196 protein-coding genes, 7 tRNA genes, 2 pseudogenes, 2 riboswitches and 1 other annotated feature are annotated in these 229,633 nt (G+C 27.4%); of the genes and pseudogenes, 47 read left to right on the top strand and 158 right to left on the bottom strand.

Annotated features, from left to right (window positions below; translation table 11 throughout):
• Positions 1 to 785: 785 nt before the first annotated feature.
• From murD to AC07E4_RS03540, 41 genes are all read right to left on the bottom strand, one after another.
• Positions 786 to 2,162, bottom strand: coding sequence for a UDP-N-acetylmuramoyl-L-alanine--D-glutamate ligase (gene murD / locus AC07E4_RS03740; RefSeq protein WP_040330839.1), 1,377 nt, complete (start codon positions 2,160 to 2,162; stop codon positions 786 to 788).
• Between the two features lie 455 nt (positions 2,163 to 2,617).
• Positions 2,618 to 4,006 (bottom strand): glycine--tRNA ligase, encoded by a 1,389-nt coding sequence (locus AC07E4_RS03735; RefSeq protein WP_478215764.1) that lies wholly within the window; start codon positions 4,004 to 4,006, stop codon positions 2,618 to 2,620.
• A gap of 49 nt (positions 4,007 to 4,055) precedes the next feature.
• Positions 4,056 to 4,220, bottom strand: a binding site (T-box leader).
• A gap of 99 nt (positions 4,221 to 4,319) precedes the next feature.
• Positions 4,320 to 4,394: transfer RNA gene (locus tag AC07E4_RS03730), tRNA-Asn, on the bottom strand.
• Between the two features lie 116 nt (positions 4,395 to 4,510).
• Complete coding sequence (lysS, locus tag AC07E4_RS03725) at positions 4,511 to 6,019, bottom strand: lysine--tRNA ligase (RefSeq protein ID WP_478215767.1); 1,509 nt, start codon at positions 6,017 to 6,019, stop codon at positions 4,511 to 4,513.
• A 37-nt stretch (positions 6,020 to 6,056) separates the two neighbouring features.
• The gene (gene greA / locus AC07E4_RS03720) at positions 6,057 to 6,539 is read right to left on the bottom strand and encodes a transcription elongation factor GreA (protein WP_478215763.1); all 483 of its coding nucleotides are present in this window, start codon (positions 6,537 to 6,539) and stop codon (positions 6,057 to 6,059) included.
• A gap of 161 nt (positions 6,540 to 6,700) precedes the next feature.
• Positions 6,701 to 7,675 carry a tRNA dihydrouridine synthase DusB gene (gene dusB / locus AC07E4_RS03715; RefSeq protein WP_478215762.1) on the bottom strand — a complete coding sequence of 325 codons (975 nt, stop codon included), beginning with the start codon at positions 7,673 to 7,675 and terminating at the stop codon, positions 6,701 to 6,703.
• 8 nt (positions 7,676 to 7,683) lie between these two features.
• Complete coding sequence (locus tag AC07E4_RS03710; protein WP_040330844.1) at positions 7,684 to 8,463, bottom strand: type III pantothenate kinase; 780 nt, start codon at positions 8,461 to 8,463, stop codon at positions 7,684 to 7,686.
• Between the two features lie 528 nt (positions 8,464 to 8,991).
• The gene (locus AC07E4_RS03705; protein WP_040330846.1) at positions 8,992 to 9,189 is read right to left on the bottom strand and encodes a hypothetical protein; all 198 of its coding nucleotides are present in this window, start codon (positions 9,187 to 9,189) and stop codon (positions 8,992 to 8,994) included.
• A 1-nt stretch (position 9,190) separates the two neighbouring features.
• Positions 9,191 to 9,373, bottom strand: coding sequence for a hypothetical protein (locus AC07E4_RS03700; protein WP_478215761.1), 183 nt, complete (start codon positions 9,371 to 9,373; stop codon positions 9,191 to 9,193).
• A gap of 95 nt (positions 9,374 to 9,468) precedes the next feature.
• Complete coding sequence (locus AC07E4_RS03695; RefSeq protein WP_040330848.1) at positions 9,469 to 10,605, bottom strand: sodium ion-translocating decarboxylase subunit beta; 1,137 nt, start codon at positions 10,603 to 10,605, stop codon at positions 9,469 to 9,471.
• A gap of 19 nt (positions 10,606 to 10,624) precedes the next feature.
• A complete protein-coding gene (locus tag AC07E4_RS03690) occupies positions 10,625 to 10,990 on the bottom strand; it encodes a biotin/lipoyl-containing protein (protein ID WP_478215760.1) in 366 nt (121 codons plus the stop codon).
• Positions 10,991 to 11,024: 34 nt separating this feature from the next.
• Positions 11,025 to 11,372 carry an OadG family protein gene (locus AC07E4_RS03685; RefSeq protein ID WP_430830128.1) on the bottom strand — a complete coding sequence of 116 codons (348 nt, stop codon included), beginning with the start codon at positions 11,370 to 11,372 and terminating at the stop codon, positions 11,025 to 11,027.
• Between the two features lie 13 nt (positions 11,373 to 11,385).
• Positions 11,386 to 12,786 carry a carboxyl transferase domain-containing protein gene (locus tag AC07E4_RS03680; RefSeq protein WP_478215759.1) on the bottom strand — a complete coding sequence of 467 codons (1,401 nt, stop codon included), beginning with the start codon at positions 12,784 to 12,786 and terminating at the stop codon, positions 11,386 to 11,388.
• Positions 12,787 to 13,143: 357 nt separating this feature from the next.
• Complete coding sequence (locus AC07E4_RS03675; RefSeq protein ID WP_478215758.1) at positions 13,144 to 14,808, bottom strand: formate--tetrahydrofolate ligase; 1,665 nt, start codon at positions 14,806 to 14,808, stop codon at positions 13,144 to 13,146.
• A 380-nt stretch (positions 14,809 to 15,188) separates the two neighbouring features.
• The gene (gene ftsH, locus AC07E4_RS03670; RefSeq protein WP_478215757.1) at positions 15,189 to 17,174 is read right to left on the bottom strand and encodes an ATP-dependent zinc metalloprotease FtsH; all 1,986 of its coding nucleotides are present in this window, start codon (positions 17,172 to 17,174) and stop codon (positions 15,189 to 15,191) included.
• A gap of 105 nt (positions 17,175 to 17,279) precedes the next feature.
• Complete coding sequence (hpt, locus tag AC07E4_RS03665; protein ID WP_040330856.1) at positions 17,280 to 17,819, bottom strand: hypoxanthine phosphoribosyltransferase; 540 nt, start codon at positions 17,817 to 17,819, stop codon at positions 17,280 to 17,282.
• Positions 17,820 to 17,826: 7 nt separating this feature from the next.
• The gene (gene tilS, locus AC07E4_RS03660; RefSeq protein ID WP_187372154.1) at positions 17,827 to 19,203 is read right to left on the bottom strand and encodes a tRNA lysidine(34) synthetase TilS; all 1,377 of its coding nucleotides are present in this window, start codon (positions 19,201 to 19,203) and stop codon (positions 17,827 to 17,829) included.
• A gap of 533 nt (positions 19,204 to 19,736) precedes the next feature.
• Positions 19,737 to 22,136 carry a stage II sporulation protein E gene (spoIIE, locus tag AC07E4_RS03655; RefSeq protein WP_478215756.1) on the bottom strand — a complete coding sequence of 800 codons (2,400 nt, stop codon included), beginning with the start codon at positions 22,134 to 22,136 and terminating at the stop codon, positions 19,737 to 19,739.
• A gap of 370 nt (positions 22,137 to 22,506) precedes the next feature.
• Positions 22,507 to 22,583 (bottom strand) — tRNA-Met (locus tag AC07E4_RS03650).
• 4 nt (positions 22,584 to 22,587) lie between these two features.
• A tRNA-Met gene (locus AC07E4_RS03645) sits at positions 22,588 to 22,663 on the bottom strand.
• Between the two features lie 4 nt (positions 22,664 to 22,667).
• A tRNA-Leu gene (locus AC07E4_RS03640) sits at positions 22,668 to 22,756 on the bottom strand.
• Positions 22,757 to 23,189: 433 nt separating this feature from the next.
• Positions 23,190 to 23,603 (bottom strand): S1 domain-containing RNA-binding protein, encoded by a 414-nt coding sequence (locus AC07E4_RS03635; RefSeq protein WP_040330858.1) that lies wholly within the window; start codon positions 23,601 to 23,603, stop codon positions 23,190 to 23,192.
• A gap of 61 nt (positions 23,604 to 23,664) precedes the next feature.
• Complete coding sequence (locus tag AC07E4_RS03630; protein WP_187372155.1) at positions 23,665 to 23,940, bottom strand: septum formation initiator family protein; 276 nt, start codon at positions 23,938 to 23,940, stop codon at positions 23,665 to 23,667.
• 126 nt (positions 23,941 to 24,066) lie between these two features.
• Positions 24,067 to 24,453, bottom strand: coding sequence for a spore cortex biosynthesis protein YabQ (yabQ, locus tag AC07E4_RS03625; protein WP_478215755.1), 387 nt, complete (start codon positions 24,451 to 24,453; stop codon positions 24,067 to 24,069).
• A gap of 19 nt (positions 24,454 to 24,472) precedes the next feature.
• The gene (yabP, locus tag AC07E4_RS03620) at positions 24,473 to 24,766 is read right to left on the bottom strand and encodes a sporulation protein YabP (RefSeq protein WP_040330860.1); all 294 of its coding nucleotides are present in this window, start codon (positions 24,764 to 24,766) and stop codon (positions 24,473 to 24,475) included.
• A 755-nt stretch (positions 24,767 to 25,521) separates the two neighbouring features.
• The gene (locus AC07E4_RS03615; RefSeq protein ID WP_040330861.1) at positions 25,522 to 25,782 is read right to left on the bottom strand and encodes an RNA-binding S4 domain-containing protein; all 261 of its coding nucleotides are present in this window, start codon (positions 25,780 to 25,782) and stop codon (positions 25,522 to 25,524) included.
• A gap of 173 nt (positions 25,783 to 25,955) precedes the next feature.
• On the bottom strand, positions 25,956 to 26,231 hold the full coding sequence (locus tag AC07E4_RS03610) for an HU family DNA-binding protein (protein ID WP_040330862.1): 276 nt from the start codon (positions 26,229 to 26,231) through the stop codon (positions 25,956 to 25,958).
• Positions 26,232 to 26,357: 126 nt separating this feature from the next.
• On the bottom strand, positions 26,358 to 27,803 hold the full coding sequence (yabN, locus tag AC07E4_RS03605) for a bifunctional methyltransferase/pyrophosphohydrolase YabN (protein ID WP_478215754.1): 1,446 nt from the start codon (positions 27,801 to 27,803) through the stop codon (positions 26,358 to 26,360).
• 255 nt (positions 27,804 to 28,058) lie between these two features.
• Positions 28,059 to 29,606 (bottom strand): putative polysaccharide biosynthesis protein, encoded by a 1,548-nt coding sequence (locus tag AC07E4_RS03600; RefSeq protein WP_478215753.1) that lies wholly within the window; start codon positions 29,604 to 29,606, stop codon positions 28,059 to 28,061.
• 516 nt (positions 29,607 to 30,122) lie between these two features.
• Positions 30,123 to 30,674 (bottom strand): stage V sporulation protein T, encoded by a 552-nt coding sequence (spoVT, locus tag AC07E4_RS03595; protein ID WP_040330866.1) that lies wholly within the window; start codon positions 30,672 to 30,674, stop codon positions 30,123 to 30,125.
• A gap of 507 nt (positions 30,675 to 31,181) precedes the next feature.
• Positions 31,182 to 32,276 (bottom strand): SurA N-terminal domain-containing protein, encoded by a 1,095-nt coding sequence (locus AC07E4_RS03590; protein ID WP_478215752.1) that lies wholly within the window; start codon positions 32,274 to 32,276, stop codon positions 31,182 to 31,184.
• A gap of 253 nt (positions 32,277 to 32,529) precedes the next feature.
• Positions 32,530 to 36,075, bottom strand: coding sequence for a transcription-repair coupling factor (gene mfd, locus AC07E4_RS03585; protein WP_478215751.1), 3,546 nt, complete (start codon positions 36,073 to 36,075; stop codon positions 32,530 to 32,532).
• A 164-nt stretch (positions 36,076 to 36,239) separates the two neighbouring features.
• Positions 36,240 to 36,812, bottom strand: a complete 573-nt coding sequence (gene pth, locus AC07E4_RS03580) for an aminoacyl-tRNA hydrolase (RefSeq protein ID WP_040330870.1) — start codon at positions 36,810 to 36,812, stop codon at positions 36,240 to 36,242.
• An 889-nt stretch (positions 36,813 to 37,701) separates the two neighbouring features.
• Positions 37,702 to 38,868 carry a S1C family serine protease gene (locus AC07E4_RS03575; RefSeq protein WP_040330871.1) on the bottom strand — a complete coding sequence of 389 codons (1,167 nt, stop codon included), beginning with the start codon at positions 38,866 to 38,868 and terminating at the stop codon, positions 37,702 to 37,704.
• Positions 38,869 to 39,012: 144 nt separating this feature from the next.
• Entirely contained in the window at positions 39,013 to 40,434 is a 1,422-nt protein-coding gene (locus AC07E4_RS03570) for a sensor histidine kinase (RefSeq protein WP_040330872.1), read from the bottom strand.
• Positions 40,434 to 41,120: a response regulator transcription factor gene (locus AC07E4_RS03565; RefSeq protein WP_040330874.1), complete on the bottom strand. Its 687-nt coding sequence runs from the start codon at positions 41,118 to 41,120 to the stop codon at positions 40,434 to 40,436. Before AC07E4_RS03565 ends, AC07E4_RS03570 begins: the two co-directional genes overlap by 1 nt.
• Before the next feature lie 372 nt (positions 41,121 to 41,492).
• Entirely contained in the window at positions 41,493 to 42,449 is a 957-nt protein-coding gene (locus tag AC07E4_RS03560; RefSeq protein WP_478215750.1) for a ribose-phosphate diphosphokinase, read from the bottom strand.
• A 20-nt stretch (positions 42,450 to 42,469) separates the two neighbouring features.
• Positions 42,470 to 43,831, bottom strand: coding sequence for a bifunctional UDP-N-acetylglucosamine diphosphorylase/glucosamine-1-phosphate N-acetyltransferase GlmU (glmU, locus tag AC07E4_RS03555; RefSeq protein WP_478215749.1), 1,362 nt, complete (start codon positions 43,829 to 43,831; stop codon positions 42,470 to 42,472).
• A 377-nt stretch (positions 43,832 to 44,208) separates the two neighbouring features.
• The gene (gene spoVG, locus AC07E4_RS03550) at positions 44,209 to 44,496 is read right to left on the bottom strand and encodes a septation regulator SpoVG (RefSeq protein WP_040330878.1); all 288 of its coding nucleotides are present in this window, start codon (positions 44,494 to 44,496) and stop codon (positions 44,209 to 44,211) included.
• A 189-nt stretch (positions 44,497 to 44,685) separates the two neighbouring features.
• Positions 44,686 to 45,525, bottom strand: a complete 840-nt coding sequence (gene purR / locus AC07E4_RS03545) for a pur operon repressor (RefSeq protein ID WP_040330879.1) — start codon at positions 45,523 to 45,525, stop codon at positions 44,686 to 44,688.
• A gap of 75 nt (positions 45,526 to 45,600) precedes the next feature.
• Positions 45,601 to 45,882 (bottom strand): ArsR/SmtB family transcription factor, encoded by a 282-nt coding sequence (locus tag AC07E4_RS03540; protein ID WP_040330881.1) that lies wholly within the window; start codon positions 45,880 to 45,882, stop codon positions 45,601 to 45,603.
• Positions 45,883 to 46,842: 960 nt separating this feature from the next.
• Between AC07E4_RS03540 and AC07E4_RS03535 the strand changes: the two genes are divergently transcribed.
• Complete coding sequence (locus tag AC07E4_RS03535) at positions 46,843 to 47,007, top strand: hypothetical protein (RefSeq protein WP_158644521.1); 165 nt, start codon at positions 46,843 to 46,845, stop codon at positions 47,005 to 47,007.
• A gap of 524 nt (positions 47,008 to 47,531) precedes the next feature.
• Here AC07E4_RS03535 and AC07E4_RS03530 read toward each other — a convergent pair.
• The gene (locus tag AC07E4_RS03530; protein WP_478215748.1) at positions 47,532 to 48,710 is read right to left on the bottom strand and encodes a class I SAM-dependent rRNA methyltransferase; all 1,179 of its coding nucleotides are present in this window, start codon (positions 48,708 to 48,710) and stop codon (positions 47,532 to 47,534) included.
• 601 nt (positions 48,711 to 49,311) lie between these two features.
• Between AC07E4_RS03530 and AC07E4_RS03525 the strand changes: the two genes are divergently transcribed.
• Together AC07E4_RS03525 and AC07E4_RS03520 are read left to right on the top strand one after the other, a co-directional pair.
• Positions 49,312 to 50,868, top strand: coding sequence for an ABC-F family ATP-binding cassette domain-containing protein (locus AC07E4_RS03525; RefSeq protein WP_478215747.1), 1,557 nt, complete (start codon positions 49,312 to 49,314; stop codon positions 50,866 to 50,868).
• 460 nt (positions 50,869 to 51,328) lie between these two features.
• Positions 51,329 to 52,861, top strand: a complete 1,533-nt coding sequence (locus tag AC07E4_RS03520; RefSeq protein ID WP_478215746.1) for an RNA-dependent RNA polymerase family protein — start codon at positions 51,329 to 51,331, stop codon at positions 52,859 to 52,861.
• Positions 52,862 to 53,057: 196 nt separating this feature from the next.
• Here the strand turns inward: AC07E4_RS03520 and AC07E4_RS03515 are convergent, their stop codons facing one another.
• The 3 genes from AC07E4_RS03515 to AC07E4_RS03505 all read right to left on the bottom strand — a co-directional run bounded on the left by AC07E4_RS03515 (position 53,058) and on the right by AC07E4_RS03505 (position 54,714).
• On the bottom strand, positions 53,058 to 54,026 hold the full coding sequence (locus tag AC07E4_RS03515) for a hypothetical protein (protein ID WP_478215745.1): 969 nt from the start codon (positions 54,024 to 54,026) through the stop codon (positions 53,058 to 53,060).
• 77 nt (positions 54,027 to 54,103) lie between these two features.
• Positions 54,104 to 54,280, bottom strand: coding sequence for an ATP-binding protein (locus tag AC07E4_RS03510; protein ID WP_430830262.1), 177 nt, complete (start codon positions 54,278 to 54,280; stop codon positions 54,104 to 54,106).
• 23 nt (positions 54,281 to 54,303) lie between these two features.
• Entirely contained in the window at positions 54,304 to 54,714 is a 411-nt protein-coding gene (locus AC07E4_RS03505; protein WP_430830150.1) for a hypothetical protein, read from the bottom strand.
• A 419-nt stretch (positions 54,715 to 55,133) separates the two neighbouring features.
• Between AC07E4_RS03505 and AC07E4_RS03500 the strand changes: the two genes are divergently transcribed.
• The 3 genes from AC07E4_RS03500 (at position 55,134) to AC07E4_RS03490 (ending at position 57,736) form a co-directional block, all read left to right on the top strand.
• The gene (locus AC07E4_RS03500; RefSeq protein ID WP_478215744.1) at positions 55,134 to 55,919 is read left to right on the top strand and encodes a GNAT family N-acetyltransferase; all 786 of its coding nucleotides are present in this window, start codon (positions 55,134 to 55,136) and stop codon (positions 55,917 to 55,919) included.
• Positions 55,920 to 56,111: 192 nt separating this feature from the next.
• Positions 56,112 to 57,257, top strand: coding sequence for a GGDEF domain-containing protein (locus tag AC07E4_RS03495; protein ID WP_478215743.1), 1,146 nt, complete (start codon positions 56,112 to 56,114; stop codon positions 57,255 to 57,257).
• Between the two features lie 77 nt (positions 57,258 to 57,334).
• Positions 57,335 to 57,736, top strand: a complete 402-nt coding sequence (locus tag AC07E4_RS03490) for a hypothetical protein (protein WP_478215742.1) — start codon at positions 57,335 to 57,337, stop codon at positions 57,734 to 57,736.
• A 54-nt stretch (positions 57,737 to 57,790) separates the two neighbouring features.
• Here AC07E4_RS03490 and AC07E4_RS03485 read toward each other — a convergent pair whose 3' ends face one another.
• The 4 genes from AC07E4_RS03485 to AC07E4_RS03470 all read right to left on the bottom strand — a co-directional run bounded on the left by AC07E4_RS03485 (position 57,791) and on the right by AC07E4_RS03470 (position 61,265).
• Positions 57,791 to 58,705 carry a hypothetical protein gene (locus AC07E4_RS03485; protein WP_478215741.1) on the bottom strand — a complete coding sequence of 305 codons (915 nt, stop codon included), beginning with the start codon at positions 58,703 to 58,705 and terminating at the stop codon, positions 57,791 to 57,793.
• Between the two features lie 4 nt (positions 58,706 to 58,709).
• Positions 58,710 to 59,213: an RNA polymerase sigma factor SigX gene (locus AC07E4_RS03480; RefSeq protein ID WP_478215740.1), complete on the bottom strand. Its 504-nt coding sequence runs from the start codon at positions 59,211 to 59,213 to the stop codon at positions 58,710 to 58,712.
• 346 nt (positions 59,214 to 59,559) lie between these two features.
• Entirely contained in the window at positions 59,560 to 60,555 is a 996-nt protein-coding gene (locus AC07E4_RS03475; RefSeq protein WP_478215739.1) for a M28 family metallopeptidase, read from the bottom strand.
• Between the two features lie 494 nt (positions 60,556 to 61,049).
• Entirely contained in the window at positions 61,050 to 61,265 is a 216-nt protein-coding gene (locus tag AC07E4_RS03470; protein ID WP_478215738.1) for a DUF3955 domain-containing protein, read from the bottom strand.
• 221 nt (positions 61,266 to 61,486) lie between these two features.
• Between AC07E4_RS03470 and AC07E4_RS03465 the strand changes: the two genes are divergently transcribed.
• Together AC07E4_RS03465 and AC07E4_RS03460 are read left to right on the top strand one after the other, a co-directional pair.
• Entirely contained in the window at positions 61,487 to 62,044 is a 558-nt protein-coding gene (locus AC07E4_RS03465; RefSeq protein ID WP_478215737.1) for a hypothetical protein, read from the top strand.
• Positions 62,045 to 62,260: 216 nt separating this feature from the next.
• Entirely contained in the window at positions 62,261 to 62,692 is a 432-nt protein-coding gene (locus tag AC07E4_RS03460) for a YrvL family regulatory protein (RefSeq protein WP_478215736.1), read from the top strand.
• 470 nt (positions 62,693 to 63,162) lie between these two features.
• Here the strand turns inward: AC07E4_RS03460 and AC07E4_RS03455 are convergent, their stop codons facing one another.
• From AC07E4_RS03455 to AC07E4_RS03430, 6 genes are all read right to left on the bottom strand, one after another.
• Positions 63,163 to 63,672, bottom strand: a complete 510-nt coding sequence (locus tag AC07E4_RS03455; RefSeq protein ID WP_478215735.1) for a GNAT family N-acetyltransferase — start codon at positions 63,670 to 63,672, stop codon at positions 63,163 to 63,165.
• Between the two features lie 251 nt (positions 63,673 to 63,923).
• Entirely contained in the window at positions 63,924 to 65,270 is a 1,347-nt protein-coding gene (locus AC07E4_RS03450; protein WP_040328116.1) for an ABC transporter substrate-binding protein, read from the bottom strand.
• 51 nt (positions 65,271 to 65,321) lie between these two features.
• A complete protein-coding gene (locus tag AC07E4_RS03445) occupies positions 65,322 to 66,146 on the bottom strand; it encodes a carbohydrate ABC transporter permease (protein ID WP_478215734.1) in 825 nt (274 codons plus the stop codon).
• An 11-nt stretch (positions 66,147 to 66,157) separates the two neighbouring features.
• The gene (locus AC07E4_RS03440) at positions 66,158 to 67,054 is read right to left on the bottom strand and encodes a carbohydrate ABC transporter permease (RefSeq protein ID WP_040328118.1); all 897 of its coding nucleotides are present in this window, start codon (positions 67,052 to 67,054) and stop codon (positions 66,158 to 66,160) included.
• Positions 67,047 to 68,126 (bottom strand): ABC transporter ATP-binding protein, encoded by a 1,080-nt coding sequence (locus tag AC07E4_RS03435; protein ID WP_040328120.1) that lies wholly within the window; start codon positions 68,124 to 68,126, stop codon positions 67,047 to 67,049. The genes AC07E4_RS03440 and AC07E4_RS03435 overlap by 8 nt, the downstream gene beginning before the upstream one ends.
• Before the next feature lie 12 nt (positions 68,127 to 68,138).
• Positions 68,139 to 68,708 carry a CD3072 family TudS-related putative desulfidase gene (locus AC07E4_RS03430; RefSeq protein WP_040328122.1) on the bottom strand — a complete coding sequence of 190 codons (570 nt, stop codon included), beginning with the start codon at positions 68,706 to 68,708 and terminating at the stop codon, positions 68,139 to 68,141.
• 987 nt (positions 68,709 to 69,695) lie between these two features.
• Between AC07E4_RS03430 and AC07E4_RS03425 the strand changes: the two genes are divergently transcribed.
• Positions 69,696 to 70,451, top strand: coding sequence for a Tim44 domain-containing protein (locus AC07E4_RS03425; RefSeq protein ID WP_478215733.1), 756 nt, complete (start codon positions 69,696 to 69,698; stop codon positions 70,449 to 70,451).
• Between the two features lie 161 nt (positions 70,452 to 70,612).
• On the opposite strand, the gene AC07E4_RS03420 is transcribed toward AC07E4_RS03425, so the two are convergent.
• Positions 70,613 to 71,056: a hypothetical protein gene (locus tag AC07E4_RS03420; RefSeq protein WP_478215732.1), complete on the bottom strand. Its 444-nt coding sequence runs from the start codon at positions 71,054 to 71,056 to the stop codon at positions 70,613 to 70,615.
• Positions 71,057 to 71,372: 316 nt separating this feature from the next.
• Positions 71,373 to 71,541: riboswitch (cobalamin riboswitch) on the top strand.
• A gap of 117 nt (positions 71,542 to 71,658) precedes the next feature.
• On the opposite strand from AC07E4_RS03420, the gene AC07E4_RS03415 reads away from it, so the two are divergent.
• From AC07E4_RS03415 to AC07E4_RS03375, 9 genes are all read left to right on the top strand, one after another.
• The gene (locus tag AC07E4_RS03415) at positions 71,659 to 73,233 is read left to right on the top strand and encodes an ABC transporter substrate-binding protein (RefSeq protein ID WP_478215731.1); all 1,575 of its coding nucleotides are present in this window, start codon (positions 71,659 to 71,661) and stop codon (positions 73,231 to 73,233) included.
• Positions 73,234 to 73,298: 65 nt separating this feature from the next.
• Complete coding sequence (locus AC07E4_RS03410; protein WP_478215730.1) at positions 73,299 to 74,249, top strand: ABC transporter permease; 951 nt, start codon at positions 73,299 to 73,301, stop codon at positions 74,247 to 74,249.
• Positions 74,249 to 75,082, top strand: coding sequence for an ABC transporter permease (locus AC07E4_RS03405; protein ID WP_040328130.1), 834 nt, complete (start codon positions 74,249 to 74,251; stop codon positions 75,080 to 75,082). Before AC07E4_RS03410 ends, AC07E4_RS03405 begins: the two co-directional genes overlap by 1 nt.
• Position 75,083: 1 nt before the next feature.
• Positions 75,084 to 76,031, top strand: coding sequence for an ABC transporter ATP-binding protein (locus AC07E4_RS03400; protein WP_478215729.1), 948 nt, complete (start codon positions 75,084 to 75,086; stop codon positions 76,029 to 76,031).
• A complete protein-coding gene (locus tag AC07E4_RS03395; protein WP_430830164.1) occupies positions 76,024 to 76,794 on the top strand; it encodes an ABC transporter ATP-binding protein in 771 nt (256 codons plus the stop codon). The genes AC07E4_RS03400 and AC07E4_RS03395 overlap by 8 nt, the downstream gene beginning before the upstream one ends.
• 20 nt (positions 76,795 to 76,814) lie before the next feature.
• Positions 76,815 to 77,684, top strand: a complete 870-nt coding sequence (locus AC07E4_RS03390) for a class I SAM-dependent methyltransferase (protein WP_478215728.1) — start codon at positions 76,815 to 76,817, stop codon at positions 77,682 to 77,684.
• A gap of 121 nt (positions 77,685 to 77,805) precedes the next feature.
• On the top strand, positions 77,806 to 78,624 hold the full coding sequence (locus tag AC07E4_RS03385) for an alpha/beta fold hydrolase (protein ID WP_478215727.1): 819 nt from the start codon (positions 77,806 to 77,808) through the stop codon (positions 78,622 to 78,624).
• A 190-nt stretch (positions 78,625 to 78,814) separates the two neighbouring features.
• Positions 78,815 to 79,117, top strand: coding sequence for a hypothetical protein (locus AC07E4_RS03380; protein WP_478215726.1), 303 nt, complete (start codon positions 78,815 to 78,817; stop codon positions 79,115 to 79,117).
• A gap of 28 nt (positions 79,118 to 79,145) precedes the next feature.
• On the top strand, positions 79,146 to 79,841 hold the full coding sequence (locus AC07E4_RS03375) for a flavodoxin family protein (RefSeq protein WP_478215725.1): 696 nt from the start codon (positions 79,146 to 79,148) through the stop codon (positions 79,839 to 79,841).
• Between the two features lie 64 nt (positions 79,842 to 79,905).
• Here the strand turns inward: AC07E4_RS03375 and AC07E4_RS03370 are convergent, their stop codons facing one another.
• The 6 genes from AC07E4_RS03370 to AC07E4_RS03345 all read right to left on the bottom strand — a co-directional run bounded on the left by AC07E4_RS03370 (position 79,906) and on the right by AC07E4_RS03345 (position 85,915).
• Positions 79,906 to 80,280, bottom strand: coding sequence for a hypothetical protein (locus tag AC07E4_RS03370; protein WP_430830167.1), 375 nt, complete (start codon positions 80,278 to 80,280; stop codon positions 79,906 to 79,908).
• 62 nt (positions 80,281 to 80,342) lie between these two features.
• Complete coding sequence (locus tag AC07E4_RS03365) at positions 80,343 to 81,245, bottom strand: acetamidase/formamidase family protein (protein ID WP_478215724.1); 903 nt, start codon at positions 81,243 to 81,245, stop codon at positions 80,343 to 80,345.
• Between the two features lie 176 nt (positions 81,246 to 81,421).
• The gene (locus tag AC07E4_RS03360) at positions 81,422 to 81,877 is read right to left on the bottom strand and encodes an SH3 domain-containing protein (RefSeq protein ID WP_040328144.1); all 456 of its coding nucleotides are present in this window, start codon (positions 81,875 to 81,877) and stop codon (positions 81,422 to 81,424) included.
• Positions 81,878 to 82,216: 339 nt separating this feature from the next.
• The gene (locus AC07E4_RS03355) at positions 82,217 to 82,873 is read right to left on the bottom strand and encodes an HAD family hydrolase (protein ID WP_478215723.1); all 657 of its coding nucleotides are present in this window, start codon (positions 82,871 to 82,873) and stop codon (positions 82,217 to 82,219) included.
• A 180-nt stretch (positions 82,874 to 83,053) separates the two neighbouring features.
• Positions 83,054 to 84,394 carry a [Fe-Fe] hydrogenase large subunit C-terminal domain-containing protein gene (locus AC07E4_RS03350; RefSeq protein ID WP_430830170.1) on the bottom strand — a complete coding sequence of 447 codons (1,341 nt, stop codon included), beginning with the start codon at positions 84,392 to 84,394 and terminating at the stop codon, positions 83,054 to 83,056.
• A gap of 228 nt (positions 84,395 to 84,622) precedes the next feature.
• Positions 84,623 to 85,915: an MFS transporter gene (locus tag AC07E4_RS03345; protein WP_478215722.1), complete on the bottom strand. Its 1,293-nt coding sequence runs from the start codon at positions 85,913 to 85,915 to the stop codon at positions 84,623 to 84,625.
• 292 nt (positions 85,916 to 86,207) lie between these two features.
• Between AC07E4_RS03345 and AC07E4_RS03340 the strand changes: the two genes are divergently transcribed.
• Positions 86,208 to 87,512 carry a helix-turn-helix domain-containing protein gene (locus tag AC07E4_RS03340; RefSeq protein WP_430830172.1) on the top strand — a complete coding sequence of 435 codons (1,305 nt, stop codon included), beginning with the start codon at positions 86,208 to 86,210 and terminating at the stop codon, positions 87,510 to 87,512.
• Between the two features lie 480 nt (positions 87,513 to 87,992).
• Here the strand turns inward: AC07E4_RS03340 and AC07E4_RS03335 are convergent, their stop codons facing one another.
• Entirely contained in the window at positions 87,993 to 88,211 is a 219-nt protein-coding gene (locus AC07E4_RS03335) for a DUF2922 domain-containing protein (RefSeq protein ID WP_040328147.1), read from the bottom strand.
• 210 nt (positions 88,212 to 88,421) lie between these two features.
• A complete protein-coding gene (locus AC07E4_RS03330) occupies positions 88,422 to 88,643 on the bottom strand; it encodes a DUF1659 domain-containing protein (RefSeq protein WP_430830173.1) in 222 nt (73 codons plus the stop codon).
• 314 nt (positions 88,644 to 88,957) lie between these two features.
• On the opposite strand from AC07E4_RS03330, the gene AC07E4_RS03325 reads away from it, so the two are divergent.
• Positions 88,958 to 90,073, top strand: a complete 1,116-nt coding sequence (locus AC07E4_RS03325; RefSeq protein ID WP_478215721.1) for a DnaD domain protein — start codon at positions 88,958 to 88,960, stop codon at positions 90,071 to 90,073.
• 9 nt (positions 90,074 to 90,082) lie between these two features.
• Here AC07E4_RS03325 and AC07E4_RS03320 read toward each other — a convergent pair whose 3' ends face one another.
• Both AC07E4_RS03320 and AC07E4_RS03315 read right to left on the bottom strand, forming a co-directional pair.
• Positions 90,083 to 90,700 (bottom strand): class I SAM-dependent methyltransferase, encoded by a 618-nt coding sequence (locus AC07E4_RS03320; protein ID WP_478215720.1) that lies wholly within the window; start codon positions 90,698 to 90,700, stop codon positions 90,083 to 90,085.
• A gap of 177 nt (positions 90,701 to 90,877) precedes the next feature.
• A complete protein-coding gene (locus tag AC07E4_RS03315) occupies positions 90,878 to 92,020 on the bottom strand; it encodes a papain-like cysteine protease family protein (protein WP_478215719.1) in 1,143 nt (380 codons plus the stop codon).
• A 1,020-nt stretch (positions 92,021 to 93,040) separates the two neighbouring features.
• Here AC07E4_RS03315 and AC07E4_RS03310 point away from each other — a divergent pair.
• On the top strand, positions 93,041 to 93,577 hold the full coding sequence (locus AC07E4_RS03310; protein WP_478215718.1) for a protease inhibitor I42 family protein: 537 nt from the start codon (positions 93,041 to 93,043) through the stop codon (positions 93,575 to 93,577).
• Between the two features lie 144 nt (positions 93,578 to 93,721).
• Here AC07E4_RS03310 and AC07E4_RS03305 read toward each other — a convergent pair whose 3' ends face one another.
• A complete protein-coding gene (locus tag AC07E4_RS03305) occupies positions 93,722 to 94,870 on the bottom strand; it encodes a papain-like cysteine protease family protein (RefSeq protein WP_478215717.1) in 1,149 nt (382 codons plus the stop codon).
• A 508-nt stretch (positions 94,871 to 95,378) separates the two neighbouring features.
• On the opposite strand from AC07E4_RS03305, the gene AC07E4_RS03300 reads away from it, so the two are divergent.
• Entirely contained in the window at positions 95,379 to 96,689 is a 1,311-nt protein-coding gene (locus AC07E4_RS03300) for a hypothetical protein (RefSeq protein WP_478215716.1), read from the top strand.
• A gap of 48 nt (positions 96,690 to 96,737) precedes the next feature.
• The gene (locus AC07E4_RS03295) at positions 96,738 to 96,917 is read left to right on the top strand and encodes a hypothetical protein (RefSeq protein WP_478215715.1); all 180 of its coding nucleotides are present in this window, start codon (positions 96,738 to 96,740) and stop codon (positions 96,915 to 96,917) included.
• A gap of 173 nt (positions 96,918 to 97,090) precedes the next feature.
• Here the strand turns inward: AC07E4_RS03295 and AC07E4_RS03290 are convergent.
• From AC07E4_RS03290 to AC07E4_RS03265, 6 genes are all read right to left on the bottom strand, one after another.
• Positions 97,091 to 97,166: transfer RNA gene (locus AC07E4_RS03290), tRNA-Pro, on the bottom strand.
• 364 nt (positions 97,167 to 97,530) lie between these two features.
• Positions 97,531 to 98,673 (bottom strand): ABC transporter permease, encoded by a 1,143-nt coding sequence (locus tag AC07E4_RS03285; protein ID WP_478215714.1) that lies wholly within the window; start codon positions 98,671 to 98,673, stop codon positions 97,531 to 97,533.
• A 3-nt stretch (positions 98,674 to 98,676) separates the two neighbouring features.
• The gene (locus AC07E4_RS03280) at positions 98,677 to 99,789 is read right to left on the bottom strand and encodes an ABC transporter permease (protein ID WP_478215713.1); all 1,113 of its coding nucleotides are present in this window, start codon (positions 99,787 to 99,789) and stop codon (positions 98,677 to 98,679) included.
• Between the two features lie 7 nt (positions 99,790 to 99,796).
• Complete coding sequence (locus tag AC07E4_RS03275; RefSeq protein WP_040328169.1) at positions 99,797 to 100,732, bottom strand: ABC transporter ATP-binding protein; 936 nt, start codon at positions 100,730 to 100,732, stop codon at positions 99,797 to 99,799.
• 251 nt (positions 100,733 to 100,983) lie between these two features.
• Complete coding sequence (locus AC07E4_RS03270) at positions 100,984 to 101,610, bottom strand: response regulator transcription factor (protein WP_040328170.1); 627 nt, start codon at positions 101,608 to 101,610, stop codon at positions 100,984 to 100,986.
• A 16-nt stretch (positions 101,611 to 101,626) separates the two neighbouring features.
• Positions 101,627 to 102,751, bottom strand: a complete 1,125-nt coding sequence (locus AC07E4_RS03265) for a sensor histidine kinase (RefSeq protein ID WP_478215712.1) — start codon at positions 102,749 to 102,751, stop codon at positions 101,627 to 101,629.
• Positions 102,752 to 103,069: 318 nt separating this feature from the next.
• On the opposite strand from AC07E4_RS03265, the gene AC07E4_RS03260 reads away from it, so the two are divergent.
• The 3 genes from AC07E4_RS03260 (at position 103,070) to AC07E4_RS03250 (ending at position 106,742) form a co-directional block, all read left to right on the top strand.
• A complete protein-coding gene (locus AC07E4_RS03260; protein WP_040328172.1) occupies positions 103,070 to 104,443 on the top strand; it encodes an aldehyde dehydrogenase in 1,374 nt (457 codons plus the stop codon).
• Between the two features lie 11 nt (positions 104,444 to 104,454).
• A complete protein-coding gene (locus AC07E4_RS03255; protein WP_040328173.1) occupies positions 104,455 to 104,793 on the top strand; it encodes a hypothetical protein in 339 nt (112 codons plus the stop codon).
• 521 nt (positions 104,794 to 105,314) lie between these two features.
• The gene (locus tag AC07E4_RS03250; protein ID WP_430830186.1) at positions 105,315 to 106,742 is read left to right on the top strand and encodes an APC family permease; all 1,428 of its coding nucleotides are present in this window, start codon (positions 105,315 to 105,317) and stop codon (positions 106,740 to 106,742) included.
• 79 nt (positions 106,743 to 106,821) lie between these two features.
• Here the strand turns inward: AC07E4_RS03250 and murC are convergent, their stop codons facing one another.
• Positions 106,822 to 108,198, bottom strand: a complete 1,377-nt coding sequence (gene murC, locus AC07E4_RS03245) for a UDP-N-acetylmuramate--L-alanine ligase (protein WP_478215711.1) — start codon at positions 108,196 to 108,198, stop codon at positions 106,822 to 106,824.
• A gap of 656 nt (positions 108,199 to 108,854) precedes the next feature.
• Between murC and AC07E4_RS03240 the strand changes: the two genes are divergently transcribed.
• Positions 108,855 to 110,075 (top strand): NupC/NupG family nucleoside CNT transporter, encoded by a 1,221-nt coding sequence (locus tag AC07E4_RS03240; protein ID WP_040328176.1) that lies wholly within the window; start codon positions 108,855 to 108,857, stop codon positions 110,073 to 110,075.
• 68 nt (positions 110,076 to 110,143) lie between these two features.
• Here AC07E4_RS03240 and AC07E4_RS03235 read toward each other — a convergent pair whose 3' ends face one another.
• The gene (locus tag AC07E4_RS03235) at positions 110,144 to 111,091 is read right to left on the bottom strand and encodes a calcium/sodium antiporter (RefSeq protein WP_040328177.1); all 948 of its coding nucleotides are present in this window, start codon (positions 111,089 to 111,091) and stop codon (positions 110,144 to 110,146) included.
• A 769-nt stretch (positions 111,092 to 111,860) separates the two neighbouring features.
• On the opposite strand from AC07E4_RS03235, the gene AC07E4_RS03230 reads away from it, so the two are divergent.
• Positions 111,861 to 112,127, top strand: a complete 267-nt coding sequence (locus tag AC07E4_RS03230) for a hypothetical protein (protein WP_040328178.1) — start codon at positions 111,861 to 111,863, stop codon at positions 112,125 to 112,127.
• A gap of 3 nt (positions 112,128 to 112,130) precedes the next feature.
• Here the strand turns inward: AC07E4_RS03230 and pdxR are convergent, their stop codons facing one another.
• From pdxR to splB, 9 genes are all read right to left on the bottom strand, one after another.
• Positions 112,131 to 113,579, bottom strand: coding sequence for a MocR-like pyridoxine biosynthesis transcription factor PdxR (gene pdxR, locus AC07E4_RS03225; RefSeq protein WP_430830189.1), 1,449 nt, complete (start codon positions 113,577 to 113,579; stop codon positions 112,131 to 112,133).
• Positions 113,580 to 113,796: 217 nt separating this feature from the next.
• Positions 113,797 to 114,723: a DUF2232 domain-containing protein gene (locus AC07E4_RS03220; RefSeq protein WP_430830190.1), complete on the bottom strand. Its 927-nt coding sequence runs from the start codon at positions 114,721 to 114,723 to the stop codon at positions 113,797 to 113,799.
• 185 nt (positions 114,724 to 114,908) lie between these two features.
• Positions 114,909 to 115,616, bottom strand: coding sequence for a 2-phosphosulfolactate phosphatase family protein (locus tag AC07E4_RS03215; protein WP_040328181.1), 708 nt, complete (start codon positions 115,614 to 115,616; stop codon positions 114,909 to 114,911).
• A 28-nt stretch (positions 115,617 to 115,644) separates the two neighbouring features.
• Positions 115,645 to 116,601 (bottom strand): TRM11 family SAM-dependent methyltransferase, encoded by a 957-nt coding sequence (locus AC07E4_RS03210; protein ID WP_478215710.1) that lies wholly within the window; start codon positions 116,599 to 116,601, stop codon positions 115,645 to 115,647.
• A 159-nt stretch (positions 116,602 to 116,760) separates the two neighbouring features.
• On the bottom strand, positions 116,761 to 117,696 hold the full coding sequence (gene mnmL / locus AC07E4_RS03205) for a tRNA modification radical SAM protein MnmL/YtqA (RefSeq protein WP_430830192.1): 936 nt from the start codon (positions 117,694 to 117,696) through the stop codon (positions 116,761 to 116,763).
• Between the two features lie 872 nt (positions 117,697 to 118,568).
• Positions 118,569 to 119,963, bottom strand: a complete 1,395-nt coding sequence (locus tag AC07E4_RS03200; RefSeq protein WP_478215709.1) for a DUF4179 domain-containing protein — start codon at positions 119,961 to 119,963, stop codon at positions 118,569 to 118,571.
• On the bottom strand, positions 119,956 to 120,510 hold the full coding sequence (locus tag AC07E4_RS03195; RefSeq protein WP_478215708.1) for a sigma-70 family RNA polymerase sigma factor: 555 nt from the start codon (positions 120,508 to 120,510) through the stop codon (positions 119,956 to 119,958). Before AC07E4_RS03195 ends, AC07E4_RS03200 begins: the two co-directional genes overlap by 8 nt.
• 195 nt (positions 120,511 to 120,705) lie before the next feature.
• Entirely contained in the window at positions 120,706 to 122,763 is a 2,058-nt protein-coding gene (locus AC07E4_RS03190; RefSeq protein WP_478215707.1) for a methyl-accepting chemotaxis protein, read from the bottom strand.
• Between the two features lie 149 nt (positions 122,764 to 122,912).
• Entirely contained in the window at positions 122,913 to 123,920 is a 1,008-nt protein-coding gene (gene splB / locus AC07E4_RS03185; RefSeq protein ID WP_478215706.1) for a spore photoproduct lyase, read from the bottom strand.
• A 193-nt stretch (positions 123,921 to 124,113) separates the two neighbouring features.
• On the opposite strand from splB, the gene AC07E4_RS03180 reads away from it, so the two are divergent.
• Positions 124,114 to 125,178: a YkvI family membrane protein gene (locus AC07E4_RS03180; RefSeq protein WP_478215705.1), complete on the top strand. Its 1,065-nt coding sequence runs from the start codon at positions 124,114 to 124,116 to the stop codon at positions 125,176 to 125,178.
• A 353-nt stretch (positions 125,179 to 125,531) separates the two neighbouring features.
• Here the strand turns inward: AC07E4_RS03180 and AC07E4_RS03175 are convergent, their stop codons facing one another.
• Positions 125,532 to 125,849, bottom strand: a complete 318-nt coding sequence (locus AC07E4_RS03175; RefSeq protein WP_148361092.1) for a hypothetical protein — start codon at positions 125,847 to 125,849, stop codon at positions 125,532 to 125,534.
• Positions 125,850 to 126,035: 186 nt separating this feature from the next.
• Here AC07E4_RS03175 and AC07E4_RS03170 point away from each other — a divergent pair, with 186 nt between their 5' ends.
• Positions 126,036 to 126,941, top strand: coding sequence for a radical SAM protein (locus AC07E4_RS03170; protein ID WP_040328189.1), 906 nt, complete (start codon positions 126,036 to 126,038; stop codon positions 126,939 to 126,941).
• Between the two features lie 40 nt (positions 126,942 to 126,981).
• Here AC07E4_RS03170 and AC07E4_RS03165 read toward each other — a convergent pair whose 3' ends face one another.
• The 16 genes from AC07E4_RS03165 to AC07E4_RS03090 form a co-directional block, all read right to left on the bottom strand.
• Positions 126,982 to 128,781: a heme NO-binding domain-containing protein gene (locus AC07E4_RS03165; protein WP_040328190.1), complete on the bottom strand. Its 1,800-nt coding sequence runs from the start codon at positions 128,779 to 128,781 to the stop codon at positions 126,982 to 126,984.
• Positions 128,782 to 128,935: 154 nt separating this feature from the next.
• Positions 128,936 to 130,444 carry a sensor histidine kinase gene (locus tag AC07E4_RS03160; RefSeq protein ID WP_040328191.1) on the bottom strand — a complete coding sequence of 503 codons (1,509 nt, stop codon included), beginning with the start codon at positions 130,442 to 130,444 and terminating at the stop codon, positions 128,936 to 128,938.
• Complete coding sequence (locus AC07E4_RS03155; protein ID WP_040328192.1) at positions 130,428 to 131,117, bottom strand: response regulator transcription factor; 690 nt, start codon at positions 131,115 to 131,117, stop codon at positions 130,428 to 130,430. Before AC07E4_RS03155 ends, AC07E4_RS03160 begins: the two co-directional genes overlap by 17 nt.
• 253 nt (positions 131,118 to 131,370) lie before the next feature.
• Positions 131,371 to 132,744, bottom strand: a complete 1,374-nt coding sequence (locus AC07E4_RS03150; RefSeq protein WP_478215704.1) for a peptidoglycan-binding domain-containing protein — start codon at positions 132,742 to 132,744, stop codon at positions 131,371 to 131,373.
• Between the two features lie 330 nt (positions 132,745 to 133,074).
• The gene (locus tag AC07E4_RS03145; protein WP_478215703.1) at positions 133,075 to 133,329 is read right to left on the bottom strand and encodes a putative Se/S carrier protein; all 255 of its coding nucleotides are present in this window, start codon (positions 133,327 to 133,329) and stop codon (positions 133,075 to 133,077) included.
• Positions 133,330 to 133,365: 36 nt separating this feature from the next.
• Positions 133,366 to 134,625 carry a double-cubane-cluster-containing anaerobic reductase gene (locus AC07E4_RS03140; RefSeq protein WP_478215702.1) on the bottom strand — a complete coding sequence of 420 codons (1,260 nt, stop codon included), beginning with the start codon at positions 134,623 to 134,625 and terminating at the stop codon, positions 133,366 to 133,368.
• A gap of 173 nt (positions 134,626 to 134,798) precedes the next feature.
• Positions 134,799 to 136,619, bottom strand: coding sequence for a S8 family peptidase (locus tag AC07E4_RS03135; protein ID WP_478215701.1), 1,821 nt, complete (start codon positions 136,617 to 136,619; stop codon positions 134,799 to 134,801).
• Positions 136,609 to 140,190 carry a S8 family serine peptidase gene (locus tag AC07E4_RS03130; RefSeq protein ID WP_478215700.1) on the bottom strand — a complete coding sequence of 1,194 codons (3,582 nt, stop codon included), beginning with the start codon at positions 140,188 to 140,190 and terminating at the stop codon, positions 136,609 to 136,611. Before AC07E4_RS03130 ends, AC07E4_RS03135 begins: the two co-directional genes overlap by 11 nt.
• Before the next feature lie 105 nt (positions 140,191 to 140,295).
• A complete protein-coding gene (locus tag AC07E4_RS03125) occupies positions 140,296 to 140,967 on the bottom strand; it encodes a helix-turn-helix domain-containing protein (RefSeq protein WP_040328196.1) in 672 nt (223 codons plus the stop codon).
• 69 nt (positions 140,968 to 141,036) lie between these two features.
• On the bottom strand, positions 141,037 to 141,411 hold the full coding sequence (locus AC07E4_RS03120) for a DUF3783 domain-containing protein (protein ID WP_040328198.1): 375 nt from the start codon (positions 141,409 to 141,411) through the stop codon (positions 141,037 to 141,039).
• 22 nt (positions 141,412 to 141,433) lie between these two features.
• On the bottom strand, positions 141,434 to 141,952 hold the full coding sequence (locus tag AC07E4_RS03115) for a peptidylprolyl isomerase (RefSeq protein ID WP_040328200.1): 519 nt from the start codon (positions 141,950 to 141,952) through the stop codon (positions 141,434 to 141,436).
• Positions 141,953 to 142,130: 178 nt separating this feature from the next.
• The gene (locus AC07E4_RS03110; protein ID WP_478215699.1) at positions 142,131 to 143,168 is read right to left on the bottom strand and encodes a cache domain-containing protein; all 1,038 of its coding nucleotides are present in this window, start codon (positions 143,166 to 143,168) and stop codon (positions 142,131 to 142,133) included.
• 2 nt (positions 143,169 to 143,170) lie between these two features.
• A complete protein-coding gene (locus AC07E4_RS03105; RefSeq protein ID WP_478215698.1) occupies positions 143,171 to 143,581 on the bottom strand; it encodes a hypothetical protein in 411 nt (136 codons plus the stop codon).
• Positions 143,582 to 143,843: 262 nt separating this feature from the next.
• Entirely contained in the window at positions 143,844 to 144,965 is a 1,122-nt protein-coding gene (locus AC07E4_RS03100) for a hypothetical protein (protein ID WP_478215697.1), read from the bottom strand.
• A 368-nt stretch (positions 144,966 to 145,333) separates the two neighbouring features.
• Positions 145,334 to 146,110: a glutamate racemase gene (gene murI, locus AC07E4_RS03095; protein WP_040328207.1), complete on the bottom strand. Its 777-nt coding sequence runs from the start codon at positions 146,108 to 146,110 to the stop codon at positions 145,334 to 145,336.
• Positions 146,111 to 146,280: 170 nt separating this feature from the next.
• Positions 146,281 to 146,805: a TDE2712 family protein gene (locus AC07E4_RS03090; RefSeq protein WP_040328209.1), complete on the bottom strand. Its 525-nt coding sequence runs from the start codon at positions 146,803 to 146,805 to the stop codon at positions 146,281 to 146,283.
• A 412-nt stretch (positions 146,806 to 147,217) separates the two neighbouring features.
• Between AC07E4_RS03090 and AC07E4_RS03085 the strand changes: the two are divergent.
• Positions 147,218 to 147,439: pseudogene (locus AC07E4_RS03085) on the top strand (PD-(D/E)XK nuclease family transposase); the annotation flags it as partial.
• Positions 147,415 to 147,783, top strand: coding sequence for a hypothetical protein (locus AC07E4_RS03080; protein WP_478215696.1), 369 nt, complete (start codon positions 147,415 to 147,417; stop codon positions 147,781 to 147,783). The pseudogene AC07E4_RS03085 and the gene AC07E4_RS03080, both read left to right, overlap by 25 nt.
• A 55-nt stretch (positions 147,784 to 147,838) precedes the next feature.
• Here the strand turns inward: AC07E4_RS03080 and lexA are convergent, their stop codons facing one another.
• The 7 genes from lexA to AC07E4_RS03045 all read right to left on the bottom strand — a co-directional run bounded on the left by lexA (position 147,839) and on the right by AC07E4_RS03045 (position 154,598).
• Positions 147,839 to 149,308 (bottom strand): transcriptional repressor LexA, encoded by a 1,470-nt coding sequence (lexA, locus tag AC07E4_RS03075; RefSeq protein WP_478215695.1) that lies wholly within the window; start codon positions 149,306 to 149,308, stop codon positions 147,839 to 147,841.
• A gap of 139 nt (positions 149,309 to 149,447) precedes the next feature.
• A complete protein-coding gene (locus AC07E4_RS03070) occupies positions 149,448 to 150,458 on the bottom strand; it encodes an ion channel (RefSeq protein ID WP_478215694.1) in 1,011 nt (336 codons plus the stop codon).
• A gap of 118 nt (positions 150,459 to 150,576) precedes the next feature.
• Positions 150,577 to 150,768, bottom strand: coding sequence for a ferredoxin (locus AC07E4_RS03065; RefSeq protein ID WP_040328212.1), 192 nt, complete (start codon positions 150,766 to 150,768; stop codon positions 150,577 to 150,579).
• Positions 150,769 to 150,811: 43 nt separating this feature from the next.
• Positions 150,812 to 150,997: a ferredoxin gene (locus tag AC07E4_RS03060; protein WP_040328213.1), complete on the bottom strand. Its 186-nt coding sequence runs from the start codon at positions 150,995 to 150,997 to the stop codon at positions 150,812 to 150,814.
• Between the two features lie 246 nt (positions 150,998 to 151,243).
• Positions 151,244 to 151,387: a hypothetical protein gene (locus AC07E4_RS03055; RefSeq protein WP_158644473.1), complete on the bottom strand. Its 144-nt coding sequence runs from the start codon at positions 151,385 to 151,387 to the stop codon at positions 151,244 to 151,246.
• A gap of 610 nt (positions 151,388 to 151,997) precedes the next feature.
• Positions 151,998 to 153,362 (bottom strand): rhodanese-like domain-containing protein, encoded by a 1,365-nt coding sequence (locus AC07E4_RS03050; protein ID WP_478215766.1) that lies wholly within the window; start codon positions 153,360 to 153,362, stop codon positions 151,998 to 152,000.
• Positions 153,363 to 153,605: 243 nt separating this feature from the next.
• On the bottom strand, positions 153,606 to 154,598 hold the full coding sequence (locus tag AC07E4_RS03045) for a rhodanese-like domain-containing protein (RefSeq protein ID WP_478215693.1): 993 nt from the start codon (positions 154,596 to 154,598) through the stop codon (positions 153,606 to 153,608).
• A 222-nt stretch (positions 154,599 to 154,820) separates the two neighbouring features.
• On the opposite strand from AC07E4_RS03045, the gene AC07E4_RS03040 reads away from it, so the two are divergent.
• From AC07E4_RS03040 to mgtA, 8 genes are all read left to right on the top strand, one after another.
• Complete coding sequence (locus tag AC07E4_RS03040; protein ID WP_040328217.1) at positions 154,821 to 155,495, top strand: TIGR04283 family arsenosugar biosynthesis glycosyltransferase; 675 nt, start codon at positions 154,821 to 154,823, stop codon at positions 155,493 to 155,495.
• A 14-nt stretch (positions 155,496 to 155,509) separates the two neighbouring features.
• Complete coding sequence (locus tag AC07E4_RS03035; protein WP_478215692.1) at positions 155,510 to 155,968, top strand: phosphotransferase; 459 nt, start codon at positions 155,510 to 155,512, stop codon at positions 155,966 to 155,968.
• Between the two features lie 411 nt (positions 155,969 to 156,379).
• Entirely contained in the window at positions 156,380 to 156,511 is a 132-nt protein-coding gene (locus AC07E4_RS03030) for a hypothetical protein (RefSeq protein WP_478215691.1), read from the top strand.
• Between the two features lie 16 nt (positions 156,512 to 156,527).
• On the top strand, positions 156,528 to 157,205 hold the full coding sequence (locus AC07E4_RS03025; RefSeq protein ID WP_478215690.1) for a TIGR04282 family arsenosugar biosynthesis glycosyltransferase: 678 nt from the start codon (positions 156,528 to 156,530) through the stop codon (positions 157,203 to 157,205).
• Positions 157,198 to 158,337 (top strand): heterodisulfide reductase-related iron-sulfur binding cluster, encoded by a 1,140-nt coding sequence (locus AC07E4_RS03020; RefSeq protein ID WP_478215689.1) that lies wholly within the window; start codon positions 157,198 to 157,200, stop codon positions 158,335 to 158,337. The genes AC07E4_RS03025 and AC07E4_RS03020 overlap by 8 nt, the downstream gene beginning before the upstream one ends.
• 7 nt (positions 158,338 to 158,344) lie before the next feature.
• Complete coding sequence (locus AC07E4_RS03015) at positions 158,345 to 159,004, top strand: TVP38/TMEM64 family protein (RefSeq protein ID WP_040328222.1); 660 nt, start codon at positions 158,345 to 158,347, stop codon at positions 159,002 to 159,004.
• 22 nt (positions 159,005 to 159,026) lie between these two features.
• A complete protein-coding gene (locus tag AC07E4_RS03010; protein WP_478215688.1) occupies positions 159,027 to 159,881 on the top strand; it encodes a nucleoside hydrolase in 855 nt (284 codons plus the stop codon).
• A gap of 257 nt (positions 159,882 to 160,138) precedes the next feature.
• Positions 160,139 to 160,299, top strand: a riboswitch (M-box (ykoK) riboswitch).
• A gap of 395 nt (positions 160,300 to 160,694) precedes the next feature.
• Positions 160,695 to 163,340: a magnesium-translocating P-type ATPase gene (gene mgtA, locus AC07E4_RS03005; RefSeq protein ID WP_040328225.1), complete on the top strand. Its 2,646-nt coding sequence runs from the start codon at positions 160,695 to 160,697 to the stop codon at positions 163,338 to 163,340.
• A 115-nt stretch (positions 163,341 to 163,455) separates the two neighbouring features.
• On the opposite strand, the gene AC07E4_RS03000 is transcribed toward mgtA, so the two are convergent.
• From AC07E4_RS03000 to AC07E4_RS02955, 10 genes and pseudogenes are all read right to left on the bottom strand, one after another.
• Positions 163,456 to 164,718: a cell wall-binding repeat-containing protein gene (locus AC07E4_RS03000; protein WP_478215687.1), complete on the bottom strand. Its 1,263-nt coding sequence runs from the start codon at positions 164,716 to 164,718 to the stop codon at positions 163,456 to 163,458.
• A gap of 171 nt (positions 164,719 to 164,889) precedes the next feature.
• Positions 164,890 to 167,028 (bottom strand): heavy metal translocating P-type ATPase, encoded by a 2,139-nt coding sequence (locus AC07E4_RS02995; RefSeq protein ID WP_074432697.1) that lies wholly within the window; start codon positions 167,026 to 167,028, stop codon positions 164,890 to 164,892.
• A 354-nt stretch (positions 167,029 to 167,382) separates the two neighbouring features.
• Positions 167,383 to 167,565, bottom strand: a pseudogene (locus AC07E4_RS02990) (heavy-metal-associated domain-containing protein); the annotation flags it as partial.
• A 216-nt stretch (positions 167,566 to 167,781) separates the two neighbouring features.
• Positions 167,782 to 168,723 (bottom strand): carbohydrate kinase family protein, encoded by a 942-nt coding sequence (locus tag AC07E4_RS02985; protein WP_040328229.1) that lies wholly within the window; start codon positions 168,721 to 168,723, stop codon positions 167,782 to 167,784.
• Positions 168,724 to 169,267: 544 nt separating this feature from the next.
• Entirely contained in the window at positions 169,268 to 169,615 is a 348-nt protein-coding gene (locus AC07E4_RS02980; protein ID WP_040328231.1) for a DUF1667 domain-containing protein, read from the bottom strand.
• 4 nt (positions 169,616 to 169,619) lie between these two features.
• The gene (locus tag AC07E4_RS02975; RefSeq protein WP_478215686.1) at positions 169,620 to 170,879 is read right to left on the bottom strand and encodes an NAD(P)/FAD-dependent oxidoreductase; all 1,260 of its coding nucleotides are present in this window, start codon (positions 170,877 to 170,879) and stop codon (positions 169,620 to 169,622) included.
• 101 nt (positions 170,880 to 170,980) lie between these two features.
• Positions 170,981 to 172,420, bottom strand: a complete 1,440-nt coding sequence (locus AC07E4_RS02970; protein WP_478215685.1) for an FAD-dependent oxidoreductase — start codon at positions 172,418 to 172,420, stop codon at positions 170,981 to 170,983.
• Between the two features lie 17 nt (positions 172,421 to 172,437).
• Positions 172,438 to 173,940, bottom strand: a complete 1,503-nt coding sequence (gene glpK, locus AC07E4_RS02965) for a glycerol kinase GlpK (RefSeq protein ID WP_040328234.1) — start codon at positions 173,938 to 173,940, stop codon at positions 172,438 to 172,440.
• Between the two features lie 167 nt (positions 173,941 to 174,107).
• Entirely contained in the window at positions 174,108 to 174,674 is a 567-nt protein-coding gene (locus AC07E4_RS02960) for a glycerol-3-phosphate responsive antiterminator (RefSeq protein WP_040328235.1), read from the bottom strand.
• Positions 174,675 to 174,779: 105 nt separating this feature from the next.
• The gene (locus AC07E4_RS02955) at positions 174,780 to 175,040 is read right to left on the bottom strand and encodes an ATP cone domain-containing protein (protein ID WP_478215684.1); all 261 of its coding nucleotides are present in this window, start codon (positions 175,038 to 175,040) and stop codon (positions 174,780 to 174,782) included.
• A gap of 584 nt (positions 175,041 to 175,624) precedes the next feature.
• On the opposite strand from AC07E4_RS02955, the gene AC07E4_RS02950 reads away from it, so the two are divergent.
• Together AC07E4_RS02950 and AC07E4_RS02945 are read left to right on the top strand one after the other, a co-directional pair.
• Positions 175,625 to 177,484: a glycerophosphoryl diester phosphodiesterase membrane domain-containing protein gene (locus AC07E4_RS02950; RefSeq protein ID WP_478215683.1), complete on the top strand. Its 1,860-nt coding sequence runs from the start codon at positions 175,625 to 175,627 to the stop codon at positions 177,482 to 177,484.
• 304 nt (positions 177,485 to 177,788) lie between these two features.
• Positions 177,789 to 179,147, top strand: coding sequence for a YjiH family protein (locus AC07E4_RS02945; protein WP_040328240.1), 1,359 nt, complete (start codon positions 177,789 to 177,791; stop codon positions 179,145 to 179,147).
• A gap of 48 nt (positions 179,148 to 179,195) precedes the next feature.
• On the opposite strand, the gene AC07E4_RS02940 is transcribed toward AC07E4_RS02945, so the two are convergent.
• From AC07E4_RS02940 to AC07E4_RS02900, 9 genes are all read right to left on the bottom strand, one after another.
• Positions 179,196 to 180,074, bottom strand: coding sequence for a tRNA 2-thiocytidine biosynthesis TtcA family protein (locus AC07E4_RS02940; RefSeq protein ID WP_040328242.1), 879 nt, complete (start codon positions 180,072 to 180,074; stop codon positions 179,196 to 179,198).
• A gap of 124 nt (positions 180,075 to 180,198) precedes the next feature.
• Positions 180,199 to 181,338 carry a DHHW family protein gene (locus tag AC07E4_RS02935; protein ID WP_040328243.1) on the bottom strand — a complete coding sequence of 380 codons (1,140 nt, stop codon included), beginning with the start codon at positions 181,336 to 181,338 and terminating at the stop codon, positions 180,199 to 180,201.
• 13 nt (positions 181,339 to 181,351) lie between these two features.
• Positions 181,352 to 182,758 (bottom strand): MBOAT family O-acyltransferase, encoded by a 1,407-nt coding sequence (locus AC07E4_RS02930; RefSeq protein WP_040328245.1) that lies wholly within the window; start codon positions 182,756 to 182,758, stop codon positions 181,352 to 181,354.
• Between the two features lie 55 nt (positions 182,759 to 182,813).
• Positions 182,814 to 183,296 (bottom strand): DUF4358 domain-containing protein, encoded by a 483-nt coding sequence (locus AC07E4_RS02925; protein WP_040328246.1) that lies wholly within the window; start codon positions 183,294 to 183,296, stop codon positions 182,814 to 182,816.
• Positions 183,297 to 183,339: 43 nt separating this feature from the next.
• Complete coding sequence (locus AC07E4_RS02920; protein WP_478215682.1) at positions 183,340 to 184,143, bottom strand: GDSL-type esterase/lipase family protein; 804 nt, start codon at positions 184,141 to 184,143, stop codon at positions 183,340 to 183,342.
• A 293-nt stretch (positions 184,144 to 184,436) separates the two neighbouring features.
• Entirely contained in the window at positions 184,437 to 184,934 is a 498-nt protein-coding gene (locus tag AC07E4_RS02915) for an SEC-C metal-binding domain-containing protein (protein WP_478215681.1), read from the bottom strand.
• A gap of 135 nt (positions 184,935 to 185,069) precedes the next feature.
• Positions 185,070 to 185,651 carry a GerMN domain-containing protein gene (locus AC07E4_RS02910; protein WP_034439617.1) on the bottom strand — a complete coding sequence of 194 codons (582 nt, stop codon included), beginning with the start codon at positions 185,649 to 185,651 and terminating at the stop codon, positions 185,070 to 185,072.
• Between the two features lie 39 nt (positions 185,652 to 185,690).
• On the bottom strand, positions 185,691 to 186,476 hold the full coding sequence (locus tag AC07E4_RS02905) for an MBL fold metallo-hydrolase (protein WP_034439620.1): 786 nt from the start codon (positions 186,474 to 186,476) through the stop codon (positions 185,691 to 185,693).
• A 140-nt stretch (positions 186,477 to 186,616) separates the two neighbouring features.
• Positions 186,617 to 187,873: a UDP-N-acetylglucosamine 1-carboxyvinyltransferase gene (locus AC07E4_RS02900; protein ID WP_034439623.1), complete on the bottom strand. Its 1,257-nt coding sequence runs from the start codon at positions 187,871 to 187,873 to the stop codon at positions 186,617 to 186,619.
• Between the two features lie 446 nt (positions 187,874 to 188,319).
• Here AC07E4_RS02900 and AC07E4_RS02895 point away from each other — a divergent pair, with 446 nt between their 5' ends.
• The gene (locus tag AC07E4_RS02895) at positions 188,320 to 188,862 is read left to right on the top strand and encodes a hypothetical protein (protein ID WP_034439626.1); all 543 of its coding nucleotides are present in this window, start codon (positions 188,320 to 188,322) and stop codon (positions 188,860 to 188,862) included.
• 108 nt (positions 188,863 to 188,970) lie between these two features.
• Positions 188,971 to 189,402: a DMT family transporter gene (locus AC07E4_RS02890; protein WP_034439629.1), complete on the top strand. Its 432-nt coding sequence runs from the start codon at positions 188,971 to 188,973 to the stop codon at positions 189,400 to 189,402.
• A gap of 408 nt (positions 189,403 to 189,810) precedes the next feature.
• Here the strand turns inward: AC07E4_RS02890 and AC07E4_RS02885 are convergent, their stop codons facing one another.
• Complete coding sequence (locus AC07E4_RS02885; RefSeq protein ID WP_034439632.1) at positions 189,811 to 190,701, bottom strand: selenium metabolism-associated LysR family transcriptional regulator; 891 nt, start codon at positions 190,699 to 190,701, stop codon at positions 189,811 to 189,813.
• A gap of 354 nt (positions 190,702 to 191,055) precedes the next feature.
• Here AC07E4_RS02885 and AC07E4_RS02880 point away from each other — a divergent pair, with 354 nt between their 5' ends.
• Positions 191,056 to 192,285, top strand: coding sequence for a S8 family serine peptidase (locus AC07E4_RS02880; RefSeq protein WP_034439635.1), 1,230 nt, complete (start codon positions 191,056 to 191,058; stop codon positions 192,283 to 192,285).
• A gap of 50 nt (positions 192,286 to 192,335) precedes the next feature.
• Here the strand turns inward: AC07E4_RS02880 and AC07E4_RS02875 are convergent, their stop codons facing one another.
• From AC07E4_RS02875 to AC07E4_RS02755, 25 genes are all read right to left on the bottom strand, one after another.
• Entirely contained in the window at positions 192,336 to 193,577 is a 1,242-nt protein-coding gene (locus AC07E4_RS02875; protein WP_034439638.1) for a competence/damage-inducible protein A, read from the bottom strand.
• Positions 193,578 to 193,700: 123 nt separating this feature from the next.
• On the bottom strand, positions 193,701 to 194,642 hold the full coding sequence (locus tag AC07E4_RS02870) for an NAD(P)-dependent oxidoreductase (protein ID WP_430830244.1): 942 nt from the start codon (positions 194,640 to 194,642) through the stop codon (positions 193,701 to 193,703).
• A 71-nt stretch (positions 194,643 to 194,713) separates the two neighbouring features.
• Positions 194,714 to 197,638 carry an insulinase family protein gene (locus tag AC07E4_RS02865; protein WP_478215680.1) on the bottom strand — a complete coding sequence of 975 codons (2,925 nt, stop codon included), beginning with the start codon at positions 197,636 to 197,638 and terminating at the stop codon, positions 194,714 to 194,716.
• Between the two features lie 41 nt (positions 197,639 to 197,679).
• Positions 197,680 to 203,070 (bottom strand): diguanylate cyclase, encoded by a 5,391-nt coding sequence (locus AC07E4_RS02860; protein WP_478215679.1) that lies wholly within the window; start codon positions 203,068 to 203,070, stop codon positions 197,680 to 197,682.
• 259 nt (positions 203,071 to 203,329) lie between these two features.
• Positions 203,330 to 204,196 (bottom strand): type I methionyl aminopeptidase, encoded by an 867-nt coding sequence (gene map / locus AC07E4_RS02855; protein WP_034439645.1) that lies wholly within the window; start codon positions 204,194 to 204,196, stop codon positions 203,330 to 203,332.
• Between the two features lie 481 nt (positions 204,197 to 204,677).
• Positions 204,678 to 205,613, bottom strand: coding sequence for a carbamate kinase (arcC, locus tag AC07E4_RS02850; RefSeq protein WP_478215678.1), 936 nt, complete (start codon positions 205,611 to 205,613; stop codon positions 204,678 to 204,680).
• A 275-nt stretch (positions 205,614 to 205,888) separates the two neighbouring features.
• A complete protein-coding gene (gene argF, locus AC07E4_RS02845) occupies positions 205,889 to 206,884 on the bottom strand; it encodes an ornithine carbamoyltransferase (protein ID WP_034439649.1) in 996 nt (331 codons plus the stop codon).
• 47 nt (positions 206,885 to 206,931) lie between these two features.
• On the bottom strand, positions 206,932 to 208,143 hold the full coding sequence (arcA, locus tag AC07E4_RS02840) for an arginine deiminase (RefSeq protein ID WP_034439650.1): 1,212 nt from the start codon (positions 208,141 to 208,143) through the stop codon (positions 206,932 to 206,934).
• Between the two features lie 53 nt (positions 208,144 to 208,196).
• Complete coding sequence (locus AC07E4_RS02835; protein WP_034439652.1) at positions 208,197 to 209,387, bottom strand: MerR family transcriptional regulator; 1,191 nt, start codon at positions 209,385 to 209,387, stop codon at positions 208,197 to 208,199.
• Positions 209,388 to 209,797: 410 nt separating this feature from the next.
• Complete coding sequence (locus AC07E4_RS02830) at positions 209,798 to 210,868, bottom strand: NAD(P)H-dependent flavin oxidoreductase (protein ID WP_478215677.1); 1,071 nt, start codon at positions 210,866 to 210,868, stop codon at positions 209,798 to 209,800.
• Positions 210,869 to 211,472: 604 nt separating this feature from the next.
• The gene (locus AC07E4_RS02825) at positions 211,473 to 212,114 is read right to left on the bottom strand and encodes an amidase domain-containing protein (protein ID WP_478215676.1); all 642 of its coding nucleotides are present in this window, start codon (positions 212,112 to 212,114) and stop codon (positions 211,473 to 211,475) included.
• 100 nt (positions 212,115 to 212,214) lie between these two features.
• Positions 212,215 to 213,033, bottom strand: coding sequence for an acetyl-CoA carboxylase carboxyltransferase subunit alpha (locus AC07E4_RS02820; RefSeq protein WP_478215765.1), 819 nt, complete (start codon positions 213,031 to 213,033; stop codon positions 212,215 to 212,217).
• A 43-nt stretch (positions 213,034 to 213,076) separates the two neighbouring features.
• Positions 213,077 to 213,940 (bottom strand): acetyl-CoA carboxylase, carboxyltransferase subunit beta, encoded by an 864-nt coding sequence (accD, locus tag AC07E4_RS02815; RefSeq protein WP_034439683.1) that lies wholly within the window; start codon positions 213,938 to 213,940, stop codon positions 213,077 to 213,079.
• A 15-nt stretch (positions 213,941 to 213,955) separates the two neighbouring features.
• A complete protein-coding gene (locus AC07E4_RS02810; RefSeq protein ID WP_478215675.1) occupies positions 213,956 to 215,305 on the bottom strand; it encodes an acetyl-CoA carboxylase biotin carboxylase subunit in 1,350 nt (449 codons plus the stop codon).
• A gap of 16 nt (positions 215,306 to 215,321) precedes the next feature.
• Positions 215,322 to 215,759 (bottom strand): 3-hydroxyacyl-ACP dehydratase FabZ, encoded by a 438-nt coding sequence (fabZ, locus tag AC07E4_RS02805; RefSeq protein WP_430830253.1) that lies wholly within the window; start codon positions 215,757 to 215,759, stop codon positions 215,322 to 215,324.
• A gap of 11 nt (positions 215,760 to 215,770) precedes the next feature.
• The gene (accB, locus tag AC07E4_RS02800; protein ID WP_430830254.1) at positions 215,771 to 216,235 is read right to left on the bottom strand and encodes an acetyl-CoA carboxylase biotin carboxyl carrier protein; all 465 of its coding nucleotides are present in this window, start codon (positions 216,233 to 216,235) and stop codon (positions 215,771 to 215,773) included.
• Between the two features lie 2 nt (positions 216,236 to 216,237).
• On the bottom strand, positions 216,238 to 217,476 hold the full coding sequence (gene fabF, locus AC07E4_RS02795; protein WP_478215674.1) for a beta-ketoacyl-ACP synthase II: 1,239 nt from the start codon (positions 217,474 to 217,476) through the stop codon (positions 216,238 to 216,240).
• 44 nt (positions 217,477 to 217,520) lie between these two features.
• Entirely contained in the window at positions 217,521 to 218,261 is a 741-nt protein-coding gene (gene fabG, locus AC07E4_RS02790) for a 3-oxoacyl-[acyl-carrier-protein] reductase (protein WP_478215673.1), read from the bottom strand.
• Positions 218,255 to 219,190 carry an ACP S-malonyltransferase gene (fabD, locus tag AC07E4_RS02785; RefSeq protein WP_034439695.1) on the bottom strand — a complete coding sequence of 312 codons (936 nt, stop codon included), beginning with the start codon at positions 219,188 to 219,190 and terminating at the stop codon, positions 218,255 to 218,257. The genes fabG and fabD overlap by 7 nt, the downstream gene beginning before the upstream one ends.
• Positions 219,178 to 220,125, bottom strand: coding sequence for an enoyl-[acyl-carrier-protein] reductase FabK (fabK, locus tag AC07E4_RS02780; protein WP_430830257.1), 948 nt, complete (start codon positions 220,123 to 220,125; stop codon positions 219,178 to 219,180). The genes fabD and fabK overlap by 13 nt, the downstream gene beginning before the upstream one ends.
• A gap of 15 nt (positions 220,126 to 220,140) precedes the next feature.
• On the bottom strand, positions 220,141 to 220,371 hold the full coding sequence (gene acpP / locus AC07E4_RS02775) for an acyl carrier protein (protein ID WP_034439699.1): 231 nt from the start codon (positions 220,369 to 220,371) through the stop codon (positions 220,141 to 220,143).
• A gap of 23 nt (positions 220,372 to 220,394) precedes the next feature.
• Complete coding sequence (locus AC07E4_RS02770) at positions 220,395 to 221,369, bottom strand: beta-ketoacyl-ACP synthase III (protein WP_430830258.1); 975 nt, start codon at positions 221,367 to 221,369, stop codon at positions 220,395 to 220,397.
• 27 nt (positions 221,370 to 221,396) lie between these two features.
• Complete coding sequence (locus tag AC07E4_RS02765) at positions 221,397 to 221,843, bottom strand: MarR family winged helix-turn-helix transcriptional regulator (protein ID WP_034439703.1); 447 nt, start codon at positions 221,841 to 221,843, stop codon at positions 221,397 to 221,399.
• 138 nt (positions 221,844 to 221,981) lie between these two features.
• Complete coding sequence (locus AC07E4_RS02760; RefSeq protein ID WP_034439706.1) at positions 221,982 to 222,440, bottom strand: MarR family winged helix-turn-helix transcriptional regulator; 459 nt, start codon at positions 222,438 to 222,440, stop codon at positions 221,982 to 221,984.
• Between the two features lie 117 nt (positions 222,441 to 222,557).
• The gene (locus tag AC07E4_RS02755) at positions 222,558 to 223,565 is read right to left on the bottom strand and encodes a M23 family metallopeptidase (RefSeq protein ID WP_051539994.1); all 1,008 of its coding nucleotides are present in this window, start codon (positions 223,563 to 223,565) and stop codon (positions 222,558 to 222,560) included.
• Between the two features lie 600 nt (positions 223,566 to 224,165).
• Between AC07E4_RS02755 and AC07E4_RS02750 the strand changes: the two genes are divergently transcribed.
• The gene (locus AC07E4_RS02750; RefSeq protein ID WP_034439708.1) at positions 224,166 to 225,149 is read left to right on the top strand and encodes a DnaD domain protein; all 984 of its coding nucleotides are present in this window, start codon (positions 224,166 to 224,168) and stop codon (positions 225,147 to 225,149) included.
• Positions 225,142 to 226,131 (top strand): ATP-binding protein, encoded by a 990-nt coding sequence (locus AC07E4_RS02745; protein WP_101541670.1) that lies wholly within the window; start codon positions 225,142 to 225,144, stop codon positions 226,129 to 226,131. Before AC07E4_RS02750 ends, AC07E4_RS02745 begins: the two co-directional genes overlap by 8 nt.
• 155 nt (positions 226,132 to 226,286) lie before the next feature.
• Here the strand turns inward: AC07E4_RS02745 and AC07E4_RS02740 are convergent, their stop codons facing one another.
• The 5 genes from AC07E4_RS02740 to AC07E4_RS02720 all read right to left on the bottom strand — a co-directional run bounded on the left by AC07E4_RS02740 (position 226,287) and on the right by AC07E4_RS02720 (position 229,619).
• On the bottom strand, positions 226,287 to 227,576 hold the full coding sequence (locus AC07E4_RS02740) for an ABC transporter permease (protein WP_430830259.1): 1,290 nt from the start codon (positions 227,574 to 227,576) through the stop codon (positions 226,287 to 226,289).
• 3 nt (positions 227,577 to 227,579) lie between these two features.
• The gene (locus AC07E4_RS02735) at positions 227,580 to 228,503 is read right to left on the bottom strand and encodes a COG1361 family protein (RefSeq protein ID WP_478215672.1); all 924 of its coding nucleotides are present in this window, start codon (positions 228,501 to 228,503) and stop codon (positions 227,580 to 227,582) included.
• A gap of 19 nt (positions 228,504 to 228,522) precedes the next feature.
• Positions 228,523 to 229,191, bottom strand: a complete 669-nt coding sequence (locus AC07E4_RS02730) for an ABC transporter ATP-binding protein (protein ID WP_478215671.1) — start codon at positions 229,189 to 229,191, stop codon at positions 228,523 to 228,525.
• Between the two features lie 270 nt (positions 229,192 to 229,461).
• Positions 229,462 to 229,536 (bottom strand) — tRNA-Thr (locus tag AC07E4_RS02725).
• A 6-nt stretch (positions 229,537 to 229,542) separates the two neighbouring features.
• Positions 229,543 to 229,619: transfer RNA gene (locus AC07E4_RS02720), tRNA-Asp, on the bottom strand.
• Positions 229,620 to 229,633 lie beyond the last annotated feature (14 nt).

The following is a 229,633-nucleotide window of genomic DNA, read 5'->3' as shown; positions in this document are numbered from 1 at the left end:
ATCTCAAGTTTGCTGACTATAATAGTCAATTTTACATCTTTCGATGTGATCTTCTAATTTGATTAGAATCTCAATGAATTAACTGGTTTTACCTATATATTATCTGTTTAATTTTCAAAGACCAATTTGTTACTTTTTTGTCAGTCATTATCGACTGCTTATTTATAATAACATTTTGTTTTTTTATTGTCAATAACTTTTTTCAAGTTATTTTTAAAACAATTCACTGCTTTTCCCTCAACAACTTGCTGATGTCTCGCAGCGACAAGATTTATTATATTAGTATTTATTCTATTATATAATTATTCTCCCACCGATTTAATAAAATTATTCACTTATATCTCTTTTTTTCTCTTTTTTTTTCTTAAATTCATTTATTGATACACTAGGGGTAGTTTTTGCTTTATTTTTATATTATGCCTATTTAACTATACTTTTAAGCTATATTTCTTAAAATTTATTGCTCCATCTTTATTGAAAATGTTAATATAGGGTTTAAATTTAAAATAATACATTTATCAAATGATACTATTAAGCTTACAGTTTATTCTATTATAATGTTGAGCACCAAGTAAAAAGTAAGAGTGAATAGTGAATAGTGATGGTGAATATCACTCACTTCGTTCTTAATATTTATGGCTAGAACTCCATAAAAACTATGTTTTTATATAATCTTTAATCAATTTATTCTCTCTCAATTAGAATAATTCCATTTTTCAACTTGTTTCCTTATAATAAAAATAAGTTTTAATTTATAACAATTAAAACTTATTTCTATATTTATATTATTTTATTTCCTTAATTAATTTTTTAAACTTATTTCCTCTTTCCATAAAGTTAGGGAACATATCAAAACTTGCACACGCTGGTGATAGTGTTACAATATCTCCCTCTTTAGCTATTTCTCTTGCAACTTCTACAGCTTCTTCAAGTGTTGATACTGTGTTAATTGGAACTACTATTCCCTTTTCTTTTTCTAGTCTAGAAAATTGTTCTTTTATCTTATCTTTTGTTGCACCTAATACTATTAGGTGTTTTATAAAGCTATATCCTTCAAATGCTAAGGGTTCAAACGGTAAGTTCTTATCATATCCACCAGCAATAAGAATTACAGGTTTTTCAAAAGCTTTAATACTTGCCAATGTTCTAGTTGGACTTGATGCTATAGAATCATTGTAGTATTCAACACCATCTATTTTTCTTATAAATTCGCTTCTATGCTCTACTCCCCCAAATGTAATAGCTACATTTTTCATTGACTCTACACTTACTTCATCACAAGTTGCAGCAAATGCAGCCAATAAGTTTTCAACATTGTGTAGTCCTTTCAGTTTTATATCTTCCCTTTTACAAACTAACTTACCTTTAACATATAATCCGCCATCTTTATATATAGCATCACTATCTTCTGATTTTCTAGTGAATGTATATACTCTACCTTTTGCTTCACTAATCATTTTATTAGTTATATCATTATCAAGGTTAAGAACTAATAAATTTTCACTTTCTTGATACTTAAATACATTTTTCTTACTATCTACATATTCATTCATATCTTTATGCATATCTAAGTGATTAGGAGATAAATTTGTTACTACAGCCACATCTGTTGATGTATCCATAGTCATAAGTTGAAAACTTGAAAGTTCTAATACAACTCTATCATTCTTTGTCATCTTCTCTATATTTGCAAATAATGGTGCTCCTATATTTCCACCTACCCAAGTGGTATATCCAGCTTCCTTTAAAATTTTATATATAAGAGTTGTTGTCGTTGTCTTTCCATCACTACCTGTTATTCCGTATACTTTAGCAGGACAATATCTTACAAACTCCTCCATTTCAGAAGTTACATATGCACCCTCTTCTTTAACCTTAACTAATGCTTCACTATCAATTCTCATAGATGGAGTTTTGAAAACCACTTCAAATCCTGTTAGATTTGCTAAATAATCTTTTCCTAATTGAAACTTAACACCAAGTTTTGAATATTTATCTACAACTTCTTTAAGTTCATTTTCCTCTTTTTTATCAAATGCAGTAACCTTTCCCCCTAATGATACTAAAAACTCTATTAGTGGTATATTACTAACCCCTATGCCAACTACAGCAATATTCTTGTTTTTTATATATTTCTTGAATTCATTAAAATCTTTTTTCATTTCTATTTTCTCCTCCGAGATTAGTCGTAATTTTAATTATGCCTTACACATTCTATTTAATATCATTATATCATTTTTTCCTTTGCTTTTAAAATTTACATGCTTTAATTGTGATAATTTTCTTTCATTTTATATCATTTCATATTTTAGGCCTTTTTTTAAGTTCATGTCTTTGTTTGTTCATGTCGAAATTTTGAGAATTTATTTAATATATAAACTTATCATTTTTATATTGCACGTTTACCCATTATAGTGCTATACTTTGGTTGTGCCGTAAGGAATATGTTAAAATGATTCCCCAAAGTTTTAACATAACACATAACATATCCCCATGATTAAACCCTATTTTTTACCGGATTTTTATCCGGTTATTTTTTTTATTCTTAAATATAATTAAAAACTCAACAAATAATTTGTTGAGTTTTTTTTATTTATTCATACAATATATAGTTATCTTAGAATTCTACTCTTTCTTCTATATACTTAGCTAGTTCATCTATAGATATTCTAACTTGTTCCATAGTATCTCTATCTCTAACTGTTACTGTATTATCTTCCATAGTGTCAAAATCAACAGTAATGCAGAAAGGTGTTCCTATTTCATCTTCTCTTCTATATCTCTTACCTATACTTCCAGCTTCATCATATTCAACATTGAATTTTTTAGCAAGCATGCTGTGTACTTCTAATGCTTTTTCACTTAATTTCTTACTTAGCGGTAATACAGCTGCTTTAAATGGTGCAAGAGCTGGGTGTAAGTGTAATACATTTCTAGAATCTCCACCTTCTAATTCTTGCTCTTCATATGCATTTATTAAGAATGCTAGTGTTACCCTATCAGCACCTAAAGATGGTTCTATTACATATGGTATATATCTTTCATTTGTTGTTGGATCTAGATAGTTCATATCTTCTCCTGAATGTTCCATATGTCTCTTTAAGTCATAGTCAGTTCTATCTGCTATACCCCAAAGTTCTCCCCATCCAAATGGGAATAAATATTCTATATCACATGTTGCATTACTATAGAATGATAACTCCTCTTGACTGTGGTCTCTAAATCTTAATGAATCTTCTTTCATTCCTAGGTCAAATAAGAATTTTTTACAGTATTCTTTCCAATAATCAAACCATTCTAAATCAGTTCCTGGTTTACAGAAGAATTCAAGCTCCATTTGTTCAAACTCTCTTGTTCTGAAAGTAAAGTTACCTGGAGTTATTTCATTTCTAAAAGATTTACCTATTTGAGCTATACCAAAAGGTACTTTCTTTCTTGATGCTCTTTGAGTACTTTTAAAGTTTACAAATATACCTTGAGCAGTCTCTGGTCTTAAATATATTTCTGATTTATTATCTTCAGTTATTCCTTGGAAAGTTTTAAACATAAGATTAAACTTTCTTATGTCTGTGAAGTTTTTCTTTCCACATTTAGGACAAACTATTTCATGTTCTTCTATATATTTTTTATATTCTTCATTACTCCATCCATCAGCAACAGCAACTTCTGCTCCTTGTGATGTCATATAATCTTCTACTAATTTGTCAGCTCTAAATCTAGCTTTACAATCTTTACAATCCATTAAAGGATCTGAGAATCCGCCAACATGACCTGTAGCAACCCAAACTTGTGGATTCATTAATATAGAACAATCTAATCCTACATTGTAAGGACTTTCTTGAACAAATTTTTTCCACCAAGCTTTTTTTACATTGTTTTTAAATTCTACACCTAAAGGACCGTAATCCCATGAGTTAGCTAAACCTCCATATATTTCAGATCCAGCAAATATAAATCCTCTATTTTTACATAAACTAATAATTTTATCCATAGTTACTTCAGCCATGAAAATTCCTCCTCTATTTATTTATTAAAATAAAAAAACTATTACTTATTTAAGGGACGAAATTTAATTCCGCGGTTCCACCCTTATTAGCAATAGCTCAACTTTCATATTCAGTACTCAAAAGCGCCCTTCACAATAACTCTTTAATGATTTTCACCAACCATCATCTCTCTATAAAAGTTTTATTGTTACTCCTCTTTATCATCATACATATTAAATTATATAAATAATTTTATCAAAAACATTAATATTGTCAAGATAATTATTGTTATACTAAAAAAGCAATACATAAGTACTGCTTTAAATATCAATTTGGCTCCGCGAAAAGGATTCGAACCTTCAACCTATCGGTTAACAGCCGAGTGCTCCACCGTTGAGCTATCGCGGAATATTTATCTTATACTGTAATTATATACAAATCAATAATATTTTGCAATACTTTTTTCAGTTTTTTATAATTTTTTATAAAAGGGTAGGAATTATTATTCCCACCCATAGTATACATTATTTATTTAATGGTTTCATTGTAGGGAATAAGATTACATCTTTAATAGATGTAGCATTTGTTAAGAACATTATCATTCTATCTATTCCTATTCCTAATCCACCTGTTGGAGGCATACCTATTTCTAAAGCATTCATAAACTCTTCATCTATCATGTATGCTTCATCATCTCCAAGTTCTCTTTCTTGTTCTTGTTGTTCAAATCTAGATCTTTGAACTATAGGATCATTTAATTCTGAGTAAGCATTACATACTTCTCTACCATAAACAAATCCTTCAAATCTCTCTGTAAACTCTTCATTTCCACGTTTCTTTTTAGTTAGTGGTGATATTTCAACTGGGTAATCACAAAGGAATGTTGGTTGTATTAAATTCTTTTCACCATATTCTTCAAATAGTGCATTTAATACATCTGCCTTTGTACAGTCTTTTAATTCTTTTTTGAATTCTAAGTGTTTCTCTTTTGCTATAGCTTGAGCTTCTTCATCTGTTTTTATTTCATTGAAATCAACACCAGCATATTCTTTAACAGCATCAACCATAGTTAATCTTCTCCATGGTGGTGTGAAATCTATTTCTGTATCTTCATACATTACTTTTGTTGAGCCATTAACCTTTTCACAAACATAGGCAATAAGTTGTTCCATTATTTCCATCATGTCATTATAATCTGCATAAGCTTCATATAATTCTATACATGTGAATTCTGGGTTATGTCTTATACTCATTCCTTCATTTCTGAAGTTTTTACCCATATCATAAACTTTTTCAAATCCACCAACTATACATCTCTTTAAGTATAACTCTGTAGCTATTCTTAAATACATGTCTATATCTAATGTATTATGATGTGTTATAAATGGTCTAGCTGCAGCTCCTCCAGCTATTGGTGATAGTATAGGTGTTTCAACTTCTATGTATCCTCTGTTGTCAAGGAACTCTCTTACACCTTTTATAATTTGAGATCTCTTAATAAATGTTTCTCTAACTTCTTTATTCATTACAAGATCTACTTCTCTTTGTCTGTATTTTAAATCTGGATTTTTAAGTCCATGCCATTTTTCTGGTAATGGTTTTAAAGATTTACTTATTAATTGAACTTCTTCTGCACGAATTGAAGTCTCACCTGTTTTAGTTACAAATGCAGTTCCTTTAATTCTAACAAAATCTCCAATATCAAATGTCTTAGCATCTTTGAATGACTCTTCTCCAACTGCATCTAGTCTTATATACACTTGGATTTTTCCATATCTATCGTGTACATCACAGAATCCAGCTTTTCCTTGAAGTCTTTTTGACATTAATCTTCCTGCTATAGTTACTCTTTCTTCACCTAAGCTTTCAAAATTGTCTTTAACTTCTTGTGATGTGTGAGTTCTATTAACTTTATAGACATCAAAAGGATCTTTTCCTGCTGCTTGAAGCTCCGCAAGTTTTTCTCTTCTAATTCTTACTTGTTCATTAAATTCTTCTTCTTTAGCTTTTATATCTATTAATTCTTCATCAATAGTATTTGAATTGTTTTCTGCCATTGGTTATTCCCCCCTATGCTCTTTTAATCTCAAGTATTTTATATTTGCTTACTCCATCTGGAATAGCTACTTCTACCATTTCCCCTACTCTTTTTCCTAAAAGAGCACTTCCTACTGGTGATTCATTAGAAATTTTATTTTCCATTGGATCTGCTTCAGCTGATCCTACTATTAAAAAGTCAACTTCTTCATCAAAGTCATAATCCATAACTTTTACAGTAGATCCTACACCAACTATATCTTTGTCTAACTCTGATTCATCTACTACATTTGCATTTCTTAGCATATTTTCAAGTTGTATTATTCTACCTTCAACAAAAGCTTGTTCATTTTTAGCTTCATCATACTCAGAGTTCTCACTTAAATCTCCGTATCCTAGTGCAACTTTTATCTTCTCAGTTATTTCTTTCCTCTTTACTGTTTTTAAATATTCTAATTCCTCTTCTAGCTTTTTAACACCTTCATAGGTCATTACATACTTCTTTGAATCACTCATGTCTTTCTCCCCTTTAATTATTTATAATTAAATTTATTCTAATTTCTTACTTTAAATTCGCGACTTGTGTATTTACCAATACTTTAAGTTATTATAAATCAGCTATTTAGTTGTGTCAATAAAAGTATATGTGCATGCTTTCCTATTATAACAACATATTCTTATATATTATCCACAAATACACTTTTATATTCAATTAGTATACTCATCAGCTCATCATAAGTTACTGCTGAGTTTACTTTGTCCTTAATATCTGTACAATACTTTAATCCTTTTATATACCATGCTATATGCTTTCTCATTTCTCTTATAGCCTTTTTCTCTTCAAAATATTTAACGGCCAAATTTAAATGATTTATGCACATTTCAACTTTTTCTACTCCTGTTGGTCCTACAACTTCTTTTCCATCTAAAGCTGCTTGTATTTCCCTAAACAACCATGGGTTACCCATAGCTCCTCTTGCAATCATTATTGCATCACAATTAGTATGCTTTTTTATGTTTAGAGCATCTTCATAAGAAAATACATCTCCATTTCCTATAACAGGTATTTTCACAGCTTCCTTAACTTTTCTAATTATATCCCAATCTGCACTTCCATTGTACATTTGCTCACGTGTTCTTCCATGTACAGCTATAGCATCAGCTCCTGCTTCTTCTAAAGCTTTTGCAAATTCAACAGCATTTATGTTGTCTTCATCAAAACCTTTTCTAAATTTAACTGTGATAGGCTTTTTACTTACCTTTTTCATTTCACTTACTATTTCAGATGCTAACTTAGGATTTTTCATTAGTGCAGAGCCTTCTCCATTTTTCACAATTTTAGGCACTGGACACCCCATATTTATATCTATTATACGTATATCATCATTTTCACTAAATACACTAGCAGCATAAGCCATAATTTTAGGATCATTACCGAATACTTGAATAGCTACTGGTTTTTCCTCATCTGCAACTCTCATTAAAACTTCAGTATTTTTACTTCCATAGAATAATCCCTTAGCACTTACCATTTCTGTATACACGAGTCCACATCCCATTTGTTTACAAATGCCTCTATAGGCTATATCTGTAACTCCTGCCATAGGTGCTAAAAACACCTCATTTTCAAAATGAAGATTTGCTATATCCATAAAATCACCTATTCCTTGTTCTTTTCATATATAATTCTAAGTCCATCTAATGTTAAAATTGGTTCTATTTTATCTACATACTTCGATTCTTCTGATATTAATGTAGCCAGACCCCCTGTTGCAATAACTATAGGATCCTCTTCACCTTTATCAATCATTTCTTGTTTCATTTTTTCTACTATATAATCAACTTGACCAACGTATCCATATATTATGCCTGCTTGCATACTTGAAACAGTATTTTTACATATTACAGTTTCTGGCTTAACAAGTTCTACTCTTGGAAGTTTTGCAGCTCTTTCAAACAATGCATCTGATGCTATTTTTATTCCTGGACAAATTGTACCACCTAAATAATCTCCATTTTTGTTTATAGCACAAAATGTAGTGGCAGTTCCAAAGTCTATTATTATCATAGCTTTTTTATATTTTTCAAAGGCCGCTACTGCATTTACTATTCTATCTGCTCCAACTTCTTTTGGATTATCATATTTAATATTTATTCCTGTTTTCACTCCAGGTCCTACAACTATAGGATTTTTGCCAAAATACTTTCTAATCATATGTTCTAATGAATACATAATATTAGGTACAACTGATGAAATTATTATTCCTTTTATATCATCTTTATTTATATTATTTTGTTCAAATAATTGTCTAACTTGTATACCATACTCATCTGCACTTCTCTTATGATCAGTAGATAATCTCCAATCGGCTATTAATTTTTTATCTCTATATATCCCTAAAACTATATTGGTATTTCCAACATCTAAAACAAAAATCATTTAAATCCACCTCTATACAATTAAAAGCAGCCCTTAGAGCTGCTTTATAGATTATGTTAATAAGTAAATGTGTAAATTAATAATTTAATTTTAACAACTTAATATATTTTGTCAAGTATTTAACTAGCTTTAACAGCTTAAATTTAAGGCTTTAACATAGTTTATTTTCTCTTACCCTTATTTATTTTAATACATTATTCACAAATTGTACATTATAATAATACAATTATACAATTAGTAAACTAACCATCTGTAAGTGCATTTGTTAAATTTTCTATAATTATATACATTACATATTAATTTTTTATAACATCTAGGGTTACAAGTTCAAATTTTAATAAATAACTTAAAGTTTCAACTTGTATTCCTGTAGCTACTTTTTATTAACTTTAATAAGATTAATCAAGAGTATTATTTAAATTCTTGATTAATCTCATTAAATTAATTATATTTATTGTTACTTTGCTAACAATACTAAATCCTGGTTATCATCTAACTGTTAGCTTTATTAAATATTTAAGTGTTCTTTTATGACATTTCAAATTTCGGTAAGGTATTAATTATTTCTTCTTCATCTTTTAATATTTCATATATTTCTTGTTTAAAGCTACCTTCTCTTGAATTCATTACTAGTCTTTTATATGCGTCTTTCAAACTTTCTTCTTTGTTTTTTACATATCCTGCTACAACATTTATTGCATCTTTATTCTTATTGTTAAGCTGCACGTTAATTACCCCCTAACATATTTTGTAATGCTTCAATATGATTGCTGTGCTTATTAATTAAACCCTCTAAAGAGTTTATAGCCACTTCATCACTTGAGTGTTCCAAGTATTTTTTATACTTTCCAATAAGCACTTCCTCTTTTTCAATAACTCCTCTTATATCATTTTTGTTTTGAAATATCATAAGTGAATCACTCCTTTTTCTTTTATTATGGTCAATATAAAAAAGGTATATACCCCTTTTGGATATATACCTTAATAATTCATATTTTATTCACTTTAACCAAACATTGAAAGAAGTACACCTGCTGCAACAGCACTACCTATAACACCAGCAACGTTTGGTCCCATAGCATTCATAAGTAAGAAGTTTGTAGGATCATATTTTTGTCCCACAACTTGAGATACCCTTGCTGCCATTGGAACTGCTGAAACTCCAGCTGATCCTATAAGTGGATTTATCTTTCCTTTAGTTACTTTATACATTATTTTTCCTATTATAACACCTGATGCTGTTGCAATAGAAAATGCTAATACTCCGATTACTATTATACCTATAGTTTTTGGAGTTAAGAAAACTTCTGCTTTTGCAGTTGCTCCAACTGATAAACCTAAGAATATAGTAATTATATTTATTAATGCATTTTGAGCTGTGTCTGCAAGTCTTCCAACAACTCCTGATTCTTTAAATAAGTTACCAAGCATTAACATACCAACTAATGGTTTTAATGATGGTAAGAATAATATTACAAGCATCGCAACTACTATTGGGAAAATAACTTTCTCAGCTTTTGATACTTGTCTTAATCCTCCCATTTTTACTGTTCTTTCTTTTTCTGTTGTTAATGCTTTCATTATCGGTGGTTGTATCATCGGTACTAGTGCCATATATGAATATGCCGCTACAGCTATAGGTCCAAGTAAGTCTGGAGCTAATTTATTAGTTAAAAATATTGCTGTAGGACCATCTGCTCCACCTATTATTCCTATTGAAGCTGCTTCTTGTGGTGTAAATCCAAATAACATAGCAACTGTAAATGCAAAGAATACTCCAAATTGAGCTCCTGCACCCATTAGTACGCTAGATGGGTTTGCAAGTAACGGACCAAAGTCTGTCATGGCTCCTACACCCAAGAATATTAATGGCGGGAATATCTCCCACTTAACACCTCTAGACAAGTAATACAACAGTCCTCCTGCCTCACCATGTGCTGGAGCTGCCATAATGTCTGCTACTGGCAAGTTAGTTAAAAGCATTCCAAAGGCAATTGGCAATAGTAATAATGGTTCAAATTGTTTTACTATAGCTAAGTATATTAAAACACCTATTATTACAAACATTATTAATTCTTTATATGTTAATGCTGCGAATCCAGAGGAAGCTATAAGGTCTTTTAGAACTTCTAAAATATTCATTTATTTTGCCTCCCTTTTATTATCCGATTACAGCTAATACGTCTCCTGTGTTTACAGCTGCTCCTTTTGCTACGTTTACGTCAGCTACTACACCATCTACTGGTGACATAATTTCATTTTCCATTTTCATAGCTTCTAAAACAAATAGAACATCACCTTTTTTAACTGTTGCACCATTTGTTGCATTTATTTTAACTATTGTTCCTGGCATTGGGCTTGTAACCTTTTCGCCACTTGCATTTGATTTTTTTGGTGCTGCAGCTTTTGGCGCTTGAGGTGCTGCTTTTGGTGCAACTGGTTGTGGTGCTGATGTAAATTCACCTTTTACTTCCTCAACTTCTACTTGATATATATTTCCGTTAACTGTTACGTTATATCTTTTCATAATTCTTAATTCCTCCCTAATTTAACAAACTCAATTATCTTAAATTGTTCCATTTAGAATTTGAAACTCTCTTTATACTTCTTATATTTAATCCTTCTAATGATGTTCCAAGTTCTAATGCTAAAGCTCCCATTATAGCAGCAACTATTTCAGAATCATCTTGAATATCTATTTCTTCAAATTCTTCAACAGACTCAGCTACTACAACTTGTGTAGATTCATCAGATTTTTCATTTTTAGCTTTTTTAGTTGTTTTAGCAAATATAAAACTTTGAAATTTTATTATATACATTAAAATAACTAATACTGCAAAAACGATTAACATTGCTACTACTGAAACGCCTAATGAATAGGTTAATTTTTCAATAAAAGTTCCTTCCATATCTGATACCCTCCTACACTAATGTGCTTCCATGTTTTTTAGGGTACTCTAATTCTCTTTTAGTTTGTAACATGTCAAACATAGCAAATAACACTTGCTTTGTTTCACTTGGTTTTATAATGTCATCTATTAAACCAACTTCAGCCGCTAAATAAGGATCTGCTACCTCTTTTGTTTCATTTGATTTTAAAGAAATCTTAGCTGTTGGCCAAGCTATAGCTTTATCAAATGCAACTTCTTTGCTTGCAAACGCCAAATATCCAGCACCATAAGCTTCACCTGTAACTAAAGCAACTTTTGGTACTGTAGCATCTGCAAATGCATAAACCATTTTTGCAACATTTGAAGCTAATCCATTTTTCTCTTCTTCTAAACTAACCACAAATGCTTTTGTATCAACTATTGTTAATACTGGTATATTGAAACTATCACATAATCTAACAAATTTACTTACTTTATTAGAAATGTTTACATTTAATTCACTTTGCTCATTTCCTGTTGCAACAACTCCAACAGTTAATCCATTTAATTTAATAAAATAAGTGCTTATTGCAGTTTTTTCACATTTATTTATTTCTAAAACTGAATTTAAATCTGAAATAGCATTAACTATTGAATCTTTTGTAAATGTTTCATTTTCCATTTCATTATTTAATTCTTCTTTTGCTATGTTTAAATCAGAACATTCTTCTCCTAAACAAGCACCTTCTAAATTGTTTGATGGTATGAAATCAAATATTTTCTTTATAGTTTCTATAGCTTCCATTTCACTTTCTACTGCAAAATGTGCATTTCCACTTTTAACAGCTCCATCACCACTATAACAATTGTTATTTATGTATAATGCTTCCTTAATTCTTAAGCTATCATTTGTACTAACACTTAATTCTGATATATTTTTAACTACTACAGTAAAATCACTTAAAGTAGCATTCATCGCCATAGTTCCATTACATGGTCCTGCAACCATTGATATTTGTGGAACAACTCCACTTAATTTTGATGATTTTCTTAAAATATTTCCATAAGATGCTAAAAGTTCTAATCCTTCTGAAACTTTTCCACCTATTGAATCAAATATTTTAATTATAGGTGCACCCATTTTTGCAGCTTCATCCATAATGTTGCAAATCTTTTTGCTTACAACACCATTAAAAGATGCTCCTTCAACTGTGTAATCTTCACTATATACATAAACTAATCTTCCACCTATAGTTCCATGTCCAGTAATTACACCTGCACCATTTTTTTTCATTAAACCGCCAACTTCTATAAAAGAACCCTCATCCAATAAATTTAAAATTCTTTCTCTAGCAGTCATTTTCTCTAAATTATGTTGCATTGCAACTTTTTCTTCTCCACCGCCTTGGTGAGCTTTATGTCTAACTTCATCAAAGACATTCAGTTTATCCATATCATTGCCTCCTGACTTTTGAATACTCATGTTACCCACAAACAATAATATCATAATTGTTTCAGGTTGTATACAATATTTGCAAGTTTTATTTCATTTTTCTGTGTATTGAAAAAAAACTTCTGTTTATCTATAAGAAAGAATTAAATTATTCGTTTTTCAAATATTGATACTAAAAAAATAATATTTATATCAACTTTTAAAACTTCATAACAATAGAAAAAGACTAACTATAAAACTACATTTTTATAATTAGTCTTTTTTATTTTAATTATTCATTATATAGGTCTCCAAATTTTAGAATTAAATTTGATTTTCTATATTTTTAAAACTAAATTCTATACTTTAATTTTTAAATTAGAATAATCCGTATATAACACCATTTTCATCTATATCTATTTTTTCAGCTGCTGGAACTTTTGGAAGTCCTGGCATTGTCATAATATTACCTGTTAATACAACTATAAATCCTGCACCATTAGATAATCTTACTTCTTTTATAGAAATTTTAAAATTTGTTGGTCTTCCTAATAACTTTGGATCATCTGATAGTGAGTTTTGTGTTTTAGCTACACATATAGGTAATTTGTCTGCTCCTATTTTTTCAATCTCTTTTATTTGCTTTTTAGCTGCAGGTAAAATCTCAACACCATCAGCTCCATATATTTCTTTTGCAATTCTATTTATCTTTTCAATTATAGATAGATTCTCATCATATAATACTTTGAAATCATCTTTTCCTTCCTCTATAACCTTAACAACTTTTTCAGCAAGGTCCATTCCACCTTCTTCACCTTTTCCCCATACTTCTGTTAAAGAAACTTCTACACCTAATTTTGCACAGAATTCTTTTATGAAGTTAATTTCTTCGTCACTATCACTTACAAATTTATTTATAGCTACTATAACGGGAACACCAAATTTTTTAACATTTTCTATTTGTTTTTCTAGATTTCCTATTCCTCTAGATAAAGCTTCTACATTTGAATTGTTTAATTCATCTTTAGCTACACCACCGTGATGTTTTAATGCTCTTATTGTTGCAACTAAAACTACAGCACTTGGTTTTAAGTTTCCATATCTACATTTTATATCGAAGAATTTTTCTGCACCTAAGTCTGCTCCAAATCCTGCTTCTGTTATTGCATAATCACCTAACTTTAATGCCATCTTAGTAGCTAATATACTGTTACATCCATGTGCTATATTAGCAAAAGGTCCTCCGTGAATTATTGCTGGTGTATTATCTAATGTTTGTACTAAATTAGGTTTCACTGCATCTTTCATAAGCATTGCCATTGCACCATGAACACCTAGCTCCTTACAATAAACTGGCTCTCCATCTAGATTATATGCAACTAATATATCTCCAAATCTTTCTTTTAAATCCATTAAACTATTAGATAAACATAATATGGCCATAACTTCTGATGCAACAGTTATAGTAAATCCATCTTCTCTTGTAAATCCATTGGCTTTTCCACCAAGTCCAACTAGTACTTGTCTTAATGCTCTATCGTTCATATCTAAAACTCTTTTGAATAAAATTCTTCTTGAATCAATTCTAAGTACATTTCCTTGGTGAATATGATTATCTATTGCTGCACTTAATAAGTTATTTGCACTAGTTATTGCATGCATATCTCCTGTAAAATGAAGATTTATGTCTTCCATTGGAACCACTTGTGCATATCCACCACCAGCAGCACCACCTTTAACACCAAAAACAGGTCCTAATGAAGGTTCTCTTAAAGCTATAACTGCATTTTTACCCATTTTATTCATTGCTTGTCCAAGTCCTATTGTAACTGTTGATTTTCCTTCACCTGCAGGAGTTGGATTTATTGCTGTAACTAATATTAGTTTCCCATTTTCTTTTTCTCTATTAAGAACATCCAATGATATTTTTGCTTTATATTTACCATAAAGCTCAACATCATCTTCCTTTAATCCCATACTTTTAGCTACCTCTACTATAGGTAACATTTTAGCACTTTGTGCTATTTCAATATCTGTTTTCATAACTTACGCCCTCCTAAAATTAATCTAATTTTTCTTTCTTATTATATAGAGTTACAAATTACAATTTTAACTTACACCTTTATTCATTCATAAATTTGAATTATCTTTTAACAATAGCCTTCACTGAGTTATTCTAAAATTATGTATAAATTATAATTCTACTTTGTTTCCCTACTATTAATAAGCCCCCTTTTATATATACTATTTTAACTTCAATTAAACCTACAATAAAATGTTAAAGATTTATTAATATTTTCAATATCACGTACATTTTATTTGTTTCATATAATATTATACGACATATTGCGTACTTTTTCACCTGTTTTATGAATTTTGTTAATAAAAATAAATAGGTATGAATTCATACCTATTTATCAAAATTATATTTCTTTATTATCTGATTCTTCATTTGAAGCTTCTTCTTTTGAAGTTTCCACTTCTTTTGCTTCATTAATCAGTTCATCTTTAACTATAGCTTCTTCTTTATCACTATTTTGTGAAGTTTCATTAGAATTTTCTTCTAATTGTTTTTCTTCATTTTTAACAAGTTCATCTAAACTTTTTCCATCCATAATAGTGTTAAATTCTTCAGCTGTTAATTTTTCTCTTTCCATAAGAGCTTGTGCTACAGCATGTAATTTATCAACATTTTCAGTTAGAATTGTTTGAGCTCTTTCATAAGCTTCTCCAACTAACTCTCTTATTTCTTTGTCGATTAATGATGCTACTTCTTCTGAGAAATCTCTTGAATGACCAAGATCTCTTCCTAAGAATACTTCACCTTGCTCTTTTCCAAATGATATTGGTCCAAGCTTTTCACTCATGCCATATTCCATAACCATCTTCTTAGCTATAGAACTTGTTCTGTCTATATCATTTTTAGCACCAGTACTTATTTCTTTAAGTATTAAAGCTTCTGCTACTCTACCGCCTAGAAGACCTACCATCTCATCTTTTAATTTAGAACGAGAAGTGTAACTTGTATCTTCATCTGGTAAGTGAAGAGTATATCCACCTGCCATACCTCTTGGAATTATACTTATTTCATGTACTGCATAAGAGTTTGGAAGATATTTAGACACAACTGCGTGACCTGCTTCATGGTAAGCAGTTAATCTCTTATCTTTATCACTTATAACTCTTGATTTCTTTTCTGGACCTGCAATAACTCTTGTTATAGCTTCCTCAAGTATATCCATAGTTATAACTTTCTTTTTACCTCTTACTGTTAATAATGCAGCTTCATTCATTAAGTTTTCTAAGTCAGCACCAGTAAATCCTGGAGTTCTCTTAGCTAGTACTTTTAAATCAACATCTTCACCTAAAGGTTTATTTCTTGAGTGAACTTTTAATACTTCTTCTCTACCTTTAACATCTGGTGGACCAACAACTATTTGTCTATCAAATCTACCTGGTCTTAATAATGCAGGGTCTAGTATGTCAGGTCTGTTAGTTGCAGCAATCATTATAATTCCTTCATTAACCCCAAAACCATCCATTTCAACTAGTAATTGATTTAATGTTTGTTCTCTTTCATCGTGACCTCCACCAAGGCCAGCTCCTCTTTGTCTTCCTACAGCATCAATCTCATCTATAAATATTATACAAGGTGAGTTTTTCTTTGCTTGCTCAAATAAATCTCTTACTCTTGAAGCACCTACACCTACAAACATTTCAACGAAATCTGAACCAGAAATACTAAAGAATGGTACTCCTGCTTCTCCTGCTACTGCTTTTGCAAGTAATGTCTTACCTGTTCCTGGAGGACCAACTAAAAGTACACCTTTTGGAATTCTTGCTCCAACTTCTATATATCTACTTGGATTTTTTAAGAAGTCTACAATTTCTTCCAATTCATCTTTTTCTTCATCTTCTCCTGCTACATCATTAAAAGTAACTTTCTTTTTATCAGGTGTAGCCATTTTTGCTTTGCTTTTTCCGAAGTTCATAACTCCACGGTTTCCACCGCCGCCGCCACCAGATTGTTGCATAAACATGCCCCAAAATGCTACTAACATTATTATTATTAAGAATGTTGGTAACATTGTAAACCAGAATGGGACTTCTTGAGGTGCTGAATACTTAACAGATTCTATTGTTTTATTTTCAACATCACTTCTTAATTCAGCAAATTCTTGACGTGGCATTTGTGTTATATATTCTGTTCCATCATCAAGTTTTCCCATAATAGTTATGCCATTTTCGTCCATAGTGGCCGTTTTAATTTTACCATCTTTCCAATTCTGTTCGAATTGTATGACATCTAATTGTTTTATACTACTTTTTCCATCATATAAAGAAAAAGCAGATACTATTACCAATATTAAAACTATTAACCAGACCGTTGCGCTAGAAAATTTCTTCACTAAAGGCCCCCCTCTCTTTCTAATAGTATTTTATAGTTAAACTATTAAATATTATATCATAAACAAAAAAATATGAAATAATAATAATATAGTAATTTATTCATATTATTTGTAAATTGACTCTTTTAAAATACCTATGTATGGTAAATTTCTATATTTTTCAGCAAAATCCAATCCGTATCCTACTAAAAAACCATCTTCTACATCATCAAATCCAATATATTTTGCATGTACTTCTTCTTTTCTTCTTTCAGGTTTATTTAATAAACATGCTATTTCTAAGCTTTCTGGATTTCTAGCACTTAGATACTTCATTAAATATTTAAGTGTAACACCTGAATCTATAATATCTTCTACTATTAATACATGCTTTCCTTTAACTTCAAAGTCTAAATCTTTTATTATTTTTACTATACCTGAGCTTTCACTAGAACTTCCATAGCTTGATACTGCCATAAAATCCATAAAACATGGTATTTTTATTTCTTTTACAAGATCAGCCATAAATATAACAGAGCCTTTAAGTATTCCTAATACCAAAAGATCCTTACCTTCATAATCTCTAGTAATTTCTTTCCCCATCTCAATTACTCTATTCTTTAGTTCCTCTTCTGATAATAGAACCTTTTCTACATCTTGTTTCATGATTTTCCTACCTTTCTATAGCTACCATTAAAATATTTTTAGTATCTTTATCTATTTTAAATTTTTCACTAACCTTATATCCAACAATCCACCCAACTTCATTTCCAAAACATACTAAGGGTGTTATGTCTCTAGTCTCTCTAGGTACTTTCATATTAATAAATATGTCCTTTAACTTTTTAGTTCCTGTCATACCTAGTGGCGAAAATTTATCTCCATCTTTTCTATATCTTAATTTGATTTCTCCATTTATTTTATCCAAATCAAAATATTTTACATTATCACTTTTTTTAAGTTTTGAATTATTTATCTTTTCTAAAACCTTTGTTTCTACATATGCATCTATTGAATCACAATATTTTCTTTCATTAATATTTATATTAAATTCTAACTCATTTTTATTATTACTTTTTTGCATATATATATGTAGATTTTTATATACATTTTCAACTTTTACGTTTCCAGGTACAAGGACAAATTTACCAGTATTGTGATTATACAATTTTATTATGTCATTAATGTGACTACTTTCTATATTGTATAAGTCACCTTTAACACTTAAAATTGCTTTTCTAATAACTCTGGATACAACAGCCTTATGCTCATTAAATAGTTCACTATATATTATAACCCTATCTTCTTTTTTATCACACCATTTATGAAATTTTTCATTAGAAACTTCCTCAATAAATTCATTATCTTCATTTAATAATGTACTCATTCTGTTTAATGTTTTAACTATATCTTTATTAAAGTTTTTTTCAATATATGGTATCAACTCTAATCTGACTTTATTACGAGCATATATGCTTTCATAATTGGTTTTATCTATTGCTGGAGTTAACTTTTTATCGCTACAATAATTTTCTATTTCCACTCTAGAACATTCAATTAAAGGTCTTATAAAAACCTCATCTCTTACAGGCTTTATTCCTATTAATCCTTCACTTCCGCTACCTCTCATTATCCTCATCAAAACCGTTTCTGCTTGATCATTTAAATTATGAGCTATAGCTACCTTATTATAATTATTTTCCTCTGAAACTTTTTTGAAAAAATCATATCTAGCTTCTCTACCTGCCATTTCATGTGACATTCCAGTAGTTTTAGCCATTTCATTTATATCTATTCTCAATAAATGAAATGTTATATTTTTTTCTTCACAGTATTTTCTACAAATATCTTCATCTCTTTCTGCATCATTTGCTCTTAAAAGATGGTTTACATGTGCTGCACCTAACTCTATGTCTAATTCATCTTTTAAATCATTTAATATGTTTAAAAGCGTCATTGAATCTGGGCCACCAGATAATGCAACTAATACCTTATCCTTTTTTTCTATCATTCTATTTTTTTTAATTGTTTGTAGAACTTTATCTTTCACAAAATCACTTCCCAATTCATGTTCATCTAACCATATTAACATATATTATCTTTTAATAAAATACTATCATTCGTTTTTTTCATTTATAAAATTATAAATTATATTTTTAAACTACCATTATATAAGTTATTTTTTGACTTCATATTATACTACATAATTACTTATGTTTTCGTTTCAAAATAACACAATTTTACATATAGGTATTTTAAATTTTACACTTTATTCGATGTTTGACAATCCTAACTAATATTATTCACTTTTTAGTTTTGATTCCATTTATAGAGTTTTAAGTTCAAATTTAAATAATATACTTATTAAATGATACTACTAAGTCACCACTTATTCATATTCATAGCTAATTTAATATAGATTATTGATAAAAAAAGAAAAAAAGTGAAGAAATGTAAAAGCACACTTCTTCACATAAATATAACAGTAAATTAAGGGAGCTTTTCTAGAGGATTTATAAACTAGCTACAACTTTATAAACCCCATAGGAGAGAATCTATTTTTATTTTACTTGTTCTCAACTTTTAATTATATACATTAGACACTTTTGACACTATTACTGTCATATCATCATTCACCTTATTCTTACTAATCTTCTTCGCTTCCTCAATAATTCCATTTGCAAGTTCTTCTACATTATCTTCATGCCTTATCATATAATCTAATATCCAATCAATCCTTCCACCTTCCTCAACATCTGAAATTCCATCACTTATCATAACAATTAAATCTCCATGTTTTATTTCTCTTTTATATGTTTCAATATCCGCTTCATCTAAAACACCTATAGGTAAGCTTTTTGATTTTATAATATCTACCGTATCATCTGATTTTATAAAACTTGCTACCGCTCCAACTTTCATAAAATCTATCTCTCCTGTATATAAATCAATACTTGCTAAGTCTATAGTAGAAAACTTCTCCTCTTCACAGAATTTTAAAGTCATTATAGAGTTTACAGTGTTTATCGCTGTTATTTTACTAAATCCCGCACCAGTAAATTTCTCAATTAGTTCAACAGCCGCCTCACTCTCCCTTCCAGCTTGTGGCCCTGATCCCATACCATCACTTAATACTGTCATGTAATTTCCTATTCCCATATTTCCAAACACGAAACTATCTCCATGTACATTAAATCCTTCTTTACTTGCCTTTGCTACATAAGTATTAATTTTAAAGTTAGGTGCTTCTTCAAAAACTATAGTGCACTTATTAGTTTTTGGATTTATATTGCACTTATCTTCATTTATTATCATAGATTTTCCTGTAGCTTCATTTATTAATGGCAATATTTTATTAGAATATATTGTTAAAGACTCATATTTTTCAGAAGTTATCCTCACAACATCCCTTCCTTTATCGTCTACAATACAAAATACATCATCATAATATAAAGCATTTTTCTCTAACAACTTCAATATATCTCTTTCAAGATCTCCATCAGTTTCAATATCCTCATTAAATTCATCAACAAGCTCCTCAACAGATTTTGCCATGTTATTTATTTGATTTGATAAAAGTTCTCTCCCTTCACTTAATCTATTTCTCCACATTTCATTTATTATATATTTATTTACAACATCTTCTGAATTTCTAGTTAATGCTCCTTTCTTTAAACATTTTCTTTCTAATTCTATTGGAAAACCTCCTATATTTTTTTGTTTATTTTCTATAAGTTCTGCAAATGCACTATACGTTGCATGATGCTCCCTACTCCAACATATACAATTAGCATTGCACTCCGAACAAACTCTCGTAGCTAAATTATCTATAAGTTCAGCACTTTTCGTTTGCATCATAAGTTTATCATTATCTACTAAATCAGCTAAAATCGTAGACATATTCTCTAACACATCAGAAAAACTATCTAATTTTCCTAAATATATATTTCTTATATTGTTTAAATAATTTCTATCTAAATTAATCTTTTTCTTTTCACTATTTATTTCTGCTTCTATATTATTATAAAATTTCGAAGGTATTAGAAAGAATAATCCTACTGCAATAATTCCGTCTATAAGTGCAAAATTTTTATCTGGTAAATTTACACTTGACGTGATTATATATACTCTTGCAATAAGAAATGTAACCAAAAATGATATTGCAACAAAACTCTTCCCAGCTTCTTTAAAAGCTCCAGCTATTAATCCAACCATTCCAAGTACTGCAATATACAAAAGTATTGATTGATTACTCATTCCAATTATAGCTCCCATTGATATACCAACAGTTGCACCTATTGCACTACCACTAGTAAAACTAAAAAGAAGTACAATAGTAAAAGCTAATATGTTAGTTAATGAAACTCCAAATAATTCAATTCCCCAAGTTCCTGCAACTAATATTGAAACTACTAGTGACATACAAATAATTTCTTCATCTCTAAATAAATGTTTTGTTTTTATTTCTTTAAAGAATGTATTACTTGTTTGTAACATAAAATATATTGGGAATATACAGCAAAGACTAGTTACAGTAACAACTAATGACATTGTAAAATTAAACTCATTACTAAATAAGTTATATATCAAAATTGTAGAAGAAAGAACTGCTGCCATAGCTATTTTTCTTTTCTTTTCATCTAACTTTGTTTTTGATAATGTTAGTGCCATAATTGTAACTATAGGAACTAATGCATAATACATACTTGCATTTTTTATATACTTTTCCATTGTTATATATCCAAGCAATGTTCCAAAAGCTGAAATTAATGACATCTTGCTATTTTTGTTACTTAATACAACTATTAAAAACGCAATACCAAAAGGAGCTGTGCTATTTATCATCATTGTTCTACTTATAAAAATACTCATAATAAATAAAATTCCGGCTTTTAAATATATGTTTTTACTACTCTCCTCACATTTAGTTGTATTTATCTTTCTAATTCTTTCATATGAATTTATTTCTGCACCATATTGCACTTAAATCACCCACCTATTAATTTATAAATTTATTATAACAAGGCTTACTGGAAATTAATGTCATTCGATGGGGTTGTCCATTAAGTTTTTTCTGACATGAATTTTTTATTTTTTACTTTTAAATTACTTGCTAAAAAGTCATCTAAATGGCTAGCTTTTACATTATATGGTAATTATTGGGTTTGTTTTTCCATTTAAAATTTGAATTAAATATATGTTTAATGTTGTCATATCAAAGTGGTTTTTATTATAAAATAGGATTTTTTTAATTAATTTTTGTGTAATAAATTTGGTAACAGATTTTTATGTGGTTAGATGTCAAAATTTATTAAGAGAAATAAAAAAAGACTTGCCATTGCAAATCTTAATGTGGTAGCGGAAATAGGACTTGAACCTACGACACTTCGGGTATGAACCGAATGCTCTAGCCAGCTGAGCTATTCCGCCATGTTGGTTGCGGGGGCAGGACTTGAACCTACGACCTTCGGGTTATGAGCCCGACGAGCTACCAGCTGCTCCACCCCGCGATATTGGTGCTTGAGACCGGAATCGAACCGGTACGGTGTTTAACCACCGCAGGATTTTAAGTCCTGTGCGTCTGCCTGTTCCGCCACTCAAGCGTATTCAATTTACATTGCTTTGTGTTTTGTTTCGTCGCTTTCAGTTCCCAGCGACAATATTTATTATAGTGGAATCACACCTTCTTGTCAACACTTTTTCTACATTTTTTTTGTGTTTTTTAAAACAGTCCTCAAACGCAGTGTTTTAAAGGCTTTCAGATATATTAGTATACTCCATATTCATTAAAAGTATGTATTTTTTATAAAAAAAAGTATAAAAAATAGCTTACAAATTTCATTTTATCCCTCTTAAAAATTATAAATTATATATAATAGCAAGGTTGAAACCTCGCCTACCGATCTGTTGGCACTCACCTACAGAGATTGGCACTAATTGATACTCTGCAATGGACATTTGATAATTGTGGATAGTTGACAGTTTCTATATAAAAAAAAGGAACGTTATTTAAACGTTCCTTTTGAAAGATTTATATTAATAACTTGAGCTTTTTCTTGAATAGCCACGACCTTTATTGTCTTGACTTTTTTTCAAATCTTGAAATCTTTCTTCACTGTCTTTTGAGAATTTAGATAACATATCTTCAAAAGATGATGAAGTAGCTTTAGCTTTTTCTTTATCCCAATCTATTTCAGCAGGTTTCATAGATTTTTTAGGTACACCTGCTTGTTTTATTGATAGACTCATTTTTCCATTGTCATCAACTGAGATAATTTTAACTTTTACAACATCATTTTCTTTTAAATGTTCTCTAACATCCTTTACAAAAACATCAGATACTTCTGAAATGTGTACAAGTCCTGTTTTACCTTCCACTTCTACAAAAGCTCCAAAATTAGTAATATTCACAACTTTACCTTCTACAATACTTCCAGCCTTTAAGGTCATATTAAAAAGACTCCTCCTTAAATAATGTTTAAATTTATATTATGTTAAAAAACATAAATGCTTATTTTTTGTTTACACTTTCATCTATTACAGGCGTCTCACCATCTTTAATAAGACCAAGTTTTTCACGAGCTAGCTTTTCAATGTATTTGTCTGTTTTAGATAATTCTATCTCATCCTGTAATTTTATATTTTCTTCTTTTAGTTTTTTAGATTCAACAGTGTAACCATCTAGATTATTTTTTTGTCTCTTCATTATTATTTGTTGATTTATCAAAGTGCCCGTTAAATAAATACCTAGAACCCCTAGTATACAGTACTTCGTTTTTTTCTTCAATATTCCATTCACCACCTAAAACGAATAATACCCTTAATTATATCCTCAACAAAATAAAATATACTTATTAACTAACTCATAAGTATATTTTAATTTGTATTTTCAATTAGTTCAAGTTATTTTGTGTTAATTTTTAATTTTTCCGTTTATTTTATATATGCAAAATCTTACAGGATAAGACACAAGGTAAAAGATTACTCTTATTATTTTTGTAAAGCTATGTAATAGCTTGTTTAAAATGTCTATAAACGTAGAACTTATAACCTTTATGTATATTAATAATCCTGTCAGTATATAAACAAAAACATTAAAATTCATATATGCGTAATTAGTATACATCATGAATAGAAATACTATGCAGCCAGTAGCTATCCAAAACAATACATCTTCTACTACCGTTACTATCTTGCCTATATTTTCAAAACCTCTAATTATTCTATATAAATCAAATAGAACTCCTATAAGAACTCCACTTACCAAACTAAAAATGAACAACAATAGTTGCCTCTCCATTGTTAACAACATAATTTAGTTACCTAAAAAGCTTTGAAAAAGCACCTTTCCCTTTTCTTGGTTTCTTTTCCTCACTAGTGTAAACTATATAATCTATCTTTCCACTAATCATTACATCACCATTTTGCACATCTAATTTGTTCATTTTTAAGTTACTACCTCTTATCTCCATTGAACCTAACACAGTTGTCAAAAGAATTTTCTCATCATCAAAACTTATTATTTCTTGAACTCCATTAAGTGTCATCTTTTTTCTTGAATCTAATGTCAAATAACTTTTTTTATCTTCTATTTTATTATTTTTATTTTCCATATGGTCCTCCTTGCATATTCTCTCCATAAATATAGTATTTCTATAGTATATATATATGCTTGAAAATGGAAAATATTTTAAATTCATATGTACTTCTTAACTTATTTAATAAATTAGTTCTAAATATTATATCTTAATTTTTTTATATTCATATCAAAAACGCCAAGATTGAAATCTCAGCTACTAAGGTGAAAAGATTAATATGCAATATATATTTTATGTAGGGTGGAATTCATTCCAGCCATTTAAATATACAAATAAGGGTATTATGAATGAAATGAATAATATTATAAATAACTGTCAAATGTCCATTGTCAACTGTCAATTGGTAAAGTAGGCGAGGTTTTAACTTTGCAATTGCATGATGTTATATTAAAAATTATATCCATATTGAAAACCGCCAAGATTGAAGTCTCAGCTACTAAGGAGAAAGAAGTTAAGATAATCTCTACCATAACTTTTCACCTTTCACTCTTAACTCTTACTTGGTTCCAAATATAAAAATAGCAATAACCTATAAGAGTTATTCATGTTTCAGTTGAGAGTTTTAACTCTAAGTTTTAATCTGTATTTTTAAAATTGTCAATTTTCAATTGTCAACTGGTCCCATATATAAATATAGCAATGAACTGTAAGATTAGTACTATCATTTGAGAAATACATTACTTTAAATTTGAACTTGGAACCCTATATTATATCTTAATTAAAAAAAATTTTGCGTAAAGTATCTATCTCCTTTACACAAAATTTCTTTATTATTCTTTATCTTCTTCACCAGATATTATTTCATACAATCCTTTAGCATCTTCTTTTGTAACATGTGATGCTATGTTTATAATTCTTGCTTTTAAAACTTGAGTTGCAAATTGTATTTCTATAATATCCTCTTCTTTTACATTTGTTCCCGCTTTAGCAACTTTTCCGTTGATAAGAACTCTTCCACTTTCACAAACTTCTTTCGCAACAGTTCTTCTTTTTATTATTCTTGAAACTTTTAAATACTTATCTAATCTCATTTTTTACTCCTACTCTAATTGATATAATATTCTGTACCTTTGAGAAGTTTTAAATTTTAACAAATAAACCTTCAAAGTTATTATCTCTTTAAATATCATAACATATATATGCTATATATTTAAAAAAAACCCAGAAAATTTCTAGGTTTTTAACAATATATTTTTATATATAATTATTTGTTAACTATATCTTTGAATTCTTTTCCAGCTTTGAAAACAGGTGCTTTTGATGCTGGGATATCTATTTCTTCTTTAGTTCTTGGGTTTCTTCCTTTTCTAGCTGCTCTTTCTCTAGTTTCGAAAGTTCCAAATCCTACTAATTGAACCTTTTCTCCTCTTGCTAAAGCCTCTTCAACACTTTCTATGAATGACTTTAAAACAACTTCAACATCTTTTTTAGTTAAACCTGATTTTTCTGCCATGCTTGTAACTAATTCTAATTTATTCACAATAGTACCTCCTTAATATTAAAACGCTTCTTCATTCATAACTTCATATACATTGAATATAAGATAGCATATTATCGACATATTTTTCAAGCTAAATTTTATTTATTTTTACTAAAAGTTTGAAATTTATCTATGCTTTGCTTCTTCCCATAACTCATCCATTTCTTCAAGTGTCATGTCCAAAAGGTTTAAGTTTCTGTCTCTTGCACAATCTTCTATAAATTTAAAGCGCTTTATAAACTTATCTATAGTATAATTTAAAGCAATTTCAGGGTCTATGTCAAGAAGTCTTGCAATATTTACTGTTGCAAATATTAAATCTCCCACTTCTTCTAGTATTCTTGACTGGTTTTCGCCATTATATACATCTTTTATCTCATTTAATTCTTCAATAACTTTATCCATAGCAGGATTTACATCATCCCAATCAAATCCTACCTTTGCAGCCTTTTTCTGAACTTTGTCTGCTTTTAATAAAGCTGGTAGCATTTTAGGTACATTTAGCATATCTTCTGTATAACTATCGTACTTCTTTTCTTCTTTCTTTATAGTTTCCCAATTTTTTAATACTTCATCACTATCTTTTACAACAGTATCTGAGAAAATATGTGGATGTCTATTTATCATTTTATCACATATGCCTCTTATTACATCATTTATATTAAAAAATCCTTCTTCTTTACTTATTTGAGCATGGAAAACTACTTGAAGTAGTAAATCCCCTAGTTCTTCTTCTAAGTTTATGTCATCTTCGTTATCTATAGCTTCTATAACTTCATAGCACTCTTCTATTAAACATCTTTTTAATGATTCATGAGTTTGCTCTAAATCCCAAGGGCAACCATCTTCACTTCTTAAAGTATTCATTATTTTTAATAAATCATGAAAATCTTTAACTTCATCCAACTTTTTAGGAATATATATAGATGTTAAATAATCTATATCTTCTTGTCTATCTAGTTCATATAATTTTATTTTTCTTATACTCTCTAAACCTTGCACTCCTGCTGCTCTAACAAAGTATATTTCTGTCTCGTCATTGTAATATTCTAATAATGCAAGCTTTGTTTCTGATGCTATAAACTTATTATAAACCTGTGTTATTATTAATCCTACTCTTTTATCTAAAATTTGATTATTTATATCAAATGCATCTATTATTTTTATTCCGCTTATAGGATCTATTTTTAAACTTTCCATAACAGCATCTACAAAACTAACTGCTGGCTCTATTTTGTATGGAATATTAAGTTCTTCACATTTTTTTATTAATAACGTAACTGAATTCTCTGCAACTAATGGATGCCCTGGCACTGCATACACAATTTCATCATTAGTTTCATATTTTTTTATAATGTCATCAGCTATAGACATATATACTTCATCAAAACTCTTGCTTTTTTCATACATACAATCATAGCTTTCAAATTTTACTCCTAAGGACTTTAAGTACTCTACATTTGGATGCTTTTCAGTTCTAAATAAAACAGTTTCACTGTTTCTTAAAAGTTCTAAAGTTCCAACTGTAAGCGCTTCTTTAGCCCCAGGTCCTAATCCTACTATTTTAATCATTGGCTTCACGCTCCCTATATTTTATGCTTTTTCATAGGATTTCAAAATATATTTTTAAATTATACTTTTATCAATTTGAAAATTCAAGTTTATAATTTATTCATAATTATAATTTTAAATTCTATACCTATATTAAAATAAATAAACATTATATTTTAAGCTCTAAATGTTTGTTGAAATTTCCAATTATAATTACAATAGGCCTTTAAATAATTGATGTATAAATAAAAATTTTAGTTTTGTTTTCCCATAAAATTAAACATTAATCTTTGCAGTTTTTTTATCTCTTTTTATATCATTTATATCAAATACTTTTAATACTAGTATTAATACGCCATATACAATTTCACCCGCTATAATAGCTACTAAACAAGCTATTGTATTGCTTATTGTATAATTATAGACAGTATTATATATGAATACAACCACAACAGTCATAAATAAAGTTGATATTGCTGGTTTTATTAAACTTTCCATAATATTTAATTTTACATCAAACACTTTTTTAATTTGTCTCATATTCAAAAATACTGTTACCATATATCCACACATTGTTCCTATAACAGCACCATATATGTTTATTACTGTTATAGGTATTAATACATAACTTATAATTACTTTAACTATGCAACCTATAGCTAAATTATAAACTGGTTTTAAATAATTGCCAACACTTTGAAGAAGTGCTGTAGTTGTTTGAGTTATTACTATAAACGGTACTGTAAGCGAAACGAATTTAAGTATATTATATCCCCCAACATCTTTCATAAAAATTAAATGCATTATAGGTGCTGCTAAAGTATATAATCCCATTGTGCATGGCAATGCTATTATAAAAGATAATTTAAAAGACATATCAACTCTTCTATTTAGTTCAAATTTATGCCCTGCAGCATAAGCTTCTGCAATTATAGGAACCAATGTTGAACAAAGTGCAATAGATAATGCAAGTGGTACATTTGCAAGAGTCATTGCCTTACCTGTTAATTGTCCATAAAGAACTGTACTTTCTGATATGTCAAAACCTGCTTTTAAAAGTCTTTCTGGAACTATCATTGAATCAATTAGTGACATAACTGTTCCAACAGCTGCTCCTAACGATATAGGAAGTGCAGCTTTAGCTATTTCTCCTAACATGCTCTTAGATTTCTTTGTAACATAATGTCTTTGAGTATTCTTATATCTCAAGTATGCAGATATTAAATATATAGTACCCATGACTCCACCAATAACAGTACCTATTGCAGCTCCTCCTGCACCATAAGCTATTCCTCTAGATACTAACACATAAGTAAAAAACACTCCGCCTATTACTCTACCGAATTGTTCTATTACTTGAGACACACCTGTATAAGTCATGTTTTGCATACCTTGGAAAAAGCCTCTTAAGGTACACATTATACACACAAATATTGGTGCTACTGCTATTACCATAAAGGCTATATATGAATTTTCATGCCACTTCATACCTCTTATTATAGGTTTTGCAAAGAACATCATTAAAAGTGATACAATTATTCCAAGCGGAAGCATAAATCTAAATGTATCCCTTAATACTTTTGTTGCTCCATCATAATCTTTTTTTGCATTTAATTCTGCAATTATCTTTGACATGGCTATCGGAACACCTGATGCTAATGCTACAAATGTCATATATAAAGGATACGACATCTGATAATATCCCATTCCTTCATCACCTATCAAAGCTTGTATAGGTATTCTAAAAAATAAACCTAAAAACCTTGCAAAAATAGCTGTAAAACCTAGTATCATTGTGCCCTTTACAAGCGATTGCTTCTTCATATTAGTTTCCCCCCAAATATTTTTTTAATATCAATATTATCTATTTAAAATTTATTGATTTCTTTTTTTATTTTCATATGAAGTTTGTCCATCTTTTTTTAATCCAATAACAACTATTAGATCAGTTGAATTTATATTTTAATATTACTTTTTAGATTTTTATTTTTATTATTTTTCTTTGAATTCTATATATTTAAATAAATCATTTTATATGTATACTTTATTTTCAAATTTTCAATTTTATTACTTTTGAAACTAATATATTGAATAAATAATTCTTATAAATACATGGTTTTTCAATTTTAAAATTTCCATTTTTACTTAAACAAGTTTATCTCTAAACTAAATTCTTGATTTTAATATAAAAAATGAATTTGAACATTTATTCTCATATTTATCCATGACTTTGTAAATATTTTATTAATATTTTATTATGCAGTTTATTTGTCTTTTTTATGTCAATATTAATAAATGGTGGTTGCAGGGCAATAAAAAAATAATGGCATATAAATGCCATTATTGTTCCATTTGTTTTGCTAAGAAGGCGGATGCTGTTTCAGCTAGTTTTAACTCTAAATCTCCGAATTTTGCATTTTCCTCTTTAGAAACTATTATTACAGCTCCTATAGCATCTCCTTCTGCAACTATCGGACTTATAACTTGAGCTTTATAAACATTCTCATCTTCACTATCATATAGTGGAACTACTTTTTCTGAACCACTTCCTAATATAACAGCTCTTCTTCCCTCCATTATGCTTTCTATATCACTTCCAACTTTTTTATCCATATATTCTTTTTTAGAGCATCCACTAACTGATATAATACTGTCTTTGTCTGCTACTATTACTATATTTCCTATTGTTTGTTGAAGTGCTTCTGCATATTCTTTAGAAAACTCACTTAGCTCTTCAATTGGAGAGTATTTTTTTAATATAACTCCACCTTCTCTGTCTGTGAATATTTCAAGTGGATCTCCTTCTCTAATTCTAAGAGTTCTTCTTATTTCTTTTGGTATAACAACACGACCTAAATCATCTATACGTCTTACTATTCCTGTAGCTTTCATTATTTGATTCCTCCTAATAAGTTCAGTTAATTGTTTTATGTTGTGCTATTATTATCCTTCTATTTTTGAAATTTTATACACTATTATATAAATATTAGATTTATTTTAGTGAAATTTTTCATAATAAACCTATAAAATTATATATTACTAAATTTTTTGTCCTCTTTGTACCTGAGATTTTACCCTAAGTTTATTATGATATGAGTATAAAATACGTTATGCAAGAATGAATTCTCGCCTACAATGGTTGGAACTTTAATTTTATTTAATTCGTTTCGTAGCTGAGGTTTTAACCTTGGCGGATTATAATGTGGGAATAAAAGCTTAAAATAATATATTTAAAATACGTCTCGCAAGAATGAATTCTCCCCTACAATGGTTGGGACTTTGTTTTGAAATTTAATTGCTCATAAAAAAAGAATTATAGTTGGGGCTTTGATTTGAGATTTAATTTATTATAATAAAAAAAGAATAGCAAATTTCTTTACTATTCTTTCCATAAACATTTTACTGTAGATTTTTTTCATATACTTTCATTTCTTTTTTAGCTTCTTCTTGCCATTTTTGTGCTGCTTCTTGCCAAGCAGTATTTTGTTTATTAGTTAGTAATTCAGATTTTATTTGTTCTTTTAAACCGTCTAAAGGTTTTACTGGATACTCTTTTTTGTCATAACATTTTATGATATGATATCCAAATTGAGTGTGAACAGGTGCTGTAGTGTATCCACCTTTAGTTAAAGGCATTGCAAACTGCATAAATGTTGGATCCATTCCTGAGTTTACATAGTTAACCCATCCTAAATCTTCAAATCTATTCTCTTTTGCTGCTTCACCTTGTTTATCTGCTGATTCATCTTTTTTCTCTTCGTCTTTTTTGTCTTCAGATTTATTAGCATTCTTTTCTTCTTGAGCTTTCTTAACTTCATTTCCAAGCTCATCAAAGTCTTTTCCTTCTCCTAATTTTTTAATTATATCATTAGCTTCGTCTTCAGTTTGAACTAAAATATGTTTTAACTGAGTTTGATTTGGTTTTTCTGTATATTCCATTTGATTAGAGTCATATTGTTTTTTAACCTCTTCATCAGTAACTTCAATATCCTTAATTACATGCTCATGTAACTTTTCAGATACTAATTGGAATTTTATATTTTGTTTTAAGCTTTCTTCTGTTTCACCAGTTTGTTTTAAAGCCTCTTTGAATTTATCTTCACTATCAAAAGAATCAACTATTTTCTTGTATTCTTCGTCTACATATTTTTTAGTTTCTTCTTCAGTTGGCATAGCTTTTAATTCTTCTGCCTTTTTCTCTATAATTTTTTGAGTAACCATATTATCTAATACTTTTTGTCTGTATTGTTTTAATACGTTTTTACCCTCTTCTGTATTTTCATAGTTTTCTCCATTTTGAGCTTTCATTTGATTTTTAACTGGAGCTAATTTTTCATCAATTTCTCCTCTTGTAATTTTCTCACCATAAATTTTAGCTGCTGTAGCTTTTGCTAATCCTTCAGGTGTTCTTTCAATTAAATTACATCCTGCTAATAGTGATGCAGTCATTATAGTCATCATAGCCACTGCTATTATCTTTTTAACACGTTTCACTGTTATCTCGTTGCCAATAATTTTTAAATCCTATGTAATTTCTGCAAAATTCATTAGAAACCATTTAGATTTATCTATTTTTATTGCAACAATTCACCCCTTCCATTTGGTATTTTATAAATTTTAAAAAAATTAAGATTAAAACTAAACCAAGGTTAATTTTAAAATATCAATATTGCATATGTGTGACATTTACATTATTTTATCACATCTTTTTCATTTTTAACATATTTAACCATTAATTTAAGTTTTTCTACTTACTTTTCTCCACAGAACCCGTTTCACCATTTTTAAGTTCTATCATGTATTTTACCATGTCAATTAAGTCTTTTAAAAGATCATTTTTCTTGCTATCTACAATTTTGTATGCTAAAGCTGGAGTATCTCCTAGTTTGAAAGTAATAGTTTTTATATACTTATCAAGAATTCCAGTTATTATACTTTGTGTCAAATACTTTTTATTTTCAAAAGTTATTAGAACTTCACTTTTATTCTCTTTTATTTCAATTATGCCAAGTTCCCTTGCCAAACATCTTAAATATGCTATATCCATAAGATTGTACACTGATTTTGGAATATCTGAAAATCTATCTTCTATTTCCTCTTGTAATTCCATCATGTATTCATAGCTATCTATTGCAGCTATTTTCTTATACACTTCTATTTTTTGAGTTTCATCAATTATATAATTTGCTGGTATATAAGCATCTGTTTTTAATTCTACAGTTGTTTCTAGAGGTTCATTTTCAATTTCACCTTTTATAATTTTTATAGTGTCTTCAAGCATTCTACAATATAAATCATACCCAACTACAGCCATATGTCCATGCTGTGATGATCCCATTATATTTCCTGCTCCCCTTATTTCTAAATCTCTCATTGCAATTTTAAATCCTGAACCAAGCTCTGTAAAATCTTTTATGGCTTTTAATCTTTTCTCTGCAACTTCCGTTAAAATCTTATCTTTTGTGTATGTGAAATATGCATACGCTATTCTATTACCTCTTCCAACCCTACCTCTTAACTGATAAAGTTGAGAAAGTCCCATTTTATCTGAATCATAGATAATCATAGTGTTTGCATTTTGTATATCTATTCCTGTTTCAATTATAGTTGTACATACTAAAATATCATATTTATAATCAGTAAAATCTAATATTATTTGCTCTAGTTCTTTTTCTGACATTTGTCCATGTGCTATTGCAACATTTGCTTCTGGAATAAGCTTTTGTATGTATGCAGCCATGTCTTTTATTGTTTCAACTCTATTATATACAAATAATATTTGACCTTCTCTATTGATTTCCCTCATTATAGCATCTCTTACTAATTGCTCATTAAACTCAACTACATACGTTTGAATAGGGTATCTATTTTCTGGTGGAGTTTCTATAACACTTATATCCCTTACACCCGTTAGTGACATATGAAGTGTTCTTGGTATAGGTGTTGCTGATAATGTTAGAACCTCAACATTCTTTTTCATGTTCTTTATTTTTTCTTTATGAGTAACTCCAAATCTTTGCTCTTCATCTACAATTAAAAGTCCTAAATCCTTAAACACAACATCTTTTTGAAGTAATCTATGTGTTCCTACAAGTATATCTACATTTCCTTCTTTTAGTTCTTTTAATGTATTTTTTATCTGAGCAGAAGTTCTAAATCTACTAACCATATCAACACTTAATGGGAAGTCTGAAAATCTTTTCATCATATTTTTATAATGTTGTTGTGCTAATATTGTTGTTGGAACTAAAAATGCTACTTGTTTACCTTCCATTACACATTTAAATGCAGCTCTAAGTGCAACTTCAGTTTTACCATAACCAACATCACCACATAAAAGTCTATCCATTGGCTTATCACTTTCCATATCCTTCTTGATATCATCAATGGATGTTAATTGATCTGGTGTTTCATCAAATGGAAATTCCTCTTCAAACTGTTTTTGCCAAACAGTATCTTTTGTGTATTTATGTCCCTTTATTTGAGCTCTTGTTGCATATAATTTAACTAAATCTTCTGCTATATCTTCTATAGATTTTTTAACCTTATTTTTAGCTTTTACCCATTCTGCACTACCAAGCTTATTTATCTTAGGCGGATTACCGTCTCCCCCTATATACTTTTGAACTAAATCTAATTGTTCTGCTGGAACATATAAAGTATCTCCATTATTGTAGCTTAACTCTAAGAAGTCTTTTTTATTTCCTTGAACTTCTAATTGTTTTATTCCTTTGTATACACCTACTCCATGGTTTACGTGAACAACATAATCTCCAAGTTTTAATTCTGTAAAACTCTTGATTTTGCTAGCACCCTTTACCTTTTTCTTTCTTGAACTCTTTCTTTTAGATTGTCCAAATACTTCCTTATCAGATATTACACATATTTTAAGACTTGGATATTCAAATCCTTTTAATAAATTACCAAAAGTTACAACAACTTCTCCAAATTGAATATTATCAATTGTATCCTTATAAACAGCTTCTATATCTCTATCCTTAAGTGTGTCTATAAGCCTTTCTCCTCTTGTTCTTGTACCTGATAATATCACAGTCTTATATCCTTTTTTCTTCTTTTCCTTTATATCCTCTATGAGCATATCTAATTGACCATGATAATCATAAATTGTTACTTGAGAAAAACTTGAAATACTACGTGGTTTTAAAATCTTAGTTGATTTTGCCATTGCATCAACAGTTATAGTGTTTTTATTTTCTAAAAATTCTATAACTGATTTCGGTGGAATTAATAATTCACCTTGTCTTGGAAGAATATTTCCTCTATTTAAAAATGTTTCAAAATTTTGTTCAAATTCATAATATACACTTTCTAATTTCCCATTACATCTTTGAACTTCATCCACTATTACATAACAGTCTTTGAAATAATCAAATAATGTTGCTGTGCTTTCATAAAAATATGGCATGTAGCTATCTATTGTTTCAAAACTCCATGTTTCTTTAAGACTTTCTAGATTTCTAGTTATAATTGCATTTAATCTTTCTTTAGAATCTGAATCTTTCTTTTTGGTAAAGTTTTTAATCATGTCTTTAAAGTCAGATTCTATGCCCTTACATGCTTCTTCTATACTATCACTATTTATTATGATTTCTTTTGCAGGAAACACACTTACAGTTTTAACCTTGTCTATGCTTCTTTGGCTATCTGGATTAAAAGTTCTTATAGAATCTATTTCCTCATCAAACCATTCAATTCTATATGGGTATGCACCTATAGGAGGATATAAATCTAATATTCCTCCCCTTAAAGAAAACTGTCCTTTTGACTCTACAATGTCGCATCTTTCATATCCACATTCTATAAGTTTTTCTGCAAACTCTTTAATATCTACTGTATCTCCAACTTTAAATGAAAACATATATTTTTTAAACAATTCTACTGGAGTATAAGTAGATAAAAGTACATCTATAGATGCAACAACTATCTGAGATTTTTTCTTTAACATGCTACTTAGTATTTTAAGCCTTTCCCATCTTAAATCTCCTGATATTGCGTCTACATTATAAAACACTATTTCCCTAGATGGAAAATAGCTTATATCATTTACATATAAACTTAAGTCTTCATATATATTTTTAGCTTCAACATCACTATGAGTTACTATTAATATTTTTTCATTTATATGCTCATATATAGAATTTATTAAATAACTTTTCGCTGATTCCGACACTCCATACACAGCAATTGGAAACTCATTTTTATCTATACTTTGAGATATAACTTTAAATTCACTACTATTCCTAAGTGGAGCCATAAGTCCATTCAATCTCAAAATTATCACCTCTACTAAAATATCTATTTTAAAAATTGCTACAAATTAGTTCATATAATATATATTTTATAAATAAGGATAAAGCCTGTTTTTATAGAATAAAACAATATATTCAAAACTTGTTTTATCCATCAGGCTTTAATTATATATAAAATATTAATCGTCTAATCTTCAGATGCCTTAAATCCATTAAACTTATTCATTGCATCTTGTATACCGCTTGATACTATAGTTTCTATAGCACCAATGCTTGGTTCAAAAGTTTTTTCTAGTAATACTCTATCATCATTTGAAAATTTACCTAATACATGCTCTATAAGATCATACTTAGGTGCTCCTACTCCAACTTTTATTCTTGGAAATACTTCTGTGGTTAAATTAGCAATTATGCTTTTTATTCCATTATGTCCACCAGCACTTCCTTTAGCCCTAATTCTTAAAGTTCCAACATCTAAGCTTATATCATCATATATTACTATAACATTTTCATTTGGTATTTTATAAAAGTTGCAAAATTCTCTTACACTATCACCACTTAAATTCATGTAAGTTTGTGGTTTTAATAGTATAACCTTTTCTCCTTTTATTGATGTTTCACCATACATACCTTTAAATTTTGTCCTATTAATAGAAATATTATACTTATCTGCAAATAAATCTATAACATCAAATCCGACATTATGTCTTGTTTTATCATATTTTTCTCCTGGGTTACCTAATCCTACTACTAAATACATTTCATCCTCCATCGTATATTAAATATTCTAAATATAAATTCTATTCAAAAACAAATATAATTATTTATAATTTATATCCATTTTTCAATAATTTATTATGAATTCTCGTTTACAATTTTAAACTCAAATCTGTAATGTATATTAAATAACGTTATGCAAGGTTGAAACCTCGCCTACAATGGTTGGGACTTTAATTTTATTTGCTTTGTAGCTGAGGTTTTGACCTTGGCGGATTATATCCTTGCTAAGTTTTATTACTTCTATTCTTAAGATATACCAATCAACAAGAGGTACAGAGACATATTTAGGGCTATTTATTTTCTCATAATTTATTTCCCTTTTAAAAAAGATATTTATCTAAACTAGTAAAGTCAGTCCCTAAAAAATTTAAAATTAAGCTCAAATATTAAAATTTTAAAATGTGTCTTGCAAGAATGAATTCTCGTTTACAACTTTAAATTCAAATTTGTAATATATATCAAATTACGTTATGCAAGGTTGAAACCTCGCCTACAATGGTTGGAAATCAATTTAATTATCCTCGTAGCTGAGGTTTTAACCTTGGCGGTCTTTGATTTGGATATAACGACTAAAAAACAATACCTCATAATACCGTTTAGCAAGAATGAATTCTCTCCTACAATTTTAAATTCATTTTTAATCTTTCATTTCTATAAGTTTTAAAGATATATTTGAAATTGTGTATTTTTCTGCAAGTTTAAGGAACGGTTTGTTGCCGTTCCTTAATTAATTATAAATATATTAATATCAATCTTATATTAAATATAACAAAATTACAATTATTTTTTAACATACACTTTAAATTTTCATATGAATCTTTGTCTCAATTAAAACCATTTCATTTAAAGTTTAATGTTATTTTATAAAATTAATTAGTCATTCTATAATAACCTAACCTTACATTTACAAATTCATATTTTCCTTTTTTAAGGATTTTGCATTCTACTAATTCTCCATCTTTTAAGCCTTTTAAACATCTATTTAAATCTTCAATTTCTTTCACTTGTATATTGTTCACTTCAACTATAATATCTGTTGGTCTTAATCCAGCTTCATATGCATTACTTTCCTTTAATACATCTTTAATATATATTCCTGTTATTCCTTCACTTGAACTCTTTGGTATAGCCTTTTCGCCAACTATTCCTAGTCCTAATTTCAATGAACTTCCTTTTTGCATCAATGCATCAATCACAGCTTTTGACTCTTTTAAAGATATTGCTAAACTTTCGTCTTTTAAGTGTTGTGAATAATTTAGTGCATTATTATTTATTCCTATAAATTCTCCCCTTAAATTACAAAGTGGTGTTCCTGTATCTCCAGGCAAAATTTTAACTGTATTTTTTATTGTTGTATATCCTATGGGCTGTCCACTTTGTCTATCTACTATTGAAACCCTTTGTTCCTTATTCTCTATTTTCCCATGTGAATAGTTCTCTTTAAATGAGTTAGCAATAGGATTTCCTATTGCTAACACTTCATCTCCATTATTAACCTCATAACTATCATTTATCGCCATTGCTTTCAAATTCGTTGCTTCTATCTTTATAACCGCTAAATCAAGCATTGCATCTACACCTATAACTTCAGCATAATACACTTTATTATCATTTAATTTAACCTTTATTTGGTCAGCATTATTTATAACATGTCGATTGGTTACTATATAACCATCACCACTTATAATTGTTCCTGCACCGCTGTTAAATTCTTCATGACTTTGAGTATTAATCTTACTTATAGATACAACTGATTCTTCTAAAATATTAGCAAGTTCCTTAATAGCCAATTCCTTTTCTTCTGATGTAACATTTTTTTGCTCTAATTTAATATTTTTCTCATTAATATTCTCAAATTTATAATCAACTATAAACTTAGCTGCTATTGCTCCTGAAAGGGAAGCTATAATAACATAAATAATACAGCGTTTTACTTTATCATAAAACTCTTTCTTTTTATCCTTCGCCTTTTGAAATCTAATATCATCACCAATATTAGTAGACGACTTGTCTTCCCAGCTCTTGTCATTATTCATATAGCTCCTCCTTCCCTCTCATCATCACTAAATTGTAAAGTCTCTCCCTAAAACCAACAATCTAACTTTTTCTATAACGTATCTATTAATTTACTTCACTAAAATTTTCACTATAAAATTCAAATACTGATATTTCATTATTGTTTAAGCTAATGTTAACGTAAATACAAACATTACACCATCTTCAGTGTTTTCAACCCAAACTTCTTCGTCTAACATAGTTATGATTTTCTTTACTATTGATAATCCTAGCCCAGAACTAACTCTGTTTGTTCTAGATTTATCTCCTCTATAAAATCGTTCCCATATGTTTTTAAGTTCATCATCTGATATATGCTTACCTTTATTTTCTATAGATATATAAGCTTTTCCCGCTTTTGTTTTGCAAGATATAATAATTAATGCCCCTTCATCAGAATGCTTTATAGCATTATCTAATAAGTTTATTATCACTTGGAATATTCTATCCTGATCTCCATAAACTAATAGTTCATCAGATTCAAAAAATACATCAACTTTTATTTTTTTCTCTTTTATTTTACCTTCATTCTTTAAAATGCTAAGCCTAATTATGTCATTAATGTCTATCTTCCTTAATGCTAACGTTATACGTCCTTCTTCAATTGCTGACATGTCTAAAAGATCATTAACAAGTCTTGTAAGTCTTTGCGTCTCTTCATAAGCTATTGTTAAATAATGTTCTTCCTTTTCTTTTGGTACAACACCATCTAATATCCCTCTAATAAATCCATTTATAGATGTTATTGGAGACCTTATATCATGAGATACATTGCAAATAAATTCACGTCTATTTTTCTCTACCTTTTCTAATGAATTAGCCATGGAATTAAATGCTTCTGCAAAGTTTCCTATTTCATCATTGCTTTTTATTTCAACTCTCTTTTCAACATCTCCATTTGCTATTTTCCTTGCTACTGTACTCATATTTTGCAATGGTTTTATAACTATTTTATCTACAAAAATGTAGATTATTCCAATAGATAAAATCATTACAATAGCCGTAGATAACCATATAATTCTATATATATTTATAAGTGATTCCTTTAATTGATTTGTCTTAACACCAACTATAATAGTTGCTACAACCACATTTTCATCACTTACAATGTCTTGCACTAAAGAATAATCTCCTGTAGGTATTAATTCATTTTTTTTAGTTACCTTTTCAAGAACGTTTTTCTTATTTTGGCCCAAGACATTCTCGTCATTTTTATCAAACACTTGCTTTCCTGTAATATTTTTTTCTTTGTCCTCTATGGATACAAATACATAGCCATTAGCATCCACTAAAAATATACTTTCTTCAAAGTGTTTACCAATAAATTTAATTCTACTTTCTAATTCGCCTGACTCTAAGTTTCCTTGCATATAACTTAAAGTTAATTCTTTTATTGCGCTTGCATGATTTAAAACCTGATCTTGTTTTTCTTCTATATAATGATTATTAAACCAAAGTGACAAAACTGTTGCTATTAGTGACAAACTAAAAAATATAATTACTGTGTATATAAGCACCATTTTTGAGAATAGGTTTTGTCTTGCCATTACTTCACCTCAAACTTATATCCTACACCCCAAACTGTTTCAATTTGCCAATTTGATCCGCCTTCAATCTTTTCTCTAAGTCTTTTAATATGAACATCTACAGTTCTTGAATCTCCTGGATAATCATATCCCCAAACTTCACATAATAACTGTTCTCTTGTAAATACTCTATTTTTATTACTAGCTAAATAATATAATAATTCAAATTCTTTAGGTGGCATTTTAACTTCTTGATTTTTATAAACTACACTATAAGAATTTGCATCTACTATTAAACTATCATATGTTATTGTTTCTTTATTTTCTGATTCCATTGTATATCTTCTTAAAACAGCTTTTACCCTTGCAATTAATTCCTTAGGCTCGAACGGTTTAACGATATAATCATCAGCTCCTAATTCTAGCCCTAAAACTTTATCAAAAGTTTCACCTTTTGCAGTAACCATTATAACTGGTATTTCGCTGTCTTTTCTTATCCATTTTAATACATCCATTCCATCAAGGTATGGTAACATTACGTCTAATATAACTAAATCCGGCTTAAAACTTAAAAAACACTCCTGTGCTTCTTTTCCATCGTGAGCAGTTTTTATGTTATACCCTGCACTTTCTAAGTACATTTTTATAACTTCGCAAATATTTTTGTCATCATCAACTACTAATACCTTAGCTATTGAACCTTCCATAACATAAGCCCTCCTAATTATTTTTATATATTTATATATTTACAATGTTTTTAATACATCATATAATACTTGTCCTTATAATTATCATACTATTATTAATATTAATTATAAATTACAATTCATTATATTAATAGACTTGTCTACATAATCTCTTCCAGGAAAATATTACCTCATGTTTAACATTGTTATATTTATATATTTAATCATACTTCCATTATAATAGGTATGAGGTATAATTATAAGTTTTGTTACAAAACATTCACATTTTTTTGTAAATCTATGATATTACTATTACATTTTCATGAAAATTCATAAAAATAAGCATATAAATAAAGTGGTACTAAAAAAATAGTACCACTTTATTGTTTTATATTAATCAAATAATTTACTTACAGAAATATCTTGGTAAATTCTCTTTACAGCTTCAGCAAATATTGGTGCAACTGATAAAGTTTTTATTTTTTCTATTTGTTTTTCTTCTGCTAAATGAATTGTATCTAATACAACTAATTTTTTAATTGCAGCTTTTTCTATTCTCTCTATTGCAGGTCCTGATAAAACGCCATGTGAACAGCATGCATAAACTTCTTTAGCACCTCTTTCAACTAAAGCATTTGCTCCATTACAAATAGTTCCTGCTGTATCTATCATATCATCGATAAGTATAACTCTTTTATCTTTTACATCACCTATTATGTTCATGATTTCACACACATTTGCTTTTGGTCTTCTTTTATCAATTATAGCTATTGGTGCATTTAATCTATCTGCAAAGTTTCTTGCACGAGTTACACTTCCAAGGTCTGGTGAAACTACTACAACATCATCTGCATCTTTAAAACCATTTTCTATAAAGTGTTTAGCAAGGATTGGAGCTCCTGTTAGATTATCAACTGGAATGTCGAAGTAACCTTGTATTTGAGCTGCATGTAAATCCATTGTTAATACTCTATCAGCTCCTGCTGCAGTTATTAAATCTGCAACTAATTTAGCTGTTATTGGATCTCTTGCCTTAGCTTTTCTGTCTTGTCTTGCATAACCATAGTAAGGAATAACCGCTGTTATTCTTCCTGCTGATGCTCTTTTTAATGCATCAATCATTATTAAAAGTTCCATTAAGTTATCATTTACTGGTGAGTTAGTTGGTTGAACAACAAACACATCAAGTCCTCTAACTGTCTCAGCTATATTAACTGATATTTCTCCATCACTAAAGTGTCCTACCTTAGAGTCTCCAACTTTTAATCCTAAGATATTTGCTATATCTTCTGCTAATTTTGGATAAGAATTTCCTGTAAAAATCTTAATGTTTTTACCATGTGATATCATACGTAGTCCTCCCATTTTTATTACTTATTTTTTTTTACCCAATTTTCTTTATTTACTTGTCTAGCTCTTGCAATAGCTAGAGAATTTTTTGGCACTTTCTCTGTGATTGTTGAACCTGCAGCTATATATGTATCATCTTCAACTTCTACTGGAGAAACTAAATTAGTGTTACATCCTATAAATGCATTATTTCCAATAATAGTTTTGTTTTTATGAACTCCATCATAGTTAACCACTACAGTTCCACAACCAAAATTACATTTTTCTCCTACTTCTGCATCCCCTATGTATGTTAAGTGAGATATCTTTGTTCCATCTCCAATTGTAGATTTTTTGATTTCAACAAAATCTCCAATTTTTACTTTGTTTCCTATAACACTTTGTGGACGTATGTAAGCAAATGGTCCTACTGTTGTATTTTTTCCTATACTACTTTCTATTATAACTGAACTTTGAATTGTTACATCTTCTTCTATTTTACTATCGTTTATTCTACAACCTGGATATATTATACAGTTATCTTTTATAACTGTTTTTCCTTCTATAAAATTGTTTGGATATATTATTGTATCTTTTCCTATTTGAACATCACAATTTATATATACGTTATCTGGATCTATTAGGATTACTCCATTCTCCATATGTTTTTCATTAATTCTTTTTCTCATTATTCTTTCAGCTATGGCAAGCTCACCCTTAGAGTTTACTGCTGTAATTTCTTCTACTGGCACATCAACTGCACCAATTTTCTTTTCTTTACCCTTTAGAATTTCTATAACATCTGTTAAATAATATTCGCCTTGGTTATTGTTATTATTTAAATTTGATAATGCAGATAATAATTCTTCAATATCAAAACAGTACATTCCTGAATTAATTTCTTTTACTTTTGCTTCTGTTTCATTACAATCTTTAAATTCAACTATTTTTTCTACTTCATTATTTGAATTTCTTATTATTCTTCCATATTTAGCTGGATTATCCATAATAGAAGTTAATATAGTTGCACTGAAACTTCCTTCATTATGATAATTTAAAAGTTTATTAACTGTTTCTTCAGTAATTAAAGGTCCATCTCCAACAAAAATTGCAACTGTTCCTTTTTTTCCTTTTAGGAATTCTTCTGCACACATAACAGCATGACCTGTACCTAATTGTTTATCTTGAACTGAATAAACAACATTTCTATCTTTTGTTCCTTCTTTTACTTTTTCTGCGCCTTTTCCTATAACTACATCTATATCTTCAACTTCACATTTTTTTAAAGTATCTATAACATGATTTATCATTTCTTTTCCGCATACTTTATGTAGAGTTTTAGGCGTTTCGGATTTCATTCTTTTTCCTTCTCCTGCCGCCAATACGATAGCACATTTATACACTTAATACACCTCTTTAAACTATATCTTAATTTTATACAAATTAATCCTTTAATTTGCATTATATATTCTAATACAATCAACATTTTTTATAATAATATTTAATTTTTACTAAATATTATTATTCATACCTTTATTAATTATATTTTATATAATTTATTTTTGCAAATAAAAGTGAATATTTTTTTAGTTTTTTTTCAAAAAGTACACCTTTTAATAATTTTATTCGCACTTTTATATGGTTTTTTTTAAATAATAAAACGCATAAAATACACTTTTTAACATTATTTATGTGTTCTATTGTTATAAATATGTTGTACAATTATTTTTTTGCAAAAAAATAAAAAGGAACAACGTCCTTTTTATTTTTACAAATAAATTTATTTTTCTTCTGAATCAACAACAGTTTCTTCATTTCTAACTTTTTCATACTCACCTAATATAGCTGATTGTATTTTTTCTCTTGTTTCTGTGTTGATTGGATGTGCTATGTCTTTAAATTCTCCATCTGGAGTTTTTCTACTAGGCATAGCTATAAAATATCCATTTTGGCCTTCTATAACTTTAATATCATGTATAACAAATTCATTATCTAATGTTATAGACACTATGGCCTTCATTTTTCCTTCTGTAGCAATTTTTCTAACTCTAACATCTGTAATTTGCATATGAACTCCACCTCCAAGCTGTGCTATAGTGTATTATTCTCCATATTTTTTAAATATCCTCTTTATTTTTTTGCAATTTTTTATTTTCTAACTATTTTAACAATTTATTAAAATTTTTCTTATAAATTTTCCTATAAATAAGAAAAGAAGCATTATAAAATGCCTCTTTCTATTATAAATTCCTATTGCCTATATTTTATCTATGTACTTTTCTGATGGCTTCACAATAGCTGTTCCGTCTTCACTTATTCCATTATACTCTATAAGTGATACATAATTTTTTATTATTTTCTCTTTTGCATCAAAGTTGTTGTCAACAAGAACACCACAACCTACAAGTTCACTATCAAACTCTTGTAGAAGCTCATCTATTCCCTTTGCAGTTCCGCCACCTCTCATAAAGTCATCAATAAATAGGCATTTACTATTTTTCTTCATTGCTTTTCTTGATAAAGACATAGTTTGGATTCTCTTATTAGTTCCTGATAAATAATTAACATTAACACTTGCACCTTCTGTTACTCTAGTTCTATTTCTAACAGTAACTAACTGGACTCCTAAATTTTTAGCTACTTCGTATGCTAGTGGTATTCCCTTAGTTTCTATTGTAACTATATAATCAACTTCTATATCTCTAAACATAGCAGCTAGTATTTTTCCTGCTTTTGATATAATGTCTGGATTAAACATTAAGTCTGTAACATATAAAAAATCTCCAAGCATTATTCTATCTTTTTCTCTAAAAACATCACAAAGTTCTTGTATAAATAAATTTTTTTCATATTTAGACATATCTATAGTAAACTTTATTCCACCAGCTGCTCCTGAAACTGTTTCAACTTTTCCCATATAAAGTTTTTCTAAAGTTTCTCTAACAATAACTACATCTTCACTTACTGTAGATTTTGCTGCATTAAATATTTCTGTAAATGTATTTAAATTAACTACTCTGTTTGGTGACTCTGTTAAAATTTTTGTTATTCCAACAACCCTTTGATTTCTACTAAACTTCTCAGATGATTTTTCCATACTCTAATTTACCTTTCTCAACTTATAATCTTTTAGATCTCTTTTATATCATAATTTATATATCAACTTTTTTATCTATTCCTTAAACAAAACTTCTATTATTTCTTTTACTTTATCATTACATATATAATAGTTTACTTCAAGTCCATCTCTATTTCCTTTTATTATACCTGCTGCCCTTAACTTTTGCAGATGTTGAGACACTGTTGACTGTGGAAGCTCTAAGCAATTTTGCATACAAGTTACATTTCGTTCACCCTTTTCAAGTAAACTTCTTACTATACATAACCTTGCTGGATGTGCTATAGCTTTTAAAATTTCTGCATACTCTATATATAATTCATTATTATTCCCCATAAAACAAACAACCTTTCTAAATTTCTCTATAGGATTTAAATCTTAAACTTAATAAATATTATCTTCCTTAATTAATAATATTAATTTTGAATTTATATCATTCATAGGATTCCAAGCTGGAATTTTAAACAATAGATTTATCAAATGATGTTACTTATATTACAGTTTATTTCTATTTTAAAATTCATTGTCCAGTGTCAATTTTAAAAATGTAGGTGAATTAACACATTTTATTTTCCTTTACGGACTTAAAAACTATAACCCCTTTGTAGCTGAGGTTTTAACCTTGGCGGATTATATCCTTGCTAAGTTTTATTGTTTCTATTCTTAAGATATACCAATCAACAAGAGGGACAGACATATTTAGTGCTAGTTACCTTCGCATAATTTATTTCCTTTTTAAAGAAGCTATTTATCTAAACAAGTAAAGTCAGTCCCTAAAAAATTTAAAATTAAATAGTTAATATTACTCATTTCATTCCTAATACTTAAAATAGAAATACCTAAAAACTACGTTTTTATATTGTTTTCAACATAATTTGCTCTGCAAATTATTATAAAATTTGATTTAAAAAAACTGAGACGTCAGTTTTATCCTTCATTGTTAATTGTTAATTGTTAATTTTTTATAGCACTTTCTCAACTGAAACATGAATAACTTAAAGTTTCAACTTGGACTCCTATATTATTATATACATTATTCATATATTATGATTTATAAATATATTATAAATAATAATATGCAAATTTAAAACACATTTTATACAATAACTATTATTTCACTTTTTTCCCAATGCTAAACCTAATTATGCTAAAACTTCAAACTTGTATCTAATTATTAATTTTTGTATAATCCTCCAATTAAAACATGAATAACTATATGTTTTTGAGAAATACTATTATAAGATTTTAAGTTACTTATATTTTTTTACTACAACTTGATTATAAAGAGGTGTTATAATGAAAAAACTTTTTACAGAAGAAGATTTAAAACATGCTTTTGATTTAGGAAAGCAACAAGCTATCCTAGATTCAAAATCAAACCAAAATAATGCAAGACAAAATGAATTTTCATCTGAGATTTCCTCCAAGAATGAAAATAAAGATTCCCAAGATTTATTTTAAATACACCTTAGCACATATTAGAAAAAGTGGATTTTAAAATCCACTTTTCTCTTTTACATTTATTTTCCTTTTGTAGCTAAATATAGGGTTCCAAGTTGAAACTTTAAATAATAGCTTTATCAAATGATACTACTATTCTTACAGTTTATTCCATTATGGTATTGGGAACCAATTAACAATTAGCAATTAACAATGATGGTTAATATTATTCACTTCGTTCCTAATATTTTTGAATAGAAGTCCATAAAAACTAAGTTTTTATATAGTCCTTAAATAATTTGTTCTACAAAGTATTTTAAAAATCCATTTTTTAAAAACTGAGCTTTCAGTTTTATCCTTCATTGTTAATTGTTCATCATTAATTGTTAATTTTATATAACACTTTAAATTGCTCTTTCTCAACTGAAACATGAATAACTTAAAGTTTAGACTTGCTTCCCTATACTAATGGTGATGCTTATAATCTTATAGCTATTTAATTTTGCCACAATTTCATCATAATTATAAATTTAGATTTTTCTTTCCTATATAATTTGGAATATAAGGAACTTTAAGTAGTATGACTCTTCATCATCAGTCCACAAAATTGGGTGGTCTGGTGCTTGAGTTTTAAATTCAACCTGTCTTAAAAGTCTTCCTGCATCTTTAGCTGCTTCATATATAGCTTCTTTAAAAGATTTTTCATCCATAAAGTGTGAACATGATGCGGTTACTAAATATCCACCTTGTTTAACAAGTTTTATTCCTCTAAAGTTTATTTTCTTGTATCCTTTTTTAGCATTTTTTATAGTTTCTCTAGCTTTTGTAAATGCTGGTGGATCTAATATTACAACATCAAACTCTCTATTTTCATAATTAAATTCTTTTAAAATTTCAAATGCATCATGACATTCAAATTTTACTATATCCTCTAGATTATTAAGCTCTGCATTTTTTCTACAGAAATCAACTGCGTGCTGTGAAATATCTATTCCTAAAACACTTTTCGCTCCTGAAATTCCTGCATTTAATGCAAATGAACCTGTATGTGTGAATACATCTAAAACTTCTGCATCCTTACATATTTTATGTATTGCTTTTCTATTCTCTTTTTGGTCTAAGAAGAATCCTGTTTTTTGACCATTTTCTACGTCTACATTATATTTAACACCATTTTCTTCTATTGTTATCATAGTATCAAATGGTTCAGTTAAAAATCCCTTTGTAAGCTCCATGCCTTCTTTTAATCTTACATTTGCGTCACTTCTTTCATAAACGCCTCTAGCACCATACTCTTCTTTAAGTATATCTACAATGATTCCTTTGTACTTATCAATTCCTAGTGCTAATGATTGAATAACATATATATCTTCAAATTTATCTATTACCATGCCTGGTAGAAAGTCTGCCTCTCCAAATACAAATCTACAAGAAGATGTATCTATAACTTTCTTTCTATATTCCCAAGCTGCTTTTAATTTTCTTCTAAAAAACTCTTTATCTATCTCTTCATTTATATCTCTAGTCATAATTCTTATAGTAATTAAAGATACATCATTTATATATCCTTTTCCTATAAATTTTTCATCTGATGTATAAACTTCAACTATATCACCATTAGTGTATTCTCCATCATATCCAGCTATTTCATTTGAATAAACCCATGGGTGTCCACTAAGTGTTCTCTTACCTCTACCCTTATCTAAATAAAATTTACAAGCCATTCTAAACCCTCCTAAATGTTAAACTTCTTAATATTTATATTAAACTCTTCTAACTCAGTTTTACTTTAATTTAATACGCTTTTGTAGTATATCACACAATGATATTTTTAGAAATGCATACAACCCTTAAACTGTATTATTTATAACTTTGCCACAAAATTCTTTTGACATACACACTCACTATAATTTAAACTATAAGCTGAATATTTTTTTAAAACAAATACATATAGGGTTCCAAACCAATATTTTAATTTATATACTTAATTAGCAAGAATGAAAATGAATTATCAGCTTTTTAATATTTAAAGTAATAGTACTATTTCCTGTTTAAAATATGGTTAGTAGAAATATTATAATGGGGAATTTATTATCCAAAATGAACTTTCATGGATAAATATCAAATTAATTTTATTTGAATTGCAAATAAAACATTGCAGCAGGGATTTCAATCCTCAGAGATATTCACCATCATTATTAATCGCTAATTAGTTTAAAATATGAAAGCAATACTAATTTACAATTATGAAATTATTATTTTATAATTAGGTAATTTAAAATTTAATTTGAACCCTATAGAATTATATATATACGGAGGAATTTTATGAGTATACTTACGGTTAAAAACATGAATCACGGATTTGGTGATAGAGCTATATTTGAGGATGTTTCGTTCAGACTTTTAAAAGGTGAACACGTTGGTCTTATAGGCGCTAACGGTGAAGGAAAATCTACTTTCATGAATATAATTACAGGTAAGTTAATGCCTGATGAGGGAAAAATTGAATGGTCTAGTAGAGTAAGAGTTGGTTATATGGACCAGCATGCCCAACTTCAAAAAGGACAAAGTATAAGAGATGTATTAAGAGGTGCATTTAAATACTTATTTGATTTAGAAGCTGAAATGCTTCAAATAACTGATAAAATGGCTGATGCAACTCCAGAAGAACTTGAAAAACTTCTTGAGGATATGGGTACAATTCAAGATTTGCTAGACAATAACGGATTTTATGTTATAGATGCAAAAGTTGAAGAAGTTGCAAAAGGACTTGGTCTTTTAGATGTTGGATTAGACAAGGATGTTGCTGATTTAAGTGGTGGACAAAGAACTAAAGTTCTACTTGCTAAACTACTTCTTGAAAATCCAGACATACTACTTCTTGACGAGCCTACTAACTATTTAGATGAAGTACATATAGAATGGTTAAAGCGTTATCTTCAAAATTATGAAAACGCATTTATATTAATATCTCACGATATTCCATTCCTAAACTCAGTTATCAACCTTATATATCATGTTGATAATAGAAAGTTAAATAGATATGTTGGAAGTTATGATGATTTCCAAAGAATATATGAAGCTAGAAAAAAACAACTTGAGCAAGCTTATGAAAGACAACAAGCTGAAATTGCAAAACTTGAAGATTTCGTTGCTAGAAACAAAGCCAACGTTGCTACAACTGGTATGGCTAAAGCTAGACAAAAGAAATTAGATAAAATAGAAAGAATAGAACTTGCAGAAGAAAAACCAAAACCAACATTGAACTTTAAAGAAGCTAGAGCTGCTGGAAAAATGATATTTGAAACTAAAGATTTAGTAATTGGATATGATTCTCCACTTTCTAAGCCATTAAACTTATATCTTGAAAGAGGTAAAAAAGTTGCTCTTGTAGGGGCTAACGGTCTTGGAAAAACAACTCTATTAAAAAGCTTAATGGGTGAAATAAGAGCTTTAAGTGGTAACGTAGAACTTGGTGACTACCAACACATAGGTTACTTCGAGCAAGAAATAAAAGATGCAAACCACAACACTTGTATAGAAGAATTTTGGAAAGACTTCCCTAGCCACACTCAATATGAAGTGCGTGCTGCTCTTGCAAAATGTGGTCTTACAACAAAACACATTGAAAGTAAAGTAATGGTTCTATCTGGAGGAGAAGCTGCTAAAGTTAGACTTTGTAAAATACTAAACAGAGAAACTAACATCCTAATCCTTGACGAGCCTACAAACCACCTAGATGTAGACGCAAAAGACGAACTAAAAAGAGCACTAAAAGCATATAAAGGAACAATCCTAATGGTATGCCACGAACCTGAATTCTATGAAGACATAGTAACAGACATCTGGAACTGTGAAGAATGGACAACTAAAATAGTTTAATATAAAAAAAGCACTAATCTTTTTTAGATTAGTGCTTTTTTACATTAGTTTTACAAATAATTAGAATACTCCATAATGAAGAAATTCAAAACGTTAATCTGTGAAAAAATTTATATGTTTTCTTTATACTTTTATAATAATTTTAACGTTAGAGTATAATTTTAGTGGGCAAAAAAACAAGAGATATTAAAAAATCCCTCTCTTATATCAAAACTATGTCTTATAGTATAATTGTTCAAAAAATATTAGAGGTGAGTATTTTGGATAATTTAAATTTATAAAAATAATACGGAATTACTGCGCCCTAAAATTGCCAATACCAAGAACTTGTAAAGATTAAAAATATAGTCATGTTAATTTAAAATATAAATTGCAAACTTTTACTTGACTCAAACTTAATCTTTCTCATTGTTTGTTTATTAATTCCAATAATGTATAATAAAACAAGGAGGGGTGTAAAATGAATATTAATAATTTATATAATTTTAAAAATCCAATCAAACACTTTGTTAACATCAGCAACATGAAATTACCAAACGATTTAAATACCTTAGCTCTAGATAATTTTAGTTGGGTTAATCCTATAAATTTTCGAGTAAGAAAACACGATGATAAATTTAGGACATTAAAAATTCCCAATATTTTGAATTTTTGCAGAGCATATGAAGAATTTAAAGATTATGATTCCTTTGATTATATCCAATCAATGGATCCGCAAAGGAAAAGATTATCAGCCAATATCGAAACTGGGGATTTTGAAGAAGGTGAATATGATAGGCAATTAGAATACGATTTTGAGAGGTTATGTATATACGATAATCTAATACGAATTGACATAAAAGAGTACTATGGTAGAATATACACTCATGATTTAAACCTTGGAAAACCTGCTGAAAATTTTATTAGTAATATGAATTCTGGTGCGACAAATGAATTAATCATGGGTAATTATTTGTCATTGTTTCTTGCTGAAAGATATCTATCTGAAATAAGTAATGATTTATACCAAGAATTTAAAGCTAGTAATATTGATTGTGAATTTACATATTTCTCAGATGATTTCTATTTCTTCTGCAATCGTGACAATAATGATAATATTATTAAAATTTTTGATAAAGTCTTAGAAAAATATGATTTAGAGCGTAATGAAGATAAAAAAGAAATATTCACATATGAGAGATATAACAACTATAACCTAGTAGCTAGATATTGGAAAAAGTTAATTGCACATTGCAATATAAGATTTGATAATCATAGGGATAATAATAAAATGTATTTTATCAATCAACTTGTATATAGGATATCAAAATTAGAAGATGATAAACTAAAAAAAGTCTTTATTAATAATTTTTTTAAAACTAAATATTTTAGAGATTTGGATTTAGAGAAATACCAAATCAAACCTTATGATTATCATCAATTATGTTTCATTTTAAAATTTTCACCGGAAGCTATGTTATATTCTGTAGATAAATTTGCCGATATGTCAGAGTTTTGTAAAGAAAATGTAAAAAAATTCTTTACGATTAGATATAAAGAATCATTAAAAGAATCTTTTAATGATGAACAGTTATATTATTATTATGCTATAAAGATATTTGGATTCGATGATATTTTAAAGTCATTTAGTAAGTTAGTTACTAATACCAAAAATCAAATATTAATTTCATATTATCTAAAAGATAATATTTTTGATGAAAGTGAAATAGAGCAATTAGAAACATTGTTGGATGAAAAATATTGGTTTCAAAATTATCATTTAATTCTTTATACTGATAAATTATATACTAATTTAGAAGATAGCATTGAAAAATACTTAATTCCTGAGATGGCAACAAAATTAAAGTCAAAAGAAAATTACAAAAAATTTTACTTAGACAATTTAACTTCTAGAAAACCAATTATTCGAAATATAACTGACGTAAATGAAGAAATAAAGAAGTATCTACAACTAAAAATAGAGGAAAGTGAATCTAACTTTGAAGATGACTAAATAAACAAATTACATTAATTAAACCTAAGGAGTAGTGTTATCACATTATTTCTTAGGTTTATAATAATATTATTCTAATTCAGCTTTAACCTTATTTCTCCATACTGTTGAAACTTATTCAATATAGTAATCATCTTTTAAGTGTTGCTTAACCCTTTTTTTATTGTGTCCTTGGCAAAGAATCCATTTTATTTTATTATCTTTTTTTATATAACATACCTAATGAAATACCTCCTAAAACTATGAAACTACAGATAATTAGAGGATAGTAGTTATGTTCAGAAGTTTTGTTTATTTCAGTAGTATTTATAGCTGATACATTTGCTGGGTTAAGGTTTTCATAGTTTATGGCACCACTTGAACACAGATTTCTTTCTACAGCTGGCTTCAATGCTTCTTCTTGAAATTTTTTTTCAATTTCTAATGCTGACGTCTTTCTAGCTTTAAAAAAATCACTTGCTAAATATGGAGTAAACGCTTTACAAGTTTCAACATTTTCATCATAAGTATCTCCATCACTTAAGGGAATTATTATTGGTTGTCCATTTTCTTTTAAGTATAATGCTGCATTTACTCCTTGAATTCCAACAATAACCTTTAAATCTTTAGGGTTTTTTATGCTTAGACTATCTAATAAATCTTTTATATTTTTCTCATTAGATAAAAAGTGGATAGTATCTTCTGCCATTATAAAAGTTCCCGAACTAACACTTGCCCAACCGTCTATTGTTATTTCGTCACTTTCTGGATTTTTTATAAATAATATAGAATCAATAAATTGTTCTTCACTATCTCTATATACTGTTATAATAGCATTTTGTTTAGCAATAAATTCATCCAAGTCACCTTTTTCTTCATAAGTTTTATAAAAGTCAGATGGTAAAATATCAGCAAATGCATATATTTTTATATTTTCTTTTGCTTTTACATCTTTAGGCTCTATAACTTGTAACTCCTTATTTTTTCTTTGTTTTCTCTTATATGATTCAATAACCATATGTTTATCTGGAGACATATTTACAATAGTATTATTGAAACTATCGCTTTCTTCTGTTGAAAGCAATATCTGTTCATCTAATTGATTTTGTACATCATTAGTTTCAGCTAATACTGATGTTGTTACTACTGTTATTATTAAGAGTGTTAAAGCAATTATTTTCTTCATATTTATTCTCCCTATTAATTAATTTACACTATAGCTACACCAAGTTTCATTTAAAAACTGTTCTGTGTGAACATACCTTATTCTAGATTAAAATCCCCTAACCAAGTTTTGATTTCTTTCATTCTATATGAATTTCCTTTCATATTTATTACAAAAGATTTATGAATTAACCTATTGGCCATTTCAGTTGTCATTACTGAATCTATAAAAATTTCACCACACCTATAAAAAGATAAATTGGTATATAATAGGATTTATGATTAAAAAATAAGGCAGATTATTGACCTGCCTCAGTTTCTTTTCTTATTTTTATAACTTTATCTATATTAAGTCCTACTTTTGATGCTATAGTTTCATCATCTAAAATATCTAATAAATTTCTAGCTAACTCTAATTTTTCTTCTTCTCTTCCTTTTTTTTCTGCTTTTTCTTCCATTTCTTTTATTATAAATGCGTTGTTAGCTACCATATTCTTAACCTCCTCTTTACTTGCGTCTAAAACTTCCCTTGCCTTTTCAGCTAGTCTATCCTCGGTTGTATTTTTTATCCAGTGTTTTATAGCTTTTAATTCTTCCTTTGTAAGTTTATCAAAGAATAATGCTAGTGTTTTAACTCTTTCTAAAAACTCTATTGGTGTTATTTTTTGATCTAATAAAAATATAGCTGATGTTACATTTTTATTTTCCACCAACTTTTCTTTTGTAAATCCATTATTTACATCAATTATATCATATGTAAAATTTTTAATTATATCTAATTGGTTCTATACTTACTAGATTTAATTCTTTAAGCTTAAAGATACCAATGAACAAAATGTATAGACGTTTTATGGACTAATTCCCTTTGCTTGATTCATTTACCCTTTTGAATGAGATATTTACCTAAGCAATCAAAGTCAATCCCTATATCGTTCCTAAGTTTTATTGATTTAACTTTTTAAAATATCAATTAATTAAAGGAAGCTTACCTTCCGTAGCCATTGGCACTAGCTCCTCATACTTATTAGTGGATATTCACATATATTCTAGATATCTCTTATTGAATGATAGACAAATTATATGTATAATTATGGAATATAGTTTATAATTATTAGTGGGGTATGTAATTATGATTAACAAAAAAATTATTGAATGTGAACTAGAATATATAAAGTGTTTTTCAGAGTTTGAACAAGATGATGCTATTATTAGATTTTTTGATAGTAGTCTTCAGGATATGTATTTTCATAATTATACATATGTAAAAAATGCTATGGATAAATCAATGTTGAAAAGTATTATAGAAAATGAGATAAAAATTAGACTGCATAACAAGCATAATTTTTGCAATATTCTTTTAACTTCCGAAATTGATAAATCTTCAATTCCTTCATTTAATTATAAAGAAGCCTTGTCTACATTCGGATTTTATTCCTTTAATTTATCAAAGCTATCAAAGTTAAATTCTAGAGAAGATTGCATAGTAAAAATTGTTTCTAATAAAAAAATGATAGATGATATTTTATTTTGTGATTTAGCTCATGATGAAGAAACTTTAGGTAGAGATTTTTGCACAAGGAGATGTTATAGACGTGGACAAGTATATCTTTCTGATAAAGGCGTAAATTCTTATATCTGTTATCACAATGATAAAATAATTGGCAACTGTGATTTATTTATTCACAATGGAGTTGCTAAGATAGAAGATTTTGCAGTTATCCCCAAATATCAACGTATGGGATATGGAACAACCATTTTAAAGCATCTTATTAATATAGCCTTAAAAGAAAATTGTATCATTTGCTATTTAGATACTGATGAAGATGATACAGCTAAAGAAATGTATGAAAAAATTGGATTTACTAAGCTTTTCGAAAGAAATAATCTATTTTTTAACTTAAATGTTAAATACTAAAAAATTATTTAATATAAAATTGTCACTAATCTCTTTTTAGATTCGTGCTTTTTTTCTATTTTTATAATGCTATTAAATATTATTGTTTAACGTGTTAAGTTTATATTAATTTTGTAAATTTTTATACATAATGCATAATTTATAGTGTTAAAATTATATGTAATTTTTAAGATTATGTATATGAGGTGCAATATGTTTTATTTAAAAGATTTTTTTAATACACTTACTATTAAAGATGATAAAATAAAATTTTTAAAATTGCAGAAAAATATTACTAGAGCTTTTTATATTTCTATTTATATGATTGGTGCAGAATTTTTTACTTTAATATCATTTATACCTTTTAAGGATAGATTACCTACAAAATTTAAATATATATATATTTCTTTATATATTTTGTTTCTATTTTTAAGTATTCTATCTTTATTTATTTCAAAGAAGGCAAAAGACAATAGTGAGTATTTACACAATCAAAGAAGATTTTTAAATTTTTACTTTCACTCTTTTGTTTTTCTTTCTATACTTTGGTCTGTAATTATAACACTGCTTGATCAGTTGGTTTATGGTCAAATTATTGCATTTGCAATAAACTATGTTATAGCGGCTACACTGTTTATCATAAGTCCTAAGCATTTTTTTCTTATAGAGATTATACCAATATGTATTTTAATGTTTGCATTACCTACATTTCAATTGGACAATGATATTATAGTTGGTCATTATTTTAACTTAATTATTTTAATTACTTTCATAACTTTAAGTAATTACTTTTTATATACATACTTTTATGAAAAAGAATTATCTAGTGAAAAGTTGAAAGCATTATCAGAGAAAGATGAAATTACAAACTTATATAATAGAAGAAGTATGCGTCAATATTTTGATTCAAACTTTTTCAAATTAAATAATGAAATACATAGTTTTTCTATTCTCATGATAGATGTCGATTTTTTTAAAAAATATAATGATTTATATGGACATCCTTCTGGAGATGCTGTGTTATCTTTAATTGGAAATATACTAAATTTAATTGCAAGTAAGCACAATGTTTTTTGTGGTAGATATGGTGGAGAAGAATTCTCTGTAATTATAAAAAACAAATCTCATTCTGATGTTTATGAAATAGCGAGTGAAATTCAAAAACTAATGAATGATTTAAACATTGAACATAAGGCTTCTCCTATTTCTAATATTGTTACTTTAAGTATTGGTTTATATCATACTAATAAAATTGAAAAAAATGCTGATATTGTAGATTACATAAAACAATCTGATATTGCATTATATAAGGCAAAGGAAATGGGTAGAAACCAAATATGTGAAATCACAAACATATAAAGTTATAATTAATTTTTATATTATAATACTACATAATGCAATATACTATAGATATAACTATTTCGTGAGGTTTTGAAATGACAACATTCTTAAAGAAAAATATAGTAATTATTATTTTAATGATTTTACTTTTAGCATCATTTTTTTACAATATTAAACTTAGAAATGATATTTATAACATTACTAATGTAGATATTGTTGGCACTTTTAGTACTGAAAATGAACATGATGCTGAATACTTTGTTTTCACTAAGGATGGTAAGTTTTATAATTATAAACAATTTAAACTTTTGCAAAAAGGAACTTATGAAATTGATGAACATATTTTAACTTTAAATTGCAACGATATACAAAAGCATGTTGTATTTGAAAATAAAAATATTTATTGCTTCAACAATGCTGAAAATAATATTTTTAAATACTCAAAAATCAATGAAACTCCTCTTTTTATAAACTTAGAAGGAGTAACTATTGATTAATTTTAAATATATAGAAAAAGCACTACTTCAAAGAAATAGTGCTTTTATTTTTAGTTATTTAGTTGGATTAATTTCAATTTGTCCATTCCATGAACCTGATGTTTTTCCTATTTTATTTATGTTAATATCTAAGTTTACAGGGTATTCTAAAGGATCAAAACCCATAAATGTTATAGTTCCTTCTGCTTTTTCTCCAAGTTCACGAACACCAATTTCTAACTTTTTGCCATCTTTAAATAATTCAAATGGCATACGTTCTTCTTTGCTTTGTAAAAAGTTTATTGTTGAGAATGTGCCAGCTTTCTTATCTAAATAATATTCAGGATTGTCTACTTGTTTTCCATCTACAATACCATCATATTTTAAGTCTAATCCTTCTGTATCATACTCAAGCGGCACAATATTTCCATATTTATCTTCTATTCTATAGTTAACAGATACTCTAGATTCTGAAACATATAATTCTGTTAAATGAACAGTAATGTCTTTATCGGTAATCTTTTTATCTATAGTTTGAAACTGACCATCTTTAGTTCCATCTACAACTGATCCATCTTCTTTAACTAACGTTTCATTGACAATAGTATCATCTAATACATGACTTGAAAATAAACTCTGCACTCCTCTTGCAGCCATTGGTAATGCCATTATCATTAGTGCCGACACTGTAACTGTAGTAAATTTCTTTAATTTATTCATATTCATAAACGCTCCTCTAATTCTGCTAATTACATTTCTATTATTTAATTTTTCTTCTAACTCATTCCATGCTTTTTCTACATCAATTGCATCTCTTTCTATATGTTCACTTTTTAATTCAACTTCCCATTTATTCATATCTAATAATTCATCAAATTGCTTTTGGCACACCTTACATTTATCTAAGTGGTCAGAAACTTTCCCCATCATTTCTTCTGAAAGTTCCCCATCAATATATGATTGTAAAATCCCTGTATCATAACACTTCATATTTTTACCTCCAGTTTTCTTTATATAAATCTCTAAACTTTTTTTGAGCCCCAACTAACATTGTACCAATATTAGCTGATTCTATTTGTAGTATTTCAGCTATTTCTTTATATTTAAGTCCTGAATATCTCAATAATAAAAGCTTCTTATCTTGCTCTTTTAACTTATCCATAACATTTCGCACATTTTCAATTTCTTCTTTTCGAATAAATGTCTCCTCAAGTGCCTGAATATCTTGTTCTTCCATAAAAGCACCTGCCTTTTCTACTCGTGCTTTATGCCTTTTTTCTGATCTTAAATAATTATATGAAACATATATAGCTGATTTATTAAGCCACACTGTAATATTCTCAATCTCTTTCCAGTTTATCTTATATAATTGCATAAACACTTCTTGTGACAAATCCTCAGCTATAGTTTGATTTTTTACAATTTGCATAACTTGTTTAACAACATACACATAATACTCTTTAAACAACTCCTCGAATTCCATAAATGCTTCAATCATCTCCTCGTTCTACCTCTAATTTTTATCTCTTGTGCAACCTTTTTTATATTCTTTAGCTAATTTGCTTTGCAAATTATTATAAAAATTCACTTTTAAACTTGTATTCCTATAATTCTCAATTAAGATATAAAAAGTATACCTTCCACTCAAACTCTCTTAGATATTTATTTTATCCTTTATCATTTTGTCTAGACATATATATAGAAACCACCTTTTAGTTTTTTATAACACTTTTTTTATTTTTACTTTCATATGTTTTTATATAATCAAAGTTTTTTATTTTATATCTTTTATTTTTTAAAAATAAAAAGCACAACTCTTTCGAATTAGTGCTTTTACTTATATACTACTTTATTTCAAAATCTTCAAGCCATGTGCTCATTGCTTTTGCTAGTTTGTTAAGGTAATCATAATCTAATGTTTCTACTCCATCATTTGTCCTATCATCTAATGACTCTAGCTTAGATTGAGCTATGTGAATGTTTGGATATCCTGCGTGTTCAAAGGCTATATAATCACTAGCTCCAAGACCATTCTTCAACAATTTTTTTATTTTTTCTGATGAAATTTCCTCTACAAACTCTATATCACTTTCACTTAAAACATTTTTTATTGACAGATACAGCTTTTCAGATTCATCTATCTTACTTATATTTTTTAGTGCAAGTGGAACATATGTCTTTAACCCAATACAATCAACATTAACATTATATATTTTGTCATATTTATCTTTAATATCATCTATAAAATTCTGACTTCCCATAAATCCCTTAAGTTCTGCATTAGTCACACAAAATATTAAATCTTGTTTTAATTTTTTATCGCCTAAATCATTTTTCATAGTATTAGCTATTTTTAAAACCGTTCCAACTCCAGATGCATTATCTAACACGTTTTTTTGATAGGCATCAAAATGAGCAGTTATAACAATTGCATTTTTAGTGTTATTACCACTTATTTTTCCTACAACATTATTAATAGTAATAATATCTGATTGACCCGTAACAGCTCCATTTTCATATTTAAACGCTTCTAAATACGCATTATTAAAGACATATTCTAAACCTATATCATTGAATAAATTCTCTATATATTTAGTTGCTTTTTCATTTCCTTTCTCTCCAACACTTCTTACTCCAATTTCATCTGAACATAGCTTACTTACCATATTTTCTATATCTATATTAACCTTATTCTTTACTACATTTTCGCTGCTTGTCCCCTTAGATTCCCCAGTTTTTGTTTTATTGCTAGTTTCATTAGACTTTTCTTTTACTTCATTATTTTTACATCCAACTAAAAAAATACTAATAATTAAAATTATATATATTATTTTTTTCATTTATTTCTCCTCCTTATTTTTACAATACAGCTATATACTAACACATATTTTGAAATATTGTAAATATATGGATATAAAATCTTTAAAAATAACTTTACATAAATAAACACCATTCTCATCAGGAATGGTGTTTTCCATTTTTATAGGGTTCCCAGTTCAAATTTAAAGTAATGTCTTTCTCAAATGATATTATTACGCTTACAGTTTATTTTTATTTTTATATTTGGAACCAAGTAAGAGTTAAGAGTGAAAAGTTATAGTTTATATTACTCACTTCGTTCCTAATATCTAAAAATAGAAATGCTTAAAAACTACGTTTTTATATTATTTTCAACTAATTTGATCTGCAAATTTAATAAAAAATCATTCTTTAAAATTGGGAATCCAATTTTTACATTCATTTTCAACTTTCAATTTTCCATTTTCAATTAAATTAATTAGAATTCTCAACTGAAACATGAATAACTTAAAGTTTCAACTTGTATTCCTATATTTTATAGTTTTTTAAGCAATTTTGTTTTATAACTTATAATTCCTCTTATACCTAACCCTACTATTCCCATTAAGAAAAACATCCATGCAATTGGTATTAGATAGAATGGTTCTACAAGTGTACCATCACTAAGAACTTCTGAACCTATCATATTAAATGCTACTAAGCAAATTGCTGCAATTCCAAATGGTATTAAATTTATAATATATTTTTTCATTTTTATTACCTCCATAAATGTGATTTCCTTTGAATTAATATTACCACTTATTTTTGTGAATTTCAATATAATTTTATTGTTTTTCAATAAATTTTTATCCCTTATTAATATTTATTTATTGTTTTAGTTTTATTTTCTCTAATAATTACTTTATTATTTTTGTATATCCTTAAATCTTAAAGGATATTCTAACTAAATAAATACAATTATGGAGAGTTTTTATGAATACAAATTTAATTGATGATAATATATATAAAATTCCTATTAAAGTTGATGATTATGATAGTCTATTTAATGAGTTTGATTTTAGCGATTTAAGTGAAAGAGACCTTAACGAGGATATAGATGATTTAATTGATAAGTATATTTTAAAATGTCCAAAAAAAATTAAACATTTAACTTTTGAGCTTATCATAAACTTGCCTAAAGAAGTTAAAAATCCTGAAAAAGAAATAGCTGTAGAAAAAGGCATCTACAATTACTATAACGGTTATTTAACTTATCAAAAAAGATTAACCTTTACTGGTATTAAAAGAATTGCTTATTATATGTTTTCTGCTTTTATTTTACTTAGTGTTTGGTATCTTATTAGACAAATTAATGGTGATTCTCTTGTATTATCATTATTAAACTCTGGTGGAACTGTACTTCTATGGGAAGTTATGAGTTTAATTTTTATTGAAAGGAAAAATGCTAATGACAAAGCTAATTTAAAAAGAAAACTTATGAAAATGAAAATAACATTTAGATATAGGGTTCCAAGCTCAAATCAAAAATAATAGCTTTATCAAATGATACTAACGATATTGCAGTTTATTATGATATCATATTGAGAACCAAGTAAAAAGTAAGAGTGAAAAGTGAATAGTGCTGGTTGATATTACTAACTTCATTTTTAATATTTATAAACTATTTAAATAAATTGCTCCATAAATAGGTGTTCTTATCCGAATATAAGATTAACATCTTATATTGATTTGAAAGGTTATAAAATTATGAAATACAATAAAAATAAATTCAAAGACTTTATTGGAATATCTATAGCTGCTATTATATTATTCTTAATAATATTTATTCCTATCTACTTTTTTGGTGGAGCTCTTTTCTCATTTTTAGGTTTAAAATACTCTAGTTTTTTTGCTCTTGGTAAGTTTTTTATAATTCTTTTTGTTATATACTCCCCACTAGATTTTTTTGTTGAATGTTTTTTCAAAGTACTAACGGAATTTAATAAAAATAATGCAAAACTTTATAATGTAATAAATAATTTATTATGTATATTTATAATGTTTTTTAGCATTGAAGTTGTAGACATTTTTTTAGAAGATATTGTCTGTCCACCCTTAACTGCTCTTCTATTTTCAATAATATTTTATTTGTTTTTTTATATTGTTGGCGAAAAACTACATTCTAAAGTAGATGAGTAAATGAGTTTCAATCTTATCGGTCTTTAATATGGATCTAAAATTTTAAAATACCAATATTTAACATCAAGAATGAATTCTCGCCTACAGAGATTGGCACAATTCTTATTTTGTTGGCACGTTCAATGGGTAGAATGAATTCCACCCTACAAAAATAGATATTACATTAACTTCTTTCCCATTTGTAGCTGAGACTTCAGTCTTGGCGGTTTTTGATATGGACATAATTTTTAAAATACAAACGTGTAACAGCAAGGTTGAAACCTCGCCTACAGATTTGTTGGAACATTTAATTGATAGACTGAATTTCATCTACGTAACAAGCAATATTTTTTGTACAAACATTAATTTATTGATAAAAATATTTAAATTCTAATTTTTTTTCTTTAAAAATGTTTTAATCTCTATATAATAAAAAAGAACTGATTATCTCTTCAGTTTAGTTAATCAGTTCTTTTTAATATTTTAATTTTTTAAATTCCAAATTCTTTAGGATACTTCATTTCTCCATTGATAGGCTGTGCATTTTCTTGTAATTTAATAGCCATGAAGTTTTCAGGTGGAATGCCATCGGGTGTTTGTATTCCTAATTGTTCAGCCTTAATATAGCCAAAGCGAGGATAATAGTTTTCGCTTCCTAAAACATTAGAGTACTTATAGCCTAATTGTTTTGCAATTTTATGTCCTTCCCTTATTAAAGCACTACCTACACCCTTTTTTTGATATTCTGGTGCTATAGCTAATGGTGCTAAAACAAGCACTTTATCATTTCCTACTTTGCCCTCTGTAAACATAATATGACCTGCAATTTTACCATCTATTTCTGCAACTAATGATAATTCAGGTACAAATGAATCACTCTTTCTTAACGCAACAACTAAATCTTGCTCTGTTCCATCACTATGTTCTGCAACTTCAAAAGCAGCTTTAACAACAGAATATACTTCATCAAAATCATTGCTATTTTCTTGTCTGATTAACATAAAACATACCTCCAACTTTATATTCGATTATTCTAAATTATTTAATACGCTATGTCAACAATGCCTTTAAGTATATATTTTATTGTTTCCTTTTTTAACATTAAAATATATCCCACCCTATAAAAATAGATGTTATCTTAACTTCTTACTCCTTTGTAGCTGAGACTTTAGTCTTGGCGGTTTTTGATATGGATATATAATAAAAAAGCATTGCACATACTTTTTATTTTGTGTGCAATGCTTTTACTATTTTATTCTCCGAAAGATTTTTTAGCTTCGTCTAGTGCTTTTCTAGTGTTTGTTTCTGCTTCAGTTAATGCATCTTTTGTGCTTTTTTCGCCTAGTATTATTTGTTGTAATGCTTTGTTCATGTTTTCATGTATAGCATATCCATTTAATACTTTAGGGTCGCAATATCCATAGTCAAATTCTTCTGTTGCTACAGCTTTTGCTGGATTTTCTTTTTCTGCATAGTCTTTAAAGTCTTTTGAATCTAAAACAGATTTTCTAAGTGGTAAGTATCCTGATTTTGTTCCCCAAGTTAATTGGCTTTCAGGTTCCATAAAATATTTTATGAATTTGAATGCTGCTAGTTTTTCTTCTGGTGATGGTGTATTAAATATTGTTACATCTGTACCTGAGAATAATGCAGCTTCTTTTTCATCTTTAGGTAAAACTGCTGTTTTAAAGTTTATGTTATTACCTTTGCAAGTTTCGATTATTTCTGGTAATGCAGATATTGAAGATATACCCATTGCAGCTTCCCCTCTTCCGAAAGGTCCTGTCATGTATTTTTCTTCATTACATATTTTAGCTGAACCATCTTTAACCATTCCAGCTAAGAAATCAAAAGCTTTTTCTGTTTCTTTTGAGTTAAATAGTATTTTATCATTTTCTTCATCTATAAGATGTCCGCCTGCTTGTTCTACCCAAAAACTTGAGTCTATTCCAACTGAAGAGTTAAATGCTAATCCATATTTTCCATCAGTAGTTAATTTTTTTGCTGCATCTTTAAGTTCATTCCAAGTTGTTGGAACTTTTACATCAGCACCTTTTAATATATCTTCATTGTAGAATAAAAGGTATGTACCTTTATTAAATGGTAATGAATGATGTTTTCCATTCCACATTCCATTGTCTCTTAAGAATTCAGGAATATCATTCCAAGCCTTTTCATCAAATCCTATTTCCTTGTTTTCTATGTATGGATTTAAGTCTTCTACTAAATCATTTTTAACATAAGCAGTTAATCTATTAGGATATATCATAGATAATGCTGGTAGTTGATTAGATTTTGAAGCTCCTTCAAGTTTAGAGAATAACTCTTTATAATGTCCTTGATACACTAAATTTACAGTGATTTTATCAGGATTTTCTTTGTTAAACTTCTCTGTAATTTCCTTAAGTACTGCTTCATTTTCTCCACTCATAGCATGCCAAAATTCTATGCTTACTGGCTCTTTAATTTCTGTAGCAATTTTAGCTGTTTCTTCTTTTTCACCTGCATTTGCTGATGTGTTTGCTGAGTTTCCACATCCAACTAATCCAAAAGTTAAAAGACAAGATGTTAAAATTGCTGTTAATCTTTTTAGTTTCATAATCTTTCCCCCTCAAATTTTTATATAATTAAGGTTTTGTCTTATTAAGACTTAACCCTTTATACCTGATTTAGTTATTCCAGAAATAATATATTTTTGAAGTACGAAGTATATTATCATTATGGGCACTATAACCGTTGTTGTAGCAGCCATTAATAAATGATATTTTCCGCCTACTTCTGATGTAAAATTCATTATTCCTACTGGCAACGTTCTCATAGTTGGTATATTTGTAACTATAAGTGGCCATAAAAATTCATTCCAACTGTTAACTATTTTAAGTAATGCTATTGTTATTAATGCTGGTTTTGATATTGGAACCATTATTGTCCATAAATATTTAAAATCACTACATCCATCTAACTTTGCTGCATAATAAAGTGAATTTGGTATTGTTAAAAAGAATTGTCTTAGTAAAAATACTGAAACTACACTTATAGTCCAAGGAATTGTAAGCCCTTTAAAAGTGTTTATCCATCCTAGCCTTGCAGTCGTTATATAGTTTGGTATTAACATTAATTCTCCTGGAACCATCATTGTTCCAATCATAATAGAAAAAATAATGTCTCTTCCCCAAAAGTTAATCTTAGAAAATGCAAATGCAGCTAAAATCGTTGTTATAAGCGTTCCAACTGTAACAATTGCCGTTATGATTACACTATTGAAAAAATAACGTACTATTGGAATTTGCGTTGCAACTTCTTTATAATTAGAAAACTTCGGATTCTTAGGTATAAACTCTGGTGGCATTATAAATACTTCATTAAGTGATTTCAAAGAAGTACTTAACATCCACACAAATGGAAGTAACGTTATTATGCATCCTACTATAAGAATGATATAAACAAAAATCTTAGAAATTTTAATTTTTTTCATATTCCCACCTCTTAATCATAGTTCACCTTTTTCTTTCCAATCTTAAACTGAATAGTATTTAACACAACAATTATAAAAAATAATACTAATGCAGCTGCAGAGGCAATTCCATATTGATAGTGGTTATAAAATTTATTGTATATATAATAAACCATAGTTAAACAACTATTTAATGGACCTGGTTGTTTATCAAATAGTGCAAATACAGAACCAAATACTTTAAAACCATTTATGCAAGTTATTATACAAACAAAAAATAATGTTGGTGATAATAAAGGTATTACTACATACCTTACCCTTTGCATAAAGCTTGCTCCATCTATTTTTGCAACTAATTCATACTTTTCATCTATATTTTGAAGCCCTGATAAGAAAATAATTATGTTGTATCCAAGTGTCCTCCAAACACTGACTATAACTAAACTCGTCATAGAATATTTAGGGTCTGTAAGCCACTGAATAGGGTCTATATTAAATATAGAAAGAAAATAATTTAAAAGCCCATGGTCACCATGAAAAATCCATCTCCATACCATAGATATAGCAATGCTTGATGTTACAAATGGTAGAAAGTATACACTTCTAAAAAAGCCTTTAAGCTTTATATTTGAATTTAAAAGTATGGCTATAAGAAGTGATAAACCTATAGATATTGGCATAACTAAAAGTACATAAACAAATGTATTCTTTATAGCTAAGAAAAAATCTGGATCACTTAAAAGATAAGCATAGTTATCTAATCCTCTTTCAAAAACTATATTTTTTTGATAGTTATACTTACTGTAAAAACTCATATCAAAAGTCTTTATTATAGGATATATATTAAAAATAATTAATATTATAAGAACTGGTGCTATATATAGTAGTCCTTTTAAAAAAGTTTTTAAATTCTTATTTTCATTAAGCAAATTTTATATTTTCTCCTGTCTCGGCATCAAAGAATAATAATCTATCCTTTTTTATACCAATTGAAATATCCTTAGTTTCTAAACTTAATAAATCATAAGGGACCACTATTTTAACCTTAGCACCGTTAATATCAACCTTTAATATTGAGTCTTTGCCTATATTTTCTCTATCCATAATTTTGCCATCAAAATATTTATTGTCTGCATTCACTACAAAATCTTCTGGTCTAATACCAACCTTGTAGCTATTAACTTTTTCCGATATTTTATCTATATTTTTAAAGTCATCCAATTTTAAATTCTTATCAAAAATGTTTAATACGTTTTTTTCTTTACTTATATAACAATCAAAAATATTTATAGACGGATTTCCTATAAAATTTGCTACAAATAAATTTTTAGGATTTTTATAAAGTTCATTTGGCAAATCATACTGTTGGAGCTTTCCATCTTTTAATATAACGATTTTATCCGAAATACTTAATGCTTCTTCCTGATCATGAGTTACAAATATTGTAGTTATATTCAGTTCTTTCTGAATTCTCCTTATCTCAGATCTCATTTCAACACGAAGTTTTGCATCTAAATTTGATAATGGCTCATCTAAAAGTAATATTTCTGGTTTTTTAACTAAAGCCCTTGCAATTGCTACTCTTTGCTGTTGTCCACCTGACAATTCTGATGGCTTTCTTTTAAGTAGTTCTTCAATCTTAACAAGATTAGCCATATAAAGAACGTTTTCTTTTATATACTGCTTGTCCTTTTTTTGTAATTTCAAAGGAAATGCTATATTATCGAAAACATTCATATGAGGATATAATGAATAGTTTTGAAAAACCATACCTATATTCCTCTTTTCCGGATCAACATTATCTATTACCTTATCATTGAAAGATATAGAACCATTTGCAGCTTTGTGTATACCTGCTATAGTAAAAATAGTTGTACTTTTACCACATCCACTTGGTCCAAGCAAACTCACAAGTTCTCCAGATTTAACATGTAAGTTAAGACCATCTACAGCAACAAAATCTTTAAACTTAACAGAAAGATTCTCAATTTTTAAATCCATAAATTCACCTTCCTAAATTTTTTTCTTAAAGAATTTGATTACTTCATCTATATTTAAACTGTCTATCCCAACTACAGGAACATCTAAATTTTTAACTTCTAATAATTTATAAAGTCTTTCAATAAGTACTCCTGGCTCATTAATAAGCTTTATAGAAGAAATCATCTCAGATAAATTCTCATTACTACCTATCTCACCATACCAATCTCCAGAGCAAGTTTTATCTACTCCACAGCTTGGACTACCATTGATACCTATAATACCTAAAACTGAAAAACCATTATTTATATATTCTTCTATTTGATTTATAGGTTCTTTTAATAATAAATCGCTTACCTCTCTAAAATGAGGTGTATCAAATTGCTCCTTAACATGTCCCCAACGCTTTAACCCATAGCAAGTTGTTTCAGGACATGGAAGTTGTAAAATTCCAACACCATTTTCAAAAAATAAAGAAAGAAGTTCTTTTTTCTTCATTTCAAACTCCTCATTAGATTCTTTAAAACTAACTACCTTCGAAAACGGATTTATTAAACAATGACTTAAAACAATAATTTTTTTACATGTATTTATATTTTTCATAAAACCACCTAAATTAATTAAAAAAAGTAATATAATCGTACGTTTACAGTATAAATATACAAACAAAATATTACAAATATACAATTTCAATAGATATTTGTTATCTATTTGTAAAACAAATAAACATATACATATAATGATAAAACAAAAGAACTGCATAATTTTGCAGTTCTTATAAATACTCTTTTAAATCATCTAAAGATTGCATATCTAATATTTCTGTCAAACTAAACACCTCCTTATTTATTTCAATTTTATCATCAGAATTCTATATTTATAGCATTTCTAGATTTTATATTTTTTATCTTAAAACATCAATTAACTAAAGGAAGTTAATTTTCAGTAGCCGCTGGGACTGGCTCTGATAAATTTATTTATGGATATGCACCTTTGTTCTAGACTCTTCTTAATATATATATAACACCTTGAGTTGCCTGTCCCTTTTGTTACGGCTTAAAACTTAGATAGTAATTTACTAATATACGGCTTCTAACTTTTTACTTGACTTTATCCTTACTTAATTTATCTTTTTAATCTTAAACATACCAATCAACAAGAGGGACAGACATTTTTGGGGCTAGTTACCTTTTCTTGATTTACTACCTTTTTTAATAAGCTACTTACCTAAACAAGCAAAGTCAGTCCCAACTAAGGAAGTTTACCTTCCGTTACTGCTGGGACTGGCTTTACTAAAGTTATTAGTGGATGTGTCCTTATACGCTAGACTGTTCTTAATGTATATCTAATATCTTGAATTGCCTGTCCCCCTTGTTACGGTTAAAAAACCTAGATATCACCTTAATAATTTATCTCAATTATTATTTTCAAACATAAAAAGACAGTTTGCTTATTAAAGTCCAATTTAATCTCTTCTTAATCTTATCTTTAGTCTTTATCATAACCTAATACTTTTTATAAACATTTCAAAAAATTCAATACAAATCTGATATAATAAAAATTGCTTTACTAAAGGGGTGTGAGATAAATTTGAGAAAAAATTATAATTTTAAAAAACTAATATTGGTTTTGGTATTATTTACATTTACTATTAGCTTTCCATTAGTTACATTTGCAAGACCTGGTGGTGGACACTCTAGTGGCGGTGATAGCCATTTTGGTCCGACTGTTTATCCTTATCATCATGCTAGTTCAACTTCACTAGATATATCATCATATGTATTATTTTTTATTATTTTGATATGTTTTATATTTGCTTATCTTATTGTTTTTAAAATACTTATGAATAAGAAAAAATCTAAAACTTTAAATGCTATAACTTCTTTATCCATGAAGAATTTCAATTGGAATTATGATGTTATTATGAAAGATGTTAAAAATACTTTTTATAAAATATCAATTGGCTGGATGGAAAAAAATCAAGAGCTTTGCAAAGAATATATGAGTGAAAATTTGTATAATAAACATAAACTTCAAACTAATTGTATGAAAATAAGAAATGAAAAAAACATATTGGAAAACATGGAACTTATAAAAGTGATTCCTATAGGTTTAAAATACTCTGAAGACATTAATAATGATTTCATATGGTTTTTTATAAAAGCAAAATCAATAGACTATACAATAAATGAAGAAACTAATGAGATTATAAATGGATTTAAAAATAAACATATTTGTTATCGTGAATGTTGGAAGTTTATACATATTGAAAATAAATGGGTACTTGATGAAATTAAACAAATTAAAGAAGTATCTTTTGACTTCTTTACTATAAATATTTCTTAGTATTAAGTATTTAATTATCCTTTCTGTACTCATCAGAAAGCTTCTTAATTTTTTTTACAAGTAACTTAATTAAATATATATGCTTGTTGTTTTATTTATGCTCCACTTTAAGCATGATACTTAACTAACCACCATAACTTATAATTTAAAAATAAGGCAGATTATTGACCTGCCTCAGTTTCTTTTCTTATTTTTTTAACTTTCTCTATGTTAAGTCCTACTTTTGATGCTATAGTTTCATCATCTAAAATATCTAATAAATTTCTAGTTATCTCTATTTTTTCTGCTTCTCTTGCCTTTTCTTCCATTTCTTTTATTATAAATGCGTTGTTAGCTACCATATTTTTAACCTCCTCTTTACTTGCATCTAAAACTTCCCTTGCCTCTTCAGCTAGTCTATCCTCGGTTGTATTTTTTATCCAATGTTTTATAGCTTTTAATTCTTCCTTTGTAAGTTTATCAAATAATAATGCTATTGTTTTAACTCTTTCTAAAAACTCTATTGGTGTTATTTTTTGATCTAATAAAAATATAGCTGATGTTACATTTTTATTTTCCACCAACTTTTCTTTTGTAAATCCGTTGTTTATATCTATAGGGTTCAAAGTTTCTCCTTATACTTATCCTTCTTATAACTTTGACACCCTTATTAGTGAGACTAGCTCGGAAAACCCTCTATAAAAATTTAAAATATATAACTTCAACATATTCATTTATGTATATATAATATTAAATTCGAGCTTGTTTCCCTACATTATATCATATGTAAAATTTAAAATTCCATTGTGAAATTTATCTTCATTATAAAAGAACTATTATCTTAAGATTAATATATCGATTTTGAATCACTAACTAAGTTTGTGATATCAAAATGGAATGTCTGAATCGTTTACATATATTATTTTAAATGTTATTATTTTGTTGAATTTATAAGACATATGAGAAGATATGTCGAAATATATTTTCTTTAAAGGGAATGCAGTGTAATTCTGCAACAGCCCACGCTACTGTGATGATAATACCTTATTACTATAGTAATTATAGTTCGGTTGATTCTAAGTCAGAAAACCTTCCGTGTATTGTATATACTATTATCTCGATGGGGGATACTTAGTACGACAAATTTCTGTTTTACTATACGTATAAAACAGCTGTGGAATTCCCTCAGCTGTTTTTATTTTTAAAATTATATTAAGGGAGAGAGAATATGAAAAAAGCAACTACTAAACGACTTTCTATTATTCTGACGGTGATGTTTGCCCTATTCACTTTTATAGGATGCTCGCCGAAATCAAACAAAGCTGAAGCTTCTAACATCGATCAAACACGAGAGATGATTTTTGCAGCTTCAAGAGATCAAGCACCTGGTGAAAAAGATGCACATTATTGCACTATTAATTTAGGTGTATGGGAACCACTTGTTACAAAAGATGAAGACGGTAACCCAGCCCCAGCATTAGCTGAATCATGGGAAAGCAATGATGCTCGTACTGAATGGACATTTAAATTAAAGAAAGATGTTAAATTTTCAAATGGAACACCTTTTAACTCTGACATTGTTGTTAAGAACTTTGATCGTTATAAAAAAGGTCCATTTCCATCATCTTTTTATGGAATGAACATAGAAACTACTTATCCAGGTCTTAAGGATGTTGTAGCTGTTGATGAAAACACAGTAAAACTTACATTCTCAAAGGCAAATCCTATGCTTACATATACAATGGCTAACTTCGGAAGTAGTATTTTTGAACCATCTTGCTTTGCTGAAGATGGGAATTTCAAAGAAATGGCTATTGGAACAGGTCCTTATAAACTAGTTGAAAATGTTGTAGGAGAATACTGTGTAATTGAAAAAAATGAAAATTATCATGGTGATGCCACAACTCTTCAAAAATTAAAATTCCGTGTTATAAGTGATGCAAATACTAGATACTCTGCATTATTATCAGGTGAGGTTCACGGATTATGTGACTTAGGAGCTATAACTCCATCACTTGCTGCAGAACTTGAAAAGAATAAAGACTTCACTGTAAGTGTTGGTGATTCTGGTATCACTCACTTTTTAAATGTTAACGGAAACAAATTTCCTTTCAATGACATAAAAATGAGAGAAGGATTAAGCCTTTTATTAGATAGAGAAGAAATTATAAATGAATTTTACAATGGATACGGACTACCTGCTGGTGCATTCTTAAATTACACATCACCTTTCTACAAGAAAATAGATGCTGTGCATAATGCTGAAAAAGGTAAAAAACTAATCAAAGAAGTAATTGGTGATAAAGAAGTTAATCTTGAATTTATTTTACCAACTGGAGATTGCAACCGTTACCCTTATGAAGAAGAAGCTGTTTATATACAATCTCTTTTATCTGAAGTGGGAATAAACTCAAATATAACAGTATTTGAATGGGGTAAATGCAAAGAAATGATGAAATCTGGAAGTTATGATATGTGTTTAAAAATTCAAGGACTTCCAAGTGCAGATCCATTTGGTCTTTTTAAAGGATATATGCATAGCAAAGGTGGTTCAAATGTTGGATATGGTTTAGGCTATAAAAATGAACATGTTGATGAACTTATTGAAAATGCTAGTAATGAATTAAATATGGACAAAAGAAAATCTATTTATGATGAATTACAAGATATATCATCAAAAGATTTTCCAAACATTCCAGTAATGTATTCTCAAGAAGTAGTTGCTTGTAGCTCAAAAGTTAAAGGTTACAAAGCTACTCCATACGGTTTAACTGGATACACTCAAGTTGAGTGGGCTGAATAAAATAAAAAAACAAATATCCCTGAAGGTCTTATGACTTTTGGGGTATTTTTTTAAGAGAGGTATTTATGGATTTATTTAAATATATATCAAAACGACTTTTAACTTTAATCCCTGTGCTATTAGGCATTACTTTTTTTGCTTTTCTTCTTGGTCATATATCACCTGGCGACCCTGCTGAAGAAGCACTAATTTCCATAGGCATAGAAGTTCCTAGCGTTGAGCAACTAGCTGAAATGCGCGAAAATATGGGCCTTAATGATAACATCTTTAAACAATATGGACGTTGGGTTAAAAATGCAGTTAAAGGTGATTTAGGCACTTCCTATTTCACTAAAAAAAGTATATCTGAAGAATTTAAAACACGAATTCCAATAACACTAAAGATATCTATATTAGCTTTAATTATGACTATATTCCTAGGCATTGGCATTGGTCTTTTAATGGCTATATTAAAAGATACATTTACAGATAAATTGCTCAGGTTGATTTCTGTATTATTTTTATCAATCCCAGGCTTTTGGCTTGCAATAATAATGATTATTATATTTTGCGAAAAACTACATTTACTGCCTACAAGTGGAAATGGTGGAATTAAACACATGATTATGCCAGCCTTTGTCCTTGCTAGTTCTACTATTGCAATGACTTCTAGGGTAACTCGTTCTACACTAATTAAAGAACTAGGTGAACAATATATTGTTGTTGCTAAATCTAAAGGTTTATCTCAAAAACTTGCTACATTCAAACATGCATTCATTAACTCTCTTGTACCTATTGTAACTCTTATAGGTAATTACTTTGGTGGAATTTTAGGTGGTGCAACCATTGTTGAATCAATTTTTTCACTTCAAGGAATGGGAAGTTATGTATTAAGAGGTATTAGTAGTCGAGATTACCCTATAGTTCAAGGTTACGTTTTATATACTGGTATCATTTACGTTGTAATAACTTTAACAATTGATATTATATATATTTTTATTAACCCTAAAATTAGATTGAATGGAGTGAACAATTAATGAATTATAAAGGAAAAGTCAAAATAAGAATTGCTTCATATAGCAGTATTCTCATACTTATTGTTCTAATAAATGTTTTTGCACCTTATATTGCACCCTATAATCCTAACGAAGTTGTAATGTCTCAAAAACTTCAAACCCCTAATAGTGCTCACCTTTTGGGTACTGACAATTTAGGTCGTGATATTTTAAGTAGAGTAATTTATGGTGGTCGTTCATCCATTTTAATTGCTGCCGCTGCTACCTCTCTTTCTATGAGCCTTGGGCTAATAATTGGACTAGCTTCTGGATATTTTGGGGGAATTTTAGATAGCATAATCACTATAATTTCTAATATATTTCAGGGGCTTCCAGGTATGACACTTATGATTGCACTTGTAGGTATTCTAGGTGCTGATAATAAAAGTCTTGTATTCTCTTTAGTTATCACCTCATGGGTTGGTTTTTCGAGATTTGTTCGTGCTGAAGTTATGCGTACAAAACAAGAAACATACATTGAAGGAATGAAGTGCTTTGGTGCTAGTCATCTTAGAATTATTATAAAAGGAATTATACCTAATATTTTAAGCAACTGCCTAATTTTATTTACAACACGTATAGGTAGAGTTGTACTATCAGTTTCTGGTCTTAGTTACCTAGGTCTTGGTATTCAGCCACCTACTCCTGATTGGGGTGCTATGATAAGTGAAGCACAAAAATATTTTCGAACAACTCCCCATCTATTAATTGCACCAGGCATTTGCATAATCATATTTTCACTTGCAGTTAATCTTTTAGGTGATGCTCTTCGTGACTATATGGATGTAAAAAATGACTCAATAAAGGAGTTTTAAAATGGATAAAAATAATATTAAAATAGAAAATTTAAATGTAAAATTTGTAACACCCTTTGGCTCTGTAAAAGCCGTTAAAAATCTTACAACTACATTTACGGCAAATAAAATAACTGGAATAATTGGCGAAAGCGGAAGCGGAAAATCTGTAATGGGAATGGCTATTTTGCAGCTTCTCCCTGAAAATGCCCTTATTAATGGTACATGTACTTATAAGGATTTTAATTTATTTAAATTAGGACCTAAAAAAATGCAAAAAATATGTGGTAAAGAAATTGGACTTATTCCCCAAAATCCCAATGCATCTCTTAATCCAATGATGAAAATTAGAAATCAACTTAAGGAACCTCTTTTAATTCATAAGTTAATGAACAAGAAAGATGCCAATAATGAAGTTAATGATTTATTAAAGCAATTTGGGTTTCATGATTCATCTGCAATTGGAAAAAAATATTCATTTCAAATGAGTGGTGGAATGAACCAACGTATTGTTTCAGCTTTAGGCCTTGCTTGCAAACCCAAGTGGATAATAGCAGATGAACCAACTAAAGGGTTAGATGCAATAATGAGAAATCAGGTTTACAGAGTTCTAAAGAAAATTTACTCTGAAAATAATTGTGGAATGATTGTTATTACACATGACTTAATGCTTGCCTTTCATTTGTGTGATGAAATAAGAGTAATGTATTCTGGAGAAATAATCGAGCAAGGTCCATGTAAAAATGTGTTTGAATCACCTTTGCATCCTTATACAAAAGGTCTTTTAAATGCATTACCTCAAAATGGAATGAAACCTGTTCCATATGGTTCTAAAAATATAGATGATAAGTCTTCTGCATGTGCCTTTTTTAATCTCTGTCCAAATGCTAACTCAAATTGTTTGAATAAAAAAATGGAAAACTTTTCGGTTAGCGAAAAAAGAAAGGTAAGGTGCTTTAACTATGCTTAAATTAAAATCTATTAATAAAAGTTTTGAAAGTGGAATTATCGTTAAACATACTATAAAAGCTGCAAATGGCATATCATTTAATATAGCAAAAGGAAGTACTCTTGGTCTTGCTGGCAACAGTGGTTGTGGTAAAACTACTATATCAAAAATGATTTTAGGCATTTTGCCTCCTGATAGTGGTGAAATTCTTTATAATGATAAAAATATATATAATTTAACAAAGCAAGAAATGAAACAATATCATAAGGATGTACAAATCATTTTTCAAAACCCTGAAGGTTCTATGAATCCTTCAAAAACAGTTTTAGATAACTTAATAGATCCTATGATTATCCATAGCATTCTTAACTCAAAAGAAGAGAGAATTAAAAGAATACATGAACTTTTAGATATGGTTGGTTTATCCAAGGGATTATTAAATCATTATCCTCATCAAATAAGTGGTGGTGAAGCTCAAAGATTAGTTATATGTAGAGCTTTAACTTTAAATCCTAAAGTTCTTATATTAGATGAACCAACATCAATGCTTGATGTTTCTGTACAAGCACATATTATGAATTTACTTAAAGACCTTAAAGCTTCACTTGGTCTTACTTATATTTATATTTCTCATGATATTGACCTTCACAAATGGTTTACAGATGAATTAATCATAATGCATGAAGGTTGTATTGTAGAGCAAGGTTCTACTGAAGCTTTACTAAATAACCCTAAAGAAGATTATACAAAGAAATTATTGAACTCCTTTGAAATATGGGATTAAAAAGAAAGTGGGGATGTTAAATGACTTATTTAAATGAAAGATACTTACCAATTGATTTTAATGAATACTGGGGAGAATTATTAAAACAAGAAGACGGCACATACTCTCAACGTATGAAAGATGACAATGTAGAAAGGGATTTTTGGAAAAACTTTATCAATAAAAAACATGGCTACAATCAAGATGCATCTGCAAAAATAGTAATGAATGAAATAAGAAATATCCTTTCCAATTATTCTATTAACACGATTTTAGAAATTGGGCCAGGATGGGGAAACTACACACTAGACTTAGCTTCTATATGCTCTAATATCACATGTGTTGATATTTCTAATGACATACTTAACTTTATAAACAAAATTGCCAAGGAAAACAATAAATCTAATATAAGTACTGTGTTTTCTAAATTTGAAGATTTTAGCGAAGATAAAAATTATGATTTTATATTTGGTTATAGTTGTTTTTATAGAATGAGAAATTTAAAAGATGTCTTTAAGAAAATGAATACTCTTTCTAATAAACTATGTATGGTAGGTATGGGAATGGGCATTGTAACTGACTATTATAAAGAAATGGAAACTAGTCTTAATCTAGAACTTACTCATAATAAAAAAGATTATATCCACTTTGCCAATATTCTATATCAAATGGGCATTGATGCAAATATAAAAATAATTCCTCTCGAAAAGAAAATTATTTATGACACTTGGGATGATGTTATAAAAAATGAAACTACCAGATTAATAGATACGGAAACTGTTCTAAAAAAACATTATGATTCAATAAATCAGGTTTTAAAAAAATATTTTAAATTAAACTCTGATAATAAATATGAATATACCTATAAATTTAGGGGCTCTCTAGTATACTGGGAACCTCAAGAAATATAAAAATGCGAGCTCATTTTCATACCTAAGATTTTAGTCTTTATTGTTTTAATATTACTCAAATTCACATATTCAATTATCATAGAATACAATATTAATGAATATTTTGATTGGAGTTATTTATATGGGATATTACATTGAATCAAACTCAAATGTAGACTTATACGTAGAAGACCTTAATCCAACAGGAAGTAACACTATAGTTTTTCTTCATGGTTGGCCTGGAAGCCACAAATTATTCGAGTATCAATTTAATTACTTATCTTGTCATGATTGTCGTTGTATTGGAATTGATCAAAGAGGATTTGGCGAATCAGATAAACCTATTGATGGATATGATTATGATACATTAAGTGATGATGTTAAGTGTGTTGTGGATGCACTAAAACTTAAGGACTTTACCTTAATTGGCCATTCTACAGGTGGTGCAATTGCTATAAGATATATGGCTAGACATAAAGAATTTGGAGTTAATAAACTTATTCTTTGTGCAGCTGCAGCACCAAGTTTAATTAGACGTTCTTACTTTCCATATGGATTAAAAAGAGAAGTAGTTGAAGAAATAATTAAAGAAACATATGCTGATAGACCCCAAATGTTAAATAATTTTGGAAAGATATTTTTCTATAAAAAAGTTAGCCAACCATTTTCAGATTGGTTTCTTCAATTAGGATTTCAAGCTGCAGGCTGGTCTACCGCCGCTATTGCAAAAGCTTGGCTAGATGAAGAACAATTATTTGATGATATGAAGAAAATTAAAGTTCCAACGTTAATTTTACATGGAATTCATGATAAAGTATGCTTGTTTCCTTTAGCTGAGCAACAAAAAAAACTAATTCCAAATGCAAAACTTATAAAGTTTGAAGATAGTGGCCATGCATTATTCTATGATGAACTCAATAAATTTAATAAAGAAGTATTATGTTTTATTAATAAACACTAAATTAAAAACATTTTAATTTTTGTTATGATATGATGCTTCATTTTAAAATAGAAATAAAACATATTTTATTTCTATTTTTGTTTTTTTATAAATTAATTACTCCTATATTACTTTATAAACATTAATGAATATATGATAAAATATAAATTAAATATAGAAATATAAAAGCTAATTTTAAAGGAGATATTTTATGGATTGGTATTGTGCCGTTTTTAATAGTGATAAAGTTTCAAATGCAATGGGAGCTCAAATTTTATATGATATGCTTTGTGAAGGCAATGATTCTTTAGTCGGTGATATTGAATTTATTGATGATTTTTATAATGATTTAACATCAAAAAACTTTAAAATAACTGCTGACAAAGGAAAAGGATTTGTCATTGTTGGATGCAATTTAGAGGATGCAGAATATCTAAATTATTTAATTCAAAGCTTAGCTAAAAAACATGGTCTTTCATACTATGAGCCACAAAATTTAACTTATGTATTTTAGATTAAAAATATTTTTTGGGGGTATTTAAATGAAAATCGCCGTTATTTATGGAACTGAAAGAAAAGGCAGTACATATAATATTGCTCAATTATTTATATCTAAATTATCTGATGCTAAAGAAGATGTAACTGAATTCTTTCTTCCTACTTCTATGCCTAATTTCTGTCGTGGTTGCTTTATGTGTTTTAATGAATCTAGTAACTGTCCAGACTATAAATATGTTAAGCCTATTTTAGATGCTATGCTTAATGCGGATATACTTATTTTTGCTTCTCCTGTTTATGTTTATCATGTAACAGGTCAAATGAAAACATTCTTAGACCACTTTGCATTTCAATGGATGGTTCATAAACCTAATGAAAAAATGTTTAAAAAGCAAGCATTAATTATTTCTACAGCTGCTGGTGGTGGTACTAAATCTACAATGAAAGACCTTAAAGATAGCATGATTTATTGGGGCGTTGCTAAAACTCATACTTATGGTGTTAATGTTGCTGCTGGAAGTTGGAATCATGTTTCTGATAAAAAGAAAACAGAAATTAAAAATACTGTAGATAAATTATCAACTAAAATTAAAAATAATAGCTCTCATATAAAACCATGTTTAAAAGTAAAAATGCTTTTTTATGGAATGCGTTTTTTTCACAAAAAGTTTGGTGTCAACAAACCAGACGTTGAATATTGGGAAAATAAAGGCTGGCTCTATAAAACTAGACCTTGGTAATATGTTTTATATTATAAAAATAATAAGCACTTTAAAATGCTTATTATTTTTATACTAATATATTTTAAGCAAAAACTATTCCTGAAGCACTAAGAACATCTATTTCTCCAAGTGCTTGAACTCTTAGTGAATTAGCCAAAATGCTTAGTATATATGAATATGCCAATTTTTTGTACGGATATATAGTTTCATTATTGGTTTCTTGTGAAATCATAAACCTCTTTTCAGCTACTATCCATAAAACTACATATCCAATTAAAACTATTTCTGCACCATTTAACGTAACAGTTGTAGCTTTAGGTCCATCTTCATCTATTTCTAAGATTTCTGTTACATCTATGTTTGCTCCAACTACAAATAAAGAATATCCAATAACTAATAATGTAGCTCCAATCTTCTCAAGATTTGCAAGTTCTATAAGTATATCTTCTTTTTCCATATAACTATTCCTCCATAAATGAAGTCATTTTATTATATGTAAAAAAGTTACATTTAGTGTTCCTAATCACAAATTTTATAATTGTATTTTCTCAAACAACTTAAAGGTAATTCCATCCTAACTGTTTTTAATGGATTTACTACCTGGCAAATAACTAAATTTCCTACCATCGATAAAAGCATTCCTGCATCATATACATCCATTTTTAACTCTTTCACTAAGAAATTATGCATATCCACTGTAGCTTTCTTCCAAGCTTCTTCAACAGTTTTACTAGATGCAACAACTATAAGTTTATCGTCAACTTCTATCATTGGGCCTTCTATTGACTTATTTTTTATAACTGTAACTTTTAATGTAACTTCTCCTTCAATTTCTAATCCACACATTGATATTTCACCATCACCCATTAAAGCATGTAAGTCACCTAAAGCCAAAAGTCCCCCTTCAACTTGAACTGGAAAATATAATGTAGCACCCTTCTTTATTTTTGTACAATCCATGTTTCCTCCATGGCTTCCTGGTGTTACCGTTGGCACTACGTCATTACTTGGTGCAACCCCTATTACACCTATCATAGGATCAATTTCAAAACTTAACTTTTCATTAAAATAAGCTATATTGTTTTTCACTTTAATTCTTTTTATTTTAGATTCTGTAAATTTATCTCCAAGGCACCCTTCATTTGCTATTGCACCTATTACTCCAACTTCACCAACTTTAATATCTAATACTTCTACTTTTAAAACGTCATTTACTTCAGCATTATTAACATAAATTGGTCCTGTTGCTGGATTAGTTAAACTCATATCAATTTCCTCTAATGCTTTAGAATCATCTAATAGTTGATTTTTAAAACAATCAAAAGTTTGTACTTTTATTACGTCACCTGACTCTATATTTTTAATTGATTTATTTTCTTTAGAAAAATTATAAATAACATTTTTTCTATCAATATTAATCATATTATTCGCCCCTTTTTATTTTAAAATTTTAATTTTTAGAAGTTGAAACCTAAAATAAATCTAATTTTATTTTCTATATTATACTATATACTCACTGATTTTAAAGTACATTTGTCTTCTCATCTGATGCTTCAGTCTCAATTTTATAACTTAATAAAAAAATAAACTAGCCAAAACTAGTTTATCTTTGAAACTTCTATATTTTTAGATATTGTATTTAGTGGTTTTATTTGATTTTTCATAACAAACCCTTTTAAATTCTTATATTCACCTGCTAAAATTAACTTTACTTCATACCATATGATTCCATATGCTTCACAGCAATCCACCACTTCAACTCTAGTTCCCTTTAATACGTTTCTTAGCGTTGGTAATGTTGTCACTGGTCCAACATGCATAGATGTACTGCTTATAACCTCACCATATTCAACCTCTAAAGGCAAATATGACACAGTTATATTATTTTCACTCATCTGTTCAAATAACTTTAACTTCTGCTGAAGTTCACTATTTCTCTTACTTAAAACTCTACACTTAGTATTCTCTTTATTAGCTTTTAACATTAAATTATAACTATACCCACCTAACCCGCAACAACTAAAAAATAAAATTAATATAAGAAACCCGCTCATTCTCTCCTCCCAGGATTAGCTATTACTTCTCTTAATATTTATATGTACTTTTTTTTAATTAATTACACCTTCATTTCATTTATAGGAATTCAAGTTAAAAAGTACAATTATTTTTGTTTCAGTTGTGAACTCTAATTAATTTAATTGAAAATGGAAAATTGAAAGTTAAAAATGAATGTAAAAATTGGTTTTAAACATGATAATAAAATAAACTGTACGATTAATAACATCTTATCAATTTTAATTTTTACGTATTTATCACTTACCTCAAAGTATAAACTTAATCTAAGTAAAAAAATAAAGGAAGAACACTAAGTTCCTCCTCTAATCATCTAATTTCTATGAAATTTTTTTATTTAATTCATCATATTCATTTATGAATATATCTGCTAATTCCTTCATTGCTTCATGATCTTTTGTTGAGTACTTATCATGTACACCAACAACTTTCATGTTAGCTGCTTTGGCACCTTTAACTGCTGGAAGTATGTCTTCAAAAACCATGCAATTCTCAGGAGCTACCCCTAATTTTTCAGCTGTTAAAAGATATACATCTGGAAAATCCTTACCCCTATTAACTTCATTTGTAGTTGTTATTACATCGAAGTATTCATATATATCATTTCCTTTTAAGCATGCTTCTAACAAGCTTGTACTATTACTAGTTGCTAATGCTATCTTTATATTATTTCTTCTTAGTAACTCAAAGAAAGTTCTAACTCCTGGCTTTAATTTTATGTTTTTAGAATATTCCTCATAAGCCATGTCATTCCAATGTTCTTTTATTTCATCAACAGTGTATGGTAAATTAAATGTATTCTTAAAATATGCTGCAACTTCATTATAGCTTAGATGTGCTATACTATCCTTTAAAGTTTCAGGTATTTCTATATTATGCTTACCTAAATAGTTTTCATCTATTTCATCCCATACCCACATAGAGTCGACAATTGTTCCATCCATATCAAATATTGCTGCTTTAATGTTCTCTAACATATCTCGTCACCTCTTTTATCCTAATTTATATAAATATATTTAAAATTCTTTTAAACTTTATTTATCAGTATAACAAATTATCCTAACTTATAAAAGATTATTTGTTATACATTATAGAATATATTTTCCAATTTGACACAAAAAAATAGGCCATTAATAAAAATTAATGACCTATTTTTTCTATTTAAAGCTTCTATGGAATATGTTTGTTTTATCATGATTTAAGAAGTCTTTTAATCTTTTTATATCTAACTCAGCTAATATTTCTTGCATTTTTTCACTTTGAGTTGCAACTTTAAATTCAGCGTCATCAGCACATTCATTTACTTTCTTAGTTCCTTCTTCCATAGGAAGTATAGCCTTAGGACCGCCTACACATCCACCTTTACAGCCCATTCCTTCAATAAAGTTACCATCTACTTCACCATTTATAACTTTATTAAGCAGTGCCTTACAATCTTTAACTCCATCAGCTTGTATTGCTGTTAAATTTTCATATTTATTAGGGAATAACATTTCAATAGCTTCTGTTATTGCCATTGAAACTCCACCAGTTCTTGCGTAAAGTCTTCCCCCTTTAGATGCATATTCTAATGTTTTTGTCTCTTCTAATTCAGCTGGATTTATATTTAATGCATCAAAGATTTCTTGAACTTCCGCAAATGTTAATACATAATCTATATCACCTTTTAAATCTGGTTCTTTAGCTTCTGATTTTTTAGCTATACATGGTCCTACAAAAACTACTTTCACCTTAGGATTTAATGCTTTTAAAACTCTTCCTGCTGCTATCATTGGAGATACTGATGGTGATACATGTTTTATTAAATCGCCATAAACTTTTTTAATCATAGCAACCCACATAGGACAACAACATGATGTTATCATAAAATCATCCTTATCTTTTACCATTGCATCAAATTCTACAGCTTCCTTTAAAGTTAACATATCGGCAAAAAATGCAACTTCAATCATATCTGTAAAACCAACCTTTTTAAAAGCTGTTCTCATTTGGTCTAAATTTGCATCATTAAATTGATTTGCAATAGCTGGTGCAACTGCTGCTATAACTACATCTCCACTATTTATAAGTTCAAACAATGGCAAAAACTCAACTTTGTCAACTATAGTTCCACCTTTACATGCCTCTACACATAAACCGCAATCAGTGCATGCTTCAGCATCTATATATCTTCCTGTTTCTTCTTTATTAAGTTTTATTGCATCAAAAGGACAAGATGCTTCACATCGTGCATTATGCTCACTACATCCACTACAATCCTCTGTTATCTTAGTTACTATTTTTTCATTGTTCTCACAGTTTTTAATAGCTTCTTTTAATCTTTTAGGATAATCTTCACTATACTCTAACTCAACTCCACACAAACTAGATATGTTTTTACATAAAACATTTTTATCTCCAGTTTCTTTAGACAATATTTCCTCTATTTTACTTTCAAACACTCCATTTTTATATGCAACAACCAATTCTTTAAACATATCATTATAATTCTTATTCAATAAAATCACATCCTAACTCTTCAAATCACAAAATTTATTTAAATGAAACTTAATTTCACCATATTTTTAAAATACAATATACTTCTATTATTTATGAATACTTTACCCTAATATAAATTAAAATATGCATAACTTACACATTAAAGAACATATATCCATAAAAAAAGAGACTATTCATTAAGTTGAATAATCCCTTTTATCTAATCTATAAATTAAAATTATTTTATCCTAATTCTCATATACGGTTCCTTCTTGAGATGAAATATTTGCTTCCTCATCCCCTAAGCATAAACTTCTTCTTAGTAAAATTGATGCAAGTATTACTATACTAGAAGAAATTATTACCACAATACTTGCTGGAATTTTATCATAAAGCATACCAAAAAACATACTTCCAAGTGGTGAAGCAGCCATTAATAATGCATTCATTACTGTTGAAACTCTTCCTAAGTATTGTACTGACACTTGTTGTTGAACAGATATACCTAGTGCCATGCTAGTAGCTGAACCTAATGCTACAACACATATACATAATACAGTTAAAATAATAAATATAATTGATTTATTTCCTATAATATTAATAATATCTCTTGATGCACATAGCGAAACTAAAAATACACTTATTCCCATAGATATAGTAGCTATAAACATTAATTTCCCGATTTTCATTTTCTTACATAAATATGCACAAAGAACTGGTGCTATAAACATTCCTATAACTAAAACTGATTGCATAATTCCATATTGATAATCAGATACTTTTAAAATCTGTTTACTAATATACAAAACTCCAATACTTATAAAAGAATTAAATGCAAAATTTAAAATTATACCTAACTTAATTATAGCTTTTATTACTTTTCTCTCTTTTACAAAGTTAAGTCCAGCCAAAAAATCCTGCTTAAATACTTTGAAATTAATTTTCTCTGGTCTTTTATTTAACTTAGGTACATTAATAAACATCTCACTTATTGCTGATAATGTAAAACTTATTGCATTTATAATAAATACTAATCCTAAACCCTTTATGCCATATAATATTGCTCCTATACATGGTGAAAGCAATAATCCTATATTCATTATGGTTGAATTTATTCCATTTGCTGCTACAAGTTCTTCTTTTTCTACAATTGACGGTATAATTGTTCCTACTGCTGGTTGAAATAGTAGTTCAATAATTGCAAGTGATACCGTAAGTACATATATATATGGCATTGATATTCCACCATTAATATGAAATATACAAGCATATAAAGCTATAATTAATCCATTTAAAAAATCTAATCCTACAACTATCTTTTTTCTATCAAACCAATCTGCAAAAACGCCCGCTATTGGTCCTAATATAATTTTAGGTATAACTGTTACGGCTAAAACTGATGCAAATTTAGTTGCCGATCCAGTCTTGGCTAATACATATAATGATAATGCTGTAGCTTGCATCTCACTTCCAATTAACGATACAAACTTCCCCTGCATTAACAATAAAAAATCTTTTTTCTTTAAAACACTACTCACCATATTCCCCTCCACAATTATTAAACAGATTTTTTCACTTTCAAATTCAATTACAGGTTCATATTATTTCCTTAGCTTATAAGCCTTTTCTATAATCATTCATATTCAATTTAGTTACACTTACAATTTTACATATAATTTCATTAATGGTAAAATATTTGTAATTGTTTCCTTATTCATTTTTGCAATATACATTTTCTTTTACCGATTATTCTATTGTTTTTTATACAACTTATTATAATTTACTAAAATGTTCTTTTTCAGAACATTCATTCTATTTCAGGGGGACTTTATAATGAATTTAGGTGATAAAATAAAGTTTTTTAGAAAAAAAGCGGGCCTTACTCAACTTGAGTTAAGTTGTGATATATTAAGTAGAAGTACTATTAGTAAAATAGAAAGTAATAAATACACGCCTTCTATACTTCAACTTCAGCATATAGCTAAAGCACTTAACATAGATGTATCTTATTTAATATCTGAAGCTGATGCTATAACAAAATTCCCTACTAAAACTTATAACATTAATCTTATAAGTGACTTATATGAAAATAAAAAGTATCTTGATATAATTGAACGTTTTACTCCCTTTGATTTTGTAACTTATTATTACATTGGTATGAGTTACTATAAGCTTGCTTTATTTAATGATGCACTAAAATACTTAGATTGTTGTGAAAAACTCTTTAAAGATTTATCAAGTGAATTACGTTTTATTAATGTAGAAAATCTATGTTATTCTTTAAATTCCTTAAGAATATTAAAAATAAAATCTTTAGGAGAAGATTTAAACAAACATTATTTGGAAAAAATATTAGCTTATTTAAATTACTATAATAAGTTAAACTGTGAAATTTACTTTATTGCTTACAATAATTTAGGTGTATATTATTTGAATATAAATGATTATGAGAAAACTATATATTTCATCGAGGATTTTTTAAGTAAAAATATAAAAATTAATTCTTTTAGTGTACTTCCAAACATGCACTTAATCTTAAACAATGCTTACTTTTCAATTAAAAATTATCAAAAAGCCATTGACTCAATGCTTAAATGCATATTCTTTTTTAATTATATTGGTAACTTTGATGCTGAACAGGAATGCTATATAATTCTGCTAAACTGTTATTTATATGCCTATCAATATGATAAATTTATTGAAACTTTGAGTGAATTGTTCATAAAATTTAAAGGTTGTGAATTTGAAGAGTCATATAAAGTACTTGACCTAGCACTTTTATATAATAATAATAAATTAAGTGAAATATTGTATAAAACTCGCACTATAAATGTAAATAAATTGAAATTAAATTCTAAAATGGACTACTATTTTATCTTAAGTCGAACTAATTTTATGTTAAACAATACTGATATTGGTTATAAACATTTTAAAAAATGCTATAAATTCTTAAAAGATAACAATAAATTTTTAGATTTATCTCTATTATATAAAGATTTATTTGTAGCTTATAACAATATAGAATATTATAACTCATATATTAAATATAAAAATATACATGAAAATAGCAACTATAATGTTATGAATCCTAATATTACTTTACCACACTATAGGGCTCCAAGTTCAAATTTAAAATAACATCTTTATCAATTGAAAAACTTTTTCTATTTCATCAAGAAACAGGAATTATTTAAATTAGTATTTCTTTAAAAATTGATTTAGAAAATCTTATTAATTTGTTTTTTATTTTCAAGACCTGAACCCAAGGACGGGTTCAGCGACTGCCTAGACAGGACGTCGATTCAGCCGTTTAGTCTTGGAAATTAAATGGCAAATTCATTAGAGTTTCTTTGAGATTTTTATGAATAACGTTTTAAATAATTCCTGTTTCTTGGAATACTACTATTCTCATCTATTATTTGAATAATTTCATTTTTCAGCTTGGAACCCTATATAGGGCTCCAAGCTTAAATTCAAAATAATAGCTTTCTCAAATGATACTATTAGTCTTATAGGTTATTGCTATTTTTATATTTGAACCCAAGTAAAAAGTAATAGTGAATAGTGTTTAATAAAAAATAGGGATGTTTCCTATTTAAACATCCCTATTTTTATTAATTAATTTAATTCATATTTTGTTTTGCTTGTCTCAACTAATTCTGCTGAATCCACCTTAACCAGCTCACCCTTAGATGTTTCAAACACATTTTTATCCACTACTAAATTCATAAATTTTAATATGTCATCTTCCACTAAATTATCCTTTACATTTTTTATAGTAATTCTGCTCTTTGTTCCACCCTGATTTATAAAAGTTAATACTAATTGTTTTGCCATTTGAAATTCCCCCTCATTTTTATTTTTAATATATCTGATTCTAATAGTTACCTTTTAAAGTATTATTAAAATCATTTTTTATTTATAGTTATAATTATTTCTAAAGATTTATTTAAAATAAACTTTACAGTAACATTTATATTTATTTTAAATAACTCTAAAAATAATTTTTTTAAGAGGAAAAGTAATTTTTTACTTTTCCTCATATGCCTAACCTACTAGTTCGCCTTTGTCTTCTTTTACTATCTTTTGAATTTCTCCCTCTAGCAAGCTTATCATTGCACTTCCTATTTCGTATAGTGCTTCATCAGGTGCATCCTTTTTGATCTTTGAAAATTTTTGAGATTTAACAATGTCTTTTCCATTCTCATCCTCTCCAACTTTATAAAATACACTTATGGCACTGCTTTTTCTAAAATTTTTTACTGCCATTATCATCATCCCCTTTCACTCTATATATAGGTGAAAATCACAAAAAACAACAAAACAATTTTTTAAAATTTTAATATCATCGGATTTTTACCCATTTGCTCTTCTAAAAAACACTAAACGCATTAGAACTTCTTTTAAATTAACATTCTATTTCAAATATGAATTTTTTAATAAAAATGGTGTTTATTCTTAATATTTAAGCTTTATATGTAAACATTCTGTTAAAGGTGACTTTTCAATTGTTGTTTTTTCGTTTTTTTCACTATATAGGGATTGAAAGTAATATTAAAAGTTAATTTGAGGGGGTTTTATTTATGTTTTCAATTTCAAATTTTAATCAATTAGAATCAAAAAAATTAGGCGTTTCTTTAGATGATTTACTTATCTTAAATTATATAAAAACTGGTGTTGATAATCTTACTCTTTTTTCTAAAGTTATAAACAAAGAAAAATATTATTGGATTGATTACGAAAAAGTTATAGACACTTTCCCTATTCTTAACATCAAAAAGGATACTTTATATAGAAAATTAAAGAAGCTTTGTGTATCTAAAGTATTAAAACATACCACTGTTAAAAGTGGTGGTACTTACTCTTTTTATACTTTTTGGGAAAACTTCGAAAAGATATTAAATGTTTCAAATAATTATCCACAAAACAAAGATAAATTTACGACTAATGTGGATAGAAATTCTTACACTGTGGACAATTCCAAAAACTCTAAAAAAGTTACAAATAAAAATGTAAAAAATATAGACTCTAATTCAGATAATACTGCTCTTAATGTACAAAATCCTAATTTTAATTTAGCTTCCGAGCATAATGGAATTTTTTCTGAATATATAAAATCTCAACCGGACTTCACGGATTTATATAACTGTGAATCTAAAGAAAATCCGTTAGCTAGTGAACTTATATCCAAAGTCATTGGAGATAACTCCTTAACTAAATATATATATAATATATTAAATAACATTAAAATGTTATTTAATAATATATCTAAGTCTAATTATATTAATTCTATAAATAGAATTAATAATAATAACAACTGTAGTAATAATAATAGTTTAGATAATGATTTTAATCCTGATAACTTGGATGTTTATAATTACTATACTGAATGTGGTTTAGGTACTTTGAATAATACTGCAATTAATCTTATCAACACACTAGTTAATAAACATGGAATAGAGTCTTTGAAAAAAGCAATGACTGAAGCTGTAAGACAAAACTCACCTAAACTTTCATATGTGGAAGGCATACTTAAAAACTGGGAAAACAAAAATAAAAAGCCAGTAAAAACTCAAGTTCCTACTGACACTAGTACTCAAACACCTACTAAAAGCAAAGATAGCTTTAATAACTTTGAGCAAAGAAAATATGATTTTAAAGAATTAGAATGGGACTTACTAGGCTGGAATAATCTTTAATTTCATAACTTAATTTTCTTTTATAGATCTTAATATTTGGTAGCCATCTTTTTTCTTTATAACTTCACAATTACCAAATAATTTTTCTAGTTTTTCTTGTGAGCTTTTAGCACCTTGTTTCTTTTGAATTACAACGTAGATAATTCCATCTTTATTTAGGTGCTCATAAGCTCCTTCATAAATTGAATGAACTACATCCTTACCTGCACGAATTGGTGGATTTGTAACTACAACATCATAGTTTTTTTCTACATTTTCAAATGTATCTGACATAAATACAGTAGTTCTGTCACTAACATTGTTAGCTTCAGTATTTTTCTTGCATAATTCTAATGCTCTATCATTTACATCCACCATTGTAACTTTAGATGACTCTAAATATGTAGCTAGTGAAATTCCAATAGGTCCATAACCACAACCAACATCTAATATTTCTATATCACTATCTTTAAAGTTTTTAACATCATCTATAACTGTTTGAATTAGCACCATAGATCCAAAATCTATTTTGCTTTTAGAAAAAACGCCATTGTTTGTGTAGAATTTAAAAGTTCTATCAACTATGTAATATTCTATTAGTTTAATTTCATCTTTAGTGCTTGAATTTTTACTAAAATAATGTTCCATAATCCGTCTCCTATACTAAGGCATACTCAATAAACTATTATATATATACATAAATTCTTGAGCATGCCTAATTATTTATAATTTAAAGTTAAATTTCATTCCAATTATACATTATCACTGTATTTATAACAACCATAGGGCCTTAAGCTAACATTTTAAATTGAAACTCTATCTATTCTAGAAATCTAATCTACTAAAACTCCAATAATATGAATCACCATTTAGTATATAACAAACTTGATTACTTCTAGTTTCAGCATTTACTGACACATAATAATCTTTATTTGGATCTATCAAACTATATGATTTACTTCCATCACTATTTTCATTGTATCCTCTTAATGTCATTGAATGTGCTCCGTTATTAGATAACATTCCTAAGTGAATAGGATGACCTCCATCTATTATAGATTTAACTTCTTCATAAGGCACTGTAACTGTTTGTCTTGGGTAAAGCCCCCAATTATTATATACCATTTTCATTTGTTTCCAGCTTCCGCCTTTTTCAATTTCTTCACCATATGCAAACTTAACTAACTCTGCTGCCTCTAAATGTGTGCCTTTTTCATAATTAATTATACTTGCACAAGTTGCTGCCCAACACCAAGGATGCTCCCCTTGTAAAACTATATTTATTGGTAAACTATTTGAGGTTTTTGATGTTGCTTTATAACTATTATCATTAATCTTATTATACTCATTTAATGGAGTTACTATTTTATTTGAATTTATAATTTTTTCATCTGATGCATCTATATTTTTTGTTAATCCATTTATATTAAATTTAGATTTATTTTCTTGGTTTGCGTTAGTGTCTGTATAAGTCTTAGCTAATACTATAGATTTAGTAGGGCTTACTGCTCTTAATTCATTATTGTTATTTAATATCCTAAATTCAGAGTGTTCATTCTCTACCATAGCTTGTAATTTACTTGCAAATCCTTTTTCGAATGTTGATGTATATCCCTTTTCTGAATTCTCACTTACACCTAAAACTGCAACTATTTTATTATCACTTGTAACTGGAAAATAGCATACCTTTGCCAAATCTTCTTTATAAACACTAAAAGGTTCTGCTAACTTAAAATTTTGTATATCATACCCTTCAAATCCATACTGTTTAGGTTCCACCATAACATTCTGTATATGTTTTGGGAGTTCTTTAATAGCATAATCCTTTAAATCAGCTGATATACTTTCAGAAATAATCTTAAAATCACTATTACCGCTATTTATTGCATAACCACTTGTAGTTAATATTAGAAACATTGAAAACAAAATAACCATAAACAAAGAAAGCTTTTTAATTTTTTTATACATATTCCCTCCAAATATAATATTTTTTATAATTTATTATATTAAAAAAGAAACAAATTCTTTCTTACTTAGTTTCCTTAAAACAAAATTTTATTATTTATACATTTTTTGTTCTTATTCTTCATAAATGTCTATAGGCATATAATTTGAAACTTTATGTTGTTTATATTTCAGTTGAGAATTTTAACTCTAAGTTCTAATCTATATTTAAAAAAATTGACAGTGGACAGTGAATGTAAAAATTGGATTTCCAATTTTAAAGAATGATTTTTTATTAAATCTGCATAGCAAATTAGTTGAAACAATATAAAAACGTAATTTTTAGGTGTTTGTATATTTAGATATTAGGAACAAAGTTAATAATGTCTGACATCATCTTTCACTTTTACTTCTTACTTTGTTTCAAATACAAAAACATCAATAAATTGTACCCTTAAAATTAAATATAACTGTTTCTTTGGATATTTTATAAAACTAAGTTTTATCCTTCATTTCTAATTATTAATTTTTATATAAATTCTCAATTTATATAATAGTAATTTCATTTTCAAGCTTGGATATAGTGTTCTTATTTTTCATATGTAAATATACTATATAGTATGGGGAAACAAGTTGAAACTTTAAGTTATTCAAATATTAAATGATAATAATGTTAGTAAATGAAACAGGAATTATTTAAACCGTTATTCATGTTTCATTTGAGAATTCTAATTAATTTAATTGAAAATGGAAAATTGAAAGTTAATGTAAAAATTGGATTTCCAATTTTAAAGAATGATTTTTTATTAAATTTGCACAGCAAATTAGTTGAAAACAATATAAAAACGTAGTTTTTATATATTTCTATTCTAAATATTAGGAATGAAATGAGTAATATTAACCATAACTGTCAATTGTCAATTTTCAATTGTTAACTGGTTCCAAAAAGAAAACTAATAATAAAATTCAAAGATAATATTATCAATTAATAATTGTATAAACTAAAATATTAACTTGGAACCCTATATAAGGAGGTGTTACAATTTGAAAATTAAAGTTACAATCGGCATTGCAATGATACTTGTAATTATTTTTATTATTCAATCCTTCTCAACTACAAAACTTAATATAGGTTCTGCTAAATCTTTGCTTACAAAATTCACCTATGATTTAAACTTTAAAATTGGAGAAGAATATGTTTATGTTATGGTTAAGGACTCATGCACTTCAAAGATTAATAAACTTGTTATGAATAAGAATGTAAGTGCTGATAAAAATCCTACAATATCCGTTCCTAAAAATAGCACCATATATATATCCCTATATTCAAATGCCACAATTCTAGCTGACTGGAAACTCTCCAATGAATCTAACCTAAAAAACTTAAATTATAAAAATTCATTTTTTACATTTCCTAAATACAGCAATTTAAACTCTAAAGCTGATGGTTCATCACCACGTAGAAACAACTTTGAATTTGAAATAACAAATGTAGGTGAAGAAGCTCTTAGTTTTGAATACATTGCTACTGAAACAAAAGAAGTATATAACACATTAAATATGAATATAAAATCAGAGTAAAAATACAAAAATAAGCAGTTACTTTATTAGTTAACTGCTTATATTGTTTTCAATTAAATTAATTTCTAATATATTTTTAAAATCATACAAAAAACCCTTATGACTTAAACGTCACAAAGGTTTTTTATTAATTAATTTTATATTTTAAAATCCTGAACAAGTAGATTCCCAATAGAATCTGTATCCACCTAGTATATAACAAACATTTCTGCTATCTCTTTGAGCACTTACTGATACATAGTAGCTCTTGTTTGGGTCTATTAAACTATATGATTTAGTTCCATCACTATTTTCTGTATATCCTCTTAATGTCATTGCGTGTCCACCAGCTTGATAAGAAACCATTCCAAGATGCATTGGATGTCCACTATCTATAGTAGCTTTTACATTATTATATGGTACTGTGTTAGTTACATTTGGATAAAGTCCCCAAGCATTGTATGCTTTTAATATATCTTGCCAAGTTCCACCTTGTTCAACTTCTGAACCAAATACATATCTAACTATATCTACAGCTTGTAAGTTTGTTCCTTTTTCATAATTTATTATTCCTGAAGCTGTAGCTGCCCAGCACCAAGGATGTGAGCCTTGTAAATTTATTTGTATTGGTAAATTGTTGCTATTTTGTGCTGCTTGTACATAATTATTATCATTAATTTTAGCATATTCATTTAATGGTGTTGTTATTTCTTTTGAGTTTATAGTTTCTTCTTGTGCTTTGTTTATATTTTTTTCTAAATCGTAATTATTAAAGTTAGATTTTTTAGTGTTAGCCTTATTTGTCTCTGTGTATGTTTTGGCTAACAATACAGATTTAGTAGGACTTACTGCTCTTAACTCATTATTATTATTTACTATTCTAAACTCATGGTGTTCATTTTCTACCATTGCTTGTAATTCACTTGCAAATCCTTTTTCAAAAGTTGTTGTATATCCTTCTCCTGAAACTTTGCTTACACCTAAAATTGCAACTATTTGATTATTGTCTGTAACAGGGAAATAGTATACATTACCATTTTCTTCTGAGTAAACGCTAAAAGGTTCTGCTAATTTAAAGTTTTGAACATTATAACCTTTAAATCCATATTGGTCAGCTTCCATTCTTACATTTTGAATATGTTTAGGAAGCTCCTTTATAGCATATTCTTTCAAGTCACTTGGTATATTCTCAGAAATAATTTTAAAGTCACCACTATTTCTAGTAGTTAATGCATAACTACTAGTTGTTGTTACAATAAACATTGAAAACAACATAATCATAAAAAGTGCAATTTTTTTAATTTTGTTTTTCATAATTCCTCCTAATATATAAATACTTATAGTTCATTATATTAATTAGATACAAAAGTTTTCATGTTTTGTAACTTGAAATTTAAAATTAATTCTTTATACATATTTCACGATTTTTTGTACATATTTTTAAATTTTTGTTCAATATTTTATATAATTTTTAATATATTTTGTAGTAAATAATATCTTTTTATCATATCTGTTATTAAAAGTTCTATATATCCTTAATTATTTTTTTATTTCACAACAGACTCTCTCAAATCAAACTTTAACACTTTAACTCTTGTTTTTGTTACTATTCTGCTATTATAGTACAATAAATAGTAATATATGTTATTTTATATTATGATATTGATACTCTTTAAATTTAAATAGTATCAATATTTACTTTTTATTTATTATTTCTATTGATTATTTAATTTGTTATAGTATAATTATTAGTATATTGTAATATTATGTTATTTATTTAATTTTATGGTATTAATTTGTTTCATTGTGTGAGGTGATATATTTGAATTTTCTGGAAGGAAGAGAAAAAATAGCATTCTTAAGAAAAAAATTAAATATAAGTACTGAAGAATTAGCAACAGAAAATTTAACTAAAGATTATCTACAACTTTTAGAAAGCGGAAACTCAATTATATCTAAAGATGTATCAAAATTATTGATATGTAGATTTAAACAAATTGCATTAGAGAAGGAATTAAATTTAGACATAGAACTTGACGAAAATTTCTTTTTAAGAACAAAGCAAGAAGAGGCTAAAAGATATTGTGTTAATCATTTAAATACTAACTCTTCTATAGATGAGTTAGAGATATTATTAACTATTGCTAAAGAATATAACTTAGACTTCATTAAAGCTCAAATCTATACAAAAATAGGTGATTATTATTTTGACATAAATAACTATAACACTTCATTAGAAAATTATTTTACATCTTTGAATCTACTCAATTCTATTAATTCAGACACCACTAGTTTTTCAACTTATATATATAAAAAAATAGGCTCATGTTACTACAGTTTATTAGATTATTATAATGCAATTTCATATTTTTCTAAGTGTAAATCTATTGCTGAAAAAATTAACCAAACAAGTTTAACAAATACTTGCATATATAATTTATCTTTATGTTATATGAACATAAAAGAATATGATAAATCTATTGAACTATCTAAAATATTTATAAATAGTTTAGATAATGATCCGGACTCAGATTTAATGCCTAATTATTATATATATTCTAAATCAGTACAAGCTTCATGTTATGCATTAAAAGGTTCAATTAGTGATGCTATTGAAATTTTAGAGTCTATTTGTTCTAGTGACAAACCTATAGATTCTAAGGTTCTTGCTCACATTTATACAAATTTATCTTCATTCTACACTGAAGATAATCAGCTTGACAAAGCTATTTTATACTCTAAAAAAGCACAAGATATTCGTTCTAAAATTGATATTGAAAAACTACCACATACACTAATTGAAAAAGCATCTATTTACATGAAAAAGGGATTGTATAACAATGCATTATCAATACTAAATAAGGTGGTTATAAAATCAAAAGAAACCAATAATAATTATTGTTTAATGAATGCATATGAATTACTTAAAGAAATTTATATAAATTTAAATGACTACAAAAGAATTGAAGAAGTCATACAAAATATAATAGGACTAGCTTCATACACAAATAATCACATTCTAAGTATGAAGTCCTACAATGAATTATTAAGATTATATTCAAACTATAATAATTTTAAAACAGTTTTGGAATACAATTCTAAAATGGATTTTGTATTAAAAACCATTACTTAGTTTATTACTATAAATATTTATTTTTATATTGAAAGGTAGGTGATTTTTGTGAAAAAATTTTCAAAATCATTAATAATGTTGACTTTATCTTTATCATTAACTATTCCATTTTTAGGTGGTTTATCAATAGACCTATCTAAAAATACACAAAGTCAAACTGCACTTGCATCAACTATGTCTGAAGAAAATTTAAATCGTTATGTAATAGAACCACCACCACTTGCTTAATCATTAAATACTACGATTTATAAAAATAATAACAACATTTTATTGTTATTAAAGCAAAAGATACTAGCATTTACTTTGTTTATGCTAGTATCTTTTATTATTTCAATTTTATTTTCTTCATAAATTAAACCTCTTCAAGTAAAAAAGAGAGTTGCCTATGCAACTCTCTTTAGTGGTCGGGGTGACAGGGATTGAACCTGCGACCTCATGGTCCCAAACCACGCGCGCTCCCATCTGCGCCACACCCCGGCGACATAAATTATTATATTACACGTGTATAAATATGTCAACACTTTTTTTATATTTTTTTATTTGAAATAATTAAGCTTCCAAAATTTATTGATTATCATCCTTTTCACATCATTACAATCATAGTAATGTCAATAATTTCTCTCTAATTTTACTTAAGAAACTTAAATGTTTATAAAATAAAAAATAGGTTGTTTCAAAATAATATAATTTTATTTTGAAACAACCCTTAGTTAATAGTGATTTATATTTTTACTAATAAAATTTAACTTTAACTTACTATAAATCCCCTCCTTTACATTTTATTTATATACAGAATTGTAGTGTTTCTTCTTACTTCATCCTTTGTTTCTAATTTCTCTATTTATAAATCTTTGTATATTTTCTCTTTTTTCGCTGTTTTGTAGGCTGCTATTGTAAATAATGCTAATGCAAAAAGTATATCTATTAATAAATTTAAAGTTATATTGCTAAATTTTGCTCCTTGTTGCAAATCTAATAATGCATCCATAGTCCATCTAGTTGGTATAAAATATGATATTTTATTTATAAATTTTGGGAAGAAACTACTTGGTAAAAACCATCCTCCAAGTGCTAATATTCCCATGCTAACTACATTAAATATCATTCCTGAACCTTGTATATCTCCTGAAATGGAGAAACATACTATTCCAACCGATACAGCACTTATAGCTACAACCAATAATATTATAAATAATTCCCAGCATTTTAACCCAGCATCTATATTTACTAAAGTATTTAAACAAATAAGGCAAATTAAAATTTGAATAATCATAACAACTAAAGTCGAGCATATATTAGCTAAATAATACTCTGTACTTGTGACACTTCCTGAAAAAATTCTAGTGTAAACTTCACTCTCCTTATCTTCTACCATAAGTTTTGCTCCGTATAATCCCCTATAAAATATAAACATTGTTACAATTGTTATAAAAAACCTAGATATATGATGATTAGCTCTCAAATCTTTAAGATTTAACCTTTCTATACTTACAATTCCATTATCATATTTTTTCAATGTATCTTTGTATAACTCATGATTTTTATTACTAACTGTAGATAATTTTCTTATGTTGTTTATTTCTATATTTAACTTTTCTTTAATTCCACTAGAAATCTCACTATTTTTACCTTGTTTAAATATCACTTCACTGTCATCATCCATTATTATTGCATTTTCAAATCCTTTAGGTATTGTTATACATAAATCTAAATCATAATTCTCTATAAATTCATCAATATTCTCTTCTTTTATATCTTTAATCGATAACCCTTCTATATTATTTATTTGCTCTACTATTATTTTAGATGTAGTTGTATTATCCTTGTCATTAATAACTGTTCTTAATCCCCATTCCCCTATTGTAAAATACTTAACTGAAACAATAAGAATTATGACTGGAATAATAATACTTATAGCAAAAGTACCTGTTTGCTTTTGAATCATTCGTTTCATGTTGTTTTTAAATAAAACCCAAAAACTCATATTCTAAATAGCCTCCTCTCTTCTCGCATATTTATTTAACATGCATAAAAAAATTATTGAAAGGATAATATCTAACAATATGGCTACTTTTATTACAGAATAATCGTTAGAGTTTGCCATTTTAAAAATTCCTAAATTAGTCCATCTTAAAGGTGAAAGACTAGCACTTTTAAATCCACCTTCATCAGGAAAACTAATATAACATCCTCCTAAAAAACTCATAACAGGAAATATTATTGAGTATAATAATTTACTAAGTCCATCATTCTTTTCATTTGATATACCTCCAATTAAAAGCCCTAGACTTATAAACATCATAGCCAAGCTTATTATTCCCACATATGCTAAGATTGGATAGCTTCCAAAATTTACTTTAAAAATAAATCTTGCAAATAGATACCCTGGAAGTATTATTAAATTTCCTAAAATAAAGTATCCTATTAGTTTTGCTATATAATACTTGCTTGGAGATATATTAGTAATCATTATTCTATTCTTCGATTCTAATCTTTTATCCCTTTGTATTCCGTACATAGAAAAGAATAAAAGATAACTTGCCATCATTGTAATTTCAACTACACCATAGTAATCAAAAGATGTTTGTGCTCTCTTTTGTTCAACTTTATCAAACGCTACATTTTCTCTATCATTATTTCTCTCTAAATTATATTTAATTTCATTATTATTTAATTTTCCTACTTTATTTTCTAAACTTATCTTTCTATTTATACTTTCAAGCAATCCATTAATCATTCCACCATTTATAAGATATTTATTGTTGGAATAAACTTTAATTGTATTCTCATCTAAAAATATAAATACATCCTCTCCTAATTTAACTCTTTCTTTTCCTTCTTCTAAGCTGTTTACTTTTTTAAATTCAGCTTTTATGCTTCCTTTATTTCTAATAGCTTCCGCTAATATTTTTTTACTTTCTTGTGTTCCCAAATCGTAGTAATATACATTAAAAGGCTCAATCTTTGCAACATTATCAAAGTTATTAAATAGAACTCCACCTATTAAAAGCATTAAAAATATAGGGAAAAGCATATTGAATAATAAATTCTTAGGATATCTTATATTACTTAAAATTACATGTTTTATTATTCCCTTCATATAATCCCTACTCTCTTAAACTTTTTCCTGTTAAACTTAAAAAAACCGTTTCTAAACTTACATCTTCATAATCTATATCCCTAATTTCAATATCCTTGCCTGTAAAATAATTTATTATTTTATCTAAGTTATTAACTTCTTTTAGTGATGTTATTATCACCTTATTTTCGTAAACATTAATGTTACTTACCCCTCTTATATTTTTTATTTCATCTTTATTTATTTCCTCAAAATTATTTATTGATATTCTTAAATTTTTCTTATCTGAAACCAAACTTTTCAATTCATCTTTATTACCTTGAACTATAAGTTTACCATTATCAATAATTCCAATATTTGAACATATCTCTTCTGCTTCCTCCATGTAGTGAGTTGTATATATAATAGTTGCTCCTTTTTTATTAAGCTCTTTAATTGCCTTAAGTATATAATTTCTTGATTGTGGGTCTATACCAACTGTGGGTTCATCCATTATTATTACTTTAGGTTCATGAGCAATCCCACAAGCTATATTTAACCTTCTACGCATTCCCCCTGAAAACTCTGAAGCTAATTTATTTTTTACATCCATTAATCCAGTAAAAGTTAATGCATTCTCAATCTTATCTTCTAAATCTTTTCCTTTAAAACCATAAAGACTTGTAAAAAACTTTACATTTTCATATGCTGTATACTCTGAATAAATAGCAACTTCTTGAGGTACTAACCCTAAATTTTTTCTTGCATGTTTCATTTTAGGTTTAACTTCTTTTCCCATAACTTTCACTATTCCATAACTAGGATTTAAAATTCCACAAATTAATTTAATAGCAGTACTTTTACCTGCACCATTAGGACCTAAAATCCCATATATTTCTCCCTCTTTAATATTTAAAGACATATTATCAAGTGCTATAAATTCTCCAAACTTCTTAGTAACCCCATTTAATTCAACAACATACATCTTCTAGCCCCCCATGTTCTTAATAGTCATCTCTTTAATATTATTATATAAAAATACCTCCTCTAATTAATGTAGAGAAGGTCACATCTTAACCATGACTTTAGTCATAATTAATATTTTAGTTTATCTTTTCACTTTGATATACTTAACAATTACATCTTATTTCAAATTACACACTCATTTTCAGTTTTCAATTTTGCATTTTCAATTAAATTAATCAAACTTCTTAACTTAAAAATCTAAACTATTTTTTATACATTTCCTCTTATGCAATATATAGCTATTTGAGTCCTGTGCTTTAACCCCGTTTTATCTAAAATAGATGTTATATAATTTTTAACTGTTCCCTCTGATATGAATAATTTAGCTGAGATTTCTTTGTTACTAAGTCCTTCTGATATACACTCCATAATTTCAATTTCTCTTTGAGTAAACATTTCTTTATCTATTTTACATTTTTCTTCTTTACCAATATTATTTTTTATCTTTTCCATAACTTCATCTTGTATTACAGAGTTGCCTTTTATAACAATCTTTAATGTATTTATAATTTCACTAGGGGTATTGTTTTTTAATAAATACCCTTTTGCACCAAATGTAAGTGCCTTATTTATATAATCATCTTCATCAAAAGTTGTTAAAATCACTACTTTTGTGTTGGTTTTACTAACTATTTCTTTTGTTGCTTCAACTCCATTTAAAATGGGCATTCTAATATCTAAAAGTGCTAAATCCACATTATGTGTTAAACAAAACTGAAGGGCAGATTTTCCATCTTCAAAAGTTTCTAATACATTTATTTCACTATCTGCATCTAAAATTATCTTAAGACTTTCTCTAATTAAAATGTCATCATCAGCAATTATTAAATTTATCATATTATCCCCCTTATATTTAATATTTTTTGAAAGGAATTAATAATATAACTTCAAAACCCTCATTGCTATTTATTAATATGTTTCCCCCTAATTTTAAAGCATTTTCCTCTATGCTTTTTAAACCTATTCCTTTTTTTATATACTTGCACCCTACACCATTATCTGAAACCTGCGTTTTACACATTTTATTAAAAGCCTCTATTTTTACACCTATATGATTTCCCTTTGAATATTTAAGTGTATTTGTTGAAGTTTCCATAATAAAATCTAATATACACATCCACTGTTCCTTATCTATTTTCTCCATATCGCCTTTATAATCTAACGAGAAGTTAAATCCTGTATCTTGAACCTTCTCCTCTAAAAGCAGTTTAACTTTATTTATTCCTATCTGTTCATCTAAAGGTCTTATTTCTCTGAGAGTTTTCCTTATTTCATTCATACCACTTCTTAGCACGCCTATAGTGTTATTAATCATATTACATGTTTTTTCTTTATCATCGCTATTTAACACTATCTTGCATGCTTCAAGCTGCATTATGCTCCCTGCAATAGTATGTCCAACTCTATCATGTACTTTTCCTGCCAACTCATTTCTTATTTCTAAATCTTTAGTGTATAAAGCTTGATTTCTATATTTTATTTCTTTATTTATTTTTTCATTTAAACTTTTAATATATATTCGCTTATCCTCTATTTCCTTCCTACATTTCAAATTATTTTCTATCATCATATTATAATTCTTTTTACAACATAAATACGCAAGTGATATTATAATAAATTGTATAGTTTGTGTTTTATCATCTATTACAAAATTTATAACTATAATAATTGCTATGTTTGCTATTGTATATAATTTAAAATTCAACAATAAGTCTACTAAACTAACATAAAAGAATAAAATTGCAATTGGTGTATACATTATAGAAAAATAGAAAGAAATTATCATTTGAAATACAAGCATAAATTTATTAAACCTATCCTGAATTAAATGTATACTAATTGTTGTTATTATAATAACTAATAAAAAAATAATAGATTGTTGAATTGCATAATCTTTAATTACAGAATCATAAGCTATATAAAATATCAGTAAAAATCTCATATATATATCATAATCATGACCTATCATTGCCCTCATTTTTAAATCTCCTATTATTTACTTTTCCCCTATTACTTTATAATTCTATTTTTTATAATAAAAACCTTGTTTCAAAAATCTTAAACTTTAAAATGAATTTTTCAGTATATAATATATATAGGAATTCAATCTAATATTTCAGTTCTATCCTTCATTATTAATCATTAATTTTGATATAATATCTTTATGAAGTTATAATAATGAATTTATATTTAATTCTTAGTATTGTATTTTTAAAAGGTTGTACTAATTTATAATTTAAGTTTATTAAATATATTACTAGTTTTCTAAAACTAATGTTTTAAGTGAGGTGTTTATATGATAGATATAAAGAATATTGTTACAATTCAACGTAACTTTTTTCTAAAAGGAAATACTCTTAGTGTAGATTTTAGATTAACTCAATTAAATAAATTAAGGTTAATATTAAAAAATAATGAAAGCATGATTTTAGATGCTCTTCATAATGATTTAAGAAAATCTAACTTTGAAGGCTACGAGACTGAATTTGGAATTGTACTTGAAGAACTTAACTATACAATTAAGCATTTAAAAACTTGGATGCAAGCTACAAAAGTTAAAACTCAAATGGCACAATTTCCAGCAAAGTGTTTTACTTATCCTGAGCCTTATGGAGTCACTTTAATAATTTCTCCTTGGAATTATCCATTCCAATTATCAATGGCACCACTTATAGGAGCTATTGCTGCGGGGAACACTGTAGTATTAAAACCATCTAATAAAAGTTCTAATACATCTAAAGTTTTAACTAAACTTCTTGAGGAAAATTTCCCGAAAGAATTAATTTCAGTTGTTAATGGTGGAAGAGCTGCAAACACTTCTCTTTTAGATCAAAAATTTGACTATATATTCTTTACTGGAAGCGTGCCAGTTGGAAAAATTGTTATGGAAGCTGCATCTAAAAACCTTACTCCTGTGACTTTAGAACTTGGTGGTAAAAGTCCTTGTATTGTAGATGAAACTGCTGATTTAAAATTAACTGCAAAAAGAATCGTTTGGGGCAAATTTTTAAATGCAGGACAAACTTGTGTTGCTCCTGATTACTTATACGTTCATAAAAGTGTAAAAAATGAACTTATTAAACATTTAAAACGATATATCATAAAATTTTATGGCAAAAATCCTAAGGAATCAAATGATTACCCTAGAATTATAGATGGAAAAGCATTTGAACGATTAATTGATTATTTAAATTGTGGAAAAATCGCAATTGGTGGTGATATTGACCAAGATGAATTGTATATAGAGCCTACAATTTTAGATAATATAACCTTTGAAGATAAAGTTATGAAAGATGAAATTTTTGGACCTATACTTCCTGTTTTAGAATTTGAATCTTTAACTGAAGTTATAGATACAATTAATGAAAGACCTAAACCATTAGCTCTTTATTTCTTCTCTAATAATGAAAAAAATATTTCTCGAATTCTTCAAAGAACAACTTCTGGGGGTGCTTGTATAAATGAAACTATAATTCATGTAGCTTCATTATACCTTCCATTTGGAGGCGTTGGAGAAAGTGGCATGGGAAAATATCACGGTGCATCTAGCTTTGAAACTTTTTCTCACATAAAATCTGTAGTAAAAAAGGATTTTTCAATGGATGTTCCATTAAGATACCCACCATTTAGTTCAAGTAAACTCTCAAAATTAAAGAAAATATTTAAATAGGAGTTATCTTAATGTACGAATTTAATCATTATAATTTAAATATAAAAAGTGACTTTGAAATAAAAACATTCAAAGATCGTGAATATGACTTAGACTTACTTATTCTCTTAAATGATAGAACAGTAAACTTTAATTTAAATTCAACTAATTTATCATCTCGTATTCAATTTAATGATATAAAGTCCATTTTGGTAAGAATTTGTAAAGACCCTAATAACAATATTGGAACTGTTCACTTTTTAAAAGATAGTGGTATACACTCTACTGTTTGTAACTTTGAATTCAATTATTTAAATCAAAGTTTATCAATACTTTTAAAAGATTATTCAGTTGAAATGAATTTTATATAAAATCATATAGTCTATGTAATTAAATTATTAATAAATATAGAAAGAGAGACTTAAATTAACAACTAAGTTCTCTCTTTTCATTTTTAATTAACTTAGTTAAAGTTTTTAACTAAGTTAATTTGCATTTTTAGATTACTATAAACTCCATATTAATAATTATTTTATTTGCAAATTAAGTTTTATATCATTTGTTAACTCATTAACTTTTTATTCAAACTTAACTTTTCTGTGATTTTTTCATCATTCGACTATATCTTCTTTTATGTCTCTTCTTTTGCCTTATTATGGGTTTTTTAATACTACATTGTGAGAATTTTATTTATTTTTGGAAAATATATATACAAATACTATAATAAGGTATATAATTTTGAATGTATTTATAGAATTTTAAAAATATTGTATTCAAAAATTCATTTAATGATGGATAGCCTTCATTTTTTTGTTAATAAATTGTTTATATTATGCAATAAATTTAGACTTTTATAGATACAATATAATATTTTACACGGGGTGATTTTTTTATGGAACAAAAGAAGGACAAGCAGATTATGTGGTATACCTTAGCATTTATGGCATTTTCCACAGTTTGGGGATTCGGTAACGTTATCAACGGATTCTCTGAATATAATGGCCTTAAAGCTATCGTATCTTGGATCATAATTTTTGCTATTTACTTTGTCCCTTACGCATTAATGGTTGGAGAGCTAGGCTCTGCTTTTAAAAATTCTGGTGGAGGAGTAAGTTCATGGATTAATGAAACTATTGGACCTAAACTTGCATACTATGCTGGTTGGACTTATTGGATAGTTCATATGCCTTATATTTCTCAAAAACCATCTGGATTTATGATTGCATCAAGTTGGGCAATCTTCCAAGATAACAGAATTAGTGCTATAGGCACTAAAAAATTACAGTTATGTTGCTTAGTTATTTTCTTAATTGGTATGTTTATTGCATCAAAAGGATTAAATCCATTAAAGAAATTAGCTACATTTGCTGGAACATCTATGTTTGTATTATCAATTCTATTTATTTTATTAATGACAGCAGCTCCTGCAATTACAGGTGCTAAGTTAAACTCTATAGATTGGTCATTAAAAACATTTATGCCAACATTTGATCTTAAATTCTTTACTAGTTTATCAATACTTGTATTTGCTGTTGGTGGTTGTGAAAAAATATCACCATATGTTAATAAAATGAAAAATCCTGAAACTGGATTCTCTAAAGGTATGATAACACTTGCAATAATGGTTGCTGTTTGTGCTATACTTGGAACTATTTCACTTGGTATGATGTTCGATTCTAACAATGTACCAAAAGATTTACTTACAAACGGAGCATACTACGCATTCCAAAAACTAGGTAGCTACTATCATGTTGGAAATTTATTCTTAATCATTTATGCAATTGCAAATATGATAGGTCAATTCTCAACATTAATTCTTTCAATAGATGCACCTTTAAGAATGTTACTTGATAGTGCTGATAGAAGATTTATACCAGATTCTATGTTTAAACAAAACAAAAATGGTGCTTATACAAATGGACACTTACTTATAACAATTATTGTTTCTTTATTAATTGTTATACCAATGTTTGGAATAGAAAATGTTGACGTATTAGTTAAAGCATTAGTTAAATTAAATGCTGTTTGTATGCCTCTTCGTTACCTATGGGTATTCCTTGCATACATTGCACTTAAGAAAGCTGGAGATAAATTTGATGCACAATATAAGTTTGTAAAAAGTAAAGCTGTAGGTATTATCTTTGGAGCATGGTGTTTCGCATTCACTGCATTTGCATGTATTGGTGGAATGTACTCTGAAGACAAATTCCAACTAGCATTAAATATAATAACTCCATTTGTATTAATTGGACTTGGTTTAATCATGCCAATTATTGCAAAGAAAACTAATAAAGACATTGGTTCAAGTTTAGACCAATAAGAATATCTTATACATTCTATAAAAATAAGATGATTTCTAAATATAGAAATCATCTTATTTTTGTTATAAATCAATAATTTTATTGATTTATAAACATTTCTCCTATTTTATATACGTCTCCTGCGCCTACTGTTAAAATTAAATCTCCTTCTTTAACATTTTCATTTAAATATTTAACAGTATCTTCAAAGCTATGCATATTTATAGCCCTAACTCCTGTTTTTCTTACTGCATCACCTAATTTTTGTGAACTAACTATTCCAGTATCCTTTTCTCTTGCTGCATAGATATCTTCAAGTATTAAGTTATCAATGCCTTCAAAGCTTTGCACAAACTCATCAAATAATGTTGAAGTTCTTGTATAAGTATGTGGTTGGAATATAAAGAATGTTCTATTATGAGGATAATTTTTTATTCCACCTAAAAGTGATTTAATTGCAGTTGGATGATGAGCATAATCATCAATCACCTTAACACCATCTCTCTCACCTTTAAATTCAAATCTTCTATGTGTTCCTCTAAAATTAAATAATCCATCTACTATAGACTTATGACTTATATTTAAAGCTAACGATGCACAAATTATTGACATAGCATTTAATACATTATATTTTCCTGGAACATTTAACTCCACAGTAAACAATTTTTCATCATTTTTATATAAATCAAAAATTCCACAAGCTAAATCATTAAACTTAAGATTTCTAGCTCTATATTCCCCATTTTCTATTCCAAAGGTCATAACATTACATTTAGCATCTTTTATTACATCCATTGAATTTTCATCATCTGCATTAACTATTGCATATCCATCGTCAGGTATTATGCTAATAAACTTTCTAAATGCATCTTTTATATGATTTAAATCTCTATAGTAATCTAGGTGATCTTCTTCAACATTTAGGATAACCCCTATATATGGATAAAACTTTAGGAATGATTCCTTATATTCACATGCTTCTGTTATGAAATAATCACTTTTTCCTATATGAACATTTCCACCAATAACATCTAAATTTCCACCAACTAAGATAGTAGGATCTAATTTTTCTTCTAAAACAATATGTGACATCATTGATGTTGTACTTGTTTTTCCATGAGTTCCTGCTATAGCAACTCCATATTTATGTCCCTTCATTATAGATCCTAAAAATTCTGCTCTATTCATAGAAGCTATGTTTTCTTCTTTAGCTTTCATAAGCTCTGGATTATCAGCTGCAATAGCTGCTGTATACACTACTAAATCTACATCTTTTATATTATCGGCACTTTGTCCTATATAAATTTCAGCACCGTGTTCTCTTAGTTTTTTAGTGTTTTCAGATTCACTTCTATCTGAACCTGAAACTTTATATCCATTTTCAATAAGTATCTCTGCAAGTCCACTCATACTTACTCCACCTATACCTATAAAGTGAACTTTTTTATGAGTATCTCTTAAAAAATCAAAAGACATTTTTAACAACTCCTTAATTATCTTTACTATAATATATTCAATTATTTATTACCTTGTATATTTTTTCATACTAATAATTATATACAAAAGCAATGAAAAAAACACATAAATGTCTATATATTTACAAAAATCAAAACTATAATTCTAATTTTCAAAAATTGACTAATAATAATCCTCCAAATTGCAAGTTATGTAATTTCATTTTTTAATATTTATTTATCATATTATTCATAATAAAATTTATTTTTTTAATTGCTTAAATGTTATTTCTTTAACAAATGTTTTTTATTAACATTTTATTAAAAAATCCTTATTTTTAGCCATATACTACAATGTTAAATTGTACATTATACACCATTTTAAAATTTTATTCAAAATTTTTTTATTGAAAATTGTATAGTTATAATTTATATTTAAATATAGTTTTAATCATTTTTTTCATTTTTAATATAACATTAAATATTTTTTAACAAATTAGTATGAATAAATATATATCTTTTGGGATTTATATATAAGTGAATACTCTTTTCAAAATAATATATGTACTTATTTAAAAAATAAAACACACTATATAAATTTAGTATAAATTCTATGTTATTTTAAACAATGGAATTTAAAATTTAAAACAAAAATTTAATAATGGAGAAATGGTAAATATGGGTAAATTTATAGGTATTTTAGGTATCGTTGTATTTTTATTAATCGCGTACCTACTTTCAAGCGACAGAAAGAAAATTGACTGGAAACTTGTAGGTATAGGCTTATCTTTACAAGCAATCTTTGCATTACTTGTTTTAAAAGTACCTCTTGGTCAAAAGTTCTTTGGATTTTTAAGTAAAATAATTGATAAACTATTAGCCTTTACTGTAGAAGGAAGCTCTTTTGTATTTGGTAATTTAATGGATACAAATTCATTCGGATTTATTTTTGCATTTAATGTTTTACCTACAATAATCTTCTTCTCAGCATTAATGGGAATATTATATCACTTAGGTATAATGCAATTCATAATTTCCATAATTTCTAAAGGTCTTGCAAAACTTTTAGGAACTAGTGGTGCAGAAACAACTTCTGCTGTTTCAAACATATTCCTAAGTCAAAATGAAGCGCCTTTAATAATAAAACCATATATAAGTAAAATGACAAAATCAGAGTTATTTGCTGTAATGGTTGGTGGTATGGCTACTGTTGCTGGTAGTGTTATGGCTGGATATGTTGCTATGGGAGTTAGTGCAAGTCACTTACTTGCTGCTAGTGTTATGGCTGCTCCAGCTGGTCTTGTTATTGCTAAGATTTTAATTCCAGAAACTGAAGAGCCTGTAACAAAAGGTGATTTCAAATTAGAAACTGAAAAAACAGCTACAAACATAATTGAAGCTGCTTCAAACGGAGCCATTGAAGGTATTCAAATTGCAATAAATGTTGGTGGACTTTTAATTGCATTCGTAGCTTTAATAGCACTTGTTAACTATGTTTTAGGTTTCGTAGGTGGATTCTTTGGTGCTGATTTCTTAAGCTTAAACTGGATATTTGGAAAGCTTTTCTCACCAATAGCATTTTTAATGGGTATTCCAACTCAAGATATAAGTGCTGCTGGTAACCTTTTAGGTCAAAAAGTTGTTTTAAATGAATTTGTTGCTTATAGCAATCTTTCACCATTAATAGCAAGTAAAGCACTTTCACCAAAAACAATTGTTATATTAACATATGCTCTTTGTGGTTTTGCAAACTTTAGTTCTATAGCTATACAAATAGGTTCTATTGGTAGCCTTGCTCCTGATAGAAGAAAAGATATTGCAAAGCTTGGAATGAGAGCCGTTTTAGCTGGTTCATTATCAGCATTTATGACTGCAACAATAGCAGGAATATTATTTTAACTAACACCTTTTAAGATTACATAAAAAATAGATAGGATTCTTTATCCTATCTATTTTTATATATTTTTCTAATTTCTCATTATTATATAAGCCATATATATTATATATATTATTACTAATGTAGCACCTTCCATTTTGTTGACTTTCTTTTTGCTTATAGCAAATGCATATGTTATTAATGTTACTATTAAAAGTACAACTAAATCTGTTATAACAGATGCTCCAATCTGTATAGGATGAATTGTTGCTGAAATTCCAAGTATGAAGAATGCATTAAACATATTTGAGCCTATAACATTTCCAAGTGCTATATCACTTTGATTTTTCTTTGCTGCAACTACAGACGTTACAAGCTCTGGAAGTGATGTTCCAATAGCAACTATTGTAAGTCCAACTAATGTTTCACTCATTCCCCACTGAATAGCTATTGCTGATGCTGAATCTACAACAATTTTTCCACCAAAAACTATTCCTATAATTCCTATTATAGATAGTAAAATACTTTTCTTTAATGGCATTTCTTCTATATCTTCACAATCATCATCTTTTGATGTTATTGCCATTGCTATAAGGTAATACATGAATATTCCAAAGAACAATAATAAAATTATTCCATCGCCTCTTGTTAATATGTTTTGCGCACTTCCTTGTAATGCTGTATCAAAAGATATTACTAATAAAACTATTCCTGATAATAAAACAAAAGGAAACTCTTTTAATAATATGCTTTTTTTAACACTAAACGGACATATAAATGCTGACACTCCAACAACCATTAATAAATTAAATATATTTGATCCAACAACATTTCCCATTGCAATTGCATTTTGGCCTTGAATTGCTGACGTTATACTAACAGCTGCTTCTGGTGCACTAGTTCCAAATGCAACTATTGTAAGACCTATAACTAATGTAGGAATTTTAAATGTTTTTGCAATTGCGGATGCACCATCTACAAAATAATCAGCACCTTTTATCAATAATACAAAACCTACTAGTATGAGTACATAATTCAATTTTTTCCCTTCTTTCTCTCATTTTTTAACCTAAAATCACAACATAAAATTTATTTCTATTCTTATGTTGCACATTTAATATTATTTGTAATAAATACAAACATTATTTATAAAACTCTCTATTAAATAATCCATACAAAAAAGATTATATCATTTTATTACATATTTTTATAAAGAATATGTCTGTTTTTATTTCATAATAATTGTTTATAGAAGTTTTCAACTTCATTTTTCTATTTTGCAATTCTTTTTTACATAATTTGTAAGTTATTTATCATCCTTTGTAGAAATTATTTCATTTACATTTTATCATAAAAATAACATAATATTCATATAGTAATAATTTGGAAGTTAGGAGTGATATCTTGAATAATATTCGTGTTTTTAGATTTCTTCAGATATTTATACTTTTTCCGCTCTTAATGGTTTTTGCAACTTCCAAAATGACTCATAAGGAGGAAATGTATTTTATCATCCTGTTTACATCTTATACTGTATTTTACGAAATACTTTTATTAAGAAAAACGAAATAATTTTAAATTTACTTTATTAAACTTTGCATCAAGTTTCTTATAGTTTTTAACTTTAATTAGTTAAGTAATAAAATAATTTATCTTAGTTTATATATTAAATAAACTATTTTCTTAGTACTAACTCTAATAATTTTAAACTCTATAGAATACTTGTTTTTATATATTTTATAGTAATTCTATATTCCATGTTTTATAACATGTTAAGATATATATTTTATTTTTAGGAGGTATTTTTTATGAATTTTTATGAACTTATTTCAATGTTTGTCTTTATTATGACTTTTGGAGCTAAAGTTGTATCTACCATGTACTTTACTAGAAAACATAATGTTTATACTGTGACTCCTGTTATTTTAAAATCCTATAAAAATCAAAAGCTATCATCTAAATTTTATAAACATGTATCAATTAATAATTTTTTAGGAGCGTTAACAAGCAGAACTTTTAAATATAAACTTGAAAGTACACTTTCTGTGGCAACCGAGATTTTAGACGATAGTTAAAGATTAGTTATTACCTAATTCTTTAATTACATCACCAATTATTTTTATACCTTTTCTTATATCAGATTTTTTTACTCTAGAAAAACTTATTCTCATAGTGGAACTTCCACTATCGTCTGTATAAAATAAATCTCCTGGCATGAAAACTACACCTTTTTCATAACATTTTTCAAGAACTTCTCTTGTATTTACATTTTTTAATTTAATAAATATGTGTAGTCCACCCTCGCCCATAACCTCTTCACAAGGAATATTATTTCTAACTTCATTTAGTGTGAACTTATACTTATCTTTATAATATTTTCTTATTTTCTTTACATACTTAAAAAACGCCCCACTATTCATATAATGATAAAATGCTCCTTGATCAAGAAAGGAACAATGAATTGTTCTACATCTCTTAACACTTTCTAGTGTACCAATTAAGTTTTTATCACCAAATATCCATCCTATTCTAAGCCCTGGAAATAGAATCTTCGAAAAACTTCCAATATATACAACGCCATTTCCATTTTTACAAAGTGATGCTATAGGCGGTGTATGTGAACCTGAATATAATAATTCTTCATTGAATCCATCTTCTATTATTGGAATAGAATACTGCTCGCAAATCTTATACACTTTCTTTCTTTTTTCACCTTTCATAACTATACCCGTTGGATTATGATATGAAGGTATTATATATAATAATTTAGGCTTATATTTTTTTATCTTTTCTTCCAAATCTAAAATATTTATGCCATCATTTTCCATATTAACTCCAACAACCTCTAAACCATGCGCCCTCATTATTTTAAGTGCTGTATTATGAGTTGGATTTTCACATATCACTACATCATTTTCATTTGTTAATGAACTTAAAACCATATCAAATCCATCAGTAAATCCATTCGTTATAAGAACTTCTTTTTCTTCTGTGTTTACACCTTTTTCACTCATATAATTCATTAAATAATCTATTAATGGCTTATATCCCTTTGCATATCCATAATTTAAAAGCTTATCGCCTTCTAATGACCATGCTGTCAGAAATGCTCTTTTAAACTCCTCTAAATCAAACATATTTTCTTCTGGTGCAATACTTTTAAATGAAATCATTCCCTTTTTCCATGGAAGTTCGGTTTTCATTATATCTAATTCTTCACAAACACTTGCGTATTTATTAAATTTTTCATTCCAATTTATTATAAATTTTTCTTCTTCTACTTTATCTTCAGTTATAACAAATGTGCCCTTTCCTTTTACACTTTGTAAAATTCCTATGCTCTCTAAGTTTTGATATGCAGACACAACTGAGTTTCTACTAATATTAAGCAAACTACTTACTTCCCTTGTTGAAGGAAGTTTACTTCCATTTTGAAGAATACCATTATCTATACTTTCCTTTATATGATTTTCTAATTGAATATATATAGGCTCATCTTCATTTAATTTAAATGCAGAAAAAATCATGTCCTTATCTCCTCACTTATATTTCTTAATATGTATTAATTATATCATTTCAAAATTCAAATAAAATCTAATTTAATACATAAAAAAATCATAATAGACATGAACTTTATTTTTTCATATCTATTATGATAATTATTTTATAGAATATTTTTTAACTTATCAATCTGCTTATTTAATTATTATATATCATAAACCAATAATAAATAAAATTCAAAATTTATGAACTTAAATATTGTTCCATCACATTTATATGACTTTTTCGCATTTTAAATATATGGTCTATTATAAAACCAACTACAATTATTACTATTGCAGTTATTTGAAATTTGTATATTAAAAGAAATAATATAACTAATGAAGACAATCTAACTATTATATTGGATTTAGTTTTTATGTAAATAAATTTACATATAAATGAGTAAAAATCTTTTATTACAAAATACAAAACTATACATTGTATTGATACAAGCAATGTTTTAAGGTATATATGTTTTACACTATAATTAAACAAAGATAAAATCTTTAAGCTGACTAAATATATTATTGAAATAATAGTAGCCTTTTCACTACAACAAAAGTAACCAGAACACTTTATGAAATTTATACTTGCTTTAAATTTCTTCTTTCCATCTTCACTTAAAAGTTTAAGTTTTTTTCCTATAAGTAAAGTTGCAAAATAAACTAAAATAGTTGTTCCAAGTGGCAATGCTGCTATACATATGTAGTATAATACATTTTTTAAAGTTTCATTTATATTCCAAGGTTCAATCATAACTTGTATATCTTTTATAAAATCAAACCCTAATAATTTTGAAAAATATAAGTTTATAAGTAGCATAACAAAACAACTTGCTATAGCTGAATATAGTAAATCATCAACAATCAAAGTCTTTCTCGGTATAATAGCACCACATATAAGTCCTACTATCATACTTTGACTCATCCAAATTCCTGAACCTACATCACCAATTACAAAAACTATAATTATAAGTGATGTTATGCAAGAGAGAATTGTATATTTAAAATCACACTTTAAATACATTAATGATATTATTATTGGTACTATCAAATCTAAGTAAAAGGAATATGCTATCCCCGTACTTAATGCTATTAAGCTTAAAACTACAAACAAAGCTGATATCATTGCAGCTTCTGTTAATTTCTTAGTATTTATTTTAAATCACCTCTATCCAAACAAGTATATTAAAATAGTATATACTTAACTTAGCATATACTGCAACGAAATTTATACATCTTTTTTCTACAATTAAATTTTATATAAAAAGAAACGCTTCAAATGTACTGTTTGAAACGCTTCCTAATTTGATTTTAAATTGTTATTACACCATCATTATATTCTGGTACTATATCTGTTAAATCCTTACTTAAACAATATTTTAAATCTTCTTCTAACCCTAAAGTTAATATTCTCTTATAGTGAGATGCTTCTTTAACAAATGATATTATGTCTTTGTTATTATCATAAACATATAATGAAGTAGTTGCTATATCACTTAATTCTACTTCTACCATTTCCTTTATTTTTGATATTATATATCCACTTGTTATAAAGTCATCCATAGAAAACTGACCATATGTACCTGCATTTATAAATACAACATCTTTATTTTCTTTTGCTATTTTTTTAGCAACAGCACTACCATTAATCATTGATGCTATTATTATATTTTCAGCACTCTCTGAATTTTTAATTGCCTGAGTTCCATTTGTTGTTGTCATAATAACAGTTTTTCCTTTAACAGTTTCCTCAGTGTACTCAAGTGGCGAATTAGAATAGTCAAATCCCTCTATTTTAAGTGCATTTCTTTCTCCACCTAAAATGTAATTGTGTCTATCTCTACTAGCAATCTCTACTGCCTCTTCAACAGTTTTTACTGGTATAACTTTTGTACATCCATTTTTAAGTGCAGTAACCATTACTGATGTTGCCCTTAAAACATCTATTACAACAACTGTTTTCCCCTTTATTTTTTCCTCTTTAATATCACTTGCGGAAATTATTATATCTATATTCATAAACCCATCCCCTTAATGTATTTTTATTCTATTCACATACCTGTATATATCTTTTAAAATTGCCCTTTGTGACTATTGCTGTATCCTTTATCTTAAAACCTGATGAAATTATATGTTCATCCATAGTTTCAAATGTTATTATAATCATCTTTTTAGCAATTCTTCGTGCTGTTTTCATTATATTTACTTGATCTTTTAATGTTGTTGGTGAGAACAATCCATATGGAATATCTACAATAGCAACATCAAATTTTTCTTTTACATCATGCATGCTTCCAATGGTTATAACATCATCATGTCCAAAAAACTTAAGATTTTTCTTTGCATTTGTACCAATTGCATTGCTAATTTCATATCCTTTTATATTTAATCCTAGAGAAAGTGCCTCAATAACAACAGTTCCTATTCCACAACAAGGATCTACTACCTTTAAATCAGCTTCATTTCCTATTGCTATATTAACTATTGCCCTAGACATTCTAACACTTAATCCATTTGAATATGAATATGGCTTATCATCGTGAAAATGCCATTCATAATTATTCTTCTCATAAACTCCAAATATCCAACTATCTTCAACTTTGCTTATACCTAAAACCACTTTAGGCTCATGCAAATCAGGATAACCTGTTATAACAAAACCCACATCATGCACAGCTTTAAGTCTTTCATTATAAGTCACTGAATCATTTTCCGTTGCTTTTATATAAACAACTTTAAAATCATCATATGATACGTTGTTATACTCTATTTTATTAACTATTTCTTCTAGATTTTTTTCTTTATATATTATAGAAATTTTTTCTTTAATATATGGACTTCTTGAAGGATTTACTGAGTTTTGTGACAAAATATACTTTTCTTTTGGTATATAATTAAACATGCTTTTCATTTCTAAATCACATAACTCTTTTTCATATTCAGGATAATTTATAACATAAAAACATTCTTTATTGCTTTCTTTTTCTAAGATTAAATCATTCATTTAAACACGTCCTTTTCACTCCCTCATTGTAGTATTTTGCTTTTGTAAAGTCAATTACAAACTAAATACTAAAAAATCAGTTGTTCCCTTGTATAGAGTTCCAAGTTCAAATCTAAATTAATGTCTTTCTCAAATGATACTATTAGCTTACAGTTTAATTTATTTATTACTTATAAAGTTTTTTCCTTGATATAAATTATCGTCTTCCATTTTTTTATCTATTGCATTTAACACTTCCCATTTTTTTAAACTCCACATTGGTCCAACTAATAAGTTTCTTGGTGCATCACCTGTAAGTCTATGTATTACCATATCTTGTGGCAACAATGTTACAGCTTCACATATAGTCTCTATATACTCATCTTGTTCCATAAGTCTTAATTTACCATGCTTATACATAACTTCCAACGGTGTATTCTCCATAACATGAAGTAGATGCATTTTTATGCCCTTTACTCCACTATTAGATATATATTTTATAGTATTTATCATATCTTCTTTAGTTTCATTAGGTAATCCAAAAATAACATGAGCTACTACATCAATATTTCTACTATTTAAATTTTTTACAGCCTCATCAAAAACTTCCAATTTATATCCCCTATTTATAATTTTCGCAGTTTCATCATTAGATGTTTGAAGCCCTAACTCCACCCAAGTATATATTTTTTTTGAATATTCCTCTATTAAATCTAAAACTTCCTCACTTAAACAATCTGGTCTTGTAGCAATAGCCAGTCCTACAACACCTTCATTATTTATTGCTTCATCATACTTTGCTCTTAAAACATCTACACTTGCATAAGTATTTGTATATGCTTGAAAGTAAGCTATGTATTTTCCTTCTTTCCACTTCTTATTCATCATTAATTTTATATCTTCAAATTGCTTAGATATAGAAAAAGCTCTATCTCCTGCAAAATCTCCTGAGCCTCTTTCAGAGCAGAAAATACATCCCCCCTTACTAACTTTTCCATCTCTATTAGGGCATGAAAAACCTGCATCTAAAGATATCTTAAATATCTTTTCTCCAAACTTCTCTCTTAAAAAATAATTTAATGTATGATATCTCTTGCCATTCCATTCTGTCTTCATATTTATTCCTTTCTTTCAATATAGGATTCCAAGTTCAAAACAATTTCTTTATCAAAAAGATACTACGGATATTACAGTTTATTCTATTATCATGTTTGAAACCAATTAGTAGTTATTAATTAACAATTATGGTAGATATTAATCATTTCATTCCTAATATCTAAAATAGAAATATAAGTATAAAAAAACTAGTTTTTTTATATGTTTTAACTAATTTGATTAAAAAACTGATACTTCAGTTTTATCCTTCATTGTTAATTGTTAATCGTTAATTATTAATTTCGTATAACACTTTAAATTGCTCTTTCTTAATTGGAATAAGAACAATTTCATTTTTCAACTTGTATTCCTATAGTTACTTACTAATAATATTTAATACCTATTTCAATTTATTTCCAAGAAATATTTTTATATTTTATTCTTATTATAGTCTATTTTCATTATTCCTAAAACATTTTAAAAATCTACTATAGGGTTTCAAGTTCAAATTTAAAGTAATCTCTTTATCAAATGATATTATTAAGCTTACAGTTTATTTCTATTTTTATATTTGGAACCAAGTAAGAGTTAAAAGTGAAAAGTTATAGTTGATATTACTCACTTCGCTTTTAATATCTAAAAATAGAAATGCTTAAAAACTACGTTTTTATATTGTTTTCAAGTAATTTGCTTAGCAAATTATCATAAAAATTGATTTTAAAAACTGATACTTCAGTTTTATCCTTCATTGTTAATTGTTAATTTTGTATAACACTTTAAATTTCTCTTTCTCAACTGAAACATGAATAACTTAAAGTTCCAACTTGGATTCCTATAAATATATAAAAGTCAAAGAAGTAGCTTCTTTGACTTTTATATATTAATTAACTATTTTATTGTAAATCTATTTGTATTGCTTTATCTTCCATAAGTTCATACTCTGGCTCTGTGTTAATACGAATCTGTTTATAATTAGAAAAATCACATTTTTCTTTGTAGTACATTGTAATATACTCAAATCCATTTTCTTTTCTATTTACTGCACTCTCATCTATACCAACTCTTAAAATTCCATTTTTCGTCTCTATAGCGTTACATATTGATGGGTCATTTCCTTGCTCATCTGTGAAATTCATATACAAATCCCAACCATTATAAGCTAATCCCTTTTTATGATACTTTACCTTTGAGTAATTATCTCCAAATTCAACACCATCTATGACTATACTCCCCATTGAATTTGTTCTAACCTCTATTGGCAACTTATCTACATCTATAATCAACTCTTTATGTTCCCAATCTCTTATTTCACATTTAATTGGTACTATTTTTACATATTTACTATTTTTATCTCCATTAAGAAATTCTACTGCCATTTCATTGTTTTCATCAAAATTAACAGGTGTACTTATTGTGTCTAACACATTTCCTTTATCATCAAATAATGCAAAACATTCTATCCCATACTTTTCAAAATTTCCTGCATTGGAAAAAACTATTTGATTTCCTAATGGTGATATAGATACTTTTTTAATAATCAGACTCCAATTTGAATAATCATCTTTCACATCAAATCTTTTATTAATTCTTATGGTCCTCGAATTAGGCTCAATCTTGCTTTTATCTAATTTTGTTTTTATCTCCCATCTTCCATTTACACCAAATATACCTGTAGTTCTAACTGTAAATTCAGCGTTTTCCCTTACTTCAGTAGAATTTAAATTTGTTCTTACAACACCTTTTATCTTTTTATCACTTTCAAAATATGCTTCATAATCACTTGTTCTCACTATTTTTCCATCTATATCACTATTTATAATTGGGAATTCACGCTTTTTATAATAACTTTGCATAAAATCATCTACCATTATTGGAATTGATTTTTCACTCTCTATAGTATAAAAAGAAATTATATAATTATCATCCATTGCTATGCTATCTAATGTAAACTTTATTCCATTTTGCTCAACTGTAATACCCACTTCATTACTAAATCTTTCAATGTTTTCTTTTCCAGATTTATATTTTGAATCTTTATTGCTTTGGAAATATAGTTTTACTGTATTTATAACCTGCCTTACCTCATCAGAATTTATTGCTAAAACTGTAGTAACCATTAACGTCATAATTATAGCAACTGAAATCAAAAGCTTTAATGATATTTTCTTATGTTTTTTTACTCTATTTAAGTTTTCAAAAGTTTCATTTAATCTGTCATCTAAACTTTCAGGTACTTCCCATTTCTCTTTTGATATACTACTTTTAATCATTTCATCAAACTTATCCAATTATATCACTTCCATTCTCGTTCTCTATTATTAACTTCAACTTACCTTTTGCTCTACTAAGTCTAGATTTTATAGTACCTTCAGGTATATTTAAAACACCACTAATATCCCTTATACTCATATCTTCATAATAAAATAATATAATTACTGTTCTAAATTCACCATCTAATTTATTAACTGCCCAAATTAATGTTTTTTCCTCTTGCTCTTCATATTGCAAATTGTATACTTCCATATCTTCTTCTAATTCAACCTTGCTTTTCTTATTAATAATTGAATAGCACTCATTAACTAAAATTCTCATTATCCACGGCTTAAAACTCTCTAATGATTTTAATTTTTTTATATTTTTAAATGCTTTTAAAACAGTTTCACTTATAGCATCCTCAACATCAACTTCCGTTTTTAATATACTTTTAGCTAATCTATATAAAGAAATTTTGTTTTCTTTTACAAGTTCTATAAACATCTCTTTTGTTACAATATTCTTCTTTGATTTACACTTTTTCAAATCATAAATACTCAATACATTATCCTTTTCTTCCAAAATTTATCACCTCTCCTTCTTAAGATAATTAACCATTAGGAAAAGTTCCATTAAATTATAATTATTTAATTCATCATTTTCTTTTAACCTCCTTCTTACTTTTAAGATAAATATAATGACTAAAAAATTCTAAAACAAAAAAACACATCTCTAAATCTACATAAATGCAAATTTTGAAATGTGTCTTTTTATTATTTAAAATTTAAATTTACTTACCATTGTGTCCATTGTTTTTGATATATTAACTTGCTCTTCTGCCATTTCTTTAACTTCATCAACTACATTAGACACTAAATCAACATCTTCCATAATATTATTACTGCTATCAGAAGTATCTTGTGCTGACTCAGCTATATTTTGAATTACTAAACTTATTTCATTCATAGTATTTTTAATTCCTAATGCCATATTGCCAAGATATGATGTGAATTTTTCTATAGCCTCGGCATCTTCTCCATATTGCTCTGCAACTCCAACAAATGAATTATAATCAGGTGTTACTGTTTCCCTAACAAACTCTAACATTTCCTTAGAATCTAACATAAGACCTTGAATTGAATCTTGAGTTACTTTAATTGTCTTTTGAATTTCATCTACAGTTGTTGATGTTTCATTTGCAAGTTTACCAATTTGAGCTGCTACAACTGCAAATCCTTTTCCTTGTTCACCTGCACGTGCTGCCTCTATAGAAGCATTTAGAGATAATAAGTTTATTTGCTTTGCAATATTAGAAACTACTTCAGCCATACCTCCAATACTTTCTACTACTCTAGAGCTTTCAATACTTGAATTTAATCTTTCTTCAAATTCTTTACTTAGTTTATTTGATTTTTCAAAAGCTTCATTGCTTGCATTTCTTACTTTTTTTGCTCTATCATTTATATCATTAGTCATATCATTACATTTTTCTGTTTCACTACTTAGCTCAATTATATTAGAGTTAACTTCTTCAACTGATGCAGTAAGTTCTTGTACAGCTGCACTAGATGTCATCATATTTCCATTTATCTCTGAAATAGATTCTTTTATTTTTACAAAGTAATTTAACAGTTTTTCTGTAACAGTATCTAATTTTTTACTTGAATCATCTAATTCATCTGACTCATTAGATATTGTTTGTATAACTGACTTATTTTCTAGATACATTTTATTCAATGCACTTCCCATTTTACCTAATTCGTCTTCAGTTTTAATATTTAAAGTATCTATTGTAAAATTACCATCTGATAATTCAGCAGCAAATTTACCCACATTTTTTATGTTTTTAGTTAAATATAAGACTTGTGATAATACAGCTAGAACAGCACAAACAATTGTTAATACTCCTATTATGAATAACTTAACTAATAAACTTCTAACTGGAGAATTTAATTCATCTTGGGATATTTCCATAATAATTGTCCATCCAAGTTTATCAATTTTTTGAGCGTATGCATTGTATTTTGTTCCATTTTTCGTATACTCACCATTGTATCTTCCTTCTGCATTTTCAAGAAGTTTTTTACCAAACGCTGCAACACTACCTTCCGAATCTTCTGATATAAGAGTTTCCATAACTTTATCTTCTTCATCACTAACAAGGTATACCCCCTTAGAATTTACCATATATGCTCTTCCACTTTGTCCAAATTTAATATCTGAAATAACATTTTGTATTGAAGTAAGATCTATATCTACAGTTATACATCCTATATACTCATTTTTCTCGTTTACAATTGAAATATAGCAAGATGACATGGTTTTATCTGTAGTTTCATCATAATACGCTTCTGTAAACACTGGCTTTGTCGCATTCTTTGAATTAATATAATATTCCTGATTAAAGTAATTATATTTTTCATTGCTATATTCATATGTTGTAACTATTTTATCATCTTTTTTATAAACATATGGTCCTACATACTTTTTATTTTTATCATATACATAAGGTTCAAACCAAATCCCGCTACCTAAAATTATATTACTTTGAGATATTGATTTTTCAAGAATTTTTTCATATTTTTCTATTGGCATAAGTGTGTATGATGAAGAAATGCTATTGGATATACTTGTTGCTATTGTTGAAACTTCCTCAATTTCTTTCATAATCTGAGTGGTCTCAGCTTGCAACTCTGAATTCATTTGTTTACTAATTTCATCTGAGATAATCTCCCTGCTCGTAACCCCAGCAATAGTTCCTAATGAGAGCATTGCAACTATTATTACTGGTAATATAACTATTAATATCCTTACACTAATTCTTTTAAACTTCATGTGTAATCCCCCAATTCCCACAAATTAAATTAATATTAAATTAATATTTTTTACTTATAAACAATTATCGTGAATTTTATACAAATATTTACGGATATTAATGGAAAATATTGATTTTTTTTATTAATTTTTTATTTTCTTTAATTGTCTCATATAATATAGTTAATATTTTCCTTCCTCCAAAGCTCGCTTATGCTCTCAGTAAAGAAATCTTTATATTCTTTTAACTCATCAGTAGTATACATATATTTTCCATAACCAAATTGACCAAATTTAAATTTTCTAAGTTCTTCCTCCATTGGTAATTTTGTATTAGGGAATATACTTAAAATATTGTCTTTTGCTCTTTTTGTAAATCTATGTGATATAACTTCAAACATCAAATTTTCGTTATCTATAACTGCTTTTATATACTTTAACATTTCATAGTATTTTTCTTTATAATCATCTATTAGAAAAACTGGTGCAATTATAAATCCAATTGGATAACCTGCATCACTTACCTTTTTAGCCGCTGCTATTCTACTTTGAAAATCCTCTGCTTTATGCTCATACATTTTTATAATTTCATTTATATTTAAACTAAATCTTATAGTAGTTCTTCCATTGTGATTAGCATCTAAAAGGCTATCTACATCTGTGAATTTAGTTACAAATCTAAAAAGTGACTTATCATTTTGTCCAAAATACTCAATTGCTTGTTTTAGAGCACCTGTATATTCTTCAACTGGTATTGGATCTGATGTTGCTGCTCCTTCAAAAATAGTTATATCAGGTTTTCTCTCTTCTATATATTCTCCAGCTTTTTCTAATATTTCATCTACGTTTACATGAATTTTTATATATGGTTTTTTGCCCATTTGAGTATTCAAGTAACAATATTCACACATACCCATGCATCCACTCACTAATGGCAATTGATAATGCGCTGATGGTTTGCAACTTTGAAAATCTAATTTTTTTCTAACTCCAACAACTAGTGTATTTTTACCTTCCTCATACATCTCTGTACTACTCTTTCCTGGTATTCCTGTTATCCTTCCATTTTTAGAATACTTTATTTCAACATTTTCCTTTTTAAATCTTTCAAACAATTCTTTGCCTTTATCATAATTTAATGCATCCTCTTCAAAAATAACTCTTCTAGGATTAAACATACTTTAACTTTCACCTCTCCTATTTTCTAATTTATTTATTAAAAGTTTAACCCTTTCATTATAATTTTATTTATTAATACACTCACTATATAAAGTAATAATCAAATTTAGTTAACTTAATGAATAAATAGCCTGTACTGACTATATATTTAAAGTAGACAAGCAAAATATATAAAATATGGGGGAGATTAGCTTGAAAAAAAGATTAATTTTAATATTCCAGGCTGCTACTGTTTTCATTGGTACAATAGTTGGAGCAGGCCTTGCCTCTGGTCAAGAAATCACTCAATTTTTTACCACTTATGGCTACAAAGGTTTTATTGGAATTCTTATTTGTGCAGTACTATACATAACCGTTAGCTGTGCAATGGTTTCTATAAGTTTGAAATTTAACCTTAATTCCTATTCCGACTTTATAAATCTAGTTAGTCCTGGATTTCTTGGCAAAATAACAGATATTTTGACAGGTTTATTTCTAGTTGCTAGTGCATCTATAATTCTAGCTGGCAGCGGTGCTCTACTTAAACAATACTTTGCCATTCCAAGTATTGTTGGTGTTCTTATTATGTCATTAATCTCAATAATAGTCTTGCTTAGGGGGACTGAGGGACTTATAACTATTAATTCCTTAATAGTTCCTTCACTTACAACAATTATAATTACAGTATTTATATGCTACTTAATTAACTTTAGAGGAAATATGAGCTTAAGTTTTATGAAAACTGTTCCTATTCATAAAGAGCTATTAGTTCCTGGTCAATGGATTATTTCATCATTTCTCTATGGAGGCTTTAACATCTTATTTTGCAGTGGTGTTCTAGTTCCTATTAGTAAAGAAATGAAAGACAAGCTATCTATTTTCATTGGTGTTACTATTGGAGCATTACTTTTAACATTTTTATCATTCCTTATAAATTCAATGCTCCTTGTAAATATTCCTGAAATATTTAAATATGAAATTCCATTACTACATGTTGTAAGCAGATTTGGACCATTACTTCAAATTCTACTTTTAATTGTTATATGGTGTGAAATGTTCTCAACAGAAGTTTCAGATATTTATAGCGTTGGTAAAACATTAGAGCAAAAATATCATATTTCTTATAAAACTGCAGTTATCATAATAATGATTATTGCTATACCTATATCTCAACTAGGTTTCAAAAATTTAATAACATATCTTTACCCTGGTTTTGGAGTAATAAGCCTTGTATTTATTACTCAAATTTTTACTTTTTACTTTAAGAAATGTCGCTAATATTAGTGACAGTCATTAAAATTAATGACTGTCACTTTTTAATTTAATTAATGTAAGTTAAATGTTTCCTTACTGTAATTTGGAAATTTTTTATAAATTTTACTTATAATAAGTTATTCTTCCTAAATATAATGCTATATTTAATTATAGATGTAATTAAAAGGAGGCTTTAACATGGAATTTTTAATAATTTTTATTTGTTCATTGTTTAATATGGTTTCATCAATTTGCTTTTCTTTATTAAATAACATTTTTCATAAAAACTTTGACACATTATCATCCATTTTAATAATTATTTCATCTTTTATAGTAATTATTTATTTAAAAAAGTTAAAAGAAAAATTTAAACTACCTCAATTTAATAAAGCATTTATCTTTTCATTAATTACTTTAATATTAGATGTTATACTGCTTATAATAGTTTCTACTATGAATATATCAAATAATAATGTTCTATTCATTCTAACTTCAATTTCTTCATTTTTCATTGTATTTTTAGCTTTGTATACTAACTCTATTTTGTCTTCTGGTATAAGTAAATTATATAAAGAAAAATCAAATAATATCATGTTTTTAAAGGCAGAAACTATTTCAAAATACTTCTTGAAAATATTTATATCTATACTTATATATTTTGTTCTTTTGATTTTTGCAGCAATTGTATCTAACACATTATTAACAATTCTCTTGATTGCTATTTTAATTTTTATGTTTTTTGCACTATATGTTCAAATTTCATTTTTAAAGTTATTATGGGATTGTCATAAAGTTTTTGATACAAAATAATATTTTTGATATGATTATAAGAAAGCAGGATGTTTTATCTTGTTTTCTTATTTTTATGAAAAGGTGATTTTATGAGTAATTTAGATATATTAAAAAATTGTAATCTTTGCCCTAGACACTGCAATGTGAATAGACTAGACGGAAAGTTAGGTTTTTGTTCTGCATCAGAAAAAATAAGAGTTGCTAAAGTTTCTAAGCACTTTTGGGAAGAACCTTGTATTTCAGGTACAGAGGGTTCTGGCACTGTCTTCTTTTCTAATTGCAATTTAAAATGTGTGTTTTGTCAAAACTATAAAATAAGCACTGATGGTGTTGGAAAAGACATCTCTATAGAACGTTTAAGTGAAATATTTATAGAACAACAATCTAGAGGTGTTAATAACATAAACTTAGTAACTCCAACTCATTATATTCCTGAGATAATTGAAGCTGTTAAACTTGCTAAACAAAAGGGCTTAATACTTCCTATAGTTTATAATTCTAATGGATATGAAAATATAGATTCATTAAAATTATTAGATGGTTATATAGATATTTACCTTCCAGATTTAAAATATTTTAATGACAAATATGCTATAAAATATTCAAATGCCAAAAATTATTTTGAAATGGCTACAAAAGCAATAAATGAGATGTTTAGACAGGTAGGTCCTCCTAAATTTAATGATAATGGAATAATGACAAAGGGAGTTATAATTCGCCACTTAATGCTACCAGGTCTTTTATTTGACTCTAAAAAAATAGTGGATTATATTTATAAAACTTTTAAAGATGATGTATTTTTAAGTTTAATGAATCAATATACACCATTTTATAATGCTAGTAAGTTTCCTGAACTTACAAAACCATTAAATCCAAAACATTATGATGCTCTAGTTGATTATTGTAGTGAACTTGGATTTAAAAATGCATTTATACAAGAAGAAGGTACTCAAAAAGAAAGTTTTATACCTGATTTTGATTTAGATAACGTATAAAAAAGGATAGAATTGATAATTTCAATTCTATCCTTATCTTTTAAACTACATATTCTTCTAAACTCTCTCTAAAGTATCTTGCTATCTCATTAAATTCATTTATACTTTCTGTAAGATTTCTTATTTCTTCTGTATAAACATTAACATTAGCACTTACTTCTTGTGATGATGCTGAGTTTTGTTCTGCTGTTGCAGCTAATGTTTCTATAGTGTCGTTCATTCCAGCTATAGACATTGCTCTATCATCTAAATTTTCTATTGTGTGTATCATTGTTGCTGCAACAGTTTTTACTGATACTGCAGTTTCCTTATTAGTTTCCCTTACAGACTCTAATCCTGATGTTTCTTTTTGAAGTATATCATATTCACTTTCTATTTTATTAACTAAACTTCCTATATCACCAACAAACTCACTTAACTTACTATTTATTTCTTTAACTGCATCTTTAGTCTGCTCTGCTAGTTTTCTAACTTCTTCTGCAACAACAGCAAAACCTCTTCCTTGTTCTCCTGCTCTTGCTGCTTCTATTGATGCATTTAATGCTAATAGATTAGTTTGATCTGATATTTGAGCTACAATTGATACTATATTAGTTATATCCTTAGCTCTTTCACCTAATTTTGTTCCTTTTAATTTAACATCTTGGAATCCAGTTAAAGTTTCTAATATATTTTTACTTGTTTCCTCTACTTTTAAATAACTATCATTTATCTTTCCTATAGTAGATTCTAACTCTTCTTTATTTTTATTTTCATCTTCAACTATATCTTTAAGTGCAGATATATTGTCGTTTAATACAGATGCTGCACTTTCAGTATTATTTGCTTGTTCAACCGATGTATCAGCAACTTCGTTTACAACACTAACAATTTCTCCAGAAGCTGAGTACATATTTTCTGATATATTTCCAAGTTTATCAGCAAAAGATGTTAATTCATCTGTTATTCCTTTTAATCCTATAAACTCTCTTTTCATTCCTTTTATATGTTCATTTAATCTGTTATAAATGACTTCAAATTCATCATTTGTTGTAAGACTACTTTCTTCCATGAATTTTTTACCATTTAAATTATCAATAACTTTATATATATGATTTAATGGCATCATTAAAACCTTAGTTGAAATGCCACTTAATCCACCACCTAATATTCCTATTATTAGCGCCTTCCATATACTTTTAAGACCTACTAATGGAATACTTAAAACAAATAAAGTAACAAAAGTAAACAGTGCAACTTTTAAAGAAACACTTTTTAACATTCCAAGTGACAATACTTCATTTATCCTATAATGCTTTTTATATTTAATATCTTCATTAAATGTAATTTTAACTTTCATTGTTGTATCGTTATGCTCTATAACTTCAAATTCTGCTTTTTCATTAAAATATAAAAAACTTCCTTCAAGCATACCAATAAAGTAATCAAACATACGTCTTTTAGATTTATAAGTTATAACTGCTTCTCTGTTAGATATAGCCACTATATCTACACTTGGCGGATTAGCACCTGGCAGTTTTTTAGTCATAGCATAATGAATATCTTGTAGTGATTTTAAAAATGAATAAGTATTATCTTTCTTAAAAAATACTTTTAAATCTTCTGCAAATGAGTAAATATTGTCATGTCCAATTTTTAACCATAACTCTTTTGTGCTAATTCCCTTATGTTTACAAATGTATTCTATAAACCTATCTACCTTTGCATCATCAACATCTTCAGCTGGTGAAAAGAATTTTTTCTTTATAAACCCAGCACTTGACATAGCTTCATCCACAAAATCATTTCCATAAAGTTTTCTACATGTTTTAAACCATGCACTTACAGCTGTACCCTTCATCTTTTTTCCCCCTTTATAATAAATACAAAATTTTTAAGTTAGTATTTATAATTCCTTCTATAAAAATTAATAAAATATTTACTTTTACTAGATTACCATTTTAACACATATTTTTCTTTTTTAATAGATATTATTAATTAATTGTTTTTATCGCTTATTGTTTTACATTACAATAAAAGAAAAATTCAACACCTACTTCAGTATTTCTTACTCCATACTGAAAACCATGAAGTTCTAATATATTTTTTACTATTGAAAGACCAAGCCCACTTCCTCCTAATTTTCTTGTTCTTGATTTATCAACTTTATAGAACTTCTTCCAAACACGTTCTAATTCTTCATCACTTAATTTATTGCATGTATTTTCAAAGCTTACCCTTATAATACCATTTTCTTCTCTAGTTGTTATGAAAATAGTTCCATTTTCTTCTGTATATCTTAAAGCATTTGTTAAAAAGTTCGTTATTACTTGTTCCATTCTAAACTTATCAGCCTCTATTGTTGCTATACTATAATAATTTTCATATACCTCTATGTGTTTATCTTGTATTTTATTAGATAAAATTCTTACCATATTATGAATTAATTCTACTAAATTAAAAACAGATAAATTTAAATCTACTGATTCACTTTCAAGTGCCGATAATTCTAGCATATCTTTTACTAAATTGCTCATCCTATTAGTTTCTTGAATTATTATATCTAGTGATTCAGCGCTCTCTTCCATTGTAAATACACCATCTTTTAGTCCCTCTGTATAACCTTGAATTATAGTTATTGGTGTCTTTAATTCATGAGATGCAGCTGCAACAAATTCTTTTCTAATCTGATCTAGTTTTCTTTCTTTTTCAATATCTCTTTGCAATTGTATATTGGCACTTTGTAAACATGTTAATGCACTGTTTAAATTTTCAGAAAGAAAATTTAAAGTAACTGCAAGATCTCCAATTTCATCTTGTGATTCAACTTGACACTTTTCACTGAAATCTAAAGTACTCATTTTCTTTGCTTTTTCAGATACTTTTCTTAATGGATTAGTTATCATATTTGAGTATACATATGATAATAGTATTATTATAAATATGGCAACTGCATAAAAGAATTTATAAAATTCCTCTATAACACTTATTCCCTCACTTATTGGAAGTAGTGAGGCTGTAGATATTATTATGCTGCTATTATCGATTTTAGCACATACCAAATCTTTATTGTCATTATAAGACCCTTCTACCTTAAATATAACTAACTTCCCTGTAAGTAGTCTATTCATTACATTTGCGTCTTTTTCCATTTCATTTATTATATCTATAATGTATCTTCTTCTCTTGTTTCCACCTTCACCAACCTCAATATTTATTGCAATAGGAAGTTCTGGTCTATTCTCTACAACTGCTACATACATACCATTTTTTTCTTCATATTGCTTTATTAAAGTTGTAACTTCATTATAATCATGAAGTTTATTATATTCATCTATAAATTTTAAAGTATTTACTTGTATATTACTACTTTTCTTATTAAAATACATACTTTCAAAAAATATTCTTTGAACTATTAATGTAAAGCTTAAAAACAATATAAAAACTACTGTTGTTATTAAAAATAGCTTTTTTGAGATACTTTTATTTATACTATCAATATACAATCTATACTTCTTCTTCATCTTTTACCTCAAACTTATATCCAAATCCTCTTACTGTTTGAATATACTTTGATTTTTCCTTTAGCTTTTCTCTAAGTCTTTTTACACTTGTATCAACAACCCTAAAGTCTCCTATGAAATTATATCCCCAAACACCATCTAATATTTGTTCTCTAGTTAGTACTATATCTTTATTTTTTACAAAATACATAAGTAGTGAAAACTCTGTTGGTGTAAGTGAAAGGCTTTCTTTATCCACAGTTACATTATGTGCTTTCTCATTTATGCACAATCCATTAAACTCATACACATCTTCTTCTTTTTCTTCACCATATGTTCTTTTAATTAAAGCATTTACTTTAGCTACCAATAATTTAGGACTAAATGGCTTAGTTTCATAGTTATCAACACCAATTCCAAAGGCTAATAACTTATCCTCTTCCTCACCCTTAGCACTTATCATAATTACAGGTACTTCATAATCTTTTCTAATTAATTTAAGTGCTTCAAACCCATCCATTATAGGCATCATTATATCTAACAATACTAAATGTACTTCATTGCTTTTTAATTTATTTAATGCGTCAACACCATTAGACGCTTGTAATACATTGTAATTCTCTCTTCCTAAATATGCCGCCAATAGTTTTCTTATACTCTCTTCATCATCAACTACTAAAATCGTTTTATTCATCTTAAAATCACCCCATAAAATTATTCTATTTTATAATTTATTAAACATTATAAATTTTAAATTTCTAATTTAATCTTTCAAATTATTCTTTTATCATTTGATAATTATAGTTTTATATTTGATTCCTATATTATATATTATCTTATATTCTTTTCATTATCATTACAAAATCTTATATTTTTAATCTAAATATTGAAATATTTATATAAATACTAAAAAAAGGAGAGAACACTTTTCTCTCCCTAACTTATCTTTATTCAATTGGAAAATCTATTGTTGGCATGTCAAGTCCTCTACCTGTAATAAATGTTGGTGGTACAAATATTCCAAGTTCTCTTGATATATTTTCAAGTTCATTATCATTTAGACCAATTGATCCTCTAAGTTCTGCAATTTTACTTACTCCAACATATATATTAGATATTTGATACCATGTTGCATAATCAACTTTTCCTGTCTGTGGCAAATTAAATATTTGTTGAAAAACTTTTACACTTTCAGCTGTAGTAGGCCCATAAACTCCATCTACTGCAACTTTAGGTATTAGTGGATAGTTTTGTGAGATTCTATTTAAATAAGTTTGAACATTTCTTACTGGCTCTCCATTACTTCCTATTTCTAGTGTATATCCTGGATAAGATTTAGGTATTCCTGAAACTTTAGGTGCTTTTTCTAAATCTATATCGTTACCATAAAAATGTGTTAAAATTTCATATGGAGTTTTACCTTGATCTCCTAGATACTTACTTCCCCACTGTGTTAGCCAACCAGGACATTTTACTCTTTCACCATCGCAATATTGAGTTAATAAAGGCTGTTTTGCACCTCTTCTTTTTATATAGCTTGTAAATATTTCGTCAACAATCCTACTTATATTATCAAATATATTTCTTCCATAACTAAATGCATGGTCAAAAGCAGTTGAATTTGTAATAGTATACTTATATCCTTTTCCCTCATACCATTCTGTAAAAACTCTATTTAATGTAAATGATAATATGCAATATATATTAGCTCTTATTGTACTTTCTGGCCATGTTGCATATATCTCTGAACTTGCTACGTTTTTAATATAATCTTTAAAAGGTACTGTGTAGTTTGGAGCTCCTGTATTTGTTGGAGTTCCTGCATGTACTATAACATATTCTGGAACACTTACTTGATCTAAAACAACAAATCCTCCACCAGGTGATTTAGGTAATGTTTTTTCAGGTGCTTCTGGAATTTTAGGTGGAAAATTTCCATAAAGCCTGTTTGGTTGAACATCTATAACCTCTTCTTTTACTTCTGTTTCTCTCATGTTTCCTGTTTCCATTAGATTTATATCTTGTACTGCTGTAACATCTGGTAATATTTGTGCATTTTTTATAACTACCTCTTTAAAGCCTTCACCTCTTACTGTTATGTCCCAAAGGCTATATGGTCTTTCAGTATACTCAGGCTTTTGACTTAATTCTATTGGTGGTGCACCTACATCTACAACTTCTGTTTGTCCTATAACATTAGTTTTTAAGCTTATAACATCACTTTTATTTTCTGATGGATTTAATATTACATTAATATCTTTTAACGGTACATAACTTTTGCCTTTATAGACATTTACTAAAATCTTACCTTTATCCGCCATAATCTACTCCTCACCCAACTTATAATTCATTATATTATATGTACATTTACATTTATTGTGATTTAATTATATATTTTACATTATTTTTTATGTCTTGATTTAACCCTTTATTGTAAATTATTATTTCTAACCCTTACTTTTTATTGCGAATAATACTAATAAATAGAAAGTATACACCTGTCATATGCTAATTACATTATCATAATTTACTGTATTCTCTATCTTCTAAAAATAGAATTATTGTCCAATGATTATAATTTTAACTCTTAAAAAAATTTAATTTTTTATATAAAAAAAGCTGAAACACAAAGTTTCAACTCTTTTTATTCTTTATAATCCATAGACATTTCTTTTTTCTTTTTTCAAGGTAAAAAATCCTTTAATAGTTATATCATTTTCTTCTACCAATTTTTTTATTTTATCTTCATTTTCATATGAGTATTTTATTGATATTCCACAAAATGAAGATAATTTTCTAGGTGTCGGTGACACAACATATTTTATTTTATTTTGTTTTAATACCTTTTCAAGTTTAGTTCCCTCTGTGTAGTTATAAAATAATATATAATACTCTATATTATCCATAGATATCTTCCTTTTACAAAACATTTCTTTTAGAAATTACATAATTTCTAAGAATGCCTCTATTCTTGTTTTTATTTGTCCTGAATCTTCATTTCCATAATCTGTTTCAATTCTTATTACAGGTACATTTTCTTTCTTTAATTCTTCTTGCAACTTATTTGATTCTATTGAATAAGTATGGCAGAAAGATAATCCAAAATCTATAACACCATCTACATCATATTCTTTTACATATCTTAAAACATCTTCTACTCTGCCTTCGTTTGGTGTAAAACAAGCACAGTTTATATTTAAATATCTGTTAGCTAAATTAGTCACTAAATCATCTAAAGTTTCACCTTTGTCACTAACTAGGTTTTCAAAATATCTTGTTCCTGTACAGGATTCTTCTGCAACAACTTCAGCATTTAAATTTTCTATTATGTAATGTAATTTCCAGTTTGGTAATGCCATTGGTGTTCCTGTTATTAATATTCTTTTTTTACCTGTATCTTTTAAAGTTTTTATTCTCTCTTCTAGTTCATCACATAGCTCATTAACTTTAGTTATGAATCTTTCTGGTTCATCATAAAATGCTATTTGACTAATCAATAAAGAATCTAGTCCACTTATTGGAGCTGGTCTATGTTTTCTTAAGTCATAAAGTCTTTTTAATGCTTGTCTCTTTCTATTGCATATATCTATAGATTTTTTTAAGTTTTCTACAGTAACTTTATTGCCTGTGAATTCTTCCATTTTTTCTATAAATAATTTAATTTCATTTGCCCACATTTTAAAATCTTTTTCTCTTTTCATTTGTGGTAAATCCATAACATGAATTGGTTTTCTTTCTCCAATTATCTCCCATGCTTTTTTCTTTCCATCACAAGTAGTTTCCCCTACTACCATATCACAAGCTAAGAAATACGGACATGTTCTGTCTACTAAGGCTCCTGTAAATGCCTTAATTAATGGACATAAGTTTTTAGGTAATACTTTTTCACCACCCGGAACCCAAAATTGTGATCCTGCACATAATCCTACGCCTATTGAATTTGTTGCTAATATAATCTCATCTGGTACAAATACGCAGAATGTTCCAACTACTTTTTTTCCTTCTTTTTTTGCATCTTCTAGTTCTTGAATTCTAAGTCCATGAACCTCTGAAACCACAAAGTTAAAGTAATTCATTCCTTCTGGTCTATTTTCCTGTTCCATATAAGTAGCACTATAAAGTTCTGGTAATATCTCACACAATTGATCATGTTTTTCTAAATCTACATTTAGACTTTTCCACATTTCTCTATAATCCGCCATAATACATCCTCCAATATAATAATTTATTTAACCTTTGTGTATTTTTTTGTATTTTAAAATAAATTATGTCAATTAAATTCTATCATATTGTTGAGTTATTTTTACAATATTCAAATAACTATAAAAAAATCAAATAGATCTAATATATCTATTTGATTTCTCCAATAAAATAATTAAGGAATTCTTATAAAAATTTTATCACTGAACATATCAGTATCATCCAATTTTTTAAATTCATAACTTCTTGGCTCAGAATTTATTCCCCTTATTGTATCAAACATTCCTTCTAAATTAAAAATACCATATCCCCATTCCCTATTTGGGTATATGTCACCTTTTCTTTTTATAGTTCCACTATATAAATATGATTTTATTTTACTTGCATATATATTAGGATCATTTCCTTCAACTATTGCCCATTGATAAAACAATGCCATACCACCTGCTAAAACAGCAGCCGCCACACTAGCCCCAGAAACATTAACTATATTTCCACCTGGAGAAATTGTCTGTACATTAATTCCACCAACAGTTACATCTGGCTTTATTCTATTATCCCTTGTATAACCACGTCCTGAATCAACTACTACACTATTAGTATTTTGATTATAATAAGCAGCTGACAAAGCACTATAACTAGTAGATGGTACTGTTAATGTTATATATGGACTGGAATTTAAAAAGCCTGTATTTGTTCCCAATAGTTCCCTTTGATACATCCATATATCTATATCTCCAAATAATATATATTCACCTATTAAATTTAATCTCCATATTCCAGGTTTTATATCTTTAATTAGTACTAGTATATTTTCATCGCCATTATAATCATCTGGATAATTATATATAACCATTACACTTGTATTCTCAAAAATCAACTTTGCCTCTTTTGTTTTTTTTATTCTAGCTGGTATGGGCTCAATTATCTCTCCACTTGGTGAAACAATTCCAACTGATACTCTATCTGGTTTAGTTGCCCAAATTGTCAATATTAAATTTTTTTGGTTTTGATCTACCCTAACTTCAACAGTATGAATATCTCCTGTCTTTTCAATTTTGCCTCTATAATGTGTTTCACTTTGCCCCTGACTTCCACATCCGGTGACAACTAGTGTTCCATTTGTCCTCGATATAGAATCAATATACCTTTCTACAATTGCACTAGCATCATGAGCTGCAAAATTAGTTGCAAGTGGTATATATATAACCATGGGCATCTTAAAATATTGCTTTAATTCATATAAATAATTAATTGCAAGTAATATGTCGGATGTTTGATAAACAGGATACTGAAGCCGTTCAAGACAATTTTGCCTCATAGCTCTATCACTAGCTTCTTGTAGCTTAACTACAGCAAACTTGCAATTTGGAGCTGCACCTTGTTCTATATTAACCCCACGAGCACCTATTATTCCTGCCATCTGAGTACCATGCCCATTATCATCCTTGCTAAAAACAATGCTATATGGATCCTCACCTTTTTTTGATGCTTCTATTGCCTTATTAATTTCACTATTACTATATTTATTTCCAAAATAATAGCCATTATTATTTTCCATATTTGAAGTTTGATCCCATATACTTAAAATTCTACTTTTACCATCTTCGCTTATAAATTCTGGACTTAGGTAATCTATTCCTGTATCTATAATACCTACAATTACACCATCTCCAGTTAAGTTTAAATATGAATTACCGTGATATTTATTTATATTAGAAGCTTCTAATGGTGATACTGCAGTTAATGAATATATTATATTTCCTTCTACGTTTTTTATGTTTTTTACCTCTTTTACTAATCTATCTATTTCACCTACTTTTACTGCCAATATAGCATAAACAGAATTTATAATCATTGCACATGCATAATCTTTGTTTTTAAGTTCTGATACTATATCTCCATAATATTCCACTATATATGCTTCATAATCATCACTTAAATAGTTTTTTCCACATTCATTATCTACTTTAGTTTTTTCCCTACTATTTTTCATCCTCCTCTCTCCTCTCTATTATATTTTTAAATTCATTCGGAAATTTAATAAAGAGTCTGTTTTCCTCACTAGAAATACTTCTTATATTTTCAAAAACACCATTCAAATCTAATATTCCATAACCAAATTCTCTATTTGGATATATATCGCCTGGCCTTTTTTTAGTTCCACGAACTAAATAAGATCTTATTTTAGGTGTATATAAAAGCGTGTCATTTTTCTCCACTATTCCCCATTGAAGTAGTAATGCTACTACTCCAGCTAAAATAGCAGTAGCTGCTGAAGATCCTGTAACCTTTTTAATTTCATTATTTAGTCCTGTTGTCAATACCCCTACTCCCCCAACAGCAATATCCGGCTTAATTCTATTATCTCTAGTGAAACCTCTTCCAGATTCCGCCATCAATGTATTTTTATCTTGATTATAATAAGCTGTATTTATAACATAATTTGCAGTTCCAGGGGTTGATAGTGTTATATATGGGTCTGGATTTAAAAACCTAGTATTAGCTTCCAGCAATGCTCTTTGATACATCCATAAATCGTAGTTCCCATCAACTACATAATCCCCAAAAATTTTAAACTGCCAAATTCCATCTTTAAGATTAGTCATAAGTACTTGTATATATTCATTTCCTGAGGACTTATCCGCAACATAATATCTTACTTTTACATTAGTCTTTTCATATATAAAATATAAATCTTCCACTTCTTCAAATTTTACTGGAATCCTATCTATACTTTCTCCACTTGGTGAGGTTATTCCTATAGAAATTTTATCTGGAGTTCTCGCCCAAATAAAAATCATTAATCCTTTTTGATTTTTGTCAACTTGTACTTCTACTGTTTGAATTTCTCCAGTTTTATTTAACTTTCCACTAGTGTGTGTATCTGTATTCCCTTGGTTTCCTGTTCCTGTTACAACTGTTACCCCCTTAATATTTGTATATCTATCTATGAAGTTTTCTACAAGTCCAGTTCCATCATGACCACCAGCATTACTCTCCATTGGTATACATATAACCAATGGCTTATCTACCTTATAGTGATAATTCAATAAATAAGTTATACCTAAAATTAATCCTGTTGTTCCTGTTATAAATGTCTTTTTATTAAAAACTCCATTTTGTTCTAATACAGATTTATCTGATTCTTGACATTTCACAATTGCAAATTCACAATTTGGCGCTGCTCCTAAAACTCCATTTATCCCTCTTGCACCAATAATTCCAGCCACTTCAGTACCATGTCCATTCTCATCTTTTTGTGGTACTATTTTATACGGGTCTCCCCCGTTCATGCTTTCCTCAATAGCTCTATTTATTTCTTCTCTAGTATACTCTGCACCATATGAAAAATTTTCTGGTGGTTTTCCTACTGTTGCACTTTGATCCCATATAGTAGCTACTCTTGTTTTATTGTCTTCTGTCATAAATTCTTTATTTAAATAATCTATACCTGTGTCAATTATTCCTACAATTACACCAGTACCATTTAATTTTAAAAATTGATTGCTATGAAACTTTAGTACATTCGATGTTTCAAGTGGAGATATTTCTGATAATGTATATAATTTGGTTTCATTATATCCAACTATTGTTTTACTGTTTTTAACTACATTTTCAATAGTCCCCTTTTTAACTACTATTAAAGCCTCTGAATTTGTTAATTTAAACACACACACATTAGAATTGTTCTTGTATTCCTCACTTACATCTCCCAAATACTGAACTAAATAATTATCATAATCTACATTATTAAATAATTTCCCGCACTTTTCTAATTCTTCATTAGGGGTTTCTGTAATAAATGGACTTTCTATATTATTTTTAACCTCAGTTTCTCTAATACCTGCTGCATCTCTATATCTAAGAGGTTCTTCATTTAACCAAATTTCTAAGGAATCTCTTAAGCACAATGTTCCATATCCCCATGTTGGATTAGGATGATCTTCATTGCCTTTTATCTGTTTTGCTCCCTTTAATATATAATATTTTAATCTCTCTCCATATAAGTATGGATCTCTTCCTTTTATAAATCCCCATTGTAGTAATAATGCAGCTGCTCCTGAAACTACTGGAGTTGCCATTGATGTTCCACTTAATTCATCATATCCACCACCAGGTATTGGCCCAACTATATTTTGTCCAGGTGCTACTATATCTGGCTTTATATTCTCTGAATTTAGTCTTCCTCTTCCAGAAAAACTGGATATATCACCAATATTACTATTGTAGCTTCCTACTGTTATAACATTTTGAACTGTTCCAGGTATACCAAGTGTATTATATACTGTTGGCCTTAAAAACTTTGTTTGCCTATTTAGTGCTTCACTTATAGGTAGCCAAACATCAACACTTGTAATTTCCTTTCCCTCTCTATACAATACTATTGTCCAAACACCTTCTAGTAAGTATTCATTTTGTGCTACTAATGTTAATATAATTTCTCCTCCTATATTAAATGGAAGTGGCCCTGATTTATATATAAAATAATATGTTCCCCTTAAATTACCTTCTACATATGCTCTATTAAAATTTATTATTGGAGTTCTATTTCCATCTGGTGCAATAATTTGCACACTTATATCAGATATAAACTTTTTATATAATTGAAATATCAATGCTGGTTCTCCAGAAGCTACATTAAGTTCTATTTTAGATACTTCATTTACCTCTACGCTTACATGATGACCTTTATCTCCTTCATTTCCCGCTGCACAAACAAAACTTATCCTCTCTAATGCACTAATTACTGATATATATTGTTCAAAAAGAGTTCCTCCATTATGTGCTCCATCATTTGTACTAAAACTTAAATTTATTACTAATGGTTTTTTTAACTCCCTAAATTTATCTAATAAAAATCTTATGGCTCTCATAACTTGACTACTTTTTGTAAATGTTCCCTCGCCTTCCCTAGTAAGCTTAACCATAATTATTGAAGCTTCTGGTGCTACACCATAATTTTCTTTGGGAATTCGTCCACCAGCAGCTGCTATACCAGCTACATGAGTACCATGTCCTACCTTATCAACATGTTCTACTATAGATTGAGGATCATTTGACTTTAATGCTTCATTTATTTGATTTGAATCATAAATTTTTCCAATACTTAAATCGTAAATATAGTCTATTCTTGTTGTTCCATCAGCATTTGTAAATGCAGGATGCATATAATCTATTCCTGAATCTATAAATCCTATTACTACACCTAACCCTGTTAATCCATAATTTATTCTGGGTGTATTTATACATGATGCTGAGTTTACACTTTCACTATCATAGTGAACAGTTCTAGGTAATTCTATATATTGTATTTCATTTATTGAACCAACTTTTTCTACATCACTAAAATTCACTGTTACAATGCCAAATCCATAACCTAAGTCGTCTAATACACCACCTATGCTTTCTACTTTAGATTTAACAATTTGAAAATCAGTACTATATAATACAATTAATTCAATTTTTTCTCCACTTAAGGTTTGCTTATACTTTGCTGAAACTTTGTTTAATAATCCCCTTGGTATATTCAAAATTAAGTTTAAAAAGCCCTCAAAATTCTCCAAAACTTTCAACTCCAAATATTATTATTCACTTATAATTTTATGCACTTAAAATAAAAAAAAGTATCTATAGTAGAAATTTAACCTACTATAGATACTTTTTGTTAATTATAATTCAAATTCAATTCTATTTAATTTTGCTATGACTTTTATGTCTTTATGTGATACTGTTTCTGTTCTTAATGAATTTTTATTGCTTATAAGTAATATTTTGCTTGCATCTAGTCTTTTTATTTGTCTTATTACTCTTTCATTATTATAATCTATAAGACAAATAGCATTATTTTCTATTTCGCTTGTTAGATTAGCAAATGCTACATCACCTTCACAAATTCTAAAACCCATTAAATCATCATTTGCAATTTTTATAAATAATACTTTATCTGCATTAAAACCTTCAACTTTTTTAGATATTATAGGTAATTGTTTATTTCCTACAGGTTTTGATAAATCATAATTATAAATTCCTATAGTTTTTATTACTGATCCAAAAGCATCATCCCATACTTCATTGATTTTTTCTGGTGCTTTATTTCTAACTTCCGTTTTAACTGTTTTAGACTCTTCGTAAGCTATGTCTTGGAACATTGTAGAAGCTGTTTTAAGTTCTCCACCTAAAACCTTTCCAATTCTCTCCATCATTTTTTCATTTATAACTTTACGACCAGTTTCAACTTCATTTATAAAACCTTCAGAAACTCCTAATTTCTTAGCTAATTGCTTTTGGCTCATTCCTTTGTCGTTTCTAGCTTTCTTTAAAGTTTCTCCTACTTTACTCATATTACTACCCCTTACTTAAGGACTTAATTTTTATAAAATAAATCCTTCTATAATGTTAAAATAAAATATTTATTTCTTAGAAAATTGTTCACGTTCCTTAATTAAATGTTCAAGCAAAAATTTGAAGCTCCAGTTGATTGATACTGGTGTAACTGATGCTAATATAGGTTTAGATTCTAAATTATTTCTTACAATTTTAACTGCACTTTGAATTGCTCCACTAGAAAAATTATTAAATATAATCACTTTTTCCTTAGGCATTTCATGTATCTCATCAACCTCTATCTTTTCACTTAATATATCTCTTAGTTTTAGCTTTGACATATTCTCTTTAACTACAATACATTCTCTAGATGTTTTGTCTTTAAATTTTAAATTTAAAATTTCTAGTTCGCTTTCATCTAATCCATAAGTTATCATTACTTTATCATTTAAATTATTCATATTAAACCCTCAAGTATTCTAATTACATTTTTTCTGGTTCTGGATACTCTACACCAAAAGTTTCTACTGTAACTTCTTCCATTACTTGATCTTCATCTGGTTTATCCATGTAATTTCTTGATACTAAAGAAATTTCATCTGCAACATCTTGACCTTCTATAAGTTTCCCAAATGCAGCATATTGTCTATCTAAGTGTGGTGAATTTTCTACCATTATAAAGAATTGACATCCAGCAGAATTTAAAACTTGAGTTCTTGCCATAGATAAAACACCTTTTGTATGTTTTAAATTATTTTCAAATTTATTTGCAGCAAATTCTCCTTTTATACTATATCCTGGGTTACCCATTCCAGTTTTATCTGGACATCCACCTTGAATCATGAATCCAGGAATTACTCTGTGGAATATTAATCCATTGTAAAAACCTTTATTTATAAGACTTATAAAGTTATTAACTGTATTTGGAGCTATTTCTGGATATAACTCAGCTTTCATTATTTTACCACTATTCATTTTTATAGTTACTATTGGATTTTGCATAATATTTCTCTCCTTTATTTTAACTTTTCTAAAATATATTCATTTACATTTTTATATATTATACAATGATTATATCACATGAAAATTATTCATTTAAGACTTATTATTTCCTAAATCTAATATAAATATAACCATAGTAAAAATTCATAAAAATAAGGGAGAACTGCTTCCCCCTAAATTATGACTTATCTTTATCTTCTTTGCTGTCTTTCTCTTCTTCATTTATAGCTTCATCTATAATTTTCTCAACTTTATCAATATTTATATCACCATTTGCTATATCTTTCAAATTAAGATTAATTCCTAAAACTTTTTTTAAAATTATTTGAATAAATATTAATAGTATTCCTTGTATTGATGTTAATATGGTTGCTTTTTGACTATCACCAGACATACGTTCATCCATCTTATCCTTATCAACTTCCACTATCAATGTCCACCCTAAATCCTTATCTATTGTGAAATATGAACCATAAACATCTTTATTTCTATAATTTTTATATGGTGTATATCTTGAATAATCTATATTTAACTTAACTCTATCTATATCAACCTTTTGTTTACCTACCGCTCCTGGAATATATCTAGATTCAGTTAAAAACATACCTTCATCATTTACTATATAAGCCTCTGAATATTCATTAAGTCTGTTTTGTTTCATTATATCATTTAGCTCTTTCAAGTTAGTCCTCATCCAAATTAATCCCATAATATTTTTATTTGAATCTATTATAGGATTGTACATATCAACTGTATAGTCATTATCACCTAAAACAGTTTTTACTCCCATTGCTTTTGTTTCAAAAACTTTATTAACCTCTTCAGATTCTCTAAATTTATCACTTTCGTCTATATATCCATAAACTATTTCTTTGTTTTTGTTTAGAACTAATATATTATCATATCGTTGTCTACTTGCCATTATAAAGTTCATCTCTTTAGCTACCTTAGTCTGATCCATATTAGTTAAGCTATCTGATAATGAGTATAACTTTATTTCATAAAAAACTTGACCTATTGAATTTTGAACAGTTTTTGCTAAATCTTGACCTATATAATAAATATTATTTACCACCATTTCATTATTCTTTTTTACATTATCATTATTAACTTTTAGAAATCCACCTAAAGAAAATAACATGGAAAATGAAGTTATACATATTACTCCAATGACAAATTTACTTATAGTTTTTTTAGGTTTTTTTATGCATAACATTTTTATAACTCTTCTTTATAAGAATGTACTCTTAAATTTAATTTTTTATCATAATTTACAAATTCTATAACTAAAGATGCACCTGGTAAGATTATAAAATAATCCTTATTTAATATATTTATACTTCTATCTTTCATTATTTCCTCTTTATGAAATAGCAAAACATCATCATCCTGTAGATTTATGCTCTCCATTACTTCCTCAGTTTCATCCTCATTTAAATTACATCCGTAAATATTAATAATATTATTTTCCTCAGGATTTTTTACAATTATATCATTAACAATATATATACTATTACTATTTTTTGGATTAACTATATCTATTCCATTAAAATTTTCATTCATTTTAAAATCTTTATATTCATCTAATTGTTCATCACTATTTTCTTTATTCATTTTGAAAACTCTCATAACTTACCACCCTGTTACTATATTTTTTCATAAATAACTTAAATTAAAAATTCAACTTGAATATTTAATTTTAAATTTAATTCAAGTTGTCTAGTGCATTGTAGAAATATACGTAAATATTTGTTTTTTTGACTTTCTATATAATTAATTTATGTAAAACTATAGTATGTTGTTAAAGGATTTTGTAAAACTTTTTATATTTATTAGATTTCAGATTTACCCTTTTGCGTATAAAAAAAAGAACCACATATTGTGATTCTTTTTATAGCATATCAAATAATATAATATTATTATCAAGGGTTACATATGCGCCATCATAATTAACAGTATCTAAGGTTTTCAAATCTGTTATATTTAAGATTTCCTCTCCTAATGATGAAGTAATAAGTTTGTCCTCTACATATGATATAAAGCACCAATCAGGGTCATTAATTGGTATTTCAACATTATTTTTTTCGCCTTTAACTATTGTTTTGCCATTTACCTCTCTTTGACTTACTATTTGCTTACTTTCAATATCATAAAATCTACTTCTTTTACTACTACCATTTTCAGTATATATATAACTTTCTATTATTCTTTTATCATTTGTATCCTTTTTTAATAAATATATATCTTCTCTATTCTCTTTAAAATTAACAACTTTATAATAAATATTTTCTTCATCCGCTTTTAACAATCTTGCTCCAAAATCATCTTGATTTTTGAAAATATAATTTATATTCAATTTTGAATTATTATTAATACTTAAAACTAAATCATTTAAGCTAATACTATAAATTTTATAATCTTTTCCATCTACTATAAAATCCTTGTTTTTATAATTATTACAACTTCTTTCTTCTAATAAAATTTTTGTATCTTCCTCATAATTATATTTAATTATATTTTCTACCTTAGCAAAATTTATATCACTATTATTTATTTTATGTTTACTTTTCTTTTCCATATCAATTAAATAAAGTTCATAATGACTTATATAATTAGGGTCTCTATCATCATAGTCTGCGCCATACAATAAAGCATATCGTTCATTTAAAATTTCTACTCTTCCTTCTTTATCAACACTACATAATTTATCTACTTTACCATTTCGTAAACATATTCTATAAAAATCAAAAAAATCATGCGTTCCTAATGCATTAGTATATATATATTGTCCATTAGTGTATGTGCTTAAATGCATAGCAAATTCATACATTTCTATAGGTATTTTATTAACTTTTTTATACTTATTACTTTTTAAGTTATACTTATAAAAATTTAAAAATGTCTTTCCCTTTATTAAGTCAACATCTCCAAATATAAATTCTTCATCATTAAGCTTTATAACATTGTCAAAATAAAAATCATGTTTTTTTAAATCTACCACATTAATCAACAATATCAATTCCCTTCTAATTATCATTATATTTGTATTATGTCCATTTTTTTACTTTTAATCACCTAATATGAATTTAATTAAGTAAAAATTAAGAGTGAAAAGTGAAGAGTTATGGTTAATATTATTCATTTCATTCATAATATTCAAGATAAAAATACCTAAAAACTACGTTTTTATATTGTTTTCAACTAATTTGCCCTGCAAATTTAATAAAAAATCATTCTTTTAAATTGGAAATCCAATTTTTACATTCACTTTCAATTTTCCATTTTCAATTAAATTAATTGGAATTCTCAATTAAAATAAGAGTAATTTCATTTTTCAGCTTGGAATCCTATACAATAAAAATGACTTATTAAATAGATAAATTATCTATTTAATAAGTCATAACTAAGTTCTATCATTTTTTCATCTTCTGATGAATTAAATATTTCTATCTTTCCAGGTTTACTACTATTATTTTTAATATCATTTTCAATTAATAGTCTTTCTACTTGCCTTGCCGTACCTAGACTTCCATCTATAATCTCTATATCTTTATTTAGAAAATTTAATATTTTTTCTTTAATAAATGGATAATGTGTACATCCTAAAACTATAGAACCTACCTCTTTTTCCTTTAATATATTAATTTTTTCTTCTAAATAATTATGTATTGCCAAACCATCAATATCTCCAGTTTCTATTAACTCCGCAAGTCCACCACAAGGCATAGGTCTTATTTTTGCTATTTTACTATACTTATTTTGAAGTTCTGCAAATTTCTTTTCTGCTAATGTCACTGGTGTTGCCATAATTACAATTTCACCTTGTTTTTTAAGTTCAACTGCTGGCTTTAAAGCTGGCTCTATACCAATAATAGGTATATCTTTGTAAGTATTCCTTAAATCTTCAATTGCAACACTCGTTGCTGTATTACAAGCTATAACTATAGCCTTAACATTTTTACTCAATAAAAACTTTACAGCATCAAAGGTTAATTTCTTAATTTCGTCATATGTTTTTGTCCCATATGGAGCATTTTTAGAATCTCCAAAATATATAAAGTTTTCATTAGGTAAAAGTTCTAAAGTCTTTTTAAGAACACTAAGTCCTCCAACTCCTGAGTCAAAAAAACCTATACTTTCTTCTCTTTTTAAAGTCATTATTGTCACCACCTTATAAAAGAAACTTATAATTCATTTTTTATATTTATATCCCATATATTTAAAAATATATCACAATATATAAATAAATTTCTACAGTAATATATTTATTTTATATTATTTTCATCAAAAAAATAATCACTATAATTTAGTGATTATCTTTTATTATACTACTTGTTTTGTAATTCTTCTATTTTTTCTTTAATATATTCTGTTAATTCTTTATCAGCTATACGAGTTTTATCATCCATAATAGGTGGATTTACTCTAAAGAAGTTTATTATTAATTTATTTTCTTTTATTATATATTCATCTGAATGTAGTGGTGAGAATATAACTTCAACTTCCTCATATTTATCACCTTTTATTTCTGAAACTAAATTATCTAAATTTAATTTTTTTACAGGTGCAGCCATAGCACTTGTGTATTCTAAGTCTTCCATCATCCACATATTATTATTCCAGAATTTTTTTTCTTTCTTATTACCAACAAAAGGTTCTCTATTTTTTATAGCACTTAATGCTCTTCTAACTGATTCAGCATTAAATTCATCATCATATGCAGCACTTAAAGCTGGCATTTCAGAAACATCATAGAAAAAGTTTTCTGGTATGTTATCCTTTTCACTTGCTGCTTGCCAATAATAAAGCATTGCTTCAACTGCTTCAAGATTTAATTTAATTCTTTTTACCATAACTAAAAACTCCCCTTTTTTAATTGTTTTTCATATGTTTAATATGAATTTATTATGTATAAAATTTCAAGCTTATTTCTCTCTAAGTTAATAAAATTTAATTTTATATTCCTATAGATTAGCTTGTACATATTTTATTATACAATAAATAACTAAAAATAAGTTTAAATTTATAAAATATTTCGATTTTTAAAGTAATTTTTAGTTATATGTATAGGGTTCCAAGTTTTAATTTTAAATAACATCTTTATCAAATGATATTATTAAGCTTACAGTTTATTTCTATTTTTATATTTGGAACCAAGTAAAAGTTAAGAGTGAAAAGTGAAAAGTTATGGTAAATATTACTCACTTCGTTCCTAATATCTAAAAATAGAAATGCTTAAAAACTAAATTTTTATATTGTTTTCAATTAATTTGCTTAGTAAATTTAATACAAAGTAATAAATATCATACTATGTTTAAGTTAAAAGAAAATGAAGAAAATACACTTTTAACAAATGTTTTAGAAGTTCATTTTTTAGAACTACGAAAAGTTAACACTATAAATGATAAATTAGCTGAATGGTTGACATTTATAAAAGCTGATTCTATGGAGGAGATGAAAATATGGCTCAAATTAATAGAGATATAGACAAAGCATATGATATTCTTACAACTATGAGCTATGATGAAAAAACTCGCCGTGAATATTTAGCTCGTGAAATGATACTGCATGATGAGGCAACAAGACTGGAAGAAGCAATTGAAGAAGGACGTGAACTTGGCTTAAAACAAGGTATTGAACAAGGTGTTAAAAATGGACTTAGAAATGCAAAAATAGAGGATATCTTAGATAATTTGAGTGAACTAGGCACAGTTCCTAGTACTGTAAAAGATATTTTAAGTAAACAAACCGACATAAAAATATTAAAAAACTGGGTTAAATTATCTTTAAAAGCTAACTCTATAAGTGATTTTTTGGATAAAATAAAGTAATTACAAAAAAAGTAGATGGAACTTATCCATCTACTTTTTTTATATGAATTAAATTTTAGTCATTTCTTTTTATGATGCCTATAGCTTTTCCTATTATCATAGCATTTTCATCTTTTACTTCAATAGGATCATATTTATTATTTTCTGGGACTAATAGTATCTTGTCCTCTTTTATGCTTAATCTTTTCAGTGTTGCACTTCCATCTAAATCCACCGCTACAATATCATTGTTATTTGCATTATATTGCTTTCTTATAATAACAAAATCTTTATCATTTATATTGGCATTTATCATACTATCACCTTTTACTTTTAATATAAATGAACCTTTAGCACCTTTTAACCAATATTGTGGAAGACTTACTGTACCCTCACAAGTATCATTAATCATAATCGGTTCCCCTGCAGCTATATCATTATATATTGGGATAGATACAAGTTCATCATCATGAATAATCTCTCCACTTCCATTTGGATCTAATATAAATTCATCCTCACTTGTTGTATCTATTGAAAATTCAAAATCTAAATTATGCCTAATATCTAAAAACTTATAACTCTCCATAACTTCCTCTTTGTCTTTAACCTTTAATACTTCTTTTTTATCTAAAAATATATCTTTTTCAAATTTTTCTTTTAATATATACGTTTTAATCTTATTTACATCTAAAAATAATTCTTTTATCTTTATTCCTTGAATTCCTAGTGAATTCTCAACCTTTTTACCCTTTGGATTTAATGTAACTACTATATTAGAATACTCTTTTCTATTTATAAATCCTTTTATTATACTGAATTGTAATTTAGAAAAGTTATTTAGATTATCAATTATTAAATGATTATACCTTTGATAAGGTGAATTTTGAATGTATTTTAACATTTCTTCTTCCATTACAACTTCATCAATATATTTTTCTCTAAATAAACTCTCATAATATATATCCATTAATTTATAAATGCAATCTCTTATAGAAGAATTCTTAGGTAAACTTTTAGGTGCATTGACTTCTTTAGATTTTCTACCTCTTCGAGTAAAATTTTTATATTCATCTATTGAGTTTATTCTATTACTCTTTATGTACTCAAATTCCTTTAAAAGAAATTCAATATAACACTTATTTAATATCTTTGCACGTTTTCGTTCTTTTTTATATTTATCTATGCTTTTCTCTAATATATTGTACTTGATTTTTTCACTAGCAATTTTAAAATGTAAATTTAACTGTATTTCTTCAAAAATTTCATCAATGGTTTTTATATCTAGGCTATGTTTTATATATGAAAATAAACTAATACTTTCTTGCAAATCATCACTTCTATTGTATATCTCTAATGCATTTTTCTTTTCTTCATAACTATCAACTATAACAAGAATATTATCATTTTCATATAAACAATAATTATCTTTTAAATATATTGCTCTATTTATAGCCGTTGTTGTTTTTCCTGTGTTCTCTTCACCTTTAATTATCAATGCGCCATTAAATTTATAATTTATAATTTGCTTTTGCTTCTTTGAAATCATAACTCCACCCCCCTTTTTTATCATTTATATATATTTTATAAAATTTATTTTGTTTTTTATATCAGTAAATATTGTAAACTAATTATTTTTTGATAACTTTTATTATATCATTACTATAATTATAATATTTTTTATTAATTTATCTAGTCATTTTTCTAACTATTGTAGAAGTCCATATTCCAACCATTAATACCCCTAACGTAATTTCTAAGTCTGAAACAATATTACTAATTACTCCTATTGGTATTACATTTCCATATCCAACTGTAGCAAATGTAACTAAACTAAAATTAAAACAATAAAAAAAATCCTTAATAAACATTAAATTTAAAATAGAGTTCATATTTAAACTATATTTAATCATTCCACTAGATGTTTCAATTCCAGCAAAAATATATATAAATGCACAAAATAATACTATAAAAAGTGATACTGTAAATGTTCTAAATGGCTTTTCTCCATAGCCACATATGTAATATGATAATGTTGATTTTAACTTAGAATATCCTTTTAACGTTCTGTGTAACGCTTTCTTGCTTTCATAAAAACAAAAACCATATTTATCTTGCAAATCATTTTTTAAATATTGATTTGCAAAAGCTAAGTATGTATTGCATATATTTATATAAAAATCATCATCTACTTTTATGCTATGCTTATATCTAAACCCACCTATATAAGACCCCAAATTTAATTTACATGTATCACTATCATTTATGAATTGCATATCAAATTCTTTACTACAACCTTTAATAATACAATTACTTAAATTACAATTATCTATAAACTTAACGTTTATATATGAGTTCTTAATTAAATTGCATTGACCTAAAAAACAATCTTTAAACTCTACAGATTTAAATGACGTTCTCTTAATAATTATATTTTTAAAATTACATTTTCTTGAACTTATATTAATCAGATTACAATAGTAAAATGCACATATAGATTTATTAACTATATTGCAATTTTCTAATAAGCAATGTCTAAATTCACAATTGTTAAATACAACATTTTCAAAGGATATACTTTTAAAATCCAACCCTATAAATTTGCAATTCCTATACTCTACAAAATTAAAATTTATTTCTTCTAATGATTCAAATTTATGATTTTCTACAATTTTATTTATAACATTTATATCCTTCATAAAATTAAACTCCTATATACATAAAATATTATAATTTAATTTCTAAATAACCTTTATATAATAAAGAAAGGAAGTTAATTTAACTTCCTTTCTTTATTGTATAAGATTTCAATTCTAATTATTTATCTATAGATATTGCACTTGTTGGGCAACCTTCTGCTGCTTCTTCTGCTGCTGATTCACATTCTTTAGGTACAGTATCTACTATTGCTTCTGCTTTACCGTCATCACCAAATTCAAAAACCTCTGGACATGTTGATGGGCATAATCCACAACTTATACATTCATCTTTATTTACTACTGCTTTCATAATTAAAATTCCTCCTTTGTTTTTCTTAATATATTAAAATTTTTTAATCTAATGATATAGCTGCTACTGGGCAACCATCTCTTGCTTCTTCTGCTGCTGATTCATGCTCTTCAGGCACTGAATCTACTATTGCATGAGATTTTCCATCATCGCCAAATTGAAACACTTCTGGACAAGTGCCTACACATAATCCACAGCTAATACAAGTTTCTTCTACTACTGGCTTCATAGTCTTTCCTCCTAAGCTTAATTAAATATTAAAATTATTTAATTTTGTCCTAAGTATTTTAACCTTATATATAAAATTTTATTCTAACTTTAAACTTCTAAATATTTAATTAAAAAATTTAGATTCACTTAATACTCAAATAATATCTAGAATAAAATTTTAAATAAGCCCTATAATCTTGAATGTTAATCTCTATTAAATTTAAATTATGATACTTAATAATAAACTATCAAATACCATTTTATGTTAACTAGTAAAAGCTGCATATACCATTATACTTATTATTGCAAATATCAAAATTAAACCTGCTATAAATATTGATATATATACCATCATCAAAGCATCAATTGTAACCCTTCTTGTTTCACATTTTTGGATTTTTTTCTTCATTTAATCCCTCCTAATAAATTAACATATTATATACATTTTAAACTTTATTTCATAATATAGTTGATTTATTAAGTTGAGTTAAACATAAATTTACATTTTATTAAATAATTGTATTTATATTGTTCCTAAAATAGAAAATAGATGAAAAATCATATTACATATTTTACATCTATTTTTGTGTTATTTAAATACTTTTTTGCTATTTTTTAAAATTTAATTTTATTATTTCTATAATTAAGCATATATTCATACATATTAATAAAACATAATACGACAATATCACTTCTGATTTAACTACTATTGCAAATATAATGCACATTATAGATATTACACTAAAAGTTAAACTCCATTTTAATTCTTGCTTTTTCATAAAATTAATTATAGTTAAAATTATAAATATCAATAGTATAATTATTAAACTAAAAGTCATATATCTATCAAAATTTTGGTTATTCCAATTAATATTTCTAAACATTAATGATCTTTTTAATCCCATTTTTTTATTTGATAAGTAATATATCACTCCTGTAATTATAATTAAACAAATTTGAATACTTGTAAGTAACCATTTAAAAACATTTTTTATTTTCATATCATTTCAGCTCTTCTATTATTTTTTTGGCTCTCCCTTTTCTATTGGATTTGCTGGATTTCCTGTGTTTCCACTCCATTCATTCCAACCACCATCATACAATGTTATGTCTTTTATTCCCATTACATCTGCATAATATAATGCTTCTGCAGCTCTCCATCCTGTTCCACAATAGAAAACTAATTTTTTATCTGGTGTTATTCCATAATCGCTCCACATTTTAAGTATTTGATCTTCATTAAGCATTGTATTATCTATATTTCTATATTGATCCATACCAGCTTTAGTTCCTGCATGACCCCATAATGCACCTTCAATACGTCCTGTTGTTTTTATATAATCATAACCAGAAATTTTTCCTATATATTCATCCCAATTTCTTACATCCACTAATGTTGTGGTAGACTTATCCTTGTATATTTTCTTAACTTCATCTAAATCAATAATATAATCTTTGTTTACTGGAACTTCTGCTCCAAAATCACTTACTGATTGCTTAGGATTAGATTCTTTTTCTAGTTCATATCCAGCATCTATCCATTTTTGAGTACCACCATTAATTAATCTAACCTCTTTTACTCCTAGATATTTTAGTATAGTAGCTACTCTTGCCGCTGGCGTTGTATCTTCACCATATAAGACTACTGTTGTATCAACAGTTATTCCATTAGCTTTTGCAAAGGCTTTAAGTTTTTCATCTGAAAGTCTATTCCAAACTGGACCTTCTTCTACTTCATCTGTATTAATATGTACTGCACCTTTTATATGCCCTTTTTTTAGATAGTCTGGTGAATCTTTTTCTTCACCCCAAGAAACTTCAAAAATTTTAAATTCTTTTCCACTATAACCTTCTGGTTTATTTCCATCTATTAAATCTTTTACCCATGATACTGGTACTAACATTTCATAGTTTTCATATGATTTCATAGCATTTTTATCATCTTCAGTCCATTCTTTAACATCATATGTATATAAGTTTTCATATCCTTTTTCTGATAAATAATTAGCTACTTCACTTGCATCTTTTCCATTTGCATCATAAAGAACTATATTTTTCTCTTTAGATATTCCTCTATCTTTTAAATCTTTTTCTAATCTTTCTTCCTTATTTTCAGCATCTACATCCAACCACGCTGCTGAAAAATCTGTAGCCCCTTCTATATGACCACCTCTCTTAACACCATCTAATTTCCATCCATTAAATGCATCATTTTCTCTTGTATCAACAACAACCCAATTTTCATCTTTAATATTTTTTGAAAGTTCATCTGTAGTTATTGTTTTTGTACTTACATCTTTTTCTTCATTTTCTTTAACTCCAGAATTGTTTCCACACGCTGTAAATACCCCCATAGAAACAGTTAAAGTTAAAGCCGTTATCATTAGTTTTAATGTTTTATTCAAAATAAGCCCTCCTTAGTAAAAATTAATTTATTGCATTTTTCTATTGATTCATTATCATTTATTTGTACCAATAAATAAATGATTATTTGTTTTTTTAATTAATAAAATTTATCTATTAATATTTTAAATCATATAAGAATAGAACTATTTTTTTACTCTAGAATTATCATTATATATAATAAAAAAGGCACATGAATTATAAATCCATATGCCTTAGTATCTCTATTTTTCAACTTTTAAGTCATTTATTGCAGCCCATCTTATATATGATTGATCATAATTTTTAACATTTTCATATCCTGCTAATTTTAAAACCATAGCCATATGACCTGAACGTATACCTGATGTGCAATATGTTACTATTTCATCATCTTTTTTAATTCCATTATCAGTCATAATTTTTTCTATTTCACTTTGTGATTTTAAAGTTCCATCTTCATTATATAAAGTGTTAAATGTTATGTTTATAGCTCCAGGAATATGTCCTCCCCTAGCTTCACCATATTTTGTTGCACCTTCATATTCATCTTTTTCTCTTGTATCTATTACTTTAATTTTATCTACTTTACCTTTTAATTCATCAGTTGTTATATTTAAACTTTCATCAATTTTATCAACTTTTACTTCCGCTTTTTTAAATGGCACATCGTCTTTAGATGTTTCAAGTTTTTCGCTTTCCCATAAATCTATTCCACCATTTAGCATTTTAACGTCATTGTATCCAGCTGATTTAAGTGACCATTCCACTCTTCCATCTTCACCCCAACCATTTTTACTTGTATATAAAACTATTGTCTTATCTTTAGATAGTCCAAGTTCAGATAACTTAGCAGAAAGTGCATCTTTTTCTAATAAAGTTGCCCACTTTTCATCTCCGCCTTTGCCTTCCATATTGGATAAATCTTGCCATGTTACATTTATAGCATTCTTTATATGTCCTTTTTTATAATCTTTATTATCTCTAGTATCTACTATTATAACTTTATCACTATCTAAATTTTCTTTTAACCAATCTATACTTACTATGTATTCTTCATTTACATATTTCTCGTTTGTATCTTTTTTCTCTTTGCTATCATCAACTTTTTCTTCTACTTTTGCATTTGAGCTTGTATTTTCACTCTTTTCATTTGATGATGAACATCCTGCTAGTAGTGAAACTGATAAGATAGTCGCACATATTAATGAAATTATTTTTGTATTTCTTCTTAACATTTTTAATTCCCTCCATCTTTAACATGTATAACCCATATTACCTCTTAATTTTACAACTTTTTATACTTTAAACAACATATTTTATAATTATTTAAGCATTATTTGAAAAGAAAATAGAAATTCTATATCTATTGATATTTTAAATATCTTTAAGTGACAATCATTATCTTTTATCAACGGTCATTATGTTATAATTGCATTGAAATATGAGGAGGTTTTTTTATGATTTCAATTATAATTCCTACATTAAATGAAGAAAAAAATATTGAGCCATTATTAAAATCTCTTAAAGAAATAAAATTGGATAAAGAAATTTTAATAGTAGATGGTGGTAGTACAGATAAAACCAAGTTAATAGCATCTAAATATGCTACTGTTTTAGACTCTCCACGAGGAAGGTCTAATCAATTAAATTATGGTGTTAAGCATTCAAATGGTGATATACTGTGGTTTTTACATTGTGATTCAAAAATTTCATCAAATAGTCTTGATGAAATTTATATGACAATAAATGAAGGTTATATTGGAGGCTGTTTTTCCCTAATGTTTTATGATTATACAACTCCATTCTTAAAATATATCTCTTATACTTCAAACATTAGAGCAAAGTATTTAAAGTTAATTTTTGGTGACCAAGGTTTATTTATAAGAAGAGATATTTTTGAAAAAATGAATGGCTTTAAACATATGGATTTAATGGAAGATTGGGAGTTTTCTACCAGATTAAAAATGCTGGGCAAAACTAAAGTTTTAAAAACACCAATAGGAACATCAGCTAGACGTTTTAAAGCTGGTGGAACAGTAAAAACTCACCTTATGATGCATAAAATTAAAATATTATATATGCTTGGAACTCCCCCTGAAAAATTAGCTAAAATATATAAAAATATAAGATAACTGGAGAACTTATAATGGAAAATTTAGATTTTAAAATAAGAAACTATCTTTTAAGTAATAACTTATATAAAAAATTAAATTTAGAAGAAAATTTTAATATTTCATTTTTAGCTCAAGGTGAATACAATATTAATTACAAAATTGAAGATAGCAAAAATAAATACGTTTTTAGAATAAATACAGCTAGTCAACTTAACCTTGATAATCAAATAGAATATGAATTTAACGCTTTAAAAATATTAAAAGAATCTACTGTAACTCCTAGACCATTATATGTAGATGGTACTAAAGAATCCTTTGATTTTGGAATACTTATCATGGAATTTTTAAATGGAGTTCCTTTAAATTATTCTACAGATCTTCATAAAGCAGCTTGCATATTTAGTAAAATACATACACTAAATATGCCTAAAAATTCAGGTCTTATAGTTGAAACTAATATAATGAGCGATAGGATAAATGAAAGTTCTTGACTTTTAAAAGATTTCTTTAACAGCCCAATTCCTAACTTAGATTTAAAAAGATTTTTTCATAATTACCTAAATTGGTGTGAAAAAAATAAATTCCTTGAAAAATACTTTATTAATAATGATTTATTAGTACTTAACAATACAGAAGTAAATTCACATAACTTTATAATTGGAGAAAATAGCTATTTAATAGATTGGGAAAAACCTGTTATAAGTCATCCATGTCAGGATTTAACTCAATTTTTAGCTGATACTACAACACTTTGGAGAAGTAACCATTTAATAAATACTAAAGATAAAGATGACTTTTTAAAGCTTTATTGTAATAAAACAAATTTTAATTTTAAGGATATAAAAGAGTCTATAAATCTTTACAATCCTTATCTATATCTTAGAGCTTTAAGTTGGTGTGCTATGGCACTTGTAAAATATCAAACTGAAGAGAAATTAATAAGAAATGATGAGATTTTCAATAAAATTCAGCAATATCTTAATAAAGAGTTTATAAATAATTTATTAAAAGAGTATATTGATTTTAAAATATAGAAACAGGAGATTATTTATGAAAAAAAATGCTTACATAATTTTTTCACGAGTTCCCGTAAGTGGCAAAACTAAAACTAGATTAATGCCTTATTTAACTGGAGATGAATGCTCTAATATTCATAAAATGTTTCTTTTAGATTTGTTTCTTATGAGTGAAAATCTAAAAGAAAATGTAGATGTTTTTTTAAGTTACTCTAATGATGGAAATCCTTCAGAACTTCTTAATTTATGTCCAAACTTTATTAGCTCCTTTCCTCAAGAAGGGCAATCACTTGGAGAAAAAATGAATAATTCCATAAATTTATTATTATCTAAGGGTTATGAAAAAGTAATTTTAACTGGCTCTGACATCCCTAATATAGATAGTACTATCATCTTTGATGGATTTAAAATATTAAATAGTAATGATATTGTACTGGCTCCAACTTTAGATGGTGGCTATTATTTAATTGGATGCTCTAATCCAATTGATGATTTACTCACATCTCCTATGAATTGGGGCCATGATACGGTTTTTGAAAATACAATAGAAACTATAAGTTTTTTTAATAAAACTTATGAACTAACCACTGAATTAAATGATATTGATACTATTAGTGATTTAATTAAATATATTGAATGTGATACTAATTTAGGTTACACATTTAAATTTGCTAAAAGCTTAAATTTAGAAGAAAGGATAAAATATGAATAATAACTTTGAAGTTACTAAAACCATAGATTTACCTATATTCAAAAAGTACAAAAATGATTGTATTAACTGTAAAAAGTGTGTTAAAAGTTGTATTTTTCTTCAAGAATACTGTAACTCTCCAAAAGACTTTTTAAACGATCTAAATGAGACAAAAAAAATTAATGAAATAATGCCTTATTATTGCAGTTTATGCGGTTGTTGTAAACGTGAATGCCCCAAAGATATAAATATGGGTGATGTTTTTCAAAGTCTTAGAGAGGAAATAACAACTAAAAACAAAGGTATACCTCCTATAAACAATGCTAAAATTATGGAATTTCACCAATATTTCAGTAATAAAAAAGTTTTTACGGGTATTTTAGGAAATGTTAAAACTAAAATATTTTTTATGCCTGGTTGCTCCCTTAATGGTTATGGAAATGATTTATCTTTAAAAACTTATAAATATTTAAGTGAACATATAGATAACTTAGGTTTGATACTTAATTGCTGCAATAAACCAACTCTTGATTTAGGGAAAAGAGCTTTATTTAATAAAAAATTTCATTCTTTTGTTGAAGAATTAAAAAAATTTAATAATGGAGACATTGAAATTATTACAGCTTGCCAATCTTGCTTTAAAATATTAAAACAAGAAGCTCCTGAACTCAAAATTACTTCTTTATGGGCTTTATTTAAAGAATTTGATATTCCGAAGTCTGAAATTTTGAAAGGTAAAGATTCAGAGTTAGAGTTTTCTATAAAAGATTCATGCCAAGGACTTGATTATAATGAAATACAGGATGGTATTCGTTATATAATGTGTCGTCTTGGATATAAATTTGATAATCCTAAAGTTTCCAATACTTGTTGTGGTCTTGGTGGTCTTGTTCATTTAAGCAACCCTAATCTTTCTAACAAGATAAAAGTTAACTCCTTGAATCAATTAAAATCTAAACGAGTTGTGACTTATTGTGGTGGTTGTCTTGGTACAGTCAATAATTCAGCTAAAACAGCTTATCACATATTGGAGTTAATATTTGAATCTAATGAAACACTAAAGAATAGAGATAGTTTAAATATGTCAACTATTTCTAATTGGCAAAATAGATACACCGTAGCTTCTAAATTTAAGAAACTTGTTAGGAAGTGATTATTTAATGAAAAAAAGTACTTTAAATAAAATTTTGTTTATTATTTTTTTAATCATAGTTATTATGTTGTTATGTAAAAATACTGAGTTTCTAAGAAATTGTTCACCTGAACAAATAAAAGTTTTTATAAACTCTTTTGGCCGTATTGCTCCTATAATTTACATAATTCTTTTTGCACTTGTACCACTAACATTTTTTCCTGACTCAGTTCTTGCTATTGCTAGTGGAATGGCATTTGGTCTTGTTAAAGGTACAATATACACTATGATTGGTGCATTAATAGGTGGAAGTTTAGCTTATTTTATTGCATATTACTTAGGTAAAGATGTTATATTAAAACTTACTAAAAATAAACATAAACTTGATTTTCTATCAAAGGGACATAGGGAATTTTACTCTGTTTTGATTTTAAGATTAATTCCATTAGTTCCATTTGATATTATAAGCTATGGCTCTGGATTATCCGGAATAAAATACAAAAATTTTCTAGCTGCAACTGCTATAGGTATCATTCCTGGAGTAGTTATTTTCTCAAATTTAGGAGATAAATCACTGGATTTTAAATCGCCAGAGTTTTTAATAGCTATTCTCCTATTAGTTCTTCTTTTTGCATTATCATTATTCTTTAAGAAAAAGCTACTTGCTAAAAAGCAAATTGAAAATTAAAATCGGGAAATGGAGATTATATATGAAAAAAATAATTTTTGATTGTGATAACACTATGGGATTTCCTAATTGTGATGTAGATGATGGGCTTACGCTTTTATATTTACTAGGTAGAAAAGATATTAGTCTTGAAGGTTTAACATTAACCTATGGAAATAATTCTTTAGATGTTGTTTATTCAACTACATTAGATTTAATAAAGGATTTAAATTTAAATCTAAACCCTTATAAAGGTACTGAAGATAAAAATAATCGAATTAGTGAAGCTAGCAAATTTTTAGCTACTACTATTAAAAAGAATCCCCATGAAATAATAGTACTAGCAACAGGCGCACTAACTAATATTTATGGTGCATACCTTTATGACAATGATTTCTTTGATAACGTAAAAGAAATTGTATTAATGGGAGGCATAACTAAGCCCCTTATTGTAGATGGTCAGCTTATAAATGAATTGAACTTTTCATGTGATGCCGAAGCCACATATAATGTTATAAATTCTAATGCAAAAATTTCTATTTTAAATGGACATACAACTATGGAAGCACTATTTTCTCACAATGAACTTGAAGAATTTAAAAATAGTGAATCTGAAGTTCTTAACTATATATATGACAAAATTTTGCCATGGTGTGAAAGAAATGAATCCATAACTGGATTTAAAGGATTTTGTAACTGGGATGTTGCAGCTGCAATATACATAACTAATCCTAAATTATTTAAAAATGAAATAATTTCTATAAAAAGTTCTATAAGTGACTTATCTAAAGGACTTCTTAAAATAAATTCACATGGTAAAGAAATTAATATGCCTTCTAGCATAATAAATTTAAATGAATTTAACAAAGTATTTATAGACTCATTAAAAAATCTATAATTTATCATGAGGTATTTGAAATCCAAATTTTATAAATTAATTTCAAATACCTCTTTCTAACTATATATTAAAATTTGTTTATTAACTTTTTAACATTTTTTTCAATTTTAAATATAATATTTATATAGCCTTTGTTTAATTTATTATAACTATAACATTCTAATTAAGATATTTTAAAATATTGATGATTTTAGAATTTGTTAAAAATTTCAGATTGACATATAAAATAAATAAAGCTATACTTTTTATATAAATAAATATTACCTCGGTAGGTGAGGTTACTACAAGGATACGGGTTGCTGCCGTAAAAGTATGGAAACATTCTGAACTGGTCAGCAGGTTTTGCCGAACAAAGAAGGCTTAACCTAATGCAACTTCATTGCCTTGCAGAGCCAAAACTTGAACGAGAAAGTGTTGTTATATGCCTTCGTTACGTTCAAGTTAACGAAGTTTTTTTGTTTTATTTTTAAAAATATTGGAGGTGAAAAAGAATGGAAGTTGGCGGTAGTAGTTTAGACAGTGAAGATTCACATCTTTATGACAAAAATTTAATATATTATTTAGTCACATCCAGTCTTTTTAACTAATTAGAATGTGGCCTTATCTTATAAAATTTCATGTTATAAAGTAAATACATTTAATAGAATCACATCTATATAATCTTCACTGTTTCTTTACTAATATCAATTCACAAGTATTATAAATATAAAAAATACTAAAACTATATAGAAATATTACATTAGGTTTTTAAAAAATGTATTTATTAACCTTTAATTTTCTATTGCCTTTTTTAAGAATTTGGAGGTGTGAATTATGATAAGAAGAAGAAAAGTGAACACACAAAGTAATGCAAATTACTCCACAAATAAAATTTTTGATTTTAGTAAAATGGATTTAGACAAAATTTATAAAAGTCTAGATACAGGATTTAAAGGACTATCTAAAGAAGAAGTGGAAAAAAGATCTGAAATTTATGGGTTAAATGAACTTTCCCATGAAAAACCATCACCATGGTATATTCAACTACTTAAAGTTTTTATTAATCCTTTTATTTTAGTGTTAATAGTACTTGCTATAGTATCCTTAATTACAGATGTTATACTTGTCCCTTCATCAGAAAGGAATTTTACAACTGTAGCTGTTATAACAATAATGGTAACACTAAGTGGCCTTCTACAGTTTTTCCAAGAATTCAAATCTGGGAAAGCTGCTCAACAATTAAAAGCACTAGTAAAAACAACTGCTGCTGTATGTCGAAGCGAATCTGGAGTTAAAGAAATAAACATGACAGACATAGTGCCTGGAGATATAGTATATCTTGCAGCTGGAGATATGATACCTGCTGATGTAAGGCTAATAACTAGCAAAGACTTATTTATTAGTCAATCTTCTTTAACTGGTGAGTCTGAACCTGTGGAGAAATATGCAACAGTAAAAAATGATACTAAAGATTTAACTGTTACTGACCTTGATAATATGTGTTTATTAGGTACTAATATTATAAGTGGAAGTGCAATAGCTGTTGTTGTAGCCACTGGAAACGACACTTACTTGGGTTCAATGGCATTAACTTTGTCAGGAACTAAATCTCAAACTAGTTTTGAAAAGGGAGTAAATAGTGTAAGTGTATTACTTATAAAATTTATGCTTATAATGGTTCCTATAGTCTTTTTTATAAATGGATTTACAAAAGGAGATTGGTTAGAAGCACTAATTTTTGCAATCTCAATTGCTGTAGGTCTTACTCCTGAGATGCTCCCAATGATTGTTACAACCAACCTTGCAAAAGGTGCTGTTGTTATGGCAAAACATAAAACTGTAGTAAAGAAACTTGATGCCATACAAAATTTTGGAGCAATGGATGTATTATGTACTGATAAAACAGGTACCTTAACTTGCGATAAAATAGTTGTTGAAAGACATTTAAATATACATGGTGAAGAGGATTTAAGAGTTTTACGACATGGTTATTTAAATAGTTTTTATCAAACAGGTTTACGTAATTTAATGGATGTTGCAATTTTAGAACATGGACTAACTAATGGATTTAATAAACTTGAAAAAGATTATATAAAAGTAGATGAAATCCCATTTGATTTTTCTAGAAGAAGAATGTCTGTAGTTTTAAAAAACCATGAAGGAAAAAGACAACTTATAACAAAGGGTGCTGTTGAGGAGATGCTTGCAAGTTGTTCCTATGCTGAATATAAAGGTGAGGTTGTGGAACTTACTGATAAAATAAAAAACAAAGTTCTAAGTATGGTAGAAAAACTAAACAGTGATGGTATGAGAGTTATTGCAGTTGCACAGAAAAATAACATTCCAGATGAAAGTAACTTTAGCGTAAGTGATGAAAGTGACATGGTTCTTATGGGTTATATTGGATTTTTAGATCCACCAAAAGAATCTGCAACAGCTGCAATAAAAGCATTACACAATAATGGTGTAGAAGTAAAAGTATTAACAGGTGATAATGATTCAGTAACTAAAAAAATATGTTCACAAGTTGGTCTAGAAGTTAGTAACGTAGTTCTTGGTACAGAATTAGATAATATGAGTGATGAAAAATTATCTTCTATAGTAGACACCACTAATATTTTTGCTAAGCTTTCACCTCTTCAAAAATCACGAATAATTAAAATACTTCAAGATAAAGGTCATACTGTTGGTTATATGGGTGATGGTATTAATGATGCTGCAGCTCTTCGTCAGTCAGATGTTGGTATATCTGTTGATACTGCTGTGGATATAGCAAAAGAATCTGCTGATATAATCTTGCTTGAAAAAAGTTTAATGGTTTTAGAAGAAGGTGTTATAGAAGGCAGAAAAATCTTTGGTAATATAATAAAATATATAAAAATGACTGCAAGCTCAAACTTAGGTAATGTATTTAGTGTATTAGTTGCAAGTGCATTTTTACCATTTTTGCCTATGCTTCCTATACACCTTTTATTACAAAATCTTTTCTATGATATTTCTCAAATAGCTATTCCATGGGACACTATGGATAAAGAATATTTAAGAACACCGAAAAAATGGAATGCAGATGACATAGGAAGATTTATGATATTTGTAGGACCAATAAGTTCTATATTTGATATAACTACTTTCCTTGTTATGTGGTTTGTATTTAAGGCAAATGTTCCAGAAATGCAATCTTTATTCCAATCAGGCTGGTTTGTTGAGGGGCTACTATCACAAACACTTATAGTGCATATGATTAGGACTAAAAAAATACCATTTATTCAAAGTAGAGCTACAACTCCTGTTCTTTTATTAACAGTCTTTATAATGATATCTGGCATCTATATTCCATTTACAAGCTTTGGTGCTTCAATAGGATTGCAACCTTTACCATTATCTTATTTTCCATGGCTTATAGGTATTTTATTCTTTTACTGCATAGTAACACAATTTGTAAAAACATTATATATAAAAAAATTTAACAGTTGGCTATAATTTAATGATTGTATTATGAATTAAAATTTATTAATTATAAAAATACCTCTAGTGTAAAACTAATTTTATAGATTAAAATTTAATTTTACATAAGAGGTATTTTTTATTTATAAAATTAGTCTTCAATCATATGTTTAGCGTCATATGGTAGATTAATTTCATTACCTACATAATAAGTCTTCTTTACATTTTTGCATAAGTCTTTTGTAATTAAATCTATAAGTTTATTGATATCCTTTATATCTTCCTCTAAAACGTTTCCTTGTTCCATAGTCTTCTTTAATTCATATTCATATTCTTCTTCAATTGTTCCGTGAACATATGGTTCACATAATATAATATATGATTTCAATTTAGCAACTAAAGGGCCTACCACTAAACTATCTTCAAAATTATTTCCATTTGCTAATACTAGTTTATCGGATAAATCTAAATACTCATTCTCCCATAAATCATCTAAGATTCCAATTTGATTAACATAAGTACTATTCCAATTTCCCCCATCAATTTCAAAATTGTCACATTGTGTTTTCATTGGAATAAGTTCCTTAAGAATATTATTTGACATTTCTCCTAAACTTCTATTGCCATAATACCTACAATTTATTTCATTTAATCCAACATCACTACACCATTCTTTAATTTTCAAATCTTTTATTGGTTCAATGGTTTTTGGAACTAATAATATAGGTACATAATTTTGTGCTGCAATTGGTGCTGCTATCATAGCTTGTTGCCATTGGTCACCATCAAATAAAAACATGGATTTTAATTTATTTCCTGTATCCTCTGATAGTTTTTTTTCAATATTTTGAGCAATTATAAATGAAGTTTCATATTTATTTTTACCACCATATCTTTCTATATCTTCTTTATTTATTTTACAATATTTCTTTAATTGTTTTTCTATATTAGATTTTACTACTCCATCTCCACCAACAATTATAACTTTTTTTATGTTCATTTTTTTAATTTGATTTTTAGTTGATTCTGGTAAATTATCATCATGTGTTAAAAGAATTGGTGCATTATATGCTCTAGAAAGTGGAGTTGCACATACTGCATCATATTGATTAAACTCATTTACTAAAATAACTGTATCTATCTTATTAATTTTTGTGTCACTATAAATACCATCCTTAATATCTAAATCTTTATTTGTTTTACAAAATTCATCTGCAATTTTATTAGCTGTTTCAAATCTATCTCTTCCAGCTATTCTTATGTTTTTAAAGTTATCTATTTTTTCATCTTTTATGTTTTCTTCTTTTACTTGCAAATTACTACTATTTTTCATTTGTTCCTTTGAAAATGCTATAGTAGTAATACCTGTTGCCATTACTAATGCCAATCCAATTGAAATTACTCTCTTCCTCATTATTTCCCCCCATTTATTAATACTTAATTTTATATTAATCACTTTATTTCTTTACTGATTCTATATTACCAATAAAATTCCATAATTTTATAACAATTTAATTACATAAAAACAACTAAAATTAAAATGGCTAAATAGATACTCTATTTAGCCATTTTATATATGATATTCTTAATATTTTTTATACCCCATAACTCTCATTGCATTTAGTATAGCTATTATTGAAACTCCTACGTCTGCAAATACAGCTTCCCACATTGTTGCAACTCCCATTCCTGCTAGGACTAAGAATAATATTTTTATTCCTAATGCAAACACTATATTCTGAATAACTATTTTTCTTGTTCTTCTTGATATATTAATAGCTGTAGCTATTTTAGATGGTTCATCTGTCATTATAACAACATCAGCTGCTTCTATAGCCGCATCTGAACCAAGTCCACCCATTGCTATTCCTATATCTGCTCTTGCAAGAACTGGCGCATCATTTATTCCATCACCAACAAATGCAACTTTTTTATTTTTCTCTTTTTTGCTATCTATTTCTTCTAGTTTTTCTACTTTGTTTTGAGGTAATAATTCATAATAAACTTTATCTAAATTTAATTCTTTTGCTACTTTTAATGCTACTTTTTCATTATCTCCAGTTAGCATCACAGTGTTTCTAACACCATTTTTCTTAAGTTTTGATATTGCTTCTTTTGCATCATCTTTAACTGTATCTTCAATAACTATTGAACCTACACAAATTTTATCAATAGCAACATATACAACAGTTCCAACAGAATCTGTTTCCTTAAAATCTATATTGCTTTTAACCATCATTTTATGATTTCCAGCTATAACTTCACGACCTTCAACGTGTGCTATAATTCCGTGTCCTGCAATATCCTCATGTTTTTCTATTTTAGAATTATCTACATTTTTTCCATAAGCATTAACTATTGATAATGCTATTGGGTGATTAGAAAAACTTTCAGCATATGCTGCATATTTTAATAAATCTTCTTTATCATATCCACTAAAAGTATTTACTTCTGTTACACTAAACTTGCCTTTTGTAAGTGTTCCAGTTTTATCAAATACAACAGTATCTATATCTTTTAATATTTCTAAGTAGTTACTACCTTTAATTAATATACCATTCTTAGATGCTGCACCAATTCCACCAAAGAATCCTAATGGAATTGATATGACTAATGCACAAGGACAAGATATAACTAAGAATGTTAATGCTCTATAAAGCCAATCACTGAATACCTCACCTTGAACTACAAGTGGTGGTATTATTGCTAATGCTAATGCTGATATTACAACTATTGGTGTATAATACTTAGCAAATTTAGTTATAAAGTTTTCAGCTTTAGCTTTTCTATTACTTGCATTTTGAACTAAATCAAGTATCTTTGATACAGTAGATTCTCCAAAATCTTTAGTTACTTTAACTGTTATAACACCACTTTGATTTATAAATCCACTTAAAACTTCATCACCATTTTCTATACTCCTTGGCATTGACTCTCCTGTTAATGCTGAAGTGTCAACCATTGTATGTCCATCTATTACCACTCCATCAAGTGGAACTTTTTCACCTGGTTTAACTACAATAAATTCATTTATTGAAACTTCTTCTGGTGATACAACAACTATTTCATTTCCTCTTTTTAAATTTGCAAAATCAGGTCTTATATCCATTAAACTTGAAATTGATTTTCTTGAATTATTTACTGCAACATGTTGAAATAACTCTCCTACTTGATAAAAAAGCATTACTCCTACTGCCTCTGGATATTCCTTAATTCCAAATGCACCTATTGTAGCAATTGTCATTAAGAAATTTTCATCAAAAACCTGTCCTCTTAAAATATTTTTTACTGCTCTTAAAACAATTTCTCCACCAATTATTAAATATGCAGCTAAGAATATTACAAATTCTATTGTATTATCAAAGTTTCCTATAAGTCCTACTGCAAATATTACTCCTGCTATTATTATTTTATTTATTTCTTTTCTATTTTCTTTATATATTGAAGTTTTCCCTTTGCTTTTCACTTCTTCTTTTTTCTCTTTAACTTCACTCTTTTCTATTACTTTAACATCTGGTTCTAGCTTTTTAACTATAGCTTTTATTTCATCATTTATCTTAGATACATTTTTTTCATCATTATATTGATATATAAGAGTCTTATTCATAAAGTTTAATGTTGCTTCTTTTACCTCTACAATATTTTTAACCCTATTTTCTATTTTTGATGCACAATTTGCACAATCTAAGCCTTCTAATACTAATTCAACTTTATTTTTCTTTATTTCTTTTATGCTTATACTGGACACTTCATCATGTGCTATTCCACATGAACATCCATCATGACTATGCTCATGACTTTCATTATGGTCATGTCCACAACAGCAAGCTTCACTATCATGATCATGTTTTTCACCACATCCACAGCCTTCATGAGAATGATAATGTTCTTCTCCACATCCACATTCTTCGTTATTATGGCTATGATGTTCTCCATTACACCCACAACTCTCATGATGATGTTCTATATTTTTATTCTTTACAAAAGAAGCACTTATTATATTTTTGCCTTGCTTATTTGTATTAGAAATTTTCTTTGTTTTTACTTCTACTACATTTACATCTGGTTCTATTTTTTTTACAACACTTTTTATATTAACTAATGTTTCATTATATAAATCGTTATTCTCTAATTCAAAAACCATATTTTTATTCATGAAATTAACTGAAATATCTTTTATATTATCTAACTTCTTAAGTTTATTTTCTATTTTTGAAGCACAATTTGCACAATGCAAATTTTCGAGATTTAACTTTTTCATCATATTTTCCCACCTCCATAATTGAACATATGAACGATTGTTCAATTGTTAATATTATAATACTCCTTTACCCTTAAATATGTCAATGAATTTTTGTTAAAATATTTAAATTTATTTTGCTTATATTGTTCTTTTAATATTCTTTAAACCATATTAAAAAGCAAGGCAAAACTAGACTATATTTCTAGTTTTGCCTTGCTTTTCTTATGTATAAATTTAATTCCATTGTAATTCTTCTATTGTTTTTTGTACTAATTCTATACTCATATTAGGATTTATAGTTTCTTCATGTCTTATAGTTATAATAGACATAGCTATTGCTGTTTTAACTATATCATCCATAGAAAGATTATGCATATATCCATACGCTATTCCTGAAACAAATGAATCTCCCGCACCTGTAACATTTTTCACTTTAACTTGTTCACTTTTTACAAGACCACAACATTCATTGTTGCAATAATAAACGCCATCAGCATCTAAACTTATAAATACATTTTTTACGCCTTTTTGAAGTAGGCATTTTCCTGCCATTTTAGCATCTTCCATATTTTTTATTTTAAATCCACATAAAGCTTCCGCTTCATATCTATTTGGTTTTATAGTATGAAAATATGGTATTAAGTGTTTTATTCTTTCAGCCTTTGCTGAAGATATAGGATCTAATATAAAATTAGTTTCCCCTTCAAATTTTTTTAATATGTATTCTAATAATTTTGGATTATCTGAATCAACAATTGTATATTCAGAGTTTCTAATTATGTCTGCTTTAGAATTAATAAATTCCTCATCTAATTTATTGGCACTCTCCATGTCTACTACCGCTGACATCATCTCGCCATCTTCATTTAAAATTGCCATGTATGTTGGTGTACTGCTGTTTTCTAGAACTAGTGAATTCTCCATACAGTATCCTATTTGTTTAGAATGATCTAATATATCTTTACCATTTTTGTCGTCGCCTACAACAGATATAAATTGAGTATTAACATCTACTCTTGCTAAATTCTCTGCTATATTTCTACAAACACCACCGAAAGATACTTTTATGTTACCTGGTATTGAATCTGACGGTTTATATTTATTACCGCAAAATCCTAAAATATCTATTATTGATATTCCAAGTACCAATACGTATGAATTGTTATCCTTATCCATTCTCTTCCTCCTATAAATACCTTAAAATACTATTTGTATAGATAGACAAGCTCTTATTTAAATTTATACATAAACCTAAAATCCTTCTAACTTATAAGATGCATTATTGAATTAAAAGTAGCTTTGAGCATGTCTCACTATTTCGGGTGTCCAAGTTTTTGAATGAATAGTTTAAGCCAACTTGGAACCCTCTAAATCCCGATTTGATTATAAAATTGTTTTATAATGTTTAAATAAACCATCTATAAAAAAATAAAGCATAAATTAGGTCATACATACTAATTTAATGCTAATTAAATTTAAAATTGTCACATATTCAATAATAACTTAATATTCAACAATAATCAATTATTTTTGACATTTTCGTGACATTTGGAAAAAATTTTTATAATTTTTTATAGTTTATTGGAATTTAAATCTTATTCTACTATTTAAAATCAAATAAATTGAATGATTCTATACTTATAATTCCACCAAGTAAATATAGGATTATGAATTTATTTTTATAAACTCATAACCCTATAAAATTTCAAATTAACTTAGACTACATATTTCTTGTAGCTATTAAATCTATTCCTGTGTTTAACACATTTTTAATTATTATATCTCCAACTTTAACTGGTGATTTAACTTCAATTTCATTTAAAAGCTCCATACATTTAAAGTTTAGTTCCTTAGGAATTGCTCCATTTGTTTTTACTGGAAGTCTTCTATGAATTCCACCATCTATTTTTACAGTTGATGTTATTACTCTAGTTGGCGCTGTTAATTCCTTTACTCCATATTCTGCTCCCCTTGGACATGCATTTCCTGTAACTTTATAATCATTATCTACATCTATCTCTAAGTGACATCCCTTTGGACATACTATACAGATTAACTCTTTAATCATTTTATTATGCCTCCCCTTCAACAGAAATTGTTATCTCATTTACATCTATTCCCTCAAGTTTAACTTTAGGTAACATTATTTTTTCCATTTCTGCTGGTGCCATATGTGGTCTCTTAAAGCTTAATAACTCTTTATCTCCTGCTTTAACCTTTATAAAAACATCATGTCTTACTGCATTAGTTCTCATAAATACATTTATTCCTTTATCTATATTTTCAAGTCTAATCTTTTGTGGAACTGTGTAAGTTATTCCATTTCCATTCTTTAAATATATATAGTTTTCATTGTTTTCAACTTCATTTTTTATATATTTAGCTGCATTTAAACCTGCTTTTCTACTTTCTTCTGTCACAAAATCAACTAAATCATGAACATGAACTACATTACCACAAGCAAAAACTCCATCTATGCTTGTTTCCATTAACTCATTAACTAATGGTCCATTAGTTCTTTTATCAATTTCTATTCCAGCCTTCTTAGATAATTCATTTTCTGGAATTAACCCTACTGAAAGAAGTAATGTATCACAATCAAATTCCTTTTCAGTTCCTTTTATAGGCATTCTATTTTCATCAACTTTAGATATAACTACCTTTTCGAGTCTTCCATCACCTTTTACATCTGTTACTGTATGTGAAAGATATAGTGGAATATCATAGTCATTTAAGCATTGAACTATATTTCTATTTAATCCATTTGAGTAAGGCATAAGTTCTACAACTGCATGAACTTTAGCACCTTCTAAAGTCATTCTTCTTGCCATTATAAGACCAATGTCTCCAGAACCTAATATAACTACATTTTTACCCACCATGTAGCCTTCCATATTTACATATCTTTGCGCTGCCCCTGCTGTGAATATTCCAGCTGGTCTATCTCCTGGAATTGCTATTGCACCTCTAGTTCTTTCTCTACATCCCATAGAAAGCACTATTGCTTTAGCACTTATAATCATATATCCTTCCTCAGAGTTTATTGCATGGATTTCTTTATTGTCTGTAATTTCTAAAACCATTGTATCTAGCTTAACATTAACCTTTGTATCTTTAAGCATCTCTATAAATCTCTCAGCATATTCTGGGCCTGTTAACTCTTCTTTAAAAGTATGAAGTCCAAATCCATTGTGTATACATTGCTCTAATATACCACCAAGTTCTTTATCTCTCTCTATTATTAATATATTTTCTATTCCATTATTATAAGCTTCTAGTGCTGTTGCAAGTCCTGCTGGGCCTCCACCTATTACAACTAAATCATAATTCATTCTCTACTCCTCCTACGTTTTATAGGTCTTAAAATCAAAATTAAATATAATAAATTTTGATTTTGTCTCCTACATCTAATTACAAGTTCTAAGCTCAAAATTTACTTTATTTTTGTTTCTTGTGTTAAGATATATGAATTATTTTTATCAAGTACTATTTCTTTTAAGTCCTTATTCAATTCCCTTGATAATATTTCTTGAACTCTTGGTCCACAGAACCCACCTTGACATCTTCCCATTCCTGGTCTACATCTTTTCTTAACACCATCCACAGTTGTTGCTCCCGCAGGTCTTCTTATGCTATCTATAATTTCACCTTCAGTTATATTTTCACATCTGCATATTATTCTGCCGTATGCTGGATTTTCTTTTATTAACTTAGCTTTTTCTTCTGTTGTAAGTTCCATGAATATAACTTGTTTTCTTTCACCATTGAAATCTACTTTTTTATTTAATTCACATCCACAATTTTTTAATATATCTATAGCTTCTAATGCTATAGCTGGTGCTGAAGACAATCCTGGTGACTTCATACCTGCTAAATCAATAAATCCTTTTGCATCTTTAGCTTCTTCAATTATAAAATCTGGTCTTGTAGATTGAGCTCTTAATCCAGCGAAGTTTCTTATACTATCTCTAAATGATATTCCTTCAACAGATAAAACACCTTTTTCTCTTACAAAATCTAGTGCTTCTTTTGTTGTTCCAACTTCTTCTCTATCTTGTATATCTTCAGCATCTGGTCCTACTAATAAGTTTCCATGAACTGTTGGAGTAACTAATACTCCTTTTCCTAATTTATTTGGACACTGGAATATAGTTTTAGAAACAAGATTTCCTTCACTTTTATCCATTACATAATATTGTCCCCTTCTTGGGAAAATATCATAATCAGCACTTCCAACCATATTGTGTATTTTATCTGCATAAACACCTGCTGCATTTACTATATACTTTGTTTCTATAAACTCATCTTCATTATTTACATGAATCTTATATGACCCATCACATTTTTCTATTGATGTAACTTTTGAGTTTAACTGTAGCTCTACACCATTTGTTATAGCATTTTCTATTAAAGCTATAGTATATTCCCATGGTCCTACAATTCCTCCAGTTGGTGCATATAATGCTCCCTTTAAATTTTTATTTAAATTTGGCTCAAGTTCTAAAACTTCTTCTCTATTTAAAACTTTTAACCCTTTTACATTATTTCTTTTACCGTTTTCACATAAATCATTTAAAGTTACTAATTCTTCATCTGAAAATGCAACTACTAATGAACCATTTCTTTTAAAAGGAACGTCTAACTCTTTGCATAAATCCTCAAACATTTCATTTCCTTTTACATTTACTTTTGCCATTAATGTTCCATTACAAGGGTCATATCCAGCATGAACTATAGCACTATTAGCCTTAGTTGTTCCATTTGCTACATCATTTTCTTTATCTAACACCTTTACTTTTAAATCATACCTTGAAAGTTCTCTTGCTACTGACGCACCTATTATTCCTGCTCCTATTACAACTACATCATACATAATTATTATTTTCCTCCCTATAAGTCCTTTTCTTCCCAATCCTTAGCTCTTACAACAGCCTTCTTCCATCCTTTATAAAGTTTTTCAGCTGTTTCATCATCTAAGTTGCATTTATATTCAGTATCTATATTCCACTTATCTTTGATTTCATCTTTACTTTCCCAGAAGCCAACTGCAAGTCCAGCAAGATAAGCCGCTCCTAACGCAGTTGTTTCTCTTATAAGTGGTCTTCTTACTTTTTTCCCTAATATATCTGATTGGAACTGTAGTAAAAATCCATTTGAACTAGCTCCACCATCTACTTTTAACTCTCTTAAATCCATTCCTGTATCTTCAACCATTGCATCTATAACATCTTTAGTTTGATATGCTATAGATTCAAGAGATGCCCTAATTATATGATTCCTATTAGTTCCTCTTGTTAGTCCTAATATTGCTCCTCTTGCATACATATCCCAATAAGGAGCACCAAGCCCAGTAAATGCTGGAACTATATAAACTCCACCATTATCATGTACCTTTTTAGCAAAATACTCAGTATCACTTGCTTCATTAACTATTCTAAGTTCATCTCTTAACCACTGAATAATTGCTCCACCTATGAAAACACTACCTTCTAGAGCATATTCAACTTTATTATCAATTCCTATTGCTATTGTTGTGATTAATCCATTCTTACTTTTTATCATTTCATCACCAGTATTCATAAGTAAGAAACAACCTGTTCCATAAGTGTTTTTAGCTGAACCTTTTTCAAAGCAAGCTTGACCAAACAAAGCTGCTTGTTGGTCTCCCGCCATTCCTGCTATAGGAACTCTAGTTCCACCTTTTCCACCTAGATTTGTTCTTCCATAAACTTCACTACTATTTCTTACCTCTGGTAATATACTTTCTGGAATATTTAAAAACTCTAAAAGTTTCTTATCCCACTGCAATGTTTTTATGTTAAAAAGCATTGTTCTTGATGCATTAGTATAATCAGTTACATGAACTTTTCCATTTGTAAGTTTCCAAACAAGCCATGTATCCACAGTTCCAAATAAAATATCTCCATTTTCAGCCTTTTCCCTTACGCCTTCAACGTTATCAAGTATCCACTTTATTTTAGTAGCTGAAAAATAAGCATCTACTACAAGTCCTGTATTTTCTTTTATATAATCTTCAAATCCAGCTTCCTTTATTTTGTCACATATATCAGCAGTTCTTCTGCACTGCCATCCTATGGCATTATAAACAGGTCTCCCTGTTGTTTTATCCCATAAAACAGTTGTTTCCCTTTGATTTGTAATTCCTATAGCTGCTATATTTTCAGCTAAAAGTCCTGTTTTTGCTAAGACTTCTGTTAAAACTCCATACTGAGATGCAAATATCTCCATTGGATCTTGTTCAACCCATCCTTTTTTAGGGTATATAGGTGTTATTTCTTTTTGAGCTATCTCTAAAATATTTTGATCCCTATCAAAAACAATAGCTCTCGAACTCGTTGTTCCTTGATCTAATGCAACAATATACTTCTCCATAATTAAATCCTCCATAAAACTTTATATATATATTTCTAAACTCTATTTACTTTATTAATTAATAATAAAAGCTACAAAAACAACACACCTCCTAATTTAAGGTGTTTTGTTTTTGTAGCTTTTCTCTCAATCTCTTAACTACATAAAATATTTAATTTATATAAACTTTATTCAAGCCATATCTCTTTTTTAGTAGATGACACTGCAGTTGCACCCGCTTGAAGTGCTAATATTATATCTTCCTTATCTTCTATAAGCCCTCCAGCAATAATAGGAAGCGTAGCTTCATCAACTATCTTTTTAATTATTTTCGGCATTACTCCTGGTAATATTTCAATTGCATCAGCATATCCAGAGTTCATATATCTTTTACTAGCTTCTAATGATAATGAATCTAGTATAAAACATCTTTGAACCGTTATAAATCCAACTTCCTTAGCCTTCTTTATTATATTGGCTTTAGTACTTATAACTCCATCTGCTAATGTATTAACTTTTAAAAAGTTGACTGCTACATCTCTGTTAGCTAAACCATCAATTAAATCTATGTGAACTATTGCTATTTTATCACTATCTTTAATTTGTTTAACAATATTTTCTATGTTGCATATATCTCCAAATAATACAAAAACTACTTTTACATCAGATTTTAATGCAAAATCTAATCCATCTACATCCTTTATAGCTGCCACTGTTGGAAATTCAAATAATGCATCATAAAATTCGTTCTTCATATAACCAACCTTTTCAAAATTATTTATTAACATACTCTATTATAATATAAAGTGAAAAAAAAATATATAGTGTTGAAAAATCTATTTTTTAACATACTTTTCAAACTAATGTTTTGCATACTCTTCAGCTATTTTTTTAAACCTATCTTTAGAAAGCACGCTAATAACAACACCCTTCACCTCATAACTTGATGTAGCATCATCATGTCTTAAATTATTTAGTATACTCATTACATCATTAATTATTATATCTACATCAGATTCTGTTAACATCCCCTCTGAATCATCTGATGCATTTTCAATGCTTATTTTTATTTTATCTTCATTAAACTCTTCCAATCTTCCATCTTTCTTTGTTAATTTCATCTTCACAGCTCCTTTACTTCTTCCTAATCATAATCAATAATTTTTTATATAGTGTTTTAAGGACTTATCACGTAAAACATAAATAACTTAATTTTAAATTGTATATACATAATTAGTTCTATAAATATATTTTGCCAATATTCATAAATAATACTTATAAATTCATAAAAATAAACTTAAATATTCAAAAATCTAAAGTGAATATATAGTAATACAAATTGAAACTTTAAGTTATTCATGTTTCAATTGAAAATTCTAATTAATTTAATTGAAAATGGAAAATTTAAATTGGTTCTAAATGTAAAAATAGAAATAAACTGTAAACTTAATAATATCATTTGATAAAGATGTTATTTAAAATTTGAACTTGCAACCCTATAACCTAAAACAAACCTATATATAATATTTCTTGTATATGTTTGATTTTAAAATAATAAAATTTTATTTTTTATAACAATACATTTATAATAGTGTAAAATATATTATTTTTGTTAATATTTAATATAAAGATAAATTTATTTTATTTTTATAATGAAATAACATATATACTTATTAAAAATTTATACAAACAAAGAGGTTTTTTTATGAAATTATTCGATAAATTTAAAAATAGCTATTTAGTAAATACATTATCAACCGTATACGAAAATCTAAAATTCGCTTATTGGGAAAATCTCCTTTTTGAAGCAATTTATAAAATTTTATCTATATGCCTTTTTATTCCCTTTGTCTCTTTAATATTTAATAAATTAATATCCTTATCCGGTTTTAATAGTTTAACCAATTCTGAGATTTTAAGGTTTGCACTTAGTAAATATGGTCTTCTTTCATTATTAGTTCTTAGTCCTATAATGATGATTTTTATTTTTCTTGAATTCTCAGTTCTGATAATAATTTCTTATTTTAGTAATAAAAAAAAGAAAATAAACTTAGTTTCGGCATTAAAAAAATCATTTTTTAACATAAAACCACTTTTTGCAGTAGGTGCTTTACAGATGGGATTATATTTAATACTTCTTGTTCCATTATTTAATTTTGGAGCTAGTTCATCAGTACTTCCTTCATTATCTATTCCAAGGTTTGTATCTGGTGAATTGAGAAAAACATTTGTAGGTACATTATTATATTTTGGATTAATAATATTAATTTTATATTTTAATATAAGATGGATATATTCCATACATGTAATACTTTTAGAAGGTGCCAAAAGTTTTAAAGTTGCAGCTAAAAGAAGTAGCCAGATTGTAAAAAAGAACTATTTAAAAACATTACTAATGTTAATACTTTCAATATTAATTTTTTTAATAAGTTTCGTAATCCTTGCATTCATTTTAGTTTTTATAGCTTGTTTTTTCATTTGGATTTTCAACAAGAATTTAAGTCATAAACTTGCTCCAACAATTGTTTTTATTATTTGCTTAAGTCTATATTATTTATTAATGACAATAACTACTCCAATAATAATTAATACTTTAACTAAACTATATTTAGATCACTGTGATAAAGAAAATATATGTATTGATAATATAACTTTTACAGAAAAAGATAAAAAACAAAGCTTTGTAGTCAAACATAAAAGTTTAATTCTATCATTATTTATATTTCCTGCAATTCTCATAATGCTTACAGTTTCCATAGTTGTTGATAGTCAAATCATTTTTCTAATAAATGATAAACTTAATACATTTGATGTTATGGCCCATAGAGGATATATAAAATATGGTGTTGAAAATACCATTGAATCCATAGATGCTGCTATAAATTCTAATGCAGATTATGCTGAAATTGACTTGCTTCAAAGCAAAGATGGCAATATTGTAGTTATACATGATAATAACTTGAAACGATTAGCAAAAGAAAACTTAAATGTATCTGATTTAACATTGTCAGAACTTAAAAATATTAAGCTATATCAAGATAATTTTGAAGGTGAAATAAGTACATTAGATGAAGTGCTTAAGTATAGTAAAGGTAAAATCAAACTCAATTTAGAGCTTAAACTTCATGGAAATGAAAAAGATTTTATAGAAAAATTTCTATCTATATTAGATAAGAATGATTTCTATGATGAATGTATAGTTCAATCTACAAACTATGATATTTTAAAAGAAGTAAAATCAAAATGTCCTAAACTTAAAGTTGGATATATAGTTCTTACTGGATTTCCTAAAGTTGAATTTTTAGATGTGGATTTTTTATCTGTTGAAGAATCTGTTGTAAATAAAAAATTAATTTTAGCATCTAAACTATTAAACAAAGATATTTATGTTTGGACTGCAAATGATTCTATATCTATACAAGAATATTATTATATGGGTGTTGATGGTGTAATAACGGATGAGGTAGATATTGCAAAATCATCAATAAAATCAATAAAGGAAGAATCTTTAATATCTGAACTTTATGATTTAATTAATTCTAACTTAAAACTAAAAAACTTATAAAAAAATGAATAAATTTATTTATTCATTTTTTTTATATTAAATTAATATTTTATTAAAATACATATTATTTTTTTTTGCCCTAATTGCAGGCTTTCCTTTGTTGTAATCGTTTATGCTTATTTATTTCTCATAAGACTTTTTTTGTATAAAAAAGTATATTTATTCATAGTTTTATGCATAAATAAATGTATAATTTGTATTATTATAAATTTTATTAGCAAAAGTACTGGATTTTATGCATAAATTATATTATTATAAGTATAAATCAAATGAATATTTATAAACAAAGGAGGAATAATTTATTATGTTATATGAAAACAAACTAAAGCACTCTCTAAAAAATATATTTTTATTTATTGTACCCTCGTTAATAGGAATTTTACTTTTTATGACACCTATTATTTATAAAAATGAAATGACGATACCTGTGGCGATATTGTCTAGATCAGTAAGTTCTGCAGTATCTAATATAGCACCTTACATAATTTGTTCTTTAATTTCTATTTCATTTATTATTGCCGCTATCACAAAAATATTTAAACCTAAGTTTGTGTTAAATAATAAATTCTTAAACTCGCTTTTTAATATATCACCAGTATGGTTTTTTTGTAGATTTTTAGGAATGATATTTGTACTATCTGCTACATTTAAAATTGGACCTGAGTTTATTTGGTCTTCAGATACAGCTGGTCTTTTATTAAATGATTTATTACCTATTTTATTTTCTGTATTTATTTTTGCAGGATTATTCTTACCACTGTTATTAAACTTTGGACTTTTAGAATTTGTAGGTACATTTTGTAGTAAAATTATGAGACCTATTTTTAAATTACCAGGAAGATCATCTATAGATTGTATTACATCTTGGCTTGGTGATGGAACTATTGGAGTTTTACTTACAAGTAAGCAATACGAAGATGGATTTTATACAGCAAAAGAAGCTTCAATTATTAGTACAAGCTTTTCTGCCGTTTCTATAACATTTAGTTTAGTGGTAATCGCTCAAGTTGGACTTTCAAATATGTTTTTACCATTTTATCTAACAGTTACTTTATGTGGAATACTAGTTGCCATAATAGTTCCTCGTATACCTCCACTTTCTAGAAAACCAGATACATATTTCAATAATGCAAAACAAAAAGACAGTGAAGTAATACCTGAAAATTATACTTGTTTTAGTTGGGCATTAGAACAAGCTGTTAAAAAAGCAAGTACAAACTCTAGTTTCAGTGCAGTTGTACTTGATGGAGTAAAAAATGTTTTAGATATGTGGTTAGGGGTAATTCCTATAGTTATGGCAATTGGTACTATAGCCTTAATTATCGCTACATATACTAAGTTTTTTCAAATACTAGGTATACCATTTATTCCAATCTTAAATCTTTTAGGTGTACCCGAAGCAGCAGCAGCTTCTCAAACTTTTATAGTTGGATTTGCTGATATGTTTTTACCAACTGTTATAGGTAGCACAATAGCTAGTCCATTAACTAGATTTGTTATTGCTTGTACTTCTGTAACACAACTTATATATATGTCTGAAATAGGTGGCCTTATATTAGGTTCCAAAATACCAGTTTCTTTAAAAGACTTATTTATAATATTTATAGAAAGGACTCTTATTTCATTACCTATAATAACAATAATTGCACACATATTATTTTAAATAGAAAAAGCTAATGTAACTTATTTAAGTCACATTAGCTTTATTTTTTTATTCATCATAAAAATCTAAATAACTATGTTTTTCTCCGTCTTTTTGCCACCCAAGTATAGCATCCATGTTTACATTTTGAGCCGCTCTAAATATTGATTTATCAACATCTTTAAAGTTTTTCTTAATGTCTGCTATCATGTCTTTTATTTCAAATCTCTTATTACCTATCTTTTTAGCGGCTACCATACAAGCACAATTTAATGGCCATATACCACTATTTTGTATATATTTTTGTATATACGTCTCTTCAACATAATAAAGTGGTCTTATAAGTTCTAAACCCTCAAAGTTGCTAGCCTTTAATTTAGGAAGCATTGTTTTAAAGTTACCTGCATATAAAACATTCAGCATAGTAGTTTCTATAACATCATTAAAATGATGACCTAGTGCAAGTTTATTACATCCTAATTCTTGAGCTTTAGAATATAATGCACCTCTACGCATTCTAGCACACATATAGCATGGATATTCTTTTGCTATATCATCAACAATTTTAAATATCCCTGAATCAAAAATATGTATTGGTATTTCTAAATACTCACAGTTATCAATTAATAATTTTTTTATATCTTCATGATAACCAGGATCCATAGCAATAAACTCTAATTCAAAATTCATTTGACCATGTCTTTTAAGCTCTTGAAAGCATTTTGCCATTACTAAACTATCTTTTCCACCAGAAATAGCAACAGCTATCTTATCGCCTTCTTCAACTAATTGATAATCTTTTATTGCTTTTATAAATTTAGACCATATAGTTTTTCTATACTTTTTTATTAAACTTCTTTCAATTTCCTTAATAGGTCTTCTCTCATTAAAAGGAACTAGAACTTCACAGCCACTCCCTGCTAATCCTTCCTTATTTTCCTCGCTCACATTAAACACCTCACTTATTTATAAAATTCTATAGTAATTTTTAATACAATCTTTTCATATGTTTTATCTAAAATATTATAGCATTTATACTTATTTTTGTCCTCTTAAGGTTCCAATCTTAAATTTAATACTTTATATTCTTTACAGACATATCTTGAAAATATGTATTTGCATTATAAAGCATTAACATCTCACCTATTTCATTTTCTTCTATTAGTTTAGATAAGTCTTCTTTATAATATCTTAAATCTACCATATATATTTCACTAAAATGTTCTATCAAAAATGGTACAAATGAATTCGCATAAGAATCTTTTAATATAATAAGTTTTCTATCCTCATCTGATTCTGTTGTTATCTTTACTAATGGATGATTTCCATCTTGAAAAACAGTATACTTATCTTTTTTTTCTAAGTTCTTCATTTCATATAAAGATTCACTTTTCTTATCTTCTAATGTGTATTCAACTTTTATATTTTCATCTTGACGATTTTTATATTTATAAAGATTTATATCATCTGCTTCCACATTTCTAAAGTTTCCTTTTGAATATAGTGAACCTAAAAATTCATCTGTTACTTTCATTTTTTCAAATTTACTTTTTGGTGTAGCTGTAAATCCCATATACTTTGATAGCTCTTCATATGCATAATAAGCTCCATCAGTTGTCCAATGATGATCTGTTTTATAGTATATATACTCATCATTTTTTGATTTTAATTTATTGTATATATCTACAAATTCTATATCCTTATTTAATCCATCTTCAAATTCAGAAATAACATCTTTTTGACTAGGTTCAACCACATACCTTGGTAACTTATCACTGTTTATTTCTACAGAAGTAGGTGCTATTATAACATACTTCTTCAATTCTTTAGATTCATTATCCAATTTATTTAAAGCTTTAACTCTATCTTCTATATCTTTATCTTGAGGATTTTTAAATTTTTCAAGTAGATAGTCATCTTTACCTAAATAAACATCATTGCTTTCTTTTTTTCCCATAAATTTATCACAGTTTGACTTTAATTCTACCCAAAAATCTCTAAATGCAAACTGATCTGATATATACTTTTCATATTTCTTAGTAAAATCTCCTTTTAATAAAGATTTAACAGAAAACTTAGGTCGTTGTTCAAGCATTCTATTTTCTTGTTCAGAAAAATCTTTGCTTGGAGTTATAACATTTAAAATTACAATTATAATAAAAAATATTATAAATACTAACGCAATTATTCTTTTCAATGCTTTTTTATTCAACACTATCACCTCTCTAAAACCTAAAGTATAAAAATGGATTGTACGTTTCATTTACTAAGTATGCCACTGCTACAATTAATATAATTGTATAAATTACTGGTACTACAAATAATTTTGCAGTAGTATATTTTTTCTTAATAAACTTAATTATTTTCGTAGGTATAGATGTTGAACATATTATAAGCACTATTATTAAGCCTATATTTGCCTCTAAGTAATACATAGTCATACTATCTATCATTGGATTATTTCCAAATCCAAACATAACTTTTATGTAATCTAATGCACCCTTTAAAGTCTCTACATCAAAGAATACCCATCCAATTATCACTAGTATCATAGTATAAATATTAGCAATAAATTTAGGTGCTTTTTCTAACCATTTCAATAAGAAATTTTTTTCTATAACTAAAATAACACCGAAGTATAATCCCCAAACAATAAAGTTCCAACTTGCTCCATGCCAAAGTCCAGTAAGAAACCATACTACAAATAAATTCCTTAAATGCTTAGCTGTAGAAACTCTATTTCCTCCTAAAGGTATGTATACATATTCTCTAAACCACGAACCTAGTGATATGTGCCATCTGCGCCAAAATTCTGTGATACTCTTTGATACATATGGATAATTGAAGTTTTGCATAAAATCAAATCCAAGCATTTTTCCAAGGCCTATTGCCATGTCTGAGTATCCACTAAAATCAAAGTATATTTGGAATGTAAATGCTATTATTCCAAGCCAAGCTCCTATTACTGTAATATCACTTATAGGCATTGCCTTTATAGTTGTCCATAAAAATCCTATATTATTAGCAAGTAATACTTTTTTACCAAGTCCTACTATAAAGAGTTCAGCACCTTCACCAAACTTATCTAAAGTTTCTACTCTTTTATCTATTTGCTTTGCAACTTCACCATATTTTACAATTGGACCTGCAACCAATTGTGGAAACATTGTAACATATGCTCCAAAAGAGATTATATTTTTCTGAACAGGTACCTTATTTAAATACACGTCAATTGTATATGACATTGTTTGAAATGTATAAAAAGATATCCCAACTGGTAACGGTAATGTTTTTGCTGTTAAGCTAAGATTAAATATTCCATTAATATTTTCAATAAAGAATCCATAGTACTTAAAGAATGCTAGAATTCCTAAATTAATAACCATTGATAAAATAAGTATTGTCCTAGCTTTATTTTTATCTTCCCTATACTTACTTATTAAAATACCATTAGTATAATCAAAAACCGTTGAAAATAACATTATTACTATATATACTGGTTCCCCCCAAGCATAAAATATAAGACTAAATATAAGTAGTGCTAAATTCTTAAACTTTCTAGGAACTATATAATAAACCAATAATGTTATTGGTAAAAATATAAATAAAAATATTAAGCTACTAAATACCATATTTTATCCCACCTTAAATATTTACTTTTCATATTTTTGCTCCAAAACTCTTAATTTATTTTAAGGAATCTTCAAATGCTCCCTCTATCTCTTCACTATCTTTAGATACTGCTACTAATATGTACTTACCTTCTGATTCTATAACTTTATTTTCAATTAGAAAATATTCCTCTGGAAGATATGTTTTAAATTCTTCTCCACTTTCATTTATTTTATTTTCTATTTGTGATTTTATATCATCTACCTTATCTTCATCTTTAACTTTAATAACTGCTACTTGATTTGCTTGTAAATTTGTTGTTGGCATATAGTATGCAAATTCTTCTACATCACTTGCATCAACTCCAACCAAATCGGTTAACTTTTCCTCATTACCTTCTTTCATAGAATCAAGTTTTACTGAATCCTTAATATTGTTCATTACTTCTTCAGTTGTGGGATTTTTCGTACTATTACTTCCACATGCAGTTAATAGTCCCATAGATAATATTGCTCCTAATGTAATAGATATAACCTTTTTTAATTTTCCTTTTGTCATTTTCCCATTCTCCTTACAAATGAAATATATTTTTAATAATTTATTATAAATTGTTTTTTATATCATCTAACCAAACATTGTAAAAATCAGCTTTAACATGTTTACCATCAGGTTCAAACAAACTTTCATTTGCTTTTAAACCTTTAGATATGTCTATATAATTTATATTTTTTTCAACACACATGCTTAAAATCATTGTGTTTACTTCATCTATTCTTGCATTTGTTAAATTCAAACTTGTATCTTCTGCCGAAGATGCTATTGGAAGCACAGATTGTACATAAATATGAGCTTCTGGAACTTCTTTTTTTATGTTTTCTATTAAATTAGAATAACTCATAATAAAATCTTCATTGTTTTGAAAATTAACTAAGTCATTCATTCCATATAGGATAAAAATATTTTTAGGATTTATATCTTTTACAGAACTTATGTACTCCATTGCTTTAATTGTTGTATCACCTTTTTTAGCTAAAATCCTGTTTGAGTCTACAAGACTATAAAATGAAAAACCTTCTGTTATCGAATCTCCTAGAAAAACAGATGTACTTAAAAAATTTTCCTTTGATTCATTTTTATTCTCAGTTACCTCTGAATCTTTCTTAATTTCCTCTGCATCTGCAGTTCTAACTTTCTCTTTACTATCATCTGTTTCCTTAGTTCTTTCTTCCGTTTGTTTATCCATAGCTGCTTTTTTGCTATACATTATCTCATTTCTTTTATTTACATTTTTAATGTATTTAACTATAGATATAGACCCGCCAATAATGATAACAACACATATGCTTATTGCTGATATCAATCTTTTTCTATTTACCACAACATATTTTTTCTTCTTTTTACTCATACTACACCTCTTAAAAATATATACAATTAAACCTCTCTCTAAAATTTATATTTAATGTGGTTAAATTATAAGGCTTCAAACTCACTTTTCAATCTGTAATTTTAGTAAATTATACTTATAAGCTATTCTCAATCAAAATTCATCCCATTTTCCCATAATATACTATATATCAATATTTTAATATAAAATTTTTCTATAACACTAAAAATTTTAACACTTTATTAGGGAAAATTAATTACAATAAAATTAAATTACATAAAAAAACACCCTCACAGGGTGTTTTTATCAAAATACTATTTTCCACAGCATTTTTTGTATTTTTTACCACTTCCACATATGCAAGGATCATTTCTTCCGATTTTATGTTCCTTAACAATAGTTTTTGATGCTTTCCACTCGTCTCTGATTTCTTTTCTCTTTTCTTCTGAGAATATAGCATTCCATTGTGGTAAGCTATATAGATATTCTGCTTTAGATTCTAGCATGTTGAAATATAATTTTTCAAAATTAATTTTCATATCTATATCTGCATCTGCATTCATGTTTTCTAAATCTAATTCTTTTTCTACACTTTCATTTATTCCGTCTAAGAAGCCCATGAATTGAACATCAGTAACTCCATGATCAGCTGCTAAATCTTTAATTTTTCCTTTAACTACTCCATCTAGGTTAGTTAAAACTTTACTATATATAGCAGTTTCTATTCTTGCATATTCTTTCCAGAACGCTGGTTCTCCATTTGTTTTTACATAATCAACTACGTAATTTGTCCATTCGTTATATAAACTCATTTTCTTATCTCCTTTATAAATAAAAATTATATCTTATTTGTTTTTATATCTAATTTTGGGTTAATTATAATAAATATTTACAATAATTTCAATATATATTTAATTATTCAAATTAGTTCTTTACTATAGCTATATTTAGTTACCTTTAGCTATTTTTAAACTATCTATTTCTTGTGTTGAAAATGGCTTTGATATATCATAATTTCCACCAAGACTTTGGATAGTTTGATTTTCTACAGTAAGCATTAATTTACCTACTGATTCTAATTGTGATAAAGATGTTGATAAACATGTTAATAACGCCTTTTCCTCAGAAGCTGTAATTTTTAAGTCCTTATTATAACTTAAATTCAAATAAGCTATATCATCTTTAATTGAAAAACTTAAAACCCTTGTATCCTTTGGAAATATAGGCTTAGACTCGCTATTTACTGCTGGTCCTTTAATAAGTTCTTGAACTATTACTTCTCCAAACAGTTCTTCTCTATTAACTAACCTTTCTTCTTTAACAATTTTAACATCATTTTCATTTTTGCCTCCATTGAAGTACAAATTAATATCAATAGAGTCACCCTTATCTTTAGATTCTATATTTAGCTTTTCTATCTTTTCTTTGTTTAAAACAGTATTTTTATCTTTTTTTTCGCCACCAAATATTACTATAAATGCTGCTATTAATATAATTACTGAACAAATTATTACTACTTTCTTTTTCATAACTGCCCCCTTTGCATTAAAGTTATATCAAGCAAACTATTATAAATTTACAACTTCACTATGATTAGATCTATTTGCCATAGACAAATATACATCTTCTCCTATATTTACATTGTTTTCTTTTAAAATGCTACTCACTGTTTCATATGCTAATTGTGGATAATTATTAGTTTTACTTAAATGTCCTAAATATATTCTTTTTCTTCCACTTTTAATAAGTTCTAATATTGCATTTCCACATGCTTCATTAGATAAGTGGCCTACTTCACTTAATATTCTTCTCTTAAGTACATATGGATATGGTCCAAATTTAAGCATTTCAACATCATGATTACTTTCTAAAAGAAGTACATCTACTGAATTTAAAATATCCTTTATTTCATCTGAGAAACAACCTAAATCTGTTGCAATTGCAGCCTTACCCTTCTTAGTATTAAATAAATATCCTCTTGGGTCAACTGCATCATGCGATATTTTAAAATTTTCAATCTCTATATCTTTAATTGCTGTATATCTTGTATCCAATAGTTTTATATTTTCTTCCTTAACTTTACCTATTTTAGGCAGCATAGCTTCCCACGTTAACTCATTTGCATAAATAGGTATGTTGTGTTTTCTAGACATAACTCCAACAGATTTTATATGATCCGAATGTTCATGGGTAACGAAAATTCCATCTATACTTGAAGGTTCCTCACCTATAGCTCTAAGTTCTGCTTCAATATTTTTTCCTGCAACACCTGCATCTATCAATATTTTTGTATTTTCAGTTCCTACAAATATACTATTGCCACTACTACCACTAAATAATGGACAAAATTTCATATAAATCTCCTTTTCTCAACTATATTAGTTATCTAAACCACAATATGCTCTATCCACTGCTTATTTAATAATTTTAATTATAATTTAACATATATAAATTATTTTTAATTATTTACACAGCAAATTTTACATGCTTATTACTACTCTATAATTCTAGTTATATCACAACCAAGCCCTCTTAATTTTTCTTCTATCTTAGGGTAACCTCTGTCAATATGTTGAACACCTTCAATTATAGTTTGACCCTCTGCAACTAATCCTGCTATAACTAATGCAGCCCCAGCTCTTAAATCTGTAGCCTTAACATGTGCGCCTTTTAATCTTTCAACACCATCGATTATAGCTATTCTATCTTCAGCAGTCATATTAGCACCCATTTTGTTTAACTCTGATAAATGTTTAAATCTATTTTCATAAATACTTTCATTTATTATACTTCTTCCATTAGCTACAGCTAACAATGCACTCATAGGTTGTTGCAAGTCAGTTGCAAATCCTGGATATGGAAGTGTTTTTATATTAACACCCTTTAATTTTTTATCTCTTTTTACTGTAACAGTATCATCTTCTTCAATTACCTCTGCACCCATTTCAATAAGTTTTGCAGATATTGATTCTAAGTGCTTTGGAATTACATTTTTTAATTTTACTTCTCCACCACAAGCTGCAGTAGCTATCATAAATGTTCCTGCCTCTATTTGGTCAGGAATTACAGAATAGTTGCATCCAACTAATTTTTCTACACCTGTGATTTTTATTGTATCTGTACCTGCACCTTTAATATTTGCTCCCATACTATTTAAGAAGTTAGCAACATCAACTACGTGCGGTTCTTTTGCTGAGTTTTCTAATATAGTTGTTCCTTCTGCAAAAGTTGCTGCAAACATAACATTTATAGTTGCACCAATACTTACTACATCAAAGTAAATACTAGTTCCTATTAATCTTTCAGCTTTTGCACTAAGTGAACCATGTTCTATAGTAACTTCAGCACCTAAAGCTTCTAATCCTTTTATGTGTTGATCTATAGGTCTACTTCCTATAGGACAACCCCCTGGAAGCTCTATTCTAGCTTCTTTAAATCTTCCTAGTAAAGCACCTAAGAAATAGTATGATGCTCTCATTTTTCTCATATCTTCACTATTTGCATTTAAACTTTTTACTTCTGTACTATCTATATTTATAACATTATTAATTTTTTCTACTTTACATCCTAATGATTCAAAAATTCGTTCTATGCAATTTACATCTTCAATTTCTGGGAAATTTTCAATACTGCATATACCTTCACTTGCCATAATTGCAGCTGTTAATATTGGTAATACTGCATTTTTAGCTCCACTTATTTCTACTTCTCCATATATGGATTTACCACCATTAATTATAAATTTTTCCATTACGGTATCATCCTCACTATTTTTTTTATATATATTCAAATTCTCATTTATTATCTTATTTCACACATATCATATTATATCACATACACTTTATATTTTTATATGTAAATTTAAAAATATAGAAATTATTCTCCATATTAATATAAATGTTATACTTATTATATGCAAGGTAATTTTTTTCATATGTGTTATTTTATTTCCTTGTAAATAAAATATATGATAAAATCCTTTATTTACCTTTGAAATAAAATATATTTATTACGTTTTTTCTTTAATTAAATGTGAGTTATTTATTTCTTTTTTATACACTTATTATAATAAATCATTAAATTTCTTTAAAATTGAACTTAATGAATTTTCCCATAAATTATGCTATAATATTTAATATTATATTTTCAAGGATATAAAATAAAAATTTAGAAGCCTTTTGGTTATGGAGGATATCTATGAAATATTATCTAGTAGCATTATTTGATGATTCATCATCATCTTCTTTAATAGAATCACAAAAAATAGTAAGTAAGAGGTATAGACTATATAAAAACACACAAGTACTTCATATACCTTTAGGAGTAATTAACACTAATGATTTTGACAAGCTGGATTCACTATTATCTAAAATATTTAATCCATACAAAAAATTCAAAACTGTTGTTGATAATAATATAACTTTTAATGAAGATTTTAATTCTATTGGTTTTAGGGTTGAAGATAAAGGATATATAAATAAGATAATAAGAAATATCTTTGATACACTTACACTAAACGGCATTAATATAAAGCCTTTCAATGGAAGTATCTTAAACATCCCTATGGCTAATGCTAATCATTCTGTAAGAAAAGCTTCTAACAATTCACCATTAAGTATAAATCCTAAATTAAGCAAAGATGAAATATACTGTACTGGAAAAATTGCAAGCTTTCAAATTTGGAAACAACCAACTTCTAATAAAGAAATAATAAAGTCTTATGCTTTAAAAGACTATTAAATAAAATAATATGACTAGATAACTTAGTTAAGTTATCTAGTCATATTATTTTATGGATATTAATATTTTCCTTTGGTTAAACTATCCTTGTTAAAGGATGGTGATTTTATGATTGCTATAATAATAGCAATAATATCTGGCGTAAGTATGAGCCTACAAGGAGTTTTTAATACTAAACTATCTGAAAAGCTTGGTCTTTGGGAAACTAATGTAGTTAGCCAAGCCATTGCCTTAATAGTTACCCTTATTGTTATGATTTTTGCTGGAAAAGGTGACCTTAAAGCTATAAAAGATGTTAATAAATTTTATTTATTAAGTGGTGTTCTTGGTGCTGTTATAATCTACACCGTAATGAAAAGCATCTCATCCCTTGGCACATCTTGTGGAATTGGAATAATTCTCATAGCTCAACTTGGTGCTGCAGCTATAATCGATTCATTTGGACTATTTGGAACTGAAAAAACTCCCTATGGCATAAAAGAAATGCTTGGAATAGGCATAATGATAGCTGGTATTATAATTTTTAAATGGAAAAAATAATTGAAATAAAAAATAGACATATTAATCAATATGTCTATTTTTTAACTTGTACATAATATAGGGTTCCAAATTCAAAGCAATTTCTTTCTCAAATGATACTATTAAGCTTACAGTTTATTTTTATTTTTATATTTGGAACCAAGTAAGATTTAAGAGTGAAAAGTTATAGTTGGTATTACTCACTTCGTTCCTAATATCTAAAAATAGAAATGCTTAAAAACTACGTTTCTATATTGTTTTCAACTAATTTGCTCTTCAAATTTAATAAAAAATCATTCTTTAAAATTGGAAGTCCAATTTTTACATTCACTTTCAATTTTCAATTAAATTAATTAGAATTCTCAACTGAATCATGAATAACTTAAAGTTTAAACTTGTTTCCCTATATAATTAACCTTTTATTTATATTTATAAGTTATAGATTTCTTTACACATATTTAAAAAAGCATTTGCTATAGGTGTTAACGTTCTCCTTGAACTCATAGCTAAGTATATACTTCTTTTAAGTGATAAACCATCTACCTTACTAATTCTCATACCTTCTTTTTCTACTAAATCTTCACATAAACATTTTGAAAGTATTGATACTCCCAATCCCATTTTTAGTAACCTCATTTGTGCGTCTAAGCTATTTACTTCGCAAACTGTTTTTAATTTACCATTATCTACTCCTGCTTCAGCTAGTGCTGATTCTAGAGTTTTTCTTGTTGCAGATTCTTTCTCTCTTATTATAAATTTATAATTTAATAATTCCTCTACATTTAAAACTTCTGGTAAATTCATTTCTCGTTTTGATACAATTACTAACTCATCATCTACAATTTTATAATTATTAATTCTATTATTATGTATCATTGTTCCTACAATTCCAATTTCACAGTTTAAATCTAATATGTCTTTTATTATTGCTACAGAACCTTGTTCTTTTATGTTAAATTTTACATTAGAATACGTATCATTAAATCTCTTTATTAATCCTGGTAATATTGAATTACAAGGTGTAGTACTTGCTGATATATTTAATTTACCTGATATATTATTGTTGAAATTAGACATATTTGTTATAGCATTATTTCTAGTATTTATTATATCTGTTGCATATTCTATGAAAGATTCTCCTGCTGGAGTTAGATTAACCTCTTTTGATGTTCTATCAAACAATTGTATTTTTAATTCTTTCTCTAAACTAGATATATTAGAACTTATTGTTGGCTGTGAAAGATAAATTGCATTAGCAGCCTTTGAAAAACTTCTTAGCTTCGCAACTGTAACGAAGGCTTCTAATTGTTTAAAGTCCATAAAATTCCCCCTAACATATTTTCAACACCACTTTTTTTATTTAGTGTTTCAACTAAACCTAATTTCAAATTAGGCAAGTCCAAATATTAATTTTAATTATTTTATAAATTAGTTTATTTAGTAGAAATATAAAACTTTTATAATGGTTTTTACTAAAAGGTTAATTTTATAATTTCCTACATATCTATTATCTATATATTTATTTGTTTTTTCAATAGTATTTATTAAAAAAATAAATACTATACAGAATATTATTTATTTTCTGATTTGAATATCCATTATTTTACTTAGAATTTGTTACATTTAATAAGATAATTCATATACTATAATGTAACATTTAATAGGAGGTTTTTTATGTTCTCTCTTAAAAGAAAATTATCTCCCGCTCTAAAAGATTCACTTAAAAATAATTTTTATAATAGATATAGAGTACTTATTGAATATAAATCTATAAAAAATGAAATCGAAAAAAAAATTAAATTCTCCAATGGTGAAATTCTTTTTTCTATTGAAGAAATTCAATGTATTGCCGCTAACATAAATACTACTACACTATTACGTCTCATAGAATTACCTGAGGTGAAATATATATTTCTAGATGAATATGCATTTTTATGTGGTCGTACACCTCTACTTTCTAATGGTGTTTCTCTACAAAGTAACAATAGTATATTAAAAGGTGATTACTCTTTATCTGGGCGAAACATTGGAATTGGGCTAGTTGATAGTGGTTGTTATCCTCATAAAGACATTATATATCCTAATAATAAAATTAAATGTTTTATAGATTTAATTAATGATTATAAATATCCTTATGATGACAATGGTCATGGTACATTTATATCTGGTGTACTTTGTGGCAGCGGCCATGAATCTAAAAATAAAAATCGTGGAATTGCTATAAATAGTCACTTATTAGTAGTTAAAGCCTTTGATAGTTCTGGCAAAGGTTATGTTTCCTCAACTTTAATGGCAATACAAAAAATCATTGAATTTAGTGAAGATTACAATGTAAAAGTTATTTGCTTACCTTTTGAAATATACAATACCTCTAATGATATTTTGTCATTATACTCAAAGATTTTTAAAATAGCATTACAAAAAAATATTATAATCATAGTTCCTTCTGGAAATAATGGCAATGAAGAGGACAGCATACGTGGTATTGCAACTTTAAAGGAAGTTATCACTATTGGTGGAATGGATACTCGTTTTGGTAATAACATATATCCATTTTCTTCTTGTGGATCATCTAAATCATCTTCTAAACCTGATTTTATTGCAGCCTCTGTTGATATAATTTCTTTAAACACAGATACAAATTATATTTCTGAAAGAAATGGACTAAAAATTTATCCTAAAAAACTCTCAAAACCTTATACTGAATATAGTGGCACATCGATTGCTTGTGCATATATATCTGGGGTTTGTGCTTTATTATATGAATATAATAGCGAACTTAATTTTAAAGATATATATGGACTCTTAAAAAGTTCATCATCTTTTATAAAAGAGAAAAAATGTATGCAAGGCAATGGTTATATAGACTTAAACAAAATTCTCCCCAAAAAAGATGGAAAGTAAATTAAAGGGATGATTCAAAAACAAACTTATTTTGAACCATCCCTTATATTTTAATAATTTCTTTTTATTAATTCTCTTCTTAAAAAGTCTAACAATGATTTCGTTGCTTTTTCTCTTATTTGTTGTCTATTTCCTGATAAGTTTAACTTCTTAACTTTAGTTTCCCCTTTAATACATATTCCTACATATACAAGTCCAACAGGCTTATCTTCGCTTCCACCGCCAGGGCCAGCTATCCCTGTTGTAGATAATCCAATATCTGCGCCTGACACTCTAGCTATTCCATATGCCATTTCCTTTGCAGTCTCTTCACTAACAGCAGTGTGAATATTTAAAGTTTCTTCTTCAACACCTAATCTTTTCATTTTAGCTTCGTTTGTATAAGTTACTGCACCTTCTAAAAATACAGATGATATACCAGGATAGTCTATTAACTTAGCTGCTAGCATACCTCCCGTACAAGATTCTGCTGTTGCTATAGTGATATTATTTTCTACTAACATCTTAGAAACTACTTCTTCTATTGTTGTATCTCCTAACCCATAAACATTTTCTTTAAATACATTTCTTATGTTATTTTCTATAGGTTTTATTAATTCATTAGCCTCAGTTTCACTTTCTGCTTTGGCTGTAATTCTAAAAGTTACTTCACCATCTTTTGCATACGGTGCTACCGTTGGATTAGTCTGATTTTCAAGTATATCCTTTATCATATCAGCAGCCATGCTCTCACCAATTCCTATAACTCTTAAGACTTTTGAAACTAAAATTTCAGTTTGATACTTCTTTAAATATGGAACTACACTTTCCTCAAACATTGGTTTCATTTCCTTTGGTGGTCCCGGTAAATTTATAAGAATTTTATTATTTTCTTCAATAATACATCCTGGTGCTGTTCCATTATTGTTTTGTAATATAATACAATCTTCAGGAAAATATGCTTGCTTTTTATTGCTATCAACCATTATTCTTCCTGTTTTTTTGAAATGTTCTTCTATTCTTTTCATTGATGGCTCATGTAATACACTTTTTTTATTAAAAAACTCAAAAGACATCTCTTTTGTTAAATCATCCTTAGTTGGTCCAAGTCCACCTGTTGTTATCACTAATTCAGCTCTTTTAAATGCCAAGTCGTAAGCTTCTTTTAATCTATTTTCATTGTCACCAACTACAGTTTGATGATAACAATATATTCCTAAATCACTTAATCTTTTAGCTAAGTATTGAGCATTTGTATTTACTATATCACCAAGTAATATCTCTGTTCCTACAGCTATAATTTCACACTTCATCTACGAATCACTTCTTTCAAATTAATTTATCTTGTAAAGATTAAACCTTTTGCATTGAAGTTTGTATTTCACTTCTAACTTTAAGTTCTAATTTTCTTTCACTGATATATTCTCTAAATAATATCAATATCCTTTATTTAAATCTACTTTAGTTATAACTTCTTCATCGCTTATATAATTTGATATATTTTGATATATATTAGAAAATCTTCTTACATTCCTCATCTCTGACACCCAGGAATTATGTGAACTTATAAGTACATTTTCTAATTTCCAAATTTCATTATCATCCCTTAACGGCTCCTCTTCAAATACATCTAATGCAGCCATTTTTATTTTTTTATTTTTCAATGCTTTTATTAATTCTTTTTCATCAACTATATCTCCCCTAGATATGTTTATAAAGTATACTCCATCTTTCATATTATCTATCATATCTTTATTCACTAACTTATAAGTGTCTTTTGTATACGGTATAGTTACAACAACTATGTCACTTTTGCTTAAAATTTTATGTGATTCTTTCATTGAAAAGCACTGTTTAAAATAATCAACACTATGACCCGTAGTATTAATCCCACAAATATTACATTCAAATGCCTCAAGTCTTTTAGCTGCTTCTGTTGCTATATTGCCTGTTCCTATAAAAGTAACATTTTTATCTGTTAGCTCTAAAATATCCATATTTATTTTCCATTTATTTTTCTCTTGATTACTATAAATCATTTTACTTTCCTTTAACATTTCTAATATTTTTAGAACTATCCACTCACCTATTGGAACATTATATCCATATTTGTTATTACAAAGTGTTATATTATTTTTCTTTACTATATCAAGTGGAACCTGATCTATTCCTGTACTTGTTAATAAAATAAGTTTTAAATTTTCCATTCTTTCTATATCTAAAGTTTTAAAAGGATTATAGCATGCAAGTATCTCTATATCTTTTAGTTCATCAGTGTAATATAAATCTTTTTCACTTTTTACAATTATATCTAAACCAAGTTTTTTTAATTTTTCTAGTTTTTCATCACCATAATTATATGTAAATAATGCTTTCATTTTTCTACCCCTTAACTCTATTTTTACTTTTTTAAAGGGAGCCTTTATTTTAAAAGCTCCCCTAATAATTATTAAAAAACTGTTTCCAGACTATTGAATAACTCTTTATTTTCTTTTATTTTCTTGTCATTTCCCAAAACATCATAAAAATCTTTTTCAAGAACATCAGAAATTAACTTTTTATAATTTCTTATATCCTCTTGTGTTGTACTTAAAACTTCTTCTCTTTCACGTTTTAAGTCATCCATTGATATTCCTCTTATATGCATACTTATAGCTTTTTCGCCTTTCATAGATGGTGTTAGTGGCATATCTAGGTCACTTATTGTACCAATTATATATTTTGTCATTTCTCTTTCTGTTGTAGAGAAGTTATTTAAGTATTCTACAACATTATTGTATGCATCTAGTGTCTCTTTTAAATTTGGATCTCTATATGAAACAAAGACTAAGTTACCACTCATTGCTAAGCTACTCATCGCACCATATGCTCCACCTTGAACTCTAATTTTATTCCATAAGTAATCTAATTGCATAACTGTTTTTAAAACTAATAATTTTCCGCTATAGTCATATCCTAATTGCTTGAAATTGTATCCTTTAGCTACATACTGAACATTTGATGGTGTTAATAAACCTTCATTTTTTCTTTCAACTTCAAACTTGTATGGTTGTTTTTCACATTTTTCATCTTTTAAGGATTTACTTATTATTCCTATATTATTTTTAAGTGCTTCTACTTCTTCTTTTTCACCAGTTATAGCAATCATCAAATTATCTTTATTAAATACTAATTTTTTAATTTGTTCTAGTTTATTGATTAAATTATCTACTTCATTATCAAAATTAGAATCAATTTTTTGTAAGAATTTATAATAACTTAATCCTGCTACTTTATCTATACAACTTGAAACTCCTGAATAATATGAATTAAGTCTTAATGCTGCTACTTGGTGACCTCTATCAATCATAACCATTTCTATTCTTGATTTTAATTGTCTAATAACTTCTTTTAATCTTTTTTTATCATCAAACTTAGTTTCATTGTATATCTCTGATAATAGTTCTAATTGTTTTGGAACTTTATCAACCATTGCTTTAGATGAACCTATAACATAAGGATAGAATTTATTAGTATCATCTTTGTCTCCATATACTTCACTTGTAAAATAAATGCCACCAGTATTTATTAATACATCATTTGATAAATCTATATATCCTCTTCTTTCTGTATTAACTTTTCCTAATAAAGATGTTAAAAGACTTAAATAACATATGTCTTCTTGTTTTATACAATCACAATTAAAATGCATATTTATATAAGCTATTTTACTTGTAAATGTATCATGCCATAATATTTTAATTCCATCTTTTTCATCTTCTTTGACACTTAAATCTTCTACATTATGATCAATATCTTCTAAATCTAATAATGGTATTGTCTCTAAAGCCTCTTTTGTATCTGGTGTATTTTGTCTCTTTATTAAATTCTTTGTATTTTCAACTATTTTATTTATCTCTTCTTTACTTAATGTTTCCTTATACTGTCTTAATTTCTCTTTTAACTTCCCATTTCTTTCTTCCGCTAAACCTTTTTTAGGTTTTAATATTAAAAGAGATGTATGCTTATTATCTAAAAGATATTTTTCTATTAAATTTTCAAAGTAATTTTCTTTAATTCCTTCTTTTATAATAGAAAGCACTTTATCATATTGTAAGTGAACAAGTGCATTTTTATCGTGCATCCAGCTGTCCATAGCAGTTATATAATAAAATAGTCCCTTTGGAAGTCCTTGAAAATCAGCTTCTCTTAGCTTAAATTCAGTTATATTTAAACAAGCTTCTATTAACTTTTTATCTATTCCATTTTTAACTAAATCTTTTAATGTATTTTCAACTATATTTTCAAACTCTTCTTTTTTATTTTCTTCTGAATTTTTTACTATTATACTAAACACTGGTTGAAGTATACTACTATCAAAACTTCCATAAACATCTTTTCCTATATTTGCATCTATTAATGCTTTCTTTAATGGTGCTCCCTGTGCTTCTAGTAATAAATGCTCTAATATATCAAGTGATAAATGTAATTCTTCATCATATGATTTACCTGTTACATAGTTTAATGCTAAAAATGTTTTTTCTTCTTCTGTCTCTTCTTCTGTTATTGAGTATTCTGTAGTTACATAATTTCTATCATTAAAAGACTCTTGTTCTTTAATTTCTGAATTAACTTCTTTATATTCAAATCTTGATAAATATTCATTATCTATAAATTCTAATGCTTTATCTAAATCAACATCACCATATAAGAAAATATAACTATTAGATGGATGATAATATTTAGAATGAAATTCTGTAAATTCTTCTTGAGTTAATTCTGGAATAAATTCAGGGTCTCCACCAGATTCCACTCCATAAGTTGTGTCTTTAAATAGAGTTTCTTGTATTTTTCTCATTAAAACTCCCTCAGGAGAAGAAAATGCTCCTTGCATTTCATTATAAACAACGCCTTTATATTTAAGTTCATCCTCTTGATTTTCAAGTTCATAATGCCATCCTTCTTGCATTAAAATCTCTGGTGTATTGTAAATATTAGGATAAAAAACCGCATCTAAATATACATCCATTAGATTGAAAAAGTCCTTATTATTTTTACTTGCTAATGGATAAATAGTTTTATCTGCAAAAGTCATTGCATTTAAAAAAGTATTTAAAGAACCTTTTATTAATTCTACAAATGGCTCCTTTGTTGGGAATTTTCTTGATCCACATAATACACTATGCTCTATAATATGAGCAACACCTGTACTATTCTCTGGAGGTGTCTTAAATCCTATAGTAAATACCTTATTAGTATCTTTATTTCCTAAATACAAAAGTTTTGCCTTTGTCTTTTCATGTTCAAATATTTTAGCTGTTGAATTAATCTCATCAACTTTTGTTTCCTCAACAAATTTAAATCCATGGTAATTTTTACATTTATCGCAGCCCATATTTCTGCCTCCTTATGTTAATTGTATTTTTATCATATTTCTTATAATCGTGGTATCATTATCTTTCCAATCATTGAAATAATGTTAGCATCTTCCATATTAAACTCTTTTTTCTTTGCATGTACAGATAAACATAAAATTGCTTTTACATTATCACTACTTATCACTGGAACCATTAATATTGATTTACATTCTACTAACATAGATGTATTTCTATCTTTATTATTAATAATTTCCCCAGTATTATCCCATTCAATCGTATTAATAGTTTTCTTATTTTTTATAACATCTTCTATTAAATTTCTGTCATAATAATCTATTGATGACCATTCTGTATCAAAGGCTTTTCTTGTATATTTCTCAATAATCTTTTCATTTTCAATAATAAATAACGATACAGTATCACACTCCATAGTTTCAATTATTTTTCCTAGACAAATATATAAAACATTTTCTTTTACTTTATTTTCTGCAACAATTTCAATTACCTCCATAATAGTTGTTGCAGTTCTTATATCTCTATTAATATTTCCTGATATTATACCTGTTATTTTATCTAAGGAATTTAACTTACACTTATAAGTTTCATCCCAAACAAGAGATTTATTTCTTCCTGAATTTTTAGCAGCATACAATGCCTGATCTACCTTTTCTACTAATTCATCGTAATTCAATGCATGACTTGGATAATTTGCAACGCCTATGCTAATAGTAACATCAATTTTTCCTTGTAAAATATCCTTTTCTTTAACACCTTTTCTAATTCTCTCAGCAATTTTAAGTGCTTCTTCTGAATTAGTATCTGGTAAAACTACTATGAATTCCTCTCCGCCATATCGTCCACAAACATCTGTTTCTCTAATATTTTTCATAGCCTCTTGGCATATATCCCTTAAAACATCGTCTCCTCTTCTATGACCAAATTTATCATTTATATTTTTAAAGAAATCTATATCAAACATAAGTATAGAAAAACTTGAGTTACATTCGCTACTGCATTTTATTTGATTAACTATAGCTTTTTCTAAATATTTTCTAGTTATTGTTCCTGTTAACTTATCTAGTGATGAATTCAACTCTACTAAATGTTTATCTATAAGCACACCTAAAATTTTACAAAGTTTCAAACATATATTCAATGTGTTTTCATTTATATTATTTAGTATTTTATCTGATTCTAAATATAGATATCCCTTTATTTCACTATTATTTCGTGTGTTTACCTTTCTATTTTGTGCAATAACTTGTAATTTATTATCCATAATTACTGGTATACACATTTTTGATTTTGCACCTATTGTACTTTTTTTACATATTTCTAAATCTATATAGTCCATATATTGTTCATATTCAATTATTGGCTTTCTTCTATCTCTAACCTTGTTTATTATACATATATCTTTGGGAAGTTCTTTTATATGATTATTCTCTTGTAAAACTTCATATTGTTTATCATTTTCTATAACAACCATTACTTTGCTTGATATAGTTAGATAACTAATGTAATTTAAAATTAAACTTATATTATATAAAGTATCCTCTGCAAATTTATTCAATAAATCATCTGTTGATTTAATTTTTAAACCTTTTATAATAGCATTAGATTCTTTCAGTTTTTTACACATTATATTACTAAACATAAATTCTTCATTTAGTATATCCTTAAATGTTTTTTTAATTTTCTCATCATCATTAAATTCTATTTCATATTCTTGTAAATCTAAAACTTCTTTTCCTCGCTTATAGAATTCAAGTAGTGATTTGAATTTTGTAAAAACAATATGCATATTATTTTTTTGTAAAATTCCCATTCTTAAATATCTAGGAACTTGAAGTGTTATATCTATAACACTTCCACAACTTTCAAAATAATATATTGATGCATAATCATATTGCCCTTTATTTAGGAAATAATCCCCAATACACATAAGAACTATCCAAAGTATTAATTCATCACTACTTTGTTGTAATTTATTAAAAATATCATATAATTTATTTAAACTTATATCTTCATATAAGACATGATTAAAAAATTCTAACTTTATTATATTTCCATTAAACTCTATACAATCCTTATATTCATTTATCACTTCCAATAGTTTTTTAGCTTCTTCTAAATTTCCATTAGAATATAAACTAGTTATGCTTAGGAAAATTATTCCTATAATAGATTCTTTATTTGGAGCATAATCTAACATCTCTTTTAGAGATTTTAATTCTCCCTTTATTATAAGTTCCTTATTTTTCTCAAGACATAATAAATCATATAATGTATCTACTTCTCTTTTTACAACAGACCCAGTACTTTTGTACATTAACTTTGCTGATTCTAGTGATTTTTCAGCTTCATCAAATTTTCCTGATATATAATTAAATTTATATTCTAATATATAAAATTGTGCTTTATCCCTTATATCTAAATCATCACTTAGTACATAATCCTTAGAATAAATATAATATCTATATGATTCACTATATTTTCCAAGTTTAAATAGCAATGAAGATATATATAATTTACTGTACAATTCAAATGTTGTATTTCCTTGTGCCCTAGCTTTTTTTATTGCACTTTTAAATGTTTTATAGCATTCATCATACTGATCTAAACTATATTGTATAAATCCAACATTTATAAGTCCAAGTAATTCAAAGTATTCAAAGCTATTATTTTCACCAATTCTTTTAACTTCTTTAAAACATTTTAACCCATTATCTATATCTTCATAAAAATCACTATATATAATACCCATGCTATTATACATTTTAGCTTTTTGAATAGAGTTTTTTGAATCGCATATCTTAATTGCTTCCTTTAATATTGGCAATACTTCTTCAGGTTTCTCTAATATTACAAGTGTTCTAGTCATTAATTCATAAAATTTAACTTTATACTCTATATTCTTCTCATCACATAATCCAATACCTATATTACACATCTTATAACAATTAATATAATCTAATTTATTAAAGTATATTTGTGCTTTTATAAGTACATATGATATATTTCCTTCTTCATAATTACATTTTTTAAATAGCTCCTCTAGCTTATTTTGATACTTCTCAACTTCTTCATAATGTGTCTTTACAAAGTGTAAGTACATTAACTCCAATGTAGCGTCTATAGTTAATATAATCCATCCATTTTCTTCTCCTATTTCACTTGCTTTTTCAAAGCATTTCATAGATTGTTCTATTTCTCTTGAGTCTTTATATAATTGACCTGTCTTTATAAGTAATTTTACTAACTCTACATCATATTCTTCTCGAGTTACTCTTTTTATTATTTTAAAATAATTTTTTATAGTATCCCTCTTATTATTTATTTTCAACATTCTTTCTGCATTTATCTTACAAAAATATTTTATTTCATCTTTAAGATTAGCCTTTTCCACATGGTATATTATCTCTTCTATATAATCATAATTCTCAATTAAATAGCTTTGCTTTAAAGTTTTATACGCTAATTTGTGCATATCAATTCTTTCATCATCTTTTATATTTTTATATAAAAAAACTTTTAAAAACTTATTATAAAAATCATATACAAATCCACTATCCTCTATTTTTCTGCATAAGATTCCTGATGATATAAGTTCATTAATTTTTTCTCTTAAAACATCTCTATCTACATTAGTTATTTTAAGAATTAATTGCATGGATACACCTTTATTAAATATAGCCATTGTTTTTAAAATTTTATATGTTATATCATCAAATCCCCATATTTGTTGTTCTATTTCATCATATATTTTTTTAGGCAAACTAAATTTACTTAAAATTAATTCATCCATACTATTTCCATTTGAACAATTCAACTCTGGATTTTTAAGTAACTCTTCTATAAACAATGGATTTCCCTTACTTATACTATACATTGCATCAATAAATTCTTTTTCTAAATTTCCTTTAGATAATATATTTTTTATCATTTCTCTGGTTTCATCTATATTAAGTTCCTTTATTCTTATATTTAGCCTTATATTATCCTCAACTTTATTTAAAAACTCCATAAATTTTTTATTTCTAAGGCATTGTCCATCACAATAACTAAAAATTACTAAAACCTTACTATTTTTATTATATTTTTTAAAATTATATAAAAATAATTTTAAAGTATACTCATCTGCATAGTCTAAATTGTCCAATATAATTACAATAGGTTTCTCTTCAAATGTTTCATCTAAAAAATAACTTATTTCACTTATGCATTTTAGACCTTCTTTTCTATTAAAATATGTTACATCATCAATATCATCAAACAATTCTGGAACAAACTTAGCTAATGTTTTTTTATATTTTTCTATTACACTTTTGCTTGAATCCTTAATAATATCTTTTAAAATATAATTTAAAAACATATTATGTTCTTTAAAGTTATCTTTTAAATTGCTATATATCTTTACTCCATTTAAATTTAGTACATACTCTAAATATTTTAAAAATGTAGTTTTTCCTATTCCAAACTCTCCATGTATAGCTATAGTTTTATCTATTACTTCATACTTGTTTATAGATTCATAAACACTTAAAATTGATGCTACTTCTTCATTCCTTCCAACTACTTTTGTATCAAAGTTAAGTATATTGGCTGATTCAATTTTTAATTCACTGTCATTTACCTCATAAATTTTTGATATGTCTGATATTACACCATCTATATTTTTATATCTTTCTCTAGAATCTATGTTTATCATTTTCTTTACAATTTCGCATAAATCATTATCTATATATTCTGACAATTTCCACTTGTTATAACCATTATTTATATTTTTTATTATTGATTGTAATATGATACTATTAACATTTATTTCTTTGTACTTTAAAAATAAAATTAATAAGAAAACACCCAATGCATATATTTGCTTACTTTTTTCATTTTCTTCATTATATCCTTCATATGGTTTAAATAGTTCTTTGTTTTCTTGTTCTTCACTAAACTCATACTTGGTAAGCTCTACTGATAGTATATCTTTTAAAATTATCTCATCTTTATCAACATCATAATAAACTACATCATCATTTAAGTATTTATAATTAAATCCTTTATCATTTAAATATTTTATTTCATTACACAACTTTATAAATACATGAATTATTTCTTCTCTATTTGAAAATTTAATATTACATAAATGTTTATCTGAATCTATTATTTTATTAGTATAATAATATGTTTTTTTTAAAGCTGCTTTATTATCTATATCTTTTACAAGTCCAAATTCATGAATAGGTATTAATCCTTTTTGATTTAAAATACTTAAGCTAGAGCAAGATTCTATACAAAAATTTATGAAATTTTGAGATATGGTATTAGCATCAAGAATGGTAATAGCTACTTTTACATTATTTTTCAAATCAATTCCATGATATATGGAATAAATTCTACTACTCTTTATTAATTTTGTTATTTTATATCTATTATTTAACACTTCCATTCTTATATCTCTCCCCACCCATTTAAATTTTTTCAAAATAATATATGTATATTTCTTGTACATAACTTTAGAACTCATATAATTTTATAGATAATTTAAAGTTAAGCTTGGAATTTTAAAATTCCAAGCTTAACTTTTAGCATATTTAAGTTTTAACTATTTATAAACTCTAAAGTATAATATATAATTTTTTATTTTTAAGTTCATATATATATTATACTACTTTTAAAGAGTTTTTTGTTAATTTTTTACATATTATTTAAGTTAATATTTCCACGCCATCTTCAGTAACTCTAACAGTATGCTCCCATTGAGCTGATAACTTACCATCTTTTGTTAAAGTAGTCCACTCATCATCTAATATTCTAACTTCTGGAACTCCTAAATTTAGCATTGGTTCAATAGTAAATGTCATGTTTGGCAATAATATCATACCTTCACCTTTGTTACCAACATGTGATACAAATGGCTCTTCATGGAACTCTCTACCTATTCCATGTCCTCCAAATTCATATACAACTGAATAACCATTTTCTTCAGCATGCTTTTGAACCTCATATGCTATGTCTCCAATAGTTGCAAATGGTTTTACTTGCTTTATTCCTATATCTAAACATTCCTTAGCTACTTTAACTAAGTTTTTAGCTTCTTCTGATGCATTTCCCATTATATACATTCTGCTAGCATCTCCATAATAACCATCTACTATTGTTGTTACATCAACATTAACAATATCACCATCTTTTAATACTGTATTTTCATCTGGAATACCATGACATACAACTTCATTTATTGACACACATGTGCTCTTTGGATATCCACAATATCCAAGTGGTGCTGGATAAGCATTATGTTCTACAGTGTATTCATGCACCCATGTATTTATCTCCTCAGTTGTTACTCCAACCTTTATTCTTTCTCCAACCATATCTAGAATTTCTCTAGTAAGTTTAGATGCCTTTCTTATTCCCTCTATTTCTTCTTCCGTTTTTATAACTTCTTTTGGTATCTCATACCCTACTTCATCACTTAATATTTTTAATCTCATATCACTTTCCATGTGACACTTTTTATATTTTTTTTCGCTTCCGCACCAACAAAAATCATTTCTATTAATTTTGTTCATATATATTTTGCTATTTAAATTTAATAGCTCTCGCTATTTTTGTTACTAAATTTAAATAACCTCTCCTTCCTAAAATACTACGTGTAACATTACGTAAATTTATAACTACAATCATTCGTAATACTATTTTAACTCTTTTTATATAAAAAGACTATTATAGTAATTCATTTTGAATAACTTTTATTATCTACAGGGTTCCAAGTTCAAATTTAAAGTAATGTCTTTCTCAAATGATATTATTAAGCTTACAGTTTATTTTTATATTTGGAACCAAGTAAGAGTTAAGAGTGAAAAGTTATAGTTGATATTATTCACTTCGTTCTTAATATTTATAAATACAAGACCATAAAAACTACATTTTTATATAACAATCTTAAATTCAAGCTTTTTTCCATGTATTTATATATACATTTACTTTTTATTTTAAAATTATTCTCAAAATAAAAAGTTATTGCTTCACTTAGCAATAACTTTTATATATCTATTTTTCTATTATAGTTCCTGTTTTTCCATGTAGTGCTTCTTTTGCTTTTTCAAGTGATGTTATTAATGCTTTTCCATTAGATACTGATTTAACAAAATCTAAACAAGCTTCGACTTTTGGAAGCATTGAACCTTTTGCGAAGTGTCCCTCTTTTAAATATTTTTCAGCTTCATCTATAGTCATAGAATCTAATTCTTTTTGACTTGGCTTATTAAAGTTTATAGATACTTTATCTACAGCTGTTAATATTAATAACATCTCAGCATCTAAATCTTTAGCAAGTCTTGCACTAGATTTATCTTTATCTATAACTGCTGCTACACCTCTTAAACTTTCATTTTCAGCTTCAACTACAGGGATTCCACCACCACCTACAGTAATAACTATTGTTCCATTTTCCACAAGGTTTTTAACTGTGTCTAATTCAACAATTCTTTTTGGCATAGGTGATGCAACTACTCTTCTATATCCCCTTCCAGCGTCCTCTACAAATGTAAATCCTTTTTCTTTTGATATTTTATCTGCTTCCTCTTTGCTGTAAAACATTCCAACAGGTTTACTAAGATTTTTAAAAGCCTCATCTTTTTCATCTACTACAACTTGTGTAACTATTGTTACAACGTCTTTTTTTATATTTCTTCTTTTTAATTCTGCTCCTATTGATTGTTGAAGATGATAACCTATATAACCTTGACTCATTGCTCCACATTCTGCAAATGGCATAGCTGGAGTATTAGCTCCATTATTTGCTGCAAACTCCATTCCTAAATTTATCATACCTACTTGTGGTCCATTTCCATGCCCAACTATTACATTATATCCGTCCTCAGCTAAATCTACTATTGTAGTAGCTGTATGTTTCACCAATTCTAATTGTTCCTCTGGAGTTTTTCCTAATGCATTACCCCCTAATGCAATAACTAATTTTTTCATAAAAATTGCCCCCTATTATACACTTAAATATATAAAACCAAAGTGTTAATGTATTTATAGGTTTTCAAATTAACTTTTTAACTTATTGATTTTAAAATTTAAACATACTTCTTAGTGAACCATGCTCAGAAATACTTCAAAATTTGTATTTTATTTTAAATCCAAAATTTTTTAGGGTTTGTGCATAAGTTAAAGTTGGAGCTTGTTTTCCTATATCTATATTATCACTTTGGTCTTATTTTACTTTTTCACAGATATCTATTTTTTATATACTTCTATAGTCCTATTGTTGCTGCCATTACAGCTTTTATTGTATGCATTCTATTTTCAGCTTCATCAAATACCATAGATTGTTTTGATTCAAAAACTTCATCAGTAACTTCCATTTCAGTTATTCCAAATTTTTCTCCCATTTGTTTTCCTACAGTAGTTTTTAAATCATGGAATGCTGGTAGACAATGCATAAATATTGCATTTTTATTTGCATTATCCATAACTTTTTTATTTACTTGGAATGGTTTTAATTCTTTTATTCTTGATTCCCAAACTTCATCTGGTTCTCCCATTGATACCCAAACATCAGTATATATTACATCTGCATTTTTTGTTCCTTCCATAACATCTTCTGTTAATGTTATAGTACATTCATTTTCTTTTGCAATTTCTTTACATGTATTAACTAATTCTTCTGCTGGGAATAGGTCTTTTGGTGCACATGCAGTGAAATTTAATCCCATTTTTGCACAAGCAACCATCAATGAATTTCCCATATTATTTCTTGCATCTCCCATGTAAACAAAGTTTATGCCTTTTAATCTACCAAATTTCTCTTCAATAGTTAATAAATCCGCAAGCATTTGTGTTGGGTGGAATTCAGTTGTTAACCCATTCCAAACTGGTACTCCAGCATATGCTGCAAGTTCTTCAACTATAGATTGATCAAATCCTCTATATTCTATTCCATCATACATTCTTCCAAGTACTCTTGCTGTATCTGCTATTGACTCTTTTTTACCCATTTGAGAACCTGTAGGTCCAAGGTAAGTAACTCCCATACCTAAATCCATAGCACCAACTTCAAATGAACATCTTGTTCTTGTTGAATCCTTTGCAAATAGTATTGCTACATTTTTTCCTTCTAATCTTTTATGTGCTATACCTGCTCTTTTTAATTCCTTTAAATTTTTAGATAAATCTAATAAGTATCTTATTTCCTCTGGTGTAAAATCTAATAATTTTAAAAATGAACGTCCCCTTAAATTAATTGCCATTTTAAAAAACCCCCTAATTATCTATTTTTATTTTATATATTTAAATTTTATCTTTCTCTTATTAAAGGCATAGACATGCATCTTGGACCGCCACGGCCCCTTGATAACTCTGATGATGGAATAACATGAATTTTTATATTGTTTTTTAATAAAATTTCATTAGTAACATAATTTCTTGCATATACTATAACTTCACCAGGTCTTATGCACAATGTGTTAGACCCATCATTCCATTGTTCTCTTTGAGATATTACATAATCTCCCCCACCACATCTTATAAGTTTTACATCACACTCTAAATACTTAGAAAGTACTTCCTCTAACGTCATGCTCTCTTTTTTAATATTTAATTGTTTTTCTTTTCCCCTTGTAAGTTCAAATATTTCTAATGGGCCTTCTATTTGTGGATGTATTGTAAATTTGTCATAATCAACTTGTGTAAATACGGTGTCTAAATGCATATATGCTCTTGTTTTTGGAATTTTAAATGCTAATATTGTTTCTATTTCACTATCCTCTTGAAAGAATATATTACTAGCAAGTTTTTCTATTGCTTCAGATGTAGTTCTTTGAGATATACCTATTGCTAGTACTTTTTCATTTAAGTTTAGTATATCTCCACCTTCTATATGGTGCTCAAGTGTTCTATCATAAATCCTACTTGTATCTTTATAATCTCTATGATGTCTAAATATATAATCTGCGTATATTGTCTCTCTATTTCTAGTTATTGAGTACATTCTATTTAAACTTATCGAACTCCCTATAGATGCAAATGGATCTCTTGTAAAATATAAATTCGGCATAGGATCAGTGATAAATGGATATGAATCATCAATATAATCAGTTAATGTACAATTTTTTACTTTAGGCAATTCTGACTTATTTATTCCTTCCATAGTTTTTCGTACAAGCTCTTCATTACAGGTAAAAGATTTTAAATAATCATATATATTTTCTCTAGCCTGTACACTTTTCACTTTTGACTCTTTAATAAATTGCTTTATAAACTCATCCTTTACTTCATCATCTTTTATAGCTTCAGCCATCAACTCATGCAGATATACTACTTCAACATCATTTTTTCTTAATACATCTGCAAATTCATCATGCTCTTCTTGAGCTACTTTTAAATACGGAATATCATCAAATAGCAATCTTTCCAAATACTCAGGTGTTAAGTTTTCAATTTCTCTTCCTGGCCTGTGCAGCAAAACTTTTTTAAGTGGTTTTATTTCACTTGTTACACTTATTCCCATAACTCTTCCCTTTCTTCTATTATTGATTTATCTTTTTTACCATGTATATAAATTTAATACCTTATACTTTTAAATACCCCACTATTAATAGTTATATTAATGCCTTTGTCCTTTTTTATTTTCTCATATACATAGTTTTCAAACTCTTTTTTTCTAGTATCAACTATTTCTAAAATAGTTCCTGGTATGGAGTATATATACTCCAATATATCTATATAATTATTTATTATTAACTTATCTTCATATAAATTTAAATTAATATCTTTAAAATATTTTCCTAATATTTTTTCCCCATTTTCTAAGCCAAACTTATTAGAAATCTTGTCTCTTGATATTCTAATGTTTTTACTAAATCCTAATATTAAGTCTTCTAATTCATTCATATTTTTATTTCCCATTGTTGAACAATAGAAATATCCACCCTTTTTCAATACTCTTTTTATCTCTTTTAAAACTGAATCTAAATCTCTCATATAAAAAAGTATATGATCTGCAATAACTATATCAAAGGATTCATTTTCATATGGTAGTCTAGATGGTTCTGCTACTTCAAATTTAAAGTTATACTTTTCACTCTTCAAATTTTCTTTAGCATCTCTTATCATATCTTCACAAATATCAGTTAAGGTTATGTTGGCATTATTTTCTAGCTTATTTATATTTTTCAGCCACAACTCACCATTTCCACAACCTATCTCTAAAACTTTGTCATTTTCTTTAAAATCCATATGATCGAAGACCCATGTGTACCATCCTTCTGTATTAGACCCAAATTTATCTTGAAGTTTTATATCAGCATATAAATTAGAAGAATCTATTGATCTTTGTAATAGCTCCTTTTCACCTTCTAGCATTTTTATTATATCTATAGTGTTGTAAAATTCTAGATTGTTGTTTTCTTTCATACTAACTTCTGCTGTTTCTATAGCATTTAAAATTATTTTCATTTGATTCATCTTGTTTTTTATAATATTTTTTTGTAACTTTAATGATCTTTCCATATCGTCCTTGTCAAAATTCTTTTCTTCAGTAGCAATGACTTCATCTAAAGATAATCCTAAATATTTTAATGCTAAAATTCTTTTTAACTCTATAAAATCTTTATTTGTATAAAGCCTATGACCTTTCTCATTTCTCATGCTTGGTTTCAATATTCCAATGGTGTCATAGTATCTAATTGTCCTTATTGTAACCCCTGCCATTTTGGCAAATTCACCTGTTGTGTAAAATTCTTTTTCCTCCATCTTTATCCCCCCAAGCTATTGCCTAATTTTATTTTATATGGTTACGTAACGTAGGTGTCAATACTATTTTTTAAATATTTATTATATTCTAATTATTTCGACTTGATTTAGCCTATTGAATTTATTACCATTAAATACTAATTTAACATTTTTATTCAATATTTTTTCAAAGTTCATTGTTTTTTTAGAAAATATTAACATTAATTTAATCTATTTACTTATATATTCTAAATTTCATATTAATAAATTACATAAAAAAAGCCTTAATTAATAAGGCTCTTTTGAATAAAATCTATAAGTTGTACTTGTTTTAAATGCATTTATTTTATCACATAAAATATTTTTTCATTATAAATTATTTTTTTTATTTATATTTATATTTGTTACGTTATGTTTGTTTTTATATACAATTAACAATTCTCTATTTCTCTTAGTAACTCACTTATAACATTTTTTACAGTACTTATTTCTTTAATTTTATAAGCATTTTCTCCACAAAATAGAAGTCCACTATCTACATTACCTTTTGCTGATTCTATTAAAGCCTTTGTTATACAATAATCCGTTGTCCTAGGATTGCATGGTATTAAACAATCATAACATTTTTTTATTACTTCTTTTTCATTTTCAACTTTTTTTATAAATGGATTTATTATTGCTCTTCCTGGCATACCAACAGGACTTTTAACTATATTTATATCTTCTTTTTTACAATCTACATATGCCATTTTAAAATTCTTATGTGCATCACATTCTTCTGTAGCTACAAACCTTGTCCCCATTTGCACTCCATCTGCTCCCATTTTTAAATATTTTGCAATATCATTTCCATCATAAATTCCACCAGCTGGTATTATGGATATATTTTTTTTATATTTTTCTTCATATTCTTTTTTAAAATTAATTATATCTTTTACACATTCATCAAATCCAATGTTATCTACATTTTCAAGTTCAGCTTTATTGAATCCAAGATGACCTCCAGCTTTTGGTCCTTCTACAACTATAGCATCTGGAATTACATTATATTTTGTATCCCATAACTTCAGTATTAGCTTTGCTGCTTTTAAACTTGATACTATTGGTACAATCTTAACATCATATCCTTTTACCAATTTAGGAAGGTTTTTAGGTATTCCAGCACCTGATATTATAAGATTAATTCCTGATTCAATAGCTACTTTTATGTGTTCTTCATAGTGCTTAGTTGCAACCATTATATTTATTCCTATTATTCCTTTTGGAGCTATCTCACGTGCTTTTTCTATATGCTTTTTAAGGGCTCTTAAATTTGCTTCTAATGTATTACTTTCAAAATCATCTTCCATATATCCTATCTGTGCTGTAGAAATAATACCTATTCCACCTTCTTTTGCAACAGTACCTGAAAGATTGGATAATGATATCCCTATTCCCATTCCACCCTGAATAATAGGTACTTTAGCTTCTAAATTTCCTATCCTTAAAGAATTAAAATTCATACTTTCGTTCCTCCCTTTATTCATCTTCGATTTTATAAAATATTTTTTATAGGATTCCAAGCTCAAATTTTAAATAACATCTTTATCAATTGAAAAACTTTTTTTATTTCATCAAGAAACAGGAATTATTTAAATTAGTATTTCTTTAAAAATTGATTTAGAAAATCTTATTAATTTGTGTTTTATTTTCAAGACCTGAACCCAAGGACGGGTTCAGCGACTGCCTAGACAGGACGTCGTGTGAACTAAATTTAGAAATATGTAATTAAAAATTCAATGTATATTTTTTATAAATCAAGGAAGCAATTCGCATCAATAATGGTATTTTATTAATGTGAATTACTGACGAAGAGTTATGAAAAATAGGCTAGAATTTAATTACATAGCTCTGAATTTAATTCACTTATAGCCGTTTAGTCTTGGAAATAAAATGGCAAATTCATTAGAGTTTCTTTGAAATTTTATGAATAACATTTTAAATAATTACTGTTTCTTGGAATACCACTATTCTCATTTATTATTTGAATAATTTCATTTTTCAACTTGGAACCCTATAATAAAAGCATGTTTTCACATGCTAACAATAAATTAAATTAATTCTAATTTAAAAATGATAAATATATATCTTTCTTTCCTCTTTATTCCTTAACAACTTTAAATATTCATATAAGGACACATGCTTTCTATTTACACTATGTTGTGCTACAAATAAATCATTTCTATTTGAAACAAGATTATATTCCTTAGCATGTATCATTTGAGTATGATACGGATAATTTTTATTATTGGGATCTCCATATTGAACTACATCTCCAATTTCTAAGAATTTATATAACTCTTCAAAATTTTCAAAGGCTTCTTTTACTGTAATTTCCTTATATAATTTTGCTTTGTTATATCCAAATCCATCTTCATTTCCCCAATATCTTCTAAAATATCTAGCACTTCTCCAACTTAATGATACTCTATTCAAATTTCCCGCATCTTTTGTATAACAAAACCAACTATTTTTCAATCTATAATCTTGCCCTTCCATAATCATTCCACCAGCCTCTAATGCTTGTGATATAAAATTAGTACAATCATTTTCTATAAATATAGGGTAATCATTAATATTAGATGCTTCTGCATATATTTCTACATAGTGTTTTGCTGACACTCTATCATAGTTTTTATTTCTTTTCATATTCTCATCTTTAATTTTTAATTTTTTTCCAATTTTTATAAACTTGTTTTTTAACTTCAATACTACCACCAACCACACATAATTTTAAAATTTATACATTTTTATATATTATATGCAGAAGTTTCAGTTTTGTTTTTAAATTTTGTTAAAATATTAACTCTTATTCTTGTACTTCACCCATTTTTCTAAACTTATCATATCTATCATTTAAAAGCATTTGTATAGGTTTCGTCTTTAGTTTTTCTATAGATTCATGTAAATGCATTCTTATATCATTACACATAGATTCCAAATCCATATGTGTTTCTTCTATTGGTTCTTCTATAATTTTATCAATTATTCCAAACTCAAATAAATTATCTGCTGTTATTTTCATATCTTCTGAAGCCTTCTTTGCTTTTTTACTATCTTTATATAAAATACTTGCAAATCCTTCTGGAGATAGTATTGAATATATGGAATTTTCCATCATCCATACCTCATCGGCAACAGCAATTCCTAGTGCTCCGCCACTACCACCTTCACCTATCACTATTGATATTATAGGTGTTTTTAAATTAGACATCTCTAATAGATTTTTTGCAATAGCTTCTCCTTGTCCTCGTTCTTCAGCCTCAACACCACAAAATGCACCTGGAGTATCAACAAAACATATAACTGGTCTTTTAAATTTTTCAGCTTGTTTCATAATCCTTAATGCTTTTCTATATCCTTCTGCTTTAGGCATTCCAAAGTTTCTTAATATATTTTCTTTGGTATTTTTTCCTTTTTGCTGAGCTATTATTGTAACTGGCATTTTATTTAAAACACCTATTCCCGCCACAATACTAGCATCATCACCAAAACATCTATCTCCATGAAGTTCTATAAAATCATCAAATATATTATTTATATACTCAAGTGATGTTGGCCTATTTGTCGCCCTAGCTAACAAAACTTTATCCCATGCTGTTCTATTTTTAAATTCTTCTTTTTTCATATTCAATAATTCTACCCCTAACTAATATTTTCTACTTATATTGTTAATGATATATTAAAAGTTTTGCTAAAAAATCTTTTAACTCTCTTCTATGAACTATTTTATCTATAAATCCTCTTTTTAACATAAACTCACTTTTTTGAAAATCATCTGGTAAGTTTTCTTTTACAGTTTGCTCTATTACCCTTCTACCAGCAAACCCTATTAAGCTTTTAGGCTCTGCAATTATAATATCTCCAAGCATAGCAAAACTTGCTGTAACTCCACCTGTTGTTGGATCTGTCAGAACTGAAACATACAAATTTCCACTATCACTATGTCTCGCTAATGCCGCTGATGTTTTTGCCATTTGCATTAATGAAAATATTCCTTCTTGCATTCTTGCTCCACCTGACGCTGTAAATATAATTATTGGTTTATTATTTTTTGTTGCAAACTCTATTGCTCTAGTTATTTTTTCACCAACTACTGACCCCATGCTTCCCATCATAAAATTACTATCCATAACAGCTATAATTGTTTCTTTACCATTTATTTTTCCTTTACCTGTTACAACAGCTTCATTAGTGCTTGCATTCTCCTTATTTTTTCTTATAGTCTCTTCATATCCATCAAACTCTAAAGGATTAACAGATGTCATATTTATATCAAATTCTTCAAATGTATTTTCATCTATAATTTGCTTTATTCTTTCTCTACTTCCCAATCTAAAATGATAATTACAATGTTCACAAACATTAAAACCTTTTTCTAAATCATGTTTGTATAATAATTTTCCACAACCCTTACACTTAATCCATAACCCATCTGGTATGGTAGGTCTTATTTGATTATTTTCATTTTTTTCTATATTTTGTACAGTTGCATACTGTCTTTTCTTTATAAAAAGTTTGCTTATTTCAAACATAAAAAATCACCTCATTTAAAAGCAATGTCCAAATTCCTTATCAATAAATTTAGTGCTAAATTCTCCATTTAAGAAATTCTCATTGTTTAAAATCTCTAAATGAAAATTTATATTTGTCTCAATTCCATCTATAATAAGCTCACTCAGAGCTCTTTCCATCTTTTTAATTGCTTCAAATCGTGTTGGTGCATATGCTATAATTTTTCCTACCATTGAATCATAACTTGGCGGAATTTCATAACCACTATATATTGCTGTATCTACTCTAATTCCTAAACCACCAGGTAAATTTAAATATTTAACTTCTCCTGGGCATGGCATAAAATTTTTACTGGGATCTTCTGCATTTATCCTACACTCAATAGCATGTCCTCTTATTTCTACATCGCTTTGTTTAATTGTCAATTCTTTCCCACTAGCTATATTTATTTGTTCCTTTATTAAATCCACATCACAAATCACTTCTGTTATGCCATGTTCTACCTGTATTCTTGTATTCATCTCCATAAAATAAAATTTATTATCTTCATCTAATAAAAACTCTATTGTTCCTGCATTTTTATAATTTATATACTTAGCTGCCCTTACTGCAACTTCTCCCATTGCATTTCTTAATTCCTTAGATATTGTTGCCCCTGGCGCTTCTTCAATAATCTTTTGATTTCTTCTTTGTATTGAACAATCTCTTTCACCAAGATATATAACATTTCCAAATTTATCACCTAAAATTTGCACTTCTATATGTTTTGGATTTTTTATAAACTTTTCTATATACATACTACTATCACCAAAGCATGCTTTAGCCTCTGCTTTAGCAGTAGTAAATGCACTTTTTAGATCCTCTTTTTTGTGTACAATTCTTATTCCTCTTCCGCCTCCACCACTAGATGCTTTTATCATAACAGGATAACCCATTTTTTCAGCAATTTTTAAGGCATCCTCATATTCGTTAATCACTCCATCGGAACCTGGAACTATTGGAATTCCTGCCCTTTGCATAACCTCTCTTGCATTGGATTTATTACCCATAAGTTCAATATTTGAGAAGTCTGGTCCTATAAATGCTATATTACATTCCTCACACATCCTTGCAAACTTGCTATTTTCAGATAAAAATCCAAATCCAGGATGTATAGCTTCTGCACCTTTTAATACTGTTGCACTAAGTATATTTTTTTCATTTAAATAACTATCTTTTGCTTTATCTGGTCCTATACAAACAGACTCATCTGCAAGTTGAACATGCAATGCATTTTTATCTGTTTCAGAATATACTGCCACAGTTTTTATTCCCATTTCTTTGCAAGTTCGTATTATTCTTACCGCTATTTCTCCTCTATTTGCTATTAATATCTTTTTAAACATATTTATTCCCTCACCATTAATCTACTATTGCAAAAGTTAATTCAGCTTCACAAACAACTTCTCCATCTACAGTCGCCACAGCATTTCCAACACCTATTTGACCTCTTATCTTAACCATTTCAACACTTAATAAAATGGTGTCTCCCGGAACTACAACTTTTCTGAACCTAGCTTTTTTTATGCCTCCAAATATTGGTTTCTTCCCCTTAAACTCATCTTTATCTAAAATAGCAACTGCTCCAACTTGTGCTAATGCTTCAACAATTAGAACTCCTGGCATAATTGGTTCATCTGGATAGTGACCTTTAAAAAAATATTCATTCATAGTTACATTTTTTATTCCTATAGCCTTTTCTCCAGGCACTATTTCTACTATTTTATCTATTAGTAAAAATGGATATCTATGTGGTATTATTTCTTGTATTTCTTTTATGTTATATCCCTTTTGACTCATTTTTCTCCCCCCTAACATTCCTCAATTCTTATTATTTTTTCACCATACTGAACCATCTCATCATTTTTAACTAGTACTTCTTTAACTACACCATCTATATCTGACTCTATTTCATTCATAACTTTCATAGCCTCTATTATACAAACTACATCTCCTTTTTTTACCCTATCACCAACTCTTACTAATGGTTCATCATTTGGTGATAAAGCTGAATAAAAGGTTCCTACCATTGGTGATAATATCTCTTTTATATTTTCACTTTTGGCATTTTCATTTGTATTTTCTATAACTTCTATAGTCTCCTCTTTTATAATTTCATCTTCTACTTCTTCTATTTCTTTTACAGTATTAGTTTTTTCTTCTACTATTGAATCTTTGCTTATTTTTATTTTAGTAGACTCTTCTTCAAACTCAAAAAACCTAATATTGGAGTCATTAATTAATTTTATAATTTCTTTTAAATTTTCTATATCCATAATTAACCCTCCCACTTTTTTAATAAAAGAGTTGCATTATGGCCACCAAAACCTAATGAGTTAGATAGTGCATATTTAATTTCTTTTTGTATTCCATTATTAGGAACATAATTTAAATCGCATTCCTCATCTTTAACTTCTAATCCTATAGTAGCTGGTATAAAACTATCTTCTAATGCTTTTGCACATATAATCGCTTCAACTGCTCCAGCTGCTCCAAGTAAATGACCCATCATAGATTTAGTTGAACTTACAGGTATCTCATATGCAAATTCATTAAATAACGCTTTTATAGCATTTGTTTCTGATTTATCGTTATAGTATGTGCTAGTTCCATGTGCGTTAATATAAGAAATTTCATTTTTTGATATATTAGCTTGATTAATTGCCATCTCCATTGCTCTTGAAATTTCTCTTGAATCATCTGATGGTTTTGTTATGTGATATGCATCACAAGTAGCTCCATAACCAACTACTTCTCCATATATTTTTGCATTTCTTTTTAATGCATTTTCAAGTTCTTCAAGAATTACAACACCAGCACCTTCACCCATAACAAAACCATTTCTTTCTTTATCAAATGGTATTGATGCTCTCTTAGGATCATCACTTTTACTTAGTGCTGTAAGTGATGAAAAACCAGCAACAGCTATATCTGTTATAGGGGCCTCAGCTCCACCTGCAATCATTATTTCTGTTCTATCTGACTTTATAGCTTCAAAAGCTTCCCCTATTGAATTAGTTCCACTTGCACATGCTGTAACTACTGTTGTACAAATTCCCTTTGCACCATACTTTATTGCAATTTGTCCTGATGCCATATTTGATATTATCATTGGTATCATAAATGGAGATACCCTGCTAGGTCCTTTTTCTAACATTTTATTGTGTTCTGACACTAATGTTTCAATTCCACCTATGCCTGAACTTACAATAACCCCCATTCTATCTTTGTTTATATTCTCCAAATTTAAGTTACTATCATTAATTGCTTCCTCTGCTGCAATCATTGCATATTGAGCATATTTATCCATTCTATGTGCTTCTTTTTTTGACATGTATTTCTCTATATTAAATTCTTTAAGCTCCCCTGCTACTGAAACCTTAAAGTCTGTATTATCAAATTTAGTTATAAAATCTATTCCACATTTATTTTCTTTTACTGAATTCCACATTTCATCAACATTATTTCCTATAGGTGATAAAACACCCATTCCCGTTATAACAACTCTTCTACTCATATCTTTTACTCCTTTTATAGAAAATAGCTTTGATTATCAAAGTATTACATTATCATTCCACCATCTACATGTATTGTTTGACCTGTTATATATGAAGCCTCATCTGATGATAAGAATGACACTAGTTTCGCTATGTCTTCTGGTTTTCCAAACTTCTTTAATGGAATTGAGTTTATTATATTTTCCTTAACTTTATCGTTAAGAATATTTGTCATATCAGTTTCTATAAATCCAGGTGCTACTGCATTTACAGTCACTCCTCTTCCACCAAGTTCTTTAGCAATTGATTTTGTTATTCCTAATACTCCAGCCTTAGATGCACTGTAGTTGCATTGTCCAACATTGCCACTAACGCCTACTACTGAACTTATATTTATAATTCTTCCACTTCTTTGCTTCATCATAATTGAAGATACACTTTTTATTGTATTAAATGTTCCTTTTAAATTAGTTTCTATTACTTCGTTAAAATCTTCTTCTTTCATTCGTATTATTAAGTTATCTCTAGTTATTCCTGCATTATTTACTAATATATCTACAGTTTTAAATTTTTCCTTGCAAAGCTTTATTAAATTATCTGCATCATTTGAATTTGCAACATTTCCTTTTAAGTATTCACACTCAACGCCATATTCCTTTATTAAAGATGCTAAGTTATATGCCAATTCATCGTTACTTCTATAATTAAAAACAATATTGCATCCACACTTTGCAAGTTCAATAGCAATTTCTCTACCAATACCTCTTGATGCCCCTGTTATTATTGCATTTTTTCCTTTTAACATAGATCCTCCTTTATTTCACTTTCTAATTTACTTAATGATTGAATATCACTAACATTAAACACTTTCATATCCTTATTTATTTTTTTTATGAAAGAACTCAATGTTTTTGATGGACCTATCTCTATAAATGTATCAACACCATCATTTATCATTTTTTCTACACATTGTTCCCACATAACAGAACTTACAATTTGCTTTTCTAATGTAGGTCTTATTTCTTTCATATATTCAGCATCTACATTTGTAACAACTGGAACTCTGTTTTTTTCTATTTTTACATTTTTTAATTCGTCTGAGAATTTCTTTTGAATTCCTTTAAGCATAGATGTATGAAATGGTGCACTCACGGAAAGTTTAATTGCTCTTTTAGCCCCTAAATTAAGTGCCATTTCTATTGCTGTATCTACTAAATTTATTTGTCCACCTATAACAATTTGTCCTGGACAGTTAAAATTAGCTATTTCAATACACCCTAAATCTTTTAATTCAGTACATATACTTTCAACTTTTTTACTTTCTAAACCTAATATTGCTGCCATTCCGCCTTGTCCTATTGGAACTGCATTCTGCATTAACCATCCTCTTTTTTTTACAAGTTGTAACGCATCTTTGAATTCTATTGCCCCACTACAAACAAGTGCTGAATACTCACCTAAACTAAGTCCAGCTACTACATCTGGTTTTATATTTAAGCTCTCTACAGCTTTTAAAATTGCAATGCTACAAGTCAACAATGCCGGTTGTGTATTTTCTGTTATATCCAATTCATTTTTAGGTCCTTCAAAACATAACTTTTTTATATCAAAATTTAATATATTGTTAGCTTCATCAAATATTTTTTTAGATTCTTCTATATTCTCATAAAAATCTTTTCCCATTCCAACAATTTGAGAACCCTGACCTGGAAAAACAAATGCTATCTTTCCCACTTGAACACCTCTTTTTTTAATAAAATTTCACTTACCTCATCAATAATCTCATCAATAATCTCCTTGGAGGTTTGCTCTTTCTTTATTAATCCAGCCACCTGTCCAGCCATAACTGATCCCATATCTATATCTCCATCTTTAGCTGCTTTTTTTAATGCCCCTACACCAAGACTTTCAAGTTCCTCTATAGAACAATTTTCCTTTTCAGCTTTTTGATATATTCTTGTAAGTTTATTTTTTAAAACTCTAACAGGGTGACCTGTTCTTCTCGATGTAACTGCTGTGTCTATATCTTTAGAACTTATTATTTTATTTTTATAATTTTGATGAACTGTGCATTCCCTAGCAACTAAAAATCTTGTTCCCATTTGAACACCACTAGCGCCTAACATTAATGTAGCTGCCATTCCTCTACCATCAGCAACACCTCCTGCTGCAATTACTGGAATATGAACACTATCAACTACCTGTGGAACTAATGTCATAGTAGTAAGTTCTCCTATATGACCACCTGCCTCTGCACCTTCTGCAATTATTGCACTTGCTCCTGCCCTTTCCATTCTTTTTGCTAATGCTACTGATGCCACAACTGGTATAACTTTTATATTATTTTCATTCCACATAGCCATATATTTACCTGGATTTCCAGCTCCAGTAGTAACAACACTTACCTTTTCCTCACAAACAACTCTTGCTATTTCATCTGCATATGGACTAAGTAACATTATATTTACTCCAAATGGTTTATTAGTTAACTTCTTAGTTTTAATTATTTCTTCTCTAACATATTCTGCTGGTGCATTACCTGCTGCAATTATTCCAAGACCACCTGCATTTGAAACTGATGCTGCTAAAGAACTATCTGCAATCCATGCCATACCGCCTTGAATTATAGGAAATTTTATGTCTAGCATTTCACAAATATTGAAACTCATAGTTACCTCCAATTTTTATCCTATTCTTTTCTCTATATATACAGATAATTCTTTTACATTTTTTATATTCTCTAAATCTTCATTAGGTATCTCAATGTTAAATTCATCTTCTAATGCTATTATTACTTCAAATAATTCTAGTGAATCTAATCCTAATTCCTCTGAAAAATTTGCCTCTACTTTTATTTCATCCTCATTTATACTTACTTGTTCTGCCACTATTTTCTTTATTCTTTCTATTATCATTTCATCTATCTCCTATCATTAATTTATTTTTTCCAGTTTACTAGTGCACTTCCATAAGTTAGTCCACCACCAAAACCTATTAAAATTATCTTCATACCATCTTTTAATAAATTCTTCTTATTCATTTCATCTAATGCTATTGGTATGCTTGCACTAGATGTATTTCCATATCGTTCTATATTCATATAAAATTTATTTCTATCATAGTTTTTTCTCTTTGCAATAGTATCAATCATTCTACTATTTGCTTGATGTGGAATTATATAATCTATATCTTCAAACCTTAAATTTTCCTCTTTCAATATTTTCTCTATACTTTTTTCAATCACATCTATTGCAAACTTAAAGATTTCCTTTCCATCCATACTCAAATAATTAGAAAAATCATCACTATGTTTTTTGTATAAATTTTTTATTTCTAAGCTATTGCACGTTAAAGTATGTGCTTTTTCACCAACACTTACACAGTTTATTGATGTTATATAATCACTTTCATCATTTGTGACTATTGCTGCACCAGCTCCATCACCAAATAGAACTGCATTTTTTCTATCACTCCAATCTAATATTTTAGATAACACTTCACCACCAATAATTAAAACATTTTTATATTCATTGCTTTTTATGAATTTAACAGCAATATCAAGTGCATATACAAATCCACTACAAGCAGCAACTATATCAAATGCCATTGAATTTTTAGCTCCAATTTCTGCTTGAACAAGGCAAGCTGTTGAAGGTGTAAGTTTATCAGAAGTAATAGTTGCAACTACTATAAGGTCTATATCCTCACCTTTTAGTCCACTATCTTTTAATGCATCTTTTGCCGCATCAACACATAACTTTGTATTTGTTTCTCCTGTTGATATATATCTTTGTTTAATTCCTGTTCTACTATATATCCATTCATCACTAGTGTCTAAAATTTCTGACATCATCTCATTAGTAAGAACCTTTTTGGGAACTGCTTTTCCTGTTCCAATTATCCTAACACCCATATATAAGTCCTCTCTAAACTTTAAATTTTAATACTTTTCTATAAAAAACTTTTCTATTTTTTCTAATGTTTTTATAAGTACAACTTCCTCATCATATGTCAATTCAGAAATAATATCTTTTATTAAATCATCATGAAATTTCTGATGTATTCTATAAACTACTTTACCCTTTTTAGTAAGACATATTTTTACTGTTCTTCTATCTTCATCACATCTATGTCTTTCTACATACTCTTTCTTTACCAACTTATTTATAGCCGTTGTTAAAGTACCTACCGTTATTTTTAAACTTTTAGCAACTTCACTCATTTTTTTTTTATGATACATACCAATTGCTTCTATAGTATGTATTTCTGTCATGGACAAATTATCTATAGGTCCACACTTTAATGCTTTTTCTTCTATTTTCAATATGTCATTAAACAATTCAACTAAAACACTATTCAGTTTTTCTTTTGAACATTTAATTTCCATTAATTCACCTCCTTTTATTTTAATCATCAAATATTTTGATAGTCAAAGTATAATCCAGTTTTAAATTAAAGTCAAGGGTAGTATATAAATTTTTTATTTTATATTTTAATAAAAAAAAAGCGTGTTTTACACGCAATTCTATAAATCCTCATATTTTCCTTTAAAAAATTCTTCAATTTTGCTTAATGCTTTTATCAATACTATCTCTTCTTCTTCTTCTAATTCACACAACATACTTCTTATTAGCTCATTATGAAACATAGAATGTGCTCTATGTATAACTTTTCCTTTTTGCGTTAATGATATTTTTACTGTTCTTCTATCATCCTCTGGTCTATTTCTATCTACATATCCTTTCTTAACTAATTTATTTATTGCTGTTGTCAATGTACCAACAGTTATTTTTAAACTTTTTGCAACTTCACTCATTGTTTTCTCACTGTCTATTCCAATTGCTTCTATTGTATGTACTTCTGTTATGGATAAATCTTTTATTTTACCACTTGCTAAAGATTTCTCTTCTATTTTTAAAATATAATTAAATAAATCTACTAATACACTATTTAATTTTTCATTTTTTAAATCATTAAAACTCATGTGATCACTCCCTTATTTCTAAATCAAATATTTCGTATTTCAAAGTATTTATGTTTAAAAAAACAAAGTTAAGTATAATCATTAACTTTGTTTTTTATATCTTATTATATTTTAATATTATTGACCACAATATTCTAGTGGATCTACTGCATTTCCATTAATTCTAACTTCAAAATGAAGATGTGGACCAGTACTGTCACCAGTACTACCAACTTTTGCTATTTCCATACCTTTTGTTACAGTATCTCCAGTATTTTTTAATAAAGTACTACAATGTGCATATAAAGTTTGTTTGTTTCCACCATGTGATAAGATTATAACATTTCCATAACCATTCATAACACCTGAGAATTCAACCTTTCCATCAAAGGCTGCTTTTATAGGTGTTCCTTGGTTGGCTGCTATGTCTAACCCCTTATGAACAGTTCCCCAACGTTCTCCAAAGTAGGAACTAATTACACCTACAGTTGGTGGAAATAAATCTTTATTTTGAAATATTGGTGTTGTTCCCATACAATTACGATTCACAACTTGTGTGCTTTCTTCTTCAGTTATTTGATTAGATTCTATATTTTCATTTGCTTTAGTTTCATTATTGGTTGCATCCATATTAGTAAAAATTAAGTTGCTTATTTCTTCTGTTGCTGTAAAACTTAAAACCTTATTTTCACTTTTGTTTAACTTTGCAATGCTTTGTTTTATAGAATCCTTATCATTTAATTTATTGAAGGAAAAACTTGCTTTATCATATGTTATATTATTGTTTACCTTTATATTTTGCAAATTTCCTCCCTTATACTGACTAACACATTCATTTTTTATTTCTTCTATTGCCGAATTTCCAATAGAAGGATCACTAATATATCCTATTTGAATGTTATCAGATTTCATAACATACCCATTTACATGTATGTATTCTTCTAAATCTCTTTTTACATCTTCTTTAGTTTTGCTTTTATAATTTTTTATGCTACCTTTTTTAATTGTTAATTCCTCTTTTGAATTTAAACTTTTATCCTTTATATTTTTACATATTTCATTATATACATTTTTAATTGTATCACCATCTTCATAGTGTGTGATTATCTCATTCTTGCTATTATATACAAAATAATCTTCATTCACTTCTAATTTATATATTGTAATGGTTGATACTAGTATAATTAGGGTAGCTAAAGCAATTTTAAATTTTTTACACTTATAAACTTTCGTAAAAATCTCCTCCTAAATTTACATAAAAAATTTTTTTACTTTATTAATGCACCTTAGACTATTATTAACCATTTTTTATTTATTTAATCATTAACCTAAATTAAAATATACTAATCTTTTAACATAATATATGTTATACTAAAATTAAAACTATGATAGACAGATTTAAAAATACTATCTAATTTAAGTATTAAATTTTTATATAATGAACTATCAAAAAACTAGTTTTGTAAAAGTGTCTTACAATTATGTAGCTTACTCTTTTATAAGATTTTAATAAATTTATATTTGATTTTAATACTTTTTTTATATGCATTATAACACTTTATACCTAATATCAAATTGATAATGCAATTTGATATTATTATTTTATTGTTATAATTTTCATAGTTTCTGCATAAACTATGATTTTAAGACTGACATTATAGAAAACGCAATTTATATAAAAGAAAATATTATTATTTTATCGTGTATTTCTATGATAATATTTTGTTTTAGAAGTGAGGGATGTGCATGAGTACTTTCATGTTTAAAAATAAGAGTTTGGGATATACTCCAGTAAATAATGTTTTTATTGATAAATATATGGCTAATGCTCGTGGTGAATATGTAAAAGTGTATCTTTTAGGATTGAAATATTGCATAAGTGGCGAATTAGGTGCCAATTCTGCTGTTATCGCTAATACCTTATCACTACTTGAAAGCGACATTTTAAATGCCTGGAACTATTGGAGTGATATGGGTGTTGTTAAAATGTGTGCCATAGACAATATGGGCAATTACACAATAGAATTTATAGACTTAGATGATTCTGTAGATTCTCCACCTAAAAATTTCAATATATTAAAAGAACTTGATAATTCTTCTATTAAAGATATGCTACAAGATATAGAAAAGCTAATCGGTAGAACTATATCTCCTAAAGAAATTGAAGTTTACCTAAGCTGGCAAAAAGACTTTAATTTTTCACCTGAATTAATTTTATTGCTTATCCAATACTGTGTATCTAAAGGTAAAAATGATTACAGATATTTCGAAAAAATCGCTATTGCTTGGCATGATGATAATATAAAAACTATTGAAGATGCTCAAATGTTTATAAAACGTCATGAAGATAAATGGATAAATATTAGAAAAATCCTTAAGTATTTAGGAATAAATTCTCCTGATGTAATGAAGCCTCAGGAAGATATGATTTATAAATGGTTTTCTACCTATAAATTTAATGCAGATGTAATATATAAAGCTTGTGATATATGTTTTGAAAGATTAAATAGGGCAGATTTTAAATATATAGATGGAATCTTAAATAGTTGGTTTAAATCTAATATAACTTCACTTGAAGATGTTGAGAAAAAAGATAGAAAGAAATTAAATCATAAACCAATTATGAATTCTTCTAACAAAAATAAAGATAGCTTTAATAATTTTGAACAACGCTCTTATAACTTTGAAGAATTAGAAAAAGATTTATTAGGATGGTATGATAATGATTAAAAATTTTCATTCAGAAGTTATGAAATTATATGAGCAAATTAGAAAGTCTAATGAGCTAGATTTACAAAATAGAAAAAAAGAAATTGAATCTAATGTTCCAGAAATATTAGATATTGAAAATAAAATTCAAAAATTATCATTAGGTTTGTCATTAGCTGCTATAAAGCCTGGTAATGATAGAGAATCTAATATTAATAAGATAAAAAATGAAATTATGACATATAAAATGAAAAAATCAGAGTTGTTAGTTGCTAATGGTTATCCAATGGATTATCTAGACTTTCATTATGATTGTCCTAAATGTAAAGATACTGGTTATATTTATACATCTAAATGTTCTTGTTACAAGAAATACCTTGTAAATGTGGCTTATAAAAATTCTGATTTAAGCATTTCTTTAAGAAGTAATAATTTTAATAATTTTAATATAAATTATTTTTCTGATGATGCTTTTAATAGTCCAATAAGCCCTAAAAATAATATGGCTAAAATATATAAAAACTCTATTATTTATATTGATACATTTAATAAGCATAATGATAATTTACTTTTTTACGGAAATCCTGGAACTGGTAAAACCTTTCTAACTCATTGTATTGCTAAGGAACTTATTGAAATGGGTTACTCAGTTATTTATAAAACAGCAGATGATTTAATAGCTGCACTTAAAGACGCTAAATTTAATAACAATGATAGTCTATATACTTCATTAGTAGATTGTGACTTATTGATAATAGATGATTTAGGAACAGAACAATTGTCTAATTTCTCAAAAAAGGAATTATTTAATCTTTTAAATGCTAAAATGCTTAGATATAAAAAAATGATTATATCTACTAATTATTCTTTAGATGAATTAACTGATATATACTCTGAAAGATTAACATCAAGATTATTTGGCAATTTTACCTTATATAAATTTTTTGGTGATGACTTAAGATTAAAATTAAAAAGAAATACAATAAAAAACTCAACTAGATAATTCTAGTTGAGTTTTTTATACAAAAGGAAAATTCTCTTAAAGGATAAACGACTATAACCAACTTTGTCTGTTTTTATAATATCATATATTGGAATAATTGTTAATTTTGATTTATTAATAGAATGATATCTATCTATTCAAAATATTAATACATATTATTTTATTGCTGTTATAACATCTGTTTTTGCTGCTTTATTTGCTGGTAGAAATCCAGCAATAGCCCCTATTATCAAGCTAAATGTTAATATACCTATAATTAAAGATATGCTTGGAATTGCTATTCTATCTATTTCCTGTTGCATAATAGCTTGTGTTATAGACTTTGATAATATGTTAATTATTATATCCACAATTAGTCCTAAAACAATTGAAATTGCTCCTCCTAAAAAAGATATTAAACATGCTTCAGCTACAAATATTTTTTTTACATCGTTGATTGTACCACCTATTACTTTTATTATTCCTATTTCTTTTCTTCTTTCATGTATAGCCATATCCATAGTGTTACTTATACCTAAAGCTGCAACCATAAGGGATATTCCCGCTAAAGAACCTAAAACTAATTTGACCCCTTTTATTGTTCCTTGTATACTTTCTTCAAAATCTTTAAAAGACATTGTGTTATATCCCATAGATTTTAATATTTCTTCATATTCATTTATATTTTTTGTTTCATCTATAACAATTTCTATCTCATCATAATTATTAATTCTCTCTGTAAAATCTTCTTTTGAATATACACTTTCAGATTTTATAAATTTATTTATAATATTTAATGGCATTTTTATAGAATAATTTAAATTTCCATTGGATTTGTATATTCCAACAACATGTAAATTAAATTTTTTATATTTTACTATTTTTCCATCTTCATCTTCAAAATTTTCACTAGCATAAATCTTTATTTTTTCATTAAGTAAAACTTCTAATTCATTTTCATTTACATCTTGAATGTTTTCATAATTATATCCAAGCAACATAGCTGCAACATCATAGCCTAGTATAACTTCATTAGAATTTTCCTTAGGATATCGTCCAAATAGTATCTCTTTTTCGCTTTCACTCTCAATAAAGCTAGAGCCTATGAATTGGCTACTTGTCTCATTTTTTTTATATTTAATCATTCCCGAAGAACTTCTCTTTGGTATAACTTGTTTTATAAATGATAATTCTTTTATTTCATCTATACATTTATCATTTAACTTTGTTTTAAGTTTTGAAGAATCTTCCCCTTCCATTTCATATGCAGGAGTTATTGTAATAATGGATGTATTCATTAATCCACCCATTTCATTCATAAGATAATTTTTAAATCCATTAGTTATTGAGCTTATTATAAACACTGCTAAACAACCTATTATTACTCCCATCATAGTAAATATAGTTCTAGCTTTTCTTTTCCACATATTTTTCCATACAATGTCTACTAAATCTCTAAACTTCATAATCTAAGCACCTATTCCAAAAAATCTTTTTATTGAACCCCAAAATCCATTAGATTTAACTTCTTCTTCTCCTGCATTAATTTCATCATTATTAATTTCTATACTCTTTTCTACGTCTACTTCCTGATTAGTTGTATGCTTTATTCCATTATCATCTTCATACTTTACCTCAATTATTGCTTTCGTACTTCCTTCGACAGCACTAACAGGTATCTCAAATATCTGCTCACTTTCTCCCTCTATTTTTCCTATATATTTTTTATATTTCTCACCATTAATAGATACATTTACTTCAACTTTTCTTAAGTTTTCTTCACCGCTATTATTTAAATTCCCAACTAATAAACTTCCATCATCTTGTGTATTGCACTCAACACCCTCAATATCTAAGTTAGACTTATTTGTTAACATAATACCTGATAATTTAGTTATTTCTTCTTGCTCCTGACCACTAACATTAAACATAACACTTGTTAAAAAATTATAAGTTCCAGCCTTTAGACTTGGATCACTTGCTAGCTTCACAGTTACATCTTTTACATCATCAACACCTATACTACCAGCATATATTTCATTTGTAGTTCCAACAGGAATAAATCCCGCTAATGTTCCCTTTCCTTCTACAGCAACTATTTTTAATGATAATCCTTCTATTTTTCTTCCACTTATATTTTCAATTCTATATGTCAATGAAAACTCTTTTCCTGGTTCAATTACATTTGGTGTTACATTTACACTACTTATCATAATATTTTTAGATTGTATATTACTTTCATGTATGCTTGGAATATTTCCATTATTATTTGAACCGCTTTCATTTTGATTTTGATTAGGTTTACTTTCTACTTCATTTGCATATACTCTTATATTTGTTAATTGTACCATTCCTAAAAATAAAACTGTTGCTAAAATTATCTTTTTCTTCATAATGTATTTCCTCCACATTTTAATATATAAGTCCATCTTTCATTTTTATAACTCTATTAGCATATTCATTAACTATTTGTGAATGAGTAACTACTATAAATGTCATATTGTATGTATCATTTAATTCTTTTAATAAATCTAAAATTTCAATACTTGTCTTACTATCTAAATTTCCTGTTGGTTCATCTGCTAATATTAACTTCGGATTGTTTATTAATGCTCTTGCTATAGAGACTCTTTGTTGTTGTCCACCTGATAATTCACTAGGTTTGTTATTAATCCTATCAATAAGGCCTACTCTTTCTATCATTTCCATTGCTATTGTTCTTCTTTTTGCTTTAGGCACTCCAGAAAATATAAGTGGCATTTCTACATTTTCTATAGTTGTTAATTGTGGAAGTAAATTATATGACTGAAATATGAATCCAATATGCTCTTTTCTAAACAATGCTAATTCATTTTCCGACAGCTCGTTCACTCTTTCATTTAATATTAAAATTTCTCCATTATCTACAGGCATTAATCCACCTAATATATTTAAAAGTGTTGACTTTCCAGACCCTGATTCTCCTATAATAGATACAAATTCACCTTCATTAATAGATAAGTTTACACCTTTTAATATTTCAAAATAATCATCAGCTATTTTAAATTTCTTTCTTACTTCTGTACATTTAACTATCTCCATAAGTTCTCACATCCTTTCTTAATAATTTTATATTTTTTTATTCTATTATATATTACAAAATAATTATATTTGTTACTTTATTTTCCCGTCAATAATATTTATATTTTCTTGTTTTATTATATGTTTTTAATCTTAAAATAAAAAAAGAGTACATATTAAAGTACTCTTTAAACCTAAACTATAAATTATGCTTTACATTGTTACTTTAAAATATAACTTAACTATAAAAAGACAACAAAAAAACCTTGAATTAATATTCAAGGTTTTTCATGGAGCTGGCAATAGGAATCGAACCTACAACCTGCTGATTACAAGTCAGCTGCTCTACCGTTGAGCCATGCCAGCAAAGCTTGGCGACCTAGAAGGGACTCGAACCCTCGACCCCCGGCGTGACAGGCCGGTACTCTAACCAACTGAGCCACTAGGCCATATATGGTGGTCA

This window comes from Clostridium amazonense (assembly GCF_056431285.1).
The sequence above is the reverse complement of the archived record's forward strand: the minus strand, read 5'-3'. Positions and strand labels throughout refer to the sequence as shown.

Excerpts from the sequence above, each read along its gene's own strand:
- accB (WP_430830254.1), bottom strand. The coding sequence starts at position 216,235 with ATGGATATAGAAAATTTAAAAGAAATTATAAAATTAATTAATGACTCC.
- AC07E4_RS03015 (WP_040328222.1), top strand. The coding sequence starts at position 158,345 with ATGAAAAAAAGTACTTTAAATAAAATTTTGTTTATTATTTTTTTAATC.
- AC07E4_RS03515 (WP_478215745.1), bottom strand. The coding sequence starts at position 54,026 with ATGAAGAAAATAATTGCTTTAACACTCTTAATAATAACAGTAGTAACA.
- argF (WP_034439649.1), bottom strand. The coding sequence starts at position 206,884 with ATGGCAATTAATTTAAGGGGACGTTCATTTTTAAAATTATTAGATTTT.
- AC07E4_RS03065 (WP_040328212.1), bottom strand. The coding sequence starts at position 150,768 with ATGAAAGCAGTAGTAAATAAAGATGAATGTATAAGTTGTGGATTATGC.
- AC07E4_RS02905 (WP_034439620.1), bottom strand. The coding sequence starts at position 186,476 with ATGAAATTTTGTCCATTATTTAGTGGTAGTAGTGGCAATAGTATATTT.
- mgtA (WP_040328225.1), top strand. The coding sequence starts at position 160,695 with ATGATAAGAAGAAGAAAAGTGAACACACAAAGTAATGCAAATTACTCC.
- AC07E4_RS02810 (WP_478215675.1), bottom strand. The coding sequence starts at position 215,305 with ATGTTTAAAAAGATATTAATAGCAAATAGAGGAGAAATAGCGGTAAGA.
- AC07E4_RS03560 (WP_478215750.1), bottom strand. The coding sequence starts at position 42,449 with ATGATATCACATGGTAAAAACATTAAGATTTTTACAGGAAATTCTTAT.
- AC07E4_RS03490 (WP_478215742.1), top strand. The coding sequence starts at position 57,335 with ATGACAACATTCTTAAAGAAAAATATAGTAATTATTATTTTAATGATT.
- AC07E4_RS03565 (WP_040330874.1), bottom strand. The coding sequence starts at position 41,120 with ATGGAAGGTTCAATAGCTAAGGTATTAGTAGTTGATGATGACAAAAAT.
- AC07E4_RS03450 (WP_040328116.1), bottom strand. The coding sequence starts at position 65,270 with ATGAAACTAAAAAGATTAACAGCAATTTTAACATCTTGTCTTTTAACT.
- AC07E4_RS03080 (WP_478215696.1), top strand. The coding sequence starts at position 147,415 with ATGGCTCAAATTAATAGAGATATAGACAAAGCATATGATATTCTTACA.
- AC07E4_RS03360 (WP_040328144.1), bottom strand. The coding sequence starts at position 81,877 with ATGAGCGGGTTTCTTATATTAATTTTATTTTTTAGTTGTTGCGGGTTA.
- mnmL (WP_430830192.1), bottom strand. The coding sequence starts at position 117,696 with ATGAAGACAGAATGGAATGGCAAGAGATATCATACATTAAATTATTTT.
- AC07E4_RS03260 (WP_040328172.1), top strand. The coding sequence starts at position 103,070 with ATGATAGATATAAAGAATATTGTTACAATTCAACGTAACTTTTTTCTA.
- fabZ (WP_430830253.1), bottom strand. The coding sequence starts at position 215,759 with ATGAGTCAAAAGGGATATAACATAAAAGAAATACAAGAAATAATACCA.
- AC07E4_RS03520 (WP_478215746.1), top strand. The coding sequence starts at position 51,329 with ATGAATATTAATAATTTATATAATTTTAAAAATCCAATCAAACACTTT.
- AC07E4_RS03690 (WP_478215760.1), bottom strand. The coding sequence starts at position 10,990 with ATGAAAAGATATAACGTAACAGTTAACGGAAATATATATCAAGTAGAA.
- AC07E4_RS03020 (WP_478215689.1), top strand. The coding sequence starts at position 157,198 with ATGAATAATAACTTTGAAGTTACTAAAACCATAGATTTACCTATATTC.
- AC07E4_RS03435 (WP_040328120.1), bottom strand. The coding sequence starts at position 68,126 with ATGGATTTAAAAATTGAGAATCTTTCTGTTAAGTTTAAAGATTTTGTT.
- AC07E4_RS02865 (WP_478215680.1), bottom strand. The coding sequence starts at position 197,638 with ATGGGCTGCGATAAATGTAAAAATTACCATGGATTTAAATTTGTTGAG.
- AC07E4_RS02760 (WP_034439706.1), bottom strand. The coding sequence starts at position 222,440 with ATGAGTTTTAATGATTTAAAAAATGAAAAATTAAATAGTGTATTAGTA.
- AC07E4_RS02985 (WP_040328229.1), bottom strand. The coding sequence starts at position 168,723 with ATGGATAAGGATAACAATTCATACGTATTGGTACTTGGAATATCAATA.
- AC07E4_RS03125 (WP_040328196.1), bottom strand. The coding sequence starts at position 140,967 with ATGAGTAAAGTAGGAGAAACTTTAAAGAAAGCTAGAAACGACAAAGGA.
- AC07E4_RS02920 (WP_478215682.1), bottom strand. The coding sequence starts at position 184,143 with ATGAGTAAAAAGAAGAAAAAATATGTTGTGGTAAATAGAAAAAGATTG.
- AC07E4_RS03210 (WP_478215710.1), bottom strand. The coding sequence starts at position 116,601 with ATGAATGATTTAATCTTAGAAAAAGAAAGCAATAAAGAATGTTTTTAT.
- AC07E4_RS03400 (WP_478215729.1), top strand. The coding sequence starts at position 75,084 with ATGGATAAAAATAATATTAAAATAGAAAATTTAAATGTAAAATTTGTA.
- AC07E4_RS02730 (WP_478215671.1), bottom strand. The coding sequence starts at position 229,191 with ATGGAGATAGTTAAATGTACAGAAGTAAGAAAGAAATTTAAAATAGCT.
- AC07E4_RS03255 (WP_040328173.1), top strand. The coding sequence starts at position 104,455 with ATGTACGAATTTAATCATTATAATTTAAATATAAAAAGTGACTTTGAA.
- AC07E4_RS03325 (WP_478215721.1), top strand. The coding sequence starts at position 88,958 with ATGTTTTCAATTTCAAATTTTAATCAATTAGAATCAAAAAAATTAGGC.
- AC07E4_RS03240 (WP_040328176.1), top strand. The coding sequence starts at position 108,855 with ATGGGTAAATTTATAGGTATTTTAGGTATCGTTGTATTTTTATTAATC.
- AC07E4_RS03525 (WP_478215747.1), top strand. The coding sequence starts at position 49,312 with ATGAGTATACTTACGGTTAAAAACATGAATCACGGATTTGGTGATAGA.
- AC07E4_RS03280 (WP_478215713.1), bottom strand. The coding sequence starts at position 99,789 with ATGAAGGGAATAATAAAACATGTAATTTTAAGTAATATAAGATATCCT.
- hpt (WP_040330856.1), bottom strand. The coding sequence starts at position 17,819 with ATGAAACAAGATGTAGAAAAGGTTCTATTATCAGAAGAGGAACTAAAG.
- AC07E4_RS03220 (WP_430830190.1), bottom strand. The coding sequence starts at position 114,723 with ATGATATCAGCTTTGTTTGTAGTTTTAAGCTTAATAGCATTAAGTACG.
- AC07E4_RS03540 (WP_040330881.1), bottom strand. The coding sequence starts at position 45,882 with ATGGGGAATAATAATGAATTATATATAGAGTATGCAGAAATTTTAAAA.
- AC07E4_RS03465 (WP_478215737.1), top strand. The coding sequence starts at position 61,487 with ATGAATACAAATTTAATTGATGATAATATATATAAAATTCCTATTAAA.
- AC07E4_RS02980 (WP_040328231.1), bottom strand. The coding sequence starts at position 169,615 with ATGATTAAAGAGTTAATCTGTATAGTATGTCCAAAGGGATGTCACTTA.
- yabP (WP_040330860.1), bottom strand. The coding sequence starts at position 24,766 with ATGGAAAATAAAAATAATAAAATAGAAGATAAAAAAAGTTATTTGACA.
- AC07E4_RS03285 (WP_478215714.1), bottom strand. The coding sequence starts at position 98,673 with ATGAGTTTTTGGGTTTTATTTAAAAACAACATGAAACGAATGATTCAA.
- arcA (WP_034439650.1), bottom strand. The coding sequence starts at position 208,143 with ATGGGAATAAGTGTAACAAGTGAAATAAAACCACTTAAAAAAGTTTTG.
- splB (WP_478215706.1), bottom strand. The coding sequence starts at position 123,920 with ATGTTTAATCCTAGAAGAGTTATTTTTGAAGAGGATGCATTAAATTAT.
- AC07E4_RS02945 (WP_040328240.1), top strand. The coding sequence starts at position 177,789 with ATGTTATATGAAAACAAACTAAAGCACTCTCTAAAAAATATATTTTTA.
- AC07E4_RS03135 (WP_478215701.1), bottom strand. The coding sequence starts at position 136,619 with ATGAAAAATAGTAGGGAAAAAACTAAAGTAGATAATGAATGTGGAAAA.
- AC07E4_RS03150 (WP_478215704.1), bottom strand. The coding sequence starts at position 132,744 with ATGGCGGATAAAGGTAAGATTTTAGTAAATGTCTATAAAGGCAAAAGT.
- AC07E4_RS03430 (WP_040328122.1), bottom strand. The coding sequence starts at position 68,708 with ATGAAAAATATAAATACATGTAAAAAAATTATTGTTTTAAGTCATTGT.
- AC07E4_RS03695 (WP_040330848.1), bottom strand. The coding sequence starts at position 10,605 with ATGAATATTTTAGAAGTTCTAAAAGACCTTATAGCTTCCTCTGGATTC.
- pth (WP_040330870.1), bottom strand. The coding sequence starts at position 36,812 with ATGTATTTAGTAGTAGGATTAGGTAACCCAGGAGAAAAATATGATAAA.
- AC07E4_RS02960 (WP_040328235.1), bottom strand. The coding sequence starts at position 174,674 with ATGAAGAACGAATTTTATGATGCATTATTTGAATTTCCAACAGTGGCA.
- AC07E4_RS02970 (WP_478215685.1), bottom strand. The coding sequence starts at position 172,420 with ATGTATGATGTAGTTGTAATAGGAGCAGGAATAATAGGTGCGTCAGTA.
- AC07E4_RS03270 (WP_040328170.1), bottom strand. The coding sequence starts at position 101,610 with ATGATAAATTTAATAATTGCTGATGATGACATTTTAATTAGAGAAAGT.
- AC07E4_RS03030 (WP_478215691.1), top strand. The coding sequence starts at position 156,380 with ATGGCACTTGTAAAATATCAAACTGAAGAGAAATTAATAAGAAATGAT.
- AC07E4_RS03395 (WP_430830164.1), top strand. The coding sequence starts at position 76,024 with ATGCTTAAATTAAAATCTATTAATAAAAGTTTTGAAAGTGGAATTATC.
- AC07E4_RS03165 (WP_040328190.1), bottom strand. The coding sequence starts at position 128,781 with ATGAAGGGTACAGCTGTAAGTGCATGGTTTAAAACATGTAGAAAACTT.
- AC07E4_RS03530 (WP_478215748.1), bottom strand. The coding sequence starts at position 48,710 with ATGGCTTGTAAATTTTATTTAGATAAGGGTAGAGGTAAGAGAACACTT.
- AC07E4_RS02955 (WP_478215684.1), bottom strand. The coding sequence starts at position 175,040 with ATGAAATTAACAAAGAAAGATGGAAGATTGGAAGAGTTTAATGAAGAT.
- AC07E4_RS03500 (WP_478215744.1), top strand. The coding sequence starts at position 55,134 with ATGATTAACAAAAAAATTATTGAATGTGAACTAGAATATATAAAGTGT.
- AC07E4_RS02895 (WP_034439626.1), top strand. The coding sequence starts at position 188,320 with ATGAAATATTATCTAGTAGCATTATTTGATGATTCATCATCATCTTCT.
- AC07E4_RS03000 (WP_478215687.1), bottom strand. The coding sequence starts at position 164,718 with ATGAGGAAGAGAGTAATTTCAATTGGATTGGCATTAGTAATGGCAACA.
- murD (WP_040330839.1), bottom strand. The coding sequence starts at position 2,162 with ATGAAAAAAGATTTTAATGAATTCAAGAAATATATAAAAAACAAGAAT.
- AC07E4_RS03460 (WP_478215736.1), top strand. The coding sequence starts at position 62,261 with ATGAAATACAATAAAAATAAATTCAAAGACTTTATTGGAATATCTATA.
- AC07E4_RS03215 (WP_040328181.1), bottom strand. The coding sequence starts at position 115,616 with ATGAATATAGATATAATAATTTCCGCAAGTGATATTAAAGAGGAAAAA.
- AC07E4_RS03315 (WP_478215719.1), bottom strand. The coding sequence starts at position 92,020 with ATGTATAAAAAAATTAAAAAGCTTTCTTTGTTTATGGTTATTTTGTTT.
- AC07E4_RS03495 (WP_478215743.1), top strand. The coding sequence starts at position 56,112 with ATGTTTTATTTAAAAGATTTTTTTAATACACTTACTATTAAAGATGAT.
- AC07E4_RS03700 (WP_478215761.1), bottom strand. The coding sequence starts at position 9,373 with ATGATATTTCAAAACAAAAATGATATAAGAGGAGTTATTGAAAAAGAG.
- AC07E4_RS03305 (WP_478215717.1), bottom strand. The coding sequence starts at position 94,870 with ATGAAAAACAAAATTAAAAAAATTGCACTTTTTATGATTATGTTGTTT.
- AC07E4_RS03375 (WP_478215725.1), top strand. The coding sequence starts at position 79,146 with ATGAAAATCGCCGTTATTTATGGAACTGAAAGAAAAGGCAGTACATAT.
- AC07E4_RS03680 (WP_478215759.1), bottom strand. The coding sequence starts at position 12,786 with ATGGATAAACTGAATGTCTTTGATGAAGTTAGACATAAAGCTCACCAA.
- AC07E4_RS03275 (WP_040328169.1), bottom strand. The coding sequence starts at position 100,732 with ATGTATGTTGTTGAATTAAATGGGGTTACTAAGAAGTTTGGAGAATTT.
- AC07E4_RS03145 (WP_478215703.1), bottom strand. The coding sequence starts at position 133,329 with ATGGATAATATAGAGTATTATATATTATTTTATAACTACACAGAGGGA.
- accD (WP_034439683.1), bottom strand. The coding sequence starts at position 213,940 with ATGTTTGAAATAAGCAAACTTTTTATAAAGAAAAGACAGTATGCAACT.
- greA (WP_478215763.1), bottom strand. The coding sequence starts at position 6,539 with ATGAGTGATTCAAAGAAGTATGTAATGACCTATGAAGGTGTTAAAAAG.
- AC07E4_RS02870 (WP_430830244.1), bottom strand. The coding sequence starts at position 194,642 with ATGAAAGCATTATTTACATATAATTATGGTGATGAAAAACTAGAAAAA.
- AC07E4_RS03105 (WP_478215698.1), bottom strand. The coding sequence starts at position 143,581 with ATGAGAGTTTTCAAAATGAATAAAGAAAATAGTGATGAACAATTAGAT.
- AC07E4_RS03140 (WP_478215702.1), bottom strand. The coding sequence starts at position 134,625 with ATGGCGGATTATAGAGAAATGTGGAAAAGTCTAAATGTAGATTTAGAA.
- AC07E4_RS03250 (WP_430830186.1), top strand. The coding sequence starts at position 105,315 with ATGGAACAAAAGAAGGACAAGCAGATTATGTGGTATACCTTAGCATTT.
- AC07E4_RS03685 (WP_430830128.1), bottom strand. The coding sequence starts at position 11,372 with ATGGAAGGAACTTTTATTGAAAAATTAACCTATTCATTAGGCGTTTCA.
- murI (WP_040328207.1), bottom strand. The coding sequence starts at position 146,110 with ATGACTTTAAAAAGAGAAGAAAGTATAGGTTTTTTTGACTCAGGAGTT.
- AC07E4_RS03045 (WP_478215693.1), bottom strand. The coding sequence starts at position 154,598 with ATGTTAAGAAGAAATACAAAAATAATTTCATTAATATGTGCGACTATC.
- AC07E4_RS03575 (WP_040330871.1), bottom strand. The coding sequence starts at position 38,868 with ATGAATAATGACAAGAGCTGGGAAGACAAGTCGTCTACTAATATTGGT.
- pdxR (WP_430830189.1), bottom strand. The coding sequence starts at position 113,579 with ATGATTTTTTCTGCATTTAAATTAAATGAAGATGAGCCTATATATATT.
- AC07E4_RS02835 (WP_034439652.1), bottom strand. The coding sequence starts at position 209,387 with ATGGAGGAAAAAGAATTTTACACAACAGGTGAATTTGCCAAAATGGCA.
- AC07E4_RS02735 (WP_478215672.1), bottom strand. The coding sequence starts at position 228,503 with ATGAAGAAAAAGATAATTTTAGCAACAGTTTTATTTTTAGGAATGGTA.
- AC07E4_RS03390 (WP_478215728.1), top strand. The coding sequence starts at position 76,815 with ATGACTTATTTAAATGAAAGATACTTACCAATTGATTTTAATGAATAC.
- AC07E4_RS02860 (WP_478215679.1), bottom strand. The coding sequence starts at position 203,070 with ATGGAAGTGTTAAATAATAGATATAAAATAACAAAATTAATAAAGAGT.
- spoVT (WP_040330866.1), bottom strand. The coding sequence starts at position 30,674 with ATGAAAGCTACAGGAATAGTAAGACGTATAGATGATTTAGGTCGTGTT.
- AC07E4_RS03340 (WP_430830172.1), top strand. The coding sequence starts at position 86,208 with ATGAATTTAGGTGATAAAATAAAGTTTTTTAGAAAAAAAGCGGGCCTT.
- AC07E4_RS03615 (WP_040330861.1), bottom strand. The coding sequence starts at position 25,782 with ATGAGATTAGATAAGTATTTAAAAGTTTCAAGAATAATAAAAAGAAGA.
- yabN (WP_478215754.1), bottom strand. The coding sequence starts at position 27,803 with ATGATTAAAATAGTAGGATTAGGACCTGGGGCTAAAGAAGCGCTTACA.
- AC07E4_RS03385 (WP_478215727.1), top strand. The coding sequence starts at position 77,806 with ATGGGATATTACATTGAATCAAACTCAAATGTAGACTTATACGTAGAA.
- AC07E4_RS02890 (WP_034439629.1), top strand. The coding sequence starts at position 188,971 with ATGATTGCTATAATAATAGCAATAATATCTGGCGTAAGTATGAGCCTA.
- AC07E4_RS03330 (WP_430830173.1), bottom strand. The coding sequence starts at position 88,643 with ATGGCAGTAAAAAATTTTAGAAAAAGCAGTGCCATAAGTGTATTTTAT.
- AC07E4_RS03405 (WP_040328130.1), top strand. The coding sequence starts at position 74,249 with ATGAATTATAAAGGAAAAGTCAAAATAAGAATTGCTTCATATAGCAGT.
- AC07E4_RS02885 (WP_034439632.1), bottom strand. The coding sequence starts at position 190,701 with ATGGACTTTAAACAATTAGAAGCCTTCGTTACAGTTGCGAAGCTAAGA.
- AC07E4_RS03675 (WP_478215758.1), bottom strand. The coding sequence starts at position 14,808 with ATGAAAACAGATATTGAAATAGCACAAAGTGCTAAAATGTTACCTATA.
- AC07E4_RS03570 (WP_040330872.1), bottom strand. The coding sequence starts at position 40,434 with ATGGCAAGACAAAACCTATTCTCAAAAATGGTGCTTATATACACAGTA.
- AC07E4_RS02830 (WP_478215677.1), bottom strand. The coding sequence starts at position 210,868 with ATGAATTTTAATTCTTTAAGGATAGGAAATTTAGAAGCTAAAGTACCT.
- glpK (WP_040328234.1), bottom strand. The coding sequence starts at position 173,940 with ATGGAGAAGTATATTGTTGCATTAGATCAAGGAACAACGAGTTCGAGA.
- map (WP_034439645.1), bottom strand. The coding sequence starts at position 204,196 with ATGAACAAAATTAATAGAAATGATTTTTGTTGGTGCGGAAGCGAAAAA.
- AC07E4_RS02740 (WP_430830259.1), bottom strand. The coding sequence starts at position 227,576 with ATGAAGTTTAGAGATTTAGTAGACATTGTATGGAAAAATATGTGGAAA.
- AC07E4_RS03025 (WP_478215690.1), top strand. The coding sequence starts at position 156,528 with ATGAAAAAAAATGCTTACATAATTTTTTCACGAGTTCCCGTAAGTGGC.
- fabF (WP_478215674.1), bottom strand. The coding sequence starts at position 217,476 with ATGAGTAGAAGAGTTGTTATAACGGGAATGGGTGTTTTATCACCTATA.
- AC07E4_RS02975 (WP_478215686.1), bottom strand. The coding sequence starts at position 170,879 with ATGAATTATGATTTAGTTGTAATAGGTGGAGGCCCAGCAGGACTTGCA.
- AC07E4_RS02765 (WP_034439703.1), bottom strand. The coding sequence starts at position 221,843 with ATGGAAATTAAATGTTCAAAAGAAAAACTGAATAGTGTTTTAGTTGAA.
- dusB (WP_478215762.1), bottom strand. The coding sequence starts at position 7,675 with ATGGATATAGCAAATCTTCATTTTGAAAATGAGGTGTTTTTAGCACCT.
- AC07E4_RS03265 (WP_478215712.1), bottom strand. The coding sequence starts at position 102,751 with ATGAGGGCAATGATAGGTCATGATTATGATATATATATGAGATTTTTA.
- AC07E4_RS03090 (WP_040328209.1), bottom strand. The coding sequence starts at position 146,805 with ATGGTAAAAAGAATTAAATTAAATCTTGAAGCAGTTGAAGCAATGCTT.
- AC07E4_RS03055 (WP_158644473.1), bottom strand. The coding sequence starts at position 151,387 with ATGAAGAAAAAAATCCAAAAATGTGAAACAAGAAGGGTTACAATTGAT.
- AC07E4_RS03485 (WP_478215741.1), bottom strand. The coding sequence starts at position 58,705 with ATGAAGTGTTATGATACAGGGATTTTACAATCATATATTGATGGGGAA.
- AC07E4_RS03335 (WP_040328147.1), bottom strand. The coding sequence starts at position 88,211 with ATGGCAAAACAATTAGTATTAACTTTTATAAATCAGGGTGGAACAAAG.
- murC (WP_478215711.1), bottom strand. The coding sequence starts at position 108,198 with ATGTCTTTTGATTTTTTAAGAGATACTCATAAAAAAGTTCACTTTATA.
- AC07E4_RS02930 (WP_040328245.1), bottom strand. The coding sequence starts at position 182,758 with ATGGTATTTAGTAGCTTAATATTTTTATTTATATTTTTACCAATAACA.
- AC07E4_RS03010 (WP_478215688.1), top strand. The coding sequence starts at position 159,027 with ATGAAAAAAATAATTTTTGATTGTGATAACACTATGGGATTTCCTAAT.
- AC07E4_RS03110 (WP_478215699.1), bottom strand. The coding sequence starts at position 143,168 with ATGTTATGCATAAAAAAACCTAAAAAAACTATAAGTAAATTTGTCATT.
- AC07E4_RS03345 (WP_478215722.1), bottom strand. The coding sequence starts at position 85,915 with ATGGTGAGTAGTGTTTTAAAGAAAAAAGATTTTTTATTGTTAATGCAG.
- AC07E4_RS03230 (WP_040328178.1), top strand. The coding sequence starts at position 111,861 with ATGAATTTTTATGAACTTATTTCAATGTTTGTCTTTATTATGACTTTT.
- AC07E4_RS03380 (WP_478215726.1), top strand. The coding sequence starts at position 78,815 with ATGGATTGGTATTGTGCCGTTTTTAATAGTGATAAAGTTTCAAATGCA.
- AC07E4_RS03060 (WP_040328213.1), bottom strand. The coding sequence starts at position 150,997 with ATGAAGCCAGTAGTAGAAGAAACTTGTATTAGCTGTGGATTATGTGTA.
- fabG (WP_478215673.1), bottom strand. The coding sequence starts at position 218,261 with ATGTTAAAAGGAAAAAATGCAATAATAACAGGGGCATCAAGAGGTATT.
- AC07E4_RS03535 (WP_158644521.1), top strand. The coding sequence starts at position 46,843 with ATGAAAAAACTTTTTACAGAAGAAGATTTAAAACATGCTTTTGATTTA.
- AC07E4_RS03480 (WP_478215740.1), bottom strand. The coding sequence starts at position 59,213 with ATGATTGAAGCATTTATGGAATTCGAGGAGTTGTTTAAAGAGTATTAT.
- yabQ (WP_478215755.1), bottom strand. The coding sequence starts at position 24,453 with ATGGAGAGGCAACTATTGTTGTTCATTTTTAGTTTGGTAAGTGGAGTT.
- AC07E4_RS02915 (WP_478215681.1), bottom strand. The coding sequence starts at position 184,934 with ATGAGTTTATATAACGAATGGACAAATTACGTAGTTGATTATGTAAAA.
- AC07E4_RS03475 (WP_478215739.1), bottom strand. The coding sequence starts at position 60,555 with ATGAAAAAAATAATATATATAATTTTAATTATTAGTATTTTTTTAGTT.
- purR (WP_040330879.1), bottom strand. The coding sequence starts at position 45,525 with ATGGAAAAATCATCTGAGAAGTTTAGTAGAAATCAAAGGGTTGTTGGA.
- AC07E4_RS03040 (WP_040328217.1), top strand. The coding sequence starts at position 154,821 with ATGATTTCAATTATAATTCCTACATTAAATGAAGAAAAAAATATTGAG.
- AC07E4_RS02880 (WP_034439635.1), top strand. The coding sequence starts at position 191,056 with ATGTTCTCTCTTAAAAGAAAATTATCTCCCGCTCTAAAAGATTCACTT.
- AC07E4_RS03710 (WP_040330844.1), bottom strand. The coding sequence starts at position 8,463 with ATGATTTTTGTTTTAGATGTTGGAAATACCAATATAGTTTTAGGGATA.
- AC07E4_RS02925 (WP_040328246.1), bottom strand. The coding sequence starts at position 183,296 with ATGACAAAAGGAAAATTAAAAAAGGTTATATCTATTACATTAGGAGCA.
- AC07E4_RS03170 (WP_040328189.1), top strand. The coding sequence starts at position 126,036 with ATGAGTAATTTAGATATATTAAAAAATTGTAATCTTTGCCCTAGACAC.
- AC07E4_RS03120 (WP_040328198.1), bottom strand. The coding sequence starts at position 141,411 with ATGAATAATTTAAATGATAAAGTAATGATAACTTATGGATTAGATGAA.
- fabK (WP_430830257.1), bottom strand. The coding sequence starts at position 220,125 with ATGAGTTTCAATATTTGTGAAATGCTAGACATAAAATTTCCTATAATT.
- AC07E4_RS03320 (WP_478215720.1), bottom strand. The coding sequence starts at position 90,700 with ATGGAACATTATTTTAGTAAAAATTCAAGCACTAAAGATGAAATTAAA.
- AC07E4_RS03155 (WP_040328192.1), bottom strand. The coding sequence starts at position 131,117 with ATGAATAAAACGATTTTAGTAGTTGATGATGAAGAGAGTATAAGAAAA.
- arcC (WP_478215678.1), bottom strand. The coding sequence starts at position 205,613 with ATGAAAAAATTAGTTATTGCATTAGGGGGTAATGCATTAGGAAAAACT.
- AC07E4_RS03470 (WP_478215738.1), bottom strand. The coding sequence starts at position 61,265 with ATGAAAAAATATATTATAAATTTAATACCATTTGGAATTGCAGCAATT.
- AC07E4_RS03735 (WP_478215764.1), bottom strand. The coding sequence starts at position 4,006 with ATGGCTGAAGTAACTATGGATAAAATTATTAGTTTATGTAAAAATAGA.
- AC07E4_RS02820 (WP_478215765.1), bottom strand. The coding sequence starts at position 213,033 with ATGAAAAAAGAAGAATTTAAAAATAGAACAGCATGGGATAAAGTTTTG.
- AC07E4_RS03050 (WP_478215766.1), bottom strand. The coding sequence starts at position 153,362 with ATGATAACGGCTTTAACTTTAACTGTTTCTATGGGGGTATTTACAGCG.
- AC07E4_RS03070 (WP_478215694.1), bottom strand. The coding sequence starts at position 150,458 with ATGAAGGATATAAATGTTATAAATAAAATTGTAGAAAATCATAAATTT.
- lexA (WP_478215695.1), bottom strand. The coding sequence starts at position 149,308 with ATGATTTCAAAGAAGCAAAAGCAAATTATAAATTATAAATTTAATGGC.
- AC07E4_RS03355 (WP_478215723.1), bottom strand. The coding sequence starts at position 82,873 with ATGTTAGAGAACATTAAAGCAGCAATATTTGATATGGATGGAACAATT.
- AC07E4_RS03115 (WP_040328200.1), bottom strand. The coding sequence starts at position 141,952 with ATGCAAAATCCAATAGTAACTATAAAAATGAATAGTGGTAAAATAATG.
- acpP (WP_034439699.1), bottom strand. The coding sequence starts at position 220,371 with ATGATAATAGAAAGAATAAAGAAAATAGTGGCAGAACAAGTAAGTATA.
- AC07E4_RS02770 (WP_430830258.1), bottom strand. The coding sequence starts at position 221,369 with ATGGGTGTTAGGATAATTGGAACAGGAAAAGCAGTTCCCAAAAAGGTT.
- AC07E4_RS03410 (WP_478215730.1), top strand. The coding sequence starts at position 73,299 with ATGGATTTATTTAAATATATATCAAAACGACTTTTAACTTTAATCCCT.
- AC07E4_RS03455 (WP_478215735.1), bottom strand. The coding sequence starts at position 63,672 with ATGTTAATCAGACAAGAAAATAGCAATGATTTTGATGAAGTATATTCT.
- AC07E4_RS03635 (WP_040330858.1), bottom strand. The coding sequence starts at position 23,603 with ATGACCTTAAAGGCTGGAAGTATTGTAGAAGGTAAAGTTGTGAATATT.
- AC07E4_RS02900 (WP_034439623.1), bottom strand. The coding sequence starts at position 187,873 with ATGGAAAAATTTATAATTAATGGTGGTAAATCCATATATGGAGAAGTA.
- AC07E4_RS03415 (WP_478215731.1), top strand. The coding sequence starts at position 71,659 with ATGAAAAAAGCAACTACTAAACGACTTTCTATTATTCTGACGGTGATG.
- spoVG (WP_040330878.1), bottom strand. The coding sequence starts at position 44,496 with ATGCAAATTACAGATGTTAGAGTTAGAAAAATTGCTACAGAAGGAAAA.
- AC07E4_RS02950 (WP_478215683.1), top strand. The coding sequence starts at position 175,625 with ATGAAATTATTCGATAAATTTAAAAATAGCTATTTAGTAAATACATTA.
- AC07E4_RS03600 (WP_478215753.1), bottom strand. The coding sequence starts at position 29,606 with ATGAAGAAGCAATCGCTTGTAAAGGGCACAATGATACTAGGTTTTACA.
- AC07E4_RS02875 (WP_034439638.1), bottom strand. The coding sequence starts at position 193,577 with ATGAAGTGTGAAATTATAGCTGTAGGAACAGAGATATTACTTGGTGAT.
- AC07E4_RS03190 (WP_478215707.1), bottom strand. The coding sequence starts at position 122,763 with ATGAAGTTTAAAAGAATTAGTGTAAGGATATTAATAGTTATATTACCA.
- AC07E4_RS02750 (WP_034439708.1), top strand. The coding sequence starts at position 224,166 with ATGAGTACTTTCATGTTTAAAAATAAGAGTTTGGGATATACTCCAGTA.
- AC07E4_RS02910 (WP_034439617.1), bottom strand. The coding sequence starts at position 185,651 with ATGAAAAAGAAAGTAGTAATAATTTGTTCAGTAATTATATTAATAGCA.
- AC07E4_RS03160 (WP_040328191.1), bottom strand. The coding sequence starts at position 130,444 with ATGAAGAAGAAGTATAGATTGTATATTGATAGTATAAATAAAAGTATC.
- AC07E4_RS03370 (WP_430830167.1), bottom strand. The coding sequence starts at position 80,280 with ATGGAAAAAGAAGATATACTTATAGAACTTGCAAATCTTGAGAAGATT.
- AC07E4_RS03035 (WP_478215692.1), top strand. The coding sequence starts at position 155,510 with ATGGAAAATTTAGATTTTAAAATAAGAAACTATCTTTTAAGTAATAAC.
- AC07E4_RS03365 (WP_478215724.1), bottom strand. The coding sequence starts at position 81,245 with ATGATTAATATTGATAGAAAAAATGTTATTTATAATTTTTCTAAAGAA.
- AC07E4_RS02745 (WP_101541670.1), top strand. The coding sequence starts at position 225,142 with ATGATTAAAAATTTTCATTCAGAAGTTATGAAATTATATGAGCAAATT.
- AC07E4_RS03445 (WP_478215734.1), bottom strand. The coding sequence starts at position 66,146 with ATGAAAAAAATTAAAATTTCTAAGATTTTTGTTTATATCATTCTTATA.